Source organism: Hymenobacter latericoloratus, assembly GCF_014199535.1.
Classification (GTDB): domain Bacteria; phylum Bacteroidota; class Bacteroidia; order Cytophagales; family Hymenobacteraceae; genus Hymenobacter; species Hymenobacter latericoloratus.
In genome coordinates, this window is sequence record NZ_JACHNV010000006.1 from 1 (window position 1) to 199,985 (window position 199,985).

The 199,985-nt window shown below is 61.2% G+C and carries 184 protein-coding genes, 1 rRNA gene and 2 pseudogenes; 97 read left to right on the forward strand and 90 right to left on the reverse strand.

What is annotated here, in order from left to right:
- Window positions 1-92: 92 nt before the first annotated feature.
- Complete coding sequence (locus GGU46_RS17050) at window positions 93-1,166, reverse strand: o-succinylbenzoate synthase (RefSeq protein ID WP_183404775.1); 1,074 nt, start codon at window positions 1,164-1,166, stop codon at window positions 93-95.
- A 185-nt stretch (window positions 1,167-1,351) separates the two neighbouring features.
- Window positions 1,352-1,582, reverse strand: a complete 231-nt coding sequence (locus GGU46_RS17055) for a KGG domain-containing protein (protein ID WP_183404776.1) — start codon at window positions 1,580-1,582, stop codon at window positions 1,352-1,354.
- A gap of 258 nt (window positions 1,583-1,840) precedes the next feature.
- On the opposite strand from GGU46_RS17055, the gene egtB reads away from it, so the two are divergent.
- From egtB to GGU46_RS17085, 6 genes are all read left to right on the forward strand, one after another.
- The gene (egtB, locus tag GGU46_RS17060; RefSeq protein ID WP_183404777.1) at window positions 1,841-3,139 is read left to right on the forward strand and encodes an ergothioneine biosynthesis protein EgtB; all 1,299 of its coding nucleotides are present in this window, start codon (window positions 1,841-1,843) and stop codon (window positions 3,137-3,139) included.
- Window positions 3,140-3,240: 101 nt separating this feature from the next.
- Entirely contained in the window at window positions 3,241-4,269 is a 1,029-nt protein-coding gene (gene egtD, locus GGU46_RS17065; RefSeq protein ID WP_183404778.1) for an L-histidine N(alpha)-methyltransferase, read from the forward strand.
- 59 nt (window positions 4,270-4,328) lie between these two features.
- Complete coding sequence (locus tag GGU46_RS17070) at window positions 4,329-5,444, forward strand: pyridoxal phosphate-dependent aminotransferase (protein ID WP_183404779.1); 1,116 nt, start codon at window positions 4,329-4,331, stop codon at window positions 5,442-5,444.
- Between the two features lie 281 nt (window positions 5,445-5,725).
- A complete protein-coding gene (locus GGU46_RS17075; protein ID WP_183404780.1) occupies window positions 5,726-7,099 on the forward strand; it encodes an MATE family efflux transporter in 1,374 nt (457 codons plus the stop codon).
- 126 nt (window positions 7,100-7,225) lie between these two features.
- Complete coding sequence (locus GGU46_RS17080) at window positions 7,226-7,789, forward strand: DUF922 domain-containing protein (RefSeq protein WP_183404781.1); 564 nt, start codon at window positions 7,226-7,228, stop codon at window positions 7,787-7,789.
- Window positions 7,790-8,074: 285 nt separating this feature from the next.
- Window positions 8,075-8,407, forward strand: a complete 333-nt coding sequence (locus GGU46_RS17085; protein WP_183404782.1) for a tRNA-binding protein — start codon at window positions 8,075-8,077, stop codon at window positions 8,405-8,407.
- Here the strand turns inward: GGU46_RS17085 and GGU46_RS17090 are convergent.
- Complete coding sequence (locus GGU46_RS17090; protein ID WP_183404783.1) at window positions 8,404-8,820, reverse strand: DUF4296 domain-containing protein; 417 nt, start codon at window positions 8,818-8,820, stop codon at window positions 8,404-8,406. The two genes, GGU46_RS17085 and GGU46_RS17090, sit on opposite strands and share 4 nt — an antisense overlap.
- A 37-nt stretch (window positions 8,821-8,857) precedes the next feature.
- On the opposite strand from GGU46_RS17090, the gene GGU46_RS17095 reads away from it, so the two are divergent.
- From GGU46_RS17095 to GGU46_RS17115, 5 genes are all read left to right on the forward strand, one after another.
- Window positions 8,858-9,757: a DUF58 domain-containing protein gene (locus tag GGU46_RS17095; RefSeq protein ID WP_183404784.1), complete on the forward strand. Its 900-nt coding sequence runs from the start codon at window positions 8,858-8,860 to the stop codon at window positions 9,755-9,757.
- A gap of 16 nt (window positions 9,758-9,773) precedes the next feature.
- Entirely contained in the window at window positions 9,774-10,724 is a 951-nt protein-coding gene (locus GGU46_RS17100) for a hypothetical protein (RefSeq protein WP_215906379.1), read from the forward strand.
- Window positions 10,725-10,804: 80 nt separating this feature from the next.
- On the forward strand, window positions 10,805-11,854 hold the full coding sequence (locus tag GGU46_RS17105; protein ID WP_246399082.1) for a vWA domain-containing protein: 1,050 nt from the start codon (window positions 10,805-10,807) through the stop codon (window positions 11,852-11,854).
- Between the two features lie 183 nt (window positions 11,855-12,037).
- Entirely contained in the window at window positions 12,038-12,712 is a 675-nt protein-coding gene (locus GGU46_RS17110) for a YggS family pyridoxal phosphate-dependent enzyme (protein WP_183404786.1), read from the forward strand.
- Window positions 12,713-12,835: 123 nt separating this feature from the next.
- Window positions 12,836-13,213, forward strand: a complete 378-nt coding sequence (locus GGU46_RS17115) for a DUF423 domain-containing protein (RefSeq protein ID WP_183404787.1) — start codon at window positions 12,836-12,838, stop codon at window positions 13,211-13,213.
- 76 nt (window positions 13,214-13,289) lie between these two features.
- Here GGU46_RS17115 and GGU46_RS17120 read toward each other — a convergent pair whose 3' ends face one another.
- From GGU46_RS17120 to GGU46_RS17135, 4 genes are all read right to left on the reverse strand, one after another.
- On the reverse strand, window positions 13,290-13,829 hold the full coding sequence (locus tag GGU46_RS17120) for a DUF1573 domain-containing protein (protein WP_183404788.1): 540 nt from the start codon (window positions 13,827-13,829) through the stop codon (window positions 13,290-13,292).
- A gap of 209 nt (window positions 13,830-14,038) precedes the next feature.
- Entirely contained in the window at window positions 14,039-15,463 is a 1,425-nt protein-coding gene (locus tag GGU46_RS17125) for an ATP-dependent DNA helicase (protein ID WP_183404789.1), read from the reverse strand.
- A 589-nt stretch (window positions 15,464-16,052) separates the two neighbouring features.
- A complete protein-coding gene (locus tag GGU46_RS17130; RefSeq protein WP_184094093.1) occupies window positions 16,053-18,269 on the reverse strand; it encodes a tetratricopeptide repeat-containing sensor histidine kinase in 2,217 nt (738 codons plus the stop codon).
- 71 nt (window positions 18,270-18,340) lie between these two features.
- Window positions 18,341-18,775, reverse strand: coding sequence for a PaaI family thioesterase (locus GGU46_RS17135; protein WP_183404791.1), 435 nt, complete (start codon window positions 18,773-18,775; stop codon window positions 18,341-18,343).
- Between the two features lie 81 nt (window positions 18,776-18,856).
- Here GGU46_RS17135 and GGU46_RS17140 point away from each other — a divergent pair, with 81 nt between their 5' ends.
- From GGU46_RS17140 to coaD, 4 genes are all read left to right on the forward strand, one after another.
- Complete coding sequence (locus GGU46_RS17140; RefSeq protein WP_183404792.1) at window positions 18,857-19,465, forward strand: DUF4126 domain-containing protein; 609 nt, start codon at window positions 18,857-18,859, stop codon at window positions 19,463-19,465.
- 95 nt (window positions 19,466-19,560) lie between these two features.
- Window positions 19,561-20,070, forward strand: coding sequence for an NUDIX domain-containing protein (locus GGU46_RS17145; RefSeq protein ID WP_183404793.1), 510 nt, complete (start codon window positions 19,561-19,563; stop codon window positions 20,068-20,070).
- A 158-nt stretch (window positions 20,071-20,228) separates the two neighbouring features.
- Window positions 20,229-21,107, forward strand: a complete 879-nt coding sequence (locus GGU46_RS17150) for a DUF3822 family protein (protein WP_183404794.1) — start codon at window positions 20,229-20,231, stop codon at window positions 21,105-21,107.
- Window positions 21,108-21,217: 110 nt separating this feature from the next.
- On the forward strand, window positions 21,218-21,682 hold the full coding sequence (coaD, locus tag GGU46_RS17155; protein ID WP_183404795.1) for a pantetheine-phosphate adenylyltransferase: 465 nt from the start codon (window positions 21,218-21,220) through the stop codon (window positions 21,680-21,682).
- Window positions 21,683-21,704: 22 nt separating this feature from the next.
- Here coaD and GGU46_RS17160 read toward each other — a convergent pair whose 3' ends face one another.
- Together GGU46_RS17160 and GGU46_RS17165 are read right to left on the reverse strand one after the other, a co-directional pair.
- A complete protein-coding gene (locus GGU46_RS17160; protein ID WP_183404796.1) occupies window positions 21,705-22,178 on the reverse strand; it encodes a hypothetical protein in 474 nt (157 codons plus the stop codon).
- A 22-nt stretch (window positions 22,179-22,200) separates the two neighbouring features.
- The gene (locus GGU46_RS17165; RefSeq protein ID WP_183404797.1) at window positions 22,201-22,902 is read right to left on the reverse strand and encodes an NUDIX hydrolase; all 702 of its coding nucleotides are present in this window, start codon (window positions 22,900-22,902) and stop codon (window positions 22,201-22,203) included.
- Window positions 22,903-23,176: 274 nt separating this feature from the next.
- Between GGU46_RS17165 and GGU46_RS17170 the strand changes: the two genes are divergently transcribed.
- Window positions 23,177-23,671 (forward strand): metallophosphoesterase family protein, encoded by a 495-nt coding sequence (locus GGU46_RS17170; RefSeq protein ID WP_183404798.1) that lies wholly within the window; start codon window positions 23,177-23,179, stop codon window positions 23,669-23,671.
- Between the two features lie 116 nt (window positions 23,672-23,787).
- Here the strand turns inward: GGU46_RS17170 and GGU46_RS17175 are convergent, their stop codons facing one another.
- Complete coding sequence (locus GGU46_RS17175; RefSeq protein ID WP_183404799.1) at window positions 23,788-23,958, reverse strand: hypothetical protein; 171 nt, start codon at window positions 23,956-23,958, stop codon at window positions 23,788-23,790.
- 99 nt (window positions 23,959-24,057) lie between these two features.
- On the opposite strand from GGU46_RS17175, the gene GGU46_RS17180 reads away from it, so the two are divergent.
- The 3 genes from GGU46_RS17180 to GGU46_RS17190 all read left to right on the forward strand — a co-directional run bounded on the left by GGU46_RS17180 (window position 24,058) and on the right by GGU46_RS17190 (window position 26,711).
- Window positions 24,058-25,083: a threonine aldolase family protein gene (locus GGU46_RS17180; protein ID WP_183404800.1), complete on the forward strand. Its 1,026-nt coding sequence runs from the start codon at window positions 24,058-24,060 to the stop codon at window positions 25,081-25,083.
- Between the two features lie 304 nt (window positions 25,084-25,387).
- The gene (locus GGU46_RS17185; protein WP_183404801.1) at window positions 25,388-26,053 is read left to right on the forward strand and encodes a metallophosphoesterase; all 666 of its coding nucleotides are present in this window, start codon (window positions 25,388-25,390) and stop codon (window positions 26,051-26,053) included.
- Window positions 26,054-26,072: 19 nt separating this feature from the next.
- Entirely contained in the window at window positions 26,073-26,711 is a 639-nt protein-coding gene (locus tag GGU46_RS17190) for a DNA-3-methyladenine glycosylase family protein (RefSeq protein ID WP_183404802.1), read from the forward strand.
- Window positions 26,712-26,714: 3 nt separating this feature from the next.
- On the opposite strand, the gene GGU46_RS17195 is transcribed toward GGU46_RS17190, so the two are convergent.
- The 3 genes from GGU46_RS17195 to GGU46_RS17205 are packed head-to-tail and all read right to left on the reverse strand — an operon-like array spanning window position 26,715 to window position 28,140.
- Window positions 26,715-26,924, reverse strand: coding sequence for a hypothetical protein (locus GGU46_RS17195; RefSeq protein ID WP_183404803.1), 210 nt, complete (start codon window positions 26,922-26,924; stop codon window positions 26,715-26,717).
- A 21-nt stretch (window positions 26,925-26,945) separates the two neighbouring features.
- Window positions 26,946-27,203 carry a hypothetical protein gene (locus GGU46_RS17200; RefSeq protein ID WP_183404804.1) on the reverse strand — a complete coding sequence of 86 codons (258 nt, stop codon included), beginning with the start codon at window positions 27,201-27,203 and terminating at the stop codon, window positions 26,946-26,948.
- A 16-nt stretch (window positions 27,204-27,219) separates the two neighbouring features.
- Window positions 27,220-28,140, reverse strand: coding sequence for a DUF58 domain-containing protein (locus tag GGU46_RS17205; RefSeq protein WP_183404805.1), 921 nt, complete (start codon window positions 28,138-28,140; stop codon window positions 27,220-27,222).
- Window positions 28,141-28,607: 467 nt separating this feature from the next.
- On the opposite strand from GGU46_RS17205, the gene GGU46_RS17210 reads away from it, so the two are divergent.
- The 4 genes from GGU46_RS17210 (at window position 28,608) to GGU46_RS17225 (ending at window position 31,044) form a co-directional block, all read left to right on the forward strand.
- Window positions 28,608-28,949 (forward strand): DUF3276 family protein, encoded by a 342-nt coding sequence (locus GGU46_RS17210; RefSeq protein WP_183404806.1) that lies wholly within the window; start codon window positions 28,608-28,610, stop codon window positions 28,947-28,949.
- A 225-nt stretch (window positions 28,950-29,174) separates the two neighbouring features.
- On the forward strand, window positions 29,175-30,272 hold the full coding sequence (gene ychF, locus GGU46_RS17215) for a redox-regulated ATPase YchF (protein ID WP_183404807.1): 1,098 nt from the start codon (window positions 29,175-29,177) through the stop codon (window positions 30,270-30,272).
- Between the two features lie 23 nt (window positions 30,273-30,295).
- A complete protein-coding gene (locus GGU46_RS17220; protein ID WP_183404808.1) occupies window positions 30,296-30,505 on the forward strand; it encodes an alkylphosphonate utilization protein in 210 nt (69 codons plus the stop codon).
- Between the two features lie 83 nt (window positions 30,506-30,588).
- Complete coding sequence (locus GGU46_RS17225; RefSeq protein ID WP_183404809.1) at window positions 30,589-31,044, forward strand: hypothetical protein; 456 nt, start codon at window positions 30,589-30,591, stop codon at window positions 31,042-31,044.
- A 121-nt stretch (window positions 31,045-31,165) separates the two neighbouring features.
- Here GGU46_RS17225 and GGU46_RS17230 read toward each other — a convergent pair whose 3' ends face one another.
- Window positions 31,166-32,617 (reverse strand): M48 family metalloprotease, encoded by a 1,452-nt coding sequence (locus GGU46_RS17230; RefSeq protein WP_183404810.1) that lies wholly within the window; start codon window positions 32,615-32,617, stop codon window positions 31,166-31,168.
- A gap of 377 nt (window positions 32,618-32,994) precedes the next feature.
- Here GGU46_RS17230 and GGU46_RS17235 point away from each other — a divergent pair, with 377 nt between their 5' ends.
- Window positions 32,995-33,945, forward strand: a complete 951-nt coding sequence (locus GGU46_RS17235) for a hypothetical protein (protein WP_183404811.1) — start codon at window positions 32,995-32,997, stop codon at window positions 33,943-33,945.
- 93 nt (window positions 33,946-34,038) lie between these two features.
- Here GGU46_RS17235 and GGU46_RS17240 read toward each other — a convergent pair whose 3' ends face one another.
- Window positions 34,039-35,385 (reverse strand): type IX secretion system plug protein, encoded by a 1,347-nt coding sequence (locus tag GGU46_RS17240; RefSeq protein ID WP_183404812.1) that lies wholly within the window; start codon window positions 35,383-35,385, stop codon window positions 34,039-34,041.
- Between the two features lie 243 nt (window positions 35,386-35,628).
- Between GGU46_RS17240 and GGU46_RS17245 the strand changes: the two genes are divergently transcribed.
- From GGU46_RS17245 to GGU46_RS17255, 3 genes are read left to right on the forward strand one after another with little or no spacing between them, the layout of a single operon-like run.
- Window positions 35,629-37,308, forward strand: coding sequence for an alkaline phosphatase PhoX (locus tag GGU46_RS17245; protein WP_183404813.1), 1,680 nt, complete (start codon window positions 35,629-35,631; stop codon window positions 37,306-37,308).
- A 50-nt stretch (window positions 37,309-37,358) separates the two neighbouring features.
- On the forward strand, window positions 37,359-38,222 hold the full coding sequence (locus GGU46_RS22490; protein WP_183404814.1) for a leucine-rich repeat domain-containing protein: 864 nt from the start codon (window positions 37,359-37,361) through the stop codon (window positions 38,220-38,222).
- Window positions 38,222-40,045, forward strand: a complete 1,824-nt coding sequence (locus tag GGU46_RS17255) for a cytochrome c peroxidase (RefSeq protein WP_183404815.1) — start codon at window positions 38,222-38,224, stop codon at window positions 40,043-40,045. The genes GGU46_RS22490 and GGU46_RS17255 overlap by 1 nt, the downstream gene beginning before the upstream one ends.
- Window positions 40,046-40,546: 501 nt before the next feature.
- Here GGU46_RS17255 and GGU46_RS17260 read toward each other — a convergent pair.
- The gene (locus GGU46_RS17260) at window positions 40,547-42,457 is read right to left on the reverse strand and encodes an ABC-F family ATP-binding cassette domain-containing protein (RefSeq protein WP_183404816.1); all 1,911 of its coding nucleotides are present in this window, start codon (window positions 42,455-42,457) and stop codon (window positions 40,547-40,549) included.
- A gap of 94 nt (window positions 42,458-42,551) precedes the next feature.
- On the opposite strand from GGU46_RS17260, the gene GGU46_RS17265 reads away from it, so the two are divergent.
- Window positions 42,552-42,833 (forward strand): hypothetical protein, encoded by a 282-nt coding sequence (locus tag GGU46_RS17265; RefSeq protein WP_183404817.1) that lies wholly within the window; start codon window positions 42,552-42,554, stop codon window positions 42,831-42,833.
- 125 nt (window positions 42,834-42,958) lie between these two features.
- Here the strand turns inward: GGU46_RS17265 and GGU46_RS17270 are convergent, their stop codons facing one another.
- The gene (locus GGU46_RS17270; protein ID WP_183404818.1) at window positions 42,959-43,558 is read right to left on the reverse strand and encodes a Uma2 family endonuclease; all 600 of its coding nucleotides are present in this window, start codon (window positions 43,556-43,558) and stop codon (window positions 42,959-42,961) included.
- 114 nt (window positions 43,559-43,672) lie between these two features.
- Between GGU46_RS17270 and GGU46_RS17275 the strand changes: the two genes are divergently transcribed.
- The gene (locus GGU46_RS17275; protein WP_183404819.1) at window positions 43,673-44,218 is read left to right on the forward strand and encodes a hypothetical protein; all 546 of its coding nucleotides are present in this window, start codon (window positions 43,673-43,675) and stop codon (window positions 44,216-44,218) included.
- Window positions 44,219-44,316: 98 nt separating this feature from the next.
- Entirely contained in the window at window positions 44,317-44,568 is a 252-nt protein-coding gene (locus tag GGU46_RS17280) for a hypothetical protein (RefSeq protein ID WP_183404820.1), read from the forward strand.
- 95 nt (window positions 44,569-44,663) lie between these two features.
- Here GGU46_RS17280 and GGU46_RS17285 read toward each other — a convergent pair whose 3' ends face one another.
- On the reverse strand, window positions 44,664-45,923 hold the full coding sequence (locus GGU46_RS17285) for a hypothetical protein (protein ID WP_183404821.1): 1,260 nt from the start codon (window positions 45,921-45,923) through the stop codon (window positions 44,664-44,666).
- A 246-nt stretch (window positions 45,924-46,169) separates the two neighbouring features.
- Window positions 46,170-47,810: an amidase gene (locus GGU46_RS17290; protein WP_183404822.1), complete on the reverse strand. Its 1,641-nt coding sequence runs from the start codon at window positions 47,808-47,810 to the stop codon at window positions 46,170-46,172.
- A gap of 337 nt (window positions 47,811-48,147) precedes the next feature.
- Between GGU46_RS17290 and GGU46_RS17295 the strand changes: the two genes are divergently transcribed.
- Window positions 48,148-48,549, forward strand: coding sequence for a hypothetical protein (locus GGU46_RS17295; protein WP_183404823.1), 402 nt, complete (start codon window positions 48,148-48,150; stop codon window positions 48,547-48,549).
- A gap of 73 nt (window positions 48,550-48,622) precedes the next feature.
- Here the strand turns inward: GGU46_RS17295 and GGU46_RS17300 are convergent, their stop codons facing one another.
- Window positions 48,623-50,761 (reverse strand): hypothetical protein, encoded by a 2,139-nt coding sequence (locus tag GGU46_RS17300; protein WP_183404824.1) that lies wholly within the window; start codon window positions 50,759-50,761, stop codon window positions 48,623-48,625.
- A gap of 206 nt (window positions 50,762-50,967) precedes the next feature.
- Between GGU46_RS17300 and GGU46_RS17305 the strand changes: the two genes are divergently transcribed.
- Entirely contained in the window at window positions 50,968-51,546 is a 579-nt protein-coding gene (locus GGU46_RS17305) for a 2'-5' RNA ligase family protein (RefSeq protein WP_183404825.1), read from the forward strand.
- A 107-nt stretch (window positions 51,547-51,653) separates the two neighbouring features.
- The gene (locus GGU46_RS17310) at window positions 51,654-52,121 is read left to right on the forward strand and encodes a hypothetical protein (RefSeq protein WP_183404826.1); all 468 of its coding nucleotides are present in this window, start codon (window positions 51,654-51,656) and stop codon (window positions 52,119-52,121) included.
- An 83-nt stretch (window positions 52,122-52,204) separates the two neighbouring features.
- Here the strand turns inward: GGU46_RS17310 and GGU46_RS17315 are convergent, their stop codons facing one another.
- Together GGU46_RS17315 and GGU46_RS17320 are read right to left on the reverse strand one after the other, a co-directional pair.
- Window positions 52,205-52,966 (reverse strand): SDR family oxidoreductase, encoded by a 762-nt coding sequence (locus tag GGU46_RS17315; protein ID WP_183404827.1) that lies wholly within the window; start codon window positions 52,964-52,966, stop codon window positions 52,205-52,207.
- 72 nt (window positions 52,967-53,038) lie between these two features.
- Entirely contained in the window at window positions 53,039-53,461 is a 423-nt protein-coding gene (locus GGU46_RS17320) for a helix-turn-helix domain-containing protein (protein WP_183404828.1), read from the reverse strand.
- A gap of 543 nt (window positions 53,462-54,004) precedes the next feature.
- Between GGU46_RS17320 and GGU46_RS17325 the strand changes: the two are divergent.
- Window positions 54,005-54,796, forward strand: a pseudogene (locus GGU46_RS17325) (SDR family NAD(P)-dependent oxidoreductase).
- Window positions 54,797-55,005: 209 nt separating this feature from the next.
- A complete protein-coding gene (locus GGU46_RS17330) occupies window positions 55,006-56,067 on the forward strand; it encodes an N-acetylmuramoyl-L-alanine amidase family protein (protein ID WP_246399083.1) in 1,062 nt (353 codons plus the stop codon).
- Between the two features lie 46 nt (window positions 56,068-56,113).
- Here GGU46_RS17330 and GGU46_RS17335 read toward each other — a convergent pair whose 3' ends face one another.
- Complete coding sequence (locus GGU46_RS17335) at window positions 56,114-56,443, reverse strand: hypothetical protein (protein WP_183404829.1); 330 nt, start codon at window positions 56,441-56,443, stop codon at window positions 56,114-56,116.
- 186 nt (window positions 56,444-56,629) lie between these two features.
- Between GGU46_RS17335 and GGU46_RS17340 the strand changes: the two genes are divergently transcribed.
- Window positions 56,630-57,079, forward strand: a complete 450-nt coding sequence (locus GGU46_RS17340) for a DUF7878 domain-containing protein (protein ID WP_183404830.1) — start codon at window positions 56,630-56,632, stop codon at window positions 57,077-57,079.
- 111 nt (window positions 57,080-57,190) lie between these two features.
- Window positions 57,191-58,135: a DUF3667 domain-containing protein gene (locus GGU46_RS17345; protein WP_183404831.1), complete on the forward strand. Its 945-nt coding sequence runs from the start codon at window positions 57,191-57,193 to the stop codon at window positions 58,133-58,135.
- 116 nt (window positions 58,136-58,251) lie between these two features.
- Here the strand turns inward: GGU46_RS17345 and GGU46_RS17350 are convergent.
- Window positions 58,252-58,392, reverse strand: a pseudogene (locus GGU46_RS17350) (deoxyhypusine synthase family protein); the annotation flags it as partial.
- A 73-nt stretch (window positions 58,393-58,465) separates the two neighbouring features.
- Between GGU46_RS17350 and GGU46_RS17355 the strand changes: the two are divergent.
- A complete protein-coding gene (locus tag GGU46_RS17355) occupies window positions 58,466-59,614 on the forward strand; it encodes a TlpA disulfide reductase family protein (protein WP_183404832.1) in 1,149 nt (382 codons plus the stop codon).
- Between the two features lie 137 nt (window positions 59,615-59,751).
- Here the strand turns inward: GGU46_RS17355 and GGU46_RS17360 are convergent, their stop codons facing one another.
- The 6 genes from GGU46_RS17360 to GGU46_RS17385 all read right to left on the reverse strand — a co-directional run bounded on the left by GGU46_RS17360 (window position 59,752) and on the right by GGU46_RS17385 (window position 67,363).
- Entirely contained in the window at window positions 59,752-60,723 is a 972-nt protein-coding gene (locus GGU46_RS17360) for a deoxyhypusine synthase family protein (protein WP_183404833.1), read from the reverse strand.
- Window positions 60,724-60,856: 133 nt separating this feature from the next.
- A complete protein-coding gene (locus GGU46_RS17365) occupies window positions 60,857-61,351 on the reverse strand; it encodes an STM3941 family protein (RefSeq protein WP_183404834.1) in 495 nt (164 codons plus the stop codon).
- A 20-nt stretch (window positions 61,352-61,371) separates the two neighbouring features.
- Window positions 61,372-61,908 (reverse strand): ATP-dependent protease subunit HslV, encoded by a 537-nt coding sequence (hslV, locus tag GGU46_RS17370; RefSeq protein ID WP_183404835.1) that lies wholly within the window; start codon window positions 61,906-61,908, stop codon window positions 61,372-61,374.
- Between the two features lie 178 nt (window positions 61,909-62,086).
- Complete coding sequence (locus GGU46_RS17375; protein ID WP_183404836.1) at window positions 62,087-64,642, reverse strand: TonB-dependent receptor; 2,556 nt, start codon at window positions 64,640-64,642, stop codon at window positions 62,087-62,089.
- 188 nt (window positions 64,643-64,830) lie between these two features.
- The gene (locus GGU46_RS17380) at window positions 64,831-66,594 is read right to left on the reverse strand and encodes a pyruvate dehydrogenase complex dihydrolipoamide acetyltransferase (RefSeq protein ID WP_183404837.1); all 1,764 of its coding nucleotides are present in this window, start codon (window positions 66,592-66,594) and stop codon (window positions 64,831-64,833) included.
- A 145-nt stretch (window positions 66,595-66,739) separates the two neighbouring features.
- Window positions 66,740-67,363 carry a histidine phosphatase family protein gene (locus GGU46_RS17385; protein ID WP_183404838.1) on the reverse strand — a complete coding sequence of 208 codons (624 nt, stop codon included), beginning with the start codon at window positions 67,361-67,363 and terminating at the stop codon, window positions 66,740-66,742.
- Window positions 67,364-67,566: 203 nt separating this feature from the next.
- Here GGU46_RS17385 and GGU46_RS17390 point away from each other — a divergent pair, with 203 nt between their 5' ends.
- The 7 genes from GGU46_RS17390 to GGU46_RS17420 all read left to right on the forward strand — a co-directional run bounded on the left by GGU46_RS17390 (window position 67,567) and on the right by GGU46_RS17420 (window position 73,574).
- Window positions 67,567-67,998 carry a hotdog fold thioesterase gene (locus tag GGU46_RS17390; RefSeq protein ID WP_183404839.1) on the forward strand — a complete coding sequence of 144 codons (432 nt, stop codon included), beginning with the start codon at window positions 67,567-67,569 and terminating at the stop codon, window positions 67,996-67,998.
- Window positions 67,995-69,236 (forward strand): chorismate-binding protein, encoded by a 1,242-nt coding sequence (locus GGU46_RS17395; RefSeq protein WP_183404840.1) that lies wholly within the window; start codon window positions 67,995-67,997, stop codon window positions 69,234-69,236. The genes GGU46_RS17390 and GGU46_RS17395 overlap by 4 nt, the downstream gene beginning before the upstream one ends.
- Window positions 69,237-69,267: 31 nt before the next feature.
- Window positions 69,268-69,594, forward strand: a complete 327-nt coding sequence (locus GGU46_RS17400; protein WP_183404841.1) for a hypothetical protein — start codon at window positions 69,268-69,270, stop codon at window positions 69,592-69,594.
- A 77-nt stretch (window positions 69,595-69,671) separates the two neighbouring features.
- Window positions 69,672-71,627 (forward strand): 2-succinyl-5-enolpyruvyl-6-hydroxy-3-cyclohexene-1-carboxylic-acid synthase, encoded by a 1,956-nt coding sequence (gene menD, locus GGU46_RS17405; RefSeq protein ID WP_183404842.1) that lies wholly within the window; start codon window positions 69,672-69,674, stop codon window positions 71,625-71,627.
- Window positions 71,628-71,641: 14 nt separating this feature from the next.
- The gene (gene menB / locus GGU46_RS17410; RefSeq protein WP_183404843.1) at window positions 71,642-72,466 is read left to right on the forward strand and encodes a 1,4-dihydroxy-2-naphthoyl-CoA synthase; all 825 of its coding nucleotides are present in this window, start codon (window positions 71,642-71,644) and stop codon (window positions 72,464-72,466) included.
- Window positions 72,467-72,657: 191 nt separating this feature from the next.
- Entirely contained in the window at window positions 72,658-73,179 is a 522-nt protein-coding gene (locus GGU46_RS17415; RefSeq protein ID WP_183404844.1) for a hypothetical protein, read from the forward strand.
- A gap of 38 nt (window positions 73,180-73,217) precedes the next feature.
- The gene (locus tag GGU46_RS17420; protein WP_215906380.1) at window positions 73,218-73,574 is read left to right on the forward strand and encodes a DUF6370 family protein; all 357 of its coding nucleotides are present in this window, start codon (window positions 73,218-73,220) and stop codon (window positions 73,572-73,574) included.
- Between the two features lie 200 nt (window positions 73,575-73,774).
- On the opposite strand, the gene GGU46_RS17425 is transcribed toward GGU46_RS17420, so the two are convergent.
- On the reverse strand, window positions 73,775-73,993 hold the full coding sequence (locus GGU46_RS17425) for a hypothetical protein (RefSeq protein ID WP_183404845.1): 219 nt from the start codon (window positions 73,991-73,993) through the stop codon (window positions 73,775-73,777).
- 189 nt (window positions 73,994-74,182) lie between these two features.
- On the opposite strand from GGU46_RS17425, the gene GGU46_RS17430 reads away from it, so the two are divergent.
- The 3 genes from GGU46_RS17430 (at window position 74,183) to GGU46_RS17440 (ending at window position 76,695) form a co-directional block, all read left to right on the forward strand.
- Window positions 74,183-74,632 carry a hypothetical protein gene (locus GGU46_RS17430; protein WP_183404846.1) on the forward strand — a complete coding sequence of 150 codons (450 nt, stop codon included), beginning with the start codon at window positions 74,183-74,185 and terminating at the stop codon, window positions 74,630-74,632.
- A gap of 48 nt (window positions 74,633-74,680) precedes the next feature.
- A complete protein-coding gene (locus GGU46_RS17435; protein WP_183404847.1) occupies window positions 74,681-75,793 on the forward strand; it encodes an AMP-binding protein in 1,113 nt (370 codons plus the stop codon).
- A 476-nt stretch (window positions 75,794-76,269) separates the two neighbouring features.
- Entirely contained in the window at window positions 76,270-76,695 is a 426-nt protein-coding gene (locus GGU46_RS17440) for a hypothetical protein (RefSeq protein WP_183404848.1), read from the forward strand.
- 119 nt (window positions 76,696-76,814) lie between these two features.
- On the opposite strand, the gene GGU46_RS17445 is transcribed toward GGU46_RS17440, so the two are convergent.
- Window positions 76,815-77,534 carry a hypothetical protein gene (locus GGU46_RS17445; protein ID WP_183404849.1) on the reverse strand — a complete coding sequence of 240 codons (720 nt, stop codon included), beginning with the start codon at window positions 77,532-77,534 and terminating at the stop codon, window positions 76,815-76,817.
- A 164-nt stretch (window positions 77,535-77,698) separates the two neighbouring features.
- On the opposite strand from GGU46_RS17445, the gene GGU46_RS17450 reads away from it, so the two are divergent.
- Window positions 77,699-78,157 (forward strand): ABA4-like family protein, encoded by a 459-nt coding sequence (locus tag GGU46_RS17450; protein ID WP_183404850.1) that lies wholly within the window; start codon window positions 77,699-77,701, stop codon window positions 78,155-78,157.
- A gap of 12 nt (window positions 78,158-78,169) precedes the next feature.
- On the forward strand, window positions 78,170-79,039 hold the full coding sequence (locus GGU46_RS17455; RefSeq protein ID WP_183404851.1) for a hypothetical protein: 870 nt from the start codon (window positions 78,170-78,172) through the stop codon (window positions 79,037-79,039).
- A gap of 84 nt (window positions 79,040-79,123) precedes the next feature.
- Here GGU46_RS17455 and GGU46_RS17460 read toward each other — a convergent pair whose 3' ends face one another.
- Window positions 79,124-80,668: a hypothetical protein gene (locus GGU46_RS17460; RefSeq protein WP_215906381.1), complete on the reverse strand. Its 1,545-nt coding sequence runs from the start codon at window positions 80,666-80,668 to the stop codon at window positions 79,124-79,126.
- 515 nt (window positions 80,669-81,183) lie between these two features.
- Between GGU46_RS17460 and GGU46_RS17465 the strand changes: the two genes are divergently transcribed.
- The 5 genes from GGU46_RS17465 to ilvC all read left to right on the forward strand — a co-directional run bounded on the left by GGU46_RS17465 (window position 81,184) and on the right by ilvC (window position 87,746).
- On the forward strand, window positions 81,184-82,092 hold the full coding sequence (locus GGU46_RS17465) for a branched-chain amino acid transaminase (protein ID WP_183404852.1): 909 nt from the start codon (window positions 81,184-81,186) through the stop codon (window positions 82,090-82,092).
- Window positions 82,093-82,171: 79 nt separating this feature from the next.
- Window positions 82,172-83,899, forward strand: a complete 1,728-nt coding sequence (gene ilvD, locus GGU46_RS17470; RefSeq protein WP_183404853.1) for a dihydroxy-acid dehydratase — start codon at window positions 82,172-82,174, stop codon at window positions 83,897-83,899.
- Window positions 83,856-85,625, forward strand: coding sequence for a biosynthetic-type acetolactate synthase large subunit (ilvB, locus tag GGU46_RS17475; RefSeq protein WP_183404854.1), 1,770 nt, complete (start codon window positions 83,856-83,858; stop codon window positions 85,623-85,625). The genes ilvD and ilvB overlap by 44 nt, the downstream gene beginning before the upstream one ends.
- A gap of 153 nt (window positions 85,626-85,778) precedes the next feature.
- Window positions 85,779-86,384 (forward strand): acetolactate synthase small subunit, encoded by a 606-nt coding sequence (gene ilvN, locus GGU46_RS17480; protein ID WP_183404855.1) that lies wholly within the window; start codon window positions 85,779-85,781, stop codon window positions 86,382-86,384.
- A gap of 273 nt (window positions 86,385-86,657) precedes the next feature.
- On the forward strand, window positions 86,658-87,746 hold the full coding sequence (gene ilvC / locus GGU46_RS17485; RefSeq protein ID WP_183404856.1) for a ketol-acid reductoisomerase: 1,089 nt from the start codon (window positions 86,658-86,660) through the stop codon (window positions 87,744-87,746).
- A gap of 143 nt (window positions 87,747-87,889) precedes the next feature.
- On the opposite strand, the gene GGU46_RS17490 is transcribed toward ilvC, so the two are convergent.
- From GGU46_RS17490 to GGU46_RS17505, 4 genes are all read right to left on the reverse strand, one after another.
- On the reverse strand, window positions 87,890-88,987 hold the full coding sequence (locus GGU46_RS17490) for a DNA polymerase beta superfamily protein (protein WP_317171932.1): 1,098 nt from the start codon (window positions 88,985-88,987) through the stop codon (window positions 87,890-87,892).
- Window positions 88,988-89,022: 35 nt separating this feature from the next.
- Window positions 89,023-89,805, reverse strand: a complete 783-nt coding sequence (locus GGU46_RS17495) for a nucleotidyltransferase domain-containing protein (protein WP_183404857.1) — start codon at window positions 89,803-89,805, stop codon at window positions 89,023-89,025.
- Entirely contained in the window at window positions 89,805-92,426 is a 2,622-nt protein-coding gene (locus GGU46_RS17500) for a polynucleotide kinase-phosphatase (protein ID WP_317171933.1), read from the reverse strand. The genes GGU46_RS17495 and GGU46_RS17500 overlap by 1 nt, the downstream gene beginning before the upstream one ends.
- Before the next feature lie 101 nt (window positions 92,427-92,527).
- The gene (locus tag GGU46_RS17505; RefSeq protein ID WP_183404858.1) at window positions 92,528-93,970 is read right to left on the reverse strand and encodes a 3' terminal RNA ribose 2'-O-methyltransferase Hen1; all 1,443 of its coding nucleotides are present in this window, start codon (window positions 93,968-93,970) and stop codon (window positions 92,528-92,530) included.
- Between the two features lie 356 nt (window positions 93,971-94,326).
- On the opposite strand from GGU46_RS17505, the gene GGU46_RS17510 reads away from it, so the two are divergent.
- From GGU46_RS17510 to GGU46_RS17540, 7 genes are all read left to right on the forward strand, one after another.
- Window positions 94,327-95,493, forward strand: coding sequence for a 2-isopropylmalate synthase (locus GGU46_RS17510; RefSeq protein ID WP_183404859.1), 1,167 nt, complete (start codon window positions 94,327-94,329; stop codon window positions 95,491-95,493).
- Between the two features lie 237 nt (window positions 95,494-95,730).
- On the forward strand, window positions 95,731-97,125 hold the full coding sequence (gene leuC / locus GGU46_RS17515) for a 3-isopropylmalate dehydratase large subunit (protein WP_183404860.1): 1,395 nt from the start codon (window positions 95,731-95,733) through the stop codon (window positions 97,123-97,125).
- A 235-nt stretch (window positions 97,126-97,360) separates the two neighbouring features.
- A complete protein-coding gene (gene leuD / locus GGU46_RS17520) occupies window positions 97,361-97,960 on the forward strand; it encodes a 3-isopropylmalate dehydratase small subunit (RefSeq protein WP_183404861.1) in 600 nt (199 codons plus the stop codon).
- The gene (gene leuB, locus GGU46_RS17525; protein WP_183404862.1) at window positions 97,948-99,072 is read left to right on the forward strand and encodes a 3-isopropylmalate dehydrogenase; all 1,125 of its coding nucleotides are present in this window, start codon (window positions 97,948-97,950) and stop codon (window positions 99,070-99,072) included. Before leuD ends, leuB begins: the two co-directional genes overlap by 13 nt.
- Before the next feature lie 360 nt (window positions 99,073-99,432).
- Window positions 99,433-100,383, forward strand: a complete 951-nt coding sequence (locus GGU46_RS17530; protein ID WP_183404863.1) for an alpha/beta fold hydrolase — start codon at window positions 99,433-99,435, stop codon at window positions 100,381-100,383.
- Between the two features lie 3 nt (window positions 100,384-100,386).
- Window positions 100,387-101,442, forward strand: coding sequence for a sensor histidine kinase (locus GGU46_RS17535; protein WP_183404864.1), 1,056 nt, complete (start codon window positions 100,387-100,389; stop codon window positions 101,440-101,442).
- 173 nt (window positions 101,443-101,615) lie between these two features.
- On the forward strand, window positions 101,616-102,422 hold the full coding sequence (locus GGU46_RS17540) for a LytR/AlgR family response regulator transcription factor (RefSeq protein WP_183404865.1): 807 nt from the start codon (window positions 101,616-101,618) through the stop codon (window positions 102,420-102,422).
- An 11-nt stretch (window positions 102,423-102,433) separates the two neighbouring features.
- Here the strand turns inward: GGU46_RS17540 and GGU46_RS17545 are convergent, their stop codons facing one another.
- The 9 genes from GGU46_RS17545 to GGU46_RS17585 form a co-directional block, all read right to left on the reverse strand.
- Window positions 102,434-103,030, reverse strand: a complete 597-nt coding sequence (locus GGU46_RS17545; protein WP_183404866.1) for a hypothetical protein — start codon at window positions 103,028-103,030, stop codon at window positions 102,434-102,436.
- Between the two features lie 8 nt (window positions 103,031-103,038).
- Window positions 103,039-103,833, reverse strand: coding sequence for a LytR/AlgR family response regulator transcription factor (locus tag GGU46_RS17550; protein ID WP_246399084.1), 795 nt, complete (start codon window positions 103,831-103,833; stop codon window positions 103,039-103,041).
- Between the two features lie 40 nt (window positions 103,834-103,873).
- Window positions 103,874-104,974: a sensor histidine kinase gene (locus tag GGU46_RS22495; protein ID WP_183404867.1), complete on the reverse strand. Its 1,101-nt coding sequence runs from the start codon at window positions 104,972-104,974 to the stop codon at window positions 103,874-103,876.
- A 341-nt stretch (window positions 104,975-105,315) separates the two neighbouring features.
- The gene (locus GGU46_RS17560; protein WP_183404868.1) at window positions 105,316-106,014 is read right to left on the reverse strand and encodes a hypothetical protein; all 699 of its coding nucleotides are present in this window, start codon (window positions 106,012-106,014) and stop codon (window positions 105,316-105,318) included.
- 260 nt (window positions 106,015-106,274) lie between these two features.
- A complete protein-coding gene (locus tag GGU46_RS17565) occupies window positions 106,275-107,048 on the reverse strand; it encodes a phosphodiester glycosidase family protein (protein WP_183404869.1) in 774 nt (257 codons plus the stop codon).
- Between the two features lie 76 nt (window positions 107,049-107,124).
- A complete protein-coding gene (locus GGU46_RS17570; protein WP_183404870.1) occupies window positions 107,125-109,323 on the reverse strand; it encodes a TonB-dependent receptor in 2,199 nt (732 codons plus the stop codon).
- Window positions 109,324-109,568: 245 nt separating this feature from the next.
- Window positions 109,569-110,063 carry a GNAT family N-acetyltransferase gene (locus GGU46_RS17575; protein ID WP_183404871.1) on the reverse strand — a complete coding sequence of 165 codons (495 nt, stop codon included), beginning with the start codon at window positions 110,061-110,063 and terminating at the stop codon, window positions 109,569-109,571.
- A 67-nt stretch (window positions 110,064-110,130) separates the two neighbouring features.
- The gene (locus tag GGU46_RS17580) at window positions 110,131-110,688 is read right to left on the reverse strand and encodes an ArsI/CadI family heavy metal resistance metalloenzyme (protein ID WP_183404872.1); all 558 of its coding nucleotides are present in this window, start codon (window positions 110,686-110,688) and stop codon (window positions 110,131-110,133) included.
- A gap of 32 nt (window positions 110,689-110,720) precedes the next feature.
- Complete coding sequence (locus GGU46_RS17585; RefSeq protein WP_183404873.1) at window positions 110,721-111,071, reverse strand: ArsR/SmtB family transcription factor; 351 nt, start codon at window positions 111,069-111,071, stop codon at window positions 110,721-110,723.
- 222 nt (window positions 111,072-111,293) lie between these two features.
- Here GGU46_RS17585 and GGU46_RS17590 point away from each other — a divergent pair, with 222 nt between their 5' ends.
- From GGU46_RS17590 to GGU46_RS17610, 5 genes are all read left to right on the forward strand, one after another.
- The gene (locus GGU46_RS17590) at window positions 111,294-111,944 is read left to right on the forward strand and encodes an HAD family hydrolase (RefSeq protein WP_183404874.1); all 651 of its coding nucleotides are present in this window, start codon (window positions 111,294-111,296) and stop codon (window positions 111,942-111,944) included.
- 167 nt (window positions 111,945-112,111) lie between these two features.
- A complete protein-coding gene (locus GGU46_RS17595; RefSeq protein ID WP_183404875.1) occupies window positions 112,112-112,993 on the forward strand; it encodes a pirin family protein in 882 nt (293 codons plus the stop codon).
- 184 nt (window positions 112,994-113,177) lie between these two features.
- Window positions 113,178-114,908: a PQQ-dependent sugar dehydrogenase gene (locus GGU46_RS17600; protein WP_183404876.1), complete on the forward strand. Its 1,731-nt coding sequence runs from the start codon at window positions 113,178-113,180 to the stop codon at window positions 114,906-114,908.
- Between the two features lie 398 nt (window positions 114,909-115,306).
- Window positions 115,307-116,128: an aldo/keto reductase gene (locus GGU46_RS17605; protein ID WP_183404877.1), complete on the forward strand. Its 822-nt coding sequence runs from the start codon at window positions 115,307-115,309 to the stop codon at window positions 116,126-116,128.
- A 98-nt stretch (window positions 116,129-116,226) separates the two neighbouring features.
- On the forward strand, window positions 116,227-117,426 hold the full coding sequence (locus GGU46_RS17610; RefSeq protein WP_183404878.1) for a Gfo/Idh/MocA family protein: 1,200 nt from the start codon (window positions 116,227-116,229) through the stop codon (window positions 117,424-117,426).
- 61 nt (window positions 117,427-117,487) lie between these two features.
- On the opposite strand, the gene GGU46_RS17615 is transcribed toward GGU46_RS17610, so the two are convergent.
- The 3 genes from GGU46_RS17615 to GGU46_RS17625 all read right to left on the reverse strand — a co-directional run bounded on the left by GGU46_RS17615 (window position 117,488) and on the right by GGU46_RS17625 (window position 120,027).
- Window positions 117,488-118,111 carry a hypothetical protein gene (locus tag GGU46_RS17615; RefSeq protein WP_183404879.1) on the reverse strand — a complete coding sequence of 208 codons (624 nt, stop codon included), beginning with the start codon at window positions 118,109-118,111 and terminating at the stop codon, window positions 117,488-117,490.
- Between the two features lie 21 nt (window positions 118,112-118,132).
- A complete protein-coding gene (locus tag GGU46_RS17620; protein ID WP_183404880.1) occupies window positions 118,133-119,071 on the reverse strand; it encodes an efflux RND transporter periplasmic adaptor subunit in 939 nt (312 codons plus the stop codon).
- 416 nt (window positions 119,072-119,487) lie between these two features.
- Window positions 119,488-120,027, reverse strand: coding sequence for a hypothetical protein (locus GGU46_RS17625; RefSeq protein ID WP_183404881.1), 540 nt, complete (start codon window positions 120,025-120,027; stop codon window positions 119,488-119,490).
- A 273-nt stretch (window positions 120,028-120,300) separates the two neighbouring features.
- On the opposite strand from GGU46_RS17625, the gene GGU46_RS17630 reads away from it, so the two are divergent.
- A complete protein-coding gene (locus GGU46_RS17630) occupies window positions 120,301-121,110 on the forward strand; it encodes an MIP/aquaporin family protein (RefSeq protein WP_183404882.1) in 810 nt (269 codons plus the stop codon).
- A 106-nt stretch (window positions 121,111-121,216) separates the two neighbouring features.
- On the opposite strand, the gene GGU46_RS17635 is transcribed toward GGU46_RS17630, so the two are convergent.
- A complete protein-coding gene (locus GGU46_RS17635) occupies window positions 121,217-122,857 on the reverse strand; it encodes an amidase (RefSeq protein WP_183404883.1) in 1,641 nt (546 codons plus the stop codon).
- A 652-nt stretch (window positions 122,858-123,509) separates the two neighbouring features.
- Between GGU46_RS17635 and GGU46_RS17640 the strand changes: the two genes are divergently transcribed.
- Both GGU46_RS17640 and GGU46_RS17645 read left to right on the forward strand, forming a co-directional pair.
- Window positions 123,510-123,674, forward strand: coding sequence for a transposase (locus GGU46_RS17640; RefSeq protein WP_183404884.1), 165 nt, complete (start codon window positions 123,510-123,512; stop codon window positions 123,672-123,674).
- 12 nt (window positions 123,675-123,686) lie between these two features.
- A complete protein-coding gene (locus GGU46_RS17645; protein ID WP_317171935.1) occupies window positions 123,687-123,878 on the forward strand; it encodes an ATP-binding protein in 192 nt (63 codons plus the stop codon).
- 571 nt (window positions 123,879-124,449) lie between these two features.
- Here the strand turns inward: GGU46_RS17645 and GGU46_RS17650 are convergent.
- The 4 genes from GGU46_RS17650 to GGU46_RS17665 all read right to left on the reverse strand — a co-directional run bounded on the left by GGU46_RS17650 (window position 124,450) and on the right by GGU46_RS17665 (window position 127,971).
- A complete protein-coding gene (locus GGU46_RS17650) occupies window positions 124,450-125,445 on the reverse strand; it encodes a glycoside hydrolase family 43 protein (RefSeq protein ID WP_246399096.1) in 996 nt (331 codons plus the stop codon).
- A 487-nt stretch (window positions 125,446-125,932) separates the two neighbouring features.
- Window positions 125,933-126,250, reverse strand: coding sequence for a hypothetical protein (locus GGU46_RS17655; protein ID WP_183404885.1), 318 nt, complete (start codon window positions 126,248-126,250; stop codon window positions 125,933-125,935).
- 108 nt (window positions 126,251-126,358) lie between these two features.
- A complete protein-coding gene (locus tag GGU46_RS17660; protein WP_183404886.1) occupies window positions 126,359-126,913 on the reverse strand; it encodes a DUF4136 domain-containing protein in 555 nt (184 codons plus the stop codon).
- 77 nt (window positions 126,914-126,990) lie between these two features.
- Window positions 126,991-127,971, reverse strand: a complete 981-nt coding sequence (locus tag GGU46_RS17665; protein WP_183404887.1) for an aldo/keto reductase — start codon at window positions 127,969-127,971, stop codon at window positions 126,991-126,993.
- Window positions 127,972-128,299: 328 nt separating this feature from the next.
- Between GGU46_RS17665 and GGU46_RS17670 the strand changes: the two genes are divergently transcribed.
- The 5 genes from GGU46_RS17670 (at window position 128,300) to GGU46_RS17690 (ending at window position 133,377) form a co-directional block, all read left to right on the forward strand.
- The gene (locus tag GGU46_RS17670; protein WP_183404888.1) at window positions 128,300-129,082 is read left to right on the forward strand and encodes a fatty acid desaturase; all 783 of its coding nucleotides are present in this window, start codon (window positions 128,300-128,302) and stop codon (window positions 129,080-129,082) included.
- Window positions 129,083-129,208: 126 nt separating this feature from the next.
- Window positions 129,209-129,658 (forward strand): GNAT family N-acetyltransferase, encoded by a 450-nt coding sequence (locus GGU46_RS17675; RefSeq protein ID WP_183404889.1) that lies wholly within the window; start codon window positions 129,209-129,211, stop codon window positions 129,656-129,658.
- Window positions 129,659-129,890: 232 nt separating this feature from the next.
- Window positions 129,891-131,186 (forward strand): PAS domain-containing protein, encoded by a 1,296-nt coding sequence (locus GGU46_RS17680; RefSeq protein ID WP_183404890.1) that lies wholly within the window; start codon window positions 129,891-129,893, stop codon window positions 131,184-131,186.
- Window positions 131,187-131,237: 51 nt separating this feature from the next.
- Entirely contained in the window at window positions 131,238-131,597 is a 360-nt protein-coding gene (locus GGU46_RS17685) for a hypothetical protein (RefSeq protein WP_183404891.1), read from the forward strand.
- Window positions 131,598-131,715: 118 nt separating this feature from the next.
- Window positions 131,716-133,377, forward strand: coding sequence for a M28 family peptidase (locus GGU46_RS17690; RefSeq protein ID WP_183404892.1), 1,662 nt, complete (start codon window positions 131,716-131,718; stop codon window positions 133,375-133,377).
- A gap of 289 nt (window positions 133,378-133,666) precedes the next feature.
- Here GGU46_RS17690 and GGU46_RS17695 read toward each other — a convergent pair whose 3' ends face one another.
- The 3 genes from GGU46_RS17695 to GGU46_RS17705 form a co-directional block, all read right to left on the reverse strand.
- Complete coding sequence (locus GGU46_RS17695; protein ID WP_183404893.1) at window positions 133,667-135,217, reverse strand: glycosyltransferase family 39 protein; 1,551 nt, start codon at window positions 135,215-135,217, stop codon at window positions 133,667-133,669.
- Window positions 135,218-135,268: 51 nt separating this feature from the next.
- The gene (locus GGU46_RS17700; RefSeq protein WP_183404894.1) at window positions 135,269-136,489 is read right to left on the reverse strand and encodes a hypothetical protein; all 1,221 of its coding nucleotides are present in this window, start codon (window positions 136,487-136,489) and stop codon (window positions 135,269-135,271) included.
- Window positions 136,490-136,618: 129 nt separating this feature from the next.
- The gene (locus GGU46_RS17705; protein WP_184094098.1) at window positions 136,619-136,864 is read right to left on the reverse strand and encodes a hypothetical protein; all 246 of its coding nucleotides are present in this window, start codon (window positions 136,862-136,864) and stop codon (window positions 136,619-136,621) included.
- A 579-nt stretch (window positions 136,865-137,443) separates the two neighbouring features.
- Here GGU46_RS17705 and GGU46_RS17710 point away from each other — a divergent pair.
- Complete coding sequence (locus GGU46_RS17710) at window positions 137,444-138,790, forward strand: YfcC family protein (RefSeq protein WP_183404896.1); 1,347 nt, start codon at window positions 137,444-137,446, stop codon at window positions 138,788-138,790.
- A 152-nt stretch (window positions 138,791-138,942) separates the two neighbouring features.
- On the opposite strand, the gene GGU46_RS17715 is transcribed toward GGU46_RS17710, so the two are convergent.
- On the reverse strand, window positions 138,943-139,344 hold the full coding sequence (locus tag GGU46_RS17715; RefSeq protein ID WP_183404897.1) for a DUF6960 family protein: 402 nt from the start codon (window positions 139,342-139,344) through the stop codon (window positions 138,943-138,945).
- 283 nt (window positions 139,345-139,627) lie between these two features.
- Here GGU46_RS17715 and GGU46_RS17720 point away from each other — a divergent pair, with 283 nt between their 5' ends.
- Both GGU46_RS17720 and GGU46_RS17725 read left to right on the forward strand, forming a co-directional pair.
- Window positions 139,628-140,317, forward strand: a complete 690-nt coding sequence (locus tag GGU46_RS17720) for a DUF421 domain-containing protein (RefSeq protein ID WP_183404898.1) — start codon at window positions 139,628-139,630, stop codon at window positions 140,315-140,317.
- A 68-nt stretch (window positions 140,318-140,385) separates the two neighbouring features.
- The gene (locus GGU46_RS17725; protein ID WP_183404899.1) at window positions 140,386-141,093 is read left to right on the forward strand and encodes a DUF421 domain-containing protein; all 708 of its coding nucleotides are present in this window, start codon (window positions 140,386-140,388) and stop codon (window positions 141,091-141,093) included.
- A gap of 6 nt (window positions 141,094-141,099) precedes the next feature.
- On the opposite strand, the gene GGU46_RS17730 is transcribed toward GGU46_RS17725, so the two are convergent.
- Window positions 141,100-141,780: a hypothetical protein gene (locus GGU46_RS17730; RefSeq protein ID WP_183404900.1), complete on the reverse strand. Its 681-nt coding sequence runs from the start codon at window positions 141,778-141,780 to the stop codon at window positions 141,100-141,102.
- Window positions 141,781-141,926: 146 nt separating this feature from the next.
- Between GGU46_RS17730 and GGU46_RS17735 the strand changes: the two genes are divergently transcribed.
- Both GGU46_RS17735 and GGU46_RS17740 read left to right on the forward strand, forming a co-directional pair.
- Window positions 141,927-143,744, forward strand: a complete 1,818-nt coding sequence (locus GGU46_RS17735; RefSeq protein ID WP_246399085.1) for an alpha-amylase family glycosyl hydrolase — start codon at window positions 141,927-141,929, stop codon at window positions 143,742-143,744.
- A gap of 162 nt (window positions 143,745-143,906) precedes the next feature.
- On the forward strand, window positions 143,907-145,745 hold the full coding sequence (locus GGU46_RS17740) for a glycosyltransferase (protein ID WP_183404901.1): 1,839 nt from the start codon (window positions 143,907-143,909) through the stop codon (window positions 145,743-145,745).
- Window positions 145,746-145,846: 101 nt separating this feature from the next.
- Here GGU46_RS17740 and GGU46_RS17745 read toward each other — a convergent pair whose 3' ends face one another.
- Window positions 145,847-146,848 (reverse strand): fasciclin domain-containing protein, encoded by a 1,002-nt coding sequence (locus tag GGU46_RS17745; RefSeq protein ID WP_183404902.1) that lies wholly within the window; start codon window positions 146,846-146,848, stop codon window positions 145,847-145,849.
- 164 nt (window positions 146,849-147,012) lie between these two features.
- Between GGU46_RS17745 and GGU46_RS17750 the strand changes: the two genes are divergently transcribed.
- From GGU46_RS17750 to trpS, 5 genes are all read left to right on the forward strand, one after another.
- Window positions 147,013-147,861, forward strand: a complete 849-nt coding sequence (locus GGU46_RS17750; protein WP_183404903.1) for a DUF4198 domain-containing protein — start codon at window positions 147,013-147,015, stop codon at window positions 147,859-147,861.
- A 101-nt stretch (window positions 147,862-147,962) separates the two neighbouring features.
- On the forward strand, window positions 147,963-148,337 hold the full coding sequence (locus GGU46_RS17755) for an STAS domain-containing protein (RefSeq protein ID WP_044002696.1): 375 nt from the start codon (window positions 147,963-147,965) through the stop codon (window positions 148,335-148,337).
- Between the two features lie 165 nt (window positions 148,338-148,502).
- A complete protein-coding gene (locus GGU46_RS17760) occupies window positions 148,503-149,420 on the forward strand; it encodes a ribonuclease Z (RefSeq protein ID WP_183404904.1) in 918 nt (305 codons plus the stop codon).
- 84 nt (window positions 149,421-149,504) lie between these two features.
- Window positions 149,505-150,254 (forward strand): queuosine precursor transporter, encoded by a 750-nt coding sequence (locus GGU46_RS17765; RefSeq protein WP_183404905.1) that lies wholly within the window; start codon window positions 149,505-149,507, stop codon window positions 150,252-150,254.
- An 88-nt stretch (window positions 150,255-150,342) separates the two neighbouring features.
- On the forward strand, window positions 150,343-151,320 hold the full coding sequence (gene trpS / locus GGU46_RS17770; protein ID WP_183404906.1) for a tryptophan--tRNA ligase: 978 nt from the start codon (window positions 150,343-150,345) through the stop codon (window positions 151,318-151,320).
- A gap of 259 nt (window positions 151,321-151,579) precedes the next feature.
- Here trpS and GGU46_RS17775 read toward each other — a convergent pair whose 3' ends face one another.
- The 4 genes from GGU46_RS17775 to GGU46_RS17790 form a co-directional block, all read right to left on the reverse strand.
- Window positions 151,580-152,416: a hypothetical protein gene (locus GGU46_RS17775; protein WP_246399086.1), complete on the reverse strand. Its 837-nt coding sequence runs from the start codon at window positions 152,414-152,416 to the stop codon at window positions 151,580-151,582.
- Between the two features lie 209 nt (window positions 152,417-152,625).
- Window positions 152,626-153,786: a CaiB/BaiF CoA transferase family protein gene (locus GGU46_RS17780; RefSeq protein WP_183404907.1), complete on the reverse strand. Its 1,161-nt coding sequence runs from the start codon at window positions 153,784-153,786 to the stop codon at window positions 152,626-152,628.
- 139 nt (window positions 153,787-153,925) lie between these two features.
- Window positions 153,926-154,591 (reverse strand): GAF domain-containing protein, encoded by a 666-nt coding sequence (locus GGU46_RS17785; protein WP_183404908.1) that lies wholly within the window; start codon window positions 154,589-154,591, stop codon window positions 153,926-153,928.
- Between the two features lie 142 nt (window positions 154,592-154,733).
- Window positions 154,734-155,474 carry a class I SAM-dependent methyltransferase gene (locus tag GGU46_RS17790; RefSeq protein ID WP_183404909.1) on the reverse strand — a complete coding sequence of 247 codons (741 nt, stop codon included), beginning with the start codon at window positions 155,472-155,474 and terminating at the stop codon, window positions 154,734-154,736.
- A 110-nt stretch (window positions 155,475-155,584) separates the two neighbouring features.
- On the opposite strand from GGU46_RS17790, the gene GGU46_RS17795 reads away from it, so the two are divergent.
- Complete coding sequence (locus GGU46_RS17795) at window positions 155,585-156,595, forward strand: Gfo/Idh/MocA family oxidoreductase (protein ID WP_183404910.1); 1,011 nt, start codon at window positions 155,585-155,587, stop codon at window positions 156,593-156,595.
- A 161-nt stretch (window positions 156,596-156,756) separates the two neighbouring features.
- Here the strand turns inward: GGU46_RS17795 and GGU46_RS17800 are convergent, their stop codons facing one another.
- From GGU46_RS17800 to GGU46_RS17845, 10 genes are all read right to left on the reverse strand, one after another.
- Window positions 156,757-158,496, reverse strand: coding sequence for a HAMP domain-containing sensor histidine kinase (locus GGU46_RS17800; RefSeq protein ID WP_183404911.1), 1,740 nt, complete (start codon window positions 158,494-158,496; stop codon window positions 156,757-156,759).
- A 43-nt stretch (window positions 158,497-158,539) separates the two neighbouring features.
- Window positions 158,540-159,706 (reverse strand): sensor protein KdpD, encoded by a 1,167-nt coding sequence (locus GGU46_RS17805; RefSeq protein ID WP_183404912.1) that lies wholly within the window; start codon window positions 159,704-159,706, stop codon window positions 158,540-158,542.
- Window positions 159,707-159,954: 248 nt separating this feature from the next.
- Window positions 159,955-161,085, reverse strand: a complete 1,131-nt coding sequence (locus GGU46_RS17810) for a porin (protein WP_183404913.1) — start codon at window positions 161,083-161,085, stop codon at window positions 159,955-159,957.
- Window positions 161,086-161,265: 180 nt separating this feature from the next.
- Window positions 161,266-161,817 carry a potassium-transporting ATPase subunit KdpC gene (kdpC, locus tag GGU46_RS17815; RefSeq protein WP_183404914.1) on the reverse strand — a complete coding sequence of 184 codons (552 nt, stop codon included), beginning with the start codon at window positions 161,815-161,817 and terminating at the stop codon, window positions 161,266-161,268.
- 169 nt (window positions 161,818-161,986) lie between these two features.
- Window positions 161,987-164,032, reverse strand: a complete 2,046-nt coding sequence (kdpB, locus tag GGU46_RS17820) for a potassium-transporting ATPase subunit KdpB (protein WP_183404915.1) — start codon at window positions 164,030-164,032, stop codon at window positions 161,987-161,989.
- Window positions 164,033-164,219: 187 nt separating this feature from the next.
- Complete coding sequence (gene kdpA / locus GGU46_RS17825; RefSeq protein ID WP_183404916.1) at window positions 164,220-165,920, reverse strand: potassium-transporting ATPase subunit KdpA; 1,701 nt, start codon at window positions 165,918-165,920, stop codon at window positions 164,220-164,222.
- 76 nt (window positions 165,921-165,996) lie between these two features.
- Entirely contained in the window at window positions 165,997-166,077 is an 81-nt protein-coding gene (kdpF, locus tag GGU46_RS22610) for a K(+)-transporting ATPase subunit F (protein ID WP_073106986.1), read from the reverse strand.
- A gap of 131 nt (window positions 166,078-166,208) precedes the next feature.
- Complete coding sequence (locus tag GGU46_RS17835) at window positions 166,209-166,562, reverse strand: DUF7674 family protein (RefSeq protein ID WP_183404917.1); 354 nt, start codon at window positions 166,560-166,562, stop codon at window positions 166,209-166,211.
- A gap of 289 nt (window positions 166,563-166,851) precedes the next feature.
- The gene (locus tag GGU46_RS17840) at window positions 166,852-167,982 is read right to left on the reverse strand and encodes a TlpA disulfide reductase family protein (RefSeq protein WP_183404918.1); all 1,131 of its coding nucleotides are present in this window, start codon (window positions 167,980-167,982) and stop codon (window positions 166,852-166,854) included.
- A 135-nt stretch (window positions 167,983-168,117) separates the two neighbouring features.
- On the reverse strand, window positions 168,118-169,470 hold the full coding sequence (locus GGU46_RS17845; RefSeq protein ID WP_183404919.1) for a sigma-54-dependent transcriptional regulator: 1,353 nt from the start codon (window positions 169,468-169,470) through the stop codon (window positions 168,118-168,120).
- Between the two features lie 247 nt (window positions 169,471-169,717).
- Here GGU46_RS17845 and GGU46_RS17850 point away from each other — a divergent pair, with 247 nt between their 5' ends.
- Window positions 169,718-171,346, forward strand: a complete 1,629-nt coding sequence (locus tag GGU46_RS17850; RefSeq protein ID WP_183404956.1) for a DEAD/DEAH box helicase — start codon at window positions 169,718-169,720, stop codon at window positions 171,344-171,346.
- A 369-nt stretch (window positions 171,347-171,715) separates the two neighbouring features.
- Here the strand turns inward: GGU46_RS17850 and GGU46_RS17855 are convergent, their stop codons facing one another.
- From GGU46_RS17855 to GGU46_RS17870, 4 genes are all read right to left on the reverse strand, one after another.
- Entirely contained in the window at window positions 171,716-173,245 is a 1,530-nt protein-coding gene (locus GGU46_RS17855) for a hypothetical protein (RefSeq protein ID WP_183404920.1), read from the reverse strand.
- A gap of 113 nt (window positions 173,246-173,358) precedes the next feature.
- The gene (locus GGU46_RS17860; protein ID WP_183404921.1) at window positions 173,359-174,315 is read right to left on the reverse strand and encodes a 1,4-dihydroxy-2-naphthoate polyprenyltransferase; all 957 of its coding nucleotides are present in this window, start codon (window positions 174,313-174,315) and stop codon (window positions 173,359-173,361) included.
- A gap of 106 nt (window positions 174,316-174,421) precedes the next feature.
- A complete protein-coding gene (locus GGU46_RS17865) occupies window positions 174,422-175,096 on the reverse strand; it encodes an HAD family hydrolase (RefSeq protein ID WP_183404922.1) in 675 nt (224 codons plus the stop codon).
- 127 nt (window positions 175,097-175,223) lie between these two features.
- A complete protein-coding gene (locus GGU46_RS17870) occupies window positions 175,224-175,808 on the reverse strand; it encodes a glutathione peroxidase (protein WP_183404923.1) in 585 nt (194 codons plus the stop codon).
- Window positions 175,809-175,989: 181 nt separating this feature from the next.
- Between GGU46_RS17870 and GGU46_RS17875 the strand changes: the two genes are divergently transcribed.
- Complete coding sequence (locus GGU46_RS17875) at window positions 175,990-177,081, forward strand: 3-oxoacyl-ACP synthase III family protein (RefSeq protein WP_183404924.1); 1,092 nt, start codon at window positions 175,990-175,992, stop codon at window positions 177,079-177,081.
- Between the two features lie 309 nt (window positions 177,082-177,390).
- Here GGU46_RS17875 and GGU46_RS17880 read toward each other — a convergent pair whose 3' ends face one another.
- Together GGU46_RS17880 and argS are read right to left on the reverse strand one after the other, a co-directional pair.
- Complete coding sequence (locus GGU46_RS17880) at window positions 177,391-177,972, reverse strand: LOG family protein (RefSeq protein WP_183404925.1); 582 nt, start codon at window positions 177,970-177,972, stop codon at window positions 177,391-177,393.
- Between the two features lie 172 nt (window positions 177,973-178,144).
- Complete coding sequence (argS, locus tag GGU46_RS17885; RefSeq protein WP_183404926.1) at window positions 178,145-179,938, reverse strand: arginine--tRNA ligase; 1,794 nt, start codon at window positions 179,936-179,938, stop codon at window positions 178,145-178,147.
- Between the two features lie 461 nt (window positions 179,939-180,399).
- Here argS and GGU46_RS17890 point away from each other — a divergent pair, with 461 nt between their 5' ends.
- Window positions 180,400-181,164 (forward strand): TerC family protein, encoded by a 765-nt coding sequence (locus tag GGU46_RS17890; protein ID WP_183404927.1) that lies wholly within the window; start codon window positions 180,400-180,402, stop codon window positions 181,162-181,164.
- Between the two features lie 126 nt (window positions 181,165-181,290).
- Here the strand turns inward: GGU46_RS17890 and GGU46_RS17895 are convergent, their stop codons facing one another.
- Window positions 181,291-182,265 (reverse strand): arginase, encoded by a 975-nt coding sequence (locus GGU46_RS17895; RefSeq protein WP_183404928.1) that lies wholly within the window; start codon window positions 182,263-182,265, stop codon window positions 181,291-181,293.
- Between the two features lie 342 nt (window positions 182,266-182,607).
- On the opposite strand from GGU46_RS17895, the gene GGU46_RS17900 reads away from it, so the two are divergent.
- From GGU46_RS17900 to GGU46_RS17910, 3 genes are all read left to right on the forward strand, one after another.
- Window positions 182,608-184,011 (forward strand): type III PLP-dependent enzyme domain-containing protein, encoded by a 1,404-nt coding sequence (locus GGU46_RS17900; RefSeq protein WP_183404929.1) that lies wholly within the window; start codon window positions 182,608-182,610, stop codon window positions 184,009-184,011.
- A gap of 163 nt (window positions 184,012-184,174) precedes the next feature.
- Window positions 184,175-184,330: a hypothetical protein gene (locus tag GGU46_RS17905; protein WP_183404930.1), complete on the forward strand. Its 156-nt coding sequence runs from the start codon at window positions 184,175-184,177 to the stop codon at window positions 184,328-184,330.
- 203 nt (window positions 184,331-184,533) lie between these two features.
- Window positions 184,534-184,683 carry a hypothetical protein gene (locus GGU46_RS17910; protein WP_183404931.1) on the forward strand — a complete coding sequence of 50 codons (150 nt, stop codon included), beginning with the start codon at window positions 184,534-184,536 and terminating at the stop codon, window positions 184,681-184,683.
- A gap of 67 nt (window positions 184,684-184,750) precedes the next feature.
- On the opposite strand, the gene GGU46_RS17915 is transcribed toward GGU46_RS17910, so the two are convergent.
- Complete coding sequence (locus GGU46_RS17915; protein ID WP_183404932.1) at window positions 184,751-185,272, reverse strand: D-glycero-alpha-D-manno-heptose-1,7-bisphosphate 7-phosphatase; 522 nt, start codon at window positions 185,270-185,272, stop codon at window positions 184,751-184,753.
- Between the two features lie 231 nt (window positions 185,273-185,503).
- Here GGU46_RS17915 and hemG point away from each other — a divergent pair, with 231 nt between their 5' ends.
- From hemG to GGU46_RS17930, 3 genes are all read left to right on the forward strand, one after another.
- Window positions 185,504-186,838 (forward strand): protoporphyrinogen oxidase, encoded by a 1,335-nt coding sequence (gene hemG / locus GGU46_RS17920; protein ID WP_183404933.1) that lies wholly within the window; start codon window positions 185,504-185,506, stop codon window positions 186,836-186,838.
- Between the two features lie 211 nt (window positions 186,839-187,049).
- Entirely contained in the window at window positions 187,050-187,847 is a 798-nt protein-coding gene (locus GGU46_RS17925; RefSeq protein ID WP_183404934.1) for a polyprenol monophosphomannose synthase, read from the forward strand.
- A 66-nt stretch (window positions 187,848-187,913) separates the two neighbouring features.
- Window positions 187,914-188,858 (forward strand): TerC family protein, encoded by a 945-nt coding sequence (locus tag GGU46_RS17930; RefSeq protein ID WP_183404935.1) that lies wholly within the window; start codon window positions 187,914-187,916, stop codon window positions 188,856-188,858.
- Between the two features lie 109 nt (window positions 188,859-188,967).
- Here the strand turns inward: GGU46_RS17930 and GGU46_RS22500 are convergent, their stop codons facing one another.
- Window positions 188,968-191,127: a transglycosylase domain-containing protein gene (locus tag GGU46_RS22500; RefSeq protein WP_183404936.1), complete on the reverse strand. Its 2,160-nt coding sequence runs from the start codon at window positions 191,125-191,127 to the stop codon at window positions 188,968-188,970.
- A gap of 164 nt (window positions 191,128-191,291) precedes the next feature.
- On the opposite strand from GGU46_RS22500, the gene purB reads away from it, so the two are divergent.
- The gene (purB, locus tag GGU46_RS17940; RefSeq protein WP_183404937.1) at window positions 191,292-192,656 is read left to right on the forward strand and encodes an adenylosuccinate lyase; all 1,365 of its coding nucleotides are present in this window, start codon (window positions 191,292-191,294) and stop codon (window positions 192,654-192,656) included.
- Window positions 192,657-192,855: 199 nt separating this feature from the next.
- Window positions 192,856-193,953, forward strand: coding sequence for a glycosyltransferase family 9 protein (locus tag GGU46_RS17945; protein WP_183404938.1), 1,098 nt, complete (start codon window positions 192,856-192,858; stop codon window positions 193,951-193,953).
- A 10-nt stretch (window positions 193,954-193,963) separates the two neighbouring features.
- Here the strand turns inward: GGU46_RS17945 and GGU46_RS17950 are convergent, their stop codons facing one another.
- The 7 genes from GGU46_RS17950 to rrf all read right to left on the reverse strand — a co-directional run bounded on the left by GGU46_RS17950 (window position 193,964) and on the right by rrf (window position 199,969).
- The gene (locus GGU46_RS17950; protein WP_183404939.1) at window positions 193,964-194,194 is read right to left on the reverse strand and encodes a hypothetical protein; all 231 of its coding nucleotides are present in this window, start codon (window positions 194,192-194,194) and stop codon (window positions 193,964-193,966) included.
- Window positions 194,194-195,336, reverse strand: a complete 1,143-nt coding sequence (locus tag GGU46_RS17955; protein ID WP_183404940.1) for a glycosyltransferase — start codon at window positions 195,334-195,336, stop codon at window positions 194,194-194,196. The genes GGU46_RS17950 and GGU46_RS17955 overlap by 1 nt, the downstream gene beginning before the upstream one ends.
- Window positions 195,337-195,392: 56 nt before the next feature.
- Window positions 195,393-196,379: a glycosyltransferase family 2 protein gene (locus tag GGU46_RS17960; RefSeq protein WP_183404941.1), complete on the reverse strand. Its 987-nt coding sequence runs from the start codon at window positions 196,377-196,379 to the stop codon at window positions 195,393-195,395.
- Window positions 196,372-196,899 (reverse strand): DUF4199 domain-containing protein, encoded by a 528-nt coding sequence (locus tag GGU46_RS17965; RefSeq protein WP_183404942.1) that lies wholly within the window; start codon window positions 196,897-196,899, stop codon window positions 196,372-196,374. Before GGU46_RS17965 ends, GGU46_RS17960 begins: the two co-directional genes overlap by 8 nt.
- A 38-nt stretch (window positions 196,900-196,937) precedes the next feature.
- Entirely contained in the window at window positions 196,938-197,459 is a 522-nt protein-coding gene (locus GGU46_RS17970) for a DUF4199 domain-containing protein (protein WP_183404943.1), read from the reverse strand.
- Between the two features lie 47 nt (window positions 197,460-197,506).
- Window positions 197,507-199,564, reverse strand: a complete 2,058-nt coding sequence (locus GGU46_RS17975) for a BatA domain-containing protein (protein WP_183404944.1) — start codon at window positions 199,562-199,564, stop codon at window positions 197,507-197,509.
- Window positions 199,565-199,857: 293 nt separating this feature from the next.
- A 5S ribosomal RNA gene (gene rrf, locus GGU46_RS17980) occupies window positions 199,858-199,969 on the reverse strand.
- Window positions 199,970-199,985 lie beyond the last annotated feature (16 nt).

Below are 199,985 nucleotides of genomic sequence, written 5' to 3' on the forward strand. Positions count from 1 at the left end.
CTGTCAACCATAATGCCCGGGCGCCTAGGAACGCCCGACGCAACTTACTGGCTCGTTTGGCTTTATACAAAACCCGATTCCCCAACACCCTCTTAGCCTGCGGGCTGCTCCCACGTACCCCGCGGGTTATAATGCAGCTCCCCGCCCCGGATGTGCAGGGGCGCGGCCACATTGTTATGATACAACTGCCCGGTGCCCAGCCCCTGCGGGAAACCGGGCAGGGCGTGGGAGCCCGCCAGCTGCCCGATGGCGTTCAGCCCCACGTTGGATTCCAGGGCCGAGGTCAGCCACCAGCCGATGCTTCTTTCCCTGGCCTTGGCGGCCCAGTCCAGGCTGGCTTGCAGCCCGCCCACCAGGGTAGGCTTCAGAATAAGGTAGGCGGGGCGGGTATGGTCCAGCAGGGCATCCTGCCGGGCAGCGTCTGTCAGGCCTATAAGCTCCTCGTCCAGCGCCACGGGCACCGGCGAGGAGCGGCATACCTCGGCCAGGGCCTCCCACTGCCCGGCCCGGATGGGCTGCTCGATGGAGTGCAGGCTGAACCGGGCCAGCTGCTCTAACTTGGGCAGGGCCTCCTGGGGGGTGAAGGCGCCGTTGGCATCTACGCGCAGGGTCAGGCGCTCGGGGCCGGCTACGGCCCGTATTTCGCGCAGCAACTCCAGTTCGGTGGCAAAATCCAGTCCGCCTATCTTCAGCTTCAAACAGGTGTAGCCTTCGGTCAGCTTTTTTTCAATCTGCTCCCGCATGAAGGCGGGGTCGCCCATCCAGATCAGGCCATTAATCGGAATACCGGCCTCGCCCCGGCTGAAGGCGTTCTGGTAAAGGCAATGGGTGGCGCCCTTCTGTAAATCAAGGGTAGCTGCTTCCAGGGCGAAGCGCAGGGCCGGCCACTCGGGGCTTACCAGTTCGGTAGCCTCCTGGGGCAGCAGTTCGCGCAGTTGGCGGCGGTTGAACTCCCGCACGAAGCCCTCCAGCGTGGCCTCGAAATCGGGGCGGTGGTCGGGGCTCAGGCCCGCCAGCGGTGCGGCTTCGCCTACTCCTTCGAGGTGGGGTTGCGCGGAATCGTGCAGGTGCAGGTAGTGGGCTACGTGCTCGGTAATGGCACCGCGCGAGGTGCGGGCCGGGAAGTTGAACTGCAGAACACGGCGGGAAAGACGAAGCTGAAGCATGGGCGCGAAAACGGGGTGGCAGGCCCCGGGCTGGTGGGGCACCAATATACGGGCGCGCCGCCGGTACGGTGTGCTGCCAACGGCAAGCGCCGCCTCCGCCCCGAAAATGGAGGCAGAAGCGGCGCTGTACTGGCAGCAGAGCTGCTGTTACCGGTCCTGTCGCTGCGGCTTAGCCGGTAGCTTACTTAGGCGGCAGTATCCTGATTGCTGCGGCCGCGGCTGGCCTGGCCGCCTTTCCGGCCGGCGGCCCGGGCTTCCTCAGAGGTAAAGCGGTGGCCCCGGCCACTCTGGTGCGAGGCGCGGCCTCCTTCGCTGGCAATGCGGCGCTGGGTAGCCGGGTCCATGGCGGCAAAGCCCCGGGGGCGTTTGGTTACGGGCGTTTCGGCGTTGGTACGGTTGGCGGATTTGGTGTTCATAGCTCGTAGGGTAAGAGGGTGATGAAGTGCAGATCGGTAGCTGGCTGCTAACGCGCTGAGTGTAACCGAAGATGCCTCGGAAACAGGCAAAAACCTACTCTCAATTGTAAAATACCGCTTTTTACTGAGGAGCTGCGCCCGTAGTAATACGCACGGGCTACGGTAAACACGTACCGACGAGCTTAATTGCCGCCCCGGCTAAACTACCCGCCCCGTTTGCCGTTACTTTACCTGGTATCCTCGCCTAATTTCTGCGCTATGAATTCTGATTCGGCCTCCCTACCACAAGTTGCTGCTGCGTTGCCGGCTTCGGCCCCCGCTCGCTTTCGGGCCGTGCGGCAGCAAACAGAAGCCCTGTGCCGCCCCCTGCTGCCCGAGGATACCGTGGTGCAGCCCGTTATTGATGTAAGCCCTCCCAAATGGCACCTGGCGCATACCACCTGGTTTTTCGAGACTTTTCTGCTGCGCGAGTACCTGCCGGGCTACGCGGTGTACCACCCCGACTATGCTTTTCTGTTTAACTCCTACTACAACTCCCTGGGCTCCCGGGTAAACCGCGCCGACCGTGGTACCCTCTCCCGGCCGCCGCTGGCCGATGTGTATGCCTACCGCGCCTTCGTGGATGCGCAGATGGAGCAGTTGCTGGCCCTGCAGGACACGCTGCCGGCAGCGTTTCAGGAGGTATTTGAGCTGGGCCTGCAGCACGAGCAGCAGCACCAGGAGCTTCTGGTCACCGACATCAAGTATATTCTAAGCACCAGTCCGCTGGCGCCGGCTTACCAACCGGCCCCACCTACGCCCCCCCCTTCGGCGGCCCCGGCCGCGCGCTGGCTGCCGGTGCCGGGCGGGGTGTACCGCATCGGGTTTCAGGAGGAGGGCTTCTGCTTTGATAATGAGCTAGAGGCCCACGATACCTACGTAGCCGACTTTGAGCTCCAGAACCGCCTGGTAACCAACGCCGAGTACCTGGAGTTTATGGAAGCCGGCGGCTACCGCGACTTCCGCTACTGGCTGGGTGAGGGCTGGGACCTGGTGCAGCAGCAGGGGTGGGAAGCGCCCCTGTACTGGGTACTGCACGAAGGCAGCTGGCACCGCTTCAGCCACCACGGCCTGGTTGCGGTAAACCTGGCCGCCCCGGTTACCCACATCAGCTTTTACGAAGCCGATGCTTATGCTCACTGGCGAGGCTGCCGCCTGCCTACGGAACAGGAGTGGGAAATTGCGGCGCGGCATTTCGGGGCCACGCCGGCGGCCGGCACCTTCCTCGAAAGCGGCCTGTACGACCCGCAGCCCCTCTCCCCTACCGCCCCCGCTAGCCAGTGTCACCAGCTCCTCGGCGACGCCTGGGAATGGACCTACTCGGCCTACCATCCCTACCCCGGCTACCAGCGCGCGGCCGGGGCTCTGGGCGAGTACAACGGCAAGTTTATGCTCAACCAGCTGGTGCTGCGCGGGGGCTCCTGCGCTACCCCCGCAAGTCACATTCGCCTTACGTACCGCAATTTCTTTCACGCCGATAAGCGCTGGCAGTACACCGGCATCCGCCTGGCCCGCTGAGCAGGCGTATCAGTACGCCACACCCGGCCCGCTCACCGCCTTTCCTTCCGCTGAAGCCCCCGCTGACTTTGCGCCGGGTAACTTCTTTTCCTCCTGCCTGTATGCCTGCTCACGCTGTTCCCGATTCTGTTTCTACCCTGCAGCCCCTGCCCGAGGAAAATTTCTCTCCCGCTGAGGCCAGTAGCCCATTGGGCCAACATGTGCGTGAGGGGCTGAGCCGGCCGTTCAAAACGCTGTCCTCCATGTATTTCTATGATGACGAGGGCAGCCGTTTGTTCCAGCAGATTATGGCCCTGCCGGAGTATTACCCTACCCGCACGGAGTTTGGGTTGCTCACGCGCCACCAGCAGGCCATCGGGCAGGCCTTGCGCCCCCACGACCCGGCCGAGCCGTTTTTTCTGTTGGAGCTGGGAGCCGGCGACGGGCTGAAAACCAAGATTCTGCTGCGGCACCTGCTGGCTGCTGGGGCCCGGTTTACCTACGTGCCCGTGGATATTTCCAGCGCCGCCCTCGAGGGCCTGGCAACCAGCCTGCGTGCCGAGCTGCCAACCCTGCGGGTGGAACCTGTGGTAGCCGATTACGCCGAGGCCCTGCGCCTGATGGCCAGCCGGCCGGGACGGAAAGCGGTGCTGTTTCTGGGTTCTAACATTGGCAATTTCCTGCCCGATGACCGGCACCGCTTCCTCCAGAATCTGGCCCAGCCCCTCACCCCCGACGACCGGCTGCTGATTGGGTTTGATTTGCAGAAAGACCCGCGCCTGATCCGGGCGGCCTATGATGACAGCCAGGGCGTAACGGCCCGCTTTAACCTGAACTTACTGCACCGCCTCAACCAGGAGCTGGGGGCCAACTTCGACCTGAACCAGTGGCAGCATTACACCGACTATGACCCGCTGAGCGGGGCTGTGCGCTCGTTTCTGGTGAGCCGGCGGGCTCAGGCCGTGCATTTTTCCGCCCTGAACTGGCAGGTTGACTTTGCCGCCTGGGAAATGATTCATACGGAAAACTCCTACAAGTTCAGCCGCCCCGGCATTGCGGCCCTGGCTTCGGCCGCCGGGCTGGCCGTGCAGGAGTTTTTTACCGATGAGCAGGACTATTTTGCGGACGTGATTCTGCGGCCCGCCCGCTAGGCCCCGGCTGCGGCCTGTTGGCTTCTGTTTCTCGCTTGGTTTGCTTCTGCCCGCACCCTATGTCTGCTCCTGCTTCCTCGCCTATTAGTCTGGCTTCCGGCTACGGCAATTTCCTACCCCCGGCGGCCGCGGTAGAGGCCGCAACCCGCGTACTGCTGGCCGGCCCGCTGCCGGTAACCGAAACCGCCGGCCTGCCGGAGTTGCGCGAGGCCGTCGCGGCGGCTCATCACTCGGCGGGGGGTAGCGGCCCTACCGCCGCCAACGTGGTGGTAACGCCCGGCACCAAAGTGGCGCTGTTTGCCCTGCTGCAAACCGTTTTGCGTCCCGGCGACGAGGTGCTCCTGCCTACCCCCAACTGGTTTGGCTTTCGGGAGCTGGTAGCCCGCGCTGGTGGCACGCTCCGTACGCTGCCGCTACGGCCGGAAAACAACTACGCACTGGCACCCACGCAACTCCGCGCGGCCCTCACGCCCCGCACCCGGGTAGTGCTTTTCTCTAACCCGAACAACCCTACAGGCCGCCTGTACTCGCGGGCCGAGGTTGCGGCCTGGCTAACCGTCACCCAGGAATTTCCGGACCTTTTTGTGCTCAGCGACGAAATCTATAATGGCATTTGCTTCGGCCCGGAGCCGCCCCCTACCCTGCTCAGCTTCCCCGACCCGGGCGGCCGCCACCTGGTGGTAAACGGGTTCAGCAAATCCCTGGCCCTAGTTGGGTGGGGTATTGGGTACCTGCTGGCTCCGGTGGCCGTAGCCCGGGCCTGCGCCGCCTGGCAGCACGCTACCGGCGGCGGCGTTCCGGCCCCGCAGCAGCACGCCGCCCTGCTGGCAACCCAAAGCGCGGGGGCCATTACCAGCGGCTTAATCGGCCAGCTGCACCCCACCCGCCGCGTACTGCTGGAGGCCCTGGCCGACCTGCCCCAGGTGCCGCCCGTGGCGCCCGCAGCCACCTACTACGCCTTCCCCGACCTGCGCGCCTACCTCCGGCCCGGGCCAGAGCCCGCCGCTGCGTCCGCCGAGCTGGTTGCCCGGCTCCAGACGGCCGGCGTAGCCGTAGTGGATGGCGCTACCTGCGATGCACCGGGCTTTGTGCGCCTTTCCTACGCCGTGCCGGAGCCGCTGCTGCGGGAGGCAATGGCCCGGCTACGCACCGCTCTGGAGCTGTCAGCCTGCTAGGGGCAGCGGGCAGTCCAGATTGTTGCTGTTGCACAGCCCGTCATGCCGGGCGCGGCCTAATGGAGCAAGGCCGAAACGGAATATCTGGCGCCCCAGCCCGGCAGGCTTTCGTCTAGCAGGTGCAGAAAGCTATGCACAGGAACGCGCCCGCAGCTGCCATAATAGGCGAATTCAGGTGGCCGGCCAGGCTTTTCACGGGGAGGAACTGTGCCCGTACCTGTTGCCCATAGCACGGTCCGGGGCCGGGCGTTGTACCTTTGCGGTTCTTTTGCTGCTGCCGTATGTCTCGTTCTGCTCTCCGCCCCCATTTGCGCCCCACCCTTGAGTTGGCCTATCCCGTTATGCTCAGCCAGTTGGGTCACGTGCTGGTCAACGTCTGCGACAGTATGATTGTGGGGCAAACCGGCAAGGTGCCCCTGGCGGCCGTCTCGCTGAGCGTGAGCGTGAATACGGTGGTTATGGTGCTGGGCATGGGCCTGACCATGGGCATCACCCCGCTGGTAGCCGCCGCTGATGGCCGCCGCGACGTGCCGGCCCTGGGCCGCCTGCTGGTTAACGGCGTGTGGCTAAGCGCTCTATCGGGGCTGGTGCTGGCCTTGTGCGGCCTGCTGGTGCCCGCTATTCTGCCCTACCTGCACCAGCCGGCGGAAGTAGTGGCGCTGGCTACGCCCTGGGTACGGGTAATGTTTCTGTCGTTGCTGCCCCTGATGCTGTTTCAGGGCTTCAAACAGTTTGCCGAAGGGCTGGGCCTTACCCGCCAGGCCATGTTGCTTTCCATTCAGGCCAACGTGCTGAACGCGGTGCTGTGCTACGGGCTGGTTTTCGGGAAGCTGGGTTTGCCGGAGTTGGGCATGATGGGAGCCGCCTGGGCCACGCTCATTGCCCGCGTGCTGATGGCCGTGCTCATGGCCGGCTACGTGCTGCGCGCCATGCGCCTGCAGCCCTACCGCGAAGCCGCCCGCGAAAACCTCCGCCCCGATGCCGTGGGCCTGCGCCGCCTGGTGGGGCTGGGCTCTCCTATTGGCGTGCAGATGATGTTTGAAATGGGCGCCTTCAGCTTCTCGGCCATCATGATTGGCTGGCTGGGCGCTACTGATCTGGCGGCCCATCAGATTGCCATCAATGTGGCTTCCGTCACGTACATGGCCGCCAGCGGCATTGCGGCAGCCGCTACCATCCGGGTGGGCAAGCACCTGGGCAGCCAGGATGCCCACGGCGCCCGCCAGGCCGGCCTGGCGGCCTACCTGCTCACCTTCCTGTTCATGAGTTTGATGGGGCTGCTGCTGGTGCTGGGGCGGCACACCATTCCGCTCTACTACAACCACGACCCGGCCGTGGTAGCCCAGGCGGCTTCTCTGCTGCTGATTGCGGCGGCCTTCCAGGTTTCCGATGGGTTGCAGGTGGTGGGATTGGGGGCGCTGCGGGGCCTGGAGGATGTGAAGGTGCCTTCTGTGGTGGCGCTGCTGGCGTATTGGGCCGCGGCTTTACCCCTAGGGTACGTGCTGGGCTTCCGCCTGGGCTGGGGTGCAACGGGCGTGTGGGTAGGGCTGCTTACGGGCCTGAGCCTGGTGGCGGGCGTGCTGCTGGTGCGCTTTCGGCGCCGGCCCATACTAACCCACATCCCCCTGAACGAAGCCGCCCTTACCGCGCGTTAAGCAGCGCAGCAGGTCCAGTGGCCACGAGGCGGAAGTTTGCACCCGCCTGGCCCGATTATGGCGTTTGTGCTGCTGCCGTTTCTGCGTTCTGTTTTTTCCGCTGCCTTTTCCTAGCTCTAGCGCTGCATGCTGTTTTCTTTTTCGCTACCCTTTTTCCTGAGTTTGTTTTCCGCGGCCCAGCAGGGCCCGGCCGCCGCGCCGGCCCGGGTTCAGCCGTCCGCCAAAATTGAGTGGCGCCCCGACCGCCCGCTTACCTGGGAGGACTTCCGTAGCCGCCCGGCTACGGATCAGCTGGCGGCTCTCACCTCGTCTAGCATCGACGCCAAGGTAGGCTGCGTTGACTACGTATTTTCGGCGCAGGTGCGGGCCGTGTTCGTGCCAACGGAGTCGTGGGTGCGGGACCCTAAGCGGGCTACCCCCCAGCTGCTCCGCCACGAGCAGGTCCACTTCGATCTGACGGAGGTGCACGCCCGCCTGCTGCGCCAGAAGCTCAGCCTCGTTAAGCTTGACTGTGAGAAGCTGCAGCCGGCCTTCAACAACATTACTAAAATGGCTTTTCTGACCTGGCAGCGCGAAGAAGCCCGCTACGATCAGGAAACCAACCACGGCCTGAACCTGCCCCGCCAGCAGGCCTGGGAGCAGCAGACGCAGCAGCGCCTCCAGCAGCTTGAGGCCTTCGCCCTGAAATGAGCTAGTGAACTGGTGAGATGGTGAAATAGTGAGTTGCCGTTCTGCCGGAGCGGACGACTGTTACGGGGTGCAGGCACGCTCGGGTGAACGGCGGCCCTACCCCCACTCCACAGCCAACGTCCCGGCGGGGCAGGCAGCGTACCCCCACGATGCCTGCCCCACCGGGAGCTTTTTACCAATTTGCGCTAGTGTGCTGCCTGCACGTTGCCTTCGGGGGGCTACCCTCCTTATCGGCGCCAGCAGAACGTCAACTTACCATTTCACTATCTCACTACTTCACCACCTATGCTAACCTGGGCCGAGTTTGAACGCGTGGACCTGCGGGTCGGGACGGTAGTAGAAGCGCGCGAGTTTGTGGGCGCGCGGCGGCCGGCCTACCAGCTGCTGATTGATCTGGGGCCGGAAATAGGCCTGAAAAAATCCAGCGCCCAGATTACCCATCATTACCGGCCCGAGGAGCTGCCGGGCCGCCAGGTGCTGTGCGTGGTTAACTTTCCGCCCAAGCAAATCGGCAAGTTTATGTCGGAAGTGCTGGTGACGGGCGCCCCTGATGCGGAGGGCCACATTGTGCTGGCCACGGTGGCCGCCGCGGTGCCCAATGGCAGCCGCCTGGTTTAGTTGCGGGGCGGCGGCGGAGTAGGCGCGGGAGTTCCCGCGCTGGCAGCGTTGGCGGCCTGCAGCTGCACTTCGCGCAGGGCCAGGCTGTCCACTACCTGGGCATAAATTTCGTCCAGGTCCTTGTCGTGCACGGCGTAGTAGCGGTAGCTCTGCCGAAACGAGGAGTCGTTGACTTCGTAGCGCCAATAGAGGTTTTTCTGCGCTTCATGAAACAAAGCCCGCGCCGAGTCGATGGGCAGGCCGGCGGCATCGGTCCGAGCCTCCAGCGTGTGCAGCTCCATGAGCAGGCTCACCATCTTGTCGCGGGGAATAAGCTGGCGGGGCGGCGCTATATCGTCGGCCTTCTGGCAGGCCGTTACCAGCAGGGCCAGCGCCCCTACCCACATCGTTACTCGAAACGAAAATTTTTTCACGGCGGCAAAGTTAGGAGGAACCCGTAGTTTAGTCGGAATGAAACCCGCCGATTCGCCTTTTCAGCACCTCGTCCGCAAACTTCGGCAGATGGAAATCCGCATTCTGAAAGCCGTGGATGCCCAGCTGCAGGGCGATTTTCATTCCGTCTTCAAAGGCACCGGCCTTGAGTTTGATGATGTACGGCTGTATCAGTACGGGGATGAGGTGCGGGCCATTGATTGGGCCGTATCCAGCAAGGGGCACGGTACCTTCGTGAAAACCTACAAGGAAGAACGCGAGCAGCAGGTGCTTTTATTGCTGGATGTGAGTGCCTCGCAACAGGTAGGGGCCGCTAGCCGCCGCAAAATTGACGTGGGCCGCGAAATCTGTGGGGTGCTGGCCCTGGCTGCGGCCCGCCAGGACGCCCAGCTGGGCATTCTGGCCTTTTCTGATCAGAAAGAGCTGTACCTGGCGCCCGGCAAGGGCATCCGCCACGCCTACACCCTTATCAAGCGCTTGTTCGAGCTGGAGCCGCGCAGCCGGCAAACGGCCGTGGCAGCCGGCATTAAGCAGGCGCTGGGGCAACTCAAGCGCCGTACTATTGTGCTGCTGATTTCCGACTTTATTGATGCCGAGTACGAGCGGGAGCTGACCATGCTGGCCCGCAAGCACGATCTGGTGGTGCTGCAGCTGCTGGACCAACGGGAGCGGGAGTTTCCGCCCCTGGGCATCATTCCCCTCCACGACCAGGAATCGGGGCGTACGGTGTGGGTGAATACCTCCTCGGCGGCGTTCCGGGCCCGCTACCGCGCCACCTACGAGCAAAACCGGGAACAAATCGGCCAGATCTGCCGCCGCCACCGCACCGAGTACCTCTCCATTGCCACCGATACTGATTTTGTGCCTCAGCTGGTCAATCTGTTTCGGCGGCGTAACCAGCGCGGCGGCCGTGGGTAGCCGGCTGACCCTGGCTGTGCTACGCGGCCATGCGTGGCTGCTGCCCCTGTTACTCCTGCTGCCGGCGCTGGGGGTAGCGCAGTCGGCACCCACGGGCCGGTTTCAGCGGCCCGCGGTGCGGGTCGGCGAAGTTCTGGCCTACGAGCTTACCTACACGCACGACCCCACGCTGGAAGTTATCTTCCCGGATTCGGCCGCCGACTTTGCCCCGTTTGAGTACGTGGGCCGGCGCTACTACCCCACCCGCACCCGCCAGGGCCGCAGCCTCGACCGGGCCGTGTATTACCTGCGCACCTTTGCCCTCGATTCGGTGCAGCGCCTGGTACTACCCGTTACCGTGCTCAGCGGCCGCGATACGCTGCTGCTGCCTACCACTCTGGCGGCAGTCCGGCTGCGGCGGACGGCCCCGCCGGCCCCGGGTGGCGCGGCGCCCCCGCTCCGCCAGAACCTGCGGCTGCTCCCCATTGAGCCCCAACTTAACTACCCCTACTGGCTGGCCGGGGCGGCCCTGTTGCTGGCAGTGGCAGGCAGCATCGTGCTGGGCTTCCGGCGGAGCCTGCGCCAGCGCTACCGCCGCTACCGGCTGCGCAAAAACCACGCGTACTTTCTGGCCCAGTATGCTCGCCACGTCGAGCGCTTCACCCTGTCCCGCTCGCCTACTAACATGGAGCGCGCCATCACGCTCTGGAAAAACTACCTCTCTACCCTCCAGGACAGCAACATCACCAGCCTGACCACCCGCGAGACTGTAGCGCACTACCAGAACGATGCTGATGTAAGCCTGGCGCTGCGCCTGGCCGACCGGGTGATTTACGGCAACCAGTTTTCCGAGGACGACACCGAAACCGACCTGGCCTTTGAGCTGCTGCGCCGCTTTGCCGAGCGCCAGTACACGCAGGTGCTCACGCGGCTGGGCGAGTCGGGCCCGGCCAACCCGGCCCGGCGCAGCCCTACCCCCGTGGCCTAGCCCAATGCACCCACTTTCCGGGCCAGCTACTGCCTACGGTGCCGGTGCTGCTCTAACCCTGTATTCACTACTTTTACCGCATGCCTCAGCTCTGGTCTGATGTACTGGCTCCTGTGCTGGATAGCGTGCGCTACGCTACCCTGGCCAGTTACACCTGGGAGCAGCCCCGCCTGCTGCTGCTGCTGCCGCTGGTGCCGCTACTGTTTGTGGTACGCTGGGCCCTGGCCCGCCGTCGTCGCTCCCGCCTGGGCGTGGCCTTCGTGGCCGGCCAGCTCCCCCGCGACTGGAGTACGGTGCTGCGTTTTCTGCCCGATGTGGTGCTGGCCCTAAGCCTGGGCTTTGGCATTCTGGCCCTGGCCCGGCCCCAGCGTACTGATGAGCGGGTGGTGCAGAGCGGCACCGGTATTGATATTCTGCTGGTGCTGGACGTGTCGGGCTCCATGGAGCTGCAGGACCTGCGCCCCAACCGCCTGGAGGCCGCCAAGCGGGTAGCCCGCGAGTTTATTGATGGCCGGCAGGGCGACCGGATCGGGCTGGTAGTATTTGCCGGCGATGCGTACTCGCTGGCTCCACTCACCACCGATTACGACCTGCTGCGCGACAATCTGCAGGGCCTGCGCCTGGGCATGATTGCCAATGATGGCACGGCCATTGGCACGGCGCTGGGCGTGGCCACCAACCGCCTCCGCGATTCCCGCTCCCGCACCAAGCTGTGCATCCTGATTTCGGATGGGGAAAATACGGCTGGCTCCCTTGATCCGCTCACGGCCGCCCAGCTGGCTCACGCTTACGGCCTCAAGCTCTATACCATCGGGCTGGGCCAGGATGGCATCGTGCCCTACGGCACCGACGACGCGGGCCGCCCCACCTACGTCAGCACCCGCCTCGACGAGACGACCATGCGCCAGATTGCCCAGGCCGGCGAAGGGCGCTTCTTCCGCGCCACCGACAACGCCGCCCTGCAACAGACCTTCGCCCAGATCAACCGCTACGAGAAGTCGGAAATCAAGCAAACCCGCTACCGCAACACCCGCGACTATTACCGCATTTACCTGTTTTGGTGCCTGGGCCTGTGGCTGCTGTGGCTAGGGCTGAAAAATACGTTTCTGACCAACGCTCTGGAAGACTAAATCACTGATTGACGCTGATTAGCCGTGATTTCGCTGACTTTTTTTTATGAATGAGGCTGGTTTGGCTGCAGACAATAAGGCGCTGGCCGGGTTTTACTTCCTGAGCGCCTAGCTTTGCTTTCCCGTATTCTCTCACCTGCTGATTTTGCCTGATCTATCCGCATCAGTGAAATCACGACTAATATGCGTCAATCAGTGATTTCTGATAATCTGCACCGCATTCAACAACGCCTGACCGGCACGGCCGCCCGACTGGTAGCTGTCACTAAAACTCATCCCGTGGAGCGCCTGCGCGAGGCTTACGAAGCCGGCGCCCGCATCTTCGGCGAGAACCGGGTGCAGGAAATGGCCGCCAAGCAGCCCGAGCTACCCACCGATGTAGAGTGGCACCTGATCGGGCACCTGCAAACCAACAAGGTAAAGTACATTGCCCCCTTCGTGCACACCATCCAGAGCATCGACAGCCTGAAGCTGCTGCTGGAAGTTGAGCGCCAGGCGGCCAAGCACAACCGCGTAATTAAGGGTCTGCTGCAGTTTCATATTGCCGACGAGGAAACCAAAACCGGCCTGACCCTGGCCGAGGCGGAAGAGATTCTGCAATCGGCCGAGTTCCGGTCCCTGCAGCACGTGCGCCTGGCCGGCGTGATGGGCATTGCCACCAACACCCCCAACGAGGATCAGCTGCGCCGCGAGTTCCGGCAGCTGCGCGGCTATTTCGACAAGCTGAAAGCGCTATACTTCGCCGAAGATGAGTCGTTCCGGGAAATTTCCATGGGCATGAGCTCCGACTACGAGCTGGCCCTGCGCGAAGGCAGCACCCTGATTCGCGTAGGCAGCGCTATTTTTGGCTCCCGATAATATGTCAGTTGCCAGTTGCCAGTGGTGAGTTGTCAGTATGTTCTTACAACCCTGACAACTCACCACTGGCAACTGGCAACTGGCAACTGAAAATGGGCAACTCACACCTGACAACTCAACTACATGACAGCTCGACTTATTATTCAGCTGGCCGCCTTACTGGGCGGTCTGGGCGTCGGAATCGGGGCCTTTGGGGCGCACGGCCTGCGCAAGATGCTGGAAGCCTCCGGCCGCTTCGAGACTTTTGAAACCGCCGTACGCTACCAGTTTTACCACGCGCTGGCCCTGCTGGCCGTGGGCATTTTGTGGCACGTAAAGCCGGAGCTGCAGAGCCTGGGCACCACGGCCTGGCTGTGGCTGGGCGGCGTGCTGGTGTTCAGCGGCTCGCTGTACGTGCTGTGCCTGACGGGTATTACCAAGCTGGGCGCCATTACGCCCATCGGCGGCGTGCTGCTCATTGCCGGCTGGATTGTGCTGCTGCTGGCCGCCCGGCAGGTGTAGCGTTTCCTACCCCTGCTACAAGCAAAAAGGCTTGCCAGATGGCAAGCCTTTTTGCTTTTCTATGGCAGCCCAGTGCTTAGGAAGCTTTCTTCTTGGCTTTGATCTTGCTGTCGCCCATCTTGGTTTTCTGCTTGGCGTCTTTGGTGTCGGCGGGGGCCGATACGTCGGTGGAAGCCGGGGCGGCCGTCATGGCAGCGTTAGCGTCTTTCACGTCGCCTACCAGGGCCACCATGGCGTTGCCACCGGCCGAGTTCGACTCAATGGTCAGCACTTTGTTCTGCATGCCCATTTTGCCGGCGCTGTTGAATTTGGCCGTTACGGTGCCGGTTTTGCCGGGCATCACGGGCTCTTTCGTCCAGTCGGGGGTAGTGCAGCCGCAGCTTACACCGATGTTCGAAATCACCAGGGGCTGAGTACCCACGTTCTTGAACTTGAACGTGTGCTCTACCACGTCGCCGGTGCGGATGGAACCGAAGTCGTACTTCATTTCCTCAAACTGGATTTGCGGACCGGCCACTTTGGCCTGGGCGTTGGCCGGCTTTACGGGCGCCGTTTGCGCCTGGGCCGCGAAACCCATCACGGACAGGGAAAGAGCCAGAAGAAGTGCTTTTTTCATGGGATGAACTGCTGAAAAGCGTTGGAAGTAGTCAAAAATACAAGTTTCGGGGGCTGCGCCAAGTTACGTGCCAGTTTTCGCCCCAGCACCCCGAAAGCCGACATACCCAACAACGCACGGCGGCCGTTGTTACGTTCTTTTCCGCCGTTTTTTTCGCGTTGCCTCCTCCCCCGGTCGGACGGGCTACGCCCGTCGGACCGGGGCGGTGCCTATTCCTGCGCTTCGTCGGCGAGAAGCTTCTTGTTGAAATTCAACAGAAACAGTTTTTCTGAGGAGCGCGTGACGGCGGTGTAGAGCCAGCGGGCAAACTCGCTGTTCACCATGTCTTCTTTCAGAAAGCCGTGGTCCACAAATACGGCCTGCCACTGCCCGCCCTGGGCTTTGTGGCAGGTGAGGGCGTAGGCAAACTTCACCTGCAGGGCGTTCAGGAAGGGGTCTTTGCGCATGGCGGCGGTGCGCTCCTTCTTGGTTTCGAGGTGGGCGTAATCGGCACTCACGGCGTCGTAGAGGGCTTTGTTCCGGTCGGCGGGCAGGGCCGGGCTTTCGGTGTGCAGGGTATCGAGCAGCAGCTTGATTTCCATGTCGGGCTCGTCGGGGTAGTCCACGAGGCGCACGCGGGCATCGGCGAAGCGGAAGCCAAACTCTTCGGTCAGGCGCACGATTTTTACTACCTGCACAAAGTCACCGTTGGCCAGGAAGCCGATTTCCGAATCCTTGGGCAGCCAGTAGTAATTGTTGCGCACCACCATCAGGTAGTCGCCCGATTCAATTTCATCCTCGGCCTCGAACAGAATGCGCCGGATGTACTGGTTGTACTGGTTGGCGTTCTTGTTGGAGCGGCAGATAATGGTGCTGTTCTCGTGCCCGAAGTTCTTGTAGGCCCAGCGCAGCCCGTCTTCCAGCTTGTCGCCGCCCATGGCAAAAATATCGGGGTAGCCTTTGGTGAAGAAGGTGATTTGCGGGTGCTCCTCGCGCAGCTCTTCGCGCAGCACGGTGGCGTTCATCAGAATGCCCGACTGCTCGGCCTGGCGCATTACCTGGCGCAGCTCCACCGAATCGACCTGGGCGCGGAAGCGGTGGCGCAGCAGCTCGGCATCGAGGGCCGGGCTGAGCAGCTGGCCCACGGGCGGCAGCTGGGCCGTGTCGCCGATGAGCAGCAGGCGGTTTGAGGGCTTCTCGAACACGTAGTTCATCAAATCGTCGAGCAGGCCGTTTTCGCCGAACGCCTTTTCGTCGGAAATCATCGAGGCCTCATCCACGATGAACAACGTATCCTGGGCGCGGTTGGGCTGGCGCTGGAAGGAAAGGCCCTGGGCGGGCGTGCCGCTGGTTTGGCGGTAAATCTTCTTGTGGATGGTGCTGGCTGCTACCCCGGAGTAGGTGCTCATTACCTTGGCGGCGCGGCCGGTGGGGGCCATCAGCACGTATTTGCGGCCCATGCGGTGGAGCCACTGCACCAGAGCACTCACGACGGTGGTTTTGCCCGTACCGGCGTAACCGCGCAGGATAAAGGCCTTGCGCCCCGGCAGCGCATCGCCCAGAAAGCCATCCATCTGCCGAAACAGCGTGGCCTGATCCTGGGTGGGTTCGTAGGGGAAATAGTCGCGGACGGAGGGAGTTCTGACGGTAAGCATAGCTGTGTAATCGAGAGAACAAAGCTACGCCGGTTTAAGCTCCCGGCGGAGGTAGGCGGTTTGCGGCGCCGGAATGCACGCTGTCTGGCGCCGATACCCGGTACGTATGCCGCTCCCACAGCCGAAAACCCTGTTGCAGAATACGCCGCAGTACCTTCCGCTCCTGCCGCCGCCAGATGGGCTCAGTAGTTATTTTCCAGAGCCCGCTCTGTGCGTACAATAAGTCAAACACCCGGTTTCGCACAGGCGCTTTTCGGTTTCCGGCAAACTCGTGCCCAACGCCCGAACTCAGATCGTCGAATGCATTCCAGGTGGTAAGGCATTCCCGGGGAGGCAGACGGTTGGAGTGCATCATCCAATGCGCTACAGCGTCAAAATCATGCATTCTAGGGGCTTCCCCTTCTACCGTAACACCTAACCTTTCGGCCAGTATCCTCACTTCACCAGGGGTAGCAAATAAAGGAACCTAACCCATTTCATCGGCCCATAACGCATCTTCGTAGGGCATAGTCAGCCATAGTGCATAGCTGTCCTGTGCTTGCCATCGGTACCAACTGACATAATATTTCGCGGCGGTGGTATCCATGGGTTAAGCTACTGGCAGCGTGATGACGAACTCCGTGCCCCGCCCTACCCCCGACTCCACCGTAATAGTGCCGCCGTGGCTTTTTATGATGTCGGAGCTGAGAGAAAGGCCCAGGCCGGTGCCCTCACCGGGAGGCTTGGTGGTGAAGAAAGCCTGAAAAACTCTGGCCTGCACCTCCGGCGTCATGCCGATGCCGTTGTCGCGCACCCGGAGTTCCACGGCACCCGGCCGAGCAGCGGTAGATACGTGCACGGTGGGGACGTAGGCGGCATCGGCGGTGTGCTGGCGTTGCACCACGGCGTACAGAGCATTGGTAAACAGGTTCAGCATCACCCGGCCTATATCCGGAGCAACCACCGACACAAGGGGTAGTACAGGGTCTAGATGAGTTTCTATAGCTACCGCCTGCGTTTTTTCGCGCAGCTCTGGAGCCTGGCGGGCCAAGTATAGATATTCCCGAATCAACTCGTTCAGGTCTGTTGGCTCCCGCTGCCCGGTACCAGCGCGGGAGTGTTCCAGCATGTCTTTGATGATGGCCGAGGCCCGGATACCGTGCTGGCTGATTTCCTGCAGGTTCTGACGCAGGCCTACCAAAATCTCCTGCTCCAGCCCATTTTTTTGCTCAGGGTTGTGCATGGTGTCCACCATGGTGGTGCTTACCTCCGCAAACCGCTTCATGAAGTTGAGCGGGTTCTGCAGCTCGTGGGCAATACCAGCCGACACTTCGCCCACAAACGCCCACTTCTCCGACTGCACCAACTGGTGCTGGGCGGTGCGCAGCTGGGCCAGCGTCTGCTTATTGACTTGCAGCTGCCGATACACGGCTACCCCCAGCCCCGATACCAGCAAAATGGCCGCGGCCGCTACCCCCAGCAGCTGGTTGCGCTGCCGCAGACGCATGGCCTGCATTACTTTTTCCTGGCGCAGCCGAACGATTTGTGCGTTTTGAGCCTGCTCGGTGCGTTCCGCCTCGTACAGCGCCACCAGGTTGCTGCCCTGGGCCTCGTTGAGGGTATCCAGCAGGTTGAAGTAGGCGCGGGCGTAAACGCGCGTGGCCTCGGCGGCTCCCCGGGCATCTTGAAAGCGAATAATCTGTTTCAGGTACTTGAGCCGGAGCATCTGAAAATTGGCGGCAGTAGCTTTCTGGTAAGCCAGGCCCCAATGTTTGTCGGCCTGGGCGTCGTTGTGGCGGGCCGTGTAGTAGTGGGCCCAGGTGGCATCCAGCGCAAACTCGCCGGGGCGGGCCGTCACGGGCATCCGCAGCGAATCGGCTAGGTGCTGAGCCCGCGTGAGCAGCGGTAGCGCCGCTTCGGACTGGTTGAGGGCCAGCAGCACCTGGCTTTTGAACACCAGGCCGTAGGCCCTGAACTGCGCTCCGTCCACGGAGTCGAGGCGGGCGGTTTCCAGCAGCAGGTTGGCGTAGCGCAGGGCCTCGGGGAGCTTGCCCTGCTGCAGACACAGCTTGCCCACCGCCTGCTGCCCAAAAAAGCGCTGCAGCCCATTGATGGCGTATTTCTGATTAAGCCCGGAGGCCTGCCTCAGGTAATGCAGGGCTTTCTGGGGGTTGCCCCACTCGGCGTAGGTAGTGCCGGCCACCATCAGCTCGTTGGCGTAGAGGCGGCGGTGGAACCCCTTGAACAGGTCGGCGGCGTGCAGGTAGTAGCTAATGGCCTGGTTGTAGTCGCCGCGGTGGCGGAAGGTGCCGCCCAGCACCAGGTAGCAGGCCGCCTGGTTTTCCAGGGCTCTCTCTACCCGATACTGCATCAGCTTTCGCTGAAAGTAGGCCTGGCGCGCGGCAGTTTCGTGCATGGCGTTGTAGAGCGGGGCCAGGTCGATGAGCAGATGCGGCACCGGGTGGCCGGCGGCATCAAACAGCTCGATGGCCTGATGCAGAGCACTCATCGCCAAGGGGTAACGGGTGGCGCTAACCCACAGCTGCACCCCGGCCTGTAGTTCCCGGTACGGCGCCTCATCCAGCTGCCGGGTGCGGGCATTCAGCTGAAACAGCGTATCCAGCAAGGGGAGTACTTGCGTGCGCCGGCGCGGCTCGGTTAGCTCCACTACGTCCAGCATGTGCCGGATGGTGCGCACGCGGGCCGTGTCGGTCGGCTGGTGGCGCAGCACAGCATTCAGCGAGTCATAATCGGCGGCCCAGTAGCGGTGCTGAGCCAGGATAGGCGTACCCAGCAGGGACAGCAGCACCGTAATAATCCACTTCATAACCAGATAGAGCACACCCGGTGAGAAACTTCCCGGACTGTTCCGCTAAGGTGAGAAGAAAACCTTAAACTCTACTGCTCAGCGGGCAGCGTTGCGGGGGGCTCCACCACGGCCATCGTAGCCGTAGCCTTGGCAATCAGCTGGTCGTCGCACCACACCTCCGATTCGCAGAAGTGCAGGCGGCGCCCGGCTTTCAGCACCCAGCCCACGGCCCGCAGCTTTTGCCCCACCCCAGGACGCAGGTAGGTGGTTTTCAGCTCCACGGTTACTACCCCCGTACCATCGGGAACCAGCGTTACGGCGGCGAAGCCGGCTGCCAGGTCGGCCATGGTGGCCACCAGCCCGCCGTGGGCAAAGCCGCTGTGCTGCTGGTGCTGCCGCTGCAGGGTCAGCTCGGCTTCCACCCTACCCTCTGCAATGCGGGTAAGGTCGGCCCCAATGTGGTGCATAAAGTGCTGGCGGGTAAGCTTGCGGCGGATGCGGGTTTCGAGCGATTCAGTTGTCATAGAGCCGCAAAGGTTGCGTATCTTTTGGAAGTTTGGCGGGAGGCCGCCGGCCACAGCGCTTTTCTTCTTCACTGATTGACCATGGAACATCTGGACTACCTCCTGAGTGGGGCCCTGGGCCTGGCGCTGGCGGCCTGCAGCGGCTTTCGGGTGTTTGTGCCGCTGCTGGCCGCTGCTCTGGCGTACCGAACGGGCTACCTGACCCCGGCCGCCGGCTTTGCCTGGCTGGGCAGCTGGCCCGCCGTGGCCGTGCTGGGCACGGCCACGGTAGCCGAGATTCTGGGCTACTACGTTCCCGTGGTTGATAACCTGCTGGACACCATCACGGGCCCGGCGGCGTTTATTGCCGGCACTATTCTCATGACTTCGGCCCTGCCCGACATGCCCCCGATGCTGCGCTGGGGCCTGGGGGTGCTGGCCGGAGGCGGGGCCGCTGGCATTATCCAAACGGGCACCTCGCTGCTGCGGGCCGGCTCTACGGTTACCACGGCCGGGCTGGGTAACCCGGTGTTGGCTACCCTGGAAAACCTGCTGGCCCTGGTGGGCACGGTACTGGGGCTGCTGCTGCCGCTGCTGACGGCGGGGCTGGCCCTGGCCGGCGTGGTGTGGGTACTGGTGCGGCTGCGGCACTGGCGGCAGCGCCGGGCAGCGCGCCGGGCCGGCCTCATGGCTCAGGCCGACGGCCGGTAGAAAAGCACTTTGGCCGCCGCAGGTCAGCCGCTCCACCGGCTTTCTTCGTAAGCTTGCGTTTTCGCGCCTTGCATGGCCGAACGCTGAGCTTCTTTATGACTGACTTTACTGCTGGTAATACTCCTGCCTCCCTGCTGGAGGCGTACGCCGGGGTGGCCCGAGTGCGGGTGTGCGGCCTGCTGGTCCGGAACGATACCCTGCTGCTGACGGCCCACCGCGGGCTGCTGCCCAACCAATTGCCCTTCTGGTCGCCGCCCGGCGGCGGGTGGCAGTTTGGCGAGACGCTGCGCCAGGGGCTGGAACGGGAATTTGCCGAGGAAACCGGCCTGGCGGTAAGCGTAGGACGTTTTCTGCACCTGCACGAGTTTCGGGGCCCCGGCCTGCAGGCCCTGGAGCTGTTCTTTGAGGTGCGCCCCCTCGACCCCAGTGCTACCCCCCGCCTCGGCCTCGACCCGGAGCACGCCCCCGATGCCCAGCTGCTCACGCAACTGGCCTTTATGACGCCGCGCCAGCTGGGCCTGCTGCTGCCCTCCCAGGTGCACCCGGTGCTGCGCGACATCATCAGCCCCGATGATGTTTTTATTCCGCAGGTGCGCTTTCAGTAAGGCCCGCGCCGGCTGGGCTGGTGAAGGGGATTTGGCGGCCATTTATCTGGCTGCTGCCGCGCCGCCGCGGCAGGGCTTTTGAGTCGGGCGGCGCCTGCGTACCTTTAGCGGGCTTTTGCTTCTGTTTCTCGTTTGTGTTTACTTTTTCCGCTACGCCTATGTCCGCTTCCGTCCTGACGCCTGCCCCGGCCGCCCTGCAGCGCCTGCACGACGAAACGCTGGACCTGGACAACCCTTCCGCCTACAACCTGTACCTGACGGCCGGGCCGGCTGGCTTGCGCATAGGCGTGGCCGATGTGCGCCGCAATAAGTTTGTGGCCCTGGAAGATTACGCGGCCCCCGATGCGGCTACCCCGCTGGCCGCGCAGCTGCAGGCCCTCGCCGCCGAACACGAGCTGCTGGGCCGCACCGGCTGGAACCGGGTGCGCCTGGCCGTTCAGAACCGCCACTTTACCTTGCTGCCCGCGTCCCTGTTTCGGGCCGGCGACGAGGCCACCTACCTGCGGCTGCATCACAACACGGATGCGCAGCGGGAGCAGGTACTGCACTACACCCACCCGGGCCTGGAAATCACCAACATCTTTGCCGCCGAGCGGACCCTGGCCGAGTGGTTTCAGGCTACTTACCCAGAGGGCCGGCTGCTGCACCACACCAGCGCCCTGCTGGAAGGCATTGCCCATCAGAACGAGCAGGGCAGTTCCCGCCGCATCTACCTGAGCATCAGTTACCAGGAAGTTACCCTGCTGGCCATGCGCGACAAGCAGCCGGAGTTCTGCAATGTGTTTCCGTTCAGCACCCCTGAGGACCTGATCTACTACACTATTCTGGTGATGCAGGAGCTGCAGCTCAACCCCGACCAGGACGTGGTAACCGTGTGGGGCGACCTGACCCACGACTCGGAGCTGTTTACCATTCTGCGCAAGTACATCCGCAACATCCGGTTCGGGAACCGCCCCTACGACCTGGGCTACAGCTACCGCCTCAACGACGTGTTCGAGTACCGCTACTTCGAGCTGTACGCCCTGCACTTGTGCTAAGCAGTGCGGATTGCGGCTGAGTTGGTTGTTCAGCCAGCGCCTCGGGCCACAATTACTTCAGTAGAACGTCAGACCTCCATCTTTGCCCCGCTCAATTTTCCCGCTGCGTTATGCGAATTGCTTTGTTTCCCGGCTCTTTTGATCCGTTTACCAATGGTCACCTGGATGTGGTGCGGCGCGGCGCGGCCCTGTTCGATGAGGTCATCATTGCCATCGGCAACAACAGCAGCAAGCAGCGCTACCTGCCGGTAGAGCAAATGACGGAGATGATTCAGGCTGTTTTTCACGACGAGCCGCGGGTATCCGTGCGGGCGTACAAGGGCCTGACGGCTGACTTTGCCCGGGAAGTAGGCGCGCGGTTTCTGCTGCGGGGCCTGCGCAACACCACCGACTTCGAGTACGAAAACACCATTGCCCAGGCCAACCGCCACGTAAACCCGGAGCTGGAAACCGTGTTTCTGATTACCTCGCCGGCGCTGGCTGCCATTAGCAGCACCATTATCCGCGAAATTCACCGTTTCGGGGGCAATGTGAACGATTTCGTGCCCTTCCGGCTGCCTGCTCCGGCCGTGTAAGCGGGTTGCAGGCTATAAGCCGTTACTTCCGGGCAAGTACGCGCATCCCAATGATTTCCCGGTTGTTGCTGGGGCTGATAACCGGCAGGACCATGTACTGCGTGGCCGTCAGGCTAAGATTGCCTTTCTGCAGAATCTCGTCCTCATCCGTGCCAACCAGCACCAGGTCGCGGACTTTGCGGGTGCGGGCGTTAAAGGTTGCTACCACGGTCACCCCGTTGTGCTCAAAGGTATTAATCCAGTCTTCGCCTTTGGTTGCCTTCATCTGCTCCGCCGTAGGCTCGGCTCCTACTTTTTGGTCGCGGGCCTCGCGTGGGGGGCCCAGCGCCCGGCGTACCTGGTCAATGTTGCGCCCTACCAGGGTCGGCACGTCGAGGGCAACGGCGGGGGCCGCCGCGTCCGTGGCTGGCGTCCGTGATTCCGACGCCGTTTGGGCACCCGTGCAGGCCCCAACTCCCAACAGCAACAGCAAGGGCAGAGAACGGAAAAATGACATATACACGAGCAGATTCAGTGATTTACTTAGCTGATTCCTGGTCAGCGGGGGTCTGGCCGGCGGTTTCACTCAGGTAATGCCGCACCACCAGGGCAATGCTGGCGTAAGACTCCTGGAGTACCCCCAGCGCCTCCTGGGGCGTCATCCAGCGCACTTCCTCAATGTACTCTTCGGCCTGGGGCTTCATAAGCGAGTCATCGAGGCAGCGCATAATGTACCAGTTCGTTTTTTTCAGAATTTTGTTGCCATTGTAGGCATAGGAGTGCCAGGTGCTGGGAAGTTTCTCTCCTATTTCCACTTTGATGTTGCACTCCTCTTCTACTTCCCGCAGAGCCCCCAGCATGGGGTCCTCTTCTTTTTTCAGCTTGCCTTTAGGCAAGTCCCACTTACCCAACCGGTAGATCATCAGAATCTTACCTTCCTGCACCACCAGCCCACCGGCGGCTTTCACAATCTTGAACTGGTCTTTCAGGTGCAGAATCAGGCGCTTCTTTTTGCGGGCCAGCAGCGTCAGGGAACTCAGCTTCTTGAGCTTTTTAACTTCCATCAGGCGCAGCAGCCGGTCCACGAACACGTCCGTCACGTCGCGCACCAGCACGTCGCCTACCAGATCTTTGGAGATGAACTCATCCTCCGGGTTCAGAATCAGGTCGTACTTGTGCTTGTATATCTTCTCGCTGTTCTTCTTGATAATCAGCGGAATATCGTTGATGAAAACGTTCATCGCGGGGTAATCTGGAGAGGGGCAGAAAGGGGACTCAGGCGGGGTGCTGCAAAACACAGCATATTTCCCCGGAAACGAAAGCCCCGGGGGTCGGGCAAGATACGGGATGTCTGCGGTTGTGTTGTACAGGGGTAGCAGGTAGTTGGAGTATGGAGGAAAGATAGATGGATAATAGAGGAGGATGGAAGCACAAGAAACTGGAAGTGTCCTTCCTCTACTGTCGATAATCCCTCATCCTTTATCCATCTATCTTTCCTCCTCCTACCTTCGCTTCATGAAGAAAATTGGTTTGCTTTCTGACACGCACAGCTACCTCGACGACCGAATTTTGCACCATTTGCGCGGTTGCGATGAAATCTGGCACGCTGGCGACTTTGGCACGGCGGAGGTGGCGGAAACCCTGGTTGCTCTGGCTCCCCTGCGCGGCGTGTATGGCAACATTGATGGGCAGGACGTGCGCCGCACTCAGCCCTTGGTGCAAAACTTCGCTATAGAAGGCCTGCGGGTGCTAATAACCCACATTGGCGGCTACCCCGGCCACTACAGTCCGGCTGGCCGCACGCTGGTGCAGCAGGAGCGCCCCGGCCTGTTCATTAGCGGCCACTCCCACATTCTCAAAGTGATGCCCGACCCCAAACTGGGCCTGCTCCACCTCAACCCCGGCGCGGCCGGCCGCCACGGTTTCCATAAAGTGCGCACCCTGCTGCGGTTTGAGGTAGCCGCGGGCAAAGTGCAGCAGTTGCAGGTAATTGAGCTAGGCCCGAAGTAAAACGCGGTGCCTTGAACTAAAAAAGCGCCTCTCCCCGCAGGAAAAGACGCTTTAGAATATTCTGGTTGGTACCCACCGACACCGGGGTAGGTGCACCAGACGCGAAAGGCAGCTGACTAAGCGGCGGTTTCGGTCGTGGCTTCGCTCTTGGTGAAGCGGGCTTTCAGCTCGTCGAGGTCCACGTTTTTCAGAACGGGGGTGAGGAGCAGTTGCTTGATAACGCGCTGCTTGTTGTTGGCGCGGGCAATGTTCTTGCGGTGCTTCCGCTTCAGACGGGTAACGCTCATTTTTTCCGGGTCGGTTTAGTCTTTCAGTAAATGAGGGGCAAAAGTAACGACTAAATTTGAAACCGGGAAACCTTTCCCGCTTTTCCCTTCCATAACCCCATGACTGATTCCGTGATTGACCTACGTTCCGATACCGTGACGCGCCCTACCCCGGCCATGCTGGAAGCCATGTTCCAGGCCCGCGTGGGCGACGACGTGTACGAAGAAGACCCCACCGTACGGGCTCTGGAGCAGGAGGCTGCCGCTCGCTTTGGGCTGGAAGCCGGCCTGTTTTGCCCCTCCGGCACCATGACCAACCAGATTGCCATCAAGGCCCACACCGAGCCCCTGTCGGAAGTAATCTGCGAACAGAACTCGCACATTTACCTCTGGGAAGTGGGCGGCATTGCCTTTCACTCGGGGGCCTCAGTAGCCCTGCTGCCCGGCAACCGGGGCCGGCTCACGGCCGCGCAGGTAGAGGCTGCCATCCGGCCCGTGAACGTGCACTACCCCACCACCAGCCTGATTTCCCTGGAAAACACCCACAACCGCGGCGGGGGTAGCTGCTACGCGCTGGCGGAGTTGGAGGCCATTGCCGAGGTAGCCCGCCGCCACCAGATTCCGCTGCACCTCGATGGGGCCCGTATCTTCAATGCGCTGGTGGCTACTGGCCAGCCGGCTCAGGCGTACGGCCGCCTCTTCGATACCATTTCGGTGTGCCTGAGCAAGGGGCTGGGTACGCCGGTTGGCTCGGTGCTGCTGGGCAGCAAGCAGTTCATTCAGAAAACCAAGCGCATTCGCAAGGTAATGGGCGGGGGCATGCGCCAGGCCGGTTACCTGGCTGCCGCGGGCCTCTACGCCCTGGAGCACAACGTAGAGCGCCTCGCCGACGACCACCGCCGCGCCCGGCAGCTGGGCACTACGCTGGCCGCCCAGAGCTACGTAGCCGAGGTGCTGCCCGTGGAAACCAACCTGGTTATTTTCCGCCTCCAGGATACCACCCCGGCCGAGCAATTTCTGGCCCGGTTGGAGCAGCATGGCATCCGGGCAGCCTCCTTTGGCCCCCAGATGATTCGCTTGGTAACCCACCTCGACATCGACGATGCGATGATCAGCCGGGTGGAAGCGGTGCTGGACGCTATGTAGGGCGTTACGCCTCGGCACCCAACCCAAAACGCGCAGCCGGAAACGGAAAGCAGTGTCAGCTTCCGGCTGCGCGCTCTGGTCTTGCATCCAACCGAGCCGAACGTGGCTGCTTTGTCCGGGGGGGGGGGTAGGAAACTAGCAAGGGCGTTGTCAAGGAAATAACCTGGCTATGGCTTGCCCAACGGGCATCGGAGGCTCTTTTCAGCATCTATTACCTCGGGGGCCGGCCAGGGAGGGTGGCACCTCTATTTCCTCCCTCCGCAAGAGCTTGCTTACTTTGCGTCCGCCTACCGCCCCTCCCCTTATGAACCATAACCTCTTTCTGATTGGCGATGTGCATGGCTGCTACCACACGTTTCGGGAGTTGCTGGCACAGTGGCGCCCGGAGGAGGAGCTGCTGGTCCAGACCGGTGACCTAGTGGACCGGGGCCGTTTCGGGCCGGAGTGCGTGCAGCTGGCCCTGGAGCTGGAGCGGCAGTATCCCGGCCGCACGGTGTTTCTGCTGGGTAACCACGAGCACGAAATGCTGAAGCACTTCGGCCCGACCGGCCCTAACCCGGCCTGGCTGGGTTGGGGCGGCCGGGCTACGGTGCAGCAGTACCAGGGCCGCCCCGAGCTGCTCCAGCAGCACCTGGGCTGGCTGCGGCAGCGGCCCTTCACCTGGGAAAACGATTATGTGCTGGTCAGCCACGCGGGCTTTGCCCACACGGATGCGCCCCTGGATGCGGAAAACATGGATGGCGTGCTCTGGCGACGGGGCCCGCTGCGCAACATGGGCCGGCGGCAGGTAGTGGGCCACACGCCCACCGACACCGGCGCCCCTACCTTCGATGCGGCCGCCAACGTGCTGTACATTGATACGGGTGCCTGTTTTGGCCGCAACCTGAGTGCCCTGCGGCTGTCGTTCACGGGCGAATTGCTGGGGGAAGTTTTAACTCCGACTTCCCTGCTGGATATTGTGCTGACCTAGCCCCTTGCCGCCCTGCCTCATGTCTGTCCCTCCCCCGCCCAATTCTCTGAGCCCCGCCTTGCAGCACCTGACCCAGGCTGATTCGGTTTTGGCCCGAATTATCCAACAGGGTCGCCCCATCGAGCCTTCCGCCCACGAAGACCTGTACCTGGCTTTGCTGCGGGCCATTGTCAGCCAACAGATTTCCACGAAGGCGGCGGCGGCCATCTGGCGGAAGGTGCAGGCCCTGTTCCCACCCGAGGGCTACCCCGAGCCGGCCGCGTTACTCTCTCTATCTGATGAGGAGCTACGGGCGGCGGGCATCTCGCGCCAAAAAGCCGGCTACCTGCGCGCCATTGCCGATTTTGCCCGCCGCAACCAGCTCGACCACGCCCACCTCAGCCAGCTTTCGGCGGAAGAATTCACCCAGCACCTGACCCAGATTAAAGGGGTAGGCCGCTGGACCGCCCAGATGCTGCAGATGTTTGCCCTCGACCAGCCCGACGTGTTCCCGGAAGGCGACCTGGGCATTCAGAACGCCATGCGCCGCCACTACGGCCTGCAGGAAACCGGCCGGGCCCTGCTGCGGCGCATGCTAGAACTGGCTGAGCCCTGGCGACCTTACCGGACCCTGGCCAGCAAGTACCTATGGCAGTCCTTGGACAACGCGCCGGGGTAGGCCCTACGCCTCGGGGTTGCCGTTGCGCTCGTTGCGGCGGGCATCCCAGATGCCCAACCCAATGGCTATGAAGGTGGAAACAAAAGGCACCAGCAGGCCAAACAGCAGCCAGGGCCAGAACCGCCGGCCATACATGTGCGCGATGTAAACGGTCATCACCGCCGACAGCAGGCAGACAGGCAAGGCAAAAAACAGCAGGTTGAGGAAATCCATAAAGCAAAAGTACGCAGAAGCCTAGTGGTAGCCGGCGGGCACTTGCGGCAGCTGCGCCCCTGGTTGCCAGTTATGCGGCTTCATATTCGGGTAAAACCACGCCGCCCCGGCTGCCAGCCACTGGGCGCGGTACGCCCGGGCTGAATCGGGGGTGTAATCCTGGTAGCCGAACTCCACTCCACAACACGCGCAGGTGCTGAAATCCGGCGTGTGCCCATCCGGCCCCCACGGCGACTCGTCGTAATCAAGGCCGCACACCCGACAGTACCACACTTCCATACAGTACAACAGCTGGTTACCGGGCTTTGCCGCGCTTTACCAGGTAGGCGTACAGCACCTTATCGAAGGGCTCCCGGATGTCCACGGGCACGAAGTCAATTTTATACTGCCCGCAGCGCAGGGCTAGCTCCTGCTCGTAGCGGCGCATGGTGGCCTGGTACTGCTCGCGCACCTGGGCGGGCTGCAGCTTGATGGTCTGGCCGGTTTCGAGGTCCTCGAAGAGGTAGGGCCGGTCCTGGAAGTTAAAGCTGGCTTCGGTGGCGCGGTCCATGACGTGAAAGAGCAGCACTTCGTGGTGCTGGTGGCGCAGATGCTGCAGGGCGGCCAGGGTTTCGGTTTGCTCCTCGGGGGCCCGGCCCAGCATATCCGAGAACAGCACGACCAAGGAGCGTTTCGGGATTTGCTGGGCAATGGCATGAATCACGCCCGACACGTCGGTGCGGGCGCGGCCGGGGGTAGCGGGGCGCTCCAGCAGCTGCTGCAGGGTCAGGAGCAGGGTGTGGCGGTGGGTGCTGGTGGAGCGCACGGGCGTTTGCAGCTCCACCTGGTCGGAGAAGGTGACGAGACCCACGGCGTCGCGCTGCTTTTGCAGGAGCGTGGTAATGGCCGCCGCGCACAGCACCGAAAACCGCAGCTTATCGTGCGAGGGCGCGGGGTAGTACATGCTGGGGCTCACATCGAGCAGCAGGTGGCAGCGCAGGTTGGTTTCCTCTTCGTAGCGCTTCACGAACAGCTTATCAGTGCGCGCAAATACTTTCCAGTCGAGGTGGCGGGTGCTTTCGCCGGGATTGTAGAGCCGATGCTCCGAGAACTCCACCGAAAACCCATGGTAGGGCGACTGGTGCAGGCCGGTAATAAAGCCTTCCACCAGCTGGCGGGCCAGAAACTCCAGATTTTCGAACGAGCGGATAGCGGCTAAGTCGAGGGGTTGGGCCATAACAGCGGGGTAGGAAAACGGCGGAAGGTAGCCCTAAGGTACAAGGAAACCCGCGGCGGGCAGCCTGTTGGCAGCAACAGCCGGCATATGCGGGCGGTTCGGTTTGACGCAGGCGGCCAGCCAGCAGCTCACTCCGCTTAAGCACACCCCCGACCATGTTTCTACCCTTCAGCAGCAGGGAAGCGGAAGCTGAGCCCTAAGGCAGTTCATGGAGGAGCTTAGCTGTGTTCTTGACTACACGATCAATATATAAATTTCAGTATATTAATCTTGCTTTTATACCAGTCGCTCATGTAGTGCTCCGAATCGACACATCTGGCTTATTTTTCACACTTTGCGAGGTTTTGACAGCCCAAGGCCCGGAAAAGGAAAAAGCCAGCCTTCAAATTTTTATATATGATTGAAAGCACGTATTTTGCGCTGAACTTCAATCATCTTGGAATAACAAAAATTTACCGGAAGGAACTGTGGAAGACCGTCACGACCAGGAAGAAATTTACTCCCAGCGCATCAAAGCCGGCAAGCGCACGTACTTTTTTGACGTGAAAGCTACCCGCGGCCAGGACTACTATCTGACCATTACGGAGAGCAAGCGTCGCCTGCGCGACGACGATACCTTCTCCTACGAGAAGCACAAGATTTTCCTCTACAAGGAAGATTTTCTCAAGTTTGTGGATGCCCTGCAGGATGCCGTGGATTACGTACGCGAAGAGCTGCTGACCCCCGAGGAGGTAGCCGAGCTGGACCGCCCCCGCCCCGCCTACGACGAGCGGGAAAGCAACTACAACCGCGCCGACGACACCTACTAACCAGCACCGCCAGCCTAGCGAAACACACCCTACTCAGCATTTTTTTGCTTCTTGTTATACGGCGCGTCCGGCTTTGGCCAGGCGCGCCGTTCCGCGTTCTGGCCCGCTGGCCACGTGCGCTACCTTACGCGCCGTGCTTTCCCCGTAAAAGTGCCGTACCTTTGCGCCACGAATTGCCCTTTGGGGGCAACTCACCATCTCACTAACTCACTATTTCACCGTCATATGGGTCTCCGCTGCGGTATCGTCGGCCTGCCGAACGTGGGCAAATCCACGCTGTTCAACGCTCTTTCTAACGCCAAGGCCGAGTCGGCCAACTACCCCTTCTGCACCATTGAGCCGAACGTGGGCGTGATTACCGTGCCCGATGAGCGCCTCCAGATTCTGGAGCAGCTGGTAAACCCCAAGCGCGTGCTGCCTACCATCATTGAGTTCGTGGACATTGCGGGGCTGGTAAAAGGTGCCTCCAAGGGTGAAGGGCTGGGCAACAAGTTCCTAGCCAACATCCGCGAAGTGGACGCTATTATCCACGTTATCCGCTGCTTCGACGACCCCAACATCGTGCACGTAGCCGGCGGCGTTGACCCCGTCTTCGACAAGGACGTAATTGATACGGAGCTGCAGATTAAGGATCTGGAAAGCATCGACAAGAAGCTGGCTAAGTCGGAGCGTTCGGCCAAGAGTGGTGATGCCGTGGCCAAGAAAGAGGTAGCGGCCCTGCAGCGCTTCAAGGAAGCCCTGGAAGCCGGCCAGAACGCCCGCGCCGTGCAGGCTACCCCCGAGGAGCTGGAAGCCGTAGCCGATCTGCAGCTGCTGACCATCAAGCCGGTGATTTACGTGGCCAACGTGGACGAGGCCAGCATTCAGGACGGTAACGCCCACACGGCCGCCCTGCAGGCCCACGTAGCCCAGGAAGGCGCCGAAGTGGTGCTGGTATCGGCCGCCATTGAGTCGCAGATTGCCGAGATGGAAGACCCCGAGGAAAAGGAAATGTTCCTGGCTGAATACGGCCTGAAAGAGTCGGGCCTGAACCGCCTGATCCGCGCTTCCTATTCCCTGCTCAACCTGATTACCTACTTCACGGCCGGCGTGCAGGAAGTACGCGCCTGGACCATCCACAAGGGCGACAAAGCTCCCCAGGCCGCCGGTGTTATCCACTCCGACTTCGAGAAGGGCTTTATCCGGGCCGAGGTTATCAAGCTGGCCGACTACCAGGAGTACAAGACCGAGGTAAAGATCAAGGAAGCCGGCAAAATGGCCGTAGAAGGCAAGGACTACGTGGTGCAGGACGGCGACATCATGCACTTCCGCTTCAACGTGTAATCACGGATTCCCTACCCTCTCCTATGGAAGTTAAAGACAGCAACGGCAACCCGCTCACCGAAGGCGACTCGGTTACCATTACCAAGGACCTGAAAGTAAAGGGCATGGCGCAGGCGCTAAAGCGTGGCACCGTGGTCAAAAACATCCGCCTCACCAACTCGCCCGCCGAGATTGAAGGCCGCGCCGGGGGTAGCATGCTGGTTATCAAAACCGAATTCGTGAAGAAAGCCTAGTCCTGCCTCTGCAGTAGCGTTGTAACTTAAGCGCCCCGGTCAAATGGTTCGGCCGGGGCGCTTTGCCTTTATATCTTATTGCTATGAAGAAAGTAGGATGGCTGATACTATTCGCAGCAGCGAATAGTTGCAATAGATATCCTCGCATAATCAATGAACGAGGTATCCTTGTCTTAGATCAATCACGGAATTGCACAAGTTCCGACTACTTCATTCCCTGTGAAATCAACGATACTATTCCGTTAGGCAAGACTGTATCACAAATTGACGCGCACATTGCTCGTAGCGTTAATCCAAATCAGTTTCAATTTGCCATCATGCGCACATCGTGGGAAAGTGCAGCTGATTCCTTTTATGTCAAGAGAAAGGACTTCAGGAAGCAGTATATATCTGCTGCTGAACTCACACTTGAGTGGGACTATGATACGCCAGAAGCTACTATTGATTCCATCCGTATTGCCGGCTCTATTCTAATAAATCGCTTGTATCCAGGTCGGTATAGAATAACAAGCATCAAACAGATCATTCTTCCCGAATAGAGAGCTGGTTATTCAGCTAAGCCTCAACACGAAGTTCTGCTTACTTCCTAAACGCAGTTCCAGGCAAAACAAAAGAGGCACTTTGAATAAGTATCTCTTTTGTTTTGCCTGGAACTGTATTCTATTTCCCTACCACCTTAAACAACATACCGGCCGTCATTTTATCGGTGGTTTTCATGCCGTTGAGGATAGCCATTTCCTCGTAGCGTTTGCTCGGGATGCCGTTGGCGGCGAGGGCCGAGGCCAGCGTCTGGCCGGCTTTGGCGGTTTTGATGCGGATGCGCTCGGGTTGCTTATTGAGCTTGGCGGCATCGGTGAGGCGGCGGTAGTTCTGGGCCGTGCGCTGGAACTGCGGGGCGTACGTGCTGAAATCGTTGGGTGAGGTCAGGCCCACGAAGGCGTAGAGGCTCTGGCCGTCCTGGATGATGTAGGTGAGGGTGCGGGCCGTGATGCCCTGCTGGCCGGTTCGCTGGTCCTGCCCTACCTGGTCGCCCTGGATGGCAATGGCTGAGAAGCCGTTGATGGTGGTGCGGCTGGCCTGGGCATTCTGCAGCTTCAACTGCTCGGCCAGGCTTTGCGCGGCAGCATCGAGGGCGCCATTACCGGCGGGCAGCAGCACGATGACGGCTTTGCCGTTGGGCTCGGCCATCTGGAACTGGCTGGGCGAGTTCTGCGACTTCCAACCCGTTGGTATCGGGAACTGGAACTTCAGATCGGGGTGGTAAAACACGCTGTTTTCCACATAGCCCTCGCGCGGATTGTCGCCGTAGGCCAGCCCGTCAATCAGGCGCAGGTACTGGTCGCGGTTGACGGCCAGCTGGCGGCCGGCTTGCTGCTCGGCCTGCTGGGCCAGCTTTTTCACGTTCGTGTAGCGGTCGGCGGAGTTGGGGTGCGAGGACAGGAACGTGGGCACGGTGGCGGCCCCGCTGCTTTGCTCGGTACGTGCGAGGGTCAGAAAGAAATCGGCCATGGACGCCGGGTCGTACCCGATTTTGCTGGAATACTTCACCCCCAGCTTATCCGATTCGTTTTCGTCGTCGCGGCCATACTTGAGCAGGCCCAGGCCCACTACCTGCGAGGCCGGCTGGGCAATGGAGGCAACGCGTTTGGAAAGGATGGAACCCAGAATCAGGGCCCCGTTGGCAATGGTGGAGCGGGTCTGCTGCTTCTGGCCGTGGCGGGCCGTAATATGCCCGATTTCGTGGCCGAGTACCCCGCTGAACTGTGCCTCGTTGTTGAAGTGGGCCAGAATACCGCGCGTGAAGTACACGTGCCCATCGGGGGTAGCAAAAGCGTTGATAATGGGCGAATCGACAACAGTAAAGCCTTTGACGTCGGCGGGGCGGTCGGAAATGCGCCCCATCTGCATGCCCTTCTGATCAATGTAGCTCTGGAGCTTGGCATTGTCGAGCAGGCCAAACTGGGCAATTACCTGCGGGTCGGGCTGAGCGCCTTGCACGGGAGCGGCCGGCAGCGCGGCGGAAGAGACAGTGGCGGGCTGGGAGCCGCTCAGCGGGAGCAATAAAGCCAGCGTAGCACCGGCGTGCAGAACAGAGGTGAAGGTAGGGTACATGAGTGAGAGAGCTAGGGTGGTGAGCCAGGAGTAGGAATACGCCTGCAACGAAGCTCCGCGGCCGGAAGGTTACAGAACCGCTATCCACTAGACCAATTCCGTGCCGATTCAGATAGTCGGCTACCATGCGCGGTTTTCCAGACGGTGTAGCAAAGGTTGGAAATACGCCCACATCCTGTTGCCTGCTCCTCGTGGGGTGCTCAGGGGCTGGCGTTCAACGATTGAAACGCGAGTAGGCGTCACTACATCATACAGGAATCGACTACACGGAAACCGGATAATGCATTAACTGATTTTATGAAATTATTTTAATAATTAATATTAATTAACTAATTATACCCTATCATTCACCTTCACTCCTCATTCCATCTTCTAGCATGAAAAAGACTACTCAAATGGTGCTTTGCGTTACGTTGGCTTTGGCAGGCAGCAGCGCTTACGCCCAAAACAACCTGACCACGGTACAGCAAGTAGGCGACGATAACGCCGCCACCGATACGCAGCGCGGCAGCCGCAATACCATTGCCGTACTGCAAAGCGGGACAGGTAACACGGCTACGGGCACGCAGGCGGGCAACCGCAACACGCTGCAGCAAACCCAAAGTGGCCGCGACTACACCGCCACGGCCACTCAAACGGGTATCCGCAACGCTGTTACCCAGTCGCAGACGGGAAACTCCTTAGGCGCAGGTAACGTAGCCGCCGTGCAGCTCGGCAACGATAACCAGAGTACGCAAACCCAGGTAGGCCAGGGTACGACATCCGTCATCCAGATTGGCAGCCGCAATGAGGCCCTGCAGGATCAGCGGGGCCGGGCCCTGCAGGCTTCCATCAATCAGGTAGGAAATGCCAACACCGCCGAGCAGCACCAGGAAGGCTCAGGGAGCACTGCAACGCTTTCCTCGGCAGGCAACCGCAATTACTCCTACCAGAGCCAGCGCGGCATCAGCCATGAAGCTACTGGAGTGCAGGTAGGCAACGACAACCGACTGGTCCAGACGCAGTCATCTGGGTATAACACAGCCTCGGCCCGGCAGCTTGGCAACCGCAACGTGGCCGAGCAAAGCCAGAGCGACGGCTTGGGCAACCAGGCGGTCGTGGAGCAAACCGGCTCCGACAACCGGGCTTACCAGGCCCAGGGCCTGGGCGTTTCGGGTGGCGGCAACCAGGCCTTCATCGAGCAGGACAGCTTCAACAGCGTAGCCAGCCAACAGCAGGCCGGCATTCTGAACGAGGCCCGCACATACCAGGGCCTTTCGGGCCAGAGCAGCACGGTAGCCCAGAACGGCACCGGCCACGAAGCGGTAGTACACCAGAACCATCCGTAGCACCGCTACGGCTTAACCCGTTAGCATGAGCGTACTACAACAGCGACGCCCTGGTACTAGGGCGCCGCTGTTGCTTTCAGGAAGAAGATGATTTTAGGGCTGGCGCCCGTTTACGGTAATAGTCTGGTAGCCGATCAGCAGATCGGAGCGGGTGCCGGGCGGGCGGTAGTACACCAGCAGGTCGTAGCGGTTTTCGGTTTCCTGGTGGCTGCCTTCCCAGTACACGCTGTTGGGGCCCTGGGGCGTTTGCACGGCGTAGAGGTAATTATAGTAGCCCTGTTTGAGCAGGGCGTGGCCGGTGTACTGCTGGGCGGCGGCATCGTACGTGAGCTTGAACTCGTCGCGGAACTGCCAGTCGGACAGCGCCCCGATGACGTACACCGGACCGGGCGCGGGCTGGGCGGCGCGCAGCTGAAACGTCACGTCGAGGTAGTCGGCGTTGGTGGCGCCGTTGCCGTACTCGCGGCTCTCAATCACACGCTGCCCGTTGATGTCGTCGTACTGGGAGTAGGCTTGGCCGTTGCGAGTGGCCTCGGGCAGCAGCAGGGCGGCGCGGGGGGTAGCCTCCGGATCAATGCGGGCCACGCCAACCCCCAGGGAGCGGAACGTGCGCAAATCAACGAAGCGGAACTCGCTCAGGGCCGGGAAGGCGTTTTCGAAGTTGAAGTACTGATAATCCAGCTGGCGCTCGGCGTCGCGCACGAAGGTGGGGCGCAGGTTGTACCTGGCATTGTCCCAGCGGTAGTTCTGGCGCAGCACCACCTTCACTTCCTGGGCCGGGTTTACTAGCTGCATGGTGTAGCGGATACCGAAATCGAGCTGTTGCAGGGTGTAGCGCTCCTGCCCGGCCACCGGAATGCCCTGGCGCAGGTACACCTGCACGCCGCCTTCCTCGAACACCAGCACCCGCCGGCTCAGCAGGGGCGTGCCGCCCGGCCCCTGCACCACCCACAGGTAGTTGCCCGAGAGCTTCACCCGCGGCATCTGGAGGCGGTAGTGGTAGTAGGGCACTTTAGTGCTCACCGAGGCCCGGTAGTCCGTGATGGTTTGCTCATTGATTTCCGACAGAAACTGCATGTCCGTCAGCACGGAGGGCTGCCAGTTCAGGTCGCAGTGCACTAGCTTGGCCGTGAGGCGCTGCCCCTGCCCGGCCAGCACGTCGAACTCCAGCACCGCAGGCTGGCCCTGCGCCAGCGGCACTACGGGCGGATTAAACACTTCATTCACTTGCCCCGTGGGCACGTAGCACTGCACCGTGCGCACGTTGGGGTCATAAATAGCATCCTCATACCGCAGGGCTTTGTCGGCGTAGTACTCGGGGCCGCGCTGGCCGGGGGTGGCGGGGCGGCGGGCGGCGTTGGGGTCCGTGATGGGCGTGCCCAGAGGCACGCAGGCCGTAGCCGTCAGGAGCAGAAAGGCGGGCAGGAAACGGTAGCGCATAAGAACGAATGTAGGCGATACGGCGCACTTATAGCGCACACGGGCGGCAGCACCCCGGCTTAGGGGCAGCAGATAAAAATACCGGCGTTAATGAACCGCCCACTAGGCCGAAGACGGCCGCCCACCAGGCCCAAGCAGGCGTAACCGTACGGTAATCATGGCTTTAAGAAGCCTTAACCTGGGCATAAACCACACGAAACAGTGGGTTTCGTACTTGCGGCGCATTCCAATCCACACGCACGTATGAAACCTACCTCTACCCTTCTGGCGGCTTTGCTGAGCGGCAGCACCGCCGCGCTGGCCCAAACGGCCTGCCCCACCCTGCCCGAGGACCACATCAGCCGGTTCACGTCGGTGCAGCCTTCCACCCAGCCCCAGGACCTGCGCCTTCCCTCCACCCATACGTTTCAGATGCTGGCGCAGGGGGGTGATGCCTACACCAACGCGGCCGATGGCAGCCTGCTGGATGCCTTCGACTTTACGGGCTACGCTCCTATAAGCGGCAGCAGCACCAACGGCTACCTCTCCATCAACCACGAGGGCTCCGGCACCACCTCGGGGGTAAGCATGCTTAGCCTGAATTTCAACGCTACCTCCAAACTGTGGAACGTAACGGCCAAGCACCCGGTAAACTTCGGCCCTGTGCTCGGTACCATCAACAACTGCTCGGGCACCGTTACGCCCTGGAGCTCTATTGTGACCTGCGAGGAAAATCTGGGCCCCACGAACCCGGTAGATACCAACAACGACGGCTACCTGGACTCGGGCTGGAATATAGAAATTGACCCTGCTACGCACACGGTGAAAGACCAGAACGGCGACGGCAAGCCGGACAAGCTGTGGATGATGGGCCGCCTGAAGCACGAGAACATTGTGGTGGCGGCGGACCTGCGCACGGTGTACGAAGGCGCCGATGACGGTTCCGCCAACAGCTTCGTGTATAAGTTTGTGGCGGAGGCCGCCGGTCAGCTGGGCAAGGGCAAGCTGTATGCCCTCCAGCTGGGCGGCGCCATTGGCACGGCCACCACGGGCACCTGGATTCAAATCCCGAACTCTACCCCCACGGAGTGCAACAACACCACCACGGCCGCCAGAGCCCTTGGGGCCACCAGCTTCAATGGTGTTGAGGACATTGAAATCAGCCCGCTTACCGGCCAGATCTACTTCACGGCCAAAGGCCCCGGCACTACCTACCGCTTCACCGATTCAGGCGCCACCGGTACTACCATCAGCAGCTTTGAAATCTTCGCGGGCAACTCGCCCACGGTAACCGACCAGGCGTACACCATCAACTACGGTACCGGCACCATTGCGGAGCGCTGGGGCACCGGCAACGATAACCTCACCTTTGATTCCAAGGGCAACCTGTACGTATTGCAGGATGGCGGCCGCAACCACATCTGGCTGATTAAGCCCTGCCACACGCAGGCTACCCCCGCCGTGGAGCTGTTTGCCGTAACGCCCGCTGGCTGTGAGCCCACCGGCATGACGTTCTCGCCCGATGAGCGGTTCATCTTCGTTTCCATGCAGAGCCCCGACGAGAAGAACACGCTTGCTACCCCGGATGCGGCGGGCCAAGCGGTAGTGTTCAACAAGTCCACCGCCCTGGTGATAGGCCGCAAAGGCACGCTGGGCACCGCCGCGGCCCTGAGCACGGCTAAACCAGAGCTTAGCAAGGCCGATGTATATCCGAACCCCGTGAGCACCGACGAGCTGACCATTGCCCTGTCGGGCCGGCTGCGGGAAGCGGCTACCCTCACCGTGTACAACGCCCTGGGCGCCCGCGTACTGGAGCAGTCGGCTACCCTGAGCCAGGGCCAGAACACGCTGAAGCTGACCGTGAGCCAGCTGCACGGCGGCCACTACAGCCTGGTAATCAAAACGGCTACCACCCTCACCACTCGTCATTTTATAAAGCAGTGAGGTCGGGCGTACTTTTCCTGTTAACTATACTCGTTGTTGCCCTGCAGGCCGTGCAGGGCAACACGTGTTTGGCGCAGTGCGCCACAAAGGTTTCGCACTCCCTGCCTGCTGCCCTCCACCAGCCCGCCTGCGTTACGGAGCTAAACCTGCGGGGCCAGAACCTGGAATTACTGCCCCAAAACATAGAGCAGCTGCGGCGGCTGCGGCTGTTGTTTGCCCACGAAAACCATCTGCGCCACCTGCCCAGTAGCCTCACGCAACTGGATAGCCTGCGGGTACTGTTCATCAACAAGAATAGCCTGCTGGATTTACCGCCGGCCCTTGGCAGCCTGCACCGGTTGCGGCAGCTGCAGATTGAGCAAAACATGCTCACGGAGCTGCCGCCCAGCATTGGGGCCCTCGACAGCCTGCGCTACCTGATGGGGGCTTACAACAACTTTACTTCCCTCCCCGAGCAGGTAGGACAGTTGGCGCAGCTGGAGTACGTAGATGTTTCGCACAATCAGCTGCTGTTTCTACCCGCCTCCGTCCGGCGCCTGCGCAACCTGCGCTACGTGTATCTGAACGACAACAAGCTGCAGCGCCTCCCCGCCCACTGGGAAAACCTGGGCAAGGTGGAAGAGCTGAACCTGGCCAACAACCAGTTGGAGGAGCTGCCGGAAAGCCTGGGCAACTGCCGGCAGCTGAAGGTTTTGATTCTTTCGGGCAACCAGTTAAAGCAGCTCCCCAAAAGCCTGGGCAAGCTGCAGAATCTGGAAATGCTCATTGCCAACGATAACCAGCTGACGGCCTTGCCCAAAAGCCTGGGCAGGCTGAAAAAGCTGAAAACCGTCATTGTGCGCAACAACACCTTTAGCCCGCAAGCCCGCCGCGCGGCCGAAGCGCGCCTGCCCGGAGCCACATTTCACTTCTGATGCACACCCGCTCACTACCCCTAGGCGGCCGCCTGGCTCGCTCCTTATTGCTGGGGCTGGCGGGGCTGCTATTTTCCTTCGCGGTGCTTTACCAGTCGCCCGCCGAGAAGGTAAAGGCCTACTACACCCGCCACCTGCAGCAGCTGCGCACCCGCTTGCAGCGCCTGCAGCAAACCGCCTACACCGCCGATACTACCCGCCTGCGCCAGCAATTCGCGGCCTGCCGCCAGGAGTACAAGTGCCTGGAGTTTGCCGTGGAGTACTACTACCCCCACGCGGCCCAGCGCATCAATGGGGCGGCCCTGCCCGAAACCGAGCCCGGCGAGCCGGGCGAGGTCATTCAGCCCACCGGCTTTCAGGTGCTGGAAGAGTACTTGTTTGCTACCCCCGACACGCGCGCCAACCGCGACCTGGTACATCAGGAAACCGACAATCTGCTTTACCAGGTGCGTTACCTGGAGCAGCAGCTGCCCTTGCTGGTTTTTCCGCCCGAGGAAGTGTACGACGCCCAGCGCCTGAACCTGTACCGGCTGGCGGCCAAAGGCTTGTCGGGCTTCGACTCGCAGGCCGCGCATGCTTCCCTGCCCGAAGCGGCGGCTACCCTGCACGCGGCCCGGGAAGTGCTGGCGCTGAGCAATGCCCCGGCCATCCTGACTCAACTGCTGGAACGAAGTGCCGCCGCCGTGGCCCGCCCCGGGCAGAATTTCAATGGCTTCGACCGGGCCCGGTTCTTTACCCGCTACTTCAATCCCGCCCTGGCTGCTTTGCGCCAGGCCCAAACAGAGCAAGGTATTCCGTTTACAGCCACGCGCCGCGCCGTGCGGCCCGATGCCGCCAGCTTTTTCGTGGCCGATGCCTTTGACCCTGGCTTCTTCGCTCCCACGGACGCCGCCCCGTCTACTCCCGCCGTACTGGCCCTGGGTGAGGCCTTGTTCAGAGAGCCGCTGCTGTCGGGTAAGGCGGGGCGCTCCTGCGCCAGCTGCCACCAACCCGACCGGGCCTACACCGACGGGCTGCGCGTGAACCGCTCCCTGCTGGCCGAGGCGAAGTTGGAGCGCAACACGCCTACCCTACTCAACGCCGCTCTGCAGCCCGACCAGTTTTACGACAGCCGGGTGCATTTCCTGGAAGACCAGGTGCACGCCGTGGTCACCAACAAAGCCGAAATGGGCGGTCAGCTTCACGAGGTTCCGGCATTGCTGCGCCGCAAAGCCGCCTACCCCCGCCTGTTTGCCCAAGCCTTCGCCACCGAGAAGCAGCCCGTCACGGAGCGCAACATCCGCCGCGCCGTGGCGGCCTACGTCCGCTCCCTGGTGGGCCTCAACAGCCGCTTCGACCAGTTCCTGCGCGGCGATACTACGGTGCTCGGCAACCAGGAAATACTGGGCTTCAACCTGTTCATGGGCAAGGCCCAGTGCGGCACCTGTCACTACCTGCCTTTGTTCAACGGCACCGTGCCGCCCCTCTACGACAAAACCGAAAGCGAAGTGCTGGGCGTGCCCGCCACCGCCAATGCAGCGGCCCTAAAGCTGGACACGGACCCCGGCAAGTTTCTGCTCTACGGCGTGGCCCACCAGCGGCACGCCTTCAAAACGCCCACCGTGCGCAACGCGGCCCTCACTGCCCCCTACATGCACAACGGCGTGTACCAAACCCTGGAGCAGGTGCTCGATTTCTACAACAGGGGCGGCGGTGCCGGCCTGGGCCTTGCCGTACCTACCCAAACCCTGCCGGAAGACAAGCTCGATTTGACTACCGCTGAGCAGCAGGCTATTATTGCCTTTATTAAATCTTTGAACGACACGCAGGGGGTAGTATATTGAGAGAAGCTGCTCTAATGTGTCGCTTTTAGTACGCTATACCAGCTATATTATTTCACGCAAAAGCTATAACACAAATCGAGGTTATTCTCGTCATCCGACGTCCTATCTTATACTTATATAACACTCGCAATTAACAAGATGAACCTGCTTGGCTATGAAATACAGAAGCGAATATGAGCAGCAGAAGGACGCACGGTTTGTTTATATATGCAACCTAATATTCTCTGGACTAGGTGGTGGAGTTGTTGGCGCTGTTCTATGCATACTACTGAATGCCCTGTTTCTGCATGTAGATCTGTATGGGTCATGTTTGTATGCCATACTATCATTGATCCTTGGGGCATGTACGTCAGTAGCCATTTGTGCGCATCACAACACCCGTACTGAATAATGCAGGTGCACTCAAGTAAACTATTGTATCCTGTTATATTAAAAGCTCAAAAGCCCCGCCCGGAAGCAAATAGCTTCCGGGCGGGGCTTTTCCATTCTATCAAGCGGGTTCTACATCTCCGCCAGCATTTCCCAACGGTCATTCAGCTGGGCTAGCTCTTTTTTTACCTGCTCGAATTTGAGGGTAGCATCTTTGAGTTGGGCGGCGTTCTGGTAAATCTGCGGGTCGGCTAGCTGGGCTTCGTACTGGGCCAGCTCCTTTTCCCGCTCGTCAATCTTCTTCTCGACTTCGGCCAGCTCTTTCAGGGCTTTTTTCTGGTCGGGCGAAGGGGTTTTAGCGGGCGCGGCTTCTGCTTTCTTTTCCTCCTTGGGCAAGGGCTTGGGGGCCGAGGGCGAGGGTAGGCCAGCCTTCTTGGCCGCCTTTTCCCGGTCTTCCTGCCACTGCTCGTACTCGTTGTAGGTGCCGGGGTACTCCTTCAGCTGGTAGTCCTCAATGTACCAGATCTTGTTGGCCACATTCTCCACGAAGAAACGGTCGTGACTAATCACGATGTAGGTACCCTGGTACTGCTCCAGCGCCTGAATCAGGATGTTCACCGACTGCATGTCCAGGTGGTTGGTCGGTTCGTCGAGGAGCAGGAAGTTGGCTTCTGAAATCAGGGTTTTGGCCAGAGCTACCCGGCTTTTCTCACCCCCGCTCAGCACCTTGATTTTCTTGTACACGTCGTCGCCGGTGAACAGGAAGGAACCCAGCACCGAGCGCAGTTCCATTTCTGAGCGCTTCGAGCCGGCCTCAATCATTTCCTGCAGAATCTCGTTCTCAATGCGCAGGCTTTCCAGCTGGTGCTGGGCGTAGAACGACATGATGACGTTGTGGCCGAGCTGGTGGTTGCCGGTGGTGGGGGCTTCGGAACCCGCTACCAGGCGCATCAGGGTAGATTTGCCCTTGCCGTTGGCGCCAATCAGGGCAATTTTGTCGCCGCGCTCAATGTGTACGTGGGTGTCGCGGAAGATGAGCTTTTCGCCGTACTTCTTGCCTACGTGCTCCATGCGCAGGATGTGGCGGCCGGGCGTAACGGTGAAGTTGAACTTGATGTTCACGCGGGCATCATCGGCAGCTACGTCGTCGATGCGCTCCAGCTTATCCAGCATCTTCACGCGGCTCTGGGCCTGCTTGGCCTTCGAGGCTTTGGCTTTGAAACGCTCAATAAAGCGCTCAGCCTGCCGGATCTGGGCTTGCTGGTTTTCGAAAGCGCCTTTCTGGATGGCGTTGCGCTCCTCCTTTTCTTCGAGGTAGAACGAGTAGTTGCCGGCGTAGGGCACCAGCTTGCCGCCCGTTACTTCCACGGTGGTGTTGGTGGTGCGGTCCAGGAACTCCCGGTCGTGCGATACGATGATAACGGCACCTTCGTAGCCAGCCAGATAGTTTTCAATCCACTTAATGGAGGGCAAGTCCAAGTGGTTGGTTGGTTCGTCGAGGAGGAGCAGGGAAGGCTGCTGCAACAGAATTTTTGCCAGCATTACACGCATGCGCCAGCCCCCCGAGAACAGCTTCAGGGGGCGCTGCAGCTCCTCGGTAGTAAAGCCCAGGCCTTCCAGAATTTCCTCGGCGCGGGCCTGCATGGTGTAGCCGCCCAAGGCTTCAAAACGCTCCTGCAGAGCGGCCAGCTTTTCTACCAGGTCGTCGGTGTAGTTGGTTTCAAACTCCAGCAGCACCTCGTCAATCTTCTTCTGAATCTCCAGCGCCTCGGCAAACGCCTGCATAGCCACCACCAAAATGGACTCATGCGAGTCGTAGCTCAGCAAATCCTGGTTCAGGAAGCCCAGGCTGACGTCCTTGCTCATGGAGATGCTACCGCCATCGGGCTTGTACTCACCCACCAGAATACGCAACAGCGTGGATTTGCCCCGGCCGTTCAGCCCGATGAGGCCAATCTTATCCTTGGGCTTGATATGCAGGTTGGCCTTGTCGTAGAGCGTACGCGAGCCGAAATGAAAGTCGAGGTCAGTAATGGAAATCATCCTACTTTGCGGGGCTTTGAAGCCGCAAAGGTACGGGTTTAGCAGGAGGGTATTCGTATTCGGAAAGGAGCTTCTACGAAAAGCTCATCTTGCTTTGCCGAAGCTGTTAGCGGCTCCTATCTTCACGGCAACGTACGGGAAACACCCCTCCAACACGGTTGCCTATGAACGGCGAAACCCCGGCTGGTGGAACAACCGGGGTTTCAAGAAGCGGGTGCTGGTACACCCTAACTTCTACTCGGAAATGAAGAAGGTGAGTACGGAAGGGAAACAAGCTGGCAAGGCCGGTTGGTTTCCTGTTTTCCTGGAGCTGAGTAAAACAGCTTTGGGAGCGGTCATTAGAGCCGTAGTAAGCTACTGGCTCGAACACCGGTAAAAGGTGGCAGGTGGCCCGTTTGGCTGCCTGCCATTTTTGCGTTTAACTGCTACAAAGATGGGAAGGTTATACAAATAATCAACACTTGTTGAAATTTCCATTACAGGGAGTTAAGCCAGCCTTTCCTATACCCCTTCAAACACCTCGGCCCACTCTATCTGCAGCTCGGGCAGGGTAGCCACCGGAATTAGGCCGGGCGTGTAAAACTCACCGCGCAGCTCGTAGCGGCCTTCCTCGTTTAACAGATACACGACTACGTTTTTCTGCTCGGGGGTTACTATCCAGTACTCGCGCACGCCTACCTCCTCGTAGAGGTCAAACTTCTCCTTGGTGTCGCGGGAAACGTTGCCGGGTGAGAGGATTTCGATAATCCAGTCGGGGGCGCCGAGGCAGCCTCGCTCGTCCAGCTTCTGCGGGTCGCAGATAACGCAGATATCGGGCTGCACTACGGTTTCGATGCTGGCGTCGCCGTTGGGGGTAGCGCGGGTCAGGCGCACATCGAAGGGAGCATGATACATCTTGCAGCTCTTGCCGCGCAGAAACTGCATGATGGGAAACTCAATATTCCGAGTAATATCCTGGTGCTGCCGCTTCGGGGCGGGGCTCATCAGGCGCACCCGGCCCCGGATCAGCTCTACCCACTCCGAGAGCTGCCACGTTGCGTAGTCGGCGTAGGTGTAGCGGCGCGTCAGGTCGAGTTGGGAAAGCTGCGTGATGAGAGCCATAGGAAAGCAGTATCAGGTCTTAAGCAAAGATAACAACTACAAGTGCGAGATATTTAGCCGCCGCTTTGTGGTGAACTGCCCAAACCGCCCCTTGCCGGCCCCGTACACCTGCGCATGAACTCTCGCCTCTCCCTCCTACCCCTTGCCCTGCTCTTAACCCTGGTAGCGGCCTGCCGCTCCGAGCAGGAAACCTCCGTAGCCGAATCCCGCGACAATGTGCCCGCCGCCGTAAAGGGCGAGCAATCAACAACGGAAACAGTAGGCAATACGGGCCGCAACCACGGCTACATCCGGCGCTTCTACCAGGAGAAAGGCCAGTATTATGTCACCGTTGACTACATCCAATTCCTGAACGGGGCCGATGCCGTGGCGGCAGCCCAGCGCAAGGGCGACGCCGTGATGGACGTGCAGAACGGCGACACCATCTACTCCGTCTTCAACGATTACTACATCGTGAACGACAGCCCGCGCCAGCGTACGTTCCGCCTCAGTGATAAAGCCGTGCTGACTTTCTGGAACAAAACCGGGGAGCTGCGCCAGTACAACCCTACCCCCTCCGAGGTGCTGAACCAGGGCACCGATGTGTTTCGCTACGCCCCCTTCATCGTGGAAACCAAGCAGGGCGTGGTGACCGGCCTGGCTGAGCAGTACGTGCCGTAAGCAACCCCAGGTAGGGAGTTTTTGGAATGAAAAATCGACTTGCCGCAGGCCGGGGCCGTATAAGCCAGCATCTGTTCATGTTACTACCCCCTTTTACTATGGCAACCAACGACCCCACCAATAACGTGACTGAAAACGATGACCTCGCGGAACGCGCCGCCCAGGGCCGGCAAGCCGGCAGCCCGGTGGGCCAGTCGTCGGGCAAGCCCAGCTACGGCGTGGGCGGCTACGAGCTGAACCTGGATGCCGAAGCCGGCGACGAAGGCGGCTCGGGCAGTGCCACCTCGGCCAACGAGCGCACCAGCCGCGGCCGCAGCCAGGACTCCGACACCGAAGACGACGCGAAATAGCCCGCTTCCAGGCCAACGGCTACCCCTGCTACCAAACACAACGACCCGCCGAGGCGGGTCGTTGTGTTTGGTAGCAGGGGTAGCAAAACCACCACCTACAGGTTCTCGATGGCCGTGTGGCTTAGGCTGCCATTGGCAATGCCTTTCAGCTCTTTCTCGTGTTTGAGCACGTTGCTGAATGCGGCCTTCTGCTGGGGTGTTTTCAGGCTGGCTAGGGCGGCGGAGCTGTCAATCTTGTTTTCGATGACGCTGGTCAGGGCCGCGATAAAGATGTCGTGAGCATCGTTGGCACTCAGGATGTGGCCCATGGGCTTGGTTTCCTGCGCGATAATCCAGCCCAGGCGCGAGGCGGCCAGGCGTTGGTTGGGCGTGCCGTGGTGGCCGCTACTCGTGAAGCTGCAGTCGCCGATGTTGTAGAACAGCTCGAAGAACTCGGCGGCGCGTTTCCAGTTGTAGGTGGCTCCGCGCTTGTGGGTGAGGTAGTAGCTGGAGAAAAAGTCGGCTTCCAACTCAGTTTTGCGGGTTTGCTCCGGGGTACCAACCCGGGGGCCGTACCAGGCGGTGTAGTTGTTGAACTGCACCTGGTGGCCCCACTCGTGGGCCAGAATGCCGGCGAAGGTCACGCCTTCCTCAACCCCGGCATCGGTCATCACCTGCACAATACCGTCGCCAATCACAATCAGCTTATCGGTGGTAGCAAATCCATCAAACGAGAGCAGGGGCGAGGTTTTGAAGGCCGCGCTGGGCTGAATGATGTTGGCAATGATAAAGTCGGCGTTGGCATAGGCGTCGGCCGCCGATAGCCCGGCGAAGTTCACGTACACGGCGGCAATAGCGTCGCGGTTCTGCAGGGTGCGGGTATGCTGGCCGACCAGGGTAATCTGGTTGGGCATGCTCCAGAACGATTCCAGGTCGCGCTTGTGCTTGGCGGCGAAGTTGGTTTGGCTACCGTCGGCCCCAAAGGTTTGCCGGCTGCCATCGAGGTAGGTATAGAGCTGGTTGATGGTCACGAGCAAATCGTACCACTCCCACTCCAGTGCCCCGAACGCGTTGGCGTAGGGGTTGATGGCCGTATTGAAGGGGGTAGGGCCGCAGGTGCTGGGCACTACGGCGTGGGCGCCGTTAGCGGCCAGCGTTTTGCTGAAGACATCGTATGAACAATTCGCCCCGGCGGCCAGCAGCTTGGCTTTATCGAGCTTGAATTTGCCCTCGCCAACCGTCTGGCTGCTGGTAACGGCGGCCGCTTGACTGGCCTGCGGCTGCACGGCGGCAATTTCGTTTTCCTTTTCGCAAGAAGAGGTCAGGAAACCAATACCGCTGCAAAGCAGCGCCAGCGTAAGTGATTTTAACTTCATGTACGAAGGGGATTGTGTTTTTGGGTGGATAAGTATGACATGATGTAGCTCTAAACCTAATCAAAATATTTAAAGTAATACTCGAAATAGTTATGATAATCCACTACTACTATATAGCACCCGTTAGGTATTGCAACCCAAAACTTCCATCTACGGCCTTTAGGCGCAGAAAAAAGCCCGAAGAAAACGTCACGCGGATGCGGCATTCCCTTCGGGCTATTCTATGCTAACTGACTACTCTGCGTACTACCCTAAAAACGGAGCCTTAAACCCGGGAGCCGAGCGCTTCTTGGAGGCCTGCTCGTAGGCATACGCCAGCGTGAGCAAAGGGCCTTCCTGGTAAGCGCCGCCCACAAATGAAAGGCCCACCGGCAGCCCGTGCACCTGCCCCATGGGCACCGTAATGTGGGGGTAGCCCGCCATAGCCGCCGGCGACGAAAAGCCCGGTCCGCCACCGGAGTCGCCGTTAATCAGGTCGATGCAGCGGGCGGGGGCGTTGGTAATGGCTACCAGGCCGTCGAGCTTGTTTTCGCGCAGCACTGTATCAAGGGCGGTGCGGGCGCCCTGGTGCGACTTGCGCAGGGCGGACTGGTACTTGGGGCTCTGCAGGCCTTCCAGCTTATTGGAGGTTTCCAGGATTTCCTGCTGGAAGAAGGGCATGGCCTTGGCTTTGTTGTCGGTGTTGAAGCGGATGACATCGGTGAGGGTTTTCACGCCCGCGCCGGCCGTTGCCAGGTACTTGTTCACGCCGTCCTTGAACTCGTAGAGTAGGACATCGTACTCTGCCTCCCCCAGCGGGTCGGTTTGTTTTTCCACCTCTACTTCCACCACGGTAGCCCCCTGGGCTTTCAGCAGCTCCACCGCTTGCTTGAGCAGCGGAATGGCGTCGGAAGCACCCGTGAGGTGACCTTTCTCCACGCCCAGGCGCTTGCCTTTGAGGCCGTTGGGGTCGAGAAACTTAGTGTAGTCGGGCTGCGTTTTGCCGCTGCTTTCCCTGGTTCCGGCATCGGCGGCATCTTCGCCGGCCAGGGCGCCCAGCAAAATGGCCGCGTCGCGCACGGAGCGGGTCATGGGGCCGGCCGTGTCCTGGGTGGCAGAAATAGGAATGATACCGGTGCGGCTCCACAACCCCACCGTTGGCTTAAAGCCCACCAGCCCGCAGCACGAGGCCGGCGACACAATGGAGCCATCAGTTTCGGTGCCAATGGCCAGGGCGCACAGGTTGGCCGCCGCCGCCGCCCCCGAGCCGGAGCTGGAGCCGCTGGGCGTGCGGTCGAGGATGTACGGGTTCTTGGTTTGGCCGCCGCGGCTGCTCCAGCCGCTAGTGCTGCGCGTGGAGCGGAAGTTGGCCCACTCGCTCAGGTTGGTTTTGCCCAGCACCACGGCCCCTGCCTCGCGCAGCTTCCTCACGATAAAGGCATCCTGCTGCGCCTTATGCCCGGCCAGGGCCAGGGAGCCGGCAGTGGTTTGCTGCTGGTCGGCGGTGTCGATGTTGTCTTTGATAAGCACCGGAATACCGTGCAGCGGGCCGCGCAGCTTGCCGTTTTTACGCTCCTCATCCAGCTGGTCGGCCAGCTTGAGGGCGTCGGGGTTGGTTTCCAGCACCGAGTTCAGCCGGGGGCCGGCCTTGTCCACCTGTTCGATGCGCTGCAGGTACAGCTCCGTAATGCGGCGGGCGGTGAGCTGTCCGCTTTTCATCTTCTCCTGCAGCTCGGCCACGGTGGCTTCGTGCAGCTCGAAGCTGGTATCGGGGCCGCCATCAGCCGCCGCGTCCCCATCGGCGGGGTTGGTGGTTTTTTCGGGGGTAGTGGAGCAGGCCCCCAGCGAAAGAGTAGAGAGAGCCAAGCCGGCGAGGGAGCCGTTGCGCAGGAAAATTCGGCGGTTCATAGCGAGTAGGTTTGTGCCTTCAAGATAGCGGGAATCTGATGCAACGCCTAGCCGGCCGCCGCTTACCCTTCTCTCCTTAGCCCTGCTCTCCTGGGGGAAGGATGTATGCTGGCGGAAGCGAACAGGTGTGCCGGAGCGCCACTGGCTACCACTTCTCGATTATATCAGCTATGTTCATACATTAAATGTTGCTACCCCTCCGGCGGGGGTGCTCCGCTTGGGCTAGCCTGGGCCAAGGCGGGCTCTGCATGCCGTTGATATATCTGCCCTTTCCCTTCCCACGTTCTACCTGCTTTATTAATTTTTCTCTTTTTTCTACCTCCTGCGTTTAGTATGTATGCAGCACATTATCCTGGAAACTCCCGGCCTCGTTATCAGCTACGATTATACAAATCAATGGCTTTACGCCGACTGGCGGGGCGAGCATGACCAGGATTCCACGCGGGCCGGGTGCGGCCTGATGCTGGAGGCCCTGAGCCAGTGGCCTTCCAGTAAAATTCTCAACGACAACTCCAACGTTACGAGCATCGCCGTGCAGCTTACCACCTGGGGCATAGGCTGGCTGCAGGCCATGTACGTGGCCGGGCTGCGGTACCTGGCCTGGATTTACTCTCCGGCTACCCATAATCCACAAGTTGTCCAAGACATCATCCGGACTACTAACAAACCCATAGTGGCTTCTTTCCATGACCTGCCCAGTGCCCGCATCTGGCTGCGGCAGCAAAAAGCCACCACCTGACTTGCCGCTGAGTGTAGTCCCGAGCCCGGCCTCGGGCCTGGGCTACTTGGCGGGCCCTTCATCGGCCCCACGCCTATTTCGCTTCACTGAGCTTTTTGGCCAGCCCCGTCGGCACTCCGGCGCTGTTGAGCATGCCGCTTACCAGGCCCTGCCGCCACAGCGAAAACACCGAGAACCGTGGCTCCCGGGCGGAAAGCACCCGGCCGGGTTGCACCGGCTGGCCCGGCCGGCGCGGGTTATGGTCGCGGAGGAAGATGCCATTGACCACGGAGGTTCCCAGGCGGTGCAGCAGGCCAGGCTTTTCCTGCTGGTTGAGCAGCTGCAGCTTCAGGTCGGAGTACTCGCCCCACAAGGTACCGCGGGCGGCAGTGCGGTCGAGCTGCAGCTGAAACCGGATGCGCTGCACCTGGCCGCTGCGCAGCGCCAGGCCGCGGGTAGGCACCAGCATAGCGTTCAGGATGGTGAGGGGGGTAGGGCCAAACTCGCCGGTGAGGGTGTGGCGGCCCTGGGCGTCCAGCAGGTTTGCCCGCAGGGCTAGTCGGGCCCGGCAGCGGTTTTGCACCCAGCCGGTGGCCTCGCCGGTTAGGGGCGTGGCGGCACTCATGCGGCGGGGGTCGTTGCTGAGGTTGCGCAGCTCTACCCCCAGCCGGTCGATGCTCATGATGCCTGGCTGGGGGTCGCGCGGGGAGCGGTAACTCATGTTGATGGTGGCCCCCTCCACGCGCAGGCGCTCTATGGCCAGCCCAAACGGCAGGCGGCCCAAGCCTTCGGGGGTGGCCACGGAGTAGCTGGGGTTGATGGGGAAGCGCCCGTCGCTGCGGGTGCTCACGCGGGGGGTACGCACCCGCAGCAAAGTAGCCCGCAGCTGCTGGCGGTTGGCGGCGGCCGCGAAATCAAGCCCCGAAAACCGGATTTCCGGCAGCCGGACCGTTACGTAGGCTGCCTGGTGGCCCTTACCCCGGGCCAGCGCCTCTACGCTTCGGGTGGGCACTACCAGCGCCCCCGCTACCTGGAGCAGCTTGGTTTGGCTGTTGGCCCGTAGCTGCTGCCACGATACGTGGTAGTAGGGCGCATCCAGGGTACCCGTGGCCCGGCCGGTGCTTACCTGCCAGGCGCGGGCGTAAAGCACATCGGTGGCTAGCGCGCGGCGGGGCAGCACCTGAATTTTGGTGGCGGAGAGCTGCACATCGGCAATGGCCGGGGCCAACTCCAGTCCGGCTACGCGCACCTGCCCTTCTGATACCTCTAGCCGGTTCAGGCGGCACTCGCGCAGATAAGGCTGCAGCATCTGCACCAGGGTTGGCGGCGACTGAGCAGGCAGGGTAAGGGCGAGGTGGGGAGCCTGCAGCCGCAGCGTATCGGCGCGGAAGCGGTTTCGGCTGAGGCCGGCGGCATCCAGCCCGGCCAGCACCAGCCGCGGCAGGGCCAGGCTCAGGCGCACGGCCGGAGTGCGGGTGTTGCTGATAGCTTGATGGGGATGAACCAGCACGGAATCGAGCTGCAGGCGCTGGCGGCGGGAGGAGAATGCGGCCCGCACCAGTTTCAGCTCGTGCCCCGGCACCCGCAGGGCTGCGCCGCGCAGCTGGGCGGCCACGGCGGCGGCGTAGCCAGTCCGGGCGGAGTCGGCGGCTCCGGCGGCGCTCAGCCAGATGTCCTGCGCCACAACAGTAGCTTCTCCCAATTGCACCGCCGGCTGCTGTTCCGGCCCGTAGGCAACCCGCGCGTGGCGCATGGCCAGCGCCCCCACCCGAATTCCGGGCACCGGCAGTTGCTCGTGCAGGGGCCGTTTGCTACCCCCTCGGGGCCAGGCCGCCAGGTGCAGGCTCAGGGAATCAAGGGCAATGCTGTCGATGGGCACCTCGCGGCGACGCACCAGGGCCAGCAGCCCGATGCCGCTTACGCGCAGCTGGGCTAGAGCGAAGCGCACGGGTGGCAGCCGGGCCGAGTCGGGAGAGGTAGCCACGGTGCGCAGCCGGATGCCGCTGAGCTCCGCATTGTCCCGCCAGAGGCTGGTGTGCAGCCGGGCCACGCGCAGCTGGTAGCGGCCGCGGCTGCGTTCCGTTACCTGCCGCTCCAGGGTGCGCCGCAGCCAGGGGTCCAGGAAAAACGTCAGCCCTACCCCTACTACCAGGGCCAAACCCAGCACCAGCAGCAGCAGCCAGCGCCCCCAGTGGCGGCGGGACGGAGCTGGTGGAGCGGCCGGAGCAGACATGACTTCCGAGGAAAACACGGCTTGCTTACGAGGAAGCTGCGCGGCAGGATGCGGCCGGCTGGCCCTGCTGGTGGGGGCTAGTTGGCGGCCGCGTGTATTTTAGCGCGATTTTTCCGGGGGAGGCCCCTCCGCCAGGCCTTCCGTACGTACTCATTTCCGGACCCATGGGGGCCAACCAATCCGCAGTGCTTTCAGTTAAAGAACCGATGCTCGCCATAACTTCTCTTCTGAACCCGCAAAACGCGGAGCGGATTAACCGGCTGATTAAAAGCCTGGAAGCCGAGTTCGGCCTCGACGACGTGCAGGCTACCCCCGATCCGCACATCACCTACCAGCTGGCCGGGGTGCGCAAGCTCTCGGTGCTGAAGCAGGCCCTGCGCGAAGTGGCCCGCCACACCCAGCCGTTTGCGGCGTTTACCACGGGCCTGGGCGTATTTCCGGGCCCGAACCCGGTTATTTATATTCCGGTGCTGCGCTCCGATGCGCTCAACCAGCTGCACCACCGCGTGCTGCAGGCCACGGCGCCGCTGTGTTTGCGCACCGATAAGTTTAGCGGGCCCGACTGCTGGCTGCCCCACATTTCCCTGGCCCTGCACGATACTACCCCCGAGCTGCTGGGCCCCGTGATGCAATACCTCAACCAGCACACCTTCAACCTCAAGCTCAGCATCACCAACCTGGCGATTCTGCGGCAGGAAGGCGAGCAGTTCGTACCCGAAAAGATATTCACCTTCGAGGGGCACAAGCACGAGCCGCTGCCTACCCTGTTCGAGTCGGAGGCGTAGCCGCTGCCTACCCCTCTGCGGCTTCCCAACCTCCCCAGGGACCTTACTCTTGGATTTTCGGGCCTGGCTGCGACCTTTACGGCTTCCAACTCACCTTTTCTTTGCGTATGAATACGTACTCCATCGTTCTTGCCCTGCATTCCTGGACGCGCTGGCTGGTTCTACTTTTCGGGCTGATTGCTGTTTACCGGGCCTTTGTAGGCCGCCAGGGCCGCCCCTGGACCGGCGCCGACAATGGCATGGGCGCCGCTTTTGTAGGCTCCATGCACCTGCAGCTGCTGCTGGGCCTGATTTTGTACTTCGCCCTGAGCCCCTACGGCGTAAAGGCGTTTGAAACCCAGGGCGGCGCGGTCATGAAGGACGCGGGTAGCCGCTTCTTTGCCGTGGAGCACCTGGTAGGGATGATTCTGGCCGTAGTAGCCGCCCAGGTAGGCCGCTCGCTCTCCAAGAAAGCCGCCGACCCCATCATCAAGCACAAGAAAGCCTTCACCTGGTTTCTGATTGCCTTGCTGATTGTGCTGGTCATGATTCCGTGGGGCATCTGGAACCCCGACCGCCCCGCGTTCCGCATCTGAGCGCACTGATATAACCCAAGCAAAACGCCTCCCGGACCTGAGTTCGGGAGGCGTTTTGCTTGAACGACCTACAAGAAAGCGGCTTATAGGAACATGCCGCCCGAAGCCTCTATGCGCTGGGCATTCACCCAGCGGCCTTCCTCGGAGCACAGGAAGGCTACTACCCCGCCAATGTCCTCGGGCTGGCCTACCCGGCCCAGGGCCGTTTGCGAGGCCACGAACTGATGCAGGTGCTCATCGTCGCGCACCCGGCCGCCGCCAAAATCGGTGGCAATGGCGCCGGGCGCTACCACGTTGGCCGCAATGCCGCGGGCACCCAGCTCCTTGGCCTGGTAGCGGGTCAGCACCTCAATGGCGCCTTTCATGCTGGCGTACGCCGAGGAGCCGGGCAGCGAGAAGCGCGCCAGCCCCGAGGAGATATTGATGATGCGCCCGCCATCGGCCAGCAGCGGCAAGGCTTTCTGGGTCAGGAAGAAGGGACCTTTCAGGTGCACGGCTACCATCTCATCGAACTGCTCCTCGGCGGTATCCGCGAAGGGGGCGTAGAGGGCCACGCCAGCGTTATTGACGAGGAAGTGAAACTGCTCAGCCTGGAAGGTAGCCTGCAGGGTAGCGCGCACCTGCTCACAAAAGGCATCGAAGCTTTTACTGTCGGCTACGTCCAGCTGCAACGCGGCGGCTTGCCGGCCCAGGCCCTGGATTTCGGCTACCACGGCGTCGGCTTCGTCCTGCTTGCTGTGGTAGGTGAATAGTACGTCGGTGCCTTTGCGGGCCAGGCTCAGGGCCATGTCGCGGCCCAGGCCGCGGCTGCCGCCGGTAATCAGGGCTATTTTGGTGCTGCTCATACGTTCTAGGGTTGAAGGGTACTCTGCAAAGGTGCTGCCCCTCGGGCCCGAAAGTATGGTGAGTAGTTCAGTTTAAATGGTGACAGTTTCCGAACCGAGGGCCGCCCGCTGCTCGGCCCACACCTGCTCGCGGTACTGCTTGGGCGTGCAGCCCTGGAAGCGCTTAAAGAACTTGGTAAAGTTGGAAGGGTCGTAGGTAAGGCCGGTGGCAATATCGGCTACGGAGCGGCGCGGGTCGCGGAGCTGCTCGCGGGCAATATCCAGGATGCGGGCCTCGAAATAGTAGCACGGCGGGTGCCCGGTAGCCAGCTTGATGGTATTGCTCAGGTGGGTGGGGTGGATGTGCAGCTGAGCGGCCAAGTCCCGCACTTCAAGCATTTCCGTGGCCCTACCCGTCACAATATCCTCGAGGTGCTGGTCGATGGCCCGCAGGAAGTCGGCGGTTATTTCGTGCTGGCGGGCCAGAATTTTCTTCGGAATCGGTGTCGTGGGCATAGAACGAGAAGGAGACAAAAGTCGAGGAAAAAAATAAAGGCGCGGGCGAAGCGGCCGAAGTCACAGGGCCCCTACCCCTCCCGCCGACGCAAAGGCCATTAATTTCCTTTACGCCTGGGGTCAATCAGCCGTTTTGCAGGCACCCACCTGTGGGCAGCAGCAAAATTCTGGGCCGGCTGCTGCTCTGGTTTTGCATTGTAGCGGTAGCGCAAGTGCAGACCATCACTAACCCCACCATCTGGTTTTTCCTGGGTGCCTCACGGGCTCCTGGCACCGACTTCTTCCAGGAAAGCTTCCCTGCGTTATTCTTTTGCACCAAATGCGCCTTCCGGAAAGCTCAGCACTGCTCACTGACTTACATCAGGGCTGCCCCCCCCCCTATGTTACCATTTGGTTTCGTTTGGCTTCCGGGTACGGTACAACCCAGTTTGGTGCGTCTGTCTTACTAGTTGTCCACCTTTTTACGCCCTGTTCTTATGCTGTATTTATTCGGAAGCCTGGCCCTGCATGATTCTTTGTCTTATCACGAAAAGCACCCAGACGATGATTACCAAGAACATTTGGTTTGTGACCGGCGCCTCGCAGAGCCTCGGCCTGAGCCTGGTACACCACCTACTGGCCCGCGGCTATGCGGTAGCGGCCACCTCCCGCAACCTGAGCGAGTTGAAACAGGCCGTGCAGCCTGAAGACGCCACCCATTTCCTACCCCTGCCCATGGACCGGAGCAGTGAACAGAGCGTGCAGGAGGCCATTACTATCACCATCAGCACCTTTGGGCGGCTGGATGTGGTAGTAAATAACGCGGGCTATGGGCAGGTGGGCGCCCTGGAAGAACTCACCGACCAGGAAGCCCGCCGCCACTTCGGTGTAAGTTTGGCCTCCTGAACGTACTGCGCCACGCTACCCCGCACCTGCGGGCCCATAGCTCAGGACGTGTATTGCGCCACCAAGTTTGCGGTGGCGGGCCTCACGGAGTTGTGCGCGGCGGAGGTAAAAGATTTTGGCGTGCAGGCCAGCGGGGTGTACCCGGGTTACTTCCGCACCAACTTCCTCACGGCCGGTTCCCTGGGCACGCCCCAGCACGCGCTGGCAGCGTATCAGTCGGTGCGCGAGTCGCAGGCGGCGCACGAGCAGCAGACCAACGGCAACCAGCCCGGCGACCCGGAAAAAGCGGCTGCTACCCTCCTGCAGCTCAGCAAAGCCGCCCAACAGCTCGTGCACCTGTTCCTGGGTGCCGATGTGTACCAGATGGCCGAGCAGAAAATAACCACCGTGCAGCACAACCTCCAGCAGTGGCAGGCGGTAGCCGCCGCCATCCGGTTCACCGAAGCCTAACGGCTCCTACTCCGGCTTCAGCGCTAAGGCCCGCGGCATAGCCGCGGGCCTTTTTTGTTCGTATTCTAAAGATTTACTGCCTTTTTTGTACTGAAATACCGTAAGCAGCCTGTGCTACCGCTTGCTTCTGCCCGTGGCCGACGGTAGTTACGCCCTGCAGCTCAGAGCCTTACCGCTCGCTTTTCACTCTCACCAGATTTCCTCTGCTTTTGCGCTCAGCTCTTCTCCTTGGCCTGCTTCTCCTGATTTCCACGCTTGCCTTTAGCCAGAGCAAGTACCGGCGGGCACTAGCCAAACCGGGCGACGGAGTGAACACGCTGCTCTACCGCAACGGCCTGAACCCAAGCCAGCACCTGCGCCAGTTTCAGCAGCTCAACCGGGCCAACCTCACCAAGCGCAACGGCCTCATCATCGGGCGTACGTACTTGCTCCCCCACCGCTCAGCCCCGAAACCTGCCGCCGGCAAAACCACCAGCCGCGCAAAAACGGCCGCAGGTGCGCGCGCGGCCACCTCGCACGGCATCAGCACTACCCCCCTGCTGCCCGCCAAGCTGTTCGGCCCCGCCTACAGCCCGGTGCCCGTGCGCGACCGGGCCCTGCGCGGGGCGGTGTACTACCTCTCGCCGGGCCACGCCGGCCCCGACCCGGGCGCCATTGGCCAGTACGGTCCCCACAAGCTGGCCGAGGATGAATACGCCTACGACGTGACCATCCGGCTGGCCCGGGTGCTGATGGAGCACGGCGCCACGGTGTACATGATGGTGCAGGACCCCAACGACGGCATCCGCGACGAGAGCGTGCTGAAGATGGACTACGACGAGCTGACCTACCCCCAGCAGCGCATTCCGCTCAGCCAGCTCGGCCGCCTGCGCCAGCGCATGACCCAGGTAAACAAGCTTTACGCCCGCCACAAAGGGGCCTACCAGCGCCTGCTGAGTTTGCACGTAGATAGCCGCAGCGCCGGCCAGAACATCGACGTATTCTTCTACCACCACCAGAACAGCCAGGCCGGCCTGCGCCTGGCCAAGAACATCCATAAGGTGTTTACGGCCCGCTACAAGCGCGCCCAGCCTACCCGCCCTTACAAGGGCAACGTATCGGTGCGCAGTAGCCTCTACGAGGTGCGTACCAGCCACGCCCCGGCCGTGTTTATGGAACTGGGCAACATCCGCAACAGCAAGGACCAGCGCCGCTTCGTGGTAGCCGACAACCGCCAGGCCCTGGCCAACTGGATTTACGAGGGCCTGCTGGCTGATTACACGGGTCGGTAAGCAATGAAGTAGAGACGCGAAGTGTCGCGTCTCTACCTACATCGGGCTACTGGTTCATCAGCAGAAAGAGCAGATTGTGGTACACGATACCCTGCTCCCCATCGTGAATGCCATCCAAACCTGCGTCTTCCATGAGAGCCTCTACCTCCTCGTAATCCTGCAGAAAGTCGATTTCCACGTCGTTGGAGCCGGGCACCTGCGTGTGCGTTACGTAGCGGCGCCGCTTTTCCAGGGTGATGAACAGCTTCTGGTGCTTGGTCTGGGCAATGAGCAAGGCCGGATGCTCCTGCACGGTGCCGTCCGCAGCTTTCGTGTAGACGGTCGTTTTTTCGTCCGGGGCGGCGTGTTGTAGGAAGCTGGCGGGGTCGAGGGGCATAGTAGGCGGAGGGCGAGGTATGGAATCGAAGGTAAACGTTCTACAGAATAGAGCATTACTTGCCGCTAATTTTCCGTTTTTCCGGCTTTTAGTTTCACATAGAGAGGTTCCGTGTTCAGTCAGCGGTGTGCTGAGTCACCCTTCTGCTTCGACGTCAGGGCCACACTCACCGAGAGCTTATTCACCATGATTTTACGATGTTCTATTTCCAACCTAACTCTCGACTGTCCAGCGGCCTGGATAGCTGAACCTGATTTAGCCAAAAGCAGAGTGGGGTTGTATGCTTTCAACGACATCGTTGCTGATATTGAGTTGTGGCTTGATAACAAGCGCTTGCTCCGCGACGAAGGCATTTTCAACGTTGGGGAGCTAGCATTACAACTTCACAACTGGGCTGCTACTGGTGCGGCTACCGATTTCCGATATAATTGCGCAGATACCGACGAGCAGGATTGGTTTACTCTCCGGCGCTCTGGCACGGGCTTCCACTTTTTATCTACCTCCGAATATGTAGCAACTCATGTAACCGCTTTTGTAGAGCGCGAGGCAGTTCTGGAATTTATTAGCCGCTTCTGTGTAGAGGTGAAAGAAAAAATCAAACAGGAGTTGGGGCTCGATGCCGCTGGTTTTATATAGAATTTACTTTGTCTACAAGCAAACGCCCGCCGCTGAAGCTTCAGCGGCGGGCGTTTGCTTGTTATTCCTGCAATAAATTACTTTATTTCAATAACATCCACTACGCCTTATATGGAGTCACTTGCTACCTCTACCATCACCATTGACCCCGCGCTGGCGCACTCGGTCCATGGCGTGGCGGCCCACTCATCGGGGCACGCCCCGGCGGCCTGCCTGAACTGCGGCACCCTGGTGGCCGACCGATTCTGTGGCCATTGCGGGCAGGACGCGCACCATACCCACCGTCTCACGCTACGCTTTCTACTGCTGCACGACCTACCCCACTCAATCTGGCACGTCGATAAGGGCATTGGCTACACGTTCCGGCAGATGATAACACGGCCGGGGGCTACCCTACACGAATACATGGCCGGCCGCCGGGCCCAGCACTTCCGGCCTATTTCCTACCTGCTCCTGATTTGCGCTGTGTGCATGCTGCTGCTCTCGGCGGTGGGCATGAACCCTATGGCAGCCAGCCAGCAGGCCGACATGCCGCGGTTAGTGCAGCTGACCATGGAGCGCTATATGCAGCTCTACACGAAGTACCCTACCCTGATCTACGTTGTTCTGCTGCCTGGCAACGCACTCCTGGCGACGTGGTTGCTGCGCCCGGCGCGATTTAATTTCGCCGAGATGCTGCTAGGCCAGGCTTTCATATCGGGTACTACCACAGTTATTTCCACCGTGGTGATGCTCCCGATGATGCTGTTAACGCCGTATTTCCCGGTTCTGCAGCAATTTCTGGTACTCGGCATGCTGCCGTTTATGGTCTATACCGCCTGGGTATACCGCCAATTGCTCGAACCGACCCGTATGCCCGTGGAAGATAAATGGGTGCGCAGCATCGGCACCGTGGTTCTGCAAACACTGTTGCTGTTTGCCAGCATCATGGTGGTGTACGTGGTTATCATTTTTTCCCTCGTCCGCCAGGACCCTACCTTGCTCAAAGAACTTCAACCAAAAAAGGTACCTAACTCTGCTGCCAGACATGCCCCGGCACCCCAGCCCACCAGGTAGTCTATGAGCCTGATCTGCCCAGTGGTGCAGTGCTGCTCCTTTGCTAAGTGTTTCTACAGAAAAAGCCCACTGCTGAATCCAGCGGCGGGCTTTTTACTTATTGGTTTGGCAGTTACTTACTGGCCCAGCACCATGGCAAACACCAGCGGGGCCACGATGGTAGCGTCCGACTCGATGATGAACTTGGGCGTATCCTGACCCAGCTTGCCCCAAGTGATTTTCTTGTTCGGCACGGCGCCGGAGTACGAGCCGTACGATACCTTCTATACTACCAGCGCCAGGTTTTTATTTTAGTAGTATAACTGGGAATAGCTTCACTACTCGTTACCCATGAAGACTTATCTGTTTCTCCTGCTGTTCGTGCCGGGCTTGGCTGCCGCGCAAACTCCTGTTCCCTACCTGCTGAAGGGTCGCCTGGGTAAGGATACGTACCGCAGCACGCCCACCTACGTTTATCTGCGCCACAAGGGCGCTCTAGATTCGGCAGTGGTCAAGAGTGGACGCTTCGAACTGAAGGGCACCGTGGACGAACCCACCAAAGGATTTCTCTCCATGCGGCGGCCCATGGAGGACTTGTCGGATCACAAGGCAATATTTTACCTCGAACAAGGCACGCTCGTCTTCACTAGCCCCGATTCGCTTAAGAACGCGCAGGTAGGCGGTACGCCGCTTACCGACGCTTGGCGGGAATTGTGGATGGCAAAAGAACCGATCCGTTTGCAGTTGAGCGCGCTGGAAAAGACGTTACGGGTCGCTACGCCGGAGCAGCAACAAACGGCAGCGGTCCGGCAGAGCCTGCAGGCACGGCGTGCGGCGTTTTTACGCGAAGAACGCCGCATAGATTCTGTTTTTGTCCGCACCCACCCCGCGTCGCCCATCAGCCTGTATGTGCTCAACGGCCTGAGCAAGGACTCCGCAAACGCCGCCCTCGTGATGGCCTTGCTCCCCACCCTGGCGCCCGTGGTGTTCTCCAGCCCGCGAGCCGAGGAAATCCAGACGACAATCCGACAGAACGCGCTGGGCATCCAGCCCGAGAAGAAAGTGGAGACGGCGCTGCAGGTGGGGCAACTGGCTCCCAACTTCACCCACGCCACACCCGACGGCCGGCACGTGTCACTTGCGGACTACCGTGGCAAGTACGTGCTAGTCGATTTCTGGGCTAGCTGGTGCGGCCCGTGCCGCGCAGAAAACCCGAACCTGATGAAAGCCTACCACACATTCAAAGGCAAGAACTTCGACGTGCTTGGTGTGTCGCTCGACGAGGCCCGGGACCGGGCGAAATGGGTAAAGGCTATTCAGGATGACCAGCTACCCTGGACGCAAGTAGCGGATCTGAAAGGCTGGCAGGGCCAGGCGGCCCGCGCCTATTTCATCCAAGCTATTCCGCAGAATTTCCTAGTAGACCCAACGGGTAGAATTATAGCCATGAACTTACGCGGCGACGCGCTGCCCGAGGCACTGGCGCGGCTAGTGAAGTAGGGAGCCAGCTACAACAGCCCCGCCGGAAGTTCGTCTTTCAGAATCAGAAAGCATCACTTAGTAGGGCTGGATAACAACGCCAAAAAGCCCGCCGCTGAAATCCAGCGGCGGGCTTTTCACTAAGTGCGAAGCGGCAATTACTGGCCCAGCACCATGGCAAACACTAGCGGGGCCACGATGGTAGCGTCCGACTCGATAATGAACTTGGGCGTGTCCTGGCCCAGCTTGCCCCAGGTGATTTTCTCGTTGGGCACGGCGCCGGAGTACGAGCCGTAGGAAGTCGTCGAGTCCGAAATCTGGCAGAAGTAGCCCCACAGCGGCACTGAGGTGCGCTGCAGATCCTGGTGCAGCATGGGCACCACGCAGATGGGGAAGTCGCCGGCAATGCCGCCGCCAATCTGGAAGAAGCCTACTTTGCTTTCCTCGGTGGCCTGGTTGGTGTACCAGTCGGCCAGGTAAATCATGTACTCAATGCCCGTGCGCACGGTGTGTACATTCTTAATGTCGCCGCTGATTACGTGGCCCGCGAAGATGTTGCCCAGCGTCGAGTCTTCCCAACCGGGGCAGATGATGGGCAGGTTTTTCTCGGCAGCAGCCAGCATCCAGGAGTCCTTGGGGTCAATCTGGTAGTACTGCTCCAGCTCGCCCGACTTCAGGATCTGGTAGAAGAACTCGTGGGGGAAGTACCGCTCGCCGGCCTTATCGGCCTTTTCCCAGAACTTCAGGACCGAGTGCTCCAGGCGGCGCATGGCCTCCTCTTCCGGAATGCAGGTATCGGTTACGCGGTTCATGTGACGCTCCAGCAGAGCCTGCTCGTCGGCGGCCGTCAGGTCGCGGTAGTTGGGTACCCGCTCATAGAAGTCGTGGGCTACCAGGTTGAAGATATCCTCTTCCAGGTTGGCACCCGTGCAGCTGATGATTTGCACCTTGTCCTGGCGAATCAGCTCAGCCAGCTGGATGCCCATTTCGGCGGTGCTCATAGCGCCGGCCAGGGTAATCATCATCTTGCCACCTTCCGCGAGGTGCTTGTTGTAGCCTTCGGCGGCGTCAATCAGGGCAGCGGCGTTGAAGTGGCGGTAATGGTGCTTGAGGAAGTTCGTTACGTTCATTGAGTCGTGTGTTCTGTACTTGTGGGTGTCAGTGTTCTATCAAAAAAAAGGCTGGAATCGTTCAATCAGGTTGCCCTATATCGTAGATTCTGCATAGCGTACCATTGCGGCTGGGTTGCTTGCAAAAACAGGCCTAGGACGGCAGCTGAGCGGCGGCGCTTTGCTTGAGAATGTACTCCAGCAGCTGCTCCGCATTCAGGTCAACGCCGCTCAGGTTGATGGAGAGCGGCGTAAAGCCCAGCGCCGCGTTGGCGCCGGCCAGTTTGCGCTTTAGCGGCGGAAGGCGGCGTAGGTAGTCTTCCTCGTTATGCAAAACCAAACAGATAAAGTTCTCGTGGTTGATGGCGCGCACGTAGGCATCGGCAATGTCAGTCCAGGGAATGAGGCCCACGCCCAGCGTGCGGTCCAGAATACCTTCATCGGTGATTTGCAGGCGCGGCCGGGTGTCGAAAAACTGCCAGGCGCCTACCCCGGCGCAGGCCCCGAAGAAGACGATGGTTATCAGCCCCAGGCCCCAGTTGCCCTTCGTCACAATCATAAACACCCCCATCGCTACAAACGCCAGCCCAGCCAGGGTGAGCAGCGCGTGGCGCTTACGCGAGTTGTAGTATATCAGGTCTTCCGTCATGCGACGCGCGGGAGCGGCTGTTAGCTGGGCTGCTCAATCATCAGGTTGTGGTTGGTATAGATGCAGATGTCGGCGGCAATGTGCAGGGCCTCCTCCACCATCTGACGGGCCGTGAGGTGGGGCGCGTGCTTTTTCAGGGCCAGGGCGGCGGCCTGGGCGTACATGGCCCCCGAGCCGATGGCGGCCACGTCGAAGTCGGGCTCCAGCACGTCGCCGGTGCCGGCAATGATGAGCAGCTCGTCTTTGTCGCAGACCACCATCATGGCTTCCAGCTTGCGCAGGTACTGGTCTTTGCGCCACTCCTTGGCCAGCTCAATGGCCGCACGGCGCAGCTGTCCGCCGTAGCCGCCCAGCTTCTCCTCAAACTTATCGAGCAGCATAAAGGCATCGGCCGTGGAGCCGGCGAAACCGGTTACTACTTTGCCATCCTGCAGCTTACGCACCTTGCGCACGTTGCTCTTGGCGACGTGCTTGTCCATGGTGGCCTGGCCATCGGCGCCGAGGGCAACTTCGCCGTTGTGACGTACGCCCAGGACGGTAGTGGAACGGATTCTCATAATTCAGTTGTGCGTTTATAGTGGCCCGTTGTCAGCTTCTTCGGGTCAAAGAACTTCTGTCATCCTGACGAAGAAAGGACCCTACCCCGCTCCTACGGGCCGTGGCAACAGCAACCGCACGAACGTGATAAGGTCCTTCCTTCGTCAGGACGACAGATATACTGGGGCTGACACCGACTCAGAAACGGGCCTGCAATTTAGCAAAGTAAAACCGGCCGTTCGAGCCCATCTGCACCGGGTCCCAGGCCCCGCCGGTTTCCGTGCGCTGCGGGTCGAATAAGGTGGGGTAGCGGTTGAACACGTTGGTACTGCCCACAATAAACTGCAACTGGTTGGTTAGCGCGTAGTTCAGGGTCAGGTCGGTGGTGACGCGCCGGTCGTACTTCATGGGGTTGCCATCCCAGTCGATGAGCGTAATCTTATCGAACCGCACAAAGCGCACCAGAGCCCCGAAGCGCCCTACCTGATAGTCGAAGGTGAGGTTGATTTTGGAGGGCGGGGCCGAGGCCTTCACGAAAGCCTGCTCCCGGGCCCCGAAAAATTCCTCTTCCCTACCCGTCAGGCGGCCCGAAGTCCGCACCCGATCAATCTTGAGGTTGTTGACGTTGGCCGCCAGCGTGGAGTTCAGCCGGCCGGCGCCCAGGGGTAGCGTGTGACTCAGCACCACATCCAGCCCAATGGAGCGGGTATCGGCGGCGTTGGCGAAGAACTGGGCCTGGTCCACGTTCAGGGCCTGCAGGTCGGGGCCGATGACAGGGTCGTCGGCGGAGAACTGGCTGGTGAGTACCACCCGGTCTTTTACCTTGATGTAGTAGCCATCCAGGGTCAGGCTCAAGGAGGAGCCGATGCGGCTGGTCAGGCCGATGTTGGCGTTGTTGGATGTTTCCTGCTGGAGGCTGGGCACGCCCAGCTTTTGGGTTACGGCGCTGTTGTTGCGGGCCAGCAGCACTTCCACCGGCTCGCCGTTGATGAAGTTGGTGAAGGTGGAGTTGAAGTTGACCTGCGCCAGGGAAGGAGCCCGGAACCCGGTACTGTAGGTACCACGCAGAGTCAGAAATTCCGTCAGGTTGAAGCGGGTAGCCAGCTTGTAGTTGAGGGTGCTGCCGAAATCGGAGTAATGCTCGTAGCGCAGGGCCCCGGCCAGCAGCCAGCGCTGGGTCACGCTCAGCTCGGCATCGGCGTAGGCCGCCACGTTGTCGCGCTGGGCCTTGATGGCATCGGTGGGCTGGTAGCCGGGGAAGCCCTGAGAGCCACTGGCCGCCCCGGATTGCGGGTCGTAGTTGCGGTAAGAGGCCTCTTCGCCGGCAAAGAGCGAGTACCACTCGCGGCGCCACTCGGCCCCGGCGGCCACGTTCAGGCCCTGCAGTACGGTTTTATAGTTCCGCGTCAGACCCAGGTTTACTACGTTCTGCTGAAGCTGAAACCCGCCGGCATTGAAGGAAGTGGGTGAGCTGGCCCCCAGCGAGGAATTCAGCGTGTTTTTGACTCCGTACTCGAAGCGGTTGGAGCCGAAGTTGTTGCTCAAGTCCAGCTCCCACTCGCCCAGGGCGGTGCGCAGCCCCGCCACCGCCGAGGCATCCCAGATGTCGCTGCTGATGATGGGGTCGAAGCCGTTGGGGTAGATGGCGGGCACGTTCCGGTCGTCGTCGGCGAAGCGGGTCCAGGCGTAGGCGTCGCCCTTGCGCTTGTTGCCGCCCCCGAACACGTAGAAGTACGACCGGTCGCTGAGGGCAAACCGGGAGTTGAGGTAGCCCGAGAGGTTGCGGATTTCCGGGTCGCCGTACTCGCGGCGGGCCAGGCCGTCGGCGTTGGGTACGTTGGCCCGCTGGGTGTGCTGGCGCAGGTTGTAGTCCACGGTGGCATTCACGAAGCTCCCCTTCTCCCCCAGCCCAATCCCGTAGTTGAGGTTGGCGTTGAAGTTACCGCCGTCGAAGTTCTTGTCATCGAAGCGGTATTTGGCGTCGTAGGCTCCGTAGTTGACGTTGGCGGTCAGCTCCTTTACCGAGCTTTTCAGTACGATGTTGATGACGCCGGCAATGGCGTCGGAGCCGTACTGGGCCGAGGCTCCGTCGCGCAGAATCTCAATCCGCTCGATGCTGGCGGCCGGTATCACGTTCAGGTCGGTGCCGGTGTTGCCGCGGCCACGGGTGCCAAACAGGTTCACCAAGGCCGACTGGTGCTGACGCTTGCCGTTCACCAGCACCAGCGTCTGGTCTGGCCCTAAGCCGCGCAGGGTAGCAGGGTCCACGTGGTCGGCGCCGTCGGAGCCGGTCTGGCGGTTCGAGTTGAAGGAAGGCGCCACAAACTGCAGCAGCTGGTTCACGTCGAGCTGGCCGGTTTTGGTGGTCACCTCCCGCAGGTCAATAATATCAACGGGCGAAGGCGAATCGGTAACGGAGCGGTTCTGGCTGCGCGAGCCGACCACCTGCACCTCGCCCAGGCCCGTGGAAGCATCCGAAAGTCGCACGCTCACCGTGCCCCCGGCCGCATCCACTTCCTGCGAGGCATACCCAATGGAGCTTATCTGCAGGCGGGGGGTAGCCGTGCGGGAGCGGAGGGTAAAGCGGCCGTCGTTGCCGGTGGCGGTGCCGTTGTTAGTGCCCTTTTCCACCACGGTAGCCCCAATAACGGGCTTGCCGGCGCCATCCACTATCTGCCCGCTAATTGTTTGGCCCTGCGCGAAGGCTGCGGCACTGGCCAGGCACATGGTTACTGTCAGTAGATTCTTTTTCATACGCATCTATGATGAAGTAATCAAACAACCAGGCACTGCCGGCGAAGCTCCTGTGGTAGTAAGTATAGAGTTTTTATAATGAAAATGCTGTAAGCCGCGGATTTACAGCCGACGGCTTAGAGCTGAAGCCATAAAAAAAGCCAGCCCTCGCGGGGCTGGCTTCTCTACTTCTGCAGTGAAGATGCGGCTTAGATAAGCATGCGCAGCGGGTCTTCCAGCAGGCTCTTCAGCGTCTGGAGGAAGGCGGCGCCGGTGGCCCCGTCCACTACCCGGTGGTCGCAGCTCAGGGTCACTTTCATCACGTTGCCGATGGCCAACTGACCATCTTTTACCACGGCGGTCTGCTTGATGCCACCTACGGCCAGGATGCAGGCATCTGGGGGGTTGATGATGGCGGTGAACTCCTCGATGCCGAACATACCCAGGTTGGAGATGGTGAAGGTGCTACCCTCCCACTCGGCGGGCTGCAGCTTCTTGCTCTTGGCTTTGCCGGCCAGCTCTTTCACCTCGGTGGCAATCTGCGACATGCCTTTGCCGTCGGCGTTGCGCACTACGGGCACCAGCAGGCCTTCGTCCACGGCTACGGCCACGCCAATGTTCACCACCTTGTTCTGGCGGATTTTGTCGCCGAGCCAGGAGGAGTTGATGGCCGGGTGCTGCTTCAGGGCCACAGCTGAGGCTTTGATCACCATGTCGTTGAACGACAGCTTCACCGGCGACAGAGCGTTGAGCTGGGTGCGAACCTCCATGGCGCGGTCCATCAGGATTTCCATCGTCAGATAGAAATGCGGAGCCGTGAACAGGCTCTCCGACAGACGACGGGCAATTACCTTGCGCATCTGCGACACCGGCGTATCGGTGTAGGTACCTTCGGCAGCGGCAGGCGCTGCGGGGGCAGCCACCGGAGCCGGCGCGGCTTTCGGCTGCTCGGGCAAAGCGGCCTGAATGTATTCCGACTGCACTGCAGCGGGCTGAGCCGGCTGCGAAGGAGCTGCGGTGGCAGCAGCCGGAGCAGCGGCAGCCGAGGGCTGGGCTTTTTCCAGGTCGCGGGAAACGATGCGGCCGTTTTCGCCCGAGCCTTTGATGGTGCTCAGGTCAATTCCTTTATCCTTGGCAATGCTCTTGGCCAGGGGCGAGGCGAAGATGCGGCCACCGTTCTGGGCCGGAGCGGCTTCCTCAGCCGCCGGAGCCGGGGCCGACGAAGTAGCCGCAGCTGGCGCAGCTTCCGCCGCCGCCGGAGCCGGCGAGGCGCTTCCGCCCGACTGACCGCCGAGCAGGGCCTGTACATCGGCGCCTTCTTCCCCGATAATGGCCAGAATGCCGTCCACCGGAATAGCCTCGCCTTCTTTCGGACCTACGTAGAGCAGGGTGCCGTCTTCGTAGTTATCCAGCTCCATGGTGGCCTTGTCGGTTTCCACTTCCGCCAGAATATCACCGGATTTTACTTTGTCGCCTACTTTCTTGAGCCAGGCGGCAATAGTGCCTTCCGTCATCGTGTCGCTCATTTTGGGCATCCGGATGATGGTGGCTTTCTTGCCATTGCCAGCGGGGGCAGCGGCCGGAGCTGCGGAGGGTGCCGGAGCGGCCGGGGCAGGGTTTGGAGCGGGGGCGGGGGTAGGCGCCGGAGCCGGCGCAGCTTCTGCCTTCGGAGCTTCGGCGGCAGCGGGGGCCGGAGCAGCACCGCCACCGCTGAGCAGCGCGGAAATATCTTCGCCTTCCTTACCCACAATAGCCAGCAGGCCATCTACGGGCACGGATTCCCCTTCCTTCGGGCCGATGTGAAGCAGGGTACCGTCCTCGTAGTTTTCGAGTTCCATCGTGGCCTTGTCGGTTTCCACCTCAGCCAGGATATCCCCGGATTTCACTTTGTCGCCTACTTTTTTGAGCCACGAGGCAATGACCCCTTCGGTCATCGTGTCGCTCATTTTGGGCATTTTTATGAGTTCGGCCATCTGCGTCTTCGTTGGGTTGAGTGGGGCCAAAATTAGCCCGAATTTTTGGGGGTGCAAACGAAAGGCACTCTTCTGGGAGCAGGCAGAAAACAGCGAATTTTCGCCTTTGCCTTTTGCTCTCCATCATGCCCTTAGGATTACGGGATTACACCGCTTCCTGTAGGTGGCGCGTGTCCAGGAAGCTGCGGACGGTAAACAGGGAGCCGGTGTAGTCGAGCTGGTAGAGGCAGAGGTTATGGTGCTCGAAGGAATCCATCTGGCTGAGGGGGTAGCCCAGCAGCTGGCAGAGCAGCACGCGCATGGCCCGGCCGTGCATGCACACCAGCACGGTTTCTTCCTCGGGCCGGGAGGTAAGCAGCTCAATCACGGGACGTTGGCGGACCGCTACGTCGTCGGGGCTTTCGCCGCCTTCCATCCGCACGTGGGTGCGACCGGCCTTCCAGTCCTGCAGCACCCGGTGGTACTCCTCGTCTTCTTCGGGCGTGATGCGCGTACCCTCGCGCGTGCCCCAGCTGATTTCGTTGAGGCCCGCGTGCTGCTCGTGGGGCAGGCCCAGCTCCAGAAAGCCCTGCACCGATTGGTGGGTGCGCTGAAGCACGGAGGTGTACACCTTATCGAAGGGCACATGACGGTAGGCCGCGAAGAAACGCGCCGCCTGCCGACGCCCAGCCTCATTCAGCGAGGAATCGACGCCACTGCCCTGTACAATTCCGCGCACGTTGAAATCGGTCTGCCCGTGGCGGATGAGGTAGATTTTTTTGACGCTCACTTTCCCGCTAGTTTTGCTGTTTCTGCTTTAAAGTACGGCCTTTTCGCCGGAAAGGACGTGCCGAGAGGCAGAGTTTGTTCTTCTGTTTTACGTAGAGGCAGGGTAGGTCGGGCCGGAACATCGGGCGCCGACTTTGTTATAACGGAAGAGAGGCCGCATCCTTTTTCCGGGATGGCCCCGCCTCTTCCACCCCGCCCCTATCCATGACGCTGGAGCAAATCAAACAGTGGGTCAGCACCCGCCCCACCCTGGCCGACGCCCTCGGCATTGAACTCACTGCCTTCACCGACGAGTACCTGGAAGGCCGCATGCCCGTGGATGGGCGCACCCACCAGCCCATGGGCCTGCTGCACGGCGGCGCCTCGGTGGCCCTGGCCGAAACCCTGGGCAGCGTGGCCGCCGCCACCAAGCTCGACCCCACTAAACAGGCCTGTGTAGGGCTGGAAATCAATGCCAACCACATCAAAGGCGTGCGCGAGGGCTACGTAATTGGGCGGGCCACGGCCTTGCACGTGGGGCGCAGCACCCAGGTCTGGGAAATCCGGATTACCCACGAGGAAACCGGCGCCCTGGTGTGCATCAGCCGCATTACCATGGCCGTTATCGATATACCGCAGACAAAACCGCAGGCATGAGCAGTTTGCAGCGCATTGCCTGGAAGCCTGAACTACCCGTAGGCGAGCGGCTGCGGCGGCTGGTGGCCCTGGCCCTGACCAGCGGCCGGCCCGTGGCCCTGTGGCGGCTGCCCGGCGCCGAGCAGCCCCGGCTGTGTTTGAGTCTGAAGGTTGATTCGGCCTACATAGGACTACCGCCTGCCCTGGAGCCCACGGCGCCGGCCGGTTTTGCCTTTTTTCCCTTCCGCGACTCCGACCACAACCCACCGCTGTTCCTGCCCGCCGACCTGTTCTTCGACCTGGCGAAGCCCGAGGAAATTCAGGTGAGTGCCGCTGCTGCGGCGCGCCTGCCGGAGCTCCGGCAACGGTTTGCTACCCTTCCCGAAACCACCGAACTGCCCTGGCACCTGAGCCGGCAGCCCGCGCCGGCTACTGCTTCGCAGGCTGAGTACGAGGCGCTGGTAGCGGCCGGCGTAGCAGCTATTGAGGCTGGCACGGTGCAAAAAGTGGTATCGAGCCGGGCGGTGCGCCGGCCCCTGCCCGCCGGGTTTGATGCCCTGGCAGCCTTTGCCGAGCTGCAGGAGCGTTACCCCAATGCCTTCGTATCGTTGGTGAGTGCGCCGGGGGTAGGAACCTGGCTGGGCGCTACCCCGGAGGTGCTGGCCGAAATCGACGAAGACCAAGTGTTCCGGACCATGGCCCTGGCGGGTACTCAGCCCCTGCTACCGGGCATGAAACCCGCTACGGCCAAATGGGCCCACAAAGACCTGGAAGAACATGCCATGGTGGCCCGCTACATCGTGAACTGCTTTAAGCAGCTGCGCCTCCGTGAGTACGACGAGCGGGGTCCGCGCACGGTGGCGGCGGGCCAGATGTTGCACCTGCGCACCGATTTCGCCGTGTACCTCACCCAGGTTCCTTTTCCTACCCTTGGTACCGATATGCTGCGGCTGCTGCACCCTACCCCCGCCGTGGGCGGCGTACCCAAGCAACCGGCCCTGGAGTTTCTGCGCCGCCACGAGGGCTACGACCGCGCCTACTACGCCGGCTTCCTGGGTCCCGTCAACCTACCCGATGCCGGCGTGGCGCGGCTTTATGTGAACCTCCGTTGCCTGCAGCTGCGCGCCCAGGAAGCCATTCTCTACGCCGGCACCGGCCTCACTAGTGATTCTGATCCCGCCCGCGAGTGGCAGGAAACCGAATTGAAGTTGCGCACCGTGGGGGCTATTCTGCAGGAACCTTCCCCGGCTTCAGCGTAAATAAAGCGTCGTTATTTACTTGCCTTCCTCTATGCGTACTACCCTCCATCAACAGCTCGAAGCCTACGTCACCCGCAACAATTTTCCGGCGGAGAGCTGGGCGGCCCGCGGCCTGCGCCCTTCCGACGACGATGTACAGCAGGAAATGCAACAGGCTGTTGTTGATTTCGTGCGGCATCTGCAGAGTGCTCTGCGCACGGCCGCGCCGGGCAGCCCGGAGCTGACGGCCGCCGTCCAGTCGTTTTTGGAGGAGTGGGACACCGACGATTTCGATACCGAGGAACGCGAGTTTCTGTACGATGTAGCCTGCGACATTATGCGCGAAGCCGGTGTAAAGCCCGAAGACATTCACATGTAGCAGCCGGTTATAGCCTCGCTTATACACAATTGTTCTGACGTAGCTGCTTTCCGCTCCTGCTCCTACTTCCTTCCCCCATGTCTTCCCTCCAAGCTGTTCATAACATCCCCGAAATCTGTGCCCGGCTGGGTGTCACGGACGTGGTGCTGTCGCCGGGCTCCCGGTGCGCGCCGCTGACCATTGCCTTCGCGCGCCACCCGGAAATTAGGGTGCGGACAGTGCCGGATGAGCGGGCGGCGGCCTTTATCGGGCTGGGGTTGGCACAGACGCAGCGGCGGGCTGTAGCATTGGTGTGCACCTCAGGCACGGCGGGCCTGAATTACGCCCCAGCTGTGGCAGAGGCGTATTTTCAGCAGATTCCGCTGGTAGTCTTCACGGCCGACCGCCCCCCGGAATGGATTGACCAACTGGACGGTCAGACCGTGCGGCAGACAGATTTGTACGGGGCCCACGCCAAAGCCTCGTTTACTTTCCCTACTGATACCACCCACGCTGATGCCCAGTGGCACGCCACCCGCCTGGTGTCGGAGGCTATTGGGCTGGCTGAGCAGTTTCCGGCCGGACCGGTGCAAGTGAATGTGCCTTTGCGGGAGCCCTTCTACCCCAAAGCCGGCGAGGAGCTGACGTTTGGCCCAGTGAAAGTAACCCGCGAGCTGCCCGGCCGCCCCCAGCTGCCGGCCCCTACCCTCGCGGAGCTGGCCGAAGCTATCCGCAGCACCAGCCGGGTGCTGGTGGTAGCCGGTCAGCACCCCGCCGATATGAACTTGCTGCTGGCGTTACACCAGTTTGCGGCGGCCTACCAGGTGCCGGTGGTCGGCGACCTGATTGCCAACCTGCACCTGCCCGCCGCCGTGGGCTACGACCAGCGCCTGCGGCCCCTGGGCCGCCAGGATGTATTTATGGCCGTACCGGAACCGGGCCTGAAAGAAGCCCTGAAACCGGAGCTGCTGATTACGTTTGGCCAGTCGCTCATCTCCAAAGCCCTGAAACTCTACCTGCGCAACGCCAAACCGGCTCAGCATTGGCACATTCAGCCCGCAGGAGTAGTAGCCGACACGTTCCAGTCCTTGACCAAGACGATCCGTATGGAGCCGGCCGATTTCTTTGTGGCTCTGCTGACGGTGGGCACACGTAGTATAGCGGATAGTATAGCTGCCTCTGAAGCTCTTAATACTAGCTTGATTCCTGGCGCAACTATAGCTTCTCAAAGTTCGAATTCAACTGTTACCGCGCCTAGCCACACCGCTGCTCAGGATGCCACCCGCGTAGCGGCAGCTCCTACCCCCGCCGGCACGCCAAGGCTTACCTGGTCGGGTAGCGGCGGACAGCTCAGCGAAGCGCAGACGATGACTAAAGCTGCTTATCTGAAGCCCTGGTTGGCCGCCGAAAACTGGGCGACTGGCTTCCTGCAAGAATTCATGCAGCAGCCCAAACAGCCGTTCAACGAGTTTACGGCCATTTACCAAGCTCTGCAGCAACTGCCCGACCACGCCGCCCTGCACCTCGCTAACAGCATGGCCGTGCGCTACGCTAATATCCTGGGGCTGCCGGCGGGCCGAAACATCGAAGTATTCGCCAACCGGGGCACCAGCGGCATTGACGGCTGCAATAGCACGGCCGTAGGCTCGGCTCTGGCTCAGCCCGAGCGGCCTGTAGTCTTGCTTACCGGCGACGTGGCTTTTTTCTATGACCGCAATGCCTTCTGGCACAACTACCCTACCCCCAATCTGCGCGTCATCCTGCTTAACAACCATGCGGGTGGCATTTTCCGCCTGATTGACGGGCCGCGCCAGCAGCCGGAACTGGAAGAGTTTTTTGAAACGCGCCAGATGCTGCGCGCTGAGAATACGGCGCGCGATTTTAACCTGCGCTACTTCGCCGTTTCGTCTTTCGCTGAACTAGAGTCGGCGCTACCGGTTTTCTTTGCACCCGAATCCGGCGCTAGTCTGCTCGAAATTACCACCGACAGCCAGACCAACGCCGAGTTCTTTGAACAGTACCGGGCTGCGGTCCGGACCTCATTTTCCTCCTAACTACTGCCCACCTTATGGCCGAACAACTGACCTGGACCCCGATTAAGGAGTTCCGCGAAATTCTTTTCACGCAGCACGGCGGTATTGCTAAAATCAGCATCAACCGCCCACAGGTGCACAACGCCTTCACGCCCCTCACGGTGCAGGAGATGATTGAGGCCATGGATATCTGCCGCAACCGCACCGACATCGGCGTTATCATCCTGACGGGTGAGGGCGGCCGGGCCTTCTGCTCGGGCGGCGACCAGAGCGTGCGCGGCCACGGCGGCTACGTGGGTGAGGACACCGTGCCCCGCCTGAACGTGCTGGACCTGCAGAAAATGATTCGCTCCATCCCCAAGCCCGTAGTAGCCATGGTGGCCGGCTGGGCCATTGGCGGCGGCCACGTGCTACACGTTGTCTGCGACCTGACCATTGCTGCTGAAAACGCCCGTTTCGGCCAGACCGGCCCCAACGTGGGTTCGTTCGATGGCGGCTTCGGAGCGAGCTACCTAGCCCGCATCGTAGGTCAGAAAAAAGCCCGCGAAATCTGGTTCCTCTGCGACCAGTACAACGCCCAGGAAGCCCTGGATATGGGCCTGGTCAACAAAGTGGTGCCCCTGGAGCAGCTGGAGGAAACCACCGTAGCCTGGTGTCACAAAATCCTCGAAAAGAGCCCCCTGGCCCTGCGCATGCTCAAGTCAAGCTTCAACGCGGAGCTCGACGGACAGGCTGGTATTCAGGAGCTGGCTGGCAACGCTACGCTGCTGTACTACCTCTCCGAGGAAGCCAAAGAAGGCAAGAACGCTTTCATCGAGAAGCGCAAGCCCGACTTCTCGAAGTTCCCCAAGTTCCCGTAAGCGTATCTCCTACCCCAGCAAAAGGCCCGTACCGTAACGTACGGGCCTTTTTTTATACCTGTCAGCACGAGGAGCGCGGCGGTAGCTGCTTGGCCCAATCCTGCTATATTGCCCCCGTGCTTCGGCCCGGAGCGCACCGGGGCGTAGGGCCCCATCCATCTGAATGCTTTCCAGTCTTAACAATTTCCTCTATGGCTGAATACCAGGTTAAATCGATGGAATCCCGCACGTTCCGGCTGCTGACGGAGGGCGCCGCGCTGGGTGAGCTGCACTACACCGAGTGGTTTTCGTTTAAAGCGGTGCTGACCCTGGCCGATGGCACTTCGCTGCGGGCAGAACCTAAAGGGTTTTGGGGAACTACTATTGAGGTGAAAGACCAGCAAGCATCGGTGTTACTGAGCTTTAAGATGCACTGGAACGGCAACATCGTGCTGAAATCCAGGCTGGGCGGCGAAGGCCGGGCGCTGGTTCTGAAAAACCAGAGCGTGCTGAAAAACACGTATGTGCTGCAGGACAAACACGGCCAGGAGTTGCTGACCATCCAGCCTGATTTCAAGTGGAGCAACGCCAACTACGACTACACCCTGCACAGCACCGACTTGTTTGAAACCGTTGAGGATAAGCACCTGCTCTTGCTGACAGCCATTCACTGCACCAACTATTACATGACCGTATCGGCGGGGGCGGTGGCTACTATGGTGGCCGCTACGTAAGCCTGCGTACTCGAAACATACTCACCTTTCCTTACCCCATGAAATCGTTGCTACTCCTGCTGCTGACCAGCGCCGCTACCGTATCGGCAGCGCAGGCCCAAGCCACCACCACAACGGCGGCGGCTCCTGACCCCCAAAAAGACGTGCGCGTGGTGCAGGCTTCCTGCGGGCAGTGCCAGCTGGGCCTGCCGGGCAAAAGCTGCGACCTGGCGGTGCGCTTCGACGGGAAAGCTTATTTCGTGGACGGCACCACCATTGACTCGCACGGCGACGCCCACGCCAAGGACGGTTTTTGCCAGACCATTCGGCGGGCCGAGGTGCAGGGCAAGGTAGTGGATAACCGCTTCAAGGCCACGTACTTCAAACTATTGCCCGCGGCCGGCAAAAGCAACTGATGCGCTTGCGCTGAGCTGGCGGCCGCGCAGTATGAAATCCGGGCAAGGTCTTCGCAGCCAGTTTATGGCTCCTGGGTAACGTTTGGCGGGAGTGCCGCTGGCATAAGGACGAAGGGTGTGGCACTAACTGCCCTAAAAACGGCAACGCTACCTTACTGGGGTAGCGCTGCCGTTTTCAGGCCTCATGGCACTACTCCAGATTAGAAGATGGAGCCATACGCGGCGCAGCCTTCGCACCACCCGAAAAAGTTGCGCAGGCGCTCATCCTTTACTTGTTTCTTCAGCAGCTTACGGGCTTTGCGGGCGGCGTCCTTCACGGGAGCAGCAGCCGGCACGGCTACTTGGTTGCGAAACGTGAGGTAGCGCCGGAAAACGCAGGTTCGGGCCAGAACAAACGGACTTGGGGCGGTGGGCTGCATGGCGTTTGGTGGTTGGTGACTTGCTTAAGATACAACGTTTGCCCCGCGAAAGTCAAGCGCCACCACACCTGCCTCCTATTGGTCGGGAAGTTCGCCGAGCATAGCGGTTATCCTGAAAGGTCGCCTTTGCCCGGCGGCCCGTCGTACTCTCCTGCATCAGCCCATACCCAGCCGCCTACGCCTGAGCCCATGAATAACCCCGAGTTTCACCAGGCCATTCGCCGCATCCGGCGTCTGCACTGGGTGCACTTCCCGGCGCAGGCGCTCCTGATGACAAGTGTTGTGCTGCTGGCTAGCCGCGGGGTAGAGGCCGGACAACCAACGCGCCTGCCGGCGGCTTCCTGGCCCGTGCTTATTCTGCTGAGCCTTCTGATTCCGGTAGTGGGCGCGCTGCTCTGGTGGCTATACCGGCGGATGCGGCCCAACCTGCGGCGGCGGTCCGAGGAGAATCTGCGTATCTATCAGAGCCGCCTGATCCTGCGCAACAGCCTCCTAAACCTGCTGAGCCTGCCGCTGCTGGTTTCGTACTTTCTGACCCGCAGCCCCTGGGAGCTGGTAGCTGGCGGAGGGCTCCTGCTGGTGTTGTGCCTGCTCACGGCTCCTTCGGCCAGGGCCTACCAGCGCTGGCTGCTCAGCTAGAACATAAGAATGGCAGCCTGAGCCGCTGGTTTTTCGTTTGATGTTCCTATGACCCCTACCCCCTCCCTCCTTCCCGACTCCCTGCTGCTCAACGGCCGCGAATTTCGCTACCACGACCTGCAGCAATACCCCGCCAACTCGCCCACCGACCTGAATGGCTACGAAGCCCGGGTGCTGGATTTCTGCCGGCAGTGGTTGAACGGGGCCCAGGAGTTTACCCTGCACACCTCCGGCTCTACCGGCACGCCGCAGTCGGTGACCATGACGCGGCGGCAGCTGGAAGCCTCGGCCCGCCGCACCGGCGACTACTTCGACCTGGGCCCCGGCCAGCGGATGCTCGTGTGCCTGAACTGCGAGTACGTGGGCGGCATCATGATGCTGGTGCGGGCCTTCGAGCGGCGCATGCACCTGACCATTGTAGAGCCCCAGGCCGACCCGCTGGCGCTGGTGCCCACGGAGGCGGACTTTGATTTTACCTCCTTCGTGCCCCTGCAGCTGCGGGCCGTGCTGGCCGCCGGCCACGCCCCGCGCCTGAACCGCCTGAAGGGCATTCTGGTGGGCGGCGCCGCCGTGGACAAAGGGCTGGAGCGCGACAGTCAGCTGCTGACGGTGCCCGTGTATCTTACGTACGGCATGACGGAAACGGCCTCCCACATTGCCCTGCGCCGCCTCAACGGCCCAAACCCTACCCCCACGTACCGGGTGCTGCCCGGCATTGAGGTGGGCCAGGATGAGCGGGGCTGCCTTACCATTGTGGCCGACGTAACGCGGGGCCAGCTCATCACCACCAACGACCGGGTACAGCTGCTGGATGCGCACACGTTTGAGTGGCTGGGCCGGGCCGATTTTGTCATTAACAGCGGCGGGGTGAAAGTGCCGGCCGAAAAAGTAGAGCAGGCGCTGGAAATAGCCCTGATGGAGCTGGGCCTCACCACGCGCGCCTTTGTGGCCGGGCGGCCCGAGGAGCGCCTGGGCGAGCAGGTAACCGCCTTTCTGGAAGGCCCCGCGCTACCCGCCGCGCAGCAACAGCAGCTCCAGGCTCTGCTGAGCCGGCGCCTGGGTAAGTATGAGGTGCCGCGGGAGCTGGTGTTCGTGCCGCAGTTCAGCACTACGGCCTCCGGCAAGCTCGACCGCCTGGCCACCATGCGCAGCGTACTATAAACTATCCGGAGCCAACGGAGGGGCCGAAAACCCGGTGTCATCCTGAGCGGAGTGCAGGGCTCTTGCCACCAGCTATGCAAGAAAATCAGCTTCCGGAGAAGGTTTTGGCTCCCACTCAGAATGACACCGGGTTTTGGTCGGTTCTTTTTGCTGACAGCCAACCAAAGCACTTGGCTTGCCGGAGCAACCTGGTTTTCTGGCGCAACCTCGCTTGCCCTACTACGGCGCAGGTGGCCGGCCTGATGCGTACAGCCGGAGAAGCCAGGGCAGCTATTGGTTTTGTTAAAATATCCGTTGTTTTGTGCAAGCTTTTTACCTCATGCATCCGGCGCTGCAGTGGGGCACGGCGCACCCGGTACTTTGCAACGACCCGCCCCGTCGCCTACCCCTCCCAGACCAGCCAACCCAGGCATTATCTGGTTCTCCGGGCAGACCGGTTTCTTTTTTCGCTACCTCTTTTTTATTCACAACCTCACATGAAGCATTTCTTCTCTCTTCTCGCCCTGCTGCTGGTTCTGACCACGGCCAGCCAGGCCCAAACCCCGTCGGCCGTGCGCCCCGTGCAGGCAGATGCTATCCGCTACGAATTTTGTGAGCTGATGCGGACGGGAGCCGTCAATCTGGGTAAGCCGGAGAAGGAAAAGAGCGGCGACATTTACGTGGATTTCGGCTACGGCTACGAGAAGCTGGGCGGCTCGGAGCAGGTAGTGCGCGAGGCCGGCAAGATTCAGGTGTTTGCTACCACCATCAGCGCCCTGAACTACATGGGCAGCCGGGGCTGGGAAATTGTGCAAATTCTGGAGCAGCCCATCAACTACACCAAGGGCGAGCCCAGCGAGTACGTGCGCCGCTACGTGCTGCGCCGGCCGCTGTCGGCGAAAGGCGTAGCCGGGCCGCGCTAGTTTCGGGCAGCGCCGGCTTCGGTTGGCCGGCGGCAGCAATCAACAAACCCTTACTTCCGGCCCGGAGGTAGGGGTTTGGGCGTTTTCAGGGGGTAGGAACGGGCCCGAGCACCCCGTAGTTATTCGGCGGTTTGGCGAAGGCGGCTGTTTTCCAGGCCTCGCTGAGAAAAAAGCCGCTCGTGGCCGCGCACTACTTTAAGCAAGTCGCCGAGGAACAGCTTGACGCGGCCAAAGAAAATAATGCCGCTCATATCGTCCTGGGGCAGTTTGCCGGCGGCCATTACTTGCCGGTAGCCGGTGCCGGCTCCTAATCCTATCCAGCGAAAAACGCGGTAGTGCGCGGCAATGGAAGGCTCGATGACGAACAGAAACTGGTTGTTGGTGCGCCGGATGCCGCCGTCGGGGAAGTAGTACTTGGTGTAGTAGCTGCCGCCGCCCAGCTGCAAGGGCGTGCTCAGCTCCCAGCGCGGATTGCCAATAAACACGTACTCGCCGTAAGCGGCCAGGTAGCGGAACCGCACCTCGTCGCGGGTGCCGGCGGGGGTGCCTTCGGGCTGGGCAATGCGGGTAGGCACCCCACCCGACAGACGGTACACGCCGAGGCCCGCGCGCCACCGCCCGCGCCACTCAATGCCGCCTTTCACCCCATTGATGCCCACTACTTTCCCGTTCAGAATGGAAAAGCGCTGGTCGAACTGAAACACGGCCCGGCGGTGGCTCTGGCGCACGAAGGTAGTGTCGTAGTAGTACGCGGGGGTAGCGGCGGCCCGGCCAGTGGTGGCGCTGAGCAGCAGAACGGACGAGGCCAGGAGCAGGCGGGATAAACAAGCGGCTTCCACGGCTCAAAAGTACGCCGTCGCGCGGGGGAAGTTGTACCCGGGCGTTACGCTTCACCCTACCTCACAGCACACCTCACCGGCGGCGGCCGCTGCTTCGCCCGCATTAGTTGCCGTCACGGCCTGATTTTCAGCCATGTTTACGGTGTCATCTACTCCTGGCGCATATGGCACTCACCCCCGATTTTCTGTTTTCCCTGGCCAACCCGGTGGCTATGCTGGGCTGGGCCCTGCTGATCCTGGCCCCGCACTGGGCCGGCACCCGCCGCCTCGTGCTGAGCGGCGCCCTACCCCTGGTGCTGGCCGCCACCTATGCCCTGCTGATCGGTAGCCACTACCTCGGGGCCCAGGGGAGCGAGGGAGGTTTCGGCTCCCTGCAGCAGGTAGCCGCACTGTTCCGTGACCCGTGGGCCCTGCTGGCCGGCTGGGTGCACTACCTCTGCTTCGATTTGTGCCTGGGTGTCTGGGAAAGCCGGGATGCCCGGCGGCGGGGGGTGCCGCACCTGCTGCTGGTGCCCTGCCTGCTGCTCACGTTTATGCTGGGCCCGGTAGGCCTGCTTCTCTACTCCTGGGTGCGGCGTTTCTACGGCGCTGCTGCTACCTCGGGTTCTTCTGCCACGCATTAGCTTCTCGCCACCATGTCTGCTATTCTACCGCTGAAAGCGCGCTCTGCTACCCTTCTACGGGCGCCCAACCGCCGCGCTTCTTCCCCGCTCGCCTATGTTGCCGAATGGCTGCGGGTGCTGCACCGCGTCAACCCGGTTTTGTCGGGGGCGGGCTGGCTGCACGCGGGGCTGCTGCTGCTGGCGCTGGTGCTGCTCCTCCTCGACCACCGGCTGGTAACCGGGCTGCCGGTGTGGGTGAAGCCGGCCAAGTTTGCACTGTCGGGCTTGCTTTACCTCTGGACACTGGGCTGGCTGCTAGCCGATTTGCCGGCTGGGGTGCAGAAGCCGGTGCGGCGCATCAGCCGGGGGGTAGCCCTGAGCATGGTAGTGGAAATGGTATGCATTACGGGGCAGGCCGCGCGGGGCACTACCTCGCACTACAACATTGCCAGCGGCTTCAATATACTGGTATTCAACCTAATGGGCGTGTTCATTCTGCTGAATACTGTTCTTACCATCTGGGCCGTGTACTTGGTGTGGCGGCACCGCCCGCACGGCAGCGCCGACTACGTGTGGGGCGTGCGGCTGGGCCTGCTGCTGTTCCTGGTGGGTAGTGTGCTGGGCGGCATGATGATTCACCAGAACCAGCACACTGTGGGCGCCCCCGATGGCGGCCCCGGCCTGCCGGGCCTGGGCTGGAGCACCCGCGCCGGCGACCTGCGCATTGCCCATTTCCTGGGTCTGCACGCTCTGCAGGCGGTGCCCTTGCTGGGCTGGGTGCTGGGCCGCACAGTGCCCCGGCGCGCCGCCCTCCTGACGTGGCTGGGAGCAGTGCTGTATGCCGGGGAGATGGTTTGGCTGTTCATGCAGGCACTGGAGGGCAGGCCGCTTGTAAACTGGTAAGCCAAAAGTAACTCAGCCTCGGCTGTCTCGGCTGCGCCCGAGAGCCGGGGCCGAGTTACTTTTGGTCCGGCGTCGTTCACTCTGTTACTTCAGCTGCCTGAATTTGCGCCGGATTACTTCCTGCACCGGCACGTTTTCGATTTTGCTTTCCAGCCAGGAAATGATGTCGAGGTACAGGAAGGGGCGGCGCTCGTAGGGGTTTTCGGCAATACCGATGAGCTGGTTTTTGAGCTTGATGAAGGCATCTTTCAGCTCGAAGGGGGCCACGTCGCCGAGGGTGCGCAGGAACTGGAAAATGGCCTCCTGCATCTGCTGCTGGTCGTTCAGTTTGCCCAGGAAACGGTACACCGAGCGGATCTGGTAGTCCAGGGCTTCGTCGCGGCCGGCCTCGTAGTGGGCAATCAGGTTGAGAATGCGGGCAAAGCACTGAATGTCTTCGCGCAGGCTCATTTCCTTGAAGTAAATAACCTTATTCAGGTAGTCAATGGCCTTGTCGGGCTGCCCGCTGCCGAAGTACAGACTGGCAATTTTGTAGTAGAACACCAGCCGCCGGTGCGAGTCGAGCTGAAGGCGGAAGTAGTCCAGCTTTTCCAGCAGTTCCGGAATAATGGTGAGGCCCTCCGTGAACTGCCCGCGCATGAAGTAGCCGTTGAGGCGGTTGGTGTAGAGGTACAGAAACAGCAGCATTTCAATGTTGGGGCTGGTGCGCCGGTCGGGGTCGGCGGCGTAGGCCTCCAGTCGCGCCAGCACCTGCTCAAACTTGCTGTAGTACAACATATTGTGCGCCGTAATCAGCAGGTTGTGCAGGCCCTTGATGTAGAGCATGGCCTGCTGTTCGCGCATCAGGGGGTTGTGCTCAAACAGATCCACCCACTTCTGGGCGTAGCGGAAGCAGAAGCAGAAATTCTGGGTGATGGTGTAGTACCAGACGTGGGCCTGGTAGTAGTACAGCTGCTCGAAAAAGCCGGCCTCCCGCGGGTCTAGCGCGGGTAGCCCCTCCCGGAAGTAGGCCGTGATGTTGTCGTGGTCCTGCTGGTTGCGGGTGTGCCCGATTTTGAGGTAGCGCCCATACATGCGCAGGGCCAGGTTAGACAGCTCATGCTCGCGGGCTACGTGCCGCACGGTAGCCGTGGCCTCATCCGACAGTTGCCGGGCCCGGCCGCGCAGGCTGCGGGTAATGTACTGGCCCTCAATCAACTTCTCAAAATCCAGCGCCAGCAGCACCATGTGTTTCATTTCGGCCTGCTGGGCCTGGGCCTTCACTTTTTCCAGCATGCGCAGGCTTTGCTGGTAGAGGCCGCGGTTGTAGAGCACGCGGGCGTAATCTAGCTGTTCATGGAGCTGAATATCAAGGTTGTGGCCGGCGTGGTACATGCGCAAGCTGGCCAGCAGCTGCCGGTACAGGTTGGCCTTCAGATTGGCTACTTGCATTTTTTTGATGGCCGGCACCTGCGCCAGCACCCGTTCCTCATCGTAGCGCTCCTGCCCGTCGAGGGCATCGAAAAGCTGCAGAAACTTCAGTCCATCGGCGGAGCCCTGGCGGTTGGCAAACAGGCGGAAGTGCCGCTTTTCGGTGCGGGTCAGGGTCTTGATGAGCTGAAAAACCGGGTCGGTGTTTTCGTTGGGCATTGTAGTTGATCAAAACACAATCAGTTGATTATAAGTATTTTACATTCAAAATACAAAGATTTTGAAATAGTATCTAAGTAAGAAAAAAGTTTTACGAGTGATTAGCGGCGGTGGTACTTGCAGGCATCCTACCGCCGTAAAGATGATATGCCCGAGCCTTTTTCCACCTCCTGGTCTGCACTATTTCTTCTGCTGGCTGCGGCAAGTAGGCGAGTGGGCGTGCTGAGGGCAGCGCCCGCTGGCTGCACCGCCAGCAGCTGCTACGGGCCCGCCGGAATAGAACCCCGCCAAGTCGCGGGCGGGCTTTGCGCTGCCGGTTGCCCTGCCCCTGCCTGCTGCGGCTGCTTTCCATGAAACCCGCTTTACTGCTGGTGCTACCGGTTAGTATGCTGCCGCTTGCGGGCTGAAAGAACGGCGGATTCATTGGCACACAGCCCACCTTTCTTGGCCCGGGGCCGCGGCAGGCTTTTTCCTGCGGCTTCTTTCCTGTTCTCTCCCCCAACTCTGGATTTTTTATGTACTACAGCAGTAATACCGTCGCTTTTCTGGATGGCGAGTTTGTGCCGGCCGAGCAGGCTACCTGCGGGGTGTATGCCCAGTCGTTGCACTATGGCTACGCCGTGTTTGAAGGCATCCGGGCGTACGGTACCCCGGCTGGTACCCGAATTTTTAAGGCGGAAGAGCACTACCAGCGGCTGCAGTACTCGTGCAGGTGCGTTGGCTTGCCCCTGGAGTATTCAGTGGAGGAACTCACGCGCATCAGCTACGAGGTGCTGGAGCGCAACCACCTGACCGACGCCTACATCCGGCCGCTGGTGTACGCCGCTACCCCCAACATGAGCCTGAAGGCCGCCAACCGTAGTAACCTGCTGATTGCGGTGTGGGAATGGGGCAAGTACCTCGGCGACCAGCTCCTGCGCCTGACTGTTTCGCCCTACGAGCGGCCCAACCCCAAGGCCGTGCCCATTGAGGCGAAAGTGGCGGGCCATTACGTCAACTCCATCATTGCCAGCACCGAGGCCAAGCAGCGCGGCTACGACGAAGCCCTGCTGCTGGACCTGCACGGCTACGTGGCCGAGGGCCCGGGTGCCAACTTCTTTTTCGAGCGCAACGGCGAGTTATACACGGCCCCGCAGGGCAGCATCCTGCGCGGCATCACCCGCAACACCGTCCTTGACCTGGCCCGCGAAGCCGGCATACCGGTGCACGAGCAGCTCTTCCGCCCCGAGGAGCTGCGCACCGCGTCGGCCGCTTTCATGACGGGCACGGCCGCCGAGGTTATCGGCGTGGCTTCCGTGGATGACATCGTGTTTGAAAAGCCGTTTCAGCACTCCATTGGCGGCATGCTCGCCAGCCACTACCAGGCCCTAGTAACGGGGCAGGCAGTGAGCCGTAGCGCCAGTTTCGCCGGGCAGCCACGCTAGGTAGTGGCTTAGGGCACCTCCCCCCCAACATCAACAACACGCGAAGCAGGAGCTTCGCGCTAATTCCAAAACCGCCGAAATGACCCTGAACAAATACAGCCGGATTTACACCCAGGACGACAGCCTGCCCGCATCCCAAGCTATGCTGATTGGCTCGGGGCTGTCGGAGGAGGAGTTGCGCAAGCCGTTTGTGGGCATCTGCTCTACGGGCTTCGAGGGCAATACCTGCAACATGCACCTCAATGGCCTCGCCGATCAGGTAAAGGCAGGGGTGCAGGCGCAGGGGCTGGTAGGGCTGCGGTTCAACACCATTGGGGTATCGGATGGCATAACGAATGGTACGGCGGGCATGCGCTACTCCCTGGTGTCCCGGGAAATCATTGCCGACTCTATTGAAGCCATGGCCGGGGCCCACAACTACGACGCGCTGGCCTGCGTGATGGGCTGCGACAAAAATATGCCCGGCGCCCTCATGGCCATGGCCCGCCTCAACCGCCCTTCCCTGATGGTGTACGGGGGTACCATTACGGGCGGCACGTTCAAGGGCCAGCAGCTCAACATTGTTTCGTGCTTTGAGGCCTACGGCCAGAAGCTACGGGGGCAGCTGTCGGACGAGGAGTACCGGGGTATTATCCGCAATGCCTGCCCGGGACCCGGCGCCTGCGGGGGCATGTACACGGCCAATACCATGGCGGCGGCCATTGAAACGCTGGGCCTGAGCCTGCCGTTTTCCTCGTCCGCCCCGGCGGTTAGCCAGGAGAAACAGCAGGAGTGCCGCTCGGTGGGTGCCTACCTGCGTCGTCTGCTCGAACGTGACCTCAAGCCCCGCGACATTCTGGTGCGCGAGGCCTTCGAGAATGCCCTGGTGGTGACCACCGTGCTGGGCGGCTCTACCAACGCCGTGCTCCACCTGATTGCCATTGCCCACGCCGCCGGCGTGCCGCTGACCCTGGCAGATTTTCAGGCCGTGAGCAACCGCACGCCGGTACTGGCCGACCTGAAGCCCAGCGGCAAGTACCTGATGGAGGATTTGTCGGGGATGGGGGGGGTGCCGGCCGTGCTGAAAACCTTGCTGAACCTAGGCCTGCTGTACGGCGACCTACCCACCGTGACGGGCCAAACCCTGGCCGAAAACCTGGCCGACGTGCTACCCCTCGGCGCCAGCCAAGACCTCCTGCGGCCCCTCTCCAACCCCCTCAAAGCCGATGGCCACATCCAGATTCTCTACGGCAACCTGGCCCCCAAAGGCGCGGTGGCCAAAATCAGTGGCAAAGAGGGCCTGCGGTTTGAAGGGCCGGCCCTGGTGTTTAATTCCGAGCAAGAGCTCAACGAAAGCATCACGCAGGGCCAGCTTCAGCCCGGCCAGGTGGTCGTGATTCGCTACGTGGGGCCCAAGGGCGGACCCGGCATGCCGGAAATGCTCAAGCCCACCGCGGCCATTATGGGGGCGGGCCTGGGCGACAAGGTAGCCCTGATTACCGATGGTCGGTTTTCGGGAGGTACTCACGGCTTTGTGGTGGGCCACGTGTGCCCCGAGGCCTACGAGGGCGGGCCCATTGCCCTGGTCGAGAATGGCGACTGGATTACGCTGGACGCCAGCACCAACACCATGGAGGTGCAGGTTGATGCGGCCCTGCTGGAGTTGCGCCGGCAGCAGTGGCAACGGCCCCGGCCCGGCGTGCCACACGGCGTGCTGCTGAAGTATATCCGCACCGTGAGCGACGCAAGCCGCGGCTGCATCACCGATTATCAGGAGGAAGACCATGTACCCGCAAGAGCAACCCCGGCCCGCGCCAACCTCGCCTGAAACGGCAGTGGCAACGCCATTCTCAGCCCCAGCGGCCCGCCCCATTTCCGGAGCCGAGGCCGCGCTGCTGGCCCTGCTGGCCGAGGGCGTGGATACCGTGTTCGGCTACCCCGGCGGGGCCATCATCCCGATGTATGATGCGCTCTACGACTTTCGGGAGCAGCTCAACCATGTGCTGGTGCGCCACGAGCAGGGTGGCATTCACGCGGCCCAGGGCTACGCCCGGGCTTCGGGCAAGGTGGGGGTGGTGTTTGCCACCAGCGGCCCCGGAGCCACCAACCTGGTAACGGGCCTGGCCGACGCGCAGATTGACAGCACCCCGCTGGTGTGCATCACGGGGCAGGTTTTTGCGCACCTGCTGGGTACGGATGCCTTCCAGGAAACCGACATCCTCAACATCACTACCCCCGTTACCAAGTGGAACCACCAGGTAACCGACGCCCACGAGCTGCCGGCGGTGCTGGCCAAGGCTTTCTACATTGCCCGCAGTGGCCGCCCTGGTCCGGTCCTGATTGACATCACCAAAAACGCTCAGCTGCAGAAGTTCCGGTTCGGCGGCTACCGGCCCTGCACCCACATCCGCAGCTACCGCCCCCGGCCCATTGTGCGGCCCGAGTACGTGGCGCAGGCCGCCGCCCTCATCAACCAGGCCAAGCGGCCCCTGGTGCTCTGGGGGCAGGGCGTACTGCTGGGCCAAGCCGAAGCCGAGTTCCGGGCTTTCGTGGAGAAAAGCGGCATCCCGGCCGCCTGGACCATTCTCGGGGCCGGGGCCCTGCCCACGGGCCACCCCCTGAACGTGGGCATGCTGGGCATGCACGGCAACTACGGCCCCAACGTGCTAACCAATGAATGCGACGTGCTCGTGGCCATTGGCATGCGCTTCGACGACCGGGTAACCGGCCGCCTCGACAAGTACGCCCGGCAGGCCCAGGTGATTCACCTCGACATCGACCCCACGGAAATCGACAAGAACGTGAAGGCCACCGTGCCGGTGTGGGGCGACTGCCAGGAAACCCTACCCCTGCTCACGGAGCTGGTGCAGGCCCGCACCTACCCCGAGTGGCGCCAGCGTTTCCTCGACCACGATGCGGAGGAAATTGCCGCCGTCATCCGGGACGAGCTATTCCCAACTTCCGATGAGCTGACCATGGGCGAGGTCATTCAGCAGCTCAACGAGCTAACCCAGGGCGAAGCCATCATTGTGACCGACGTGGGCCAGCACCAGATGGTGGCCTGCCGCTACGCCCGGCTCAACCGTACCCGCAGCAGCATCACCAGCGGCGGGCTGGGCACCATGGGCTTTGCCCTGCCCGCCGCCATTGGGGCCAAGTACGGCGCGCCGGAGCGTCCGGTGGTAGCCATTATCGGCGACGGGGGCATTCAGATGACCATTCAGGAGCTGGGCACCATTATGCAAACGGGCATCAACGTGAAAATTCTGCTGCTGAACAACCAGTTCCTGGGCATGGTGCGCCAGTGGCAGGAGCTGTTCCACGACCGGCGCTACTCCTTCGTCGATATCCAGAGCCCCGACTACGTGACCGTGGCCCGCGGCTACCGCATTGCCAGCCGCCGCGTGGAAGCCCGCCCCGACCTGCAGCCTGCCCTCCGCCAGATGCTGGAGCACCCCGGCTCCTTTCTGCTGGAAGTGATGGTGATGCGCGAGAACAACATCTTCCCCATGGTGCCGCAGGGCTGCGGGATTGGGGAGATTCGGTTGAAGTAGAACGCAGTTCAACGGATCAAAAAGAACGCCATGCTTGATCTGGCGTCCGCTTGCCGAAGCATCTCTACCACTTCGTTGCTACCCTCTAGGTTTAGCCAGAGGTAGAGATGCTTCGGCTCCGCTCAGCATGACGTTCGGATAGAGATAAACACCATGCATCAGCAATCCATCGACCGGCGCGAATACAACATCACGGCCTACACCGAGAACCAGGTGGGGCTGCTGAACCGCATTGCCATCCTGTTCTCCCGGCGCAAAATCAACATCGAGAGCCTCAACACCTCGCCTTCCGAAATTGAAGGCATTCACCGCTTCAACCTGGTAGTGGTGGAAACCGAGGAGGTAGTGCGCAAGATTGCCCGCCAGATGGAAAAGCAGGTGGAGGTCCTGAAAGTGTACTTCAACCCGAACGAGGACGTCATCTGGCAGGAAATGGCCCTCTACAAAGTGCCCACCGACGTTATTGCCGAGCGGGCCCTGGTGGAGCGGCTGCTGCGGGAGCACGGGGCCCGCGCCGTGGTCATCCGCAAGGATTACACGGTGTTTGAAACCACCGGCCACCGCGAGGAAACCGACAAGCTCCTGACGGTGCTGCAGCCCTACGGCCTGATTGAGTTTGTGCGCTCGGCCCGCATTGCCATCATCAAGAGCAGCCAGGGCTTCCACCACAAGCTCCGCGAGTTCGAGCGCACGGAGCCCGGCCCCGAGGTCAGCGAAAACGACTACCTCAACAGCCGGGGCCAGGTGTTCACGATGTAGGCCACTGACTGCCTAAAAGGACGGTCATGCTTGATCTGGCGTCCGCTTGTCGAAGCATCTCTCCCGATTCGTCCGACTGTCATGTCGAGCTTGTCGAGACATCTCGCTCGCGTCACTGGATTGCTATACAACAGCACCATGCGAGATGTCTCGACAAGCTCGACATGACGGCCGAAAGTGGCAAACACTACACACTCCATAGCTCAGGGGTTAAACCCTGAGTCAATGAACGACAAGAAATCAATTTCATCTTCCAACCCAATACCCAACCTTATGGCAACCATCAACTTTGGCGGCGTAGAAGAGCACGTAGTTACCCGCGACGAATTTCCCCTGGAGAAAGCCCGCGCTATCCTGAAAGAGGATACTATTGCCGTGCTTGGCTACGGCGTGCAGGGGCCCGGCCAGGCCCTGAACCTGCGCGACAACGGCTTCCGCGTCATCATTGGGCAGCGCCGCGACTCCGCTTCCTGGCAGAAAGCCGAGGCCGATGGCTGGGTGGAAGGCGAAACCCTGTTTAGCATTGAAGAAGCCGCCGCGCGGGGTACCATCCTGGCCAACCTGCTCTCCGACGCCGGCCAGATTGCCGTGTGGCCCACCCTGAAAAAGCACCTGACAGCGGGCAAAACCCTGTACTTCTCCCACGGCTTCGGCATCACCTTCAACGACCAGACCGGCATCATTCCGCCCCCGGATGTGGACGTAATTCTGGTGGCCCCGAAGGGTAGCGGCACCAGCCTGCGCCGCCTGTTTGTGGCGGGCGGCGGCCTGAACTCGTCGTTTGCCGTGTACCAGGACGCCACGGGCCAAGCCTATGAGAAGGCCATTGCGCTGGGTATCGGGGTGGGCTCGGGCTACCTGTTCGAGACGGACTTCAAGCGCGAAGTGTACTCCGACCTTACCGGTGAGCGGGGCGTGCTGATGGGTGCTTTAGCAGGTATCATTGAGGCCCAGTACCAGGTGCTGCGCCAGCGCGGCCACTCCCCCTCCGAGGCCTTCAACGAAACCGTGGAAGAACTTACCCAGAGCCTCGTGCCGCTGGTAGGCGAAAACGGCATGGACTGGATGTTCAGCAACTGCTCCGTAACCGCCCAGCGCGGCGCCCTCGACTGGAAAGGCCGCTTCCGCGACGCTACCCTCCCCGTCCTCAACGAACTCTACGACAGCGTGGCCTCGGGCCAGGAAGCCGCCCGCACCATTCAGCGCGGCTCCACGCCCGGCTACCGCCGGGAGCTGGAAGCCGAGCTGCAGGAAGTGCGCGACTCGGAGCTGTGGCAGACCGGCGCTACCGTGCGCGAACTGCGCTCTAAAGCCACTAAAAAGGTAGAGGAAGGCTACGCGCTTTTCGCTGAAGGCAACTAGCTGCGGACGCCTGAGCCAAGAAAGGCTACCCCGCTGATGACCGCACCCGATAGGCCGTTAAAGACCTAGGCATGAGCTTGGGCTTCGTGTTTCTGATTAAGAAGGGGGTAGGAAAAACCGATGGCTGTCCTACCCCCTCTTTCTTAAGAAAACGTCGGCCTCTGGGCCGGTTGTTCATAGAACCGGCGCCGCAGCTCAATCAGTAAGTTTTCCGTTCGTGCGCGGTCCGGAGCTTCTGGCAGGGTAGCAACGGCAAACGCGGCGTCCACCTGCTGCACTAGTTTCTCGGCGTCGGCTACCAGTTCCGTGTACTCGAACTCGCCCTTGCGGATGCGCAGCAGGTAGTCCCGGTCGGGACGGCGGACGTGCAGTTGGCCGGTGGTGGCAATTTCCAGGGCCGTGCGCAACAGGCGAAATACGTGCAGCATGTTCTTGGCATCGTAGTTTTTGCCGTGCTGCACCGTGTTTTCGTAGCGCTCGGCGTTGCGCCGCGCCACCCAATCCCAATATTCCTTGTACACGCGGTAATAGGTAGAGTAGCCGTTGCGGTTAAAGGACAGGTAGGCCACCGGCACCTCTCCTTTCGGCACGGCCGAAAGAAGCACATCGTTGGAAGTTTCCGCATCGCGCAGCAAGCCCCGGTAGCCTTTGGGCGCGGCGGGGTCAGCATCCACGAATAGGGCGTAAAGGTCGGTTAGGTGCGAAACCTTGGCTAGGCCACACTGCGCGGCTTGCAACCCTTGGCGCGCCAGCCACTGCTCCACGGGCTGGGCACCGGCGCCCACGGTTACGTAGCAGAAATCCAGCACCGATTTGCGGGCCGGCGGCTCGGGGTTATTGATCTTCTTATTGAGCCCCTGGGCCTTGCGAATCTGGGCTACGGCGTATTCAGCAAAGGTTTGGCGGCAAAGCTTGGACAGAAAATCCTCCGCCCGAAACGCTGCGAACAGGGGGTGTTGGTAGCGGATGCAGTCCGGCGGAGTACCCAGGATTTCCAGGGCCGTGGGGTTGTTTTTCAGCAACAGCTCCACGAAACGGCGCAGCTCATAAAACACCTCGTCGTTGGTGGCATTGGCTACCTGAGGCACGTAGTCGAGACCGTAAAAGTCCCGTTCTGGCAAGATGAATACGCCCTTCAAATCCGTATCGGAATGAGGCAAGTCGGTACCATAGGCCCGGCTGCCGCTGACGGCTTCCAGCAGAATCAGGTTGTGGCGACGCAGGTAGGCAATGTCAATCACGGAATTAACGAGGTAGTAGATGAGAAGCGCTTGGCTCAGGCCGGAAAAGCAGCGGCTAACCAGTGCTGAAACAGCTGGTTCAGATCGGCAACAGGATCAGTGCCGATTGGCACGGGCAGCGTGTCGCGGGCCTGCTGGCAGGCCGCGTACTCTTCCTGCAGGAAACTCAGCATGGCGGGGGAAAGAAGCACGGTGGCCTTTTCGGCAGCATGAGCTTTTTCTATCAGCAAGTGGGCTACCTCTTCGTGCAAGGAAGGGGGTAGCACCGCGAGCAGCTCTGCTAGTTGCATGGGCGGCACGGTCTGCCGCTGCCGAATCCAGCGGGCGGCCAGCCCCGCGCGCAGAGCATAGAATAAGCGCTTGAGTCGAACTTCCGGCGCGGTGAAATCAGTTTCTAGCCCTCGCCTTACCAGTCCCAGGTAGTGGTGCAAGCCTGCCCGCAGGTTAAAGGCGCGAGGCAGCTTCGGTTGGAGTTGAGCCCGAAAATCCAGCGCCTCCCGGTAAACTATCGGCGACTGTACCCACTCAAACAGCGCTGAATTGGAATTTCGCAGTAGTTTCAGCGCCTTGCGCAGCTCCCAGCCGCCCAGGTCCAGCAGCGCATCCACCGGGAAGTTGAGGGTATCGGAGGCTTCTTCCAGAGTCAGGTACCAGCTGGTGGGGTGGCAGTAAATAAAGCGCACGTCGTAGTCCGAGTCGGGAGAAGGGAAGCCCCAGGCCCGGCTGCCCGACTCGCAGGCGTAGAGCACCCGAACGCCGTGGGTGGCTTCTACTTCCTGCAGGGCGTGCTGAATGCGGGTGTGCATGGCGTCGTTCATCAGAGGCGGGGGTCAATGGCTTCACTTTCCAGAGCCAGCACGCCGAACACGCACTGGTGCACCTCGCGCAAGGGGGCTCCCGCCACGAAGCGCTCCAGGCCTTCCACGCCCAGGGCAAATTCCCGCAGGGCCAGGTTGCGCTTGGTTTTCACGGCCCGCTCGCGCAGGCGCTCCAGGTTGCCCGGCAGCAGGTAGTCGGGGCCGTAGATGATGCGCAGGTATTCGCGGCCCCTACACTTCAGGGCGGGCTGCACCAGGTGTTTGCGCCCGGCCGGGATGAAATCGTAGGGCTTAACCACCATGCCTTCGCCTCCGGCGGCGGTCAGGTCGGTCCACCACTGGGTGGCGGCTTCCACATCGGTGATATCCGCCAGGTTTACCACCCGGTAAGGGGTAGCGCGCAGTAGGCCTTCATCGGCGAGGCAGAGGGCCCGCAGGGTTTCCATGTGCCAGGCGTGGTCCTTATCGAAATAGGTGCGGCCTTCGGTGGCCAGCAGGTGGAAGGGCGCCAGGCGCAGATCGGCCACGCTTTCTACCGGCCAGCAGTAGCGGCGGTAGGCCTCGGCATAGTGCTCGGCGGCCGCTTGCCGAGCTGTGGTGCGGGCCAGTAGCGCCTCAATACCATCCAGATTGCGCGTGGCAGCCTGGGCTAGTACGCCAGCTGCAACCGGCAGAGCAGCCGTGGCGGCCGCAGCTACGGCGGCGTATTGGTTTTTTATCAGTTCCTGCGCTTTTGCCGACCACGGCAGCAGCTCAGCATCTAGGCACAGCCAATCGGTGCTGAACTTCTCCCAGAAGCCCGCGGTAGTCAGCGCCTCCTGCAGGCGGGCCAGGAAGGCTGTTTCCAGAACGGTGTCGTTGAAGAAGTTGCGGCCGGTGCGGGTGTAGCATTTGCCGGGCCCCTCGCCTACTACCCCAAAACGGCGGCGGGCGGCGTCTTCATCTTTGGCCAGCACCACTACCACGCGGCTGCCCATGTGCTTTTCCTCACACACTACCCGCTGCACATCCTGGCGGCGGAAATAGTCGAAGGCTTCGGCGGGGTGCTCCAGCAGGTCGGGCAGGGCGCTGGTTTCGGAGGGCGACATGGTGGGCGGCAGGTAGAGGAGCCACTTAGGGTTCAGGGCGAAGCGGCTCATGACTTCCAGGGCCGCCACGCCGTTTTCTTCCCGGATGGTAACGGACGGCAGCAGGCGGGTGCGGATAATCTGCTTGCCGGTAACGTCGCGGATATCGAGCAGGTCGTCGTGCTGCTGCTGGGCGGTGAGTTGAGTTGACAGTTGCGAGTTGCCGGTTGCCAGTTCGTTCTTTTGGCTACTTATGCCATTACCGGCAACTGGCACCTGGGAACTGACAACTGATAGGGGCCGTACCGGCTCGCAGTACACCTGCGCGGCCGGCACCGTTACCAGCTCCCGCTCGGGGTAGCGCAAGGCCGTCAGCCTACCCCCGAATACGCAGCCGGTGTCGATATCAATGGTGTTGTTGAGCCACTCGGGTTCCGGCACGGGCGTGTGGCCGTACACCACCATAGCGCGGCCGCGGTACTCGGAGGCCCAGTTGTAGCGCACGGGCAAGCCAAACTCGTCGATTTCGCCCGTTGTTTCCCCGAACAACGCAAAGGCGCGCACGGCCCCGGAGCCCCTACCCTGCATATCTTCCCGAAGCCCGGCGTGGGCCACCACCAGTTTGCCGCCATCGAGTACGTAGTGGCTGACCAATCCATCAAGAAACTGGCGCACCTGGTTTTTAAACGTATCCGACTCGCCGGCCAGCTGCTGGAGGGTTTCGGCAAAACCGTGCTTATCATTTACCTGCTTGCCGCCCAGGTGGCGCAGCAGCTTGATATCGTGGTTGCCGGGTACGCACAGCGCCGTGCCGTCCTGCACCATACGCATAACCAGCCGCAACACTTGCGGTGAAGCCGGGCCGCGGTCCACTAAGTCGCCCAGGAACAGGGCGCGGCGGCCCGCGGGCGCCTGCACGCGCACACCCAGGTCGCGCACATCTGCCATGGGTTCGGCTTCCACGGAGTAACCTAGCTTGGTGAGCAACTGCACCAGCTCGTCGTAGCAGCCGTGCACGTCGCCGATGATGTCGAAGGGCCCGGTATCATGCTTGCGGTTGTTGTAGAGCGGGTCGCGCACTACGGACTGCACAGCATCGATTTCCTCGGTACCGCGCAGGTGGTAGATGTGGCGGAAGCCTTCCGCCTTCAGAGTTTTCAGGCTCCGCCGCAACTGCTGGCGCTGCTGCGGAATTACGTGGCGACCGATGTGCATGCGCTCCGCCCGGACGCGGTTGCGGTCCTCGGCCACACGGTCGGGCACGTCTAGAATTATAGCCGTGGGTAGCACATGATAGTCGCGGGCCAGCTGCACGAGCGTTTTGCGGGCCTCGGGCTGTACATTGGTGGCATCTACCACCGTGAGTAGGCCGCGCTTCAGGCGCAGCCCCACCAGGTAGTGCAGCAGAGCAAAGGCATCGGGCGTGGCCGACTGGTCGTTTTCATCATCGGCCACCAACTCCCGGCATTGGTCCGAGGAGACGATTTCGGAAGATCGAAATAAGCGGCGGGCAAACGTGCTTTTTCCCGCCCCGGAGGTGCCAATCAGCAACACCAGGGACAGTTAGGGCAGCTTAAGAGAAGTCAAGGACATGAAACTAACAATAGGAGCCGCAGGAACAGAGCTACCTCCGCGGCTCGCATAAAAAACCTGAATTACCGCTCGAATACCGCAAGCTGGGAGGGTGCACCAACTTCGGCTACCTCCGGGCCTAGCGCTTCAACCCGCACCCGGTAGCCGTTGCGCTCGGCCACACCAGCGGCCCACTCCCGGAACTGCGCCTGCGTCCACTCAAAGCGGTGGTCGGTGTGCCGGAATTGGCCGGCGGACAGGGTTTCGTAGCGCTGGTTGTAGTCGGCGTTGGGGGTAGTAACCAGCACCGCGCCGGGCTGGGCCCGGGCAAACACTACCTGCTCGAAGGCGGCCAACCGGCTTTCATCCAGGTGCTCAATCACCTCCACTACGGCGGCGGCATCGTAGCCATTCAGGCGCGGGTCGTGGTAGAGCAAGGAACCTTGAGTGAGCGTCAGTCGCTCGCGCTGGCGTGGGGGCATCTCGGCTACGTGCAGCCGGTCCTGGGCCCGCTGCAGCTCCCGGTGCGAAACGTCCATTCCCAACACATGCTCTACGTGCGGAATAGCCAGCAGCCGGCGCACCAGCTTGCCTTCGCCGCAGCCCAAATCCAGGACGCGCTTGGCCCCCAGCCGCCGGATTTCCTCCGCCACCCGGTCCAAACGGATATCGTGCAGGCTTTGCTTTTCTCGGGCCGCTGGCTGGCCTAGGTTGTGCGTCGCCTCAGCACCCGAGGGGTTTGCGGTTTCCAGCGAGTCGAAATCAGAGGATTCTTCGCTCAAGGGCTCGTCGCCTTCCAGCAGCCGCTCCAGGGTAGGGTTCACATACTGAGCCAGGTTGCGCAGGTAGCGGCGGGTGATGAACTCCCGGTCGGGGTGCTGGGGCAGCCAGGCGGCGCCCCGGTGCAGCAGCTTCTCGGCCTCGCTGGCGTTTACCCAGTAGTGCTTGTCGTTGTCGAGCACCGGAATCAGTACGTACAGGTGGGACAGCAGATCCTGCAGGCGCAGGGCAGCGTGGCGCAAACGCAGCGTGAAGTAGCGGCTGTCGCCCCATTCCGGCACTGTGGGGTCCAGGGCGTGCGCTTCGGTGGTTACTTCGTAGCCCAAGGGGCTGAACAGGCGCTGCAGCTGCTCGGCGTTGGCAGCGGGCATCACGGCTACGGTGGCTTCCAGAGGTAGCAGCGTATCGGGCAACTCAGGGCGGTCCTTGCAGGTGCCGTTCATGGCGGTGTTAAACGCCTTGGACAGGGCCGTGCTCAGAAATGACGACGCCACGTAGGGCCGGTCGTTCACGTACTGCTCCAGCGCGAAACCCTCGCCGGCCGGACCACGGTGGCTGCGCACGAGAGCCACGGGGTCGATGTCGAGTAGCAGGGCCACCGTGCAGCGCTCGGGGGTAGCCTCCGGATAAAAGAGATGCGCCTGTCCCGCCGCAATGTCCAGGGACTGCAGCCGGGCCGGGTTCTTATGCAGCAGATAGCCTAAATCAGTGGCGGGTTGATGAGTGGTGGTAATGGTTAATAGCATCGGGTAGCGCTAGAAGTAGGCCTACTGGTGGGCCTGCGGCCGAAGATAGGGCTTCGGGTGCGGCTCTCCTGCCGGGGGCTGAAGTCCTTTTTGCTTTCAGGCCCTGCTTGTGGGTGTACAGCTGGCCCAGCACCGAACCACCACGCCAGGCCCTACCCCTACTTATCGGCGAGAAGCCCCGTTCTTTCTTGCTTTTGCCATTGTATCCACACCAAACGCTAATTGCTTATAATCAAGTACTTAGAAAATAAAATCATCGTTTTAGAAATAGTAACCGCGTCAGCCGCTGGTTTTTGCTGAAGCGCCCAGGCCATGTACTTGCGGGCAGCATTTTTCGCTGACTGAACCCCAGAGACATGGCAACTCAGAAAATCCACATCTTCGACACGACCCTGCGCGACGGGGAACAGGTGCCGGGCTGCAAGCTGAACCGCGACGAGAAACTCCTCATTGCCCGACAGCTAGAGCTACTGGGTGTAGATGTAATTGAGGCAGGTTTTCCGGTATCGAGCCCCGGCGACTTTACGGCAGTGGCGGCCATTGCGGCTCAAACGCGCTACGCGACGGTCTGCGGCCTTTCGAGGGCGGTGGAGAATGATATCATCACGGCCGCCGAGGCGTTGAAATCAGCCAAGTACCCGCGCATTCACACCGGTATTGGCACCTCCGATTCGCACATCCGATTCAAGCTCTGCACTACCCCCGAGAAAGTATTGGAGCGCGCGGTGGCGGCGGTAAAGCTGGCCAAGTCCTTCGTGGAAGACGTGGAGTTCTACGCCGAAGACGCGGGGCGCACGGATAACGAGTTCCTGGCCCGAGTCTGCGAGGCCGCTATTCGCGCCGGTGCCACCGTGCTGAATATTCCCGATACTACCGGCTACTGCTTGCCTAGTGAGTACGGCGCTAAGATCAAGTACTTGGTGGATAACGTGCGCGGCATTGAGCATGTGCGCCTTTCCACCCATTGCCACAATGATTTGGGCATGGCCACGGCCAACTCCATTGCGGGGGTACTCAATGGTGCTCAGCAGGTAGAATGCACCATCAATGGCGTAGGTGAGCGAGCCGGCAATACGGCCCTGGAAGAAGCCGTGATGGTGCTCCGCCAGCACCCCTACCTCAACTTCGAGACGGGCATCAACACCAAGCTGCTAGCTGAAACCTCGGCCATGGTGTCGCACCTGATGAGCATGCCAGTGCAGCCCAACAAGGCCATTGTGGGCGCCAACGCGTTTTCGCACTCCAGCGGCATCCACCAGGATGGCGTTATCAAGCACCGCGAAACCTACGAAATCATTAACCCGCGCGAAGTGGGCATGCCCGATTCCAGCATTGTGCTGACGGCCCGCTCCGGCCGCGCGGCCCTGGCCTACCGCCTCCAGAAAATCGGCTACGACTTCGACCGCACCGCCCTCAACAAGGCCTACGCCTCCTTCCTCGTGCTGGCCGACCGCCAGAAGGAAGTGGTAGACGAAGACTTGCACGTGATGGTGGAGCAGGAGCAGCTGGTGGCGGTAGGATAGCAGAATGCAATGGAACGTCATCCTGAGATTGCCGAAGCATCTTATCACGCAAGGGCAACAAGGAACAGGAAGATAGGCTTAGAAACGGCTCGTGCTAACGTGATAAGATCCTTCGCAAGCTCAGGATGACGTGCTTTTTCTAAGTCAATATCAGTACCCTCCTACCCTCCTACCCTCCTACCCTCCTACCCTCCTACCCTCCTACCCTCCTACCCTCTACTCACCCACCCCTCTCTCATGGCGAAGACCTTGTTTGATAAAATCTGGGACGCGCACGTGGTGCGCGAAGTAGCCGGCGGCCTCACGGTGTTTTACATCGACCGCCACCTGATTCACGAAGTAACCAGCCCCCAGGCGTTTGACGAGCTAACGGCCCGCGGCCTCACGCTGCGCCGCCCGGAGCAGATAGTAGCCACCGCCGACCACAACGTGCCCACGCGCCACCAAAATCAACCCATTCAGGACCCGCTGTCCCGCTCCCAGGTGGATAAGCTCACGGAAAACTGCGCCACGTTTGGGGTGGAACTCTACGGCCTGGGCCACCAGTACCAGGGCATTGTGCACGTGATTGGGCCGGAGCTGGGCATTACGCAGCCGGGCCTGACCATGGTGTGCGGCGACAGTCACACCTCTACCCATGGCGCGTTTGGGACCATTGCCTTTGGCATCGGCACGAGCCAAGTGACGCAGGTCATGGCCTCGCAGTGCCTGCTGCTCGACAAGCCCAAGCGCATGCGCATCACCCTGGATGGCGACCTGCGGCCCGGCGTAACGGCCAAGGATTTGATTCTGTACGTGATTTCGCAACTGGGCACCGGCGGCGCCACCGGCTACTTCGTGGAGTACGCGGGCAGCGCCATCCGCGGCCTGAGCATGGAAGGCCGCATGACGGTCTGCAACATGAGCATTGAGATGGGTGCCCGCGGCGGCCTCATCGCCCCCGATGCTACCACGTTCGAGTACGTGAAAGGTCGCCGGTTCGCGCCCCAGGGCGAGAACTGGGACCGGGCCGTGGCCTACTGGCAGACCCTGTACTCGGACGAAGATGCGGTGTTCGATGCCGAGCTGCAGTTCGATGCCTCGGCTATTCAGCCCATGATTACCTATGGCACCAACCCCGGCATGGGCATTCCGCTCTCGGCCAGCATTCCGGTGCTCAACGGGGGTAGCGAGGCAACTAGCTTTGATAAGTCGTTGCGCTACATGGGGTTTCAGCCGGGCGAGTCATTGCTGGGCAAGGAAATCAACTACGTGTTCATCGGCAGCTGCACCAACTCGCGCATTGAGGATTTGCGCACGGTTGCGGCCTACGTGCGGGGCAAGCAGAAGGCAGCCCACGTGGAGGCCATCATCGTGCCCGGCTCCAAGCAAGTAGAGCAGCAGGCCATTGCCGAGGGCCTCGACAAGGTGCTGGCCGACGCCGGCTTTGAGCTGCGTGAACCGGGCTGCAGCGCCTGCCTGGCCATGAACGACGACAAGATTCCGGCCGGCGCCTACTGCGTCTCCACCTCCAACCGCAACTTCGAAGGTCGCCAGGGCCCCGGCGCCCGCACCCTGCTGGCCTCGCCCCTGGTAGCGGCTATCACGGCGGTAGAAGGCCGCCTAGTTGATATCACGCAGTATTTGAACTAGTACTAGCAGCTAGCTCCCCTCCTCAGATGAGGAGGGGCTGGGGGTGGTTGACCAATCGTTGTTTACTAACAACGTCATTCCGAGCGTAGCCGAGGAATCTCGCGTGCTGATGTTGGATTACTAGCCCAACGAGTCGAGCGAGATGTCTCGACAAGCTCGACATGACGATCAGAAGATTTGTTCTTGCAGTAGTCCCCCGGCCTTTCCTGCCTCCCCTATCATAATCTCTCACCCCATGGAAAAATTCCAAACACTGCGCTCCGGCGTGGTGCCGCTTCCGATAGAAAATGTGGATACCGACCAGATCATTCCGGCGCGCTTTCTGAAGGCGACGACTCGTGAAGGTTTCGGTGCGAATCTCTTTGCCGACTGGCGCTACACTGCCGACGGGCAGCCTAAGTCGGACTTCGTGCTTAATGACGCCCGCTACCAAGGCCATCAGATTCTGCTGGCCGGTAAGAACTTCGGGTGTGGCTCCAGTCGGGAGCACGCCGCCTGGGCTTTATATGACGCCGGATTCCGGGTAGTCATCAGCAGCTACTTCGCTGATATTTTCCGGGGTAATGCGCTGAACACGGGTCTGCTGCCCCTGCAGGTTTCGGATGAGGTGCTGCAGGGCCTGTTCGAGGTGGTAGCCCAAGACTCACAGACCGCCTTGACGGTGGATTTGCAGACGCAAACCCTGACGGTACCCGGCTGGGACGAGGTGATTTACTTCGAGTTGGACCCTTACAAAAAAGAGTGCCTGCTCAACGGGTACGACGACATCGATTTTCTCATTAGCCAGGAGGCGGCCATCACGGCTTTTGAACAGCAACGGTCATGGGTATTCTAAGCAAACGCATTGTCGTGTTGCCGGGCGACGGCATTGGTCCGGAGGTGTGTAGCGAGGCCGTGCGCGTGCTGCGGGCCGTATCCAGCCGCTTCGGCCACGAGTTCGGGTTTGACTACCAGCTCATGGGCGCCTGCGCCATCGACGCCACCGGCTCGCCCCTACCCGACGCAACCCTGGACGCCTGCCGCCGCGCCGACGCCGTGCTACTCGGGGCAATCGGTGACCCCAAGTACGACAACGACCCCACGGCCAAAGTGCGCCCCGAGCAGGGCCTGCTAGGCCTGCGCAAGGCCCTGGGCCTGTACGCCAACATCCGCCCCATCACGGCCTACGACCAGCTGTTGGAGCACTCCCCACTGAAAGCGGAGCGCATTCAGGGCACTGATATTCTGATTTTTCGGGAGCTGACCGGCGGCATCTACTTTGGCGAGAAAGGCCGCAGCGAGGACCGCACCTGGGCCTACGACCACTGTACGTACTCAAGAGATGAAATCCTACGCATTGCGCACCGGGCCTTCCGGGCGGCCGAAACGCGCCGCCACCAGCTCACGCTCGTGGACAAGGCCAACGTGCTGGAAACTTCCCGCCTGTGGCGCGAGACTGTGCAAAGCATTGCCCCTGAGTACCCCAGCGTGGCCCTCGACTACCTGTTCGTTGACAACGCAGCCATGCAGATCATTCTCAACCCAAAGCAGTTTGACGTTATCCTGACGGAGAACATGTTTGGCGATATTATTTCGGATGAGGCCTCAGTAATTGCGGGCTCGCTAGGCCTGTTGCCGTCGGCCTCGGTGGGTGACGGGGCGGCGCTGTTCGAGCCCATCCACGGCTCCTACCCCCAGGCCAAGGGCAAAGGCATTGCTAACCCCATTGCTACCATCCTCTCGGCCGCCCTGCTCCTCGACCACTTCAATTTGCAAGAGGAGGCCGACTGCGTGCGCGACGCCGTGCAGCACGCCCTCGACCAAGGGGTAGTAACGCCGGAGCTAAACCCCAGCACCCTCTATACCACCGAGCAGGTGGGCAACTTCATTGCCTACAGCGTGCTGGACATTGCCGACTGTGAGGTGCACCGCAACAACATCAAGCTCGGCATGAGCACGATTATCTAACATAACCCAGGGGTGGGTTTGTAAAGTCCGGGGGTCAGGCAGGGGTGTCTGGCGCTCGGGCTTTTTTTGTGACCTCACCCCCGGCCCCTCTCCTCGGGGAGAGGGGTGGGTTCCGGAGTCAATGAACAATTGATAATAAACAGTAATCGATAGCGACTGGGGTATCCTTCACTACTATTTGCTCATTCCGCGCGTCTGGCACCCCTCTCCCCGAGGAGAGGGGCCGGGGGTGAGGTCCACGTGGCGCTTCTCCCGCTTCACCCCGCGCCTGCGGCGCTTCGCCCTGATTTTGCTACCACCGGCGGCGGGGTTTTCGGATGTTTGATGCAGTTATCCGCTACCACAAACCTCCCTACCGCCATGACCAGCTCCCGTTTGCACTTCCTGCTCCTCACCTGCTTTCTGCTCCTGACTGGCCTAGGCCAGTTGTGGGCTCAAACCAAAGCGCCTGCCCTCAGCAACGGCCCTGCCACCTTGCTCACTTCCGACTCGGTAAAGCTGTTTGTGCAGGTGGCGGGTAAGGGCACGCCTTGCGTGTTTGTGCACGGCGGGCCGGGCGCGGGTAGCTACTCGTTTGAGAAGCTGGGCGGCAACCGGCTGGAAGATGGGATGCGCATGATCTACCTCGACCAGCGGGGGAGTGGCCGCTCCACCAGCTCTGCCCGCAAAGGCTACTCCATGGCCCGCATGATGCAGGACTTAGAGGAGCTGCGCCAGCACCTGGGGCTGCAGAAGTGGGTAGTGATGGCGCATTCGTTTGGTGGCACCATTGCTACCGCCTACGCCGCTAAATATCCCGAGCGGGTGCAGGGCCTGGTGTTGGTGAATAGTGTGCTGAACCCCTCGGCCTCCCTGGAGGCTATGCTGCAGTACGGCACCTCCCTGCTACCCCCCACTGAGCAGCCAAACCCCAATGCGCCCGTTATGCAGCGCTTTGGCATGGTGATGGGCGCGCTGCAGCAAAAGAAACTGGCCTACCAGCTCCACTACTCCGCTGATTCGCTGGCCGCCCGCGCCAGCCGGGCAGTTCGGGCGGTACCCGCCAACCAGGATTTTGCCGCTCAGGTGTTCAGCGGCCGCCTGCCCGACTACGGCCAAGACTACGCGCCCGCTACCGCCCAGCTCACCATGCCCGTGTTAGTGATAGTAGGCCAGGACGACCGCACCACGGGCACCACGCCGCAGTCGTTCCGGGCCCGGAAGCAGCAGGTTATCACGCTGCCGGGCAAGCACTACTCGTTTCTGGAGCAGCCCGCACGGTTTCAGCGGGCCGTGGTTAGCTTCGTGCAGCAGCTGCCCCGCAAACCGTAACAGATGTCCCGACCTACCGCCGAGCGCCCCACTCCCATCCGCGTAAACGACCGATGGTTTTTGCTCATCGGCATTCCGGTGCTGGCGCTGCTGGTGCTGCTGCCGCGGGGTATTCTGCACGTGCGCACGGTGCCCATTTTCCTGCTCAACTGGGTTATTTCGATTGGCTTTACGTGCGCCTTCTGGCTCACGGGCCGGGCATTATGGATAGGCTTGTTCCGGCGCTTTCCGCGCGTGGAGCAAACCACCCGCCGCCTGTGGCTGCTGGCCAGCATCAACACCCTGATTACGGCCGCCGTGACGCTGGTGCTGGGCAGCCTTGCCGGTTTGCTGCAGGGTGGGCACCTTAGCTGGTCCACGTTCTGGTACGAGTTCGGGTTGAATATGGTGCCTACCATCGTGATTCAGCTCATCTACGAAAGCTGGAATTTTTTCCGGCAGTGGGCCGAGAACGTGCGCCGGGCCGAGCAGCTCCAGAACGCCGGGGTGCAAAGTCAGCTCGAAGCTCTGCAAAGTCAGCTCGACCCGCACTTTCTTTTCAATTCCCTCAACACGCTTTCGGCCCTTATTGAGCCCGAGAACGAGCCCGCCCAGCAGTTTGTGGAGCAGCTCTCCGACGTGTACCGCTACGTGCTGCTGGCCCGGGAGCGAACCACCGTGCCGCTCAGCGAGGAGCTTGCCTTCGTGGACACCTACCTGGCCCTGCACAAAGCCCGCTTCCGCGACAACCTGCGCGTAACCCAGCACGTCCCGGCCGAGGCCCTCGGCCAGTTGGTGGCGCCGCTCAGTGTGCAGTTACTGGTAGAGAATGCTCTGAAGCACAACGTGGCCTCGCGGGAGCACCCGCTGGAGCTGCGCCTCACCGCCGACCTGGCCGCCGGCTGCTTCCTGGTAGAAAACACCCTGCGCCCCCGCACCGCCGGCCTCGCGCCCGGGACCGGCACTGGCCTACGCAACGTGCAGCACCGCTACGAGCTGTTGCGCGCGCCCAGGCCAGTAGAAATAAGTGCCACGAATGGCTGGTTTCGGGTGCGCCTGCCGCTGCTGGCGGCGCGGTAAGTTTTCAGCTAACGATTTGAACGGGGCAGGCTGAGCGCAGCCGAAGCATCTCTACCTCTGGCTAGTTTCCGGCGTGAGGACGAAGCGGTAGAGATGCTTCGACAAGCTCAGCATGACCCGTTATTTTACACTCTAAAAGTTCACCTCCCTGCCTTCCCCTACATTTCCGCTCAATGAACGTCCTACTGCTCGAAGACGAATACCCCGCCGCCGAGCGCCTGCAACGCCTGCTTCGGCAAGCCGCGCCCGAAGCACATGTGCTGGCCGTGCTCGACAGCGTGAGCAGCGCCGTGCAATGGCTCGGCCCTAACCCGGCCCCCGACCTGATCCTCTCCGATATACAGCTGGCCGACGGGCTGAGCCTGGATGTGTTTGACCAACTGGTGGTGCGCAGCCCCGTCATCTTCACCACCGCTTATGACGCCTACGCCATTCGGGCCTTCAAGGCCAACAGCGTCGACTACCTCCTCAAGCCGGTGAAACTCGCGGAACTGCAGGCGGCCCTCACCAAGCTGCGCGAGTGGCGCATGGCTCCCCCCGAAACCACCGCCGCGCCTACCCCGCCTGCGGCCGCCGCCGAGGATGACACGGCCCGCCGTTTGGAGCGACTGCTCGACGCCCTCCCCCGCCCCGACCGCCAGTACAAAACCCGCTTTCTGGTACGCAGCGGCGAGCAGCTCCTGCCCCTGGCCGTGAGTCAGGTGGCCTGGTTTCAGAGCCGCCACGAAACCACTACCCTCGCCACCACCGACAATCGCCGCTTCGTGGTGGACTACACCCTGGAGCAGCTGGAAACGCTGCTGGACCCTACCCTCTTCTTCCGGATGAACCGCCAGTTCATTGCCCAGCTGCCCGCCGTACAGCGCCTGCACCCCCACTTCAACGGCAAGCTGCTGCTGGAGCTGCAGCCCGCCCCCAGCGAGGAAGTGCTGGTCAGCCGGGAGAAGGCCGGGGCCGTGAAAAGCTGGCTGGAGGGCTAGTCCGGACCCGTTCAGGCGGCCAGGTGAGGCGGCAGACAAACCAGCCCGGCGCCCGCTAGTAGCCCCACCAGAGTTCCTACCACCAGCTCCGGCACTGTGTGCCGTTGTAACACCAGCCGCGAGGCCGCAATGAGCGTGGCTATTCCCAAAGCCAGCAGGCCCCAACCAACATGCAAATGCAGCACGGCACAGGCAAGAAAGAACGATAGGGCCGCGTGCAAGGACACCTTCAGCCAGAAGTTGAGCCCGTAGCAGAGCAGCAATTGCAGCCACACCGCCAGCAAACCGTACCGGAACTGGCCTACCGGCTGCCAAAACAAAGCGGCCGTGGCGAGGCCTACCCCACCCAACAGCACCGGGTAGAATGAACGCCGTTGCGCGCGTTGCGACACATCAAAATTAGAGTACACCCCGCGGCGCGTCTGCCAGAGGCTCCACAGGCTGATAAACAGCGTTAGGGCAACCACGCTACCAAGCACCCAGGCGGCGGCCGCGCCCTGCAGCCGCCGCCCCGCCATAAATGCAGCGAAGGCAGTGGCAGTAACCAGTGGGTGGCCCAGCCCGGAAACCACTGCCGCCATCCGGCGCACCGAAGCAGAAAAGACCATACCGCAGGCTACCGGTCCAGCCAGGCCTTGAACGCGGCTACTTTTTCACGGCTCACCAGCACGGTGTCGTTGTCGGGGGCGGTGGGTTTGAGGATGGTTTGGAGGCGGGAGTTGGTGTAGTGGATGATGTCGTGAATGGCCTCGGCGTGGGCCAGGTAGGCGCGGTTGAGACGGAAGAACTCAGTGGGGTCGAGCATGCCTTCGAGCTGTTCCAGGGTGTAGTCCACCACAAATTTGCGGCCCTCACGGGTGTGCAGCAGGGTTACTTTTTCCAGGCTGGCGAAGTAGGCAATCTGCTCCACTGGAATGGCCTTGAGGTGCTCCCCCACCCGCACCACAAACCTGGATTTATACTCCTTGGCCGGCTGGGCCTGGCGCAGCACCTGGGCCAGCAGGTTGGCATCGAAGGCGGGGGTAGCGGCCTGGCGCTGCCGCTCCAGCTTCTGCAGGGCAGTAGTAAGTTCCTCGGGGTCGATGGGCTTGAGCAGGTAATCGACGCTGTTCACCTTGAAGGCGCGCAGGGCGTACTTGTCGTAGGCCGTGGTGAAGATGACCGGGCTCTGGATGTCGAGGCGCTCGAACAGCTCGAAGCTCAGCCCATCGGCCAGGTGAATATCCAGAAACAGCACGTCGGGCGCGGGCCGCAGCGCGTGCAGCAGGGCTTCCGCCTCCGCCACCGATTCGGCTTTGCCCACTACCTCCACCGGCTGCGGCTGCTTGCGCAGCAGCTCCGTCAGGCGGCGGGCAGCCAGAGGTTCATCTTCAATAATCAGGGCACGCAGGGGGGTAACGGTTGCAGGCATAGAGGCAAGGTTTTTTTATGAATAGAGCTAGAGGCTAGCCTCACTGCAATTCCAGCACGGGCAGCACTACCCCGAACTCCGTGTCCGACTCCTCTACCCGCACCGGTTGGCTGGTGAGGAAGGCGTAGCGGGCGCACAGGTTTTTCAGGCCCAGGCCAGTGGATTCCCCATCGGGGAGGCGGCGGGGGCGGCGGATGTTGCGCACGGCCAGAGTGCGGGCGGCTTCATCTAGCTCGATGCGGATGCGGAGCGGGTCGCGCTGGGAGGTGGCGTTGTGCTTGAGGGCGTTTTCCAGCAGCAGCTGCACGGCCAGCGGGGGCACCACCAGGGTTTCGAGGGCGGCGGGGGGTAGGCGCATTTCCACCTGCACGCCCTCGCCCAGGCGGGTGCGCTGCAGATACAGGTAGGCTTCCACGAAGCGCATTTCATCGGCCAGGGGCACCACCTCCTGCTCCTGGCTGTCGAGCACGTAGCGGTACACCTGGCTGAGCTGGCGGATGAAACGGGTGGCCCGGGCGGGGTCGTTTTCCTCCACCAGGGAGGTCAGGGCGTTGAGGGAATTGAACAGGAAGTGCGGGTCGAGCTGGCGGCGGAGGCTGTCGGCCTGGGCCTGGGCGTTTTCCTTCTGCAGGCGCTCGGCCTGGGTGGTAGCATCGCGCCAGCTCAGCAGAAACGAGCGGCTGTGCATAAACAGCGACACTACCACCGTAATCAGCAGGGGCATCACGAAGGGCCGCCAGGTAATAGAGCTCAGGGGCCGGTGGTGGTAGAGCACATTGAAGCTCGTCGTGACCAGGAAAATCACAATCAACGATAGCACCAGCGACATGGACAGCGTAATCAGGAAGCGCTTGATCGGCTGAATTGTCCAGTCGACGCGGCGGTTCAGCCACTCGTTGGGGAAGCCGTTGGCCAGCCATAGCCCCGTAGTATAGAAGAAGTTATACCCGAATGTCACCAGAAAATCTTCACTCAGTACGGAGCAGCCCCGGCAGAACAGAAAGCTCAACCCCAACGATAACACTAGCATCAGGCCCAGCATGAACACCCATTTGCGGTGGGGGTAGTGCCGACCCAGGTTGCTGAGGGAGGCTTTGCGCGCGTCCAGGGCTTCGTCGGGAGTCAGGGTCGGGCGGTTCACAGGGAGGGCAGAATTAAGCATAGGGGGAAACCCGGCGGGCCAATAAAGCAAGGAAAAAGATAGATAAAACCAGCGGCGTGGCAGTGTAAGTGTTCGGCGGTGAATGTCTCTGGCCTTTTTGAGCTTCTTCCCGGTTACGCCTTTGGCTCAACTGGTGAAGTTGTGTAGAAAGCACTCAGGATGTCATGTCGAGCCCCGCGAAACATCGCGCGTGCTGAGGTTGTGGTAGTAATCAGACGTCAGCGCGCGTGATGTTTCGCGGGGCTCGACATGACGTTCTTTGCTCATTTCCTCCTGGTTATGGCACAACTCCTTGCGGTATGAGCGTAACCTGATTTACCTTACTTCACCGAGGCCGTTTCGTAGCTTTTCAGGCGGCCTTTTACCTGCCGCTCGCCCCAGTTGGGAGCCAGCACGGAGGTAGGTTTGAAGGCCGTAAAGCGCGTCTGGGCTTCCTGGAAGAGGGGCTTGGCTACGTCGGCCCCACCGCCGAACATGGAGGGCGTGTAGTACACGTTGTTGGCCTGCACCAGGTAGATGCGCGGGTTAGCGGGGTTGAGTTTCTTGGCCTGGGCCAGCGTTTCGGTCACCATTTTGGAGTACTTCATGGAGCGCAGCATGGGCGAGATGCTCAGGCGGGCCTGGTAGATGTAGGCCTGCACCACCAGCAGCTCCGATTCCTCGCCCCCTAGCTTGCGGGCCTGGGCCAGGGCCGCCTCAGCCTGGTCGAGGTACTTGTCCTTGGTTTCGTCTTCCTCCTTGCTCACGAAGGCGGTAATGGTGCGGGCGTAGGCCTGGTAGTAGCGGGGCAGCCAGTCTTTGGGGGCTACCTGGGCGGCGCGCTCCAGCTTGGCATCAGCTTGCTTGAGTTTGGCCGGGTCGCCGGTGCTCATCAGGTCCTGAATGGTGGCGGCCATCATGGCGGTGTAGGCATCAGGGTTGCCGGCCGCGGCGGGGGTAGCGGTGGGCTGCTGCGCTACGGCAGCAAACGACGAAAAGGAAGCGGCTACCAGGGTGAGGGTGAACAGGGCTTTTTTCATGGCGAGGAAGGGTTTGTGGTGGTTGATGATTCAAAGGTGGCCCAGCCCCGGCGCCAAAGAAATTTACCGTTACCGAACCGTCGGATTTACCGGATGAAGCGTAGCCGGCAGCTCCCAAGCGAAAATCAACGCGGCCCATTTCCTACCCTTTACCCCCTTCCAAACAACCCAAAACCGCCCGCGCTACCGCTATAGCCGTGGCGCGGCAGGCGCAGCCCTACCCCTCTGTTCGGCCCCAACCCCGCTCAGACAAGCAGGCCCTACCGAGCCGGTTCCGTCACGCCGATGATGACGCCGAAGTCCCCGTCCGTCTGGACCCAGTGCTGTTCCGGCAAATACGTGCGCGACACAAACCCATCGAGGTACAGAGCCGTCTGGCAACCCTGGCGCTGGAAATAGGTGGCGAAATCATGAAAGCTGACTTTCTCCTTCGACATGGCAAACAGCGCGTTGCCATTGGGCAGGATGCCTACCCCGTTGCGGATATGCAGGTTGGTGGAGTGCGGCTGGAAGGCCGGGTGCACCCGCCCGTTCAACACCAGCAGCGGCCCCGACTGCGTGGCGTAGCGCACATCCGGCACCCCAGGGAAGGCTGCGGTGGGCACAATGCCGGGCTGCCCGCCAGCCGTCAGATAAAACACCCCGTTTGGCTGCAGGTAAAAGTTTCCTACCCCCTGGGCTGTATCCAGCGGCGTGCGCACTACCCCCTGCTGCTGCAGCAACCCCAGCGGCACGTTGCCGGCTTTGTACATGCCGCCATTGGTAGCAAACAGGAGGCGCTGCCCCCGGGAAGCCAGCCACTCGCGCAGCCGCCGGATACTACGCAGCTGCTGGCCCCGCTCATCCTGCCAGTACAGGCGCAGCGTCTGCCGGCGCGGGTTTACCTGGTAGCTGACGTAGTGGCTGGGGTCAGAGGCCGCCGGCGCGTGGCCGGGCCCGCACTGCGTACCGCTCAAAAGCCCCAGCCCGGCCACCCACCGCAGCAGACGACCGGGCTGGGGGCCCTGGCTATTCCGGAATACTTTCCACCTCATGGCGCAAGTAAAGCAGGGGCAGCGTACGCGCCTACTTTCCCTGGCAACCGGCAACTCACTCCTGGCAGCTAAAATTCTACTCCGGCCGCTCGTTCACGTCGGCGGCGCGGTTTTTATTGATGGAGATAAACAGGCCCACGAACAGCATGCGGGGCGCGGTGGGCGTTACGGCCACCCGGTGGAAGGTGCCGGTGGCATCGGGGTGGGTGGCGTAGCGGTAGCCGAACACGTTCTGGCGGCCCAGCACGTTGGTGGCCGCGAGGTGCAGCACGGTGTATTGCCCAAAGAGGCGGGTGACGTAGCTGGCGTTCAGGCTCAGGTCCTGGTAAGTGGGCAGCACGCCCTGGTTGTAGCTGTGCTCGGGGTCGTTGAGGTCGTGGTAGCGGCGGGGGCTGCCGTAGCTGTAGGTAGCGCCCAGCAGCGTGTGCAGGCTTCCTACCCAGTACTTTCCTACCACCGATACATTGTGGCGGGCGGCGAAGGTAGGCACGGCCGCTACGGGGTCCTGGCGGTACTGGCGCTTGGTGTCCAGAAAGCCGTAGCTGATATAGTATTCCAGGTTTTTGACGGACTTCCGGTCGCGCCAGAGCACATCCAGGCCGCGGGCGTAGCCGGAGCCACCGTTGTCGTAGGCGCGGGGGTTGCGCGGGTTCTGGCCGTCGTAGCGGGTAAGGTGGGTATAGGTTTTGTAGTAGGCCTCCACCTGCAGTAGCTGCCGGTCGTGGGTGTACTGGTAGGTAAGCACCGAGTGGGTGGCTTGCTCGAAGCGCAGGCGGGGCTGCACCAGCAGCAGGGCGTTGTCGGGGGTTTGGTAGAAGCGGCCGTGGGCAGCCGAGAGGGAGCTGTTTTCGGTGGTTTGGTAGGCCAGGGCCAGGCGCGGGGCCGCGTTCCAGCGGTTTAGCAGCGCCGAGTATTCCGTGCGGCCTCCTACCCGGCCCGCCAGCCGGTCAGAGAGTTGAAAGTCGGATTCCACAAAGCTAGCGGCCCGTTTTTCGGTAAACTCCGGCCGGTACACCGTGGCCAGCGCCGCGTTGGGCTGCACCTGCTGCTGCACGTTCTGAGCCAGCACTTCGGCCCCGATTTTCACGTTCCAGCGGGCGGCGGCTGAGTCGTTGATAAGCACCAGCCGGGCCGTGAGGGACTGCTCCAGGGTACCAATGCGCACCGTATCGGGGGCTACGCGCTGGTGGTCGCGGCTCAGCCCTACCCCCGACTGCAGGCTCCATCCCCGGCGCAGGGAGCTGCGGAAGGTGGTGTTGAGGTAGCCGTTGTCCGCGCGCAGGGCCACCGTTTGGGTGCCGGCCGGCTCGGGCGAAGGCTGCCCGATGGTCATCTGCTGCTGATTCCACACTCCGTACACTTTCAGCATGCCAGCTTGGCTGGTGCGGTGGCGCAGGTTCACGGAAGCCGCCAGGCCGCGCGGCGACAGGGGCCAGGTCACGTTTTGGGGCAGCAGGCGCTGGTAGGGCTGCAGGTTGGTGTAGTCGAGGGTGGCAGCTACGGAAGTGCGCTCCCAGCGCTGGGTGCGGGCCGCGCCCAGAAACACGGAGGTAGCCGAAATGCCGGTTTCCGTTTCCGGAGCCAGATCGGTAGAGTTCAGCAGCAACACCCCCGACAAGGCCTGTCCGTACTGCGCCGAGTAGCCACCGGTGCTGAACACGGTGCCTTTGAACAGGCTGGGCGAGAACCGCCCGCGGGCCGGCACCGCCGCCACGGTGGCGTTGTAGGGGTTTTGCACGGGTAGGCCATCCAGATAGACCTTGGTTTCTGAAGCCGCCCCGCCCCGCACGAACAGCATGCCATCCTCCCCTACCCGCGTGGTGCCGGGCAAGGTGTTAAAGGCGGCTGCCACATCGGCCAGGGCGCCGGCGGTGGTTTGCACGTCGCGGGTGTTGAGGGCGGCGGAGCGGTGCTCGTCGCTGGCCTCAAAGGCGCCGGCCGTAATGACCACCGAGCCCAGGGCGTGGGGGGTGCTTTTCAGGGTGAGGTCGAGCCGCTGCGGTTGGCCGTTCAGCGTTACCGGCCGCTCCACCGTCAGAAAGCCGAGCAAACTGGCCTGCAGCACGTAGGAGCCGACGGGCTGCTGGGTTTCGAAGCGAAATTGGCCTAGCGAATCGGTGCTGGCCCCGTCGAAGGTAGCTTTGAGAAACACGTTCACCCCCGGCAGCGCCTGGCCGGCCCCGTCGCGGACGGTGCCGCTGAGGGTGGCAGTAGATTGGGCCAGCCCGCGGAAAGCGAAAACCAGCAGCAGGACGAGAAGGAGCGGACGTTTCATGGGGGTAGCGGCGTAGTGATGACCCAAAAGTGGCCCGCTACTGCAGCCCCTGAAACTTGCCGTTACCGAAGCGTCGGATTAGGCGGATGAAGTGTGTTGAGGTGCGTGTATGCCTCCGAAGCAGGACCCCGCCCTAGCCCCTCATTTCCGGTTAACCAGCCCGCATTGCCCCCGCGCCCGTCGCGGGTACGGGGCTGCCGGGGTAACGCAGTCGGTTTTTCGGTCACCTTCTGACCGGGCTGTGTTTACGCTACCCCCACCCGCGGGCTGCGCCGCTCCAGCAGCAGGGTGTCGCGCCAGTGGCCGGCCAGCTGGCCAATTCGCTCCCGCCGGCCCACCACCCGGAAGCCGGCGGCCTCGTGCAGGCGCACGCTTACCGCATTTTCGGGAAAGATGCCGGCCTGCAGCGTCCACACGCCGTGTTGCTCCGATTCGTGGACCAGCGCCGCCAGCAGCTGCCGGCCCGCGCCCTGCCCCCGTGCCCCGGGGGCCACGTACACGCTCACTTCGGCCATGCCCCCGTACACGCACCGGCTCGACACCGGCGACAGCGCCGCCCACCCGAGCACCTGCTCCGCTTCATTCACCGCTACCAGTCGGCTGTGCGCTACGTGGCTCTGGTCCCAGGCTTCCCAGGTGGGTGCCTCGGTGGCGAAGGTGGCGTGGCCGGTAGCAATACCGGCTTCGTAAATGGCTTTTACAGAGGGCCAGTGGGTAGGCCGCAGCGGCAATATAGTCATGTAGCAAGGGGGGTGGTGAGTTAGAAGAACCCTACCAGCGTAGCCCGCGCGGGCAGCAGAACACCCGTTAGCAGCACCCGCCCCCGGGCGTGCAGGCGGGTCCCTCGGCCAGAGTAAAGGCCATCGGCGCAGTCGTCAGCCTTTCCGTTGGGGCCACTGCTTCCGCCGAAGCCGGGGCAATGCAGCACTGGCTGGCGCCGGCGGCCTGGTCGTACTCCTGCTGGTAGCGCGGGTCGTTGAACTCGGCATCTTCGTGGAAGTAATAGACTTCCCATTCCACACCATCGGGGTCGTTGACCCAAAACTTGTCTTGCTTGGCGTAGCAGCAGGCCGTGCCCAGTTCCTCGCGGGCTACCAGGCCGGCCCGGCGGGCCAGGTCCAGGCGCTGCTCCATTTCCGCCACGGTTTCCACCTGAAAGCCCAGGTGGCCGAAGTTGCTGGCCACGCGGGCCGGGTTTTCCACGAAGGAGATAATCAGGGCCGGCGAGTTGAGCACGTACTTGGCGTAGCCGCGCCGGATTTTAACGGCCGGCTGCCCGAAAAAGGCCGTGTAAAAGTTGACCGTGGCGGTCAGGTCCGACACGTACAAGGACACGTGCATGCGCGGGAAAACGGGAGCTTCCATAGAGCAGAAAGATACATGAGGTGGAAGAACGATTAGCAGGCACAAGCATCGGCGGGGCCGCAGGCCGGGCTGGTTGTAGCCAGGGCAAAAAAGGCCGCAAACTGCGCCTGCACCCGCTGCAGCAGCTCGGTGTTCAGGCAGTAGCACACCGTCAGACCCTCAATTTCGCCCCGAATCAGGTCCAGGGCCTTGAGCTCCTGTAGGTGCTGCGAGACGGTAGTGCGCGAGAGGGGTAGTTCGGCGGCTATGTCGCCGGAAATGCAGGTGTGCTGGCTGGCCAGCAGCTGAATAATGGCCACCCGGGCCGGGTGGGCCAGGGCTTTGGCTACCCGGGCCAGCTGTTGCTGCTCCTCAGTAAAAGCGGCAGTTTTGGCGTAAGTCATACGGAAGTAACTAGGTTGTAAACATACGACACAACTGTGACGCATGTTTACGACATAAGACGTTTTTTTAGCACCCCCCGCAGAACGATTAGGCGGGGTCCGGGTTGTACTACTTCATTGCCCGCAGCAAAGTCCACCTGAAAAGGCTCAGACCGACATATTTGCCCCCACTTTGCAGGGCCTGCGTCCTGCTCAGGCTTGTTTCCCTACCCCTACTCTTCTATGAAAGCCTTCCTCTTCGACCTCAACGGTACCATGATCCACGACATGGACTACCACACCAGCGCCTGGCAGCACATTCTCAACCACGAGCTGGGCGGTAATTTTAGCTGGGAAGAGGTAAAGCCGCAGATGTACGGCAAAAACCAGGAGGTGCTGGTGCGGATGTTTGGGCCCGACCGGTTTACGGCGGCGGAAATGGACGAGCTGGCGGTGCGCAAGGAGCAGCGCTACCAGGAGGAGTTCCGGCCCCACCTGCAGCTGCTGCCCGGCTTGCTCGATTTTCTGACCGCCGCCCACCAGCGCGGCATGCAACTGGCCATTGGCTCGGCGGCCATTCCGTTCAACATCGATTTCGTGCTCGATGGCCTCAATATCCGCCGCTACTTCTCGGCCATCGTCAGCGCCGACGACGTGCAGCGGAGCAAGCCCCACCCCGAAACCTTCCTGAAAGCCGCGCAGCTGCTCGGCGTAGCCCCCTCGGAGTGCCTGGTGTTCGAGGACGTGCCCAAGGGCGCCGAAGCGGCCCTGAATGCGGGCATGCAAACCGTCATCCTGACTACCACCCACCAACCCGAAGAGTTCAGCCACCTGCCCAACGTGCTGCACTTCGCTCCTGATTTCCAGGACCCATTTATGCAGAGCCTGCTGTAATTAATAGAAGCGGGCCGCGCCACCGCCTGATTGGCACGAACGCCTACCCCTACCCAAGCCAGCAGCCCAGCGCCTAAACCTGGGGGCTGGGCCAGTGGTTGGGGGTAGGACGTGGCCGCCCTTGGGTAGCTGCGCGTATAGGAGCCTTCGGCTTACTACCCCCTACCATGACGCAAACCTCCGGCCGCCGCATTTTTCAGGTAATTGACGGCAACAAGAAATTCGTGGGTGACGGCTTCGACGTGACCAGCCCCATGCCTGGTCCGCGCATCCGTCAGCTCAGCCCCTTCCTGCTCATCGACCACACCGGCCCCATGCCGGTAGCCCCCACCGAGGTGCCCCTGGGCACCCCGCCCCACCCCCACCGCGGCTTCGAGACGGTAACGGTGATGTACGAGGGCTACCTGGCCCACCGCGACACGGCCGGCTACACGGGCGCCCTGGGCCCCGGCGACGTGCAGTGGATGACGGCCGGTGCGGGCCTTTTGCACGAGGAGCGCCACGAGCGGGAGTTTGCCCGCCGTGGCGGCACTCTGGAGCTGCTGCAGCTGTGGGTGAACGTGCCCGCCCGCGACAAAATGGCCCCGCCCCGCTACCAAAACATTCGGGCCCAGGACATTCCGGAAGTGGCTACCGCTGATGGGCGCGGCCGCATTCGGGTGGTTTCGGGCACGCACCAAGGGGTAGCCGGACCAGCCGAAACCTTCTCTCCCATCACCCTGCTCGACGTACACCTGCCCGCCGGCACCGCCACCACCCTCACGCTACCAGCCGACTACAACGTGGGCATCTACGTGGTGAAAGGCGCTATTACCATGCACGGCAACCGCCCGGCCGTCACCAAGCAGCTCGTCGTCTTCGGCTGGGATTCTACGGATGTGCACCTCACCGCCACCGAAGACAGTGTGCTGACGATACTGTCCGGGGAGCCCATTGAGGAGCCGCTGGCTACCTACGGCCCCTTCGTGATGAACACCAACCGCGAGTTGGTGCAGGCCATTGCCGACTTTGAAAGCGGCGGTATGGGTCAGTTCCCGGAGGATGAGTAGGTAGTATTCGTTGTCATTCCGAGCGGCGCGAGGAATCTGGGTTAGTCTCAGGAAGGTAAACCCAGACTCCTCGCGCCGCTCGGAATGACAACGAATACCGAGGTCAACGATAACCCGCCGCCGCGCCGGTAAGTAAGGATAAGCCGCCATGAGGCGCGTTTTTTCAACCTGAACCTTATCTGTCGTGCGGTTTTCCTATTTCCTTGGCGGGCTGGCAGCAGTAGCCGTATCAGGTCCGGCAGTGGCTCAAACCGTGAGCGGGCCCCTGGGCGAGCAATTTACGCGGCGCGTGATTACTGAGAAGCTCAGCGACCCGTGGGAAGTAGCCTACGGCCCCGATAATTTCCTCTGGATTACCGAAGCCCGCGGCTACCGCGTCAGCCGCGTGAACCCCGCCACCGGGGCCCGGCAGGTGCTGCTGGACCTGAGCAAAAACCGGGAGTTTCCGCGCTACGACAAGGTTCCGGACTCCGTGGACGGGGGTAAGCCCTGGCCCCAGGGCGGACTGATGGGCCTGGCCCTGCACCCGCAGCTGCTCACCGGCAAGCCCTACGTGTACCTGACTTATATCTATCGGTTTGAAGGGGCCAACCAACCCGGCAACGGCAGCCGCCCCAACCACGGCGGCAACTATTTCACGGCTCGCCTGGTGCGCTACGAGTACGATGCCACCCGGCAGCAGCTCGCGCGCCCCCTGGTGCTGTGCGACTCTATTCCGGCCAGCAACGACCACAACGCCGGCCGCTTGCTGATAGCCCCGGTAGCCGGCCGCGACTATCTGTTTTACTCCGTCGGCGACCTGGGGGCGGGGCAGTTTGAGAACGGCGGCCGACCCAACCACGCGCAAAACCCGGCTTCCTACGAGGGCAAAGTGCTGCGCTTCAACCCGGAGCCCGACACCGACCTGGGCCAGTATGACCGCTGGATTCCGAACGATAACCCGTTCAGCCATGGGCAGCGGCAGAGCGCCGTCTGGAGCCGGGGTCATCGCAACGCCCAGGGCCTGGCCTACGCCGTGGTAGGCGGCACCGGCCGGCTCTACGCCTCCGAGCACGGTCCGTTTTCCGACGACGAAGTAAACCTGGTGGAGCGGGGCAAAAACTACGGTCACCCGCTGGTGATTGGCCTGGCCGATGGCAACTACAACGGCTTGGCCGCGGCGGCCTCCGAGCACGCTACCCTCCCCGGGCCCTGGCATACCACCTACCCCACCATCGGGAGTGAGCAGGCCAACGCTGCCCGGCTGGGCGCTGACTACCGCAACCCCATTGCCTCCTTGTATCCGCTGAGCAACCAGTTCCTGACCACCGTCCTCACCCGTACCCGCACCCATAGCTCCGACGAGCCCACCTGGAACTCCGAGGCGCCTAGTAGCTTGGCGGTGTACTCGGCCACGGCTATTCCGGGCTGGCAAAACTCCCTGCTGATTCCGACCCTGAAAAAAGGCAAGCTGATCCGGCTGCAGCTCACCGACGACGGCACCGCCGTAGCCTCCGACACGCTGATGTACTTCCGCGGCCCCATCCGCTACCGCGACCTGGCCATGTCGCCCGATGGCACCAAGCTCTACCTGGCCACCGACAGCGCCTCCATCACCTCGGGTCCCTCGGAGGAAGCGCCCAAAGGCACCGCCTGCCAGGGCTGCCTGATTGAGTTTACGTACGTGAGCGGCGGCCACACCACTACCCCGCCCCGCGGCAGCAACCCCGCTCCCACTCCGGAGCAAGCCCTGCAGCAAGCCACTACCCTCGTGAAAGCCCTGAAGCCAAAAGACCAGCGAGCCAAGCGCGCCGGCCTACCCCCCGCCCAACAGCCCATCTTCGACCTGTTGCTAAAGCCTGCCCTCACGCCCCAGGAAAAAGCCCGTGCCCAGCGCAACGCCCCGGCCCTGCTGACCGGGCTGCGGCAGCAGTGAAAACGAGTCAGGACAACAAACAACCCGTAGCGTTATTCCGGCACAAAACCCTGATACGCTTGCCCGTGTAAAGAACCTCCACTGACACAAGTAAACCTTACGGGTTATATAACTAAAGTTGGAACTAAGGCTAGAGCTAGTTCCCCTCCTCAGATGAGGAGGGGCTAGGGGTGGTTGACCACTCGTTGAACGACTTACTAGTTCTAGTTTTCTAACTCTAGTCTTTCAACCACCCCTACCCCCTCCTCATCTGAGGAGGGGAACTAGTTACTAGTTTTAGATTACTTCACTCCGTAATTCAATCTGAGTCAGGCAGTTTCTCCGCAGAGCTTAGCCTAACAAGCTATCCACGTGTCACCTGTCACTATTTACTTCATCACCTCATCACTCACCTCCTTATGCTCACCCGCCCTATCCCTTCCAGCCAGGAGCCCCTACCCGTGGTGGGGCTGGGAACCTGGCAGACGTTTGATGTGCGCGGGGTGGCCGGCCAACCGCCGCTGCGCCAGACGCTGGAAACCCTGCGCGCCGCCGGGGGTAGCGTTATTGATTCGTCGCCGATGTACGGGCGGGCGGAGGAGGTAGTGGGCGAGCTGACCAGTGCCCTGCCCGCGCAGCAGGAGTTTTTCTACGCCACCAAAGTCTGGACCCAGGGGCGGGAGGCAGGCATCCGGCAGATGGAAGACTCTCTGCACAAGCTGCGCCGCCCTACCCTGGATTTGCTCCAGATTCATAACCTCGTCGATTGGAAAACTCACCTGGCTACCCTGCGCGACTGGCAGGCTGCGGGCCGGGTGCGCTACCTCGGCATCACCCACTACACCGATGCCATGCACCCGGAGCTGGAGCGGGTGCTGCGGCTGGAGAAGCTGGATTTCGTGCAGTTCAACTACTCCATCCTCGACCGCCACGCTGAGCAGCGCCTGCTCCCGGCCGCGGCGGAGTTGGGGGTGGCTACGCTCATCAACCGGCCCTTTACGGAAGGCAGCCTGCTGGCCCGGCTTCGTGGCAAGGCGCTGCCGCCCTGGGCTACGGAGCTGGGCATCAGCAGCTGGCCGCAGTTTCTGCTCAGGTTTATCCTCTCCCACCCCGCCGTGACGTGCGTGATACCCGGCACCAGCAACCCCACCCACCTCCAGGACAACCTCCGGGCCGCCAAAGGGCCCCTGCCGGACGAAGCTACCCGTGAGAAAATGGCGGCCTACGTGCGCGGGTTGTAGGGCGGCGCCGGCTGCCCCCGGCGCCTACACTGCCGGACAGCCGCAACCTACTGGCAGCAAAGCCGGTACCTACTTCCGGAAACCAACCTGCTTGCGTTATGAAATCATGGGATGGGAACCCGGCCGGGCGCCGGGAATTTATGCGCACGTTTTCGCTGGGGCTGGGGGCTACCCTGGTGGGCGCTTCGGCGGTAGGCGGGCCGCTGTCGTGGCTGGAGGAAATCAGCTACGGGCCGGCCAGCCTGGAGGCGCTGCAGAGTGGTAAGCAGCTGGGCGTGGCCCTGGTAGGCCTGGGCAAGTACAGCACGGGTCAGCTGGCCCCGGCCCTGCAGCAAACCAAGCTCTGCAAGCTGGCCGGCATCGTGACGGGCTCCCCGGAGAAAGCCGCCAAATGGAAGCAGCAGTACAGCCTGCCCGACCAGAACATCTACGACTACAAAACCTTCGACCGCATCGTCGATAACCCCGCCATTGACATTGTGTACGTGGTGCTGCCAGTGGGCATGCACGCCGAGTATGTGGAGCGGGCCGCCCGGGCCGGCAAGCACGTTATCTGCGAGAAGCCCATGGCGCCCACCGCCGAGGAGTGTCGCCGCATGATTTCGGCTATGCAAAAGGCGGGCAAGAAGTTCAGCATCGGCTACCGGTTGCACTTCGAGCCCCACCACCAGGAGATGATGCGCCTGGGCCAGCAGCAGACCCTGGGCCCCATCAAGCGCTTGGTGGCCGACAACGGCTTCCGCTTCAACAACGACACGCCTTGGCGCGTGGACAAGGAGCTGGCCGGCGGCGGGCCCCTCATGGACATGGGGATTTACTGCGTGCAGGGCGTTATCTATACCAAAGGCCAGCTTCCGGTTTCGGTTACAGCCAAGCTGGCGCCCAACCCCGATCCGAAAGGGCTGTTCAAGGAAGTGGAGGCCGGCGTGAATTGGCAGATGCAGTTTGCCGATGGTTCGGTGGCCGACTGCCGCACCAGCTACGCCGAGAACCTCAACAGCCGCCTTCGGGCCGAAACCGCCAAGGGCTTTATGGAATTGCAGCCTGCTTTCGGTTACGGCGGCTTGCAGGGCCGCACCAGCCAGGGCCCTATGAACCTCGAAAATGTGCCCCAACAGGCCCGCCAGATGGACGACTTCGCCGACTGCGTGTTGAACAACAAGCCCACCCGCGTACCCGGCGAAATGGGCCTGCGCGACGTGCAGCTGCTGCAAGCCATCTACCGCGCCGCCGCCACCGGCCAGAAGGTTTCCACCAAAGATGTGGTAGCCGTACTGGATAAAACGAACAGTAAGTAGCCGCATTTAGAAGGCAGGAGGTGTTACGCGTGAAGGGTAGCGTGCAGCCTGGACCATCTGCTCACGGCCGCCCCACTGCTGCCGGGGCGCGAAAAAACCACGGGGCCCAGACAAGCGCCGTTTTGCAGAGACGGTGCGGGGGCGGTGCCTGGGGGCCGGGTGGGGCCCGGCTCTCCAGGCACCGCCGCTCAGCGAACTGCCCAAAAGGCAGGCCCAGGCAGGAAATGAGAATTGCCAGGCTCGCAAAGTAGCGCGAAAGCACGGCCACGCGCCGCTCGGCGGCGTACTGGGCCTGGTAGTCGGTTTCCAGGAACTGGTACTCCAGCGTAAAGCCCGGCGCGTAGGCGGTGTACAGTTTCTGGAGCCGGCCCAGCGTAGCCTGCTCCTGACCCGGTTGCAGCTTCACCATCAGCGTGCCCGCTTGCGGTTCCAGGCGCACCATCAGCGGCCGGACTTCCTCGTGCAGTGACTCGTAGTGGAAGTCGCGGACGACGCCCAGAATGCGCGCTTGGCCGAGCCACTGGCCCACCGGCTGCGTCATGCCCAGGCCGGCCACCAGGGCTTCGTTGACGACGATGCCGGCCGTGTCGGACCGGAACCGGGGCGAGAAGCTGCGGCCTTCCTTGAGGCGGATGCGCAGCGTTTCCAGCAGGTCGTAGCTGGCCAGCAGCGTGTGGGCTAGCACTTTGCGCCCCTGCCACTCCACTTACCGCCCCGGCCCTCGCTCCCCCAGCAAGCCGCCCCACAGCGCGGAGGCCCTGACCACGCCGGGCAGCTTCTGCACCTCGGCCAGAAACGCCGCCGGGCGCTGGGCGGCCCGACCCGCGGTTTCAAAATACAGCACGTTCTGCTTCTCGTAGCCCAGGCTTTTGCGCTGCACAAAGGCGAGTTGCCGGTTGATGACGAGCACGGCCACGATGAACAGCACGGACAGCGTGAATTGGAACACGACCAGGCCCTGCCGCGTCCACCGGTCGGCCGCCCCCGCCGCCAGTTTGCCTTTCAGAACGGCGGCGGGCCGAAAGCCCGACAGGTAAAAGGCCGGGTAGCTGCCGGCCAGCAGCCCCGTGGCCAGGCCAATTCCCAAAAAGGCCAGCACCAGCCGGAAATCCCACGTCAAGGCCAGGTTTTTGCCCGTCAGTTCATTGAAGGCGGGCAGCAGGAGCCCCACCAGCAGCAGGGCCTCGGCGAGCTGAAAATCCAGGTCGGTTAGCTGATTCTGGCGCTGCATCCGGTTTTGCACCAGCTGGTTGCGCGTGTTCTGCAGGTTGTTCATCAGCTCAAACACGGCCGTTTCGCGGTTCACCATTTCCAGCTGCAGGTTCGTGTTGGTCAGGCGCAGAATCGGCTGGCCCGGCGTCAGCGTCGCGCTTTCCTCCACCAGCAGCTCCTGCACCGTGCCGTCCTCGGCCGCGTCGAGGTAAGTGGTACGCAGGGGTTGCACCACGCCGTCGAGGGCCGTGAACTCCTGAAAAGCGCCCCGGCTTACCGGGCTGATGGTCAGGCGGCGGGTATCTACCCGGAGCCCGGCGGCCGAGCAGGCCGTGAACACGCTGGTGGCCAGCAGCCCCACCAGCAGCACGCCCCCCGCTACCAGCAGGAGCCTGGCCAGCGGCCACTTTTTCGGGAGAATCGGAACGTCCATGCAGGCAAGGGCATCAGGTCGCGGGGTTGCGTTCTTGGGTTGTGCCAACAAAGGCGCCTTTGTTGTAACTACTTGTATTGCAGCAAATCAGCTTATTGCTTTTTGCCCAACTCCGCTAAAGCGTCCGGTTTCGATACACGTAACCGTCCGGTTATGATACACCCGCCTGCGGTCCTGGCCCAGGAAATCGGCTTGCAGGACTCAGAAAGCTTTGCCGCCTGACTTGGACTATTGCATGCAAGGCCACTTAGCAGGGCGAAATGGGAGTTCACGAAACTCACCCTTTCGATGCATTTCGTGCACAAGGAATCGTAGACGAGTTTCTTAAGCTCACCGGACCCGGCAGCAGCCCATTGGCACCTAGTGCCAATGGGCTGCTGCCGGGCGCTCAGCAAGAGCGTATAGGTTGGCTTCTGTCACCGGTGACGTAGAGTTGTCGAAGTGGTTGGCGCTGGTTTGCGCCTGAAGTGCTTTCGCGCGGCGTTGTACAGCACCAATAAGCACAGAAAGACAGCTACCCCGGGCATGAGCAAGGCGGCCAGTGCACTCGTTGCTTGGAGCAAATCGTGTATCGCATCGGGTGCCTTTGGCAACAAGAGGTCCCACCGCATTTCTTCGTAGCCGATTTCGTCATTTGAGGCCGTAGCACCCAGACAATACAGCAGTTGAGGAAAGCTGATAGCAAGGACCACTAAGTGGTGTTTCAGCGGCCACGCAATCAGGGCGTTGATAACACCAGTCAGGCAGGCGAAGACATCGAGGAAAAGGGGGTAGTCATTGTGAAATCCAGCCGGGCCGGGGTAGGCAGAATGACCAATACACAGATGGCATTGCGCGAAAAGATGGCACGAAGCATAGGCGAATCGGTCGGTGCAGGAGAAAGTATCTTCGGGAAAGATGAAAGATAAAATAGGGTGCAAACCGTCGCATTTCATCAATGCAATCAGTGCGTTCACTTATGCTGTTCACAGAAACGGTCCGAATCCCAAAAAAAGGGGCTATTTCACGTTACGGGCAACAGTTACATAGAATAATATCTGCCTCATGGTCAGCATCTTATTTAGCGCAGCCACTGAACGACGTCCGCATGTCGCCCTAAGCCGGTGGAACCTGCGTTAACTCAACGCAAACTAGTTGCCCCTGAAGCCGCCAGCCAATGCATCAATCTTTGATTGTCCCCGGCAGAGGCGCCCAAGAAATAACTAACATTCGTCCCGCCGTAAATTAAAATGCGTCTTCCAAACCAAGCCTCCGGCCGAGGCCAACACTGGCCCTACTACTTGGCCGAGGCCGCGGGCCTGGCTGTATTCGTAATATTCACCGGTCTGCTGTCCATCGCGCTGGAGCACCCGGCCTCGGTGCTGCACCAGGCCCTGGCAGCGCGAGGGGTGGGCGAGGACCTGCGGCGGGTACCGCTGGGCATTGGCATGGGGCTGATGGTGGCGGCCATCACCTACACCCCCTGGGGCCAGCGCTCCGGTGCCCACCTCAACCCGGCCATCACGCTGGCTTTCTGGCAGCTGGGCAAAATTACCGGGACCGATGCCCTCTGGTACGCTTTGGCCCAGGCGGTGGGTGGCTTTGGGTCGGTGTGGCTGCTCAAAATCGGCCTGCTTAGGTACTATGGACACCCCCGCATTCATTTTGGCACCACCCAGCCCGGCCCCGACGGCCCCCTCCTGGCCTTCGTCGCGGAGTTTGTTATTTCCTTGGTATTTATGCTCGTGCTGCTGGCGGCGCTGCATTCGGCGCGGCTGCAGAAGGCCGCGGGCTGGATGGGGTCGGCGCTGCTGGCAGCTTATGTGATTTGGGAAACGCCCCTATCCGGCATGAGTTTGAACCCGCTGCGCACCTTGGCCTCGGCCGTGGCGGCCCGCGACTACACCGGGCTGTGGCTGTATCTGGTGGCGCCCCCGGCTGCCATGTGGCTGGCAGCAGTGCTATTTCAGCGGCTATGGCTGGCCCGCCCGCGTTACCAATCAGGGGCCGCGGCGGTTACGACGGAACCGCCGCATTACCCGAATGTTACGGCCAGCTGAGGCCGCTATGGCTACCCCGAGCAGTAAGAACGCCTGCCCGGTCCATCAGTGCTGGCAGCACCACAACCGCTTGTTCAGGGACTAAGCCGGCCGGGCCGGAATGGCGCTACTGCCCCGCCAACCCAGCCAGAAACGTCGGCGCCCGCCGGTGGCGGGTGGCCTGCTCGTAGGCGTAGCCCAGGCCCAGCAGGCGGGCCTCGCTCCAGGCCGGCCCCACGAAGGAGAGGCCCACCGGCAGCCCGTGGACCTGGCCCATCGGTACGGTCAGGTGGGGGTAGCCGGCCGTGGCGGCGGGCGTGGTAAAGCTCTGGCCCGCGTCGGAGTCGCCGTGCACAAGGTCTAGGCTCCAGGCCGGGCCGGCGGTGATACCGACGAGGCCAACGAGCTGATGTTCAGCAAAAAGCCGGTCCAGGCCGCGTCGGCTTTCGCCGTTGGAGCGGGCCAGCGCGGCCCGGTACTTGGCGCTGTTCAGTCCGTCGGTTTTTTCGGCTTTTTCCAGTAGCTCCTGCTCAAAAAACGGCATTACGCGGGCCTCATTTTGGCGGTTGAAGGCAATGACGTCGGCCAGCGACTTTACCGGCGCCCCGGCCGAGGCCAGGTAGCGGTTCACGCCGTCCTTGAACTCATAGAGCAGCACCTCCATCTCGATGTCCCCAATCGGCTTGAGGGGCCGCGGCAGTTCCACCTCGACCAGGGCGGCGCCCAATTTTTTCAACTCTGCGGCGGCCTGCCGCAGCAAGTCTCCGGCGGCGGAAGGGTCGCGCAGATACGATTTCTCGACGCCCAGGCGCTGGTCCCGCAGGGCACTGGCTTGCAGATAGGTCGTGTAATCGGTTGGGGCATGGCCGGCGCGGGCGGCGGTGGCGGGGTCGGCGGGGTCGGGCACGGGGGGGCCAGCTAGGGCGCCGAGTAGCAGGGCCGCATCGCGCACGGTACGCGCCATGGGGCCGGCCGTGTCCTGGGTGCTCGAAATCGGGATGATGCCCGCGCGGCTGAGCAGCCCCACGGTGGGCTTGAGGCCTACGAGGCCGCAGGCCGACGCCGGCGACACCACCGAGCCGTCGGTTTCGGTGCCCACGGCGGCGGCGCACAAATTGGCCGCCACCGCCACGGCCGAGCCGGAGCTGGAGCCGTTGGGCGAGCGGTCGAGCACGTAGGGGTTGCGCGTCTGCCCGCCCAGCGTGCTCCATCCGTTGCTGCTGTGCGTGGAGCGAAAGTTCGACCATTCGCTCAGGTTGGCTTTGCCCAGCACCACAGCCCCGGCCGCCCGCAATTGCCGCACGATGAAGGCGTCTTGCCGGGCCCGGTGGCCGGCCAGCACCAGCGCCCCGGCCGTCGTAGGCTGGGCGTCGCCGGTGTCGATGTTGTCTTTAAGTAAAATCGGGATGCCGTGCAGCGGCCCGCGCACCCGGCCGGCCCGGCGCTCCTGGTCCAGCGCGTCGGCGAGGCGCAGCGCGTCGGGGTTAGTAGAGAGCACGGCCCGCAGGGTGGGGCCCTTGTGGTTTAACTCTTCTATGCGCTTCAAATACAGCTCCGCAAGCTGCCGCGCCGAGTAGCGGCCCTGCTGCTGGTAGGCCTGCAAGTCGGCCAGCGTGGCCTCGTGGAGGGCAAAGCCGGCGGGTTCGGCGGCGGCGGCCGGGGTGGACCCGGGCGGGGTGCTTTCCGAAGGCGAGCAGACGCTGAGCGGCAACGCGGCCAGGGCGGTAGTGGCTAGGGCGGCGTGGCGCAGGAAGAGGCGGCGGTGCATAAGAGCGGAGGCGGTGGGTGCGCGAAGTTGAGCGGCGTTTGGTAAATTCAGTCGGCTGAGGCTGGCTTAACGAACCGCGCGCCGGTGCCCAGCTTGGCTAGGCTTGACGTAAGTTTACGGAACGCTTCACACTTTGCTATGCCCGCGCCAGCTGCGCTGCGACTAAACCATAGTAAGGTAGATGTGCTCTGGGCAAGGTAATGAGCAATTTTCTGTTCTTTCCGCCGTTTCCGGCCGATAATCGCCTGCGTCCAGTCCCTATATACCTACCGCCGTCTGTTCGCCCGCTGGCACACTGGTTATGGCGATGTGCATCAGTATCGACCGCGTACGTCTTGGTGTGCGCCGGCTTCGGCTTCCGTTATTACCTAGTCTATGAACAGTGGCCCCATGGGGATTCACGTCCCACCGCGCAGGAAGTTGATTTTCCAGTGCTCGATGCCGCTGTGTTTGTCTTATTGATGGTGCAGTGACCGTGCCCCTGTGCTTGGCGTTGTTGACAGCGGTTGGGGTCACGCAGGTGCCAAGACGTCGCCCTGCTGCCCTCTATAGCTGGGTGACACTGGGGGCCGCGTGTGTAACCTCCTTCGGCAGCTTTATGAACCGGCTTCAGCTACTAAAGTCTGTGGACAGCAAGGATTAGTTTTGCCAGATGCGTCGTCATGAATTAAGCGAACGGGAATGGCAGCTGGTCGAGCCGCACACGCGGGGGCGGCTGGGCACGGGCCGCGACAACCGGCAGTTTGTCAACGCGGTGCTCTACCGGGTGCGCACGGGCTGCGCCTGGCGCGAGTTGCCGGAGCGGTTCGGGTCGTAGGTAGTACTGGAAATAGTCGACAACGGCCGCGGCATCGCGCCGGACCTGCTGGAGAGCATCTTCATTCCGTTCTTCACCACCGACCCGGGCGGCTCCGGCATCGGGCTCAGCCTGGCCCAGCAAATCATGCAGCTGCACCACGGCAGCATTCACGTGCATTCCGTGGAAGGAGCGGGCAGCCGGTTTCAGTTGCGTTTTCCATAAGCCAGGCAAAGGGTGAACCGTTGAAATGGTACTATCTCCGTTCCACTCAACCGAGCCGGAGGTGCGGGGGGAGGCTTCTGGCTTAGCCGTATAGGCGGAAACAGGCGTCAAGATCTGCTGCTTTCGCTGCCTCCCTGCACCTGTCTTGCATTCGGTCGTGATAAAAAGACCGGGTTGGTGCGCTACCCACTGCCGAGCCCGAAACGGCTCCTACTGGGGTAGGAAAAAAGCGGCCGAAGTTGCCGAGTTTCTTTCGATGACGCAATGCGGGTTCTACGGGGCGGCTGCCCGGCCGAGGTGGTGGAACGAGTAGATGGAGGCCAGGAAGTGTGCCCCCACGCCCCCACAGCATAGTTGCCGCAATATGAACTAAGGCCAGCAGACGCGCACCCGGTTTGTTCAGCACGGAGCAGAGTCGTAGCCAGGGTTAGCGGGGAGCCAATCGGGCGCCCGACCCGGGAGCCCACGTTGGCTTTGGTATTTGGCTCCGGCTTGCGGCTTGCGTGCCGTTAGACAAGAAAGGCCCGAACCTGCGGCAGGTTCGGGCCTTTCTTGTGGGGTAGGAAAACGCTTACGGATTGATGGTTTCGAAGCCGCCGTCCGGGGTACGCTTCAGCTCGGTTACCTTCACGTTGCGCAGCCAGGTTTTGCCCGAGAGCTGCGTATCGTGGTAGAAAATGTACCATTTGCCATCCTTCTCGATGATGGAGTGGTGGGTGGTCCAGCCTTCTACGGGGTTCATGATGACGCCTTTGTAGGTGAAGGGACCGTAGGGCGAGGTTGCGGTGGCGTACACCAACAGGTGGGTGTCGCCGGTGGAGTAGGTGAGGTAGTACTTGTCCTGGTACTTATGCATCCAGGCCCCCTCGAAGAAGCGGCGCTTGTTGTCGCCGGAAAGCAGGGGCTTGCCGTTTTCATCCAGGATTTTCACTTCCTTCACGGGTTCGGCGAAGCTGAGCATGTCTTTGCTCATTTTGGCCACTTTTGGCCCCAGAGCCAGCTCATTGGGGGCCGGCTCAGGCTTCACGCTGGCGTCGTACTTGCCGGTTTTCCAACGCTGCAGCTGTCCGCCCCAAATGCCGCCCACGTACATGTAGGAAGTGCCATCGGTGTCCTCAAACACTACGGGGTCAATGCTAAAGCTACCTGCAATGGGCTTGGGCTCAGCCTTGAAGGGCCCCGTGGGCGAGGTGCTGGTGGCTACCCCAATGCGGAACACATCCTGCTTGTCTTTGGCGGGGAAGTAGAAATAGTACTTGCCGTTTTTGAAAGCGGCGTCGGGGGCCCACATCTGGCGGCCCGCCCAGGGCACATCTTTCACATCCAGGGCCACACCGTGGTCCGTTACCTTGCCGCCCACGCTGTCCATGGACAGAATGTGGTAGTCGCGCATGGCAAAATGGTCGCCGTTGTCGTTTTCCGGCATCCCCGTTTCAATGTCGTGCGAGGGGTAGATGTAGATGCGGCCGTTGAAGACGTGGGCCGAGGGGTCAGCGGTATAAATCTCCTTAATCAGCGGCTGCGAGAGGTACTTTTTGCCGCTGCCCGCCGAGCTGTCGGCTGCCAGGGCCTGGGCGGTGCTATCAGCTGCGGCACCGTTTTCGCCGGAGGCGGCCGGGTTAGAGTTGCTTTGGCAGGCGGTGCCCAAGGCCAGGGGCACAAGCAGAGCCAGGGAGGGCTTGAAATAGCGGGGCAGTTTTTTCAGGGACACGGTGGGAAAGTGAAAGTGAAAAGGAAGATGACAGTTCGAGATGTGAAGCCTTGCTAGCAGCCCTTCAACTACACGTACCGGAGCAATTAGGCGTCCGGCTACTGCCGGTGGGGTAGCCACTCAAAGCTTCTATTACTGCCAAATATAGACCTCTCCCCCGCCTGCTGTCCTGTTCCAGCAGCCTCTTTCCCGAAGAAAAACTATCCAATCGTTTGCGGTAGCAACCACAGCGTTATTACCCTGCAACTCAACAAAAACGGCCCCGGCTGCGCGAGCCGGGGCCGTTCAGATGGCTTTCGCCTACCCTGGGGGTAGGGACAAAGCTACACTTAGGAGTTAGGGGCTAATCGGCGTTGCCGGTGGCGCCGTCGTCGGTGAAGTCGCCGGCGTTGTTAGGGTTATGCTCGGTGTAGCTGGCTACCTCGTTGGTAAGGGCCACATCTACCGGGGCGCTTTTGCCTTTGGCAGCGGCGGCGCTGTTGGGGGTAGCTTCCTTCGGCGAGGCAGAACCGGCCGCCGGACTATCTGAATCAGTTTCTTCGCCTTCATTCTGCTTACTGGCGAAGGGCCAGCTGCCCTGCGAATGGCTGATGTACACGGCGGCGGCCAGGCCGGCCAGCGAGGCCCCAATCAAGGCCGTGAGGTTAGACTTCTTAGACATGGAAGTAGGAATATTAGATGTACCGACCCGCACCCACGGGTGGGCCAGGCAACGGTTTCTTCAGGTCATACGAGCCGCTGCCGGATTTGGTGGCTCAACTATGCGCATTTACCGCTCCTGCCGGGGCGGCACCGGATACTTCTCGAACATGGTGGCAATGCCCTCATCAATGCGGGCGGCCAGCTTTTCGGGGTCTTTGGAAAGCGTGCTGGCGGCTACCCCCTGCCAGATTTGGGTGTTGCGGGCGGCATCCACAATGTCCACCGTGGCTGTGCCCTCGCGGTAAGTCCCGACGGGCACCTGCTGCTTTTCCCAACGGTAGCGGCGCTGCCCAATGTAGCGGGGCCCATCAAACTGAATGTTGGTTTCGCGGGTCTGCACCTTTTCCTCGGTTACTACCCCAATGTTTACCCACACATCCGGCGCGTCGGCGCGCTGGTAGCCACGGCGCTCCAGCTCCCGGCCTACAGCCCGCTTCAGCTCCTCAATGCCCACGGCCCCGCCGGCAAAAGCGGCTTCGTTGCGGGCCGTAACATCCATAAAGTTGTAGGTTTTATACGCCGAGAAATCGACGCCCGGCGTCTGGGCCGTGGACTCTACCCGGACGGGCGAACAGCCGGCCGCCGCTGTCAGCAGCAGCCCGGCAATAAGAAGCGTTTTCATAGACAAAAGCGAAGTCAGGGGAAGGAGAACAACAGAGGTCCAAGGGTTTGGCCGCCGGCTGGGGGTAGGGTTATGCGTTAGGAGAAGCCCAGCACCGGATGGGGCTGGTAGAGCTCTTCCAGGCGCTTGATTTCGTCTTCAGAGAGTTTTACAGATACAGCTGCCACGGCATCCTGGAGGTGGCCGGGCTTACTGGCGCCCACAATGGGGGCGGTAACAGCAGGCTTGCTCAGCATCCAGGCCAGGGCCACCTGGGCGTTGGGCAGGCCGCGCTCCTGGGCTATTTCCGTCACGCGGTCGGCCACGGCAAAGTCGTCGTCGCGGCCGTAGAGGCTTTTGCCGAAGGCGTCGGTTTTGGCCCGCTCCGTTTCGTTGCGCTCCTTGGTGCGCCCACCCGTGAGCAGCCCCCGCGCCAGCGGCGACCAGGGAATCACGCCGATGTTCTGGTCCTGGCAGAGGGGTAGCATCTCGCGCTCCTCCTCGCGGTACACCAGGTTGTAGTGGGGCTGCATGCTCACGAAGCGCGTCCAGTTGTGCTTGTCGGCCAGGTACAGGGCCTGGGCAAACTGCCAGGCGTACATGCTGCTGGCCCCAATGTAGCGGGCCTTGCCGGCCTTCACCACGTCGTGCAGAGCTTCCAGGGTTTCCTCAATGGGCGTTTCGTAGTCCCAACGGTGAATCTGGTAAAGGTCCACGTAATCGGTGCCGAGGCGCTTCAGGCTGGCATCAATGGCACTCAGAATGTGCTTGCGCGAGAGGCCGCGCTGGTTGGGGCCGGGGCCCATGGGGTTGTACACTTTGGTGGCCAGTACTACCTCGTCGCGCTTGGCAAAGTCGCGCAGGGCCCGGCCTACTACCTCCTCGCTGGCTCCGTTGGAGTACACGTCGGCGGTGTCAAAGAAGTTGATGCCCAGCTCCAGGGCCTGCTGAATGAAGGGGCGGCTCTGCTCCTCGTTCAGGGCCCAGGGCCAGCGCTCGGTGGGCGTGCCGTAGGTCATGGTGCCCAGGCAGATGCGGGAAACCTTGAGGCCCGTGGCCCCCAAGCGGATATAATCCATACAAGTCAGGATAACAGGCCGCGAGTAGCGGCCAGAGTTCAGGTAGGGCTATACGGACGCGGCCCGGAAAATGCCGCAACAAATGAGTGCGGACACGCCCAGCCACAATGTGCCCACTAGTTTCTGCGCCCTCTATTGCTGGGCTCCGCTGGCTCGTTATCTTCGATACAGAAATTCTGTTTTACTATATCCTACATCGTGTATGCCGTTGTTTAATTCTACTGCCAGCGTTGCGGCCGGCGACCGGCTGGTGCCGGGCTGGCTTAAGTCTGGGTGGCTCTACCTGATGCTGGTGCCCGCCGCCTAGTGGGGCTGGTCTTCCTTATCCTTGTCGCGCAGCTTAGCATCCATTCTGCTCACTATTATCACGGTAGGGCTCGGACACTCTATTGGCTTGCACCGGGGCATTATTCACCGGGCCTATCGTTGCTCCCGCTTTACCCGTGGCGCACTGGCCTACTGCTTTGTGCATTCAGGGCTCGGCGGTCCGCTCTCCTGGGTGCGGGTGCACTACTACCGCGACTACTGGCAAAACCGCTCTGACTGCCCAGCCTACTTCCGCTACGACCACTCCATGTTGCGCGACTATGGCTGGAACTTGCACCTAGCTCTGCGCCCAGCCGATGAAACTCGCTACGCTATTCCGCCCGAAGACCTCCACGACCCGTGGTTGCGCTTTCTGGAGCGCACCTGGTACTGGCACGTGCTAGCCGGCGCCGGCCTGATCTGGGCTTTTTTCAGCTTCGAAGCTATGATTGTGTGCGTTTGCCTACGCATCAGCGTCACCATTCTGGGGCACTGGTTTGTGGGCTTCGTGTCTCACAAGTACGGCTACGCCCGCTACGACATTGACCGCGCTGCGGAACACGGCTACAACAACTTTGTGTTGGGTGCGCTGTCTTTTGGCGAAGGGTTTCACAACAACCATCACGCTCACCCCAGCTCTGCCAAAATGGGCACTGAGTGGTATGAGCTGGATTTGGGCTGGCATCTGATTACCGTGCTGCGGCGGCTAGGCTTGGTGTGGGACGTGCAGGTAGCTGGCCCCGCCACCCAGAAACCCCAAGCCAGGCCCCGCACCTACCGCTGGCGCTGGCCCTGGCAAGAGTAATAGTAGCTATACCCTACCTGTGTTACTCAATGTAGAGACTCTGCTTTTCTCGCCTAAGAGGACAAAGCGGAGTCTTTTTGCTGGGTAGGCCTGCTATTTTTGTGCTCTAATTCTGCCCTCCCCGCCATGACCCTAACCTGGACCACCAAGCCCTTCGAGGCCCTTTCCCTTGCCGAGTTGTACGCACTGCTGCAGCTGCGCTCCGAAGTATTTGTAGTGGAGCAGACCTGCGCTTTTCAGGACATCGATGGGCAGGACCAGGCCGCTTTTCACCTCCTGGGCTACACCGAAACCGGCGAGCTGGCCGCCTACAGCCGCCTTTTCGGGGCGGGCATCAGCTACCCCGAGGCCAGCATCGGGCGGGTGGTGGTGTCGCCCAAATTTCGGCGCTACGGCCTGGGCCGGGAGTTGCTGCGGGAGTCCATTGGGGCGGTGGCCGGCCTGTTTGGCGCGCAGCCCATCCAGATTGGGGCCCAGCTCTACCTGCAGCAGTTCTACGAAAGCTTCGGCTTCCGGCAAGTGGGCGAAGGCTACCTCGAAGACGGCATCCCGCATATTCACATGGTGCGGGCCTGAGGGAATATCTCTCTCACCAGAATAGCTGACTACCCAGCTGGCGGGCTACCTGGCTGTTAAGCGGAACCGTAAATTTATCAACGGGCAAACTTACGGCCGAGGTAGCGGTAGTACATGCTGAATAGTTTATCTTGTTTGAATACCGTAGCGCTTTTTTACCGAAGTATTGGCTTGTAGCTTTGTTGTTGCTTCGGCCAGCTTTGTAAGCCACTTTCATCTGCCTACCCCGACCATGCCCGTTCCCACTTTCCCAGTTGATTACCAGAAGCTTTTCCATGCCCTTCCTGATAACTTCCTGCTGATTGCCCCGGATGCCGCTGCCACCATCGTGGACAATACCAACAGCCACGTAGGGGTGTCCATGAAAAGCCGGGAGGAAGCCGTGGGCAAGCCCTTCTTCGAGGCCTACCCCTCTTCCGACGAGGAGTCGGCGGCCATCATCCGGGAGTCGCATGAGCACGTGCGGCGCCACCGCCAGCCCCACACCATGCCCCTGATCCGCTACGACCTGGAGCGGCCCACGGAGCAGGGGGGCGGCCTGGAGGAGCGCTACTGGGAGGCCACCCACTACCCCATTCTGGATGAAAACGGGCAGCTGGAGTTTATTCTGCAGCGCACCCAGGACGTAACGGAGCGCTACCGCGCCGAGCAGCTGCGCCTGCAGGCCCAGCGTGAGCTGGCCGAGCAGCAGGAGCGCACCCGCTTCATTCTGGAGTCTTTACCCGTGATGGTGTGGACCAACCTCCCCACCGGCGAAGCCGATTACTTTAACCCGCGCTGGCTGGAGTTTACGGGCCGGGAGCCGCAGGAAATTCTGGGGCAGAGCTGGGCTCAGGACGTTCACCCCGCCGATTTGGCCGCTACTACCCGCCTCTGGGACCAGGCCCGCGAACAGGGCACGGAATTGCAGCTGGAGTACCGCCTGCGCCGCCACGACGGGCAGTACCGCTGGGTGCTGGTGCGGGCCGTACCGCGTCGCAATGCCGAGGGCGAGGTAACCATGTGGGTGGGTTGCGGCACCGACATCCACGACCAGAAGCTGATGGTGCAGGAGCTGCTGGAGCAAAACGAGCAGCAGGCCCTGCTCTCCGACCAGGCGTACCAGGCCTTTCAGGAGGTGCAGCGCCAGCGCGAAACGTTCTACAACCTGTTTATGCAAACGCCGGCGCTGATCTGCATTCTGCGCGGCCCCGAGCACCGCTTCGAGTTCGTGAACCCGCCCTACCAGCGCCTGTTTCCCAACCGCCAGCTGGTGGGCCAGACCGTGGCCGAAGCCCTGCCGGAGGTTGTTGAGCAAGGTTTCATTGGCTTACTCGACGGAGTATATACTACGGGAGAAACGTTTGTGGGCAACGAAGTGCAGATTGAGCTGGACCACGACGACAGCGGGCAGCTGCAGCGCAGCTACCTCAACTTCACCTACCAGCTGTTCGAAGAACAGGGCCAGAAGGCCGGCATTACGGTTTTCGCCTACGACGTCACGAGCCTGGTAGCCGCCCGGCGGGCCTTAGAAAACGCTGGTCGCTGATTCCCTATATGCCCCTCTCTCCCCTCACCTTGCTCGTACACCTTGTCCGTTATGGAGTTAACTAACCTCGATTTTCAGCAGGCCCGCATCAAGCAGGTGCTGTTTAAGTCGCGGCTGCGCTCCGTGCTCTACGGCGTGCGGGAACCCGACCCCGACCTGTTTTCCCTACCCCTGAACCCGCTGGGCGAGTGGCTGAATACGGTAGTGAAGCCCCGTTATGGCGCCGTGCTGCCCGTGCAGCGCCTGGAGCAGGAGCTCATCCGCATGATTGACACTGGCCGCGGCTTGGTGCAACAATACCAGCGCGGGCAGCTGGAAGAAGCCCGGACCGGCCTGGAGCGCCTCGATGCCCATGCCACCCGCATTGAAGCTCTGTTGAAAGAACTGGAACAAACCCCGGCCGCCGCGTAACCGAAACCATTCATCTTTAGCGCGCTACTGTTTGGCGCGGAAAATCATAGCCACTCTTTTTCTTAGCCCCACCCGGTAGCAAGCAGCCACTGGTGGGGCTATTGCGTATGTTGGACCCATGAAACACCTGCCCCTGTTGCTGGCCGCTGGTATCTTGCTTACCGCCCCGGCTTCCGCCCAAACCGCTGCCCCGGTGCCCAAACCGGTGGCCAAAGCCCTAACCAAGGTAAAGCCCGAGGACATCAAGGCCCACATCCAGTACCTGGCCGATGACCGGCTGCTGGGCCGCAAGCCCGGCACGCCCGGCTACCAGATGGCCGTTGACTACGTGACCGGCCAACTCAAGCGCTTCGGCGTGGAGCCGGCCGGCGAAGAGGGCGGCTTTACCCAGCGGGTGCGGCTGCGGCGCGCCACTACCAAGCCGGGCGCTACCGTCACCTACCAACCCACCGGCGGCAGCCTGCCCCTGGCTCCGGCCGAGGTACACCTCTACCCTCACCCCGAGCAGCCCAGCGCCCGCCTCGCGCCTACCGGGCTGGCCTTCGCCGGCTACGGCATCTCGGCCCCCGACCAGGGCTACGACGACTACCAGGGCCTCGATGTGAAAGGCAAGGTAGTGGTGATTGTGCGCGGCGCCCCCCGCCGCTTCCCCAGCACCGTCGCCTCGGCCAGCCAGGACCAGACCCTGCTGGTGCAAACGGCCGCCCGCCACGGCGCCGTGGGGGTGCTGTTCGCCAGCGCCCGCCCGGTTCCGGCAGCAGCCGCTGCGGCGGCGGCCCGGCCCATTACCACCACCAGCGTATTGGGGGCTGATGGTAAGGTGGCCGCCGCCCGCGGATTTATCAGCGGCTCGGGGGTAGGCATGACGGGCACGTTGTCGGCGGCGGGGCTGCAGGCCTTGCTGCTGAACTCGGCCTCTGATACGGCCAAAGTTATGAGCAGCCTCCGCCAGGGACAACCGGCCCCGGTGGCCCTGCGCGGCACCCTGGCCGCCAGCTGGGAATCGGGCTACCAGGACTTTGAGAGCTACAACGTGGTAGGCAAGATTACCGGCTCCGATGCTACCCTGCGCCAAGAATACGTGGTACACTCGGCCCACCTCGACCACCTGGGGGTAGGCACGCCGGTCAAGGGCGACTCTATTTATAACGGCGCCCACGATAATGCCTCCGGGGTAGCCTCGGTGCTGGAAATTGCCCGCCTGTACTCCAACCTCAAGCAAAAGCCCAAGCGCAGCGTGCTGCTGGTGCTGCAAACCGGCGAGGAGCTGGGTTTGCTGGGCTCGGCCTACTTCGCAGCCCGGCCCACGGTGCCCAAAACCGCGCTGGTGGCCGACGTGAATACCGATATGGCCACCATTATTGCGCCCCTGCTATCGGTAGTACCGCTGGGCGCCGGCCACTCCACGCTGGCCCAGCCCGTGGCAGAAGCGGCCCGCTACCTAAGCCTGACGGTGGAAGAGGACCCCGAGCCTGACCAGAACCGCTTCATCCGCTCCGACCAGTACAGCTTCGTGGCTCAGGGCATTCCGGCCCTGCACATCAAATACGGCAACCGCACCCCCGATGGCAAAAACAACCTCAGCGAGCAGGTGCAGAAGTGGCGGGCCCTCACCTACCACAAACCCCAGGACGACATCAACGGCACCTTCGACTTTGAAGCCGGCAAGAAGTACGTGCAGCTGAACTTCCTCATCGGCTACCTGGTGGCCCAGAATCCCCAGCGCCCCACCTGGAACCCCGGCGACTTTTTTGGTCAGCGGTTCGCGCAGCCTCAGTAACCTTAGATAGTTGTTCAACCCTAAGACCGGCTCCGTCAGCAGCTATTTTGCTGATGGGGCCGGTTTTGGTTTTCAGAGGGTTTGCTGGAACAGGTGCGCTTGTCACTATCCAGTCAAAAGAACGTGTCATTCTGAGCTTGTCGAGACATCTCGCGTGCTGATGTTGTAATGCTACTCCGGGCGTCAGCACGCAGGATTCCTCGACAAGCTCGGAATGACGCTTAAGGCAGGCACGCTGAATGATGTCTCTCTCAACTAGACATTACCTAGCGTGCCTTTGGTACCGATTTTACAGACCTCCGAACTTGCCCCACTGCGCCAGGGCCTGCCGGTGCTCCTGGTTGATCTGTTGCAGAATGGCCTCATCGGGGCCGGAGCCGACGGTGATGAGCGTACCTTTTTCGCGGGCGTAGGGGTTTTGCACTTCGCCGGCCCGGTGCACCTGCTGGAAGCGGGCATTCAAATTCTCGTCGGGCTCATCATCCACTATCAGGATATGCTGCCAGCTTCGCGCCGTGGAATCCGGAAACCAGAACAGGTAGCTGCCATTGAAGCTGTGGGCGGCGGGCATAGCGCGGTGGCGGTTAAAGTAGTTGATGGCCCCGGCCTGCCCGTAGTTGGCCGTCAGGATAAGGGTTTGGGCGCGGGTAGCGGCGGGCAGGGCCTGGTAGGCATGCCAGGTTTTATCAGCCATTTCCTGCCAGCCCAGCATATCGGCGTAGTCCTGGGGGAGCGGGTGGTCCTGGCCATCTTCCCAGCGCAGCACGCCCATGCTGCGGTAGCGCTGCCCTACCTCTAGCATGCGGGCGGGCGGGTTGAGCGTGAACAGCAGCGGGTACACCGGCACGCTCACCGCCAGCGGCAACAGCAGCAGCAGTGGCCGTAGTACCCGGCCCGCGCGGGGCCGGCGGCTTAGCTGCCTTTCCCACCACACGGCCCCCGCCGCGAACAGAATGGGGTAGTAGCCGAGGGCGTAGTAGCTTTTGCCGTGCAGCACCGTCAGAATCAGCAGCCCGCCGCAGTAGATCAGGCCTACCACCCGGTAGGGCCGCAGGGCCTGGCTGAGCAGCAACGCCAGCAGGCCCGGCACCCACAGCCACAGGGCCGGCAGACACGTCACCAGTTGGTCCTGCCAGAAATCGGCCCCCGATACGTTGACTAGCTGGGTATCGTGCAGGAGCTGCATGTGGTGCCGGAACGGGATGCCGTGGCGCAGCTGCCAGAGCAGGTTGGGCAGCCATAAGCCCAACCCCAGGGCAGCACTCAGCCAGAAGGCGCGGGTAGCCAGCACCCGCCGTGCGGGCGTCAGCAGCAGTCCTACTCCCAGCGCCGCAATAAAAAACAGGGCCGAATACTTGTTCAGCAGGGCCAGTCCCAACCCTACCCCCAGCATATAGAGGTAGCGCGGCCGGGCCTCCTGCTGGTAGCAGATCAGCAGGTAGCAGGCCAGCGTAAAGGCGAAAACCTCGAACGAGTTGGGCTGAAACAGAAAGTTAAGCCGGGCATAGGCACTGACCAGGTAGCAGAGGCCAGCCGCCAGCACTGCCCACGCCCCGCCCCCGAGCCGCTGTACCGCCCGCGCTACCACGTACACCGTCAGGCTACCCCACAGAATAGGCCAGAACTTCACCCAAAACCAGCCCCCGCCCAGGGCCAGCGTAACCCAGCTTTGCAGGGCCGTCAGGGGCGGTACTTCCAGGTAGCCCCAGGCCAGATGCTGCCCGTAGTTGAGGTAGAGGTACTCGTCGCGGTGAAGTTCGTAGGCACGGCTGGCCAGGAGGTAGCTGCTGACGGCTTTCAGCAGGAAGAGTAGCAGAGGCAGCTGCCGGGAAGGTTTCATATCCTGAATATAGATATTCATCTATACGCACCGCGCCTACCCCCTCTTACCTCAGGGCGTGCGCGGCCGCACACGCCGCCCGAAGCCGCCGATGCCCAGATCAAGGTAAATAATGCCGCCTTTCAAGTCGGCATCGTGGCGGGCCGGGCCCTGGCGCACGCCGGCGCGCAGCTTCAGCAGCCAGCTACCTACCTCGCCGGGGCCCTGGGTTTTCCAGAGGGGTACATCGAGGTTGAGGCCGGCGGTGAACGGGTTGCGGAACGTGAGGTCCAGGTCGGCATCGGGGTCATCCTTTTTGGCGCTGGCGGGCCCAATCAGCAGGCCGGAAATACCCACGAAGGGCGTTAGGCGCAGCCAGGGTTTATCAACCAGGCGGTAGCCCACCGAGGCCTCGGGCACGATATAGTTGACTTTCAACCCTTCGCGCCAGTTGCCCCGGTAGTCCAGCGGCTGCCGCACGCGGCCCATGCCAATGTAGTCGCGCAGGTAGAGCTGGTACCGGTCGTAGCCGAACTCAAACCCTACCCCGAAGTTGGCCCCGTGCCGGAAGTAGGTGGGCAGATTACCGAGCAGAATGCCGCTGCCCGAGTGAAAATCGAGCCCGTAGGAAAAGCGGCCGGTGGTGTACTCCGGCTGCGCGAATTGCCGCACGAAATACGCATATTCCGAATCGGGGTACTGCCTGAGGAAGGACTGTACCGAGGCTTGCCGGGTTTTAGCCAGGGCAGGGTCCGGGTTGTTGAGGGGCACCAGCAAATCGAGAAACAAGTGCAGAAAGGTGGAGTCCTCGGGCAGAAAATGCGCCTGGCTGATGATGCCCCGAATGGTATCCTGACGCTGGGCTACCCGCTGGGCAGCCAGGTCGAAGAGCTGGTCCTGGGGTAGGCCCTGGTAGCGCCGCTCCTGCTGGGGCGTGCTACCGGACACTCCAAAGCGGCGCAGCTTTTCCGAGAGGGTGTACACGTCGCCGGCGGCGGTCAGCAGGGCCCATTCCTCGTAGGGGCGCAGGGCTACGGTAGTATCTTGGGTGCTGTGGCGCAGGTAGGCCAGCAGGCGCGGAATGGCCCGCACATTGCCGCCGCGCACTTGCTCGCGCAGCATTTCGCGCACCTGCACCACCCGCACCAGGTCGCTGGAGCGCTGCTGCAGGCGCGTTTGCACCTCGCGCGCAACGGTCTGCAACGAATCGGGGAGGGTGGTTTGGGCTATTGCGTGCCGGCCGGAGCCGGCCACGAGTAGTAGCAGAATAAGGCTGCGTAGCAGTTGACGCATCGGGTAGTAGGTAGTAATTGAGCAGGGGCTAGCTAACAAAACGGGCCGCCTCTGGGGCGCAGGCCGCACTACCGGCAAAAGTAGCGGCTTTCGGTTGCGCTTTCTCGCTGATTTACTACCCTTCTTTACCTAAAACTCCTCCGGCAGCCGAATACCTTCCAGATACTCGTGCAGGCCGGCGGCGTGCTGAAACAAGTGAATAAACAGGATGCGCTCCTCGCCCCATTCGCACCACTCTTCGGCGTAAAAATCACCGGCCGCGAACAGGCGCAGCCGGAAGCTGTCCTGCCGCCGCTCGGCCAGCAGGTGCCCATGCCGACGCAGATGCTCGGCCTGGCGGTACATGTGTAATTGCTTGAACTCGGTGTACTTCATCAGCAGCCCCAAAACCCTAAGATACAACCGCCGGGTTCCGGGTATATGAAAGTGAGGAGGAAAGGAGGTGAGGAGGTAAGTGGACTGGCGGCAGACTTCTGGCCGGAGGCCAGGCGTCTGCCCGCCGGCAAATCGGGCAAGTCTCCCGACTTGCGGCCGCCGCAGGCGGCCATCCTGCGTCTGCGCCATCTGCGCCGCGTGGTTAGCGGAACATTAAAATTGGAATAGTGGCACCATCTTATGCCTTCGTTCCTGTCGTCGTAAAGTCAACTCTACCCCGGCCCACCTCCAAAAGCCTCCGAAACACTTGCTTCGTGCCGCTACAGGCTTTGCTCGTCCGAGAAGCGTACCGGCAGGCGTAAACAGGTTTAAGAGTAGGATGAGGGTAGGCAGCTCCACGCGGCGCAGATGGCGCAGACGCGGGATGGCCGCCTGCGGCGGCCGCAAGTCGGGAGACTTGCCCCATTTCCCGGCGGGCAGACGCCTGGCCTCCGGCCAGAAGTCTGCCGCCAGTCCACTTACCTCATCACCTCCTCTCCTCATCACCTCCTCACCTAAAATAACCCCCATCTTCGCGGGATGAAAACGATTCGCTTTCCGCATCCGCTGGTATTACTGGTGGGGTTTATTTTGCTGGCCTGTTTGCTGAGCTACGTGCTGCCGGCCGGGGTGTTCGACCGCCACACTGATGCCGCCACCGGCCGGGCGGTAGTGGTAGCTGGCTCCTACCACCGCGTGGCCCCTACCCCCGTCAGCCCCCTGCAAGCCCTGGTAGATATTCCGAAAGGTCTGGTGGACGCGGCCTCCGTGATTTTTCTGGTGTTTCTGGCCGGCGGGGCCTTTACCGTGGTGGACCTAACCGGGGCCCTACGCCGCGGCGTCGACTGGCTGCTGGAGAAGTTTCAGGGCCGCGAGGCCGTCGTGATTCCCATCATTTCGGTGCTGTTTGCCACCATGGGCGCCCTGGAAAACATGCAGGAAGAAATTGTGCCCCTGGTGCCGGTGCTCCTGATTCTGATGCGCCGCATTGGCTACCCCACCGTTACGGCTGCAGCGGTCAGCATTGGCTCGGCGGCGGTGGGCGCGGCGTTTAGTCCCCTCAATCCGTTTCAGGTGGGCATTGCCCAGAAACTAGCTCAGCTGCCTTTGCTCTCGGGTGGCGGGTTTCGGTTGGTATTTCTCGTGCTGGCCTTGGCTATCTGGATAGCCGGCACCGTGCGCTATGCCCTGCGTCACCGCCTACCCCCCGCCACCGCCGAAACCGCCGACCCCGGCGCACTGGCCCCAGGCCGTAACCACGGGGTGGTACTGGCCCTGCTGTTCGGCGGGTTTGCCTTCTTTGCCTACGGAGTGCTGGAGCTGGGCTGGGAGTTTGAGCAGATGGCGGCCTTGTTCTTTACCCTGGGGGTAGTAGCCGGGCTGGCGGGCGGGCTGGGCCTCACGGGCACCGCCGAGGGCTTCATTGCCGGCTTCCGCGACATTGCTTTTTCGGCCCTGCTCATTGGGTTTGCCCGGGCCATTTTCGTGGTGCTGGAGCAAGGTCAGATTGTGGATACCATTGTCAACAGCATGTCGGCGCCGCTGGCCGGGCTGCCCGCCTGGACGGCCGCCCTGGGCATGATGGGCGTACACACGGCCCTGCACCTGCCCGTGCCCAGCGTGAGCGGGCAGGCCGTATTGACCATGCCCTTGCTGGTGCCCCTCTCCGACCTGATTGGGCTTTCCCGCCAGGTAACGGTGCTGGCCTACCAGTACGGGGCCGGCCTTTGCGAGCTGATTACCCCTACCAACGGCGCTCTTATGGCTATTGTGGCGGCCTGCGGAGTGCGTTTTGACGAGTGGTGGAAATTCGTTTTTCCCTTATACCTGCTCCTGCTAGCCTTGGCGGTGGTAGCCGTGGTAGTGGGTATAGCGGTGGGAATTTAAGCGGCAGAGCGGCGGCTACAAACGCCTGTCATCCCGAGCCTAAGCGAAGGACCTCTACAGAAACTAACATTTTTAATTAGCCAGAAATAGAGGTCCTTCGCTTAGGCTCAGGATGACAGGCCTTGGTGCTTATCACCTCACTCCTGCTCCCCTCAGGCCAGCCGCAGCTCGTCGGCCTCAAAAATGCGCTTCACTTTGCGCTTTCTCTCTACCAATTGAAAGCGGAAAGTATCCGCGCCTTCATCGTAGAACACGTCGGAAATGAGGCCCTGGTGAGGGGCGCGGCCCGGCTCGGGCTGCACCTCGCCTACCACGTCGCCGAAGCTGAAGGGCGGCTTCACGTACAGCTCCCGGAACAGCTCCCGGCTGACTTTAAACTGCTGCTCATCGTAGCGCAGCGAAATCCAGTCATCGGTTTCATCAATCTTCTCGAAGACTTTGCCCAGCGGCTCCAGCCACTCAAACGAGCGGCGGTTGGCCGGGTGCACGTAGCTGAAGCCGTATTCCGTAGTCCAGGGATACAAGCCGTAAATAACAGGTTTGGGTCGGGGCACGAGGTAGGAAACGTAGGGTACTAAAATCAAACGGAAGCCGGCAGCCCGCCCCGCGCCGGGGGCGGCGAAATAGCAGGCCGATACGCAATGACAACCAGGCAGCCGGGGGTTCGGGCAAGCCTCCTGCTACGCATTGTACCGAGCTTATACGGTGGCAATTTCTGGCTTTTCAGTATAACTACCAGTCTTTGCTCTTCGTTCAGCAGGGCTGAACCGCTTCAGCTATCTGGGGCTCTTGGCATTAGCTTCTGTTTAATAGTACAGATAAGGCTCCGGCAGATTTATGAAGAAAGAAGACATCCACCTCGGCGACTGGAAGCGCATTTTGTTTGGCGACGCGCCGGCCGAGTTTGCCGTGGAAGTGCTGGTTCGCACCTTGCTCATCTACTTCATTTTTCTGCTGGTACTGCGCCTAATGGGCAAGCGCATGAACTCCCAGCTGACCATTACGGAGCTGGCCGTGATGGTGATGCTGGGGGCTATTGTGGCCGTACCCATGCAGATTCCGAACCGGGGTTTGCTGCCAGCCGTGGTGCTGCTGCTGGTGGTGCTGTTTCTGCAGCGCGGCCTGAACTGGTGGGCCCTTCGGCGGCGCAAGGTAGAGCTAACCCTGCAGGGCGACGTGACCATTCTGGCCAAAGACGGGGTGCTGCTGATGGATACGCTCCGGGCCGAGCGGGTGTCGCATGAGCAGCTCTACGCCCAGCTGCGCGACAAAAAAATCACCCACCTCGGCGAAGTAAAGCGGGTGTACATGGAGGCCGATGGGCTGTTCAGCATTTATAAGCGCCGGAAGCCGGGCCCTGGCCTCTCGGTACTGCCGGAAAAAGACGAAAAGCTCCGCGAGGCCCAGCAAAAAGCACCCGATCAGAAAGTCTGCAACTACTGCGGCTACCTGGCTACTCCCACCGACCACGCCGGCAACCGCTGCCCCAGCTGCGGCCACGCCGAGTGGGTGATGGCCGTGCGGTAAGCTCCTGCCCTACCCCTGTTAACCCGGCAATGCTTACCGGAACGTATTCGTGTCTTGCCATCCGTTTTATGAAACCCGAGGACTTTCACTTGTTTGAGCCGCTCCGCTTCTTTCTGGGCGACGTGCCGTGGAGCTTTCTGCTGGAAACCTTCCTGCGGGGTATCTTTTTCTACTTTCTGCTGCTGGTGTCCATGCGCCTGATGGGCAAGCGCATGGGCGCTCAGCTCAGCCGCAACGAAATGGCCGCCCTCTCGTCGTTGGCCGCCGCCATTGGGGTGCCCATTCAGGCTCCCGACCGGGGCCTGGTGCCGCCCCTGGTTATTGCTGTGGTTATTGTTCTGGGCCAGCGCTACATTGCCGCCCGTACGCTCAAAAGCAAAAAGTTTGAGCAAGCAACCCAGGACGACATTGCCATGCTGGTGGAAGACGGCCGCTTAAACCTCGATGCAATGGAGGAAGTGGTGCTGCCCCAGGAGCGCCTGTTTGCCAAGCTCCGCTCCGAAAGCATCGAGCATCTGGGCCAGGTAAAGCGCCTCTACATGGAAGCCAACGGTAAGTTCACGCTGCTGCTGCAAGACCTGCCCCAGCCCGGCCTCACGCTTATCCCGGACTGGGACGAGGAGTACCTGCAGGAGCAGAAACGAAGCCCGGACACATTTGCCTGCCGGCGCTGCGGCCAGCTGGAGCGCAGCCCCCAGGAGCCGGCGCACGCCTGCCCCCGCTGCCAGCACCACCGCTGGGCGGCGGCCGTTACGGAGGCGGCCGCCCAGCAGTAGCCCGCTTTAGGCGGTAGCCGCCCCTGGTGCCTGGTGCTGAGCAATGTGGGCCAGCAGCTTGGCGCGGTGAGTGGGGCCGTTGTGCAGGCCCGCGAATGACAGGCACTCCTGCTGCCCGTCGGGGCGGCGTACTACCACATCTGTCTCACCGGTGGCCTGAGCGGCGGCTACCTCAGCCCAGGTGTAGGCAAACGACTTCTGAAAAAGCCCGAGCCGCCCCCGGAACCCTTCCGGGTGGAGGTGCAGGTAGCGCCGCTCATAAATTCGACCTATGCCGAAGGCCAGGCCCACGTACCAGACCGCCAGGGCCGCGTAGAGCCACGGCAGCACGTGCATCCGGTGCACCCCCGTCAGAGCTTCTGCCTCATGATGCCGGTGCCAGATGTGGTAGCCTTCCAGAGCCAGAATGCCGGCCGCCGCCACCTCCAGCCACGCTACCCGGCTGTGGTGTTCCGGCTGCTGCTTCAGGTGGCGCAGCTCTTGCCACAGCAGCCCCACGTAGGCCACCCCTACCAACAGCTCCAGGCCCGTCAGGAGCGTGAACGGCTCGTTGCCGGCCAGCACGCCGGCGGCCCCGCTGACCAGCACCAGCGCGGGTACGATGTGGGCCAGACCTTTGGCCCGCTCAACACGGGCGCGGCGGGTGGTGTAGAGAGTTACGGGGCCGGGGTGGGTAGCAGTATCCATGAGCCTAAGCACCGCATATTTCCTTACTTCCGCAATTACCGTTTACTATTTAAGAATCAGGCTCCTGCCCGGGCTGCAACAACCTAACCCCGGCGCAGGCAGTATGAGCGGTTGTGGAGCTTCCTGCTCTTTTCTACCGACAACCAATGCCTGCAACTGACTCCCCTTCTGCTCCTGTGCTGCAAGCCGGCATGGGCGCGCTTCCGCACGAAAACGGTACTACGTTCCGCGTATGGGCTCCGGCCGCCACCGCCGTAGCCCTGGTCGGGCCCTTCAACGACTGGGATTCTACTACCCACCCGCTCACCCTTGAAGCCGACGGCTACTGGGCAGCCGACTTCCCCGACCTGGGCCCCGGCACTGAGTACAAATTCCACCTCGCTACCCCCACCGGCGAGCTGCAACGCAACGACCCCTACGCCCGCGAAGTCACGCACTCGGCCGGCAACTCGGTGGTGCCCGATCCCACATTTGAGTGGGAAGACGACCAGTTTCAGATGCCGGCCTGGAATGAGCTGGTGATTTATGAGCTGCACGTGGGCACCTTCCACGCCCCCGATCCTACCCGCCCCGGCAATTTCTACGACGCCATCGAGAAGCTCGACTACCTGGAAAACCTGGGCATCAACGCCGTGGAGATTATGCCGGCCACCGAGTTTCCGGGCAGCCTTTCCTGGGGCTACAACCCGGCCCACCCCTTCGCCATTGAAACCGATTACGGCGGGGCCATGGCGTTCAAGGAGTTTATCAAAGCGGCCCACCGCCGGGGCATTGCCGTTATTCTGGACGTGGTGTACAACCACTTCGGGCCCGGCGACCTGGACCTCTGGCAGTTTGATGGCTGGAGCGAAAATGACGGCGGCGGCATCTACTTCTACAACGACTGGCGCGCCGAAACTCCCTGGGGCCACAACCGCCCCGACTACGGCCGCGACGCCGTGCGCCGCTACATCCGCGACAATGCCCTGATGTGGCTGGAAGAATACCGCGTGGATGGCCTGCGCTGCGACGCCATTGCCCACATCCGCAACGTAGATGGCACCTCTGATGCTTCCCGCGACCTACCCGAGGGCTGGAGCCTGATGCGTTGGATCAATGAGGAAATCAGGGCCACCATGCCCTGGAAAATCACCATTGCCGAAGACCTGCTGGGTAACGAATACATTACCCGCGCTCCGGAACACGATGGGCAGGGCTTCTCGGCCCAGTGGGATGCCGGCTTCGTCTATCCCATTCGGGATGCCCTGGTTACCCCCGAAGACGCCGACCGCAACATGGAAGCCGTGGCCCAGGCCATCCGCAACGTGTACAACGGCGACGCCTTTCAGCGCGTCATCTACACCGAGTCGCACGATGAGGTAGCCAACGGCAAAGCCCGCGTAACGGAAGAAATCATGCCCGGCAACGCGGCTTCCTGGTTTCCGAAGAAACGCTCGACGCTGGGCGCGGCCCTCGTCTTCACGGTGCCGGGCATCCCGATGATTTTTCAGGGCCAGACCATGCTCGCCGATGGCTCCTTCTCCGACGACCAGCCCCTGGATTGGAGTCGGGCTGAAACCCACGCCGGCCTGGTGCGCCTCTACCAAGACCTGATCGGGCTGCGGCGCAACCTGAGCGGCCACACCCGCGGCCTATTGGGCCAGAGCGTGGATATTTCCCACCTCAACAACGACGACAAGATTCTGGCCTTTATCCGCCGCGACCAGGGCGGCCCCGGCGACACCACCGTGGTGCTCTGCAACTTCGCCGACCGCGCCCACCCGGCCTACACCATTGGCCTGCCCCGCGGTGGCCACTGGCGCGTGCGCTTCAACTCCGACTGGGAAGGCTACGACCAGGAGTTTGGCAACTTCGAAAGCATAGACACCCAGGCCGAAGACGGCGTGTACGATGATCAGCCTTTTCACGGCACCTTCGGGCTGGCCCCGTACTCGGTACTGATTATCTCGCAGGAGCCGGAATAAACCTGCTTTGGCCCGCTACCCCGTGGGGTTTGGCCGCACACTTTGCCCATAAAAGGCAGATTGCGCGGCCAAACCCCACATTTTTTTGCTTCTCGCGTAGGAATAGGCTAGCCAAACCCACCCGGAAACCTATCTTGCTCCCTCTCGCCCAATTCCCACCGTATGCAAGTTCCCGTTCCTACCCCCGTCCCGATTGCCCCCGATGCGCTGCTGGTAGAAGTAGCCTGGGAGGTGTGCAATCAGGTAGGCGGCATCTACACCGTTATTCGCAGCAAAGTACCTGCCACCGTGCAGGGCTGGGACGACCGATACTGCCTGCTGGGCCCCTACTTCGCCAATCAGGCCCAGGGCGAGTTTGAGCCCTTCGACGACCAGCAAATGGCCGCCCTCGACGACCCGTTTGCCGGGGCCGTGCGCCAGATGCGCCAGCAGGGTTACGATGTATGCATGGGCATTTGGCTGGTAACCGGCCGGCCCCGCGTGGTACTCATCAACCCCTTTCAGGCCTACCCCCGCCTGGGCCAGATCAAGGCCGACCTCTGGCAGCATCATCACATTCCTACCCCCGACCACGACGACCTGCTCCACCAGGTAGTGGCTTTCGGTGAGTTGGCGAAAACGTTCCTGGCTATTCTGGCCCAGGAAGTAGTGCCGCCCCAGCGGCTGGTAGCCCACTTTCATGAGTGGATGACGGGGGTAGCCATTCCGGGCCTGCGCCGCGACCAAGTGCCAGTGCACCTGGTGTTTACTACCCACGCCACCCTGCTGGGCCGCTACCTGGCCATGAACGACCCCAACTTCTACGACCACCTCATGCAGGTGGACTGGAACGCGGAGGCCCGGCACTTCAACATTGAGCCGGCCGTAACTATGGAGCGGGCCGCCGCACACGGCTCTCACGTATTTACCACCGTGAGCGAGCTGACGGTGCGGGAGTGTATTTATCTGCTCGACCGGATTCCGGATGCGGTGCTGCCCAACGGCCTTAATATTGAGCGGTTTGTGGCCCTGCATGAGTTCCAGAACCTGCACCAGCAGTACAAAACCAAGATTCACGAGTTCGTGATGGCGCACTTTTTCCAGAGCTACTCTTTTGATCTGGATAACACGCTGTATCTGTTCACGAGCGGGCGCTACGAGTACCACAACAAAGGTTTCGACCTGACCCTGGAGGCCCTGGCCCGCCTTAACTACCGCCTGCAGCAAAGCGGCCTGGAGGGGCAGGTGGTCATGTTCTTTATCACGAAGCGGCCTTTCCACAGCATCAACCCCCAGGTTCTGCAGAGCCGGGCCGTGCTCGACGAGGTGCACGCTACCTGCGAGGCCATTGAGCGGCAGGTGGGCGAACGGCTGTTCTACGCCGCCTCCGCCAGCACCGACTACCGCCTGCCCGACCTCGATGCCTTGGTGGACGACTACTGGAAGCTGCGCTACCGCCGCACCCTGCAGAGCTGGAAAACCAGCACCCTACCCCCCGTCATCACCCACAACCTCGTGGATGATGCCGGCGACGACATCCTGAACTTCCTGCGCCGCGCCAACCTGGTCAACAACAAGCACGACCGGGTGAAAATCGTGTATCACCCTGATTTCGTGTCGCCTACTTCGCCCCTGTTTGGCATGGAATACGGGCAGTTTGTGCGGGGCTGCCACCTGGGCATTTTCCCGAGCTACTACGAGCCCTGGGGCTACACTCCGCTGGAGTGCGTGGCCCGCGGCGTACCGGCCATCACCTCCGACCTCTCTGGCTTCGGCGACTACGTAATGCAAACCGTGCCCCAGCACGAGGACAAAGGTATTTTTGTGGTGCAGCGCCAGGAAAAGAGCTTCGATGAGGCCGCCGAGGAGCTCACCGACATGCTCTGGCAATTCGTGCAGCTCAACCGCCGCGAGCGAATTATGCAGCGCAACAACGTGGAAAGCTCCGCCGAGCTGTTCGACTGGAAAAACCTGCGCGTACACTACGACCGCGCCTACCAGCTGGCCCTGGAACGGCAGTAACACCTGGCTGCTGATAGAACACAGAAAAGCCCGGCCCTCTAAAGAGAGCCGGGCTTTTCTGTGTTGCGAGTTTTCTTAAACCGGAGAAGGCAGGGCGCCGCCTAGGGACGAATCACTTGGTCGATGACGTGCACTACCCCGTTGGTAGCCAGCAGGTTGGCCGTGGTAATATTGGCCGCCGTGCCCGAGCCGCCGCGTACCGTGAAGCTGCTACCAGTTGAAGCTATGGTTACGGGGCCACCCAGCGTCGTGACGCTGCCAGCAGCCAAATCAGAGGAGAACACGCGGCCCGTAGCAATTACGTGGCGCGACAGGATAGCTACCAGATCCGCATCGGAAACTGAGCTGAGTTGATTTGAGCCCAAAAGGGCGCGGAAAGCAGCATCGGTGGGAGCGAATACCGTTACGTTGGCGCTGGCATTGGCAGCGGCCGTCAGCACGGCGGCCGCGGCGGGGCGCTGCAGGGCCTGGAGCAGCAGCGTGAACTCAGGAGCAGAAGAGGCAGTAGCCCGGGCCGTTACCAAAGCGGCAATAGTCTGGGTGGGTGGCATCAGCACGTTGTCGATGGCATGGATGGTGCCGTTGCTGGCGTCCACGTCGGCCGTAACCACGCGGGTGTTGCCGTTGATGAATACGCCCGTGCTGTTTTTGGTCAGGTACAGGGTATTATCGTTGATGGCAGCGCCGCCTACCGTGGTGGCCGGGCGGGCTGTGGTGCGGGTGCTGGCGCCGTTCGGGATGCTGGCGGCGGAAATATCGGCCCCTACTACGTGGTAGAGTAAAATGCCGCGCAGCTGGCTAATCTGGTTCTGATCGGTAATGGCCGTGATGTTGGCGGCGCTGTTAAACGGGGCCGGCAGCTTGGCAAAGGCATCATTAGTGGGCGCGAACACCGTGAACGGGCCAGTACCGGTAAGCGTAGTTCCCAAATCGGCCTTCGTGACGGCCGCCACCAGCGTGCTGAAGGCCGGGTTGCCCTGGGCTACTTGCACGATGTTCTGCGCCCCGCTGCCGGTCATGGTGTCATCATCGTCGTCGCAGGAAGCCAGTCCCACGGTAACGGCGCCGCACAGCCACAAAGCCAGCACGCGCAAAAACGACATACTTCTGAAAGAATTACGCATTTTGTTTAACTTTTTTGAGTGAAACATTAAACAGATATCGACAAGACCAACAGGTCTGCCAAAATGTTGAGCTCGGCCATAATTTTGTTACCTGAGCCCGGTAGCTCACCCGTTGCCCCTCCCCCTCGCCTACCTATCATGCTATGAGTAAACCTTATACCATCTATCCGCTGCTGCTCTTTGCCGCTATCAGCTTGTTGGCAGGCACCGCGCTGGCCCGCGAGTTCTGGCTGGAGCCGGCCCGTTTTTTCGTGCCGCCCGGCACAGCCGTGCACCTGCGGCGTCTGGTGGGCCAGAACTTCCGGGGCGAGACGTGGGCGGGCAAAAGCAGCCGCGTAACTCACTTGGTGCACCTGGCCCCGGGAGCCGCGCCAGCCAACCTGCTGCCCCTGGCTACCGCCACCGATACGCTGGCTACCACTCTCACGCTGCGGCAGCCGGGCACCCACCTGGTGGCCCTGGCTACCACCGAGGCCTTCACCACCCTCCCAGCCCCCGATTTTACGGCCTACCTGCAAGCTGAGCAGCTGGATTACGTGCTGGCCCTGCGCCAGCAGCGGGGCCAACAAACACAGCCCGGCCGCGAAGCCTACCGCCGCTGCGCCAAAACCCTGATTCAGGTGGGCACCCCTACCCCCACCGATACGGCCCGGGCCTGGAGCCGCGCCGTGGGGCTGCCCCTGGAACTGGTGCCTGAGCAAAACCCTGCCACTCTGCCCGTTGGCGGTAGCCTGACCGTACGGGTGCTCTCCAATGGGCGGCCCGTAGCCGGGCAGCCGGTGCGCTTGTGGCAGCGCCCTGCTACCGCGCGGGCCTTAGTAAGTACGCTGCGCAGTAACCAAAACGGCCGGGTGCTGTTTCGTATATCCGGGCCGGGTGAGTACCTTGTCAGTTCCGTTCGGATGGTAGCCGCTCCCGCGGGCCAGGCCGCCGACTGGCTAAGCACCTGGACCACCCTGACCTTCAGCGTAGCTCCGCAAAAGCGGCTTTAAGACAGCTCTACCGCAGTTTTTGCATCCTTCATTGCCAACTCACGCCCAAATAGTTTTTTTGTTACCTTCGCAACTCCCATAACCACCGAACGACCTGCGGTATGAAGTACTCAATAGATAAAAAAGAGACCTACACGATTATCACGATTGACGAGAAAAAGCTCGACACGACTGTTGCGCCGGATCTGAAATCGGAGTTCGTGAAGCTGAATGCCGAAGGCATCAACAACCTGATTCTGGACCTGAGCAACGTAAAATACACCGATTCGTCGGGGCTGAGCTCCATCCTGATTGCCAACCGCTTGTGCAACTCTACCGGCGGTCTGCTTGTACTCACCGGCCTGCAAGACCACGTGATGAAGCTCATCACCATCAGCAAGCTGGAGTCGGTACTGCACATTCTGCCCACCGTGGAGGAAGGCATTGACCGCATTTTTCTGCACGCCATCGAGCGGGACCTGACCAGCAAAGAATAAGCTTTTTTTGAGCTGTTGGCTGTTGGCTGTTAGCGGTTAGTTTTCGGGCTAATAGCTACCGGCCAGCAGCTTTTTCTTTTTCCGGCAGCCGACACTTCGGGCCGCCTGCCGCCTTTCTTTCACTAATCCGGCTGCCGGCCCCCCGCTGACAGCTAACAGCTGATTTTGGAGTTTGAGCTGAAAATTCTGGGCAGTGCCTCCGCCACCCCGTTCCTGGACCGCCACCACACGGCGCAGGTCCTGACGGTGGCCGGCACGCCCTATCTCATTGATTGTGGCGAAGGCACCCAGCGCCGCCTGATGGAGCACAAAATCCGGCACCAGCGCATCCAGACCATTTTCATCAGCCACCTCCACGGCGACCATTTTTTCGGGCTTTTCGGGCTGCTGGGCACCATGCACCTCAACGGCCGCACCGAGCCCCTGCGCCTGTTCGGCCCGCCCGGCCTCGATGAGGTGCTCACCGCCCAGTTCCGGCACTCCTACACCCACCTGAGCTTCGAGCTGGATTTCACGCCTGTGGATACCACCCGGCACGCCCAGGTGTTTGAGGATAAAAACCTGACGGTGCATACCCTGCCCATGCGCCACCGCATTCCGTGCTGCGGCTACCTGTTCCGGGAAAAGCCCAAGCGCCGCCGCCTGCTGCCCGACCTGCTGCCCGTCGGCCTCACGCCCCAGCAGCTAAACGCCCTCACCCTCGGCGACGATGTGCGCGACGAGCAAGGCCAGCTGCTGGTGCACAACCCCCGGGTAACCCAGGAACCCAAACGCGCCCGCAGCTACGCCTTCTGCTCCGATACCCTCTACACCGAAAGCCTGGCCGACTTGGTGCGCGGCGTGGATCTGCTCTACCACGAGGCTACTTTTCTGGAGGAGCTGCGCGACCGGGCCCTGGTTACGCACCACTCTACGGCCCGCCAGGCCGGGCTGCTGGCCCGCCGCGCCGAGGTGCACCGCCTGCTCATCGGGCACTTCTCCAGCCGCTACCGCGACCTGCAGCCCCTGCTGGCCGAGGCCAAGACCATGTTTGAGTGGACGGAGCTGGCCGTGGAAGGCCTCAGCGTAAGCGTGGCCGAATAACCCTGGCGCCTGCTTGCTGGTTTGAGGTTGCGCCCCCGGCTGGGGGTAGCACTTTTCCGCTCCGCACCCGTTTTCTCCCCTCTCATGGCCCCTTCGTTTACGCAAAAGAAACAGCAGCTTTACCTGGTCCTTAGCGGCATTTTCATTGTCAATGCGCTGCTGGCAGAAATAATCGGGGTTAAGATTTTTTCGGTGGATGCTCTGCTGGGTTTGCCCGGCAACCTCACGGCGGGGGTTATCATCTGGCCCGTAGTATTCATCACCACCGATATTATCAACGAGTATTTCGGGCGGCAGGGCGTGCTGCGCGTGAGCTTCCTCACCGTGGGCCTGATTCTGTATGCTTTCCTCGTGATTCTGGCCACCACCAAGCTACCCCCCGCCCAGTTCTGGCTCGATGTCAATAGCAAAGACACCCAGGGGCGGGCCTTTGATATTGAGTTTGCCTACCAGAGCATTTTCCGCCAGGGCCTGGGTATTATCATCGGTTCTATTACGGCCTTTATTATCGGGCAGGTACTGGATGCCTCGGTGTTTCAATGGTTTAGGAGGGTAGCGGGCGGGCGCTACGTGTGGCTGCGTGCCACCGGCTCCACGCTGATTTCCCAGCTCGTCGATTCCTTCGTGGTGTTGTTTGTGGCGTTTTACGTGTTTGGCAACTGGACCTTTGAGCAGGTGCTGAGCGTGGCAAACACCAACTACTGGTATAAATTCGCGGCGGCTATCCTGCTCACGCCCCTGCTTTACCTGGCCCACTACCTCATTGATGGGTATTTGGGCCAGGATGAAACGCTAGAGCTACAGCAGGAAGCCGCCGCTGATAGTAGCGTGTAATTTTGAGTTGCCAGTTGCGAGTTATCAGTTGCCAGTCAACTCGATATCCGTTCCTGACAACTCCCAACTGACAACCCATAACTGATTCATGTCCCGCATCCTTACCGGCATCCAGAGCACGGGCCGCCCGCACTTAGGCAACTTGCTCGGCGCCATTCTTCCGGCCATTGAGCTGTCGCAGCAGAGCGCCAACGAGTCGCTGCTGTTTATTGCCGATCTGCACTCCCTAACTACCGTGCGCGACGCCGACACGCTGCGCCAGAACACCTACGCGGTGGCGGCTGCCTGGCTGGCCTGCGGTTTCGATACCGAGAAGAACCTGTTCTACCGCCAATCGGATGTGCCGCAGGTAACGGAGCTGACCTGGTACCTCTCGTGCTTTACGCCCTACCCCATGCTGGCGAATGCACACTCCTTCAAGGATAAAAGCAACCGCCTCTCCGACGTGAATGCGGGCCTGTTTACCTACCCCGTGCTCATGGCCGCCGATATTCTGCTCTACGACGCGGAGTTCGTGCCCGTGGGCAAGGACCAGATTCAGCACCTGGAAATTACCCGCGACATTGCCTCGGCCTTCAACAACCGCTACGGCGAAACCTTCGTGCTGCCCCAGGCCCGCGTGGATGAGCAGCTGATGACCATTCCGGGCCTCGATGGGCAGAAGATGAGCAAGAGCTACGGCAACATCATCGACATTTTCGTGGATGATAAGACCCTGCTCAAAACCATCCGCAGCATCGTATCGGACAGCACCCCGCTGGAGGAGCCCAAAAACCCCGACACCGATACTACCTTCAAGCTGTACTCCCTGCTGGCCTCACCCCAGCAGGTAGAAGAAATGCGCCAGAACTACCTGCGCGGCGGCTACGGCTACGGGCACGCCAAAACGGCCCTCTACGAGCTGATCCGCACCCGTTTTGCGCAGGAGCGGGAACAGTTCAATTTCTACATCAACAACCTGCCGGAAATTGACCGCCAGCTGGCCGAAGGCGCCCGCAAAGCCCAGGCCTACGGCACTACCATTCTCAATAAAGTACGCGAGAAGGTCGGGTACTCGGTACGGTAAGCGGGGAAGCGTGTCATGGCGAGGAGGCACGACGACGCCATCCTTCCTGACCAACGTGTTACCCCCCTGAAACGTGACAAGCCTTGCCCTGTTGTCATGGCGAGGACGCAGGACGACGCCATCCTTCCTGACCAACGTGCCACTCACTGAAACGTGACAAGCCCTTGACGCTACCATACGTCAGGGGCTTGTCACGTTACGGAGCTTGTCACAAGCAGAGGACGGATGGCTTCGTCGTGCCTCCTCGCCATGACGATTTTTAATACGGCAGGCCGTCGATGGTAATGTGGGGCTGCTCGTGGGAGAAGCTGAAGCCGACTTTGCGGGCACGGCTGACCTGCTGATTTTCCAGCTTCTGCTTCACGCTGATTTTCTGGATGTCGTCGAGGGGCGGGGCAATCAAATCGTTGTTGACGGCGGCAATCATGGCGCTTTCCACGAAGAGTTTGAGTGCATCCGCCGTAATGCGGTTGTCCGACATATCATTATCGGGCAACTCCAGCTGCTGCACACCCTCCAGGAAGTAGTGATTATCAATATTGACCAGCAGGCGGCCTACCAGATAGCCGGGGTCGTTCATGCGCTGGTATTTGATGCTGTCGGCCATAAAGTTGTAGGCCATGATGTGCCCGAAGAAGCGGCGCCGGAAATCGTCCTGCACGTACTTGGTTTCCATGGGGCCATAGTCCTCGGGAAAGGTGACGATGTTGGAGTGCAGCACGAATACCAACAGGTCGCCGGAAAAGCGAATGTGAAACTCCATGTCGTTGACCGGCCGGTACTCAATCACCACCGTCGAATCGACGGGCGTGATCTTGCGGCTCAACTCCACCACCAGCTCCTGCGACACCTTGCGCAGCAAGTCGAAGGTAGCCAGGGTGTTGCGGTAGATAGCCTGCTTGACCGAGGACTTCTGCCTGAGGCCTTCGAAAATCTGGTCGAGGCGGTCTTCGGGGGTAGGACCCGGCTCGCCGGGCGCGTGAGTCGGCAGCCCGTCGGAGTTGGGACAGCCCGTGGTGGTTAGCGGAGCACTGGGCGCGGCGTCCTCGGGCCGGAGCGGCGCGGCAGCAGACGTGGTAGGGGGCGTATCTTCCATGAAAAAGCAAATCAGCGGCGGCAATAACCGGCGCGGCGGTGAAAAAACGGCTGCCCCGTATGGCAACCTTATAAGCCCGTACTTACGGAAAGGCCGGGGGTAGGAGTTTACGCTGGAGGCAGATTCGGGCCCGCCGCACCGCTCCGGCGGATTTTGCTTAGCTACCAATCGTCTGTATTCCCGAAGGCTCCACTGGAAAAAGTGGTTGGCTACTCGGGCGCACCATCCAGCGCGGGTGGGGGCAGCAGGTGGGCCGCCACCGGCCAGGCGTTGCTGCGGAACGCCACCGTGCGCAGGCCTGGGTGGGCAAACTCCGGGGTGGCGGGCAAGAGCATAGCGGCGGCCGCTGGGTGGCGCAGGGCCTCCTCCACCGTGCGCACGGCGCCGGCGGGCACCAGCCGGCGCTCCAGCTCCGCCAGCAGCGCGGCGCCGGGCACCTGGGCAATGCGCTGGCGCAGCATTTCCTCCAAGGTGGCGCGGTGGGCTACCCGGCTAGTGTTGGTGTGAAAGCGCGCATCGGTGGCCCACTCAGGGCGCTCCAGCACCGCGCACAGCTGCTGAAACTGGCGGTCGGCGCCTACGGCCAGCAGCAGACGCACCCCGTCCTGGGCGGTGTACACGGTGCCGTAGGGCACAATGCTGGGGTGACCCGAGCCCAAGGGCTGGGGGTCGTGGCCCGTGACAAGGTAAGTTGCCGCCTGGTTGGCCAAAGAAGCCAGGGCACTATCCCAGAGCGACACCTGCACCAGGGCGCCCCGGCCGGTTCGCTCGCGCTGGTACAGGGCCGTGAGTAGTCCTTCTTTGAGCTGGTGAGCGGTGAGCAGGTCGATGAGGGCCACCGGCATCTTCTGAGGCTCCTGGCCCGGCCCGGGCGCATTCAGGTGCATGAAGCCGGTTTCGGCCTGCAGCACGGCATCATAGCCGGCGCGGTGCGCTTCGGGGCCGTAGCCGGTGATGTGGCCGTAAATCAGGCGCGGGTTCAGGGCCGACAGGGTGGCGTAATCCACTTGCAGCTTCTCGGCGTCGCCGGGCTTGTAGCTGGCCAGGATGAGGTCGGCGGAGGCGGCGAGGCGGTGCACTTCGGCGCGGCCGGCGGGGGTAGCGAGGTCGATGATCTGGCTGCGCTTGCCCCAGTTGGCGCAGCTGAAGTACGCGGAAACGGTAGTATCGGGAGCTTCGGCGGCGGTGCGCCAGGTGCGGGTCACGTCGCCGGCCGGCGCTTCAATCTTCAGTACCTCGGCGCCTAACTCGGCCAGAAACTGCCCCACCTGCGGCCCGGCCAGCACGGAAGCCAATTCCAGCACGCGCAGGCCGCTGAGGGGTAGCGGGGCAGAATCCGCCGCCGGGGGAGGGGTAGTAACGGGAGTCATTGGGGAGAAGCAAACGAACATCAGCCCGCAAGATAGCCGGGCGCGCCCAAGGCCGCGAAAATGCGCGCCGCCCCCGCTGCCCCGCCCGGACGGGCAGGGCAGCAGGCCCCCGGTGGCAGCCAACTTCGAGCGGGCCCGATTAGGGGGCGGGCTGACGAAGCGCCTCGGCTACTTCCTCCAGGCGCTTGGCAATGGGCTCCAGCAGGTCGGGGGGCACGGGCACCTGCCCGGCGCCGCGGGCCTTGAGGTAGCGCACCACGGCCATCTGATTGTGCAGGGCCGCTTCGGCCGCTTCGCGCCGGTGCTCCCAGGCCTGCTCACCAGCCCTCGTGCGGGTTTCCTGGCGGGCTTCCAGGGCCTGCATCACCAGGGCCGCGAGCTGGCGCAGCACCTGCTGCTCGGCGGGGCTGAACTGCCGGGGCTCGTAGCCGGCCAAGCATACCGTGCCAATGGCCAGGCCCTGGGTGGTGCACACGGGAGCCCCGGCGTAGAAGCGCACCCGCCGCTCGCGGGTGGCGGCGGTAGCTTGCCCAGCGGGCAGGTCTTGGAAGACGAGCACGGGCGTTTCGGCCAGCACCGCCCGGGAGCACAGGGTGTGCTCGGGCCCCATCGACTCCTGGGCCGGCATTCCCACGCTGGCTTTGTGCCAGACCTCGGCCGCCCCCACGAAGGCTATGCGCGCCACGGGCACGCTGAAAATATAGGCGGCTAGCTCTACCAGATCATCGAATAACTTTTCCCGGGCGGAATGGAGAATATCGTAGGCTTGCAGCGCCCGTTGGCGCTCCTGTTGGCCTTGTAGCATAGCATATACACCGCGGCGCCTTGTGCCCGCGCGGCTCAGCGAAGATAGCATAAAAGTGCCGGTCAGCCAAGGCCGCTCCTGTGCCGGGCCCTCCGGCCCGCCGCCCAGCCAGCTCCGCCCCCCCCCGTCCGCCCGGGTGCGCCTACTCCCGGCGGCCCAGCCGCGCGAATACCGGAAACGCTACGGTCCGCTCGCCGGGGCCCCACAGCTGGGTTAGCTCGTCGGCAATGCCCGGCACGGGGTCGTGGCCGTGCTGCTTCTCGTACTTCACCACGCTCGACCAGGTGCGCAGGTAGTTCAGAAACCACTCCGCCGACCACTGCCGATGCACCGCGAACCGGGCCTGCTGCACCCCGGCAAACGGAAAGGGCAGGCGGGCGTACTCGTCGTCGATGTGCCAGCGGTTGTTGTCCCAGTAGGGCCGCATGGTGCCGGCGTAAAACTCCCGAATCAGCGGGTCCAGCTCCGGGCTTACTTGCACCAGTCCGTAACCCCACTCGGCCACTACCCCGCCGGGGCGCAGCAACCGGTTTACCTCTTGGTTAAACGCCGCCAACTCAAACCAGTGCAGGGCCTGGGCCACGGTTATCAGGTCGAAGTGACTGGCGGGGAAGGGCGCGTGCTCGGCGGTTGAGGGTTGGTAGGTGATGTTGGCCCGGGCGGGGGCCTGGGCCAGCTGCGAGGCGCTAAGGTCGGTGGCTTCTACCTGCTGAAAGTGCCCGGCCAGCACCACGGCTACCTGCCCGTTGCCGGTGGCGCAGTCCCAGGCCCGCTGGCGCCCGGGCACCTGGGGCAGCAGCCACTGGTACAGCTCCGGGGGGTAGTCGATGCGGTAGCGGGCGTAGAGTTCGGCCTGGCTGGAAAAACGGTCGAGGGTGGGCATCGGGGTTTGGTGGTTTGTGCGTTTGTTTGTGGCCGCCGCCAGCGGCCGGTACTGTTTACGGCTTTTTGGCGGGCACTGCCGTAGTGCTGCTACCTCCTACCTCTCTTTCCATGAGCAACCCTATTCAAACCGGCCTGCTGGCCTTTGGCATGTCGGGCCGCATTTTTCACGCCCCTTTCGTGGCTACCCACCCGGGCTTTCAGCTGCGGGCCGTGGTGGAACGCAGCCGTAAGCAAGTAGCTGACTTCTACCCCGGCGTTATCAGTTACGACAGCGTAGCCGAACTGCTGGCCGACCCTAAAATCGAGCTGGTCATCATCAATACGCCCAACGGCACCCACTTCGAGCTGGCCCGCGAAGCCCTGCGGGCCAGCAAGCACGTACTCATCGAAAAGCCGGTAACCACCACTCTCGCGGAGCTGGATGAGCTGCTGGCGTTGGCGAAGGAGCGCGGCCTGCACCTGCTGGCCTACCAGAACCGCCGCTGGGACAGTGACTTTCAGCTGGTGCGCGAGGTAGTGGAAAGCCGGCAGCTGGGCCGCATTACCGAAGTGCATTTCCGCTTCGACCGGTACAAGGCGGCGCTCAACGCCAAGGTGTTCAAGGAAGACCCCGCTACCCCCGGCAGCGGCCTGAGCTTTGACCTGGGCCCGCACGTGCTGGACCAGGCTCTGAGCTTGTTCGGGCGGCCCGAGCGGGTGCACAACACCCTGAGCTGCCACCGCCCCGGCTCCCGCGTCAACGACTACTTCCACTTCCACCTCGCCTACCCCGGCGGCCTGAACGTATTTGTGGCGGGCAGCCTGCTGACGGCCGCCCCGGTGCCGGCCTACGTGCTGCACGGCACGCTGGGCTCCTTTCAGAAACAGCGCACCGACGGGCAGGAAACCCAACTCGACCAGGGCCTGCTGCCCACCGATGCCGCCTACGGCCTAGATTCCAGCACCGGCGAGTTGACCGTGGTAGTCGGCAACGGCGAGAAAACCGTGACCACACTTGCCGCTCCGCGCGGCAACTACCCCGGCCTGTTTGAGGACGTGCATCAGACGTTGCGGCAGGGAGTTCCCTACCCCATTCGGGCCGATGAGCTGCGCTGGCAGCTGGAAATCCTGGCGCAGTAGCGGGAAGTAGTGCCTTAGCCGGTAGGCTAAGGTAGCTGTCATTCCGGGCCCCGCGAGGAATGACAGTCGTTGATGGAATTCATAACAGGAGACAGAGCACCTCACCCCGCCACGGGTAGCGTGAAGCTGAAGGTGCTGCCGCTGCCCAGCTCGCTTTCTACCTAGAGCTGTCCGCCCTGGCTGCCGATAAACTCGCGGGCGATGCTTAGGCCCAGGCCGGAACCGCCTTTGTAGCCGCTCTGGTTGGGAATCTGGACGAAGCGCTGGAAGATTTTTTCCTGATACTGCGGGGCAATGCCGGGACCGTGGTCCTGCACGCTGATGCGGACCTGGGGCTGAGCCTCGGTGGTGAGGGCCGCCCGGATGTGAATCTGCGCCTGCTCGGGGGAGTAGCGGATGGCGTTGGCCAGCAGGTTGAGCAGCACCCAGGTGGTTTTCTCGATGTCGGCGCGCACGGGGGGTAGGGTGTCGGTAATCTGGATGTCGAGGGAGAGCTGCTTGGGCTGGAGCTGGAGCTGAATGGTAGCGGCGGCAAACTGCACCACCTCAGTCACGCGGGCCGCCTGGAAGTTGAGCTGGATGTTGCCCGACTCTAGCCGCGACACGTCAATCAGCTCCCCCACCAGCCGCAGCAGGCGCTGGTTTTCCTGTTTGATGGTGGCCAAAATGTTCTGCTGCTCTTCATTCACAGGCCCGACCTTGCCGTTTTGCAGCAGCTTCAAACTGAAGTTGATACTCGACAAAGGCGTTTTCAGCTCATGCGACACCGTAGCCAGAAAGTTCGACTTGGCCTGGTCCAGCTTCTTGTACTCCGACACGTTGCGCAGCGTCAGAATGGAGCCCACGAACTCCATCTTATCCAGAGCCTCATTGAAGCTCACCACGTCATTCACACTGACGCGGTAGTAGGCTTCCTCATCGTGCTGGGCCAGGGTAAGGACAGGGGCGGCTTCGGTGGGTCGCTGGGCCGCCGGCGTATCCAGGTGGCGTAGTAGCTCCCGGAACAGGTCGTTTTGCTGGGCTATTTCCTCAGCGGGGCGGTTTACGAGCTGCTCGGGGGGTAGGGCCAGGAGCTGCTGGGCCACGGGGTTAGCCAGAATCAGGCGGCGGTTTTCGTCCACCAGCAGCAGGCCTTCATCCAAGTTATTTACTAGGCTAACCATGCGGTTGCGCTCGGCCAGCAGTTGGGCCAGCGTGGAGGTGCGGTAGTCCTGGAGCTGCACCAGCAGGCGGTTGAAGGCCCGCGCTACGCCGCCAAACTCGTCATGGCTTTCCACCGGAATGGAGTTGGAGTAATCCTGGTGGGTAGCGTTTTCGATGCTGGCCGAGAGCTTGCGCAACCCACTCACGGCCGCTTCGGGCACGCTCAGCACAAACAACAGGCAGGTCAGGACGGCAAACGTGAGCAGGGCCAGTACGTAGCCGCTCTGCTCGGTAGCCAAGCGGTTGGCCGCTTCGTTTTTACGCGTGAGGGCCTGGGTATTCACGTCGATGATGCGGTACGTGAGCTGCCGCATCTGGCCCGTAATGGCCGGAGCCACGGCCGGTACGTCGCCACGTTTCAGCTGCCAAGCACCTTGCTGCTGTTGCAGTTGCGTTAGTCGCTGCTGCAACTGATTCACCAGCTCCTGTTCGCCAGGCTCCGTCACGTTGCCGGCTTCCCGCAAAAAAGCCTTAGCGAACTGACTTGTAGCAGCGGTATTGGTCAAGGGCTGGCGCTCTATCTGGTCGAGAGCCCGCAACATTTGCTGGCCCAAATTCACGGAGTACAGGTTGTCCTGCAACACGTTGCGGGCGCTGCGGTCCAGGCGGTTGAGTGAGTACAAGGTAAACGCACTGACGCCCAGCAGCAGGAGCAGCATGGTCAGGAACGCCAGCGTGATTTTAGTTTTGAGGTTCATGAGCGAATCAGGGGTAGGAAGCAGGCGGCGGCTGGGGGCAGCATCAATAGGTTACCAGGAAAAGGTCCAGGTCGGTGTCGGTGCGGGCTACGGCCCGGATCAGGGCCGCCGTGGTGCCCCGGCGGGTTAGCCGCTGCCACCAGCTTTTTTCTTGTGTGACGCCGCAAATAAGCAGGGTAGCGCCTTTTTCCTGGGCCACGCGCAGTATCTCCGTCACTACCTCGTCCGACTTCACCCGCAGGATCTGCCCGCCCAGCTCGGTAGCCAGCTGCAGATTGCGCAGCAAGTGGCGCTGGGTTGCCAGTCCCACCCGGTCGGCCGATTCGCGGGCGGTTTGCACGTAGAGCACGTACCAGGTGGCCGTGCCCAGGCGGTCGGCGAGGCGAGAGGTTTTGCGAATGATTTCGCGGGCGGCCGGGGCGTTGGAGTTGATGCAGGCCAGCAGCCGGTCGTGGTTGCGGCGCGGGGCGGGCACCGGGGCCGCGCCCGTATCAATCTGCCGACTGAGCTGCCCGGCTACTTCCCGCAACGCCAGCTCGCGGAGTTGCAGCAAGTTTTCGGGCTGAAAGAAGTTACGCAACGCCGTGGGTACCTTCTGCGGGTCGTAGATTTTGCCCTCCTCCAGGCGAGCCCGCAGCTCGGGCACGGTCAGGTCCACGTTTACTACCTCGTCGGCTAGCTTCAGGAGCTGGTCGGGCACTCGCTCAGCCACGTCCTGGCCCGTGATGCGCAGGACCTGGTCGTGGAGGCTTTCCAGGTGCTGCACGTTCACGGCAGTAATCACCGAAATGCCCGCCCGCACCAGCTGTTCCACGTCCTGCCAGCGCTTTTCGTTCTCGGAGCCGGGCACGTTGGTGTGGGCCAGCTCATCGACCACCACCACCGCCGGCCGGCGCTGCAGAATGCCCTGCACGTCCATTTCTTCCAGCATGCGCCCCTTGTAGAAGATATTTTTGCGCTTCACGAGGGGCAGGTTTTGCAGCTGAGCCACGGTGCCGGTCCGGCCGTGGGTTTCCACGTAGCCCAGCACCACATCCACGCCGTGCTGACGCAACTCCTGGGCCTCCTGCAGCATACGGTAGGTTTTCCCTACCCCCGCCGCCAGCCCGATGTACACCTTCAGCCGCCCGCGTCGCGGTTCCTGCACCAGCCGCAGAAACCGCTCCACCGATTGGTCGCGCAGCTGAGAGTCATCGTTGGCAGGGGTCATGGGGGGTAGGCGTTGCAGGGTGTGTTTATGGCGGAGTTCAATGGCGTTCTTTCGGCAACCCATCTGTCATGCCTGATCTGGCGTCCGCGCAGCCGAAGCATCTCTACCGCTTCGTTGTGATTCACTAGCCCAGGGTTTAAACCCTGGGCTATGGAGCGGTTTTCGTGGCGGGCTTTATGAGTTAGCCAGAGGTAGAGATGCTTCGACTGCGCTCAGCATGACACGTTCGTTTCTATTGCAGATACAGCTTAAAAGGAAAGGGCGATGCTGCTGGTCAGGTTGCCGTAGGAACTGGTGGGCTGGCCGTTGCGGTCAGTAAGGAAATCCTGGCCGGAATGGAACACGCGACCTTCCACCCGAAACACCACATTGCTGGTGGGCAGGTAGTCGAGGTTGAGGGAGGCGGCTTTCACCTTGAAGTCGGCATCGGTGGGAACTGGCGAAATCGAGTAAATGATGACACCGTGGTCGGCATTATAGTACTCGGCGCGGGCCGTGGCCGACCATTTATCGGCCAGCTTGTAGCGCACGAAGGCGGCGCCGGTGTGCCAGGTGTCGGCCTTGCTGCCGTGGGCGGCCTGCTCCTGCTTGCCCACATCGAATACCCCCGCCACGCTCAGGCGCTTGGTGGCGGCGTAGCTCACGTAGAAGTCGTGGAAGTAGCGGCGGCGCTTCTGCAGGCTCTGGGGCTGCTCGTTGCCGTAAAAGGTGCTGCTGTTGATAAGCAGCTTCTCAGTGGGCTTCCACTGAATTTGGGTGCCTACGGCCTTTTTCTGGTTGGTTTCCCGGATGTTCTGCCAGCCGTTGAGCACCAGGGCCGTGAGGGTCAGTTTGGGGTCAACTTCGTAGGTGAACCGGGCCCCGGCCTCGTAGTAGGGCGAGTTTTCAGCCATCATGGACCTGGTAAGCGTCCAGTTGTCTTTGCTGATGGCCGACTCGAAGCCAATGTGAGAGCCGAAAATACCCACGTCGAGCCAAGCCTTTTGGAAAGGCCTAAATCCTGCGTACGCTTCGTAAATATGGCGTAGTACCGGGTCCTCAGCGGCGTAGTTGGCCGAAACGTAGGTACCCGCGTGCAGGCCCAGGGCCCCGCGCACCTGCCCGTTGTCGTAGCGCAGGCCCAGGATGGCATTGTTCACCGTAAACTCGTTCTGGCGGTCGTGGGAGTACAGGAACCCGGGCCGGTCGTTGGTAGCGGTGTGCTTGAGGTCATAGCCATAATAGCCATCTACAAAGCCGTACGTCGTAAGCGGGTTGGCAGGCGGGGTAGCGGGGGCCTCGGCCGGCGTCACGACTGAATCGGCAGCAACGGGGGTGATTTGAGCGGTAGCAGCTGCGCTGCACAGCAGGCCGAAGGCAAGCAGGCAAGTAGATTTCATGTGGAGAAGTACCCGTAGCGTGTGGCGGGTAGAGGGAATAAGAACGAAAGAATACGATCAAACGAAGGTAGGCGAGCTGGGCTGTAGAGACGCGATACTTCGCGTCTCGTTGTTGGCTGATGTTGTGTGTACCCGCGTTCTGCTGGGCCGTTCAACGACAAGACGCGAAGTGTCGCGTCTCTACAGCTCATCCAGCGCCACATTCAGGCGCAGCACGTTTACCCGGTCGGGGCCCAGCAGGCTGTGCTGGGTGTGCTGAGCTACCAGGGCCTGTACTTTGGCCGCGTCGAGCTGGCGGGCGCGGGCCACGCGGGCTACCTGCACGGCAGCTCCGGCGGGCGAGAGGTGCGGATCGAGGCCGGAGCCGGAAGCGGTTAGTAGCTCGGCGGGTACCTGGGCTTTGGGTACACCGGGGTTTTGGAGTAGAAACGTATCGAGGCGGGCCTGCACCATGGCCAGGTACTCGGGGTTGCTGGGACCTTTGTTGGAGCCGGCCGAGCCGGCCGAGTTGTAGTCTACCGCCGAGGGGCGCGACCAGAAGTACTCCGGACGGGTGAATTTCTGGCCCACGTTATCGTAGCCCACCACGCGGCCCCGGTGGCTGATGGTTTCGCCCTGGCCGCCGTTCGGGGCCAGTTGCGCCCCAGCCCATACCAGCGCCGGGTAAATCAGGCAGCAGATAACCAGGAGCACAAGGGTCAGGCGGAAAGCGGGAAGCAGGTGTTGTTTCATGTGTTTCTTTTTGATTATCTGTCATCCTGAGCGGAGCGAAGGACCTTATCACGCACGCATTAATAAGTCGTTCGATGACCGTGCGAAATAAGTCGTTCGATGACCGTGCGAACCTAGTAAGGTCCTTCGCTCCGCTCAGGATGACAGTTGCTTTTATGATGTCAGCTTTCTACAAAAACAGCCCTACCAGTAGGTCAATGGCTTTGATGCCGATGAAGGGAACAATAACGCCGCCCAGGCCATACACCAGCAGGTTGCGGCGCAGCAACGCGGAGGCCCCGATGGGCTTGTAGGCTACCCCACGCAGGGCCAGCGGCACTAGCAGCGGAATGATAATAGCGTTGAAAATGACCGCCGAAAGAATGGCCGACTGCGGCGACTTCAGGCCCATGATATTCAGCGCGCCCAGGCTCGGAATGGCTACCATGAACAGGGCCGGCACAATGGCAAAGTACTTGGCTACATCGTTGGCGATGCTGAACGTGGTGAGCGTGCCGCGGGTCATGAGCAGCTGCTTTCCGATTTCAACTACCTCAATGAGCTTGGTGGGGTCGTTGTCGAGGTCCACCATGTTGCCGGCTTCCTTGGCGGCCTGGGTGCCCGAGTTCATGGCTACTCCCACGTCGGCCTGGGCCAGGGCGGGCGCGTCGTTGGTGCCGTCGCCCATCATGGCCACCAGCTTGCCTTCCTGCTGCTCGCGGCGGATGTAGGTCATTTTATCCTCGGGCTTGGCCTCGGCAATGAAGTCATCGACGCCGGCTTTTTCGGCAATGAAGCGGGCCGTGAGCGGGTTGTCACCGGTTACCATCACCGTCTTGATGCCCATTTTGCGCAGGCGCTCAAACCGCTCCTGAATGCCGGGCTTGATGATATCTTGCAACTCTACCACGCCCAACACCCGGTCGTTTTCACTAACTACCAGGGGCGTGCCGCCGTTGCTGGCAATGGCTTCTACGCGCTGGGTGGTTTCCTGGGGGAAGGGCTGGTTGGCTTTGGCGGCGAGTTGGCGGATGGCATCGGAAGCGCCTTTGCGGATGCGTTGGCCATCGGCCAGCGTGACGCCGGAGCTGCGGGTTTCGGCCGTGAACTTGATTAGCTTGGCACCCTGCAGGCGGGTTTGCAGCTGCTCGGGGCTTATCTGCTGTTCGCGGGCTAGCTCCACAATGCTCTTGCCCTCGGGGGTTTCGTCGGTGAGGGAGGCTAGGGTAGCCAGCTCCACGAACTGCTGCTCCCCTACCCCCGGCGCAGGCCAGAAGTGGGTGGCTTTGCGGTTGCCGATGGTGATGGTGCCGGTTTTATCCAGCAGTAGCACATCAATGTCGCCGGCGGTTTCTACGGCTTTGCCGCTTTTGGTGATGACGTTAGCGCGCAGGGCGCGGTCCATGCCCGCAATGCCAATAGCCGAGAGCAGCCCGCCGATGGTGGTCGGAATCAGGCACACGAACAAGGCAATGAAGGAGGCAATGGCAATGGGCGTGTTAGCGTAGGCCGCGAAGGGCTGCAAAGTCACGCACACAATGATGAACACCAGTGTGAAACCCGCCAGCAGAATAGTCAGGGCAATTTCGTTGGGCGTTTTCTGCCGCGAAGCGCCTTCCACCAAGGCAATCATCTTGTCCAGAAACGACTCGCCGGGCGCCGTGGTCACCACTACCTTAATGCGGTCCGACAGCACCTTGGTGCCGCCCGTCACCGACGACTTGTCGCCGCCGGCCTCCCGAATAACCGGGGCCGATTCGCCCGTAATGGCCGACTCATCGATGGTCGCTAGCCCCTCTATAATTTCCCCGTCGGTGGGAATGATTTCACCGGCCTCCACCAGGAATACCTGGCCTTTCTGGAGCTGGGAAGAAGACACCGAGGAGATGTTGCCTTTTTCGTCGATGACGCGGGCTGGGGTTTCCTCTCGGGTTTTACGCAGACTTTCGGCCTGGGCCTTGCCGCGGGCCTCGGCAATGGCCTCGGCAAAATTGGCGAACAGCAAGGTCAGAAACAGCACTACAAACACCGTGAAGTTGTAGGCGAAAGAGCCCTGAGCCGCATCGGGCCGCACGAGCAGCCCCAGCGTCACGAGCAGCATTACCACCGCCCCGATTTCTACGGTAAACATCACCGGGTTGCGGAACATCACGCGCGGATCGAGCTTCACGAAGGCCTGTTTGATAGCCTCCTGCACCAGCGCGGGTTGAAACAAGGATTGAGATTCTTTAGACATGAAAAGTCGTGCTGTCGGGCGCCTCACCCCCTAGCCCCCTCTCCGGAAGAGAGGGGGAACTAACTTCTAGCTTTCTAGTGGGCTAGTTGTGTAGGGTGCGGCAGTGAAAAAGTTAGTGCTAAAAGCTAGAGCTAGTCCCTGCTCTCCTCCGGAGAGGGGGCTAGGGGGTGAGGCGCCCGTGAGGAGCTTAATACAAGGAGAAATGCTCGGCAATGGGCCCCAGGGCCAGGGCTGGGAAGAAGGCTAGGGCGGCTATAATGACGATGACAGCCATAACCATGACGCCGAAGGTGGCCGTGTCGGCGGGCAGGGTGCCGACGCTTTCGGGCACGTACTTCTTGCGGGCCAGCAAGCCGGCAATAGCCACCGGACCGATGATGGGCAGGAAGCGGGACAGCAGCAGCACTACCCCCGTGCTGATGTTCCACCAGGGCGTGTTGTCGCCGAGTCCCTCGAAGCCGGAACCGTTGTTGGCGGAGGCGGAGGTAAACTCATACAGCATCTCGGAGAAGCCGTGGTAGCCGGGGTTAGCCAGCCAGCCGGCGTACTCCGTAGGGTTGCCGGCGTAGAGGTGGGCCGTGAGGGCCGTACCCGCCAGAATCAGCAGCGGGTGCAGCAGGGTCACAAGGATGGCTATTTTCATCTCGCGGGCCTCAATCTTCTTGCCCAGCAGTTCGGGCGTGCGGCCCACCATTAGGCCGGCAATGAATACGGCAATGATGAGGTAGGCAAAGAAGTTGAGTAGCCCTACCCCGCACCCGCCGTAAAAGGCGTTGGTCATCATACCCAGCATCTGGGTCAGCCCGGAAAGCGGCATAAACGAGTCGTGCATGGAGTTCACCGAGCCGCAACTAATAACCGTGTTGGTGATGCTCCAGTAGGCCGAAGCCGCCGCGCCAAACCGCGTCTCCTTGCCTTCCAGCGCCCCTAGCCCTTGGTTTACACCCAGGTGATTAATAGCAGGGTTGCCCTGCAGCTCATAGTACACCGTGGGAGCCAGCAGCACCACAAAGCCTACCGTCATGACCCCAAAAATCATCAGGGCCAGCTTGCGGCGGTTCAGGTAGAAGCCCAGGGCAAACACCATGGCCATGGGGATGATAACCAGGGCGATGTTCTCAATGGCGTTGGTGAGGTAGTTGGGGTTTTCGAGGGGGTGAGCCGAGTTGGCACCGTAGAAACCGCCCCCGTTGGTACCCAGCTCCTTAATAGCCACCATAGCCGCCACCGGCCCGCGCGACACGGCCACGGAATCGCCCTGCAGGGTTACTAGCTCCTGCTTGCCTTGCAAGGTCATGGGGGTGCCGTTGAAGGCCAGCAGCAAGGCTACCACCAAAGAACCCGGCAGCAGCAGGCGCGTGAGGCTCTTGACGAAGTAGTTATAAAAGTTGCCCAGCTTATCGGTGGCGCGGGTTTGCAGAGCGTTGAACACCACCACCGCTGCCGCAATGCCGGTAGCGGCACTCACAAACTGCAGGAAGGTGATGACCACAATCTGCGAGAGGTAGCTCAGGCCCGACTCACCAGAGTAATGCTGGAGGTTGCAGTTTACCAGAAAGGAAATGGCCGTGTTAAACGCCAAGTCCGGCGACATGCTGGGGTTTTGGTCGGGGTTGAGGGGTAGGCTGCCTTGGGTAGACAACACCAGCATAGCCAGCAGGAACCATACAAGGTTGATGGTAAGCAAGGCTACCAGGTGCTGCTGCCAGCTCATTTCGCGGCGGGCATCAATGCCGGAGAGGCGGAAGATGCCGTTTTCCACGGGCCGCAGGAAATCCAGCAGGTTCTTCTCGCCCTTAAATACCCGGGCCAGGTAGCGGCCCAGCGGCCAGGCCAGCACCAGCGTCAGGAAGTAAATGGCGCCGATGCCGAGTAGTTCGTTGATCATCTTAGTTGAGTTGCCAGTTATCGGTTGCGAGTTGCCAGTTTGTGCCTTGTCTGGCAACTCGCAACCGATAACTGAATTAGAATTTCTCTGGGCGCAGCAGCACGTAGCAGAGGTAGCCGAACGTGGCAAGAGACAGGAAAAAGAGGGCGACCATCATGGCAGGAGGCAGCGTTAGATGTGGTCGAAAAAATCGACCGACTTGTAGAAGAGTCCGAACCCGGCGAGGCCCGCGGCGGTGAGCAGAAAAATCATGGTGAACAGGAGAAAGCGTGAAGCAGCCAGCCGCGCCTAGGGCAGCATATTGGTGTGCGGATGTTGATAGACGTGGTACAGGTGGGCCGGCATGAGCTGGCGGGCCAACTGGTTGCCGTAGGTGCTGCCATCCAGGTGCAGGCAGTGCAGGTACACATTCTCGACGGCCCGGGCCAGGTAGGCGTCGCCCTGGCGCACGAGGCGGTCGGCTACTTCAAAGCAGCGCTTCAGCAGAGCAAGGCGGCCGTTTTCGGCGGCGGTGCGGGTGAACAGGGCAAAGCAGTCGAGCTGCCGGTACATGCTCTGGCGCACGGCGGGTACCTCTAGCTCCGGACTCAGCTCCGGAAAACTTTCGAGCAACACGTGGGCCGTTTCGGCGGAGGAAATCATCTGCGTAATGGAAGGGGTGAAAGATTTCGTGCAGTGCCAGCAGCTGAAGCGGGATTACTACATCAGCTGCCAGCACGCTACCCCCCTTGCCAATTCAGGCCCGTTTGTACTCAGCCCACCCTCTCATACCCTATATCTACTTGGTAGTCAGATACAAATTCTTCCAACTTTTAAAACTCAACTTCCTACGACGCAAAAAAACCGAGTCATTCTGACCCGGTGAGTTGGTCAGAATAACTCGGTTTCAAGGTTTGTTGACTAGAAAGCAGGCTCCTACGTCAGTGCTAGCTTACTTGATGTATTTCGCAAGCGTAGCCTTTAAGTCCTCGCCTTTGAGGTTAGCCGCCACAATTTTGCCCGTGGGGTCAATCAGGTAGTTCTGCGGGATACCGCTCACGCTGTAGCTGCGTGCAGCTGCGTTTTCCCAGCCCTTCAGGTCCGATACCTGGGTCCAGGTCAGCTTGTCGTCCTGAATGGCTTTTACCCACTTGGCGCGGTCCTTTTCGCTGTCCAGCGACACGCTCAGCACCTCAAAATTGCGGCCTTTGTATTCGTTGTAGGCCTTGGCAACCGTTGGGTTTTCCTCGCGGCAGGGGCCACACCACGAGGCCCAGAAGTCAACCAGTACGTACTTGCCCCGGTAGTCGCGCAACGATACAGTTTTGCCATCGGGCGTTTGCTGGGTGAAATCAGGCGCCGTCGCCCCAATAGCCACGGCTTTCAGGCCCTTCATCAGTTCGCCATATTCCCGGCCCCGGGGCGTGTTTTTGAGCGTCGGGCTTAATGCTTCGTACAGCGGAGCCACGGTAGCGTATTGCGGCAAGTGCATCATTTGCATTCCTACCAGCGCATCCAGGCTAACCAGCGAGTTCGGATTAGCTTTAATGAAAGCATAGTTGGCCGTAGCAATTTGCTTATTGAACCCTTCGAAACGGGACTTCAGCTTCTCCGTGAAGGCCGGGTCTTGCCGCTGTTGCTCCGTAGCCCGCTGCACTTCGGCCCCAAACGCTTGGATATCGGCTATAATGGGCGCTGTCGATGCACTCAGACGCGCATAATCTGTATTCAGAGGTCCGCCCTTTATGGTGGCGTGAGTTAGAGAATCGGGACTGTTTACCAGCACCGTGCCGGGCTCCAGATAGAGACGCGCCCGGTCGCCGGGAGGGCCGAACAGGGTGCCCAACCGACCGTTGCGCCGCATAATCAGCTCTACCATCACAGGTCCTTCGGTGCTGCCTTTCAGTTCGAAAGCACCGTTTTTAAGCGTAGTAGAATCCGTAACAGTCATTCCGCGCAGCAAATACACCTTGGCCGGCGTACTAAGCGTGCCCAGTTTGCCTTTAATGGTAAAGGGAGTAGCGGTTTGCGCGTTTGCCAACCATGGTGCCACCAGTAGAAAGCTCAGTAAGTACTTTTTCATAAGAGGTAGAGAAATTATAACACACATTGCCACAGCCTTCTGCCCTTGGAAGCTGGCTAAGGAGCTTAACGGCTACGCCTTCTTTCGCAGTATACACCAACGGCTATATAAAAACTATTGGCCCGCTCCTCCCCCTTACAGCCCGTACTCCTGAATCTTGCGGTAGAGGGTTTTAGTCCCGATGCCAAGCTGGCGGGCCGCTTCCATTTTGTTACCGCCGGTTTCCTGGAGCACCTGCCGGATCTGGCGCTTTTCCAGGGTGCGCAGGGTACGGTCGGAGGCTTCGTCGGTGGTGAGGGGGGTAGGCAGGTAGTGAAACTCGGTGGGCAGGTCATCCACGGTCAGCAGGTCGCCATCGGCCAGGATGGCGGCGCGCTCCAGCACGTTCTTTAGCTCGCGCACGTTCCCGCGCCAATCGTAGCGCTGTAGCTGCTGGAGTACTTCGGGCTCCAGGCCGCGCAGGCGCTTGCGCAGGCGGGCGGCGAAGTACTGCAGGAAGTAGTCGGCCAGGGCGGCAATGTCGTCGCGCCGCTCATTCAGGCCCGGCACCAGCACCGTGAACACCGAAAGGCGGTAGTACAGGTCGGGGCGGAAGTGGCCCTCGGCGGCCTCCTGCTTTAGGTTGCGGTTGGTGGCGGCTACTAGGCGCACGTTCACGCTGGTAGGCTTGGTGTCGCCGAGCTTAGTGAACTGCTGGGTTTCCAGCACCCGCAGGAACTTGGCCTGCACGTTCAGCTCTAGCTCCCCAATTTCATCCAGAAACAAGGTACCGCCGGTGGCTTCTTCCAGCAGTCCTTTTTTATCCGCCAGCGCCCCCGTAAACGCGCCTTTCCGGTAGCCAAACAGCTCCGATTCCAGCAAATCCTTGGGGAAAGCCGAGCAGTTCACAGCCACGAAGGGCTTGCTCCGGCGCTGGCTAGCCTGGTGAATGGCCTGGGCAAACAGCTCCTTGCCCGCGCCGGTAGGGCCTTCCAGCAGCACGGTGCTGTCGGTGGGGGCTACCCGCTGGGCCAGCTTCTTGGCCTGCGTTAATGCAGCCGACTGGCCGATCATGCTCTCGAAACTGTACTGAGCGCCGACTTTCTTTTCCAGGTCGGCTACGCGGCGTTGGAGGCGGGCCTTGTCGGCGGCCCGTTCTACCACCACCAGCAGCTGGTCGTCGGAGTCGCCTTTGGTGAGGTAGTCGAAGGCGCCTTCCTTCATGGCCCGCACTCCGTCGGGGATGGTGCCGTAGGCCGTCATCAAGATAACCTCCGCTAGGGGGCTTGCCTGCTGGTAGCGGGGTAGCAAATCGAGGCCGTAGCCGTCGGGCAGCTTCACGTCGCTGAGCACCACCAGCACTTCTTCGGCGTGCTGGCGCAGCTGCTCTAGGCCGCGGCGGGCATCGGGGGCCTGGAGTACCGTGTAGCCTTCCAGCTCCAGCACCCGGGCCAACAGCTGGCGCAGGCTGGTTTCGTCGTCGATGAGCAGCAGGGTTCCGGCGGGCATAAGGGGGTAGCAAGAAAGGACTGAATTTGGGCGCAAGGGTACGCAAAAACGCCGAGCTTGCATCTGCAGGGCCACGGTAGCGGTTGCGGCGTCGCGTCGCACCTAAATCCCTCTATCTTTGTTCCCATTACTACCAGCGGTTTGCTGACCGAAAAGCAGGGTCAGCCATCAATCATCCTAAACAAGCTGCACCTTGACGTTTCACGAATTTAATCTGCACGATGACCTCCTGGCGGGCATCGATGCCATGAACTACCAGAATGCCACGCCCATTCAGGAGCAGGCTATTCCGAAAATTATTGAAGGCAAAGACCTGATTGCCTGCGCCCAGACCGGCACCGGCAAAACGGCCGCCTACCTCCTGCCCCTCCTCGACAAGATTTCCCACGCCAAGCACGGCAATACCTCCACCCTCATTCTGGTGCCCACCCGCGAGCTGGCCACCCAGATTGACGAGCAGGTAACCGGCTTCGGCTACTTCGTAGAAGCCAGCTCCATTGCCATTTACGGCGGGGGAAAAAGCGAGGGTTGGGAGCAACAGAAGCGCGCCCTCACCTCCGGTGCCGACATCATTATTGCTACCCCTGGCCGCCTCATTGCCCACATGCAGATGGGCTACGTGAAGTTTGAGCACCTAAAATACCTGGTGCTCGACGAGGCCGACAAGATGATGGACATGGGCTTCTCCGATGACATCCTCAACATTGTGCGCCAGCTGCCCAAGGAGCGCCAGACGCTGCTGTTCTCGGCTACCATGCCCAACAAGATCCGGGAGTTCTCGCAGCAGATTCTGAATCAGCCCGAGGAAATCCGCTTGGCCGTATCGAAGCCCGCCGCCGGCATCGACCAGCAGTTCTACATGGCCTTCGACCGCCAAAAGATTTACCTGCTGGAGCACATCATCAAAACCCAGGATGTGCAGAGCATGGTGTTGTTTACCTCGCAGAAAGCAGCCGTAGGCGGCATTGTGCGGGCTATCAATAAGCTTGGCATTGAGGCCCGGGGTATTTCGTCGGACCGCACCCAGGAGGAGCGCGAGGAAATCATGCGTGCTTTCAAGAACAAGCAGTTCCCCATTCTGGTAGCTACCGACGTACTGAGCCGCGGCATTGATATCGACTCACTGAGCCACGTGGTGAACTACGACATCCCGCGCGCTGCCGAGGACTACGTGCACCGCATTGGTCGTACGGCAAGAGCTGCTACCAAAGGCACGGCCATCACCTTCATTTCGGACCAGGACCAGGACCGGGTAGTGAAGATTGAGAAGCTGATTGAGCGCGAAATCGAGAAGCAGAACATCACCGAGGGGCTGGGCCTGGGCGAAGCGCCCGAGTTCGACCCCAAGCGGTTCAGTGGCCTGCGCGGCAAAATTGGCGGCCGACCCGAGCGCGGCGGCCGTAGCGGTGGTGGCTCCGGCCGCGACCGGGGCCCGCGCCCCGAAGGTGGTGCTCCGCGCAGCGGAGGCCGTAATGGCTCCCGCCCCGACCGTGGCGACGGCAAGCCCGATGCTGACCAGCAGGCCCGTATTGCCAAAGCCCAGGCCGCATTAGCTGCCCTGGACGCCGGCCAGGCCCCTGCTCAACCCTACCAGCGCCCCGCCCGTGAAGACCGACCGGAAGGCAGCGAAAGCCGCCCCCGCCGTGAGCCCCGTGCCCCTCGTCCGGAAGGTGAAGCTCGTCCGCCCCGTGAGCCCCGCGCCCCTCGCCCGGAAGGAGAGGTAGCAACAACGCCGCCACGCGCCGAAGGTGATAAGCCCGAAGGCCAGCGCCGCCGCAAGCGGGGCGGCCGCAACCGTGGTGGCCGTGGCCCACGCCCAGAAGGCGGCGCCGCTGAGGCTACTGCAGCAGCCCCAGTTGCTCCCAGCGCCGAGTAAGGTTTTAAGCTTGATAAGAAAAGCCTCCGCTGCAGTTGCAGCGGGGGCTTTTTGTTTCCTATTCTTCTAGCCTTAAATAAGCCCCAATTTCTTCATCTGAAACTATCCAATTCTCTCCTGTATGCTCATAAACGTAAGCTTAGCCGCGGAGCATAATAGAGTCATGAGCGCTTAAGTGCACCCCATCTTTCTCGGCTATCCACAGGTTCATTTCTGCATCATATCGTACCTGATACCCTTGCGCTTGCAACAGGTAGTAGGCGGGTGCCAGTACGTTGGCGACGGCAGTCAGTGAAGAAGGGGCCATAGGATGGTTATTTATTACTAATTATTTCAATAGCCATTGCGCAAAGCTGCACTTACATCACCTTATTGCTTGCTTTTTACGGTGGCACGAGCCACTAAGTAAGCGGGAAGCTTCTGCACTGATTTATTTAGTTCAGCCACGTTGCGCTGCTGCTGGGCCGCATCGGGCAGATGCTCGTTGTAGTTTAAGAACAGATAGTAGGCCAGCAGCCGATTGTAAGTATCCAGTTCCGAGTCGGCTACCAGCGTCAGCAGGCGTTGCTCTAGTTCTCGGGGCTGACGGGTTTCAGCTAGGGCCCGCCCTACCCGATATACCGTCCCGAAGTAGTGGTTCTGGCTGGGGTTATTAATTCGCAGGCTGATGCCTAGCATTAGATCAGACACGTTGATATCTAGCTCTTCTAGCTCTCGCAGATACGTTTGACGTTTTTCCCAAGCGTAGCTACCGTCCGACATACGCTCAAACCGGTCGTTCATGATGTCTAGGTGGGCACGCAGAAACGTTTCCCAGTTTACGGCCTCCGCCGAGAGCTGAGCAATGCCCAGAGCATGCACCCGGGGGCCGTCGTCCATGCTGCAGAACCCCGCTACCCGGCGGTTACGCTTGAGGGTTAAGGCCCGTGCTGGCGAGTAGTAACGGGCTACGTACTCCTCAAATTCATCCGACGTAGCGCCTAGGTTGCTGTCGTCGGTGGCTGCTTTTTGCAGCAGTTCCCGAAAGCGGGGGGTTGCGGCCAAGGCATCTACTTTCTGCAACCGCACAGAATCCCAGTCATGGTATGCTCGCTGCCGGGCCTCTTGCTCTTCATCGGTCAGTTTCTCTTCGTATTTAGTCGAAGGCCGTTTGGTTTGCTGATGCACAAACTTCAAAAAAGCCTCCTGGCTTGCTGTCTCCTTAGAAGGTACGTTTCTGCCCGTTCGCTTGGCAGTTTCCAAGTAAATCTGGCTAGTAGTATCAATCAGGCAATCGGCGTATTGCACCAGTGCAGCGTAGCGCTTGGGTAGGGTTAGCTGTGTTAGCCCCTGCGGAAAGTAAAAAGCTTCTACATAAGGCCCATCGTAGCCCTTTTTGTCATATCTCACCACCCAATGGCCAGCTGCCGGAATGGCGGAAGCAGTGAGCGGCTGATCGATATGGACAGAAAACTCATCCCGACCGTTCAGGGGAATACTCCGGTACGCAGTAGTAAGCTGCCGCGCGCCCTTGACATCATCTTGCTCCTCATCAGCCACCACCAGCAGGTTTCGCGCGTGCTTGGCCTTCGGAAAACGAGCCAGAATCTCTTCGGGAGTACTTCCAGCTTCCAGTAGCTGTGCGGCACTGCTTGCGCTACTTCCTTCCAGCCGCACATACTCTGCTTGTCCCTGCCAGTGGCTCTTGTAAGCGCGCGTCAGGTCGCATACTTTATAGCGAAGGTGCAGTGAGTCTACTATTCGCTCTAGCCGCCCCATGGTGCGGCGTGAGTACAACAATCCATTGGGAGTAGTTGAACCAAACTCGCCAACCGCAGCAGTTGCTGGCGACGTGGAGGACTGCGCGTGGCAGCTGAAGAGCGTTAGCCAGAAACAGAAAATAGCAATACCGTTTTTCATGACACACGGCGGCCTACTACCGGGCCGCTACCGGGCTAAGGTTGATTATACCAACGATGCCCGCGTGGTCAGTTTTCCACACGCCGCGAAGTAAAATTTTACGACTATTCTTTCTACAACACCTGCCCTACCCCAAACAACAACGTAAACACCAGCGTGGTGAGGGCCATTTGCTTGAGCAGCGGGTCGAGTTGCATACTCTCCTGGCGCTGCCATACCTGGGTAGCATTGCGCAGCAGCAGCGGAGCTGACAGCAGAAACAGCCACTGCCAGGGCGAGTGGTAGGTGAGAGCCACGTACACCACAGCGCAGCCAAAGCCCAGCAGCAGCAGCAGCCAGTGGTAGCGGCGGGCCCGCACTGGTCCCAGCCGCACTGGAATGGTAATTTTACCGGCCAGTTCATCGGAGCGAATGTCTCGGATGTTATTCACGTTGAGCACGGCGGTAGCAAAGCAGCCCAGGGCGGCGGCGGGCAGCAGCACCGGCAGCGGCAGTGCCTGGGTCCAGACCTCTACCTGGCTGTAAGCTTGCAGGAAATACGTGCCGCACACGCCTACCAGCCCAAAGAAGATAAACACCGACAGGTCGCCGAGGCCAGCATAGCCGTAGGGCTTGGAGCCGGCCGTGTAGTTTACGGCGGCCCAGATGGCCGAAAGCCCCAGCACGAAGAAGGCTACGAAAATCCAGGCGCCGGCCGTACCCAGGGCCACCCACAGCAGCAGCAAACCGCTTAGCAGGGAAAGTGCTCCGAATACGCCCATGCCCTTTTTCATCTGCTGCGGACTGATGGCCCCGCTCTGCACGGCCCGCTGCGGCCCCTCGCGGTGCACGCTGTCGGCGCCGTTCTGGGAGTCGCCGTAGTCGTTGGCGAGGTTGCTCAGAATCTGCAGCAGAATGGTGGTCAGGGCGGCCAGGCCTACCACGCTCCCCCGGAACTGTCCGTGGCTGGCGGCCAGAAATCCGCCGGCCATAATGCTGGCCAGAGCCAACGGCAGTGTGCGGGGCCGAAACGCGGAAACCCAGGCTTTGGCCGGGCTGAGGGGGGTAGCAGAAGTGGCAGAAGAAGCCATGATAACGAGAAGAATGAATCGGGCAATATGGTTACTGATCTGGCGGAGGGGCTCGGGAAGCAGTTTTCCTACCCCCTCCCAGCCCGCAAACCCTTCCGGGCGCTGGTTACTTCGCGGCGGCCACGGAATCAATGGCGGCAATTTTCTCGGCGTTCAGCTCCGCGAAATGATTGATGACCTGATCGGCCAAGCTCAGGTCCTGCAGCTTGGAATGCTCGCTGTTGTAGCCGATGCAGTAGACGCCCGCCGCCTTGGCCGCTGCTACGCCGTTGGCCGAGTCCTCAATAACAAGGCACTCTTGCTTAGGCGCCACCGAAAGCGAAGCCGCGTGCTCGAAAATGGCCGGGTCGGGCTTGGAACGTGGGAAATCCTCGCCGCTGATCAGGTGAGTAAAGTACGGCCCCAGGGCAAAGCGGCGCATCACCCGATCAATGGTAGCTTTCGAGGCCGAGGAAGCCAGAATGAGTTGAATGCCGTGCTGGTGCAGGTCCTCGATGAGGGTGCGCACACCGTCCAGCAGATCGAGGTCGGCTTTTTCATCGAAGGCCCGGTTGAAGAACTCGCGCTTGCTAAGCATCAAAGTATCAACATCGGGGGCCAGGCCGTGCTTGTCCTTGAGCTGCTGGTACACGTTTTTGGTGGAGCACCCCGTGAACGTGGCGTATTCCTCATCGGAAACGTGGATGCCCAGCTCCTCGAAGTGCCGGTAAAAGGCATACCGGTGCACGGGCTCGGTGTCCACGATTACCCCATCCATGTCAAAAATTACGGTGCGTATCATACAAGCAAAGCAAGGTTACGGGCGCGAAGGTAGAGAACCCACCGCTCCGGGGCACAAAAAGCGGCCTGGGCTTCGCGGGCCGACTACGGCACGCGAAACCCAGGCCGAACCAGCCGTCAGGCAGGCTTTACTTCAGAATAGCCGCTACCAGCTCGTCGCTCATGGGCTTCACCTTGGAGGGGTAAAACGCCACCACGTGGCCGGTTTCATCTATCAGGTACTTACAAAAATTCCAGGTGGGCGCGTCAGCTACGGCTCCGTTTTTCGTTTTGTCCGACAGAAATTTGTAAAGCGGAGCGGTGTCAGCCCCTTTCACCGAAATCTTGCTGAACAGCGGGAACGTCACGCCATAATTCTTCTCGCAGAAGGCCGCAATCTGGGCTTCGGTGCCCGGCTCCTGCCCCCCAAAGTTGTTGGCCGGGAAGCCCAGCACCACCACCTTGTCGCCGTGCTTTTTGTAAAGCTCCTCCAACTCCTTGTACTGCGGGGTGTAGCCGCACTCCGAAGCCGTATTCACAATGAGCAGCTTCTTGCCCTTGTACTGGCTCAGCTTCACGTCTTTACCGTCAATGCTTTTCACGGTGAAGTCGTACACGGTGCCAGTGGCAGCGGCAGCAGATTCGGTGGTCATGGGTACCGCGGGGTTTGAGTTGGAAGAGAAGGTAGCAAAGCCAGTGGCGGCCAGCGCACCCAACAGCAGCAGGGTTTTCATGGAAAATAAATTGAGGGGAAATCGTTAGTGAAACCGGCGGATCTACGCAATGTTCGGGCCAGTCGGGTTGGATAGGAAAGGTACAGCTACCAGGCAGGTTTGTGGCGCGGTAAAATCTGGCAATGCCAAAAATCTGTACATTTGACTATTGGCGCGTCTTCATTCCGCGGCTTTTAAGCTCATGCCTAAGGCGCTCTATTCGGTCATTACCGGAACTGGCAGCTACCTGCCTTCTCGCGTTGTTAAAAACGAAGAATTTACTAGCGCCGCTTTTTACGACGCTTCCGGTACGCAGCTTACCAAGCCCGGAGCCGAGATTGTGGAGCGCTTTGCCCAGATTACGGACATTCAGGAGCGGCGCTACGCCGCCGACGACCAGGTAACCTCCGACCTGGCTTTTCTGGCCGCCCAGGATGCGTTGACTTCCTGCGGTGCCGACCCCGAACAGCTCGACTATATTCTGGTAGCCCATAATTTTGGCGACGTGCGGGCCGACAACAAGCGCTCGGAGTTTGTGCCTACCCTGGCGGCCCGGGTCAAGCACAAGCTCGGCATCGAAAACCCGCACACCATTGCCTACGACCTGCCCTTTGGGTGCCCCGGCTGGCTGCAGGCCCTCATTCAGGCCGACTACTACCTGCGCTCCGGCGATGCCAGGCGCGTGCTAGTAATCGGGGCCGAGGTGCTCTCGCGCGTCTGCGACCCTCACGACCGGGACAGCATGCTCTACGCCGACGGGGCCGGGGCCGTGCTGCTGGAAGCCCGGGAGAGCGACGTACCAGTCGGCATTCTGGCCCACGCCACCCGCTCCGATACCGTACAGGCAGCACATCTGCTGCGCATGGGCGCGTCTTATAACCCGGCCTATGTAGGCGAGGAGCTTTTCCTGAAAATGGAAGGTCGCAAGCTTTACGAGTACGCCCTGAAAACCGTGCCCCAGGCCATCAAAGATTGCCTGGACAAAGCCGGCGTGCCACTCCCGGACATGCACCGGCTGCTGCTGCACCAGGCCAACGGCAAAATGGACGACGCCATTCTCAAGCGCCTTTACAGCCTCTACGGCCAGAGTGAGATTCCGGAGCACGTGATGCCCATGACCATTTCCTGGCTGGGCAATTCCTCAGTAGCTACCCTCCCCACCCTTTTCGACCTGCTGCTGAAGGGCAAGCTGGAAGGCAAAACCATCGAGCCGAACCAAACCATCGTGTTTGCTTCCGTAGGAGCCGGCATGAACTGCAACGCCGTCATCTACCGGATGCCCGAGGCGAACTAGTGAGATGGTGAACTGGTGAGTTGGTGAAGTTGTGCTGTCATGGCGAAGAGGCACGACGAAGCCATCCGTCCTCACCAACTCCCTACCCCCCTGACATGTGACAAGCCGTGCCCTGTTGTCATGGCGAGCAGCGCGACGCCATCCGTCCTGACCCGCGTGCTACCCCCTGAAACGTGACAAACCCTTGACAACTGTGCGAGCGTCAAGGGCTGGTCTGTTTATCAGGTTTGTCACGGAGGAGAGGAAGGATGGCTTCGGTACCCTCGCCATGACACGCTTCACAACTTCACCAACTCACTATTTCCCCGCCTACGTAGTGCGGGGCGTCAGCCACTTTTCGAGGGCTACGGGCTGGTAGGCCAGCATTTCTTCGATCAGGCCGTTGGGGTCGGGGTTGCTCAGGAGCTGGTTGCGGTTTTCGCGGCGCAGCAGGCCTTCATCCGCCATGTGGTCGAGGGCGCGAAGCAGGTGGTCGTAGAAGCCGGCCACGTTGAGCAGGGCCACGGGCTTCTTATGCAGACCCAGCTGCCCCCAGGTCAGCACCTCAAATAGTTCTTCCAGGGTTCCGAAGCCGCCGGGCATGGCCACGAAGCCTTCGGCCAGATCGGCCATGAGCAGCTTCCGCTCGTGCATGCTCTTGACGATGTGCAGCTCCGTCACGCCGCGGTGCTCTACTTCCTTGGCCACCAGAAAATCGGGGATTACGCCGATAACCTGACCACCGTGGGCCAGCACGCTGTCGGCTACGGCGCCCATCAGGCCTACCCGGCCCCCGCCGTACACCAGCGTCATGCCACGCTCGGCCAGCACCCGGCCCATTTCCTGGGCTTGTTGGGTGTACAATTCGTTGGTGCCACTGCTGGCACCGCAATACACGGCTACGCTTTTCATTCTGAAAGGTCATTGCGAGCAGAGCGAAGCAATCCTTCCCTTCTGGCTCTAAACTTACTGTAAGCAATAAGCCCCTGACTGGCGAACCGCATCAAGGGCTTATCAGGAATATAAGGCTTGCCACTGCCGAGAGGAAGGATTGCTTCGCTCTGCTCGCAATGACGAAGAAAAATCACATCCGCTCAGGCACCTGAATGCCGAGCAGGTTCATGCTGGTTTTGATGGCCTGGGCCGTTTGGGCCGACAACGCCACGCGGAAGGCTTTCTTGGCCGCATCAGGCTCAATGAAGATGGGCACTTCGGTGTAGAAACGGTTGTAGGCTTTGGCCACATCGTAGGCATACTGCGCCACCACGGCCGGCGACTGGGTACGGGCGGCTTCGGCCACTACGGCGGGGTAGCGGCCCAGTTCCTGAATCATTTCCCGCTCGGTGGCATGAATTTCGGTAAGGCCGGTCAGGCTGGTATCGGCAGCTACGCCTTGCTCAGCGGCTTTGCGCAGAATGCTGCTGATGCGGGCGTGCGAGTATTGGATGAAGGGCCCCGTGTGGCCTTCCAGGCTCACGGACTCTTCGGGGTTGAAGAGCATGCGCTTCTTGGGGTCCACTTTCAGCAGGTAGTACTTGAGGGCGCCCAGGCCTAGCATGTGGTAGAGTTCGGCAGCTTGCTCCTCGGTCAGGCCTTCGGTTTTGCCTTTTTCGAGAGTAGCGGCTTTGGCGGCTTCCACCACTTCGCGCACCAGCTCGTCGGCATCCACTACGGTGCCTTCGCGGCTTTTCATCTTGCCGGAGGGCAGGTCCACCATGCCGTAGCTGAGGTGGTAGATGGCCTCGGCGTAGGGCTTGCCCAGCTTTTGCAGCACGGCGCGTAGCACCTGCATGTGGTAGTTCTGCTCGTCGGCAATAACGTACACCGAGAGGTCGTAGTTGAAATCCTGAAACTTCAGCTCAGCCGTGCCTAAGTCCTGGGTAATGTACACGCTGGTGCCGTCGGCGCGGAGCAGGAGCTTCTCGTCGAGGCCCTCGGCCTGTAGGTCCACCCACACCGAGCCGTCGTCCTTGCGGAAGAATACGCCTTTCTGCAGGCCTTCCTCTACCCGCTCCTTGCCCAGCAGGTAGGTACCCGACTCGTAGTAATACTTGTCGAAATCAACCCCGATGGTCTGGTAGGTTTCGTTGAAGCCTTCGTACACCCAGCCGTTCATCTGCTTCCAGAGGCTTACCACTTCCTCGTCGCCGGCTTCCCAAGCCCGGAGCATGTCCTGGGCCTGGAGCATCATGGGCGCCTGGCGCTTGGCTACGTCGGGCAATACGCCCTCAGCCTCCAGCTGCTTTACCTGCTCGCGGTAGTGCTTCTCGAACAGCACGTAGTACTTGCCCGCCAGATGGTCGCCTTTGATGCCGGCGCTCTGCGGGGTTTCGCCGTTGCCGTACTGCTGGTAGGCCAGCATCGACTTGCAGATGTGGATGCCCCGGTCGTTGACGAGGTTCACCTTATTTACGGTAGCGCCGGTAGCCTTCAGAATCTCGGCTACTGAATAGCCCAGGAAGTTGTTGCGCAGGTGGCCCAGGTGCAGGGGCTTGTTGGTGTTGGGCGAGGAATACTCCACCACCACGCGCTGGGGGCCGCCGGTTTCTACGGGCGTGCCGGCCGGCTGCTGGCGCAGCTGCTGAAACACGTCCAGCCAGGCGGTGTCGGCAATTTCCAGGTTCAGGAAGCCTTTCACCACGTTGTAGCCGGTTACCAAAGGCTCGTTCGCCACCAGCCAGTCGCCGATGCCTTGCCCGATTTGCTCGGGGCCTTTGCCCAGCTGCTTGGTAAAGGGAAACGTGACGAGGGTAAACGAGCCGGCAAACTCCTTGCGCGTAGGCTGCAACGTGAGTTGGGGCGACGCTACCTCGGCGCCGAATACGTTCTGGATGGCAGCCCCGAGGGCCGCTTTGAGGGTTTGTTCGAGTAGTAGCACAGAAAGCGAAACGCTTGAATGAAAGCCCCAAACGAAGCTTTCGGAAGATGAAGAATGGGAGGCGAAACCACGAATGCCGCGTAAACTGCGGGCCCGGCCACGGAGCCGGCGCGCGGTTACCCGGCGTCTGGCCCCCAACCCGGCCCCAGCTTACGCTAGAGTCGTCGCGGAATTCGTACCCAAAGAATCGGCTTCATAAGGAATGGACGTGGCTGCCGCGTGGGCTGCCGCTGGTACAAAGGTAGAAAGCCCGGTCGGATGCCATCTGAAAAAAATGCGGCGGCGGTTACGGGTGTCACCAGCGCACCGGCTCAGGGCGCTTCCCTCTCCTACCCCTCTGCAGTGTGCAAACCCTTGCCGGTCATCCATTATCCTTCATCCAAAATCCCTACCCCCTCCTACCCAACCAAACCCCACTGGCCTGCGTGTATGTGCTGCACCCCGTATCTTGCGCCCTACGCATGAACGTTCATCTCCAGCAAATCCTCGACAACCCGCTGGCCGCTCTGGCCATTGTGGGCAACCTCATTATTATTGAAAGCCTGCTCTCCGTGGATAACGCGGCGGTGCTGGCGACTATGGTTTCCGACCTGCCGAAAGAGCAGCGCCACAAGGCCCTGCGCTACGGCATCATCGGGGCCTACGTGTTTCGGGGGCTGTGCCTGCTGTTCGCGTCCTACCTGATTCAGTTTTGGTACCTGAAGCCCCTGGGCGGCCTTTACCTCTTGTACTTGGCCTATAGTCAGTTTGCCAGCAAAAACCGCTCGGAGGAAGAGGACGTGGACAAGGAGCAGAGCTGGTTTTACCGCCACACCCTGGGCCTGATTGGCCCCTTCTGGGCCACCGTGGCCCTGATTGAGCTCATGGACCTGGCTTTCTCCATCGACAACGTGTTTGCCGTGGTAGCCTTCACCGACAACCTGATTCTGGTGTGTATCGGGGTGTTCATCGGGATTCTGGCCATGCGGCTGGTAGCCCAGGCCTTCGTGCTGCTCATGGGCAAGTACCCCTTCCTGGAAACGGCGGCCTTCGTGGTCATTGGTATTCTGGGCCTGAAGCTGCTGCTCTCCTTGTTCGAGCACTACCTGCCCCAGCATCCGTTCAGCCACTTCCTAGCCAGCGAAACCGCCGACGTGGGCCTGACCATTCTCACGGTAGCCGTGTTTGCCGTGCCCCTGCTCACGTCCTGGCTGTTCGGGGTGCCGTACCGCCAGGGCAGGGGGTAGGCCTACCCCCCGCAAAAGCTAAAAGCCCTACCCCGCCGGAGCGAGGTAGGGCTTTTGATGTAGTGGAGCAGGCCGTTCCGCTCCGGTCGGGCGGGCGGAGCCCGTCGGACCGGAGCGGAACGGGGGTTACCGGCTTACTACCTCTTCCATGCGCAGGCGGTTCTGGATGGCGTCGGTGGCGGCTTCCAGAATATCGAAGGCGTTGGTAGCCATGGTGTTCATATTGTCGAGGGTGGGGTTGATTTCTACCATCTCGAAGCAGACCACCCGCTCATTATCCAGCAGGGCGCGGCACAGGCTGATGGCTTCTTCCACGTTCAGGCCCTCCTCCACGGGCGTGCCGGTGCCCTTGCTGAAGCGCGAATCCAGCGAGTCCACGTCAAACGAAATGTACACCATGTCGCAGAAGCGCAGCCGCTCGTAAATCTCGCGGGCCACCTGGCGGGTGCCCTTGGCTTTCACCTCATCCAGCTTGTAGTTTTTGATACCGAGGCGGTCGATAATGGCATCTTCCTCGTGCTCGGTGTCGCGCACCACCACGTACACCAGATGCTCGCCGGTTACTTTGGCGCCGGGCTCGCCCAGGTTCTTCAGCTTCTGCCAGAAGAATTCGGTTTCGGGCTCTACGTGGTTGCGCTGGCACTCACGGTTATCGTCGCCGAGGCTGATGGCCAGCGGCATGCCGTGCATATTGCCCGAGGGGGTAGTGTAAGGCGAGTGAATATCGGCGTGGGCATCAACCCATACCACGCCCAGCGTTTTGTGGGGGTAGGTAGCCTTAATGCCGGCAATGGTGCCGGCGGCGTTGCTGTGGTCGCCGGCCAGTACCAGCGGGAATTCCCCAAAGCGCAGGGTTTGTTCTACGGCACCGGCAATGCCCTTCAGCACCGTATAAACGGAATCGATGTGCTTGGCCTTCGGGAAATGATTCCGGTCGAAGAGCACTTGGTTCTGGTCCGGCACGCTGACCGAGTTGAACCGGCGGAAGTAATCGGACCCTTTGTTGAGGCAGGCCACCCGCAGGGCATCTACGCCCAGGCTGGCCCCGCGGGTTCCGGCCCCTAGTTCGGAGCGGACTTCCAGAAGCTTAATTCGTCGCATATTACATTGGCAGAAAATGGGTTAGGTGGTTTTAATGCTTGCCGATTACCAGGGGTGGGGCCGGGTTAGGCTTGACGCGCGCGGACCTTCCGGCGCAACCAACGAACAAAGCACAACCAAAACCCCCGCGAGGGGGTATCTTTGCGGGTCCTAAGTTCGGAAAAAGCTTCGCGTTACGAAATAGGGAAGCTGAGCTGTTTCCGTCTATCAGTCCGCGTAGCCCGCAGGACATTCTCTGGTTTCAACGCCTCCGGGCGCTAAAAAACTCACTTGTAGCAAGCCCTTGGTGCTCCTCTGCCCGCCAGGCCTCCCCTTCACTGTTCATTTCCAGAAACTCCTTTAATGGATACCTACCACTCCCTGATTTCCCAGACGTTCGACTTCCCGACCGACGAATTCCGCGTTGAAGACAACGAGCTGCGCTTCCATGATATCGACCTGATGGCGCTGGTAGAAAAGCACGGCACCCCGCTGCGCCTGACCTACCTCCCCAAAATTTCCTCTCAGATTCAGCGGGCCAAAGAGTGGTTCCGGGTGGGCATTGAGCAAACGGGCTACCAGGGCAAATACTCCTACGCCTACTGCACCAAGGCCTCGCACTTCAGCTTTGTGGTAGAAGAAGCCCTGAAAAACGGGGTGCACATTGAAACCTCCAGCTGGTTTGACACCAACATCATTCGGGCCATGCACGCCAAAGGCAAGGTCCGGAAGGATACGTACATCATCTGCAACGGCTTCAAAACCGAGGAGTACAAGTACGAAATCACGCGCCTCATCAACGACGGTTTCGTGAACTGCATGCCCATTCTCGACTCGCCGAACGAGGTGGACTACTACCACGACAACGTGCGCGAGAAGTGCAACGTGGGCATGCGCCTGGCCTCCGACGAGGAGCCGCGCTTCCAGTTTTACACCTCGCGCCTGGGCATCCGCTACGCCGACGCCATCCCCCTGTATCAGCAGAAAATCAAGGACGACCCGCGCTTTGAGCTGACCATGCTGCACTACTTCATCAACACGGGCATCAAGGACACTTCCTACTACTGGTCGGAGCTGAGCCGCTTCGTGCACAAGTACTGCGAGCTGCGGAAAGTGTGCCCCACCCTCACGACTATCGACATCGGGGGCGGCCTGCCCATCCAGACCAGCATTCAGAAGGAGTACGACTACCCCTACATGATTGCCGAAGTGCTGCGTACCATCAAGCGCATCTGCGAAGAGGAAAACGTGCCCGAGCCGGACATTTTCACCGAGTTCGGCATCTTCACCGTGGGCGAGTCGGGGGCTACCATCTACAGCATTCTGGACGAGAAGCTGCAGAACGACAAGGAGCTGTGGTACATGATTGACGGCTCGTTTATCACGAACCTGCCCGACACCTGGGCCCTGAACCAGCGCTTTATCATGCTGGCCCTCAACGGCTGGAACCGCTCGTACAAGAAAATTCAGCTGGGCGGCCTCACCTGCGACTCCCAGGACTACTACAACGCCGAGAAGCACATTTACCAGGTGTTCCTGCCGGAGCGCAAGCCCGCCACCGATACCGAGCCGCTGTACGTGGGTTTCTTCCACACCGGCGCCTATCAGGAAAGCCTTTCGGGCTATGGCGGCGTGAAGCACTGCCTGATTCCGGCCCCAAAAATGGTGATTCTGGACCGGGCCGAAGATGGCACCCTCACCGACCGGGTGTTTGCCGAAGAGCAGACGGCTGATTCGATGATGCGCATTCTGGGCTACCAGCAGTAATCCGTGGCGGGAGCCTTCTTACCGGGGCTCCCGCTTTTTTTATCGGTGCCGGAACGCTGCCGGCCGAACAAAGGGGGTGGTTGGTTGCACACGGCGGCGGGTTCACTTACCTTTACTACCTGACATGTACACGCGGGCAATGCCCACTATATCTTCTTCTCTCATGAAAAAAGTACTACTCTTTGTTGGCCTGATTGGCCTTGGTCTCGGCTCCTGCAACAAAAAGTCCCAGTGCCCGGCCTACAGCAGCACGAAGGATGCTTCCCGGATTTCTTCTACCATCACGGCTCAGCACTCCGCTGCCGCCGAGCGCCAGTAGTACCCGCCGGGCTGCGCCCATCCTAGTCTTTATGCGTGAAAGCGACTTTCCTGCCTTAGGAAAGTCGCTTTTGTATTTATCTGATAAATAATTATTTAGAACGAACCGGACAATTTCCATGTTGCCTTATCGTTACTCCGTAGAAAGCGCTGCTGTTGAGTGACTTGAAGGAGCTTTCTCAATCCAAATAATTGTATTTTAACATGAAGAAACTACTTCTGTTGGGTATTATTGCCCTGGGTGGTACAGCTTCCTGTCGGACGAAGTGCCCGGCCTACTCTGCTACCAAGCCCGACACACAGGTAGCCGCGCCAGCTATGGCCAGCACGGCGCAAGAGTCGGCGCATCAGTAGCCGGTGCCAGCCTGTAGCTGCAAGAGCCGGGCCTCTTCCGAGTATTCGGAAAAGGCCCGGCTCTTTTTCACGTGGTCTGTACAGAATCGGCCAGCATCAGGTCCGTAGCGGCCCGCAAATCGGCTACGCGGGGAAGGTAGGCGGTCGGCTCGGCGGGGCCCACCAGAATGCCCCGCACCCCTACCCCGGCCCCGGCCTGCATGTCGCGCAGCCGGTCGCCTACTATCCAGCACTGGGCCGGGTCAAGCTGAAAGCGGGCTATAGCTTTTTCCAGCATGAGAGAACCGGGCTTGCGCGCCAATGACTCCGATACGCTCGGGTGAGCCGGGGCGAAGTACAGCGCATCCAGCAGATGGCCGGTGGCTTGCTGCAGCTTCTGGTGGCAGGCCTGCACCTCGGCCGCCGAGTACAGCCCTTTGGCAATGCCCGCCTGGTTGGTTACTACAATAAGGTAGTAGCCCGCCTGCTTCAGCCGGGCCAGGCTTTCAGCTACACCGGGCAGCACCACAAATTCTTCCAGCTCCCAGACGTAGTGCCCGATTTCTTCATTTAATACCCCGTCGCGGTCCAGAAATACGGCTTTGTTCATTGGTGATTTTGGGTGAGAAGGTGAATCGTGACAGGTGAATGGGAATGGAGCAAGCGGTGATAAGATGAATGATGAGCGGAAATAACCTCAACCCGGCAAAGGTAAGGCCCTACCCCAACCTGTTATCTTTGCGCCCGATTCCTGCTATCCACATCAGTTGCCTATCACTCTTCACCTGTCGCTCGTCACGATTCACTAGTTACCTTCTCACTTCCTCACCCACCACACCCCATGGCCATTGCAATACTGGGCGGCGGCATTTCGGGCCTTACGCTGGCTTGGTACCTGCAGCGCGCCGGCCTCGACTACGATTTGTTTGAAGCCGCACCGCGCCCCGGCGGTACCATTCGCTCCGAGCAGCAGGGCCCCTACCTGCTGGAAACCGGCCCCAACTCCCTGCAGCTTTCCGACGAGCTGCGGGAGCTGCTCGAGGGCCTGGGCCTGACTCCGCAGATTCAGGACGCGGCGGCCGTGAGCCAAAACCGCTACGTACTCCGGGCGGGCCGCTACCAAAAGCTCCCTTCTTCCCCGCCCGCCTTGCTTACCAGCTCTTTCTTCAGTCTGAAAGCCCGGTTTAGCGTTCTGCGGGAGCTGACCCGCCCGGCCCTACCCCCCAACCCACAGGAAACCCTGGCCCACTTCTTCCGCCGCCGCTTCGGGCCTGAGGTGGTGGACTATGCCCTGAACCCGTTCATTTCGGGCATCTATGCCGGCGACCCGGAGCAGCTGCTCCTGCACAAAACCTTCCCGCAGCTGGCGGCCCTGGAGCAGCAGCACGGCTCGGTAGTGCGGGGCCTCATGAAAAGCAAAGGTGCCCCTGGAGGTCGGCGGCGCATCTTTACCCTGCGCGAAGGCCTGCAGACGCTTACCGATACGCTGGCGCGCAAGCTGCGCCGGGCCCATTTCGGGCAGGCCGCTACCCTGCTCCACCGCCGCGAGGATGATGGCCTGTGGGAGCTGGAAACCACCGCCGGCCCGGCCCCCCGCCTCTACCAGCAGGTAGTGCTGGCCTTGCCGGCTTACACAGCCGCCGCGCTGCTGCAGGAGCAGTTTCCTGAAGCCGCCGCGGCCCTCGCTCAGGTGTACTACCCGCCCATGACGGCCGTGTACACGGCCTACCAGCGCGCCGACGTGCAGCACCCCCTGGACGGCTTCGGGGCCCTGCACCCCAAAGTAGAGCAGCCCTACGCCGCCGGCAGCATCTGGACCAGCTCCATCTTTCCCGGGCGGGCGCCGGCCGGACAAGTGCTGTTTACCACCTTCGTGGGGGGTAGCCAGTACGAGGCCCAGGCCCGCCAGCCCGAGGCGGAGCAGAAAGCCGCCGTGCACCAGGAGCTCAGCCGCTTCTACGGGGTAGCCGCCGGCGCGCAGCCCCTGTGGCAGTACCGCTACTACTGGGAGCGGGCCATTCCGCAGTTTGATGCCCGCATTGGGCCCGCCCACGCCGCCGCCGATGCCCTGGCCCCGCAGGGCCTGCACGTTACGGCCAACTGGCGGGCGGGCGTAGGCGTACCGGATTGTGTGCGCCACGCCCGCAGCCTGGCCGCCACCCTGGCAGCAGGTTAAGGTCCCGGCGTTCCGCAAACAGTTTTAGCAGTTACCACTACTCTCTTTCAGAGCAAGAACTTATGCTTCTGTCTTGTCTGTTCGTTTAAGAACACTAGCTGACAGGCAACCTGAGGCTATACTTTTGCATCTGTAGCTACCACCCGAAGTTTGCGCGCCATGGCCTATTTATCCACTACGGCACACCAAACAAACTTCTACCTTTACGGCAATGAATAACGGGCTTGTCCTGATACCGACCTACAACGAGCGTGAGAATGCGGAGCTGATTATCCGTAAGGTCTTTTCATTGCCCCAACCCTTCGATGTGCTCATCATCGACGACGGCTCGCCGGATGGTACGGCCGAGATTGTGCGCGGCCTGTTGCCCGAGTTTGAGGGCCGGCTGTTTCTGGAGGAGCGCACGGGTAAGCTGGGCCTGGGTACAGCCTATATTCATGGCTTCCGCTGGGCGCTGGCGCGCGGCTACGAGTACATCTTTGAGATGGACGCCGACTTCTCCCACAACCCCGACGACCTGATCCGCCTCTACGATGCCTGCGCCCACCAGGGCTACGATCTGGCCATCGGCTCGCGCTACATTCAGGGGGTGAACGTGGTGAACTGGCCCATGGACCGGGTGCTGATGTCGTATTTTGCCTCGGCCTACGTGCGCCTGATTACCCGCATGCCCATCATGGATGCCACCGCTGGCTTTAAGTGCTACACGGCCCAGGTGCTGCGCACCATCCCCCTCGACCAGATCAAGTTTGTGGGCTACGCCTTCCAGATTGAGATGAAGTGGCTGGCGTACAAGTACGGCTTCCGCCTGAAAGAAGTGCCCATCATTTTCACAGACCGCACCCGGGGCGCGTCCAAAATGAGCAAGGGTATTTTCAAGGAAGCCCTGTTTGGAGTAGTTCAGATGAAGATCAGCAGCTGGTTTCGACGCTTCGAGCGGGTAGCGCCCCAGCGCGAGGCCGCAACCCGGGCCGCAGTACCCGCAACCTCGGCTCCCAAAACCCGGTAAGCTACCTCGGGTACGGCTTGGGTACCTGGCAGCGGCATATGGTGCTGGTCGCGTATCTTACCGCCCATGGAAACTACTCCGCTCTTCTGGGTTGGCTTCAACGCCTTTGTGCTGGCCCTGCTACTGCTTGATTTGCTTGTGTTCAACCGCAAGGCCCACGTCGTGCGCATGCGGGAGGCCCTGGGCTGGAGCGCCTTCTGGATTCTGCTTTCCCTGGGCTTTAATTACCTGGTGTACCGCTGGATGGGGCAGCAGGCCGCCCTGGAGTTCCTGACGGGCTACCTCATCGAGAAGTCCCTGAGCGTGGATAACTTGTTTGTCTTTCTGCTCATCTTCAGCTACTTCAAGGTTCCGCAGCAGTACCAGCACAAGATTCTGTTCTGGGGCATTATTGGCGCGCTAGTGCTGCGGGCGGTGTTTATTCTGGCGGGCGCGGCGCTGCTGGCCAAGTTTCACTTCCTGCTGTATGTGCTGGGCGCTTTCCTGGTGTACACGGGCGTGAAAATGGCTACCAGCGGCGGCGAGCCGGAAATCGACCCCGACAACAACCCGGTGGTCAAGTTCCTGAGCCGCCACCTGCCCATTACCAACCGCCTGCACGAGGGCAAGTTCTTTGTGCGCCAGAACGGGACCCTTTTTGCTACCCCCCTGCTGGTGGTGCTGGTAATGGTAGAAACCACCGACGTGGTCTTTGCCGCCGATTCCATTCCGGCTATTCTGGCCATTTCGCGCGACACCTTTATCGTGTACACCAGCAACGTATTTGCCCTGCTGGGCCTGCGGGCGCTTTATTTCGCGCTCGAAGGCCTGATGCGCCTGTTTCACTACCTGCACTACGGCCTCTCGCTTATTCTGGTATTTATTGGGGGCAAGCTGCTGGTGGCGGATATTGCGCACATCCCAATGGGCATTTCCCTGGGCGTGGTCGGGCTGATTCTGGGGGGCTCGATTGGCTTGTCACTGCTCTTTCCGAAAAGAGAGCAGACACCGCTGCCCACCGAGGAGTCGTAGGCTTTACCTGCCGCTTAGGGGGTAGGGTTCTGGCTAAGTTATGTGCTACAGAACAGCAAAAGCCCACGGCTGACTGCAGCCGCGGGCTTTTTTGTGTATCGTGCCAGACTCACGGCCTAGCGGGCGGGGTAGCGGGCTGCCCGGCGGGCGGAACTTCCTGACCGGTATTTACGCCTGCGTCGGGGGCCGTGTCGCCGCCCAGCAGATCAATCAGGTTCAGAGGCTCGTACTGCGAGGAATCGGCGGCAACTGTTGTGCGCACTGTGTCGCGGGTGGCGCGCACAATAAACTGGCGGGCCGGCCCCTGGAAATTCACCGAGTTGCCCAGGCTCTCGTACTCATTCTGCGAGATATAGCCTTTGCGGGCCATCAGCTGCGCAATCAGGCGGTGGAAGTAGCGGGCCGAGCCGCGCATTTCGCCGTACTGGTTGAAGCCCGCCCGGTACGACTTGGGCCGCGGGATAATGCTGGCCAGAAACAGGCTTTCCGATAGGTTAAGGTTAGACGGATGCTTGTCGAAGTAGAACTCGGCTGCCTCATGCACGCCGTAAATCTTCGGGCCCCACTCAATGATGTTGAGGTACACTTCCAGCATCCGCTCCTTGCTGGCTAGGCGCGTATTCTCAATAATCCACACAATCAGGGCTTCTTCGGCCTTGCGCACCAAGGTTTTTTTGCGAGTCAGAAACACGTTTTTCACCAGCTGCATGCTGATGGTGCTGCCGCCCCGGGCAAAGCGCCGCTCCTTGATATCGTGGATGGCCGACTTCACCAGCGCCTTTTCCATGAAGCCGCGGTGGGTCATGAAGCGCGGATCCTCGGCTGTCATGATGGCGTATTTCAGGTAGTCGGGCACCTCGTTGTAGGGGGTAAACTCGGGGTTGGAAGCCCCCACCATAAACGTCTTTACCGAGTCGCCCTTGTCGTTGTAGGCCGTGTAGGGAAACTCCTGGTTGAGCTTGTCCAGGCTTTCCCGGCCGAAGCGCGTCACGCGGAACTTGGTGGCCTGCAGCCCGGAGTCAAACTTCAGGCTGTCCAGCTTATTCATGTCCAGGTCGGCCATGAGGCGGTACTTCAAGGTGCCTTCGGCCTGGGTGCCCTCCAGGGTTTCAAACATACCCTCGGGGAGGGAGGCGAAGAAGTCGTTGGCCTGCGTCTCGGCCGACTCTACCTTCAGCTTCACTTGCACACCCGCCAGCAGCTGGCTGCGGCTGGTCAGGCCATTAATTTCCTTGCCGATGACGCGCTGGGGCACCGGCAGGCGGCGCACGCTCAGTTCCGGGAACAGCTCCATCTTGTTGAGCAGCACCCGCGTACCTTTCTCCAAGGCAAACGAGGCCTGGCCCAGCTTCATCACGAAATCAATACCGCCGCGCGGGAAGCGCACGTCGCTGTCGGAGAGCTTGGGGTGGTTCACAATAAAGTTGGCGGCCGAGGCCGTGCCGCGTACCGTCAGCTCATCTTCCCCGCTCACATCCTTGTCGGTCAGGCTCACGCGCACGGTGTCAAACTGCACGCGGGCCCCGTAGCGGCGCTGCACGTAGGGCAGCACCACCGGCCGCCGGTCCAGCCCGAAGATGTGGGCATCTACCTCATAGTCGCCGGCATCAATGCGGCCCTGCACGCCCACCCGGTTTTCTACCGAGTCGATAACGGCCGTGAGCTGCCCGGTAATGTCGCCATCCTCAATGGCTAGGCGGGGCATGGTAAGGGTAGCTTCGTGGCGGGGGCTGCGGTAAGTAACCAGGAAGTTCTGGAAGTCCGCTTCTTCGGGGATATTGTCGAAAGTAGCTTCCAGCAGCTGGTTGGCCAGCAAGCCGTAGTTGGTGCCGTTGGCGGTATCGCGCGGTACGGCGGGCTGGTTTTTCTTCTTTTTGTAGAGAAAAGAATAGTTGTCCTGGCCGGAGCGGGTTTGGCGGGCCGTGAGGCGGGCGTTGCTGATTTCGAGGTTGCTGAACACCGGCCGGCCCGCAAACAGGCTGCGCACGCTCAGGGAAGCCCGCACTACCTGGGCTCGGAGCAGGGTATCGGGGGTAGCGGTGGGCACCATGCTTACCCCATCGAGCTGTACGGTGTTCAGGTCCGTGAAGCGGGCCGGGCCCAAAGTCAGTACCACGGGGTACTTGCCTTCTACCTTGGCTTTCACCTTTTGCAGGGCAAACTCCAGCAGCTGCTGCCGCTTAAACAGGAAGATGCCCAGGCCCAGGAGCAGAAGCGCCGCCAGGACGCCCAGGCCGATGCCGATTTTTTTCTTGGTTGCTGAAGTCACGCGAACAGGTCGGGAGAAAGGAAGTCGCGGCCGGGCCTGCCAGATTCGTGCCGAACCCGCCGCCGCTCGGACAACAAAGGTAGCGAAAAAGGCCCGCGCCCCGATTGGCCTGCGGGCTGGCTTCCGCTACCTTTGGCTTGTTCTGGCTTTTTTCTCTTCTACGCATGTCTGCACCTGTCGACTACGCTTCGCTTACGCCCCTCACCGCCGTTTCGCCCCTCGATGGGCGCTACCGCCGCCAGGTGGCCCCGCTGTCCCCGTATTTCTCGGAGCTGGCGCTTATCCGCTACCGCGTGCTGGTGGAAGTAGAATACTTTATTTCCCTCTGCGAGCTACCCCTGCCCCAACTACAAGGCATTGACCCGGCCACCCTGGAAGGACTACGCAGCATCTATACCGGCTTTTCTGATCAGGATGCCGAAGCTGTAAAAGCCCACGAAAAAGTTACTAACCACGACGTGAAGGCCGTGGAATACTTTCTGCGCGACCAGTTCGCGGCCCGCGGGCTGGACCAGTACCTGGAGTTTATTCACTTCGGCCTGACCTCCCAGGACATCAACAACACGGCCATTCCGCTCAGCCTCCAGCACGCCCTGATTCATACGCTGCTGCCGGCCTACGCCAAGGTGCGCAATAAGCTGGCTACCCGCGCCACCGAGTGGGCCACGGTACCTATGCTGGCCCGTACCCACGGGCAGCCGGCCTCCCCAACCCGCCTGGGCAAGGAAATTCAGGTGTTTGTGGCCCGCCTCGATGCCCAGGTGGAGCTGCTGGGGCAGGTGCCGTTCGGGGCCAAGTTCGGGGGCGCTACCGGCAACTTCAACGCCCACCACGTGGCCTACCCCGAAGTTAACTGGCACAGCTTCGCCAAGCAGTTTGTGGAAGGGCGCCTGGGCCTCAAGCGCAGCTACCCCACCACCCAGATTGAGCACTACGACCATCTGGCGGCCCTCTGCGACGGGCTGAAGCGCCTCAATACCATTCTCATTGATTTGGCCCGGGACGTGTGGCAGTACATTTCGCTGGGCTATTTCCGCCAGACCATCAAGGAGGGCGAAGTGGGCTCCTCGGCCATGCCCCACAAGGTAAACCCCATCGATTTTGAAAACGCCGAGGGCAACCTCGGCCTGGCCAACGCTGTGCTGGAGCACTTAGCCGCCAAACTGCCCATCAGCCGCCTCCAGCGCGACCTCACCGACTCCACGGTGCTGCGCAACCTGGGGGTGCCGCTGGGCCATACGCTTATTGCCCTCACGGCCCTGCAGCGCGGCCTTGACAAGCTGGCCCTCGACGAGGCCGCCCTCCGCCGCGACCTGGACGACAACTGGCCGGTAGTGGCCGAGGCGCTGCAAACCATTCTGCGCCGCGAAAACTACCCCGACCCCTACAATGCCCTCAAGGCCCTGACCCGCACCCACGGCCCCATCACGGAGGAAACCATCAGCGCGTTTATTGATACCCTGGAGGTAAGCGACCAGGTGAAAGGCGAGTTGCGTGCCATTACGCCCAGCAATTACACGGGCATTTAGCTTTTCCGCCGCTTTCTTCTCCCGTAAGCCGCACGTCACCACTGCCTCGGCCAGCGCGTAAACCAGCGTCCCGGGTGGCTTTTTGCACTCAGGACCGGGGGCGCCTTCGCTCTGGAGGCAATACAAGGCCTTCGCACCCGGTGCGAGGGCCTTTTTGTGGGGGCTACTTCCTACTTTTGCCGCTTATCATTTACCCCGCATGGCCTCACTTCACGGCATCACCGTTCACCCCGACTGCCGCCATTTTCGCGGTGATATTCCCTGCCGTCCGAACAAGGAACACGGCTACCAGTGCGCCGGCTGCCCCGTGTACGCGCCCGTGCAGCAGCGCATCCTCATCATCAAGCTCGGGGCCATCGGCGACGTGATTCGGACCACGCCCCTGCTGCGGCGGCTGCGCCAGGAGTACCCAGCCAGCAAAATTACGTGGCTCACGCTCACGCCCGCCATTCTGCCCCAGGGCGAAATCGAGGAGGTGCTAAAGCTGGAGCTGCCCGCCGTGCTCCACCTGCAGCAGCGGGAGTTCGATTTGCTTTTCAACCTCGACAAAGACAAGGAAGCCTGCGCCCTCCACGACTCCATCCGGGCCACCCAAAAGTTCGGCTACACCTTGCACCCGCAGTATGGGGTAGCCTGGCCCGGCAACGCGCTGGCTGAGCACAAGTACCTTACGGGCGTGTTCGATGAGCTGAGCCTGCAAAACCAGAAGCCCTACGTACAAGAAATCTTCGAGTTGAGCGGCTTCGAGTTCCGGGGCGAGGAATATGTGTTCGACACCCACCAGGACAAGGGCTACGACTGGAGCGCCCTACCCCAGCGCCGCCCCCGAATCGGGTTGAACACCGGCTGCGGCGACCGATGGACGACGCGCCTGTGGTCCGACGAGAAATGGGAAGCCCTCATCCGCCAGCTCCAAAGCGCCGGCTACGCGCCCGTGCTGCTGGGCGGCGAGGCCGAGGATGAGCGCAACCGCCGCCTGCACGCCACTACCGGCGCGGCTTACCTGGGCACGTTTCCGCTGCAGCAGTTCATCAACCTCATGCACCAGATGGACGGCATCGTGACGCAGGTAACCATGGCCATGCACATCAGCATTGCCCTGCGCAAGCCGACCATTCTGATGAACAACATCTTTAATCCCTATGAATTCGACCTTTACGGCCGGGGCCAGCTGGTGCAGCCCGACCGGGAATGCGTGTGCTTCTACCGAGGCTCCTGCAAGCAAGGGACCAGCTGCATGGAGGAGTTGCCGGCCGAGAAGGTTTTCGCCGCCGTGCGGGGTAGCGTGCCGGTGTAGCAGAGTACCGCTATTTGTTCAGCAGAATCTTTTTGGCAGCCTGCAACGCTTCAATCAGCGTATCGAATTCCACTCCACTGCCAATTTTGCTCTCTTCCAGAAATTCTACTCTGATATCATCTGCCCCCCTGTCCTGATTCAATAGGGCAACGTGCTGCCCTCTAATAACGACGTAGGCGACAAGCTCCTCGTAATCGACGGGGCTTCCAATGCTGATGTGATAAGATGAAGCTGTGCGCATCAGGTAGCCGATTCGTTTATCTGGGCCACTTCCTTCAGGGCCTTCACCATTTCTTCCCAGGAAAATTCCTTCTTCTTGGCCCACACGCCTGCCGTGAATTCCTGCTCCCGCTCCTGGGCGTAAAAATCAACCAGCGCATCGGCAATGACTTGGGGGGTAGGCGGCACCACGTACCCTACCTCCCCGTTCGGAATCAGCTCGGCCAGGCCGCCTACGTCGGTGACCAGCATGGGCCGGCCAAAGTGGTAGGCAATCTGCGATACACCGCTCTGGGTGGCGTTCTTGTAAGGCTGCACTACTATATCGGCGGCGCAGAAGTAATCTACTACCTTCTCGTTGGGGATAAAGTCGGTGGCCCGCACCAAGCGGTTTTCCAGCTTATGCTGCCGGATTAGGGCCTCGTAGGGCGCGGCGTCTTCATAAAACTCGCCAGCAATGATGAGCTTGACCGGCAGTTGCGCCAACCGCTCATCGGCAAAGGCTTCCAGCAGAATGTCCAGCCCTTTGTACGCGCGGATAAACCCAAAGAACAACAGGTATCCGAACTGCGGGTCGAGGCCGAGGGCTTGCAAGGCTTCTGCTTTGGACTTCAGTGGGCCAAAGTTGTCGTAGAGCGGGTGGGGGCGGTACAGGGCCGGCTGCCGGAAATGCAGGCGCCGCAGATCCGCCAGTACGGCACGGCTCATGGTCACGAAGCCGTGGCAGGCCGAGAGAAAGTAGCGCGTCAGGGGCCGGTCGCCGGGGCGCTTCTCGTGCGGAATGACGTTGTCGGTGATGGCCACCACGCGGGTGTGGCGGTTGCGGCGCACAAGGCGCGCCACCGTACCCAGGGCCGGCCCCATGAAGGGCAACCAGAACCGAAAAATTACCAGATCCGGCCGCTCCCGCCGCAGCCGGTTACCCACGGCGTACCAGCTCAGCGGATTCACTGAGTTCAGGCTAACTTCAATATCCAGATCATCAGGTCCCGGCTCGGTACTGAACTGCGTCTGGCCGGGAAACAGGAAGTTGGGGTACTGCAGAGAAAACGTCACTAGCCGTACCTCGTCGCCGACCTCGCGGAAAGCCCGGGCCAGCCGCTCGTTGTAGGTGGCCAAGCCGCCCCGCAGGGGGTAGGCCGGCCCGATAATCACGACCTTCATCGACCAGAAAAGTAAACCGCCAGACTAGTGAAAGCCCGGCGGCAGCCTACGGTATTTTATTTTAGATTGAGCTTCTCCCGCACCAAGTAATCGTTGCGCTGGGAGCCGTTTAGTTGCACCATTTCGGCCAGGAACCCAGCCAGAAACAGCTGCACGCCTACTATTACGGCCACCAGGGCCAGGAAAAACAGCGGCTGCGCCGTTACGTCGCGGGCGTGCAGGTTGTGGTTAGCCAGCCACACTTTCTCCCCTACCAGCCACAGCGTAATGAGCATGCCCACCAGAAACGACAAGGAACCTAGTGTGCCGAAGAAGTGCATGGGCCGGCGCCGGAAGCGGCTCACGAACGTGATGCTCATCAAATCCAGAAAGCCGTACACGAACCGCTCCAGCCCGAACTTGGTGGTGCCGTACTTGCGCTCCTGGTGCTGCACCACCTTCTCGCCGATTTTCCGAAAACCAGCCCATTTGGCAATAACCGGGATGTAGCGGTGCATCTCGCCGTACACTTCCACGCTTTTCACCACCCGGCTGTCGTAGGCCTTCAGGCCGCAGTTGAAATCGTGAAGCTGAATGCCGGAAATCCAGCGCGTGACGCCGTTGAACAGCTTGGTGGGAATAGTCTTGCTCAGTGGGTCGAAGCGTTTCTTTTTCCAGCCGCTCACCAAATCATACCCTTGCTGGGTAATCATGCGGTACAGGTCCGGTAGCTCTTCCGGCGAGTCCTGCAAATCGGCGTCCATGGTGCACACTACCCGGCCGGTCGTTTCGCGGAAGCCCACGTTCAGGGCGGCCGATTTACCATAGTTGCGGTTAAAGCGAATGCCGCGCAGGTGCACGTCGTTGGCCGCTAGCTCTTCAATTACTTCCCACGAGTTATCCGTCGAGCCATCGTCGATGAGCAGTACCTCGTAGGTGAGCCCATGCTGGCTCAGTACCCGATTAATCCAGCGCGTAAGCTCTGGCAATGATTCAGCCTCGTTGAGCAAGGGAATTACAATGGACAGCTCAACCGGGAAATGCTGCGAAAGACGCTTACTCAAACTCAGGACGGGCGTTTTTGGTGAAAGCGGAGATAATAAGGGAAACCAGGAAACCCATGAACACGCTCATCAAAAGGCCAAACACAATGGTGATGGGGCCACTGCTGAACTTCTCAGCCCAGGCCATGGCTTGGTCAATTTGCGCGTCGTCCATACCCTTGTCCTCCATGCGGGTGCGGGTAATTTCCATTACCCGGCTCATGTAGTCGGGGTCAATAAAGTTGATATAGATGTAGCTGAACAGGCTGCTAACCGCACCGGCTACCGCCGATAGGATGGTTCCGATTCCTAGCCCTTGCCCATACGACATGAAGCCGCGGTTCAGTTGTTTAAAACTCTTGTGCGCTAGTACAATGCCGGCGATACCCACCAGCGCCCCCAGCCAACGGAACGGAGTTTCCGGGTCGCTAATGAAGGCTAGCTGAATAAAAGACAGAACCGTTAGTGCTACCCCCGTTATTAGACCAAAACGAATACCAACAGCGGTGGGGGTGACAGCAGGAGTAGATGTATTTTCCATGAGGCAGGCGGTTAGATTGGTTGACGGCGGAAGGTAAATTATTTCCGCAAAAACACGCCGCCCGGAATGCTTAGTAATAAGCCAAAAATGATTTTTTTCATGAATTCATCCTGCGCAAAGGCAGCCGGCGTACGCGCAAGCCCTTGCAAAGTAGCCGCATATTGCTGCGCTCCATTGGGCTGCTTGAGGTATAATGCTTTGGCATTTTCCAGCAAGTGACGTGCCTCCACCAAATGCTGCTCAATCAGCCGGGCATCGGTCAGGCGAGCAAAAGTGTACATACCGGCAGCTGCTATCCCCGCTCCTATCAGTGTGGTTAGTAACCCTACCCCTATCGATTTCCACAAACCCGGACCACCTGCGTAATAGCGCCGCAGCAACACTTGACTGGCTACTGCTGCAATAGGCGGAAAGAAGTCTGATAAGGTACGTTTCGGGCCGTAAGGGTTATTATCAGTCAGGTGCAGAAATAACACCCACGCAATGCAGAGGGCGCCCGTTATAACGCCGAATAAAACTGCGGTGCGCAGTACAGGATGGGGAGCAGCAGTAGGTTCCAATGCCAAGAAGCTGAGACGAGCAGCAAGATACTAGGTCTAATTTCAATCTAGGCTGCCAAGGATTCCACTTCGGGAACTGCACGTCGCTTCCAGCGGAGCAATATTCCTTCGAGCAGCAAACAGGCCAGTGCCCCCCACAAGCAATAGCGCCATAACGACACGCCAACCCTGGTGGCCTTGTAACGCGCGGCTACCGTCTGCCCCTCGCCTGTTTCATACACATGCACATTGGGCCGATTAGGTCCAATCAACTGCTTTAACTCAGCAACAGTGTAACTACGTAAATCTGATTCGTGCTTATCAAAGTTAAATGCTAACGTAGCCAGTGTCTGGCCATTGTGCTGTAAAGTATAGAACCCTGGCTTTTGCATACCAAGTGGCACATCCAGATAAAGAACACCGCCTTGGCGGCGTTGCGCCGGAATAAAAACAAGACTGTCCTGTATAAGCCGGTAAACGGCCTCCCCTTCTTCGCCATCAAGCCCTTTAGGTAAACGCAAAGCTATACTCTGCTGATTGAGCCGGTAGGCGGGTTGTTGTTCCTGCTGATAACTTAACATCGCCAGCCGGTACATGACCGGCACGAACAGCGCGTGCTGAGTAAAATCTGAGTAAGGCACACTGAAGGGCGCAGCAAAAACGTACACTGTACCTAGTCCGCTAGAAAAGCCAGCTAAATACTCCTCCCCGCCACGCATACGCAGGACCTCTGTCCCCGAGCGGGCCCAACGCAACACCGGTGCGGCCTTCGGCATGGCTGCCTGCCGATTTATTCCCGCGAATACATCCCGAAAAAAAGTATTCTGAGTGCTGGGCATGGCTACTTCCTGCAGTACCGGCCCAGCACTTGGTTGCTGTAGCCATTGCAAAGGCCCTATTCCCAACTCCCTGAAAAACGTAGCGTACTCGCCTCTGTTATTATTCAGGGCAGAGGGTACTACAACAAGCGTAGCCCCCTGTTGTACGGCGTTACGCAAGTTCTGCTGCATTCCCACCGATAAAGCAGACGCTTCGCGAAGTATTATCAGATTGGCCTGCGCCAAAGTGCGGTAATCCGTGGTTTGCGGCCCTACTTGTTGATAAGTAAAAAGCGGCTCATTACCATACAGCCTTTTTAACTGGTCGTCCGCCGCAACCTCTACCACTGAAATCTGCGAAGCGGGCTGCAGCGTAAAAAAATAGGTGTTGTCAAAGTCAACCGGGAAGTCATCTATCTCGACGTGGCATGCTTGCACCCCTGTTTCTGCAAGCCGTACACGCACGCGAGTAGTTGTTGCTTGTTGCGCTAAGACTTTCCCTCGAAACACCGCAACCTGCTGTTTGCCAATAAACAGCTTGGCCTGACACTCGGCCACATCCAGAGTACCTCCGTTACGGAGCCGGATATTAAGGTCAACATCTGTATTAAGGCGGATGAAAGCATCATTTACCCAAACACTATCCACGAATACGTTTGCTTTCCGCTGCCCCACTAGGGGTACCATAAACATCTGCCGGGTAGTATCTAGCTCCGCAAATGCCCGGGCCGAGAAATCCTTCTTTTGAAAATCCGAAAAGATAAATAATGGAGATTTTCCTTGCTGGCTAGTTTGCTGAGTGCTTGCTAATAAGCCCAGTAGATTTCCTTTCTGCCCATCGATTTGAATTTGATTCACAGCATTGCGGTATTCAGCACTTGAAAGGGGCTTCCGCAATTCGGGCAATAAGAGGTAGCGAGTAGTGGTTGGAAACGCTAAGGGTAATTCTGTTGCTTGCTGTACAGCGTAGTCCAGCAAAGAACCTTCAGCTTGAGCGGCCAATTGCATCATGCTAGGAGTGTCATCGAGAAGGACTTCCACCACCCCTGCCTGGTCTTCCCCTTGAGGCGCGGGAATAAATGGCTGAGCGAACAGCAACGTTAGGAAGCCCACCAGCCCAATCCGACAAAGCAACACCAGCCAATGTTTTAACCTACGCTGCCGAGCAGTTACAAGTCGTACTTCACGTATAAACTCGACATTGGAGAATAAGACACGCTGTGGACGACGCAACTCAAATAAATGAATGGCAATCGGAATAGCAACAGCCGCCAGCCCAACCAGAAACCAAGGATAGATAAAAGCCATAGATGAGTTGAAAGCCTGTAAAGATAAACTTAAAAACCCTCTACGCTATTGCACCTAATCCCACTGATATTGCTACCCTCATAACAAGCAATAACAAGTCATTTGTAATTGCTTTACCCGAATAATCGTACACCAGCGCCCACGAGCTAGAGCTATCCCAGGGCCAAGCTAGGCACTCCTGACGCGGCCGGGCGGGCAGCGGGGGTCGGTGTGGGGTGTGGAAGTTGGGGGGGAGGTATAAACGCAACATGCCCCCCGCAGCACGAAGTCGCGGGGGGGCATGGGCCAGATAAGGTTGGCGGCGACCGACTCTCCCGCCGGTGAAAGCAGTACCATAGGCGCTCCGGGGCTTAACGACTCTGTTCGGAATGGGAAGAGGTGAACACCCGGGCTAAAGCCACCATTATCAAAGGGGAAGTAC

What these genes read in the sequence shown, in the direction of transcription:
- GGU46_RS17050 (WP_183404775.1), bottom strand. Translation starts at nt 1,166, where the DNA reads ATGCTTCAGCTTCGTCTTTCCCGCCGTGTTCTGCAGTTCAACTTCCCG.
- GGU46_RS17055 (WP_183404776.1), bottom strand. Translation starts at nt 1,582, where the DNA reads ATGAACACCAAATCCGCCAACCGTACCAACGCCGAAACGCCCGTAACC.
- egtB (WP_183404777.1), top strand. Translation starts at nt 1,841, where the DNA reads ATGAATTCTGATTCGGCCTCCCTACCACAAGTTGCTGCTGCGTTGCCG.
- egtD (WP_183404778.1), top strand. Translation starts at nt 3,241, where the DNA reads ATGCCTGCTCACGCTGTTCCCGATTCTGTTTCTACCCTGCAGCCCCTG.
- GGU46_RS17070 (WP_183404779.1), top strand. Translation starts at nt 4,329, where the DNA reads ATGTCTGCTCCTGCTTCCTCGCCTATTAGTCTGGCTTCCGGCTACGGC.
- GGU46_RS17075 (WP_183404780.1), top strand. Translation starts at nt 5,726, where the DNA reads ATGTCTCGTTCTGCTCTCCGCCCCCATTTGCGCCCCACCCTTGAGTTG.
- GGU46_RS17080 (WP_183404781.1), top strand. Translation starts at nt 7,226, where the DNA reads ATGCTGTTTTCTTTTTCGCTACCCTTTTTCCTGAGTTTGTTTTCCGCG.
- GGU46_RS17085 (WP_183404782.1), top strand. Translation starts at nt 8,075, where the DNA reads ATGCTAACCTGGGCCGAGTTTGAACGCGTGGACCTGCGGGTCGGGACG.
- GGU46_RS17095 (WP_183404784.1), top strand. Translation starts at nt 8,858, where the DNA reads ATGAAACCCGCCGATTCGCCTTTTCAGCACCTCGTCCGCAAACTTCGG.
- GGU46_RS17105 (WP_246399082.1), top strand. Translation starts at nt 10,805, where the DNA reads ATGCCTCAGCTCTGGTCTGATGTACTGGCTCCTGTGCTGGATAGCGTG.
- GGU46_RS17110 (WP_183404786.1), top strand. Translation starts at nt 12,038, where the DNA reads ATGCGTCAATCAGTGATTTCTGATAATCTGCACCGCATTCAACAACGC.
- GGU46_RS17115 (WP_183404787.1), top strand. Translation starts at nt 12,836, where the DNA reads ATGACAGCTCGACTTATTATTCAGCTGGCCGCCTTACTGGGCGGTCTG.
- GGU46_RS17120 (WP_183404788.1), bottom strand. Translation starts at nt 13,829, where the DNA reads ATGAAAAAAGCACTTCTTCTGGCTCTTTCCCTGTCCGTGATGGGTTTC.
- GGU46_RS17125 (WP_183404789.1), bottom strand. Translation starts at nt 15,463, where the DNA reads ATGCTTACCGTCAGAACTCCCTCCGTCCGCGACTATTTCCCCTACGAA.
- GGU46_RS17130 (WP_184094093.1), bottom strand. Translation starts at nt 18,269, where the DNA reads ATGAAGTGGATTATTACGGTGCTGCTGTCCCTGCTGGGTACGCCTATC.
- GGU46_RS17135 (WP_183404791.1), bottom strand. Translation starts at nt 18,775, where the DNA reads ATGACAACTGAATCGCTCGAAACCCGCATCCGCCGCAAGCTTACCCGC.
- GGU46_RS17140 (WP_183404792.1), top strand. Translation starts at nt 18,857, where the DNA reads ATGGAACATCTGGACTACCTCCTGAGTGGGGCCCTGGGCCTGGCGCTG.
- GGU46_RS17145 (WP_183404793.1), top strand. Translation starts at nt 19,561, where the DNA reads ATGACTGACTTTACTGCTGGTAATACTCCTGCCTCCCTGCTGGAGGCG.
- GGU46_RS17150 (WP_183404794.1), top strand. Translation starts at nt 20,229, where the DNA reads ATGTCCGCTTCCGTCCTGACGCCTGCCCCGGCCGCCCTGCAGCGCCTG.
- coaD (WP_183404795.1), top strand. Translation starts at nt 21,218, where the DNA reads ATGCGAATTGCTTTGTTTCCCGGCTCTTTTGATCCGTTTACCAATGGT.
- GGU46_RS17160 (WP_183404796.1), bottom strand. Translation starts at nt 22,178, where the DNA reads ATGTCATTTTTCCGTTCTCTGCCCTTGCTGTTGCTGTTGGGAGTTGGG.
- GGU46_RS17165 (WP_183404797.1), bottom strand. Translation starts at nt 22,902, where the DNA reads ATGAACGTTTTCATCAACGATATTCCGCTGATTATCAAGAAGAACAGC.
- GGU46_RS17170 (WP_183404798.1), top strand. Translation starts at nt 23,177, where the DNA reads ATGAAGAAAATTGGTTTGCTTTCTGACACGCACAGCTACCTCGACGAC.
- GGU46_RS17175 (WP_183404799.1), bottom strand. Translation starts at nt 23,958, where the DNA reads ATGAGCGTTACCCGTCTGAAGCGGAAGCACCGCAAGAACATTGCCCGC.
- GGU46_RS17180 (WP_183404800.1), top strand. Translation starts at nt 24,058, where the DNA reads ATGACTGATTCCGTGATTGACCTACGTTCCGATACCGTGACGCGCCCT.
- GGU46_RS17185 (WP_183404801.1), top strand. Translation starts at nt 25,388, where the DNA reads ATGAACCATAACCTCTTTCTGATTGGCGATGTGCATGGCTGCTACCAC.
- GGU46_RS17190 (WP_183404802.1), top strand. Translation starts at nt 26,073, where the DNA reads ATGTCTGTCCCTCCCCCGCCCAATTCTCTGAGCCCCGCCTTGCAGCAC.
- GGU46_RS17195 (WP_183404803.1), bottom strand. Translation starts at nt 26,924, where the DNA reads ATGGATTTCCTCAACCTGCTGTTTTTTGCCTTGCCTGTCTGCCTGCTG.
- GGU46_RS17200 (WP_183404804.1), bottom strand. Translation starts at nt 27,203, where the DNA reads ATGGAAGTGTGGTACTGTCGGGTGTGCGGCCTTGATTACGACGAGTCG.
- GGU46_RS17205 (WP_183404805.1), bottom strand. Translation starts at nt 28,140, where the DNA reads ATGGCCCAACCCCTCGACTTAGCCGCTATCCGCTCGTTCGAAAATCTG.
- ychF (WP_183404807.1), top strand. Translation starts at nt 29,175, where the DNA reads ATGGGTCTCCGCTGCGGTATCGTCGGCCTGCCGAACGTGGGCAAATCC.
- GGU46_RS17220 (WP_183404808.1), top strand. Translation starts at nt 30,296, where the DNA reads ATGGAAGTTAAAGACAGCAACGGCAACCCGCTCACCGAAGGCGACTCG.
- GGU46_RS17225 (WP_183404809.1), top strand. Translation starts at nt 30,589, where the DNA reads ATGAAGAAAGTAGGATGGCTGATACTATTCGCAGCAGCGAATAGTTGC.
- GGU46_RS17230 (WP_183404810.1), bottom strand. Translation starts at nt 32,617, where the DNA reads ATGTACCCTACCTTCACCTCTGTTCTGCACGCCGGTGCTACGCTGGCT.
- GGU46_RS17235 (WP_183404811.1), top strand. Translation starts at nt 32,995, where the DNA reads ATGAAAAAGACTACTCAAATGGTGCTTTGCGTTACGTTGGCTTTGGCA.
- GGU46_RS17240 (WP_183404812.1), bottom strand. Translation starts at nt 35,385, where the DNA reads ATGCGCTACCGTTTCCTGCCCGCCTTTCTGCTCCTGACGGCTACGGCC.
- GGU46_RS17245 (WP_183404813.1), top strand. Translation starts at nt 35,629, where the DNA reads ATGAAACCTACCTCTACCCTTCTGGCGGCTTTGCTGAGCGGCAGCACC.
- GGU46_RS17255 (WP_183404815.1), top strand. Translation starts at nt 38,222, where the DNA reads ATGCACACCCGCTCACTACCCCTAGGCGGCCGCCTGGCTCGCTCCTTA.
- GGU46_RS17260 (WP_183404816.1), bottom strand. Translation starts at nt 42,457, where the DNA reads ATGATTTCCATTACTGACCTCGACTTTCATTTCGGCTCGCGTACGCTC.
- GGU46_RS17270 (WP_183404818.1), bottom strand. Translation starts at nt 43,558, where the DNA reads ATGGCTCTCATCACGCAGCTTTCCCAACTCGACCTGACGCGCCGCTAC.
- GGU46_RS17275 (WP_183404819.1), top strand. Translation starts at nt 43,673, where the DNA reads ATGAACTCTCGCCTCTCCCTCCTACCCCTTGCCCTGCTCTTAACCCTG.
- GGU46_RS17280 (WP_183404820.1), top strand. Translation starts at nt 44,317, where the DNA reads ATGGCAACCAACGACCCCACCAATAACGTGACTGAAAACGATGACCTC.
- GGU46_RS17285 (WP_183404821.1), bottom strand. Translation starts at nt 45,923, where the DNA reads ATGAAGTTAAAATCACTTACGCTGGCGCTGCTTTGCAGCGGTATTGGT.
- GGU46_RS17290 (WP_183404822.1), bottom strand. Translation starts at nt 47,810, where the DNA reads ATGAACCGCCGAATTTTCCTGCGCAACGGCTCCCTCGCCGGCTTGGCT.
- GGU46_RS17295 (WP_183404823.1), top strand. Translation starts at nt 48,148, where the DNA reads ATGCAGCACATTATCCTGGAAACTCCCGGCCTCGTTATCAGCTACGAT.
- GGU46_RS17300 (WP_183404824.1), bottom strand. Translation starts at nt 50,761, where the DNA reads ATGTCTGCTCCGGCCGCTCCACCAGCTCCGTCCCGCCGCCACTGGGGG.
- GGU46_RS17305 (WP_183404825.1), top strand. Translation starts at nt 50,968, where the DNA reads ATGCTCGCCATAACTTCTCTTCTGAACCCGCAAAACGCGGAGCGGATT.
- GGU46_RS17310 (WP_183404826.1), top strand. Translation starts at nt 51,654, where the DNA reads ATGAATACGTACTCCATCGTTCTTGCCCTGCATTCCTGGACGCGCTGG.
- GGU46_RS17315 (WP_183404827.1), bottom strand. Translation starts at nt 52,966, where the DNA reads ATGAGCAGCACCAAAATAGCCCTGATTACCGGCGGCAGCCGCGGCCTG.
- GGU46_RS17320 (WP_183404828.1), bottom strand. Translation starts at nt 53,461, where the DNA reads ATGCCCACGACACCGATTCCGAAGAAAATTCTGGCCCGCCAGCACGAA.
- GGU46_RS17335 (WP_183404829.1), bottom strand. Translation starts at nt 56,443, where the DNA reads ATGCCCCTCGACCCCGCCAGCTTCCTACAACACGCCGCCCCGGACGAA.
- GGU46_RS17340 (WP_183404830.1), top strand. Translation starts at nt 56,630, where the DNA reads ATGATTTTACGATGTTCTATTTCCAACCTAACTCTCGACTGTCCAGCG.
- GGU46_RS17345 (WP_183404831.1), top strand. Translation starts at nt 57,191, where the DNA reads ATGGAGTCACTTGCTACCTCTACCATCACCATTGACCCCGCGCTGGCG.
- GGU46_RS17355 (WP_183404832.1), top strand. Translation starts at nt 58,466, where the DNA reads ATGAAGACTTATCTGTTTCTCCTGCTGTTCGTGCCGGGCTTGGCTGCC.
- GGU46_RS17360 (WP_183404833.1), bottom strand. Translation starts at nt 60,723, where the DNA reads ATGAACGTAACGAACTTCCTCAAGCACCATTACCGCCACTTCAACGCC.
- GGU46_RS17365 (WP_183404834.1), bottom strand. Translation starts at nt 61,351, where the DNA reads ATGACGGAAGACCTGATATACTACAACTCGCGTAAGCGCCACGCGCTG.
- hslV (WP_183404835.1), bottom strand. Translation starts at nt 61,908, where the DNA reads ATGAGAATCCGTTCCACTACCGTCCTGGGCGTACGTCACAACGGCGAA.
- GGU46_RS17375 (WP_183404836.1), bottom strand. Translation starts at nt 64,642, where the DNA reads ATGAAAAAGAATCTACTGACAGTAACCATGTGCCTGGCCAGTGCCGCA.
- GGU46_RS17380 (WP_183404837.1), bottom strand. Translation starts at nt 66,594, where the DNA reads ATGGCCGAACTCATAAAAATGCCCAAAATGAGCGACACGATGACCGAA.
- GGU46_RS17390 (WP_183404839.1), top strand. Translation starts at nt 67,567, where the DNA reads ATGACGCTGGAGCAAATCAAACAGTGGGTCAGCACCCGCCCCACCCTG.
- GGU46_RS17395 (WP_183404840.1), top strand. Translation starts at nt 67,995, where the DNA reads ATGAGCAGTTTGCAGCGCATTGCCTGGAAGCCTGAACTACCCGTAGGC.
- GGU46_RS17400 (WP_183404841.1), top strand. Translation starts at nt 69,268, where the DNA reads ATGCGTACTACCCTCCATCAACAGCTCGAAGCCTACGTCACCCGCAAC.
- menD (WP_183404842.1), top strand. Translation starts at nt 69,672, where the DNA reads ATGTCTTCCCTCCAAGCTGTTCATAACATCCCCGAAATCTGTGCCCGG.
- menB (WP_183404843.1), top strand. Translation starts at nt 71,642, where the DNA reads ATGGCCGAACAACTGACCTGGACCCCGATTAAGGAGTTCCGCGAAATT.
- GGU46_RS17415 (WP_183404844.1), top strand. Translation starts at nt 72,658, where the DNA reads ATGGCTGAATACCAGGTTAAATCGATGGAATCCCGCACGTTCCGGCTG.
- GGU46_RS17420 (WP_215906380.1), top strand. Translation starts at nt 73,218, where the DNA reads ATGAAATCGTTGCTACTCCTGCTGCTGACCAGCGCCGCTACCGTATCG.
- GGU46_RS17425 (WP_183404845.1), bottom strand. Translation starts at nt 73,993, where the DNA reads ATGCAGCCCACCGCCCCAAGTCCGTTTGTTCTGGCCCGAACCTGCGTT.
- GGU46_RS17430 (WP_183404846.1), top strand. Translation starts at nt 74,183, where the DNA reads ATGAATAACCCCGAGTTTCACCAGGCCATTCGCCGCATCCGGCGTCTG.
- GGU46_RS17435 (WP_183404847.1), top strand. Translation starts at nt 74,681, where the DNA reads ATGACCCCTACCCCCTCCCTCCTTCCCGACTCCCTGCTGCTCAACGGC.
- GGU46_RS17440 (WP_183404848.1), top strand. Translation starts at nt 76,270, where the DNA reads ATGAAGCATTTCTTCTCTCTTCTCGCCCTGCTGCTGGTTCTGACCACG.
- GGU46_RS17450 (WP_183404850.1), top strand. Translation starts at nt 77,699, where the DNA reads ATGGCACTCACCCCCGATTTTCTGTTTTCCCTGGCCAACCCGGTGGCT.
- GGU46_RS17455 (WP_183404851.1), top strand. Translation starts at nt 78,170, where the DNA reads ATGTCTGCTATTCTACCGCTGAAAGCGCGCTCTGCTACCCTTCTACGG.
- GGU46_RS17460 (WP_215906381.1), bottom strand. Translation starts at nt 80,668, where the DNA reads ATGCCCAACGAAAACACCGACCCGGTTTTTCAGCTCATCAAGACCCTG.
- GGU46_RS17465 (WP_183404852.1), top strand. Translation starts at nt 81,184, where the DNA reads ATGTACTACAGCAGTAATACCGTCGCTTTTCTGGATGGCGAGTTTGTG.
- ilvD (WP_183404853.1), top strand. Translation starts at nt 82,172, where the DNA reads ATGACCCTGAACAAATACAGCCGGATTTACACCCAGGACGACAGCCTG.
- ilvB (WP_183404854.1), top strand. Translation starts at nt 83,856, where the DNA reads ATGTACCCGCAAGAGCAACCCCGGCCCGCGCCAACCTCGCCTGAAACG.
- ilvN (WP_183404855.1), top strand. Translation starts at nt 85,779, where the DNA reads ATGCATCAGCAATCCATCGACCGGCGCGAATACAACATCACGGCCTAC.
- ilvC (WP_183404856.1), top strand. Translation starts at nt 86,658, where the DNA reads ATGGCAACCATCAACTTTGGCGGCGTAGAAGAGCACGTAGTTACCCGC.
- GGU46_RS17495 (WP_183404857.1), bottom strand. Translation starts at nt 89,805, where the DNA reads ATGAACGACGCCATGCACACCCGCATTCAGCACGCCCTGCAGGAAGTA.
- GGU46_RS17505 (WP_183404858.1), bottom strand. Translation starts at nt 93,970, where the DNA reads ATGCTATTAACCATTACCACCACTCATCAACCCGCCACTGATTTAGGC.
- GGU46_RS17510 (WP_183404859.1), top strand. Translation starts at nt 94,327, where the DNA reads ATGGCAACTCAGAAAATCCACATCTTCGACACGACCCTGCGCGACGGG.
- leuC (WP_183404860.1), top strand. Translation starts at nt 95,731, where the DNA reads ATGGCGAAGACCTTGTTTGATAAAATCTGGGACGCGCACGTGGTGCGC.
- leuD (WP_183404861.1), top strand. Translation starts at nt 97,361, where the DNA reads ATGGAAAAATTCCAAACACTGCGCTCCGGCGTGGTGCCGCTTCCGATA.
- leuB (WP_183404862.1), top strand. Translation starts at nt 97,948, where the DNA reads ATGGGTATTCTAAGCAAACGCATTGTCGTGTTGCCGGGCGACGGCATT.
- GGU46_RS17530 (WP_183404863.1), top strand. Translation starts at nt 99,433, where the DNA reads ATGACCAGCTCCCGTTTGCACTTCCTGCTCCTCACCTGCTTTCTGCTC.
- GGU46_RS17535 (WP_183404864.1), top strand. Translation starts at nt 100,387, where the DNA reads ATGTCCCGACCTACCGCCGAGCGCCCCACTCCCATCCGCGTAAACGAC.
- GGU46_RS17540 (WP_183404865.1), top strand. Translation starts at nt 101,616, where the DNA reads ATGAACGTCCTACTGCTCGAAGACGAATACCCCGCCGCCGAGCGCCTG.
- GGU46_RS17545 (WP_183404866.1), bottom strand. Translation starts at nt 103,030, where the DNA reads ATGGTCTTTTCTGCTTCGGTGCGCCGGATGGCGGCAGTGGTTTCCGGG.
- GGU46_RS17550 (WP_246399084.1), bottom strand. Translation starts at nt 103,833, where the DNA reads ATGCCTGCAACCGTTACCCCCCTGCGTGCCCTGATTATTGAAGATGAA.
- GGU46_RS17560 (WP_183404868.1), bottom strand. Translation starts at nt 106,014, where the DNA reads ATGAAAAAAGCCCTGTTCACCCTCACCCTGGTAGCCGCTTCCTTTTCG.
- GGU46_RS17565 (WP_183404869.1), bottom strand. Translation starts at nt 107,048, where the DNA reads ATGAGGTGGAAAGTATTCCGGAATAGCCAGGGCCCCCAGCCCGGTCGT.
- GGU46_RS17570 (WP_183404870.1), bottom strand. Translation starts at nt 109,323, where the DNA reads ATGAAACGTCCGCTCCTTCTCGTCCTGCTGCTGGTTTTCGCTTTCCGC.
- GGU46_RS17575 (WP_183404871.1), bottom strand. Translation starts at nt 110,063, where the DNA reads ATGACTATATTGCCGCTGCGGCCTACCCACTGGCCCTCTGTAAAAGCC.
- GGU46_RS17580 (WP_183404872.1), bottom strand. Translation starts at nt 110,688, where the DNA reads ATGGAAGCTCCCGTTTTCCCGCGCATGCACGTGTCCTTGTACGTGTCG.
- GGU46_RS17585 (WP_183404873.1), bottom strand. Translation starts at nt 111,071, where the DNA reads ATGACTTACGCCAAAACTGCCGCTTTTACTGAGGAGCAGCAACAGCTG.
- GGU46_RS17590 (WP_183404874.1), top strand. Translation starts at nt 111,294, where the DNA reads ATGAAAGCCTTCCTCTTCGACCTCAACGGTACCATGATCCACGACATG.
- GGU46_RS17595 (WP_183404875.1), top strand. Translation starts at nt 112,112, where the DNA reads ATGACGCAAACCTCCGGCCGCCGCATTTTTCAGGTAATTGACGGCAAC.
- GGU46_RS17605 (WP_183404877.1), top strand. Translation starts at nt 115,307, where the DNA reads ATGCTCACCCGCCCTATCCCTTCCAGCCAGGAGCCCCTACCCGTGGTG.
- GGU46_RS17610 (WP_183404878.1), top strand. Translation starts at nt 116,227, where the DNA reads ATGAAATCATGGGATGGGAACCCGGCCGGGCGCCGGGAATTTATGCGC.
- GGU46_RS17620 (WP_183404880.1), bottom strand. Translation starts at nt 119,071, where the DNA reads ATGGACGTTCCGATTCTCCCGAAAAAGTGGCCGCTGGCCAGGCTCCTG.
- GGU46_RS17630 (WP_183404882.1), top strand. Translation starts at nt 120,301, where the DNA reads ATGCGTCTTCCAAACCAAGCCTCCGGCCGAGGCCAACACTGGCCCTAC.
- GGU46_RS17635 (WP_183404883.1), bottom strand. Translation starts at nt 122,857, where the DNA reads ATGCACCGCCGCCTCTTCCTGCGCCACGCCGCCCTAGCCACTACCGCC.
- GGU46_RS17640 (WP_183404884.1), top strand. Translation starts at nt 123,510, where the DNA reads ATGCGTCGTCATGAATTAAGCGAACGGGAATGGCAGCTGGTCGAGCCG.
- GGU46_RS17655 (WP_183404885.1), bottom strand. Translation starts at nt 126,250, where the DNA reads ATGTCTAAGAAGTCTAACCTCACGGCCTTGATTGGGGCCTCGCTGGCC.
- GGU46_RS17660 (WP_183404886.1), bottom strand. Translation starts at nt 126,913, where the DNA reads ATGAAAACGCTTCTTATTGCCGGGCTGCTGCTGACAGCGGCGGCCGGC.
- GGU46_RS17665 (WP_183404887.1), bottom strand. Translation starts at nt 127,971, where the DNA reads ATGGATTATATCCGCTTGGGGGCCACGGGCCTCAAGGTTTCCCGCATC.
- GGU46_RS17675 (WP_183404889.1), top strand. Translation starts at nt 129,209, where the DNA reads ATGACCCTAACCTGGACCACCAAGCCCTTCGAGGCCCTTTCCCTTGCC.
- GGU46_RS17680 (WP_183404890.1), top strand. Translation starts at nt 129,891, where the DNA reads ATGCCCGTTCCCACTTTCCCAGTTGATTACCAGAAGCTTTTCCATGCC.
- GGU46_RS17685 (WP_183404891.1), top strand. Translation starts at nt 131,238, where the DNA reads ATGGAGTTAACTAACCTCGATTTTCAGCAGGCCCGCATCAAGCAGGTG.
- GGU46_RS17690 (WP_183404892.1), top strand. Translation starts at nt 131,716, where the DNA reads ATGAAACACCTGCCCCTGTTGCTGGCCGCTGGTATCTTGCTTACCGCC.
- GGU46_RS17695 (WP_183404893.1), bottom strand. Translation starts at nt 135,217, where the DNA reads ATGAAACCTTCCCGGCAGCTGCCTCTGCTACTCTTCCTGCTGAAAGCC.
- GGU46_RS17700 (WP_183404894.1), bottom strand. Translation starts at nt 136,489, where the DNA reads ATGCGTCAACTGCTACGCAGCCTTATTCTGCTACTACTCGTGGCCGGC.
- GGU46_RS17705 (WP_184094098.1), bottom strand. Translation starts at nt 136,864, where the DNA reads ATGAAGTACACCGAGTTCAAGCAATTACACATGTACCGCCAGGCCGAG.
- GGU46_RS17710 (WP_183404896.1), top strand. Translation starts at nt 137,444, where the DNA reads ATGAAAACGATTCGCTTTCCGCATCCGCTGGTATTACTGGTGGGGTTT.
- GGU46_RS17720 (WP_183404898.1), top strand. Translation starts at nt 139,628, where the DNA reads ATGAAGAAAGAAGACATCCACCTCGGCGACTGGAAGCGCATTTTGTTT.
- GGU46_RS17725 (WP_183404899.1), top strand. Translation starts at nt 140,386, where the DNA reads ATGAAACCCGAGGACTTTCACTTGTTTGAGCCGCTCCGCTTCTTTCTG.
- GGU46_RS17730 (WP_183404900.1), bottom strand. Translation starts at nt 141,780, where the DNA reads ATGGATACTGCTACCCACCCCGGCCCCGTAACTCTCTACACCACCCGC.
- GGU46_RS17735 (WP_246399085.1), top strand. Translation starts at nt 141,927, where the DNA reads ATGCCTGCAACTGACTCCCCTTCTGCTCCTGTGCTGCAAGCCGGCATG.
- GGU46_RS17740 (WP_183404901.1), top strand. Translation starts at nt 143,907, where the DNA reads ATGCAAGTTCCCGTTCCTACCCCCGTCCCGATTGCCCCCGATGCGCTG.
- GGU46_RS17745 (WP_183404902.1), bottom strand. Translation starts at nt 146,848, where the DNA reads ATGTCGTTTTTGCGCGTGCTGGCTTTGTGGCTGTGCGGCGCCGTTACC.
- GGU46_RS17750 (WP_183404903.1), top strand. Translation starts at nt 147,013, where the DNA reads ATGAGTAAACCTTATACCATCTATCCGCTGCTGCTCTTTGCCGCTATC.
- GGU46_RS17755 (WP_044002696.1), top strand. Translation starts at nt 147,963, where the DNA reads ATGAAGTACTCAATAGATAAAAAAGAGACCTACACGATTATCACGATT.
- GGU46_RS17765 (WP_183404905.1), top strand. Translation starts at nt 149,505, where the DNA reads ATGGCCCCTTCGTTTACGCAAAAGAAACAGCAGCTTTACCTGGTCCTT.
- trpS (WP_183404906.1), top strand. Translation starts at nt 150,343, where the DNA reads ATGTCCCGCATCCTTACCGGCATCCAGAGCACGGGCCGCCCGCACTTA.
- GGU46_RS17775 (WP_246399086.1), bottom strand. Translation starts at nt 152,416, where the DNA reads ATGGAAGATACGCCCCCTACCACGTCTGCTGCCGCGCCGCTCCGGCCC.
- GGU46_RS17780 (WP_183404907.1), bottom strand. Translation starts at nt 153,786, where the DNA reads ATGACTCCCGTTACTACCCCTCCCCCGGCGGCGGATTCTGCCCCGCTA.
- GGU46_RS17785 (WP_183404908.1), bottom strand. Translation starts at nt 154,591, where the DNA reads ATGCTACAAGGCCAACAGGAGCGCCAACGGGCGCTGCAAGCCTACGAT.
- GGU46_RS17790 (WP_183404909.1), bottom strand. Translation starts at nt 155,474, where the DNA reads ATGCCCACCCTCGACCGTTTTTCCAGCCAGGCCGAACTCTACGCCCGC.
- GGU46_RS17795 (WP_183404910.1), top strand. Translation starts at nt 155,585, where the DNA reads ATGAGCAACCCTATTCAAACCGGCCTGCTGGCCTTTGGCATGTCGGGC.
- GGU46_RS17800 (WP_183404911.1), bottom strand. Translation starts at nt 158,496, where the DNA reads ATGAACCTCAAAACTAAAATCACGCTGGCGTTCCTGACCATGCTGCTC.
- GGU46_RS17805 (WP_183404912.1), bottom strand. Translation starts at nt 159,706, where the DNA reads ATGACCCCTGCCAACGATGACTCTCAGCTGCGCGACCAATCGGTGGAG.
- GGU46_RS17810 (WP_183404913.1), bottom strand. Translation starts at nt 161,085, where the DNA reads ATGAAATCTACTTGCCTGCTTGCCTTCGGCCTGCTGTGCAGCGCAGCT.
- kdpC (WP_183404914.1), bottom strand. Translation starts at nt 161,817, where the DNA reads ATGAAACAACACCTGCTTCCCGCTTTCCGCCTGACCCTTGTGCTCCTG.
- kdpB (WP_183404915.1), bottom strand. Translation starts at nt 164,032, where the DNA reads ATGTCTAAAGAATCTCAATCCTTGTTTCAACCCGCGCTGGTGCAGGAG.
- kdpA (WP_183404916.1), bottom strand. Translation starts at nt 165,920, where the DNA reads ATGATCAACGAACTACTCGGCATCGGCGCCATTTACTTCCTGACGCTG.
- kdpF (WP_073106986.1), bottom strand. Translation starts at nt 166,077, where the DNA reads ATGATGGTCGCCCTCTTTTTCCTGTCTCTTGCCACGTTCGGCTACCTC.
- GGU46_RS17835 (WP_183404917.1), bottom strand. Translation starts at nt 166,562, where the DNA reads ATGATTTCCTCCGCCGAAACGGCCCACGTGTTGCTCGAAAGTTTTCCG.
- GGU46_RS17840 (WP_183404918.1), bottom strand. Translation starts at nt 167,982, where the DNA reads ATGAAAAAGTACTTACTGAGCTTTCTACTGGTGGCACCATGGTTGGCA.
- GGU46_RS17845 (WP_183404919.1), bottom strand. Translation starts at nt 169,470, where the DNA reads ATGCCCGCCGGAACCCTGCTGCTCATCGACGACGAAACCAGCCTGCGC.
- GGU46_RS17850 (WP_183404956.1), top strand. Translation starts at nt 169,718, where the DNA reads ATGAACTACCAGAATGCCACGCCCATTCAGGAGCAGGCTATTCCGAAA.
- GGU46_RS17855 (WP_183404920.1), bottom strand. Translation starts at nt 173,245, where the DNA reads ATGAAAAACGGTATTGCTATTTTCTGTTTCTGGCTAACGCTCTTCAGC.
- GGU46_RS17860 (WP_183404921.1), bottom strand. Translation starts at nt 174,315, where the DNA reads ATGGCTTCTTCTGCCACTTCTGCTACCCCCCTCAGCCCGGCCAAAGCC.
- GGU46_RS17865 (WP_183404922.1), bottom strand. Translation starts at nt 175,096, where the DNA reads ATGATACGCACCGTAATTTTTGACATGGATGGGGTAATCGTGGACACC.
- GGU46_RS17870 (WP_183404923.1), bottom strand. Translation starts at nt 175,808, where the DNA reads ATGAAAACCCTGCTGCTGTTGGGTGCGCTGGCCGCCACTGGCTTTGCT.
- GGU46_RS17875 (WP_183404924.1), top strand. Translation starts at nt 175,990, where the DNA reads ATGCCTAAGGCGCTCTATTCGGTCATTACCGGAACTGGCAGCTACCTG.
- GGU46_RS17880 (WP_183404925.1), bottom strand. Translation starts at nt 177,972, where the DNA reads ATGAAAAGCGTAGCCGTGTATTGCGGTGCCAGCAGTGGCACCAACGAA.
- GGU46_RS17890 (WP_183404927.1), top strand. Translation starts at nt 180,400, where the DNA reads ATGAACGTTCATCTCCAGCAAATCCTCGACAACCCGCTGGCCGCTCTG.
- GGU46_RS17895 (WP_183404928.1), bottom strand. Translation starts at nt 182,265, where the DNA reads ATGCGACGAATTAAGCTTCTGGAAGTCCGCTCCGAACTAGGGGCCGGA.
- GGU46_RS17900 (WP_183404929.1), top strand. Translation starts at nt 182,608, where the DNA reads ATGGATACCTACCACTCCCTGATTTCCCAGACGTTCGACTTCCCGACC.
- GGU46_RS17905 (WP_183404930.1), top strand. Translation starts at nt 184,175, where the DNA reads ATGAAAAAAGTACTACTCTTTGTTGGCCTGATTGGCCTTGGTCTCGGC.
- GGU46_RS17910 (WP_183404931.1), top strand. Translation starts at nt 184,534, where the DNA reads ATGAAGAAACTACTTCTGTTGGGTATTATTGCCCTGGGTGGTACAGCT.
- GGU46_RS17915 (WP_183404932.1), bottom strand. Translation starts at nt 185,272, where the DNA reads ATGAACAAAGCCGTATTTCTGGACCGCGACGGGGTATTAAATGAAGAA.
- hemG (WP_183404933.1), top strand. Translation starts at nt 185,504, where the DNA reads ATGGCCATTGCAATACTGGGCGGCGGCATTTCGGGCCTTACGCTGGCT.
- GGU46_RS17925 (WP_183404934.1), top strand. Translation starts at nt 187,050, where the DNA reads ATGAATAACGGGCTTGTCCTGATACCGACCTACAACGAGCGTGAGAAT.
- GGU46_RS17930 (WP_183404935.1), top strand. Translation starts at nt 187,914, where the DNA reads ATGGAAACTACTCCGCTCTTCTGGGTTGGCTTCAACGCCTTTGTGCTG.
- purB (WP_183404937.1), top strand. Translation starts at nt 191,292, where the DNA reads ATGTCTGCACCTGTCGACTACGCTTCGCTTACGCCCCTCACCGCCGTT.
- GGU46_RS17945 (WP_183404938.1), top strand. Translation starts at nt 192,856, where the DNA reads ATGGCCTCACTTCACGGCATCACCGTTCACCCCGACTGCCGCCATTTT.
- GGU46_RS17950 (WP_183404939.1), bottom strand. Translation starts at nt 194,194, where the DNA reads ATGCGCACAGCTTCATCTTATCACATCAGCATTGGAAGCCCCGTCGAT.
- GGU46_RS17955 (WP_183404940.1), bottom strand. Translation starts at nt 195,336, where the DNA reads ATGAAGGTCGTGATTATCGGGCCGGCCTACCCCCTGCGGGGCGGCTTG.
- GGU46_RS17965 (WP_183404942.1), bottom strand. Translation starts at nt 196,899, where the DNA reads ATGGAAAATACATCTACTCCTGCTGTCACCCCCACCGCTGTTGGTATT.
- GGU46_RS17975 (WP_183404944.1), bottom strand. Translation starts at nt 199,564, where the DNA reads ATGGCTTTTATCTATCCTTGGTTTCTGGTTGGGCTGGCGGCTGTTGCT.